The 228,203-nt window shown below is 65.4% G+C and carries 207 protein-coding genes, 2 tRNA genes and 2 pseudogenes (1 of these 211 cut by a window edge); 138 read left to right on the forward strand and 73 right to left on the reverse strand.

The genetic code is table 11. From position 1 onward, the window contains the following. Positions 1-385 precede the first annotated feature (385 nt). Positions 386-655 carry an SEL1-like repeat protein gene (locus tag ACSF9G_RS09120; RefSeq protein WP_436640736.1) on the forward strand — a complete coding sequence of 90 codons (270 nt, stop codon included), beginning with the start codon at positions 386-388 and terminating at the stop codon, positions 653-655. Positions 656-701: 46 nt separating this feature from the next. Here ACSF9G_RS09120 and ACSF9G_RS09125 read toward each other — a convergent pair whose 3' ends face one another. Both ACSF9G_RS09125 and ACSF9G_RS09130 read right to left on the reverse strand, forming a co-directional pair. Then, positions 702-2,363: an adenylate/guanylate cyclase domain-containing protein gene (locus ACSF9G_RS09125; RefSeq protein ID WP_436640738.1), complete on the reverse strand. Its 1,662-nt coding sequence runs from the start codon at positions 2,361-2,363 to the stop codon at positions 702-704. 16 nt (positions 2,364-2,379) lie between these two features. Further along, positions 2,380-2,769: a COG4315 family predicted lipoprotein gene (locus ACSF9G_RS09130; RefSeq protein ID WP_436640740.1), complete on the reverse strand. Its 390-nt coding sequence runs from the start codon at positions 2,767-2,769 to the stop codon at positions 2,380-2,382. A gap of 161 nt (positions 2,770-2,930) precedes the next feature. On the opposite strand from ACSF9G_RS09130, the gene ACSF9G_RS09135 reads away from it, so the two are divergent. Next, a tRNA-Ser gene (locus tag ACSF9G_RS09135) sits at positions 2,931-3,023 on the forward strand. A 289-nt stretch (positions 3,024-3,312) separates the two neighbouring features. On the opposite strand, the pseudogene ACSF9G_RS09140 reads toward ACSF9G_RS09135, so the two are convergent. The 5 genes and pseudogenes from ACSF9G_RS09140 to ACSF9G_RS09160 all read right to left on the reverse strand — a co-directional run. Beyond that, positions 3,313-4,128 (reverse strand): annotated as a pseudogene (locus ACSF9G_RS09140) (IS3 family transposase); the annotation flags it as partial. A 103-nt stretch (positions 4,129-4,231) separates the two neighbouring features. Further along, a complete protein-coding gene (arcC, locus tag ACSF9G_RS09145; RefSeq protein ID WP_436640742.1) occupies positions 4,232-5,167 on the reverse strand; it encodes a carbamate kinase in 936 nt (311 codons plus the stop codon). 3 nt (positions 5,168-5,170) lie between these two features. Then, the gene (locus ACSF9G_RS09150; RefSeq protein ID WP_436640744.1) at positions 5,171-6,172 is read right to left on the reverse strand and encodes an ornithine carbamoyltransferase; all 1,002 of its coding nucleotides are present in this window, start codon (positions 6,170-6,172) and stop codon (positions 5,171-5,173) included. Between the two features lie 21 nt (positions 6,173-6,193). Continuing rightward, complete coding sequence (gene arcA, locus ACSF9G_RS09155; protein ID WP_436640746.1) at positions 6,194-7,420, reverse strand: arginine deiminase; 1,227 nt, start codon at positions 7,418-7,420, stop codon at positions 6,194-6,196. An 81-nt stretch (positions 7,421-7,501) separates the two neighbouring features. Then, positions 7,502-8,989, reverse strand: coding sequence for a YfcC family protein (locus ACSF9G_RS09160; protein ID WP_436640748.1), 1,488 nt, complete (start codon positions 8,987-8,989; stop codon positions 7,502-7,504). A 443-nt stretch (positions 8,990-9,432) separates the two neighbouring features. Here ACSF9G_RS09160 and ACSF9G_RS09165 point away from each other — a divergent pair, with 443 nt between their 5' ends. Continuing rightward, the gene (locus tag ACSF9G_RS09165) at positions 9,433-10,038 is read left to right on the forward strand and encodes an MFS transporter (RefSeq protein ID WP_436640756.1); all 606 of its coding nucleotides are present in this window, start codon (positions 9,433-9,435) and stop codon (positions 10,036-10,038) included. A gap of 431 nt (positions 10,039-10,469) precedes the next feature. Beyond that, positions 10,470-10,622: pseudogene (locus ACSF9G_RS09170) on the forward strand (DUF1214 domain-containing protein); the annotation flags it as partial. A 166-nt stretch (positions 10,623-10,788) separates the two neighbouring features. Here ACSF9G_RS09170 and ACSF9G_RS09175 read toward each other — a convergent pair. Continuing rightward, positions 10,789-11,970 (reverse strand): zinc-binding dehydrogenase, encoded by a 1,182-nt coding sequence (locus tag ACSF9G_RS09175; RefSeq protein WP_436640758.1) that lies wholly within the window; start codon positions 11,968-11,970, stop codon positions 10,789-10,791. 449 nt (positions 11,971-12,419) lie between these two features. Here ACSF9G_RS09175 and ACSF9G_RS09180 point away from each other — a divergent pair, with 449 nt between their 5' ends. From ACSF9G_RS09180 to ACSF9G_RS09210, 7 genes are all read left to right on the forward strand, one after another. After that, positions 12,420-12,575 carry an integrase core domain-containing protein gene (locus ACSF9G_RS09180; protein ID WP_436640760.1) on the forward strand — a complete coding sequence of 52 codons (156 nt, stop codon included), beginning with the start codon at positions 12,420-12,422 and terminating at the stop codon, positions 12,573-12,575. Between the two features lie 107 nt (positions 12,576-12,682). Beyond that, a complete protein-coding gene (locus ACSF9G_RS09185; protein ID WP_436640762.1) occupies positions 12,683-13,366 on the forward strand; it encodes a GntR family transcriptional regulator in 684 nt (227 codons plus the stop codon). A 163-nt stretch (positions 13,367-13,529) separates the two neighbouring features. Next, positions 13,530-14,336 (forward strand): tripartite tricarboxylate transporter substrate binding protein, encoded by an 807-nt coding sequence (locus ACSF9G_RS09190; RefSeq protein WP_436640764.1) that lies wholly within the window; start codon positions 13,530-13,532, stop codon positions 14,334-14,336. 156 nt (positions 14,337-14,492) lie between these two features. After that, positions 14,493-16,493, forward strand: a complete 2,001-nt coding sequence (locus ACSF9G_RS09195) for a tripartite tricarboxylate transporter permease (protein ID WP_436640766.1) — start codon at positions 14,493-14,495, stop codon at positions 16,491-16,493. Positions 16,494-16,514: 21 nt separating this feature from the next. Next, a complete protein-coding gene (locus tag ACSF9G_RS09200; RefSeq protein ID WP_436640768.1) occupies positions 16,515-17,720 on the forward strand; it encodes a M24 family metallopeptidase in 1,206 nt (401 codons plus the stop codon). 44 nt (positions 17,721-17,764) lie between these two features. After that, the gene (locus tag ACSF9G_RS09205; RefSeq protein WP_436640770.1) at positions 17,765-18,418 is read left to right on the forward strand and encodes a DUF2848 domain-containing protein; all 654 of its coding nucleotides are present in this window, start codon (positions 17,765-17,767) and stop codon (positions 18,416-18,418) included. A gap of 94 nt (positions 18,419-18,512) precedes the next feature. Beyond that, positions 18,513-19,856: an amidase gene (locus ACSF9G_RS09210; protein ID WP_436640772.1), complete on the forward strand. Its 1,344-nt coding sequence runs from the start codon at positions 18,513-18,515 to the stop codon at positions 19,854-19,856. Between the two features lie 229 nt (positions 19,857-20,085). On the opposite strand, the gene ACSF9G_RS09215 is transcribed toward ACSF9G_RS09210, so the two are convergent. After that, entirely contained in the window at positions 20,086-20,493 is a 408-nt protein-coding gene (locus tag ACSF9G_RS09215; protein ID WP_436640774.1) for a biotin transporter BioY, read from the reverse strand. A gap of 37 nt (positions 20,494-20,530) precedes the next feature. Between ACSF9G_RS09215 and ACSF9G_RS09220 the strand changes: the two genes are divergently transcribed. From ACSF9G_RS09220 to ACSF9G_RS09280, 13 genes are all read left to right on the forward strand, one after another. Beyond that, a complete protein-coding gene (locus ACSF9G_RS09220) occupies positions 20,531-21,187 on the forward strand; it encodes a GntR family transcriptional regulator (RefSeq protein ID WP_436640776.1) in 657 nt (218 codons plus the stop codon). Positions 21,188-21,241: 54 nt separating this feature from the next. Next, positions 21,242-22,498 (forward strand): CaiB/BaiF CoA transferase family protein, encoded by a 1,257-nt coding sequence (locus ACSF9G_RS09225; protein WP_436640778.1) that lies wholly within the window; start codon positions 21,242-21,244, stop codon positions 22,496-22,498. 13 nt (positions 22,499-22,511) lie between these two features. Beyond that, positions 22,512-24,086, forward strand: coding sequence for an acyl-CoA carboxylase subunit beta (locus tag ACSF9G_RS09230; protein ID WP_436640780.1), 1,575 nt, complete (start codon positions 22,512-22,514; stop codon positions 24,084-24,086). 52 nt (positions 24,087-24,138) lie between these two features. Next, a complete protein-coding gene (locus ACSF9G_RS09235; protein WP_436640782.1) occupies positions 24,139-24,360 on the forward strand; it encodes a biotin/lipoyl-containing protein in 222 nt (73 codons plus the stop codon). 38 nt (positions 24,361-24,398) lie between these two features. Further along, positions 24,399-25,949, forward strand: coding sequence for an acyl-CoA carboxylase subunit beta (locus ACSF9G_RS09240; RefSeq protein WP_436640784.1), 1,551 nt, complete (start codon positions 24,399-24,401; stop codon positions 25,947-25,949). 106 nt (positions 25,950-26,055) lie between these two features. Continuing rightward, entirely contained in the window at positions 26,056-27,042 is a 987-nt protein-coding gene (locus ACSF9G_RS09245; RefSeq protein WP_436640786.1) for a TAXI family TRAP transporter solute-binding subunit, read from the forward strand. Positions 27,043-27,107: 65 nt separating this feature from the next. Beyond that, positions 27,108-29,075, forward strand: coding sequence for a TRAP transporter permease (locus ACSF9G_RS09250; protein ID WP_436640788.1), 1,968 nt, complete (start codon positions 27,108-27,110; stop codon positions 29,073-29,075). A 6-nt stretch (positions 29,076-29,081) separates the two neighbouring features. Further along, entirely contained in the window at positions 29,082-30,398 is a 1,317-nt protein-coding gene (locus ACSF9G_RS09255; RefSeq protein ID WP_436640790.1) for a hypothetical protein, read from the forward strand. A 35-nt stretch (positions 30,399-30,433) separates the two neighbouring features. After that, on the forward strand, positions 30,434-31,795 hold the full coding sequence (locus ACSF9G_RS09260) for an acetyl-CoA carboxylase biotin carboxylase subunit (protein WP_436640792.1): 1,362 nt from the start codon (positions 30,434-30,436) through the stop codon (positions 31,793-31,795). 423 nt (positions 31,796-32,218) lie between these two features. Then, complete coding sequence (locus ACSF9G_RS09265; RefSeq protein ID WP_436640794.1) at positions 32,219-33,808, forward strand: GMC family oxidoreductase; 1,590 nt, start codon at positions 32,219-32,221, stop codon at positions 33,806-33,808. 9 nt (positions 33,809-33,817) lie between these two features. Next, a complete protein-coding gene (locus ACSF9G_RS09270) occupies positions 33,818-35,260 on the forward strand; it encodes an amidase (RefSeq protein WP_436640796.1) in 1,443 nt (480 codons plus the stop codon). Between the two features lie 88 nt (positions 35,261-35,348). Then, positions 35,349-36,374, forward strand: a complete 1,026-nt coding sequence (locus ACSF9G_RS09275) for an NAD-dependent epimerase/dehydratase family protein (protein WP_436640798.1) — start codon at positions 35,349-35,351, stop codon at positions 36,372-36,374. Further along, the gene (locus ACSF9G_RS09280) at positions 36,361-37,185 is read left to right on the forward strand and encodes a GNAT family N-acetyltransferase (protein ID WP_436640799.1); all 825 of its coding nucleotides are present in this window, start codon (positions 36,361-36,363) and stop codon (positions 37,183-37,185) included. The genes ACSF9G_RS09275 and ACSF9G_RS09280 overlap by 14 nt, the downstream gene beginning before the upstream one ends. Before the next feature lie 54 nt (positions 37,186-37,239). Here the strand turns inward: ACSF9G_RS09280 and ACSF9G_RS09285 are convergent, their stop codons facing one another. Genes ACSF9G_RS09285 through ACSF9G_RS09300 form a run of 4 tightly spaced genes read right to left on the reverse strand, consistent with a single transcriptional unit; the run spans position 37,240 to position 41,772 of the window. Next, positions 37,240-38,718 (reverse strand): sugar ABC transporter ATP-binding protein, encoded by a 1,479-nt coding sequence (locus ACSF9G_RS09285; RefSeq protein WP_436640801.1) that lies wholly within the window; start codon positions 38,716-38,718, stop codon positions 37,240-37,242. Positions 38,719-38,732: 14 nt separating this feature from the next. After that, positions 38,733-39,809 (reverse strand): substrate-binding domain-containing protein, encoded by a 1,077-nt coding sequence (locus ACSF9G_RS09290; RefSeq protein ID WP_436640803.1) that lies wholly within the window; start codon positions 39,807-39,809, stop codon positions 38,733-38,735. 26 nt (positions 39,810-39,835) lie between these two features. Beyond that, complete coding sequence (locus ACSF9G_RS09295; protein ID WP_436640805.1) at positions 39,836-40,822, reverse strand: ABC transporter permease; 987 nt, start codon at positions 40,820-40,822, stop codon at positions 39,836-39,838. After that, on the reverse strand, positions 40,819-41,772 hold the full coding sequence (locus ACSF9G_RS09300; RefSeq protein WP_436640807.1) for an ABC transporter permease: 954 nt from the start codon (positions 41,770-41,772) through the stop codon (positions 40,819-40,821). The genes ACSF9G_RS09295 and ACSF9G_RS09300 overlap by 4 nt, the downstream gene beginning before the upstream one ends. Positions 41,773-42,039: 267 nt before the next feature. Here ACSF9G_RS09300 and ACSF9G_RS09305 point away from each other — a divergent pair, with 267 nt between their 5' ends. The 8 genes from ACSF9G_RS09305 to ACSF9G_RS09340 all read left to right on the forward strand — a co-directional run bounded on the left by ACSF9G_RS09305 (position 42,040) and on the right by ACSF9G_RS09340 (position 50,168). Beyond that, positions 42,040-42,753, forward strand: a complete 714-nt coding sequence (locus ACSF9G_RS09305) for a TetR/AcrR family transcriptional regulator (protein ID WP_436640809.1) — start codon at positions 42,040-42,042, stop codon at positions 42,751-42,753. A 147-nt stretch (positions 42,754-42,900) separates the two neighbouring features. Next, complete coding sequence (locus tag ACSF9G_RS09310) at positions 42,901-43,962, forward strand: dihydrodipicolinate synthase family protein (protein WP_436640811.1); 1,062 nt, start codon at positions 42,901-42,903, stop codon at positions 43,960-43,962. Between the two features lie 161 nt (positions 43,963-44,123). Then, the gene (locus tag ACSF9G_RS09315) at positions 44,124-45,623 is read left to right on the forward strand and encodes an aldehyde dehydrogenase family protein (RefSeq protein ID WP_436640813.1); all 1,500 of its coding nucleotides are present in this window, start codon (positions 44,124-44,126) and stop codon (positions 45,621-45,623) included. Positions 45,624-45,674: 51 nt separating this feature from the next. Then, positions 45,675-46,517 (forward strand): branched-chain amino acid ABC transporter permease, encoded by an 843-nt coding sequence (locus ACSF9G_RS09320; protein WP_436640815.1) that lies wholly within the window; start codon positions 45,675-45,677, stop codon positions 46,515-46,517. Then, positions 46,514-47,542 carry a branched-chain amino acid ABC transporter permease gene (locus ACSF9G_RS09325; protein WP_436640817.1) on the forward strand — a complete coding sequence of 343 codons (1,029 nt, stop codon included), beginning with the start codon at positions 46,514-46,516 and terminating at the stop codon, positions 47,540-47,542. The genes ACSF9G_RS09320 and ACSF9G_RS09325 overlap by 4 nt, the downstream gene beginning before the upstream one ends. A gap of 4 nt (positions 47,543-47,546) precedes the next feature. Beyond that, positions 47,547-48,251 (forward strand): ATP-binding cassette domain-containing protein, encoded by a 705-nt coding sequence (locus ACSF9G_RS09330; RefSeq protein WP_436640819.1) that lies wholly within the window; start codon positions 47,547-47,549, stop codon positions 48,249-48,251. Next, positions 48,252-48,950: an ABC transporter ATP-binding protein gene (locus ACSF9G_RS09335; RefSeq protein WP_436640821.1), complete on the forward strand. Its 699-nt coding sequence runs from the start codon at positions 48,252-48,254 to the stop codon at positions 48,948-48,950. It abuts the gene before it with no gap. A 42-nt stretch (positions 48,951-48,992) separates the two neighbouring features. Beyond that, positions 48,993-50,168, forward strand: coding sequence for a substrate-binding protein (locus ACSF9G_RS09340; RefSeq protein WP_436640823.1), 1,176 nt, complete (start codon positions 48,993-48,995; stop codon positions 50,166-50,168). 84 nt (positions 50,169-50,252) lie between these two features. On the opposite strand, the gene ACSF9G_RS09345 is transcribed toward ACSF9G_RS09340, so the two are convergent. Continuing rightward, positions 50,253-50,894: a cysteine hydrolase family protein gene (locus ACSF9G_RS09345; RefSeq protein ID WP_436640825.1), complete on the reverse strand. Its 642-nt coding sequence runs from the start codon at positions 50,892-50,894 to the stop codon at positions 50,253-50,255. A 314-nt stretch (positions 50,895-51,208) separates the two neighbouring features. On the opposite strand from ACSF9G_RS09345, the gene ACSF9G_RS09350 reads away from it, so the two are divergent. Further along, entirely contained in the window at positions 51,209-52,096 is an 888-nt protein-coding gene (locus tag ACSF9G_RS09350; RefSeq protein ID WP_436640826.1) for an amidohydrolase family protein, read from the forward strand. Positions 52,097-52,180: 84 nt separating this feature from the next. Here the strand turns inward: ACSF9G_RS09350 and ACSF9G_RS09355 are convergent, their stop codons facing one another. The 4 genes from ACSF9G_RS09355 to ACSF9G_RS09370 form a co-directional block, all read right to left on the reverse strand. Beyond that, on the reverse strand, positions 52,181-53,026 hold the full coding sequence (locus ACSF9G_RS09355) for a fumarylacetoacetate hydrolase family protein (RefSeq protein WP_436640827.1): 846 nt from the start codon (positions 53,024-53,026) through the stop codon (positions 52,181-52,183). 86 nt (positions 53,027-53,112) lie between these two features. After that, positions 53,113-54,432, reverse strand: coding sequence for an aspartate aminotransferase family protein (locus ACSF9G_RS09360; RefSeq protein ID WP_436640829.1), 1,320 nt, complete (start codon positions 54,430-54,432; stop codon positions 53,113-53,115). A gap of 148 nt (positions 54,433-54,580) precedes the next feature. Beyond that, positions 54,581-55,510: a 2-hydroxyacid dehydrogenase gene (locus ACSF9G_RS09365; RefSeq protein WP_436640831.1), complete on the reverse strand. Its 930-nt coding sequence runs from the start codon at positions 55,508-55,510 to the stop codon at positions 54,581-54,583. Between the two features lie 43 nt (positions 55,511-55,553). After that, complete coding sequence (locus ACSF9G_RS09370; protein ID WP_436640833.1) at positions 55,554-56,708, reverse strand: mandelate racemase/muconate lactonizing enzyme family protein; 1,155 nt, start codon at positions 56,706-56,708, stop codon at positions 55,554-55,556. An 83-nt stretch (positions 56,709-56,791) separates the two neighbouring features. On the opposite strand from ACSF9G_RS09370, the gene ACSF9G_RS09375 reads away from it, so the two are divergent. The 21 genes from ACSF9G_RS09375 to ACSF9G_RS09475 all read left to right on the forward strand — a co-directional run bounded on the left by ACSF9G_RS09375 (position 56,792) and on the right by ACSF9G_RS09475 (position 80,352). Further along, on the forward strand, positions 56,792-57,844 hold the full coding sequence (locus tag ACSF9G_RS09375; RefSeq protein ID WP_436640835.1) for a LacI family DNA-binding transcriptional regulator: 1,053 nt from the start codon (positions 56,792-56,794) through the stop codon (positions 57,842-57,844). 229 nt (positions 57,845-58,073) lie between these two features. Then, complete coding sequence (locus ACSF9G_RS09380; RefSeq protein ID WP_436640837.1) at positions 58,074-58,934, forward strand: amidohydrolase family protein; 861 nt, start codon at positions 58,074-58,076, stop codon at positions 58,932-58,934. Positions 58,935-58,978: 44 nt separating this feature from the next. Then, positions 58,979-59,950, forward strand: coding sequence for a tripartite tricarboxylate transporter substrate binding protein (locus ACSF9G_RS09385; protein ID WP_436640840.1), 972 nt, complete (start codon positions 58,979-58,981; stop codon positions 59,948-59,950). 52 nt (positions 59,951-60,002) lie between these two features. After that, positions 60,003-60,494, forward strand: a complete 492-nt coding sequence (locus ACSF9G_RS09390) for a tripartite tricarboxylate transporter TctB family protein (RefSeq protein WP_436640842.1) — start codon at positions 60,003-60,005, stop codon at positions 60,492-60,494. Further along, positions 60,485-61,984, forward strand: coding sequence for a tripartite tricarboxylate transporter permease (locus tag ACSF9G_RS09395; RefSeq protein WP_436640844.1), 1,500 nt, complete (start codon positions 60,485-60,487; stop codon positions 61,982-61,984). Before ACSF9G_RS09390 ends, ACSF9G_RS09395 begins: the two co-directional genes overlap by 10 nt. 69 nt (positions 61,985-62,053) lie before the next feature. Further along, positions 62,054-63,790 carry an IlvD/Edd family dehydratase gene (locus ACSF9G_RS09400; protein WP_436640846.1) on the forward strand — a complete coding sequence of 579 codons (1,737 nt, stop codon included), beginning with the start codon at positions 62,054-62,056 and terminating at the stop codon, positions 63,788-63,790. A gap of 320 nt (positions 63,791-64,110) precedes the next feature. Beyond that, complete coding sequence (locus tag ACSF9G_RS09405) at positions 64,111-64,554, forward strand: hypothetical protein (protein ID WP_436640848.1); 444 nt, start codon at positions 64,111-64,113, stop codon at positions 64,552-64,554. Between the two features lie 107 nt (positions 64,555-64,661). Continuing rightward, the gene (locus ACSF9G_RS09410) at positions 64,662-65,018 is read left to right on the forward strand and encodes a hypothetical protein (protein ID WP_436640850.1); all 357 of its coding nucleotides are present in this window, start codon (positions 64,662-64,664) and stop codon (positions 65,016-65,018) included. A 52-nt stretch (positions 65,019-65,070) separates the two neighbouring features. Beyond that, complete coding sequence (locus tag ACSF9G_RS09415; protein WP_261616540.1) at positions 65,071-65,373, forward strand: HdeA family protein; 303 nt, start codon at positions 65,071-65,073, stop codon at positions 65,371-65,373. Between the two features lie 84 nt (positions 65,374-65,457). Beyond that, the gene (locus ACSF9G_RS09420) at positions 65,458-66,081 is read left to right on the forward strand and encodes a sulfotransferase family protein (RefSeq protein WP_436640852.1); all 624 of its coding nucleotides are present in this window, start codon (positions 65,458-65,460) and stop codon (positions 66,079-66,081) included. 62 nt (positions 66,082-66,143) lie between these two features. Further along, a complete protein-coding gene (locus tag ACSF9G_RS09425) occupies positions 66,144-67,913 on the forward strand; it encodes an adenylate/guanylate cyclase domain-containing protein (RefSeq protein WP_436640854.1) in 1,770 nt (589 codons plus the stop codon). Positions 67,914-68,260: 347 nt separating this feature from the next. Continuing rightward, complete coding sequence (locus ACSF9G_RS09430; protein ID WP_436640856.1) at positions 68,261-69,058, forward strand: porin family protein; 798 nt, start codon at positions 68,261-68,263, stop codon at positions 69,056-69,058. 289 nt (positions 69,059-69,347) lie between these two features. Next, positions 69,348-69,665: a YtcA family lipoprotein gene (locus ACSF9G_RS09435; RefSeq protein WP_436640858.1), complete on the forward strand. Its 318-nt coding sequence runs from the start codon at positions 69,348-69,350 to the stop codon at positions 69,663-69,665. Between the two features lie 3 nt (positions 69,666-69,668). Beyond that, positions 69,669-70,718, forward strand: coding sequence for a multidrug transporter subunit MdtN (gene mdtN, locus ACSF9G_RS09440; protein WP_436640860.1), 1,050 nt, complete (start codon positions 69,669-69,671; stop codon positions 70,716-70,718). After that, positions 70,702-72,603: an FUSC family protein gene (locus ACSF9G_RS09445; RefSeq protein ID WP_436640862.1), complete on the forward strand. Its 1,902-nt coding sequence runs from the start codon at positions 70,702-70,704 to the stop codon at positions 72,601-72,603. Before mdtN ends, ACSF9G_RS09445 begins: the two co-directional genes overlap by 17 nt. 84 nt (positions 72,604-72,687) lie before the next feature. After that, a complete protein-coding gene (locus ACSF9G_RS09450) occupies positions 72,688-74,112 on the forward strand; it encodes a TolC family protein (protein WP_436640864.1) in 1,425 nt (474 codons plus the stop codon). Between the two features lie 266 nt (positions 74,113-74,378). Further along, positions 74,379-75,485, forward strand: coding sequence for a linear amide C-N hydrolase (locus tag ACSF9G_RS09455; protein WP_436640866.1), 1,107 nt, complete (start codon positions 74,379-74,381; stop codon positions 75,483-75,485). Positions 75,486-75,558: 73 nt separating this feature from the next. After that, positions 75,559-76,956: a glutamate decarboxylase gene (gad, locus tag ACSF9G_RS09460; RefSeq protein WP_436640868.1), complete on the forward strand. Its 1,398-nt coding sequence runs from the start codon at positions 75,559-75,561 to the stop codon at positions 76,954-76,956. Positions 76,957-77,032: 76 nt separating this feature from the next. Further along, complete coding sequence (locus ACSF9G_RS09465; protein ID WP_436640870.1) at positions 77,033-77,860, forward strand: hypothetical protein; 828 nt, start codon at positions 77,033-77,035, stop codon at positions 77,858-77,860. A 204-nt stretch (positions 77,861-78,064) separates the two neighbouring features. Beyond that, positions 78,065-79,150, forward strand: coding sequence for a linear amide C-N hydrolase (locus ACSF9G_RS09470; RefSeq protein ID WP_436640872.1), 1,086 nt, complete (start codon positions 78,065-78,067; stop codon positions 79,148-79,150). 56 nt (positions 79,151-79,206) lie between these two features. Next, positions 79,207-80,352 (forward strand): transporter substrate-binding domain-containing protein, encoded by a 1,146-nt coding sequence (locus tag ACSF9G_RS09475; RefSeq protein WP_436640874.1) that lies wholly within the window; start codon positions 79,207-79,209, stop codon positions 80,350-80,352. A 57-nt stretch (positions 80,353-80,409) separates the two neighbouring features. Here ACSF9G_RS09475 and ACSF9G_RS09480 read toward each other — a convergent pair whose 3' ends face one another. Beyond that, positions 80,410-81,420, reverse strand: a complete 1,011-nt coding sequence (locus ACSF9G_RS09480) for a helix-turn-helix transcriptional regulator (protein ID WP_436640876.1) — start codon at positions 81,418-81,420, stop codon at positions 80,410-80,412. 370 nt (positions 81,421-81,790) lie between these two features. On the opposite strand from ACSF9G_RS09480, the gene ACSF9G_RS09485 reads away from it, so the two are divergent. Both ACSF9G_RS09485 and ACSF9G_RS09490 read left to right on the forward strand, forming a co-directional pair. Beyond that, entirely contained in the window at positions 81,791-83,557 is a 1,767-nt protein-coding gene (locus ACSF9G_RS09485) for an Ig-like domain repeat protein (protein ID WP_436640878.1), read from the forward strand. 111 nt (positions 83,558-83,668) lie between these two features. Next, a complete protein-coding gene (locus ACSF9G_RS09490) occupies positions 83,669-85,450 on the forward strand; it encodes an RCC1 domain-containing protein (protein ID WP_436640880.1) in 1,782 nt (593 codons plus the stop codon). Here ACSF9G_RS09490 and ACSF9G_RS09495 read toward each other — a convergent pair. Together ACSF9G_RS09495 and ACSF9G_RS09500 are read right to left on the reverse strand one after the other, a co-directional pair. After that, positions 85,431-86,534, reverse strand: a complete 1,104-nt coding sequence (locus tag ACSF9G_RS09495; RefSeq protein ID WP_436640882.1) for a phosphatidylserine decarboxylase — start codon at positions 86,532-86,534, stop codon at positions 85,431-85,433. The two genes, ACSF9G_RS09490 and ACSF9G_RS09495, sit on opposite strands and share 20 nt — an antisense overlap. Positions 86,535-86,581: 47 nt before the next feature. Continuing rightward, a complete protein-coding gene (locus ACSF9G_RS09500) occupies positions 86,582-87,304 on the reverse strand; it encodes a phytochelatin synthase family protein (RefSeq protein WP_436640887.1) in 723 nt (240 codons plus the stop codon). A 136-nt stretch (positions 87,305-87,440) separates the two neighbouring features. Between ACSF9G_RS09500 and ACSF9G_RS09505 the strand changes: the two genes are divergently transcribed. Next, positions 87,441-87,812 (forward strand): c-type cytochrome, encoded by a 372-nt coding sequence (locus tag ACSF9G_RS09505; protein WP_436640888.1) that lies wholly within the window; start codon positions 87,441-87,443, stop codon positions 87,810-87,812. A 25-nt stretch (positions 87,813-87,837) separates the two neighbouring features. On the opposite strand, the gene ACSF9G_RS09510 is transcribed toward ACSF9G_RS09505, so the two are convergent. From ACSF9G_RS09510 to ACSF9G_RS09520, 3 genes are read right to left on the reverse strand one after another with little or no spacing between them, the layout of a single operon-like run. Continuing rightward, on the reverse strand, positions 87,838-89,301 hold the full coding sequence (locus tag ACSF9G_RS09510) for a hypothetical protein (RefSeq protein ID WP_436640889.1): 1,464 nt from the start codon (positions 89,299-89,301) through the stop codon (positions 87,838-87,840). After that, complete coding sequence (locus tag ACSF9G_RS09515; RefSeq protein WP_436640890.1) at positions 89,298-90,923, reverse strand: GMC family oxidoreductase; 1,626 nt, start codon at positions 90,921-90,923, stop codon at positions 89,298-89,300. Before ACSF9G_RS09515 ends, ACSF9G_RS09510 begins: the two co-directional genes overlap by 4 nt. A gap of 10 nt (positions 90,924-90,933) precedes the next feature. Then, positions 90,934-91,464 (reverse strand): hypothetical protein, encoded by a 531-nt coding sequence (locus ACSF9G_RS09520; protein WP_436640891.1) that lies wholly within the window; start codon positions 91,462-91,464, stop codon positions 90,934-90,936. A gap of 213 nt (positions 91,465-91,677) precedes the next feature. Here ACSF9G_RS09520 and ACSF9G_RS09525 point away from each other — a divergent pair, with 213 nt between their 5' ends. Both ACSF9G_RS09525 and ACSF9G_RS09530 read left to right on the forward strand, forming a co-directional pair. After that, entirely contained in the window at positions 91,678-93,147 is a 1,470-nt protein-coding gene (locus tag ACSF9G_RS09525) for a hypothetical protein (RefSeq protein ID WP_436640892.1), read from the forward strand. 72 nt (positions 93,148-93,219) lie between these two features. Continuing rightward, on the forward strand, positions 93,220-94,719 hold the full coding sequence (locus ACSF9G_RS09530; protein ID WP_436640893.1) for a hypothetical protein: 1,500 nt from the start codon (positions 93,220-93,222) through the stop codon (positions 94,717-94,719). A gap of 85 nt (positions 94,720-94,804) precedes the next feature. On the opposite strand, the gene ACSF9G_RS09535 is transcribed toward ACSF9G_RS09530, so the two are convergent. From ACSF9G_RS09535 to ACSF9G_RS09555, 5 genes are all read right to left on the reverse strand, one after another. Next, a complete protein-coding gene (locus tag ACSF9G_RS09535) occupies positions 94,805-96,208 on the reverse strand; it encodes a DUF1501 domain-containing protein (RefSeq protein WP_436640894.1) in 1,404 nt (467 codons plus the stop codon). Positions 96,209-96,213: 5 nt separating this feature from the next. Next, positions 96,214-97,572: a DUF1800 domain-containing protein gene (locus ACSF9G_RS09540; protein ID WP_436640895.1), complete on the reverse strand. Its 1,359-nt coding sequence runs from the start codon at positions 97,570-97,572 to the stop codon at positions 96,214-96,216. Positions 97,573-97,726: 154 nt separating this feature from the next. Further along, the gene (locus ACSF9G_RS09545) at positions 97,727-99,088 is read right to left on the reverse strand and encodes an aspartate aminotransferase family protein (protein ID WP_436640896.1); all 1,362 of its coding nucleotides are present in this window, start codon (positions 99,086-99,088) and stop codon (positions 97,727-97,729) included. Next, complete coding sequence (locus ACSF9G_RS09550; protein ID WP_436640897.1) at positions 99,085-99,762, reverse strand: HAD-IA family hydrolase; 678 nt, start codon at positions 99,760-99,762, stop codon at positions 99,085-99,087. The genes ACSF9G_RS09545 and ACSF9G_RS09550 overlap by 4 nt, the downstream gene beginning before the upstream one ends. Positions 99,763-99,772: 10 nt before the next feature. Continuing rightward, complete coding sequence (locus ACSF9G_RS09555) at positions 99,773-100,573, reverse strand: IclR family transcriptional regulator (RefSeq protein WP_436640899.1); 801 nt, start codon at positions 100,571-100,573, stop codon at positions 99,773-99,775. A gap of 163 nt (positions 100,574-100,736) precedes the next feature. Between ACSF9G_RS09555 and ACSF9G_RS09560 the strand changes: the two genes are divergently transcribed. Together ACSF9G_RS09560 and ACSF9G_RS09565 are read left to right on the forward strand one after the other, a co-directional pair. Further along, positions 100,737-102,224: an aldehyde dehydrogenase gene (locus ACSF9G_RS09560; RefSeq protein ID WP_436640900.1), complete on the forward strand. Its 1,488-nt coding sequence runs from the start codon at positions 100,737-100,739 to the stop codon at positions 102,222-102,224. A gap of 304 nt (positions 102,225-102,528) precedes the next feature. Next, complete coding sequence (locus ACSF9G_RS09565) at positions 102,529-103,779, forward strand: Tm-1-like ATP-binding domain-containing protein (RefSeq protein ID WP_436640901.1); 1,251 nt, start codon at positions 102,529-102,531, stop codon at positions 103,777-103,779. Positions 103,780-103,807: 28 nt separating this feature from the next. Here ACSF9G_RS09565 and ACSF9G_RS09570 read toward each other — a convergent pair whose 3' ends face one another. Continuing rightward, a complete protein-coding gene (locus tag ACSF9G_RS09570) occupies positions 103,808-105,121 on the reverse strand; it encodes a type I glutamate--ammonia ligase (protein WP_436640903.1) in 1,314 nt (437 codons plus the stop codon). 108 nt (positions 105,122-105,229) lie between these two features. Beyond that, positions 105,230-105,937 carry a GntR family transcriptional regulator gene (locus ACSF9G_RS09575; RefSeq protein WP_436640905.1) on the reverse strand — a complete coding sequence of 236 codons (708 nt, stop codon included), beginning with the start codon at positions 105,935-105,937 and terminating at the stop codon, positions 105,230-105,232. Between the two features lie 131 nt (positions 105,938-106,068). On the opposite strand from ACSF9G_RS09575, the gene ACSF9G_RS09580 reads away from it, so the two are divergent. The 3 genes from ACSF9G_RS09580 to ACSF9G_RS09590 all read left to right on the forward strand — a co-directional run bounded on the left by ACSF9G_RS09580 (position 106,069) and on the right by ACSF9G_RS09590 (position 108,733). Then, positions 106,069-107,376, forward strand: coding sequence for a phenylacetate--CoA ligase family protein (locus ACSF9G_RS09580; RefSeq protein WP_436640908.1), 1,308 nt, complete (start codon positions 106,069-106,071; stop codon positions 107,374-107,376). Between the two features lie 30 nt (positions 107,377-107,406). Then, a complete protein-coding gene (locus tag ACSF9G_RS09585; RefSeq protein ID WP_436642098.1) occupies positions 107,407-107,988 on the forward strand; it encodes a VOC family protein in 582 nt (193 codons plus the stop codon). Between the two features lie 64 nt (positions 107,989-108,052). Next, the gene (locus ACSF9G_RS09590; protein WP_436640910.1) at positions 108,053-108,733 is read left to right on the forward strand and encodes a glutathione S-transferase family protein; all 681 of its coding nucleotides are present in this window, start codon (positions 108,053-108,055) and stop codon (positions 108,731-108,733) included. A 157-nt stretch (positions 108,734-108,890) separates the two neighbouring features. Here ACSF9G_RS09590 and ACSF9G_RS09595 read toward each other — a convergent pair whose 3' ends face one another. Beyond that, entirely contained in the window at positions 108,891-109,844 is a 954-nt protein-coding gene (locus ACSF9G_RS09595) for a right-handed parallel beta-helix repeat-containing protein (protein WP_436640912.1), read from the reverse strand. 660 nt (positions 109,845-110,504) lie between these two features. Between ACSF9G_RS09595 and ACSF9G_RS09600 the strand changes: the two genes are divergently transcribed. Both ACSF9G_RS09600 and ACSF9G_RS09605 read left to right on the forward strand, forming a co-directional pair. After that, positions 110,505-110,729 (forward strand): antitoxin MazE family protein, encoded by a 225-nt coding sequence (locus ACSF9G_RS09600; protein ID WP_436640914.1) that lies wholly within the window; start codon positions 110,505-110,507, stop codon positions 110,727-110,729. Then, entirely contained in the window at positions 110,726-111,049 is a 324-nt protein-coding gene (locus ACSF9G_RS09605) for a type II toxin-antitoxin system PemK/MazF family toxin (RefSeq protein WP_436640916.1), read from the forward strand. Before ACSF9G_RS09600 ends, ACSF9G_RS09605 begins: the two co-directional genes overlap by 4 nt. 212 nt (positions 111,050-111,261) lie before the next feature. Here the strand turns inward: ACSF9G_RS09605 and ACSF9G_RS09610 are convergent, their stop codons facing one another. Next, entirely contained in the window at positions 111,262-113,601 is a 2,340-nt protein-coding gene (locus tag ACSF9G_RS09610) for a xanthine dehydrogenase family protein molybdopterin-binding subunit (protein ID WP_436640918.1), read from the reverse strand. Between the two features lie 250 nt (positions 113,602-113,851). Between ACSF9G_RS09610 and ACSF9G_RS09615 the strand changes: the two genes are divergently transcribed. From ACSF9G_RS09615 to ACSF9G_RS09650, 8 genes are all read left to right on the forward strand, one after another. After that, positions 113,852-114,247, forward strand: a complete 396-nt coding sequence (locus ACSF9G_RS09615) for a 5-carboxymethyl-2-hydroxymuconate isomerase (protein ID WP_436640921.1) — start codon at positions 113,852-113,854, stop codon at positions 114,245-114,247. Between the two features lie 8 nt (positions 114,248-114,255). Further along, positions 114,256-115,779: a 5-carboxymethyl-2-hydroxymuconate semialdehyde dehydrogenase gene (gene hpaE, locus ACSF9G_RS09620; RefSeq protein WP_436642100.1), complete on the forward strand. Its 1,524-nt coding sequence runs from the start codon at positions 114,256-114,258 to the stop codon at positions 115,777-115,779. A gap of 182 nt (positions 115,780-115,961) precedes the next feature. After that, the gene (gene hpaD / locus ACSF9G_RS09625) at positions 115,962-116,945 is read left to right on the forward strand and encodes a 3,4-dihydroxyphenylacetate 2,3-dioxygenase (RefSeq protein WP_436640923.1); all 984 of its coding nucleotides are present in this window, start codon (positions 115,962-115,964) and stop codon (positions 116,943-116,945) included. A 271-nt stretch (positions 116,946-117,216) separates the two neighbouring features. Further along, entirely contained in the window at positions 117,217-117,741 is a 525-nt protein-coding gene (gene hpaR, locus ACSF9G_RS09630) for a homoprotocatechuate degradation operon regulator HpaR (RefSeq protein WP_436640925.1), read from the forward strand. A gap of 58 nt (positions 117,742-117,799) precedes the next feature. Then, on the forward strand, positions 117,800-118,468 hold the full coding sequence (locus ACSF9G_RS09635; protein WP_436640927.1) for a YjbE family putative metal transport protein: 669 nt from the start codon (positions 117,800-117,802) through the stop codon (positions 118,466-118,468). A gap of 333 nt (positions 118,469-118,801) precedes the next feature. Beyond that, complete coding sequence (locus ACSF9G_RS09640) at positions 118,802-120,190, forward strand: DcaP family trimeric outer membrane transporter (RefSeq protein ID WP_436640929.1); 1,389 nt, start codon at positions 118,802-118,804, stop codon at positions 120,188-120,190. Positions 120,191-120,762: 572 nt separating this feature from the next. Further along, positions 120,763-122,193, forward strand: coding sequence for a DcaP family trimeric outer membrane transporter (locus ACSF9G_RS09645; RefSeq protein ID WP_436640931.1), 1,431 nt, complete (start codon positions 120,763-120,765; stop codon positions 122,191-122,193). A 173-nt stretch (positions 122,194-122,366) separates the two neighbouring features. Next, on the forward strand, positions 122,367-123,245 hold the full coding sequence (locus ACSF9G_RS09650) for an OmpA family protein (protein WP_436640933.1): 879 nt from the start codon (positions 122,367-122,369) through the stop codon (positions 123,243-123,245). Positions 123,246-123,273: 28 nt separating this feature from the next. Here ACSF9G_RS09650 and ACSF9G_RS09655 read toward each other — a convergent pair whose 3' ends face one another. Together ACSF9G_RS09655 and ACSF9G_RS09660 are read right to left on the reverse strand one after the other, a co-directional pair. Further along, positions 123,274-124,206 (reverse strand): alpha/beta fold hydrolase, encoded by a 933-nt coding sequence (locus ACSF9G_RS09655; RefSeq protein WP_436640935.1) that lies wholly within the window; start codon positions 124,204-124,206, stop codon positions 123,274-123,276. Positions 124,207-124,208: 2 nt separating this feature from the next. After that, the gene (locus ACSF9G_RS09660; RefSeq protein ID WP_436640937.1) at positions 124,209-126,629 is read right to left on the reverse strand and encodes a lytic transglycosylase domain-containing protein; all 2,421 of its coding nucleotides are present in this window, start codon (positions 126,627-126,629) and stop codon (positions 124,209-124,211) included. Between the two features lie 188 nt (positions 126,630-126,817). Between ACSF9G_RS09660 and dapA the strand changes: the two genes are divergently transcribed. After that, a complete protein-coding gene (gene dapA / locus ACSF9G_RS09665; protein ID WP_436640939.1) occupies positions 126,818-127,699 on the forward strand; it encodes a 4-hydroxy-tetrahydrodipicolinate synthase in 882 nt (293 codons plus the stop codon). Between the two features lie 20 nt (positions 127,700-127,719). Further along, positions 127,720-128,196 carry an SsrA-binding protein SmpB gene (gene smpB, locus ACSF9G_RS09670; RefSeq protein ID WP_436640941.1) on the forward strand — a complete coding sequence of 159 codons (477 nt, stop codon included), beginning with the start codon at positions 127,720-127,722 and terminating at the stop codon, positions 128,194-128,196. Positions 128,197-128,208: 12 nt separating this feature from the next. Here smpB and ACSF9G_RS09675 read toward each other — a convergent pair whose 3' ends face one another. After that, entirely contained in the window at positions 128,209-128,853 is a 645-nt protein-coding gene (locus ACSF9G_RS09675) for a uracil-DNA glycosylase (RefSeq protein ID WP_436640943.1), read from the reverse strand. 26 nt (positions 128,854-128,879) lie between these two features. After that, the gene (locus ACSF9G_RS09680) at positions 128,880-129,521 is read right to left on the reverse strand and encodes a LabA-like NYN domain-containing protein (protein WP_436640945.1); all 642 of its coding nucleotides are present in this window, start codon (positions 129,519-129,521) and stop codon (positions 128,880-128,882) included. A 335-nt stretch (positions 129,522-129,856) separates the two neighbouring features. Between ACSF9G_RS09680 and rpoZ the strand changes: the two genes are divergently transcribed. From rpoZ to ACSF9G_RS09735, 11 genes are all read left to right on the forward strand, one after another. Next, positions 129,857-130,231, forward strand: a complete 375-nt coding sequence (rpoZ, locus tag ACSF9G_RS09685) for a DNA-directed RNA polymerase subunit omega (protein WP_436640947.1) — start codon at positions 129,857-129,859, stop codon at positions 130,229-130,231. 158 nt (positions 130,232-130,389) lie between these two features. Further along, the gene (locus ACSF9G_RS09690) at positions 130,390-132,609 is read left to right on the forward strand and encodes a RelA/SpoT family protein (protein ID WP_436640949.1); all 2,220 of its coding nucleotides are present in this window, start codon (positions 130,390-130,392) and stop codon (positions 132,607-132,609) included. 19 nt (positions 132,610-132,628) lie between these two features. Next, on the forward strand, positions 132,629-133,216 hold the full coding sequence (pyrE, locus tag ACSF9G_RS09695) for an orotate phosphoribosyltransferase (RefSeq protein ID WP_436640951.1): 588 nt from the start codon (positions 132,629-132,631) through the stop codon (positions 133,214-133,216). A 71-nt stretch (positions 133,217-133,287) separates the two neighbouring features. Then, positions 133,288-133,872, forward strand: a complete 585-nt coding sequence (locus ACSF9G_RS09700; protein ID WP_436640953.1) for a DUF2062 domain-containing protein — start codon at positions 133,288-133,290, stop codon at positions 133,870-133,872. Beyond that, complete coding sequence (locus tag ACSF9G_RS09705; RefSeq protein ID WP_436640955.1) at positions 133,872-134,645, forward strand: pyridoxine 5'-phosphate synthase; 774 nt, start codon at positions 133,872-133,874, stop codon at positions 134,643-134,645. Before ACSF9G_RS09700 ends, ACSF9G_RS09705 begins: the two co-directional genes overlap by 1 nt. A gap of 27 nt (positions 134,646-134,672) precedes the next feature. Beyond that, the gene (gene acpS / locus ACSF9G_RS09710) at positions 134,673-135,080 is read left to right on the forward strand and encodes a holo-ACP synthase (RefSeq protein WP_436640957.1); all 408 of its coding nucleotides are present in this window, start codon (positions 134,673-134,675) and stop codon (positions 135,078-135,080) included. A gap of 120 nt (positions 135,081-135,200) precedes the next feature. Continuing rightward, a complete protein-coding gene (lepB, locus tag ACSF9G_RS09715) occupies positions 135,201-135,959 on the forward strand; it encodes a signal peptidase I (protein WP_436640959.1) in 759 nt (252 codons plus the stop codon). After that, the gene (gene rnc, locus ACSF9G_RS09720; protein WP_436640961.1) at positions 135,959-136,663 is read left to right on the forward strand and encodes a ribonuclease III; all 705 of its coding nucleotides are present in this window, start codon (positions 135,959-135,961) and stop codon (positions 136,661-136,663) included. Before lepB ends, rnc begins: the two co-directional genes overlap by 1 nt. Beyond that, positions 136,656-137,597 (forward strand): GTPase Era, encoded by a 942-nt coding sequence (gene era / locus ACSF9G_RS09725; RefSeq protein WP_436642102.1) that lies wholly within the window; start codon positions 136,656-136,658, stop codon positions 137,595-137,597. Before rnc ends, era begins: the two co-directional genes overlap by 8 nt. A gap of 39 nt (positions 137,598-137,636) precedes the next feature. Further along, positions 137,637-138,353: a DNA repair protein RecO gene (gene recO, locus ACSF9G_RS09730; RefSeq protein WP_436640963.1), complete on the forward strand. Its 717-nt coding sequence runs from the start codon at positions 137,637-137,639 to the stop codon at positions 138,351-138,353. A 368-nt stretch (positions 138,354-138,721) separates the two neighbouring features. Beyond that, on the forward strand, positions 138,722-139,417 hold the full coding sequence (locus tag ACSF9G_RS09735; protein WP_436640965.1) for a L,D-transpeptidase: 696 nt from the start codon (positions 138,722-138,724) through the stop codon (positions 139,415-139,417). A 5-nt stretch (positions 139,418-139,422) separates the two neighbouring features. On the opposite strand, the gene ACSF9G_RS09740 is transcribed toward ACSF9G_RS09735, so the two are convergent. Both ACSF9G_RS09740 and ACSF9G_RS09745 read right to left on the reverse strand, forming a co-directional pair. Further along, the gene (locus ACSF9G_RS09740) at positions 139,423-140,454 is read right to left on the reverse strand and encodes an FUSC family protein (RefSeq protein WP_436640967.1); all 1,032 of its coding nucleotides are present in this window, start codon (positions 140,452-140,454) and stop codon (positions 139,423-139,425) included. Continuing rightward, on the reverse strand, positions 140,451-141,557 hold the full coding sequence (locus ACSF9G_RS09745) for a hypothetical protein (protein ID WP_436640969.1): 1,107 nt from the start codon (positions 141,555-141,557) through the stop codon (positions 140,451-140,453). Before ACSF9G_RS09745 ends, ACSF9G_RS09740 begins: the two co-directional genes overlap by 4 nt. 84 nt (positions 141,558-141,641) lie before the next feature. Between ACSF9G_RS09745 and parC the strand changes: the two genes are divergently transcribed. The 3 genes from parC to panC all read left to right on the forward strand — a co-directional run bounded on the left by parC (position 141,642) and on the right by panC (position 145,849). Continuing rightward, entirely contained in the window at positions 141,642-143,924 is a 2,283-nt protein-coding gene (parC, locus tag ACSF9G_RS09750; RefSeq protein ID WP_436640971.1) for a DNA topoisomerase IV subunit A, read from the forward strand. A 147-nt stretch (positions 143,925-144,071) separates the two neighbouring features. Further along, the gene (gene panB / locus ACSF9G_RS09755; RefSeq protein ID WP_436640973.1) at positions 144,072-144,974 is read left to right on the forward strand and encodes a 3-methyl-2-oxobutanoate hydroxymethyltransferase; all 903 of its coding nucleotides are present in this window, start codon (positions 144,072-144,074) and stop codon (positions 144,972-144,974) included. Then, on the forward strand, positions 144,974-145,849 hold the full coding sequence (gene panC / locus ACSF9G_RS09760) for a pantoate--beta-alanine ligase (protein ID WP_436640975.1): 876 nt from the start codon (positions 144,974-144,976) through the stop codon (positions 145,847-145,849). The genes panB and panC overlap by 1 nt, the downstream gene beginning before the upstream one ends. A gap of 43 nt (positions 145,850-145,892) precedes the next feature. On the opposite strand, the gene ACSF9G_RS09765 is transcribed toward panC, so the two are convergent. From ACSF9G_RS09765 to ACSF9G_RS09785, 5 genes are all read right to left on the reverse strand, one after another. Beyond that, positions 145,893-146,660, reverse strand: coding sequence for an arginyltransferase (locus ACSF9G_RS09765; RefSeq protein WP_436640977.1), 768 nt, complete (start codon positions 146,658-146,660; stop codon positions 145,893-145,895). Between the two features lie 53 nt (positions 146,661-146,713). Then, entirely contained in the window at positions 146,714-148,537 is a 1,824-nt protein-coding gene (locus tag ACSF9G_RS09770; RefSeq protein WP_436640979.1) for an SLC13 family permease, read from the reverse strand. A 173-nt stretch (positions 148,538-148,710) separates the two neighbouring features. Next, a complete protein-coding gene (locus ACSF9G_RS09775) occupies positions 148,711-149,946 on the reverse strand; it encodes a threonine ammonia-lyase (RefSeq protein WP_436640981.1) in 1,236 nt (411 codons plus the stop codon). A gap of 88 nt (positions 149,947-150,034) precedes the next feature. Continuing rightward, positions 150,035-151,096 (reverse strand): porphobilinogen synthase, encoded by a 1,062-nt coding sequence (gene hemB / locus ACSF9G_RS09780; protein ID WP_436640983.1) that lies wholly within the window; start codon positions 151,094-151,096, stop codon positions 150,035-150,037. Between the two features lie 206 nt (positions 151,097-151,302). Then, positions 151,303-152,214, reverse strand: a complete 912-nt coding sequence (locus ACSF9G_RS09785; protein WP_436640985.1) for a LysR family transcriptional regulator — start codon at positions 152,212-152,214, stop codon at positions 151,303-151,305. Between the two features lie 100 nt (positions 152,215-152,314). Here ACSF9G_RS09785 and ACSF9G_RS09790 point away from each other — a divergent pair, with 100 nt between their 5' ends. From ACSF9G_RS09790 to ACSF9G_RS09870, 17 genes are all read left to right on the forward strand, one after another. Then, positions 152,315-153,811 carry a CoA-acylating methylmalonate-semialdehyde dehydrogenase gene (locus tag ACSF9G_RS09790; protein WP_436640987.1) on the forward strand — a complete coding sequence of 499 codons (1,497 nt, stop codon included), beginning with the start codon at positions 152,315-152,317 and terminating at the stop codon, positions 153,809-153,811. A gap of 106 nt (positions 153,812-153,917) precedes the next feature. Next, complete coding sequence (locus ACSF9G_RS09795) at positions 153,918-155,057, forward strand: isobutyryl-CoA dehydrogenase (RefSeq protein ID WP_436640989.1); 1,140 nt, start codon at positions 153,918-153,920, stop codon at positions 155,055-155,057. Continuing rightward, complete coding sequence (locus ACSF9G_RS09800) at positions 155,054-156,118, forward strand: enoyl-CoA hydratase/isomerase family protein (RefSeq protein WP_436640991.1); 1,065 nt, start codon at positions 155,054-155,056, stop codon at positions 156,116-156,118. The genes ACSF9G_RS09795 and ACSF9G_RS09800 overlap by 4 nt, the downstream gene beginning before the upstream one ends. Then, positions 156,119-156,538, forward strand: a complete 420-nt coding sequence (locus tag ACSF9G_RS09805; protein WP_436640993.1) for a DUF6163 family protein — start codon at positions 156,119-156,121, stop codon at positions 156,536-156,538. Between the two features lie 31 nt (positions 156,539-156,569). Next, the gene (mmsB, locus tag ACSF9G_RS09810) at positions 156,570-157,475 is read left to right on the forward strand and encodes a 3-hydroxyisobutyrate dehydrogenase (protein WP_436640995.1); all 906 of its coding nucleotides are present in this window, start codon (positions 156,570-156,572) and stop codon (positions 157,473-157,475) included. A gap of 122 nt (positions 157,476-157,597) precedes the next feature. Continuing rightward, positions 157,598-158,110, forward strand: coding sequence for a transcriptional regulator LdtR (gene ldtR, locus ACSF9G_RS09815; protein WP_436640997.1), 513 nt, complete (start codon positions 157,598-157,600; stop codon positions 158,108-158,110). Positions 158,111-158,391: 281 nt separating this feature from the next. Beyond that, on the forward strand, positions 158,392-159,726 hold the full coding sequence (locus ACSF9G_RS09820; RefSeq protein WP_436640999.1) for a L,D-transpeptidase family protein: 1,335 nt from the start codon (positions 158,392-158,394) through the stop codon (positions 159,724-159,726). Further along, complete coding sequence (locus ACSF9G_RS09825) at positions 159,726-160,016, forward strand: DUF6898 family protein (RefSeq protein WP_436641001.1); 291 nt, start codon at positions 159,726-159,728, stop codon at positions 160,014-160,016. The genes ACSF9G_RS09820 and ACSF9G_RS09825 overlap by 1 nt, the downstream gene beginning before the upstream one ends. Positions 160,017-160,189: 173 nt before the next feature. After that, positions 160,190-161,503, forward strand: a complete 1,314-nt coding sequence (glyA, locus tag ACSF9G_RS09830) for a serine hydroxymethyltransferase (protein ID WP_436641003.1) — start codon at positions 160,190-160,192, stop codon at positions 161,501-161,503. A 33-nt stretch (positions 161,504-161,536) separates the two neighbouring features. After that, positions 161,537-162,019, forward strand: coding sequence for a transcriptional regulator NrdR (gene nrdR / locus ACSF9G_RS09835; protein WP_436641005.1), 483 nt, complete (start codon positions 161,537-161,539; stop codon positions 162,017-162,019). Positions 162,020-162,037: 18 nt separating this feature from the next. Beyond that, complete coding sequence (gene ribD / locus ACSF9G_RS09840; RefSeq protein WP_436641007.1) at positions 162,038-163,141, forward strand: bifunctional diaminohydroxyphosphoribosylaminopyrimidine deaminase/5-amino-6-(5-phosphoribosylamino)uracil reductase RibD; 1,104 nt, start codon at positions 162,038-162,040, stop codon at positions 163,139-163,141. Between the two features lie 8 nt (positions 163,142-163,149). Further along, the gene (locus tag ACSF9G_RS09845; protein ID WP_436641009.1) at positions 163,150-163,761 is read left to right on the forward strand and encodes a riboflavin synthase; all 612 of its coding nucleotides are present in this window, start codon (positions 163,150-163,152) and stop codon (positions 163,759-163,761) included. Continuing rightward, entirely contained in the window at positions 163,758-164,222 is a 465-nt protein-coding gene (gene ribH / locus ACSF9G_RS09850; RefSeq protein ID WP_436641011.1) for a 6,7-dimethyl-8-ribityllumazine synthase, read from the forward strand. The genes ACSF9G_RS09845 and ribH overlap by 4 nt, the downstream gene beginning before the upstream one ends. Then, on the forward strand, positions 164,219-164,716 hold the full coding sequence (nusB, locus tag ACSF9G_RS09855) for a transcription antitermination factor NusB (protein WP_436641013.1): 498 nt from the start codon (positions 164,219-164,221) through the stop codon (positions 164,714-164,716). The genes ribH and nusB overlap by 4 nt, the downstream gene beginning before the upstream one ends. Further along, positions 164,716-165,735, forward strand: coding sequence for a thiamine-phosphate kinase (gene thiL, locus ACSF9G_RS09860; protein ID WP_436641015.1), 1,020 nt, complete (start codon positions 164,716-164,718; stop codon positions 165,733-165,735). Before nusB ends, thiL begins: the two co-directional genes overlap by 1 nt. Before the next feature lie 59 nt (positions 165,736-165,794). Then, the gene (locus tag ACSF9G_RS09865) at positions 165,795-167,012 is read left to right on the forward strand and encodes an MFS transporter (RefSeq protein WP_436641017.1); all 1,218 of its coding nucleotides are present in this window, start codon (positions 165,795-165,797) and stop codon (positions 167,010-167,012) included. Positions 167,013-167,198: 186 nt separating this feature from the next. Continuing rightward, positions 167,199-169,319 (forward strand): sodium-translocating pyrophosphatase, encoded by a 2,121-nt coding sequence (locus ACSF9G_RS09870; RefSeq protein WP_436641019.1) that lies wholly within the window; start codon positions 167,199-167,201, stop codon positions 169,317-169,319. A 100-nt stretch (positions 169,320-169,419) separates the two neighbouring features. On the opposite strand, the gene ACSF9G_RS09875 is transcribed toward ACSF9G_RS09870, so the two are convergent. Further along, the gene (locus ACSF9G_RS09875; protein WP_436641021.1) at positions 169,420-169,902 is read right to left on the reverse strand and encodes an outer membrane protein assembly factor BamE; all 483 of its coding nucleotides are present in this window, start codon (positions 169,900-169,902) and stop codon (positions 169,420-169,422) included. 122 nt (positions 169,903-170,024) lie between these two features. Between ACSF9G_RS09875 and ACSF9G_RS09880 the strand changes: the two genes are divergently transcribed. From ACSF9G_RS09880 to ACSF9G_RS09905, 6 genes are all read left to right on the forward strand, one after another. Further along, positions 170,025-170,588 (forward strand): ubiquinol-cytochrome C chaperone family protein, encoded by a 564-nt coding sequence (locus ACSF9G_RS09880; RefSeq protein WP_436641023.1) that lies wholly within the window; start codon positions 170,025-170,027, stop codon positions 170,586-170,588. Then, positions 170,585-171,127: a YceD family protein gene (locus tag ACSF9G_RS09885; RefSeq protein WP_436641025.1), complete on the forward strand. Its 543-nt coding sequence runs from the start codon at positions 170,585-170,587 to the stop codon at positions 171,125-171,127. Before ACSF9G_RS09880 ends, ACSF9G_RS09885 begins: the two co-directional genes overlap by 4 nt. A 138-nt stretch (positions 171,128-171,265) precedes the next feature. Next, a complete protein-coding gene (plsX, locus tag ACSF9G_RS09890; protein ID WP_436641027.1) occupies positions 171,266-172,330 on the forward strand; it encodes a phosphate acyltransferase PlsX in 1,065 nt (354 codons plus the stop codon). Further along, complete coding sequence (locus ACSF9G_RS09895) at positions 172,327-173,304, forward strand: beta-ketoacyl-ACP synthase III (RefSeq protein ID WP_436641029.1); 978 nt, start codon at positions 172,327-172,329, stop codon at positions 173,302-173,304. Before plsX ends, ACSF9G_RS09895 begins: the two co-directional genes overlap by 4 nt. 112 nt (positions 173,305-173,416) lie before the next feature. Continuing rightward, positions 173,417-173,734 carry an integration host factor subunit alpha gene (locus ACSF9G_RS09900; protein ID WP_436642104.1) on the forward strand — a complete coding sequence of 106 codons (318 nt, stop codon included), beginning with the start codon at positions 173,417-173,419 and terminating at the stop codon, positions 173,732-173,734. 13 nt (positions 173,735-173,747) lie between these two features. Beyond that, the gene (locus ACSF9G_RS09905; protein ID WP_436641031.1) at positions 173,748-174,383 is read left to right on the forward strand and encodes a MerR family transcriptional regulator; all 636 of its coding nucleotides are present in this window, start codon (positions 173,748-173,750) and stop codon (positions 174,381-174,383) included. 18 nt (positions 174,384-174,401) lie between these two features. Here the strand turns inward: ACSF9G_RS09905 and ACSF9G_RS09910 are convergent, their stop codons facing one another. Continuing rightward, positions 174,402-174,620, reverse strand: a complete 219-nt coding sequence (locus ACSF9G_RS09910) for a hypothetical protein (protein WP_436641033.1) — start codon at positions 174,618-174,620, stop codon at positions 174,402-174,404. Between the two features lie 178 nt (positions 174,621-174,798). On the opposite strand from ACSF9G_RS09910, the gene ACSF9G_RS09915 reads away from it, so the two are divergent. Continuing rightward, a tRNA-Pro gene (locus ACSF9G_RS09915) sits at positions 174,799-174,876 on the forward strand. A 185-nt stretch (positions 174,877-175,061) separates the two neighbouring features. Beyond that, positions 175,062-175,865: a class I SAM-dependent methyltransferase gene (locus tag ACSF9G_RS09920; RefSeq protein WP_436641035.1), complete on the forward strand. Its 804-nt coding sequence runs from the start codon at positions 175,062-175,064 to the stop codon at positions 175,863-175,865. Here the strand turns inward: ACSF9G_RS09920 and ACSF9G_RS09925 are convergent. The 4 genes from ACSF9G_RS09925 to ACSF9G_RS09940 form a co-directional block, all read right to left on the reverse strand. Then, complete coding sequence (locus tag ACSF9G_RS09925; protein ID WP_436641037.1) at positions 175,844-177,124, reverse strand: O-antigen ligase family protein; 1,281 nt, start codon at positions 177,122-177,124, stop codon at positions 175,844-175,846. The two genes, ACSF9G_RS09920 and ACSF9G_RS09925, sit on opposite strands and share 22 nt — an antisense overlap. Next, the gene (locus ACSF9G_RS09930) at positions 177,121-178,641 is read right to left on the reverse strand and encodes an undecaprenyl-phosphate glucose phosphotransferase (protein ID WP_436641039.1); all 1,521 of its coding nucleotides are present in this window, start codon (positions 178,639-178,641) and stop codon (positions 177,121-177,123) included. The genes ACSF9G_RS09925 and ACSF9G_RS09930 overlap by 4 nt, the downstream gene beginning before the upstream one ends. A gap of 145 nt (positions 178,642-178,786) precedes the next feature. After that, entirely contained in the window at positions 178,787-179,917 is a 1,131-nt protein-coding gene (locus ACSF9G_RS09935) for a glycosyltransferase family 4 protein (protein ID WP_436641041.1), read from the reverse strand. An 8-nt stretch (positions 179,918-179,925) separates the two neighbouring features. Continuing rightward, positions 179,926-180,483 (reverse strand): polysaccharide biosynthesis/export family protein, encoded by a 558-nt coding sequence (locus tag ACSF9G_RS09940; RefSeq protein WP_436641049.1) that lies wholly within the window; start codon positions 180,481-180,483, stop codon positions 179,926-179,928. Positions 180,484-180,667: 184 nt separating this feature from the next. Here ACSF9G_RS09940 and ACSF9G_RS09945 point away from each other — a divergent pair, with 184 nt between their 5' ends. Both ACSF9G_RS09945 and ACSF9G_RS09950 read left to right on the forward strand, forming a co-directional pair. Further along, entirely contained in the window at positions 180,668-182,962 is a 2,295-nt protein-coding gene (locus tag ACSF9G_RS09945) for a GumC family protein (RefSeq protein ID WP_436641051.1), read from the forward strand. 199 nt (positions 182,963-183,161) lie between these two features. After that, positions 183,162-184,217, forward strand: a complete 1,056-nt coding sequence (locus ACSF9G_RS09950; RefSeq protein WP_436641053.1) for a polysaccharide deacetylase family protein — start codon at positions 183,162-183,164, stop codon at positions 184,215-184,217. An 18-nt stretch (positions 184,218-184,235) separates the two neighbouring features. On the opposite strand, the gene ACSF9G_RS09955 is transcribed toward ACSF9G_RS09950, so the two are convergent. Beyond that, complete coding sequence (locus ACSF9G_RS09955; RefSeq protein ID WP_436641055.1) at positions 184,236-184,511, reverse strand: DUF2842 domain-containing protein; 276 nt, start codon at positions 184,509-184,511, stop codon at positions 184,236-184,238. Positions 184,512-184,595: 84 nt separating this feature from the next. Between ACSF9G_RS09955 and ACSF9G_RS09960 the strand changes: the two genes are divergently transcribed. Beyond that, a complete protein-coding gene (locus ACSF9G_RS09960) occupies positions 184,596-185,726 on the forward strand; it encodes a COX15/CtaA family protein (RefSeq protein ID WP_436641057.1) in 1,131 nt (376 codons plus the stop codon). Between the two features lie 22 nt (positions 185,727-185,748). Here the strand turns inward: ACSF9G_RS09960 and ACSF9G_RS09965 are convergent, their stop codons facing one another. The 4 genes from ACSF9G_RS09965 to ACSF9G_RS09980 all read right to left on the reverse strand — a co-directional run bounded on the left by ACSF9G_RS09965 (position 185,749) and on the right by ACSF9G_RS09980 (position 189,151). Further along, positions 185,749-187,035 (reverse strand): O-acetylhomoserine aminocarboxypropyltransferase, encoded by a 1,287-nt coding sequence (locus ACSF9G_RS09965; RefSeq protein ID WP_436641059.1) that lies wholly within the window; start codon positions 187,033-187,035, stop codon positions 185,749-185,751. 105 nt (positions 187,036-187,140) lie between these two features. Next, complete coding sequence (locus tag ACSF9G_RS09970; RefSeq protein ID WP_436641061.1) at positions 187,141-187,677, reverse strand: CoA-binding protein; 537 nt, start codon at positions 187,675-187,677, stop codon at positions 187,141-187,143. A 35-nt stretch (positions 187,678-187,712) separates the two neighbouring features. Further along, the gene (locus ACSF9G_RS09975; RefSeq protein ID WP_436641063.1) at positions 187,713-188,549 is read right to left on the reverse strand and encodes an enoyl-CoA hydratase; all 837 of its coding nucleotides are present in this window, start codon (positions 188,547-188,549) and stop codon (positions 187,713-187,715) included. An 8-nt stretch (positions 188,550-188,557) separates the two neighbouring features. Further along, positions 188,558-189,151 (reverse strand): hypothetical protein, encoded by a 594-nt coding sequence (locus tag ACSF9G_RS09980; protein ID WP_436641065.1) that lies wholly within the window; start codon positions 189,149-189,151, stop codon positions 188,558-188,560. A 176-nt stretch (positions 189,152-189,327) separates the two neighbouring features. Here ACSF9G_RS09980 and ACSF9G_RS09985 point away from each other — a divergent pair, with 176 nt between their 5' ends. The 4 genes from ACSF9G_RS09985 to argC all read left to right on the forward strand — a co-directional run bounded on the left by ACSF9G_RS09985 (position 189,328) and on the right by argC (position 192,065). Beyond that, a complete protein-coding gene (locus ACSF9G_RS09985) occupies positions 189,328-189,744 on the forward strand; it encodes a PaaI family thioesterase (protein ID WP_436641067.1) in 417 nt (138 codons plus the stop codon). A 191-nt stretch (positions 189,745-189,935) separates the two neighbouring features. Beyond that, positions 189,936-190,400: a 50S ribosomal protein L13 gene (gene rplM, locus ACSF9G_RS09990; RefSeq protein WP_436641069.1), complete on the forward strand. Its 465-nt coding sequence runs from the start codon at positions 189,936-189,938 to the stop codon at positions 190,398-190,400. A gap of 2 nt (positions 190,401-190,402) precedes the next feature. Beyond that, a complete protein-coding gene (rpsI, locus tag ACSF9G_RS09995) occupies positions 190,403-190,888 on the forward strand; it encodes a 30S ribosomal protein S9 (protein WP_436641071.1) in 486 nt (161 codons plus the stop codon). 148 nt (positions 190,889-191,036) lie between these two features. Continuing rightward, a complete protein-coding gene (gene argC / locus ACSF9G_RS10000; RefSeq protein ID WP_436641073.1) occupies positions 191,037-192,065 on the forward strand; it encodes an N-acetyl-gamma-glutamyl-phosphate reductase in 1,029 nt (342 codons plus the stop codon). 21 nt (positions 192,066-192,086) lie between these two features. Here argC and ACSF9G_RS10005 read toward each other — a convergent pair whose 3' ends face one another. Both ACSF9G_RS10005 and phaC read right to left on the reverse strand, forming a co-directional pair. Next, positions 192,087-192,929, reverse strand: coding sequence for an EamA family transporter (locus ACSF9G_RS10005; RefSeq protein WP_436641075.1), 843 nt, complete (start codon positions 192,927-192,929; stop codon positions 192,087-192,089). A gap of 88 nt (positions 192,930-193,017) precedes the next feature. After that, positions 193,018-194,823, reverse strand: coding sequence for a class I poly(R)-hydroxyalkanoic acid synthase (phaC, locus tag ACSF9G_RS10010; RefSeq protein ID WP_436641077.1), 1,806 nt, complete (start codon positions 194,821-194,823; stop codon positions 193,018-193,020). A 211-nt stretch (positions 194,824-195,034) separates the two neighbouring features. Between phaC and ACSF9G_RS10015 the strand changes: the two genes are divergently transcribed. The 6 genes from ACSF9G_RS10015 to otnC all read left to right on the forward strand — a co-directional run bounded on the left by ACSF9G_RS10015 (position 195,035) and on the right by otnC (position 201,945). Further along, the gene (locus ACSF9G_RS10015; RefSeq protein WP_436641079.1) at positions 195,035-195,529 is read left to right on the forward strand and encodes a hypothetical protein; all 495 of its coding nucleotides are present in this window, start codon (positions 195,035-195,037) and stop codon (positions 195,527-195,529) included. Further along, entirely contained in the window at positions 195,526-196,746 is a 1,221-nt protein-coding gene (locus ACSF9G_RS10020) for an LL-diaminopimelate aminotransferase (protein ID WP_436641081.1), read from the forward strand. Before ACSF9G_RS10015 ends, ACSF9G_RS10020 begins: the two co-directional genes overlap by 4 nt. A gap of 54 nt (positions 196,747-196,800) precedes the next feature. Continuing rightward, positions 196,801-198,105: a homoserine dehydrogenase gene (locus ACSF9G_RS10025; RefSeq protein WP_436641083.1), complete on the forward strand. Its 1,305-nt coding sequence runs from the start codon at positions 196,801-196,803 to the stop codon at positions 198,103-198,105. A gap of 137 nt (positions 198,106-198,242) precedes the next feature. Beyond that, complete coding sequence (gene glpX, locus ACSF9G_RS10030) at positions 198,243-199,211, forward strand: class II fructose-bisphosphatase (protein WP_436642106.1); 969 nt, start codon at positions 198,243-198,245, stop codon at positions 199,209-199,211. Positions 199,212-199,388: 177 nt separating this feature from the next. Then, positions 199,389-201,239: a single-stranded-DNA-specific exonuclease RecJ gene (gene recJ, locus ACSF9G_RS10035; RefSeq protein WP_436641085.1), complete on the forward strand. Its 1,851-nt coding sequence runs from the start codon at positions 199,389-199,391 to the stop codon at positions 201,237-201,239. A 70-nt stretch (positions 201,240-201,309) separates the two neighbouring features. Next, positions 201,310-201,945 (forward strand): 3-oxo-tetronate 4-phosphate decarboxylase, encoded by a 636-nt coding sequence (gene otnC, locus ACSF9G_RS10040; RefSeq protein WP_436641087.1) that lies wholly within the window; start codon positions 201,310-201,312, stop codon positions 201,943-201,945. A gap of 5 nt (positions 201,946-201,950) precedes the next feature. On the opposite strand, the gene ACSF9G_RS10045 is transcribed toward otnC, so the two are convergent. The 4 genes from ACSF9G_RS10045 to ACSF9G_RS10060 are packed head-to-tail and all read right to left on the reverse strand — an operon-like array spanning position 201,951 to position 205,328. Continuing rightward, complete coding sequence (locus ACSF9G_RS10045; protein ID WP_436641089.1) at positions 201,951-203,021, reverse strand: transketolase family protein; 1,071 nt, start codon at positions 203,019-203,021, stop codon at positions 201,951-201,953. A gap of 14 nt (positions 203,022-203,035) precedes the next feature. Beyond that, the gene (locus ACSF9G_RS10050; protein WP_436641091.1) at positions 203,036-203,677 is read right to left on the reverse strand and encodes a hypothetical protein; all 642 of its coding nucleotides are present in this window, start codon (positions 203,675-203,677) and stop codon (positions 203,036-203,038) included. Beyond that, the gene (locus ACSF9G_RS10055; RefSeq protein WP_436641093.1) at positions 203,674-204,528 is read right to left on the reverse strand and encodes a transketolase; all 855 of its coding nucleotides are present in this window, start codon (positions 204,526-204,528) and stop codon (positions 203,674-203,676) included. The genes ACSF9G_RS10050 and ACSF9G_RS10055 overlap by 4 nt, the downstream gene beginning before the upstream one ends. A 47-nt stretch (positions 204,529-204,575) precedes the next feature. Continuing rightward, entirely contained in the window at positions 204,576-205,328 is a 753-nt protein-coding gene (locus ACSF9G_RS10060; RefSeq protein ID WP_436641095.1) for an SDR family NAD(P)-dependent oxidoreductase, read from the reverse strand. A gap of 179 nt (positions 205,329-205,507) precedes the next feature. Here ACSF9G_RS10060 and ACSF9G_RS10065 point away from each other — a divergent pair, with 179 nt between their 5' ends. The 8 genes from ACSF9G_RS10065 (at position 205,508) to ACSF9G_RS10100 (ending at position 215,656) form a co-directional block, all read left to right on the forward strand. Then, positions 205,508-207,295 carry an IlvD/Edd family dehydratase gene (locus ACSF9G_RS10065; protein WP_436641097.1) on the forward strand — a complete coding sequence of 596 codons (1,788 nt, stop codon included), beginning with the start codon at positions 205,508-205,510 and terminating at the stop codon, positions 207,293-207,295. 334 nt (positions 207,296-207,629) lie between these two features. Next, positions 207,630-208,706, forward strand: a complete 1,077-nt coding sequence (locus ACSF9G_RS10070; protein WP_436641099.1) for an ABC transporter ATP-binding protein — start codon at positions 207,630-207,632, stop codon at positions 208,704-208,706. A gap of 68 nt (positions 208,707-208,774) precedes the next feature. Next, entirely contained in the window at positions 208,775-210,091 is a 1,317-nt protein-coding gene (locus tag ACSF9G_RS10075; RefSeq protein WP_436641101.1) for an ABC transporter substrate-binding protein, read from the forward strand. A gap of 55 nt (positions 210,092-210,146) precedes the next feature. Further along, entirely contained in the window at positions 210,147-211,097 is a 951-nt protein-coding gene (locus ACSF9G_RS10080) for a carbohydrate ABC transporter permease (RefSeq protein ID WP_436641103.1), read from the forward strand. 94 nt (positions 211,098-211,191) lie between these two features. Further along, the gene (locus tag ACSF9G_RS10085; protein ID WP_436642108.1) at positions 211,192-212,052 is read left to right on the forward strand and encodes a carbohydrate ABC transporter permease; all 861 of its coding nucleotides are present in this window, start codon (positions 211,192-211,194) and stop codon (positions 212,050-212,052) included. 45 nt (positions 212,053-212,097) lie between these two features. Continuing rightward, entirely contained in the window at positions 212,098-212,988 is an 891-nt protein-coding gene (locus ACSF9G_RS10090; protein ID WP_436641105.1) for an NAD(P)-dependent oxidoreductase, read from the forward strand. Positions 212,989-213,038: 50 nt separating this feature from the next. Further along, entirely contained in the window at positions 213,039-214,706 is a 1,668-nt protein-coding gene (locus ACSF9G_RS10095) for an NAD-dependent malic enzyme (protein WP_436641107.1), read from the forward strand. Positions 214,707-214,762: 56 nt separating this feature from the next. Further along, entirely contained in the window at positions 214,763-215,656 is an 894-nt protein-coding gene (locus ACSF9G_RS10100) for an NAD(P)-dependent oxidoreductase (protein ID WP_436641109.1), read from the forward strand. A gap of 84 nt (positions 215,657-215,740) precedes the next feature. Here ACSF9G_RS10100 and ACSF9G_RS10105 read toward each other — a convergent pair whose 3' ends face one another. Both ACSF9G_RS10105 and otnK read right to left on the reverse strand, forming a co-directional pair. Then, positions 215,741-216,490: an SDR family NAD(P)-dependent oxidoreductase gene (locus ACSF9G_RS10105; RefSeq protein ID WP_261616673.1), complete on the reverse strand. Its 750-nt coding sequence runs from the start codon at positions 216,488-216,490 to the stop codon at positions 215,741-215,743. 16 nt (positions 216,491-216,506) lie between these two features. Next, a complete protein-coding gene (otnK, locus tag ACSF9G_RS10110) occupies positions 216,507-217,772 on the reverse strand; it encodes a 3-oxo-tetronate kinase (RefSeq protein ID WP_436641112.1) in 1,266 nt (421 codons plus the stop codon). Between the two features lie 200 nt (positions 217,773-217,972). Here otnK and ACSF9G_RS10115 point away from each other — a divergent pair, with 200 nt between their 5' ends. Next, positions 217,973-219,076 carry an isocitrate/isopropylmalate dehydrogenase family protein gene (locus ACSF9G_RS10115; protein WP_436641114.1) on the forward strand — a complete coding sequence of 368 codons (1,104 nt, stop codon included), beginning with the start codon at positions 217,973-217,975 and terminating at the stop codon, positions 219,074-219,076. Positions 219,077-219,095: 19 nt separating this feature from the next. Here the strand turns inward: ACSF9G_RS10115 and ACSF9G_RS10120 are convergent, their stop codons facing one another. Both ACSF9G_RS10120 and ACSF9G_RS10125 read right to left on the reverse strand, forming a co-directional pair. Beyond that, positions 219,096-219,992 carry an NAD(P)-dependent oxidoreductase gene (locus ACSF9G_RS10120; RefSeq protein WP_436641116.1) on the reverse strand — a complete coding sequence of 299 codons (897 nt, stop codon included), beginning with the start codon at positions 219,990-219,992 and terminating at the stop codon, positions 219,096-219,098. Between the two features lie 4 nt (positions 219,993-219,996). Then, complete coding sequence (locus tag ACSF9G_RS10125; protein WP_436641118.1) at positions 219,997-220,332, reverse strand: carboxymuconolactone decarboxylase family protein; 336 nt, start codon at positions 220,330-220,332, stop codon at positions 219,997-219,999. Positions 220,333-220,451: 119 nt separating this feature from the next. Here ACSF9G_RS10125 and ACSF9G_RS10130 point away from each other — a divergent pair, with 119 nt between their 5' ends. Further along, entirely contained in the window at positions 220,452-221,066 is a 615-nt protein-coding gene (locus ACSF9G_RS10130) for a hypothetical protein (protein WP_436641120.1), read from the forward strand. A 569-nt stretch (positions 221,067-221,635) separates the two neighbouring features. Here ACSF9G_RS10130 and ACSF9G_RS10135 read toward each other — a convergent pair. The 8 genes in view from ACSF9G_RS10135 to ACSF9G_RS10170 are tightly spaced (at most 58 nt apart) and all read right to left on the reverse strand, a layout consistent with a single transcriptional unit that may run on beyond the window. Beyond that, a complete protein-coding gene (locus ACSF9G_RS10135) occupies positions 221,636-222,163 on the reverse strand; it encodes a 2,4'-dihydroxyacetophenone dioxygenase family protein (protein ID WP_436641122.1) in 528 nt (175 codons plus the stop codon). Between the two features lie 10 nt (positions 222,164-222,173). Next, positions 222,174-222,878, reverse strand: a complete 705-nt coding sequence (locus ACSF9G_RS10140; RefSeq protein WP_436641124.1) for an SDR family NAD(P)-dependent oxidoreductase — start codon at positions 222,876-222,878, stop codon at positions 222,174-222,176. A 3-nt stretch (positions 222,879-222,881) separates the two neighbouring features. After that, on the reverse strand, positions 222,882-223,799 hold the full coding sequence (locus tag ACSF9G_RS10145; RefSeq protein WP_436641126.1) for a sugar kinase: 918 nt from the start codon (positions 223,797-223,799) through the stop codon (positions 222,882-222,884). A 58-nt stretch (positions 223,800-223,857) separates the two neighbouring features. Further along, a complete protein-coding gene (locus tag ACSF9G_RS10150; RefSeq protein ID WP_436641128.1) occupies positions 223,858-224,508 on the reverse strand; it encodes an RraA family protein in 651 nt (216 codons plus the stop codon). Positions 224,509-224,526: 18 nt separating this feature from the next. Beyond that, positions 224,527-225,168, reverse strand: a complete 642-nt coding sequence (locus ACSF9G_RS10155) for a bifunctional 4-hydroxy-2-oxoglutarate aldolase/2-dehydro-3-deoxy-phosphogluconate aldolase (RefSeq protein ID WP_436641130.1) — start codon at positions 225,166-225,168, stop codon at positions 224,527-224,529. Beyond that, positions 225,162-226,130: a C-terminal binding protein gene (locus ACSF9G_RS10160; RefSeq protein ID WP_436641132.1), complete on the reverse strand. Its 969-nt coding sequence runs from the start codon at positions 226,128-226,130 to the stop codon at positions 225,162-225,164. Before ACSF9G_RS10160 ends, ACSF9G_RS10155 begins: the two co-directional genes overlap by 7 nt. A gap of 22 nt (positions 226,131-226,152) precedes the next feature. Next, positions 226,153-227,166, reverse strand: coding sequence for a DctP family TRAP transporter solute-binding subunit (locus tag ACSF9G_RS10165; RefSeq protein ID WP_436641134.1), 1,014 nt, complete (start codon positions 227,164-227,166; stop codon positions 226,153-226,155). A gap of 19 nt (positions 227,167-227,185) precedes the next feature. After that, a protein-coding gene (locus ACSF9G_RS10170; RefSeq protein WP_436641136.1) for a TRAP transporter large permease crosses the window boundary here: on the reverse strand, positions 227,186-228,203 show its 3' portion. The gene runs 269 nt beyond the window's last position; 1,018 of the gene's 1,287 nt are visible here — the last part of the coding sequence; its start codon lies off the right edge, out of view — the gene reads right to left on this strand; its stop codon occupies positions 227,186-227,188.

Genomic DNA, 228,203 nt, shown 5'->3' on the forward strand with positions numbered 1-228,203 from the left:
GTCATTGGCCGGCTGCAATAGCGGTTCACGCGCGTCCAGGTTTCCGTCCAGCACGGTAGGACGCCCCTTCCGCACCCGGCCCGATCGCGGCTCGAAAGCGGGCGATTTTCCGGGAGGTGTCTGACTCCATGGTGAGCAAGACGTAAACGTTTGCCGGCGGTTGAAAATCGGTCGTGGACGAAAAGCCGGAGTATTCGGTGATAGCTGTGCTTAGCGGAATGTGAATTTACCAAGCATTTGGACATTTTTCGTCGAATATTAAGCGAATTTTTTTACGCCGGATTCAAGTGCGGCGGCGAAGCTTTCCTCACGACGGTGCAGGCCGTCAGAGGGACGGAACCGGCAAACGGTTCCGGGGACCAGACAGATCAGGGAGACACGATCGATGGCCCGCTTCGATATGCAGAGCTACGAGGATGCCGGTCTGGCGCAGGGCGCAGCAACCGGAGACATCCTTTTTCGCCTGGGCATGATGTATGCGACCGGCCGCACGGTCGAGCCGGATCTGATCACCGCCCACAAATGGTTCAACATCGCCGCGACGAAAGGATATCCCGGCGCCGCGCGTTACCGCCAGGAAGTGGCCGCCGAGATGTCGTCGGCCGATGTGGCGGAGGCCCAGCGCGCCGCGCGCGAATGGCTGAACCTGCACTGAGCCGGACCGCCCGGCCGGGTGCACAGTCCGGGCGCACAGTCCGGGCTCACAGGTCGGCCGGCACCGCGTCGATCGCGTAGACGGTGATCGGCTGTTGTCGGCCGCGAATGGCGTACTCCTGGGCGTCCGCGTTCGGCAAAGCGATGGTGCCGAGCCGCACCGTTTCCTCGGACAGGACGATCGGCTTGCCGAGGTCCTTCGACAGGCCTTCGAGCCGGGCCGCCGTATTGACGGTATCGCCAATGGCGGACACCGTCCGCGCGGCGGGAGGCCCCATCTCGCCGACGATCGCTTCGCCGGTATGGATGCCGATGCCGATCCGCAGCGGTACCTTGAGATCGCCTTTCAGCGTCTCGTTCAGGCGCGCCAGCCGCGCGATCATTTCGCCGGCGCCGCGCAACGCCTGGCGGCAGCCTTGCTCGACCGTTCCCGACAACCCGTAGAGCGCCATCAGGCCGTCACCGGTGAAGTTCGAGTAGTGCCCGCCGCTGTCGCGCAGCGCCTCGACCATTTCGGCGAAGAACTGGTTGAGAATGAACAGGGTGTCGAACGGCAGCCGCGCCTCGCCCAGGCCCGTCGAGCCCCGCAGGTCGACGAACACGGCGGTGACGACCTGTTCGTGGCCGAGCAGATGTCCCGGCCGATAGCCGTCGAGGGCGGTCGCGTTCGGAGACAGCAACGGGGCGACCGACAGTGGCGTCGACGGCCGGATCTGGCAGGCGAGGCGGACATGGTCCTCGGCGTCGATTCGTTTGAGCGCGCTGGCCTCGGTCACTTTCGCTGGCGGCAAGGCATCGGCGCCGTCGCGGACCAGAACGCGGCATGTGGTGCAGCGCCCGCGCCCGCCGCAGACGGACGGGTGCGGAACGCCGTTGGCGCGCAGCGTTTCCAGAAGCGTGGCGCCGGGCAGCAGCGCCATCGTCCGGCCGTCGCCGTAGACGACGCGCGCGGCGGTGAGATTGGTTTTCGTGCGCCGGACCATCCAGGCGACGACGATCGCCACCAGAAGGCCGCCGTATATCACCAGGCCGTCGTAATAGAAGCCACGCGCGATGGCGAGGTTCTCCGGTGTCCAGTTCGCATCGTCGAGCAGGAAGGTCAGGTATTCCGCGTCGCCGGCCGCTTCGCGCAGGATCTCGCGGCTACCGGCGACGAAACCGGCGAGCGCGAGGGCAGGGACCAGCACGGCAAGCGAAAGCAGGATCGCCTCGAAGCGCGGGAACCAGCGCTTCACCTTGAGCCAGTGCCAGATGCCGATTGCCCCGTGCGTCCAGGCGACGAGCAGCGCGACGGCCTGCTTCACGCCGGCCCAGGGGTTGGCGAGCCAGAAATTGCCCTGGACGACGTAGTAGTCGGTGTTGGCCTGATAGAACTCCGTGAGGACCCGGTTCACCATCACGTGGTCGAGCATCAGCACCGGAACCAGCAGTCCGCTGATGTACTGGGCCGCTTCCCATGCCTTCAGGCGCAGCGTGCGTCGCCGCCACAGCGTGTAGAGGTTGACGCCGATATGGACGAGCGCGGCACTGGAGAGCACCACCAGGCCGACCGGGTTCGTCCACGGCCACAGGAGGACGTCCACCGCTTGGTTCTGCGCCCGGACCGAAACGATACCGAAGGCGTGATTAAGCAGATGGCTCAGGACGAAGGCGAACAGGATCAGTCCCGTCCACAGCCGTACCGTTCCCAGGGTGAGGCTCGGCGTCACATGACCTCTTCTTGTGTCAGGGGCGCGCCGCTTGCCAGCCGCGAACGCCGTCGCCGCTGGTTTCGCCGGGCGCCTTGTCGCGCACCCAGAGATACAGCGGTTTACCTTTGTAGGCCCACTGCGCGATCCCGTCCTGCCTGGTGATGATCGTGAAATCGCCGACCGGGCCGGTGTTCCCCGATGCCTTCAGGGGCGGCCAGTTCTCGGCGCATTTGCCCAGGCACGATGATCCGCCGCGCGGATCCTCGTCGAACGTATAGAGCGTCATGCCCGCCTTGTCGGCGAGCACCTTGCCGATCGCCGTGTCGTTCGTCGTGACGACTGACGGCGCGTCGCCTGCCAGTGCCGGCGCGGTCAGCCCTGCGGACACCACGAATGCTGTCGCAAGCCGCATCGTTCTGCGCATTCACGTCTCCTGTTAACATCTATTGCGGTCTGTCGAGCTGCGGACCATATCAAAACGGGTGTTTCATTATAATTTCAGGGCCCCGGTAGTGCGGCCGGTAGGGCGAATGAGTGGTTATCACCCTTGTTCGCGGACGCAGGGTCGGCTATTCGATGCGCAGCGGAGACGTGGCCGAGTGGTCGAAGGCGGCGGTTTGCTAAACCGTTAGGCGGGGTAAACCCGTCTCGAGGGTTCGAATCCCTCCGTCTCCGCCAGTTCCTAACTCTTGAAATTTCTCTGCTGCGTTGGTGCCGGCGCCAAATCTGCTGTGGGGGCCCGGCTTCTGACGTGGACCTGTTGACCTTCGGCGGTCTCAAAGCGCTTTCGGATTTCTCTATTCGCCGCGTTTTCTCCAAACCTGATGACTTCGCTGAAGAAGTGCGGGTTAGGGTGCCTTTGAGTTTGCACCGGTTTTGCTCGCGCATTGGGCCCGTAAGTTCGAAATTCTCCCACCAGCCAGTGGTTACCGAACCTCAACTTCTATTTTTACAAACGACCGGCAGATCAAATACAGGTTTGAAATGAATAAAGAGCGAGGGTATGCGCCTGAATATAATCAGGTAGCAGGTCAGCCGACACGACGGCAGGGTACGGCTGCCAGGATGGTGTGGGCAAGATGACTTGCGGTTCCGGCGGTCGATAGCCGAGGGAGGCGTGCGGCCTGAGGCGATTGTAATGGCGTCGCCACCATTCGATCATCACCCGGGCCTCCCGCGGCGTGCAGAAGATTTCCCCGTTCAGCGGTTCGTCCCTGAGCCTGGAGTGGAAGCTCTCGCAATAGCCGTTTTCCCACGGGCTTCCGGGCTCGATGAAGAGCGTCTTCACGGTTAGCCTGCAGAGCCAGTCTCGCAGCGCGGTGGCGATGAACTCAGGTCCGTTGTCGGACCGAATGTGCTCAGAAGGGCCGTGCGCGACGAACAGGTCGGCGAGTATCTCCAGCACACGTTGCGAGTTGAGCTTTCGGTCGACCTCGATCGCCCGGCATTCGCGGGTGTGTTCATCGATGACGACCAGCATCCGGAACGGCTTGCCATCATGGAGGCGACCCTGGACGAAGTCGTAGCTTCAGACGTGGTTGCGATGCATCGGCCGGAGCTGCACGCACGATCCATCGGCGAGCCACAGACGCCCGCGCTTGGGTCGTTTCATTGGCACTCTGAGCCCCTCGCGCCGCCAGATGCGATAGACGCGCTTGACGTTCACCACCCAACCTTGCGCGTTCGGCAGCGCCGTGATCCGACGATAGCCGTAGCGGCCGTACTGCTCGGCAAGATGGGTAAACGCTTTGGTCAGTGCAGCTTCGTCATGTCGGCGCCGTGGGCGCTCGACGCCATGAAGATCGCAGTCGCACTCGCTACGCCAATTTTCGTTCCATTCATCGCCGAGTTCTCCTCTAGCGCGTGCGCCGCCGCATTACACACCGTCAGTGGAACTCAAGTTCGCCGGCTTCCGTGGATATTGTCGTGCCGCGTGCGCCCCGTAGTGCAGCCGGTACGTCGGCCAGCGCGCAAATGATCGAGCGTCCACCGCTGGCTCGCGCGAAGTCCTGGGCCGCTTCGACCTTCGGCCCCATCGAACCCGCCGGGAATTCGTATTTGTCGAGCGCGTCCGGGGTGGCAGACCGGATGGCTCTCTGTTCCGGCTTGCCCCAGTCGAGGTAGACGGCATCTGTGTCGGTGGCGACAACGAAGACGTCTGCTTCGAGCTCTTTGGCGAGTACGCAGGACGCACGATCCTTGTCGACGACGCACTCGACCCCGACGAGCTGGCGATCAGAGCCCGGTTCGTACATCGTCGGAATACCACCACCGCCTGCGGCAATTACTACGACGTCCTTCTCGAGCAACCACCGGATCGGCCGGATCTGGAAGATTCGTTTCGGCTCAGGGGAGGGGACGACGCGGCGCCAGTAGTCGCCGTCAGGCTTGACGGTCCAGCCCTTCTCGGCCGCTTCCTTTTTTGCGGTCGCCTCGTCGTAGACTGGCCCTATAAATTTGGTCGGGTCTTTGAAGGCGGGGTCGGCTGGGTCGACCTCGACCATACTCAGGATGGTCGCGATCGGCTTCTCAAAGGGGAGGACGTTGCCGAGTTCCTGCTCGATCATGTAGCCGATCATGCCCTCGGTCTCGGCGCCGAGCACGTCCAGCGGATAATCTTCACCTTCCTCGTAGGCAATCTCCTGCAGTGCAAGCAGCCCGACCTGCGGACCATTGCCGTGCGTGATTACGGTTTCGTACTCAAGGCACAGCGGGGCGAGTGCGTTTGCGGCAATCTGCGCGTTCTTCCTCTGGTTCGCGGCAGTCAACGGCTCGCCGCGCTTCAAAAGCGCATTCCCACCGAGTGCGACGACGATTCTCATGGTTCACCCGGCGAGCGTTGCGACGAGGATCGCCTTGATCGTGTGCATGCGGTTCTCGGCCTGCTCGAAGGCGATGTTGGCGGGGCTCTCGAAGACCTCGTCGGTCACTTCCATCTCAGAGAGACCGAATTTTTCGAAGATCTCCTTCCCGACTTTGGTGTCGGTGTTGTGGAATGCCGGCAGGCAGTGCATGAACTTGACGTTCGGATTGCCGGTTTTCTTCAGCAAAGCCTTGTTGACCTGGTAGGGTTTGAGCAGCTTGATGCGGCTTTCCCATACCTTGGCAGGCTCTCCCATCGAGACCCAGACGTCGGTGTGGACGAAGTCGACCCCCTTGACGCCCTTGCCGATGTCATCGGTTATCGTAATGCGCGCGCCGGTTTCGGCCGCGCGAGCCTTCGCCATTTCGACGACTTCTTTGTGATTTTGATTTTTCTTCGGGGCGACCATTCGAACGTCACAGCCCATGATGGCGCCGAGCATCAACAGCGAGTTGCCCATATTGTTGCGGGCATCGCCGAGAAATGCATAAGCGATCTCGGACCGTGGCTTGTCCGTGTGCTCGACCATCGTCAGGATGTCGGCGAGCATCTGGGTCGGATGCCAGTCATCCGTGAGGCCGTTATAGACTGGCACGCCGGCATAATCGGAAAGCTCCTCGACCATCTCCTGACCGGCGCCGCGGAATTCGATCGCATCGAACATCCGGCCGAGTACACGCGCTGTGTCCTTCATGGATTCCTTGTGGCCGATCTGCGAACCACTCGGGTCGAGGTAGGTAATATGTGCACCCTGGTCGTGTGCGGCGACTTCGAACGCGCAACGAGTTCTCGTCGACGTCTTTTCGAAGATGAGGCAAATGTCCTTGCCGGTGAGGGCCGGCTGCTCGGAGTGAGCGTACTTCGCCCGCTTCAGATCTCGTGCCAGGTCCAGGAGATAGAGCATCTCTCGCTGGGAGAAGTCGGAGATCTTCAGGTAGCTACGGCCTTTGAGATTGAACGCCATAATAGGTCTCCCTAGTGAGGCTTAGTACGCAGGGTCGCGGAGGATCGGGCAGGTCATGCAATGCCCGCCGCCGCGGCCTCGCCCCAACTCCTGGCTGGAAATCGTGATGACCTCGATGCCGGCCTTCCTGAGCAACGTATTGGTGTGCGTGTTGCGGTCGTAGCCGACGACCACGCCCGGCTCGAGCGCGACGACGTTGTTGCCATCGTCCCACTGCTCGCGCTCCATCTCGAACTCGTTTCCGCCCGTGCCTATGACATTGAGGTCTTTCAGGCCGAGCGCCTCCTTGTAGACGTCGAAGAGGTGCCCGTTCTCCTTGACTATATCGATATCGCCGGCGCCGTCCGGCCGCAGCGAGAAGCAGACGATCTCGTCGACTACCTCGCGAAACGCCGTCACCTTGTCGTAGTCGAGGCAGGTGAATACCGTGTCGAGGTGCATCGCGGCCCGCGACTTCGGTATCGCGCAGGCGATCACACGCTCCGCCGCTCCCTTGGCGAACAGGCAGTTGGTTACCTGGTTTACCGCCTGCCTTGTCGTACGTTCGCCCATGCCGATCAGCACGACTCCCTTGCCGATCGGCATGACGTCGCCGCCCTCCATGCTCGTGTTGCCCCAATCCTCATCGCTGTCGCCCCACCAAATCTCGAACTCGTTGTCGGTAAACAGCGGGTGGAACTTGTAGGCGGCGCGCTGGAAGAGAGTCTCCGGCTTGCGGGCCGGCCAGAACATCGGGTTGCATGTCACTCCCCCGTAGATCCAGCACGACGGATCCCGCTGGAAGAGCGCATTGGGCACTGGTTTCAGGATGAACTCGCTCGCGGATAGGGCTTCCCGCATCAGCGGTGACACCAATTCCTGGGGTAGATCCTCGCGTACAATGCCGCCGAGCAGGTGCCTCGCTAACGCGTGTCCATTCAGCTCGTCGAGCCAAGGCCTGAGGATCTTTGCCAATCCCGGCCCCACGAAGTTTTTCGTGATGCGACGGTCGAGCACGAACGCGCGGCCGTCTGGGATCGTGTCGAATATCTCGGCCAACAGATCCTGGATGTCATAGACCTCGATGCCGCGGTCCTTCATCTTGAGGACGAAGTCGGCGTGATCAGACCGGGCTTTCTGTACCCAGATCACGTCGTCAAAGAGGAGGTCGTCGCAATTCGCGGGAGTGAGCCGTTCGTGCGCGAGCGACGGCCGCGACACCATCACCTTGCGCAGTTTTCCGATTTCGGAATGAACGCCGAGTTGCATAGTTACATCTCCGTGTTGGATGGCCGGCGTGCAGCCGGATCCCTGCGCCTTTGAAGAACGGTAGCGCGAGCGCCGCTCATGCTACAGGGTGTTCGTTGCCGCGGGCGGCGGCTCGCCGGACGCCATGCCGGATGTGATGGCGCCGAAGCTCAGCGCCGCCACGATGATGACGAGCAGAACGAGCAGCAGCGGGGCCACGAACCGCAGCCAGCGGTCGTAGGAGATGCGGCCGATCGCGAGGCCACCCATGACGACGGCGAATGTCGGGTTGAACAGATTCACCCAACCGTTCGCGGACTGATAGGCGGTGACGACGAGGTCGCGCGGTACACCGGCGAAATCGGATAGCGGCGCCATGATCGGCATCGTCAGCGTGGCGAGACCCGAGGACGACGGCACCGCGAAGGACAGCAATATCTGGATACCCAGCATCACGTTGATGAAGACCGCCTCGCTGAAGTCGGCGGCGATGCCGGCGGCGCCGTACAGGATCGTGTCGGTGATCCGGCCGGCGTCCATCATCACCACGACGCCACGGGCGACGCCGATGATCAGGGCGACGCCCAGAAGGTCGCGCGCGCCGTTGATGAACGCGTCGACGAACTCGTGCTCGTCCATCCGCGAACTCTTGTCGAACCGGCCGGCGAGCCAGATCACGATCGTCATCAGCAGGAACAATGCCGACATCTCCGCCATCCACCAGCCGAGCGCGACGACGCCGTAGATCATCACGCCGAAGGTTAGGCCGAACAGGATCAGGATGATCGATCGGACCCGGGTCATGGGCGGAAACGCGGTCTCGCTGCCTCCCGAGTCCTTGAGGAAATGCATGCGGTCCCGCTCAGCGGTTTCGGCGACGATCGATGCCGACGGCACGGCCTTCACCCGTCGCGCGTATCGCATCACGAACAGGATTCCCGCCGCCAGGCACGCGCCAAGGATGACGAAGCGCAGCACGATACCGTCGGTGAACGGGATACCTGCCCCCTGGGAGGCGACGACGGTCGCGAAGGCGTTGAAGGTGGAGCCTAGCGTGCCGATCCCTGCGCCGAGCATGATCACGGCAACGCCGGTCACCGTATCATAGCCGGCCCGGATGAAGACCGGGATGATGAGCGCGTAGAAGGCAAGGGTCTCCTCCGCCATCCCATAGCTCGTCCCGCCGAAGGCGAAGGCGGTCATCAGGATCGGAATAAGTACGATCTCTCGGCCTCGCAAGGCCTTAAGCAGCCAGCCGATCCCGGCATCTATCGTCCCGGTTTTGGTGACGACCATGAGGAAGCCGCCGATGACGAGAACGAAGAACGCGACATCGATGGCGGCGGACGACGACGACCCCAGGATCTCGGGGTCGTACATACCCGCGATCGGCGCGAGAAGGACATCCAGGGGGCCCTGTGGATTGGCCTCGACCGGCTGATAGGTTCCCGGAACCGGGGCTTCCGCGTTGAGCGCCTCGTTGAATTGGCGTTCATATTGACCGGCCGGAACGATCCACGTCAGCGCCGCGACAATCGCGATCAGGACAAAAAGTATCGTGAACGCCGTCGGAAATTTGAACCTGTCCACCGTCCCCTCCAATTTCCTGTCTTTGCTGACCGTCGGTTTAAACTTGTCGGATTGGCTGCCCATCGCTTGATCAGTTGCGACAGCACCGGGCGAGCATCGTGGATGCTCGGGATTGCCGCCGATTAGCGGCCTGGTGTGCTAAAGAGAATGCAGCGGAAAGGCGAATAGTCACAAATTCAACACTGGCCGCAAACGCGAATAGAATCAGATTTATCCGCATTTTATCGCTAGTCGGGCGGTGATTAATTTGGGGTGTTACCCGCAGGCAGCAGGAAAATAGTGTATTTTTCCAAAATTGAGCGTTGGCTCCGCCCCTATTGATCAATTTCATTTCGCAGGCCTTCTTCCGCGAGCCAGTAGATGACTTCGGATGAGGAAACGGCCGACCTTGCTGCGAGGGGCAGCCGTATCCCGGATGCCCAAAGCATCGGGGCGTTAGGGATATGCTTTCTTATCCTGCTTCTGGACGGGCTCGATACAACATCGATTGCATTGTCGCGCCCTCGCTGGCAACGAATGGAACGTTCCCGTTTCAGTGCTCACGCCGGCCTTCGTCGCTACAAGCCTCGGCGCAGTGGTTGGCTACGTGCTTTGTGGCCCATTGGCACAATCGTTTGGCCCTCGGGCGATCGGCGGGGGTTTGTGTTGCCGTGTTCGGGATCGGCACATTGGCGACGGGGGCAGCGTGGGACGTTGCGTCTCTCAGCATCCTGCGATTTGTCTCCGCGGTCGGCCTCGGCGGGGCAGTGCCGATAACAATCGTCGCTGCAACCGGCTTCGTGACCGCGCGCCAAAAGGAATCCGCGACGATTCTGGATGCCAGCGGCCTGTCCGCGGGAGCGGTTACAGGCGGATTTATCGGCGGCCCGGTGATGGGCGCCTATGGCTGGGAGGCAGTGTTCGTGCTCGGTGGCGTGTTGCCGCTGCTCGTTATGCCGATCTATGGGCGCCTGCTGCAAGCAGCAGAACCGCGAGGTGAGCGTCCTTCGAACGACGCGCAGAGTTCGAAACTTATTGCGCAGCTCTTCCGTGATGGACTGCCTGGTTAGACAGCTTTGCTTTGGGCATTCGCATTCCTGAATCTTCCTCGTAACCCATGCCCTGATCTATTGGACGCCAGCGCCGTTGCTCGAGTTCGGTCTCCAGCGCAGTCAGGCGCCGCTTGGCACTGCCGCATTTGGGATCGGCGGCCTGGCCGGCATCCTGATCATGGTGCTTCTCGTAGCCGCCGTTGGCGTAGTCAGACTGCTTGCGATGGCATGCATCCTCGCGATCAGCCTGGCCGATGTGTCGATGTCGATCATTCTGCTGCTGATCGCCGGATCGGGCGCCGGGGCGATTACCGGCTGTATTGGCGAGGCTGCGCTCGCCGTATCGTTCTACCCGCAGCGGCTGCGCGCGACCAGAGTGGGGTGCGCGACCGCGATCGGTCGAATTGGTTCAATCCTTGGACCGGCGGCCGGTGGTCTTCTCTTGTCGCTCGCCCGGCAAGGACAAGGAGTCGAACTGGCTGCCCGCGCCGAACGACACCTTCTATCTGGCCCTGCGCATGTACTGGCCGAAGACCGGGGATCCCTCGATCCTTCCGGTCGGCAAGGGCACCTGGCAGCCGCCGGCGCTCCAGGTCGCGAAGCAACCGTACAACTCAGGCTCTACAGCCCGCTTCCCACCGTCTTCGACAAGAGCTGGCGGTCGAGCGAGATCGACCCCTGACAGGGCTAGTGATCGTGCCTCTCACCGGCTGCGACACAACGGTCATTTTCGGGGGGAGGGGTACCTGGCCGACGCGCTGGCGCGGTTCACTCTCCCCGAACCATATCCTCGTTCGGTATGATGGTGCTCTTGACGGTCTTCATGGCCATTGCGTCGGCGACGGCCTGTTTCACGCCGTCACGGGAGAACGGATACAGTGTCTGCATCTTCCGCCAGGGGTACTTGTCGCGCGCCTTGTCGAGCATCTGCACGCCGAGGGCGAGGTCGTTGGCGGTAAACGCCCAGGATCCGAGCAGCGTGATGTCCTTGGTGCAGATGCGGTGCCAGTTGGTTTCGATGCTCCCGGCATCGGTGAACTGCCCCATCTCGACATAGCAACCGCCGTCGCGCAGGAATTCGATCCCTTCCGGCCCGGCGGTCGGATGGCCGGAACAGTCCATCACCAGATCGGCGCCGTAGCCGCCGACGATGTCGCGTACAACCTCGATGCGGTCCTCGGGGGTCTTGTGTTCGGTGATGTCGACGGTCGCCTCGGCGCCGAACTCCCGCGCGAGCGCAAGGCGCGGGTTCTCAGGCGCGCCGACGGCGATAACACGGCCGGCGCCCATTTCCTGCGCGGCGGCGATGGCGAGGATGCCGATCGGGCCGGTGCCCTGGATGACGACGGTGTCGCCCCACGTGAAGGCTCCCGCCCGGATGGCGCGGTTGAAGCCACGGATACAGGACGTCAGCGGTTCGGAAAGCGAGCCCAGCAGATAGCTCATGTCGTCGGGCAGCTTGTAGATCTTCGTGCCCGGCAGTTCACCGAGGTCCACATAGACGTATTCCGCCCAGCCACCCCACAGATGCGGCGGCTTGTCGAAACCGAGGTATCGGCCGTAGTAGACCGGAGTCAGGCACTTGTTGGACTGCTCGGGATAGCGTTTGCACCAATCGCAGAAGCCACACGGCATGAGCGGCGGCAGCATCAGCCGCGACCCGACGCCGATCGGATTGCCCATGTGGTCCTTGGTCAGTTCGGACCCGATCTCGACGATCTCGCCGGCCAGTTCGTGCCCAAGGGTGAACGGCCACGGCAGGGGTTTCGGCCAGTGGCCCTTGAGAATGTGCTGGTCGGTGCCGCAGACACCGCAGGCGCCGATGCGGATGAGCGCCCCCTTCGGCGGCACCTTCGGCCACGGTACGATATGCATCTCGGGCTCCGCGCCGGGGCCGGCATAGGTGGTGACGCGGACACCGTCCTTACGGCTTTGCTCGGGCGTGGGCATGACGACACGTCCTCGGGTTCTCCGGTGCCGTTACATTAACATCAACACCGCTCAAGGAAGACGACTTCCACCGGCATAAGACAATTTCGCCGAAAAAGCCTTGTGCCGTGTACTTGTTGCTTCGCTGCAATATCTGGCAAAGCGTTGCGCGGAAACCCGCTCAAAGCCGATCGACAAAGGTAGTCTGGCCGTTTCCTTGTCGGAAGTAGGCAGGCGAGACACGACAACACTGTCCGCCGACCGGCCGGCTCCGTATGGCGCGCACTCACAGCGACGCGCGGGTCGCCGAGAGCGCCGGCCCGATCCGAACCTTCGGCTTTGCCAATCCGATCCGCGTCAGTTCGGACGGCCTGTCTGAGTTCGAGCGCGGGCAGCGGGTGCCGATCGGGTCGCGCTCGCCGCCTGTTGCATCGCCTTGTGTGGCAATTGCCGGCCGCTAGGCCGAGATCATGCTCCGGGACGACTGCCTCGACGAGCACTTGGTCCTCAGCTATCGCCGCGTTCGCGAGACCGTCGAGGAATGGAGGATCGGCTTCGATCTGATCCGGTCACACGCGAGCCTCGACGGGTTCATCTCTAAGCCGAAACCGTCTCATTGGCGCTGAAGCCGGACAGGCCGGCCCAATTCGCTGATCGATGCGTGGTTGAATGGTGAATGTTTTGTGATACGCTTAGTGAAATTTCACAGTAGATTCAGAGTCGGAGCCAGCTGGTGATTAACGATTCGGATGTTCGGACTGACGCGGGCGGCCACGGGAAGACGAGGCCGGGACTGCGCGATACGGCCTATGACGCGATCAAGCGCGAGATCATCACGCTTGCGCTTGCGCCTGGCACATTCCACAGCGAAAGCGAGATCTGCGCGCGGCTGGGCCTCACCAAGGGGCCTGTTCATCAGGCACTGGTGCGGCTCATGCAGGATGGCCTCGTCCAGCTGATCCCGCGCAAGGGCGTCATGATCGCCCCAGTCACGCTTGAAGAAGTGCAGAACGTCATAGACGTCCGGTATCTCAACGAGCCCTATGCCGCTGCTGCCGCTGCGCGACTGGCCAGCGAGCAGGACCTGGTCGGAATGCGCGCGCTGATCACCAGGTTTGAAAAGCTCGGCGACCAGGCGGGCGCCGAAACGCTGATGGAGCTCGATCGCGAATTCCATCGCCGGCTCGCGGACTGCGCGCAAAATCGGCTGCTGGCCGACCTCCTCGTCAACCTCCACGACCGCTCGCTGCGCTTCTGGGTCATCTCGCTATCCCAGAACGAGCGCGTGGATGTGGTCACCGCAGAGCACCGAGAGATCGTCGATGCCCTGACGGCGCGCGATCCCGATGCGGCCAAAGCGGCCATGCAGCGGCACATCAAGTCGTTTCGAAGTGCCATCGCGGCGCGCGTGTCGTGAACGAACTCAAAACCAAAGGGAGCAAATAATGTTGAAAGCGATCAAAACGCTGGCAGGAGCAGTCCTGGTGGCCTCCGTCCTTGGCGGACCGGCCCTCGCGCAGGAATACCCAGACAAACCGGTTACCGTTGTTGTGCCTTTCAATCCGGGTGGCGGCACGGATATGCAGGCACGACTCATCGAGCAGGCCTTCGGCAAGGAATTCGGCCAGCCGCTTTCCTTCGTCTACAAGCCCGGTGCCGGTGGTGCCATCGGCGCGACCGAACTCGCCTCGACCGAGGCCGACGGCTACACGATCGCGGTCTACACTTTTCCGCTGATCGCGATGAACGCGGTAAATGGCACCGGTCAGTACGATGTGGATGATTTCGACTATCTGGCCGCTTCCGCTTCGGACCCGATCGTGCTCGTGACCCGGAAGAAGAGCGACTATACGACGTTCGACGAACTCAAGGCCGCCGTGACCGAGGCTCCCGGCCGGCTGAGCATCGGTGCGGTGGAAAGCTTTGGTCCCTCGCATCTGGCCGCGCTCTGGGCCAAGGACCAGGGGCTCGATGTGAATGTCGTGCCGTTCCCCGGCGGCGCCAAGGGGCTGGCCGCGGTGCAGGGCGGTCACGTCGATGCGCTCTTCGCACCGCTCGGCGCGCTGCTGACGGCCGGCGACAGCCTCAACTATTTGGCATCCGCCACGTCAGAGCGGCTGCCCGACATGCCGACGCTTGCCGACAAGGGCTATGACGTTCAGTCCGTGGCCTCCCGTATCTGGATCGCGCCCGCCGGTCTCCCCGACGACGTGCGTGTCCGCCTGAAGGACGGTCTGCGAAACATCTATGCCGACGAATCCGTGCAGCAGAAGAATGCCGAGGCCGGGCAGGTGGTGAGCTACGAGGACGGCGATCAGCTCAAGGCGATGATCGACCGGTTTACCCCGCTCGCCAAGACCATGATCGAGAAGTACGGCGACCAGTAGGCGTCGTCCGGGCGGACATCCCGGGCGCGGCGCCACCAGCATCGCAAATGCGGTGCGCCGCGCCCGGGATGTCGCCTTCTCCTGAAACTCCAGTCACCGGATCCATGATCCGAGGTCTCGTGCGGGGTCTCCATGGACTTTTCAATCCTTGAACTGGTGCTGCATGGCCTCGTTTCCGCCATCACAGTCGCCAACCTCACCGCGGTGCTGGCCGGCCTTTTCTTCGGTGTGGTCGGCGGAATGCTGCCGGGCATTTCCGTGGTCACCGCTATCGCGCTGGCGCTGCCCTTCACCTTCGGCCTGCCGACGCAGACCGCGTTGCTGGCGCTGGGGGCGATTTTCTGCGGCGCCACGTATGGCGGGTCGATCGCGGCCATCCTGATCAACACGCCCGGCCAGCCGGGATCGATCGCCACCGCCTTCGACGGCTACCCCATGACCCGAAAGGGCAAGGCGCCGCAGGCGATGATGACGGCGCTTCTGGCCTCGGTCGTGGGCGGGGTGATCGGCGTGATCATCCTTCTCGTCTTCTTTGCGCCGCTCTCCTCCATCGCCCTGGAGTTTGGCCCGCCATCGCTCTTCTGGCTCGCCGTCTTCGGTCTGACCACGATCGCAGCCATGTCCTCGGGCAATGTCATCAAAGGGCTGCTTGGCGCGGTCATCGGGCTGGTGATCAGCACCGTCGGCCTCGACCCCGTCGTCGGGTCGCCGCGCTTCACCTTCGGATACTATCCGTTGGTCCAGGGCTTCGACATGGTCGTGGTGATGATCGGCATCTTCTCGTTTTCGCAGATGCTGGTGCTACTTGGCTCCGACCAAAGCTTCATTGCCCGCTACACCCCGAGCAAGAACGTGCTGCGCGAGGTGGCGGGCTATGTGTTCGGGCGCTGCAAGTTGTTGCTGTTGCAATCCTCGCTGATCGGCACATTCGTCGGCACCCTTCCGGGCGCCGGCGGCAGCGTCGCGGCGATCATCGCGTACAACGAGGCGCGCCGCTGGGATCGCAACCCCGACCGCTTCGGCAAGGGGGCGGTCGAGGGGCTTGTGGCCCCGGAAAGCGCGAACAACGCCGGTGTCGGCGGATCGCTGGTACCGCTTTTGGCGCTGGGCATCCCCGGGAACGCCGCCGCCGCCGTCCTGATGGGCGGGCTGCTGTCGCAGGGCATCACCCCGGGGCCGCAGCTTCTGGAAAACAGCGCTGGCGAGGCCTACGATTTCATCGTGGGGCTTCTTCTGGTCAACCTTATCATGCTGCCCGTGGGCCTGCTGGTGGCGCGGATCAGCGCCAATGCGCTGCGCGTGCCCAAGAATGTCATCATCCCGATCGTCATCGTCCTGTCGGTGATCGGCGCCTACTCGATCCGAAACAACGAGCTCGACGTTCTGATCATGCTAGGGGCGGGCGTGGGCGCCTATCTGTTGATGCGCGTCGATATCCAGCCCGGGCCGATCGCGCTCGGCCTCGTTCTGGGCCCGATGATCGAGGAGTCGCTCTCGGTTTCCCTCCGGCTGGCGCACGCGCGGGACTCTGTCTTCGAGGTGCTGGTGTGGCAGCCTCTGCCTGCCGCCCTTATCGTGCTTTGCCTTCTGTCGCTCTTCGCGCCCGTGCTGATCGAACGCATCAGCCGGATCCGCGCGCGGCGCGCCCAGGGGGACATGCCGACCGCTTCCAGGGAGGTCGAGGCGCGCCGGTTGGCACGCGGGCCAACGCTCGCGGCGAGCCTCTTGCTGGGCGCGCTGGCGGCCCTGTTCTGGATGCAGGCCGCCGATCTGCGGTACCCCTCGGATGTCTTCCCCAAACTGGTCATCGCGACGCTGGCGGTGCTGCTTGTACTGACCATCGCCGACACGCTGCGCGGCGGGTCGGCGGCGTACACCCAGACCACCACGGTGCCGGACCGCCAGGTATGGGCTATTCTCGCTATCGGAACCCTGGCCGCGGCGTATGTGCTGCTGTTCCCCTTGATCGGGTTCTATCTCACCACCTTTTGCTTCCTCGTCGTCGGGCTTTGCCTCGCCCGCATGTTGGCGCGAGAGCGACCGAGTTCGCGCATGTTCGTGACGGCGCTGTTGATCGCCGCCGGCACCACGCTTGCGGTTTACGGAATTTTTTCCGGCATGCTGGGGGTCCCCACGCCCCGCGGCCTGCTGATCTGACCAGATAAAAAGGACAACAAGATGCTACTGATGGATAGCGAGACACTCCGCGCCCGCGTGGCCGACGTGGAGGCCAGCGTGACCGAACAGGGGTTCGATGCCCTTGTGGTTTTCGCCACCGGCAGCGCGCTCGGCTCGGGCAGTAAGTCGCATGGCAACATGCGCTACCTGGCCGACTGGGACGGGCACAACACGCCGGCCATGATACTCTTCGTACCAGGGCATGCGCCGATGCTGCTGACGCCCAACATCTTCCTGAAGTTCCTCGGCCAGGAGAAACTCTGGTTCGACGACATCCGCTTCGCGCGTCCGGGGGATTTCGGCAAGGCCGTGGTCGAGGCGCTTGAAACCCGGTTGGGGCGGCCGGCGCGACGGCTCGCGACCCTGGGCTTCGACGACATGCCGCTGGTGATCTGGAGCGGGCTCGACCGTGCGTTGCCCGGCATGGAATGGACCGGCTTCCAGGACGAGATGGACCGTCGCCGGGTGGTCAAGGACCAGCTCCAGCTCGCCTTCCATCGCCGTGCCGCGGATATTTGCGACGCGATATTCGCCGAGATGCCGAAACTCGTCCGCCAAGGGCTGCGCGGCTATCAGATCCAGGCGCATATGGAGATGGTCGCCCGCCTGGCCGGCGCGGAGTACATCCAGACTTGGCTGACCATCGGGCCTGTCGCCGACTATTCACGCTTCTGGCGCGAGGAATGCATGCGCGTGCCGCAGTCCGGCGACCAGGTGATCGCGGGCATTTATATGATCTACGACGGGCATTGGGGCCACGCGATTCGCTCCGGCACCGTCGGGCCGGCCAACGACGCGCAGCGCCGGGTCTATGACGTGGCGGCGGAAATGATGTCCGAAGGCTTGGCCAAGCTTCGGCCGGGCGGCAACCTTTATGACGTCAATCGGGCCTTCGAAACGGTTCTGGAGCGGCATTTCCCCAACCCGCACGAGAACGGCGTCTTCACCTTCCGCGCCGCGCACGGACTGGGCTACTCCTATGAGGACAGCGTCGTCAGCGCGCCGTTCCCGCAGGCCTACGACCCGGCCTCGAAACCTGCGCCCGAGGATGCCTTTCTCGAGATCCGCGATGGCATGTTGTTCGAGTTCCACCCCAACCTCTTTGTGCCGGACCTCGCCGGAGCAGCGCTTGGCGACATGGTGGCGGTGCGCGGCGATGCGCCCGAGGTCATGACCGTTTACCCCCGAAACTTGCATGAGTGGTAAGTCGGGGATTCCCCACCTTTCAGTACTTAAATTCAGGAGTTTCTATGCGTTTTCTGCTTGGCGGCGACAGCCGCGAGGTTGCAATTTCCGACGTGATCGTCGCCGGCTGGACTGGTCGTGACCGGGCAATGGTCGATCACCACGTGAAGGAACTGGCCGTTTTGGGCGTCGCTCCACCGTCCAGGACCCCATTGTACTACCGGGTCTCCAACGACCTGCTGACGCAGGCCGACGCCATTGACGTGCTGGGAGAGGATACTTCGGGCGAGGCCGAACCCTTAGTGCTGAAATGGGAGGGTCGGTTGTGGCTAGGCGTCGGCTCGGACCATACCGACCGCAAACTGGAGGCGTACTCGGTACCGCATTCCAAGCAGGTCTGCGCCAAGCCGGTGAGCCCGTCGCTCTGGGCCTTTGACGAGGTGCGCGATCACCTGGACGAACTACAGCTCAATTCCTGGATCTGCGAGAACGGCGAATGGGTCGATTACCAGTCGGGCACGCTGGAACATATCCTGCCTCTGGCCGAACTGATCGACGGTGCCGAGCTGAAGGACGGCGCGGCGATGGTTTGCGGCACGTTGCCGGTGTTGGGCGGCATTCGTCCCGCAGGGGCCTTTCGGATGCAGATTGCGGACCCGCGGCTGAACCGCCGGATCACGTCAGAATACCAGGTGCGCAGTTTGCCCGTTATCGTCTGAGACCGGACCAATCGCCGTGCACGCCGTGGTCATCCATCCATTTCCCCGGCCGCCTCGCTCCGGCGGCCCGGGCAAACCGACAAGAACCGCTTCCATGCTCGAACAAGGTATTACGGACTGTGCTGCCGCTCTGGCCGAAGGCAAGACCAGCAGCGCCGCAATGATTGAAGAAGCGCTGGACCGGATAGCCGACGCCGCTGGCGAAGGCGGCCGCACCTTTACCGAAGTCTTCGCGGCGGAGGCCCGCACGGCTGCGGCCGCCGCGGACAGCGCCCGTGCGCAAGGCGACAGCCTTGGTCGCCTGCATGGAATTCCGATCTCGGTCAAGGATCTCTTTGACATCGAGGGCCGCGTGACCCGCGCCGGTTCCGTCGTGCTGTCAGACGAGGCGCCGGCCCGGGCGGATGCCGAAGTTGTGCGTCGGCTCCGGTCCGAGGGAGCGGTGATCCTTGGTCGCACCAACATGACCGAGTTCGCGTTCTCGGGGCTCGGTCTCAACCCGCATTACGGCACGCCGGCCAACCCATGGGACCGCGCCAATCGGCGGATTCCCGGCGGCTCCTCCTCCGGTGCGGCGATCTCGGTGACAGACGGCATGGCCGCGGCGGCGCTCGGGTCGGATACCGGCGGATCCGTGCGCATCCCCGCCGCGCTCTGCGGTCTGGTCGGGTTCAAGCCGACACGCGATGCCGTGCCGCGCGACGGCGTGTATCCGCTGTCCGCCACGCTCGATTCCATCGGGCCGCTGGCTCGCTCGGTCGAGGACTGCGTACTGCTTCATTCGGTGCTCTCAGGTGAACCTGTCGCGGCACCGGCCCTGGCGGGTCGGAGCCTGCGCCTCGGTGTCGTCACCAACTATGTGACGCAGGGGATGGACTACGAAGTGGCCGCGGCCTACGACGCCGCGTTGAGCCGCCTCTCCGCGGCGGACGTCGTGCTGGACCGTATTTCGCTTTCGGCGCTTGACCGGATCCCGGAGATGAACCGTATCGCCACCTATCCCGGGATCGAGGCCTACGCGATGCAGAAGGAGCGGCTGGCCAACGCCGGTTCGCGTTTCGACCCGCGGGTGCGGTACAGGATCGAGGCCGCAGGTGCATTGCCCGGCGATGCAAGGGCGCGGCTGGATAAGGCCCGCGCCGATTTCGTCGCGGCGGCCGAGGCCGAGATGGCGCCTTACGATGCCATCGTCATGCCGACGGTTCCCATCGTCGCGCCGACCATAGACGACCTGGCTGATGACGACGCCTACGGGGCGGCAAACCTTCTGATGCTGCGCAATCCCACCACCATCAACCTGCTCGGTGGTTGCGCGATCACCTTGCCGTTGACCACCCCGGCAGGAGCGTCGGCGGGTCTGACGCTGGCGGCGACGCAGGGCCGCGATTGGGGGCTCCTCGAAATTGCGGACGGCCTTGCGCCGGTCGTGTGCGGCTGAAATCGCCGCGGTCGACGGCTTGAAAGCCATCGCGTCGCGAGCCCCTAAGCCGAGGGGATGGTGTTCGGGGGGGGGGGCGCTACGCGAGACCTCTGCCGGTCCGGGCTGCGCCCCTTGGTGGCTCGTGAGACCGGTGCCACCACGTAACCGGATCGTGTCCGGCTTTAGGTCCGAAAACGTGGTCACGGCGGTCGGGTTTCCGATCGCAACCGACAGCCCGGACCTGCCGTCAAGATAGATCGGCCCGACGGCGACGGTGTTCAGTGCGAGCGCCGCCGGCCGACTCGGCGAGCGGACCCGGAAAGCTCGCCGCGCCCTGCCGGATACAGTAGCAGGCGCTGAGGGCGGCGACGCAGCGCCCAACGATCAAGCCAATCGATAGAATCGCCAGGATCTGAAAGGTCATCGGGACCGGCCGGATCGGCACCGTCGCGTGTGCGGCAACGGCCTGAGTGAGGCTTCCGGCAGCGCCATCGTGACAGGTTTCCTGTGCGCTGCGCCGTGCGTCAAATCGACGGTGGTCAAGGAAACGATTCTCATCGGACCCATCCTTGCCTATGATGTTTTCACTTGTGACTGCGAAATTGTAGGGAAGATTGTTGACAATATTGAAGACGCTATCTAGGGTCGCTGTCAATCAGGGCGGCGGTCCGGAGGTTGAGCCGGAGGAGCCGATGCCAAAGAACGCGAAAATGGGGGTGAACGAGGTTGTGAACGCGCTGCGGCAGAGAATTGTCGATCACGATCTGCCACCGGGTTCGAAGCTTCGGGAAACCGCGCTTGCGGACGAATTCAATGTGTCGCGCCCGCGGTTGCGGGAAGCCTTCGGCATTCTGGAGGAGCGCGGTCTGATCGAGCGCGTCCGCAATCAGGGGGCGGTCGTCTCGCGGCTGAGCGTCGAGCAGGTCAAGTCGCTCTTCGACGTTCGCGAGGTGCTTGAGGCCCTCGCGGTCCGCCTGGCAACCGAGAATGCCAAACCGGGCACCTGGGATGCGTTGCGGGAGCGGTTCGGCGCGCCGGCCGAGACGGCTTTGGCGAACAACGATCTCGATTTCTACGTCGAGAGCGTGAACCAGTTCCGCCAGCAAAGCTTCCAGGAGGCGAACAACGAGATCCTCTCGCAAAGCCTCGACATTCTCTACGACCGGTCACGTGTGCTGATCCGTCGCCTCGTGCTCGTGCCCGGCCGCGCCGTGACCGGGATGCTCGAGCACCGAGAGATCCTCGACGCGATGATCGCCGGAAAGGCCGAAGAAGCCGAAAACCTGAAGCGCGAGAACATCAGAAGCGCGCGTCGATGGTTCTCGGACTATCAGAAGTTCCTGCTCTGACGGGCGGGCGCGGAAAATCCACCTGACAACAAATCGAAACCAACCAGAGAAACGATGACCGAACCCGCAGGCCACCCCAAGTCGCGTCCTCTCGATGGCTACCGTGTGATCGAACTGGGTTCGACGGTGGCCGGCCCGTTCTGCGGACGGTTGCTGGCGGATTTCGGGGCGGATGTCATCAAGGTCGAGCAGCGCGAAGGCGATGCCGTCCGGTCGATGGGAAAGCGGACCAAGGGACGCTCCCTCTACGCCGCATCGATCCTCAGGAACAAACGCAACGTGTCGGTCGATCTGCGCCGGACCGAGGGCCAGAACCTGGTGAAGGCGCTGTGCTCGACGGCCGACATCGTCATCGAGAACTTCAAGCCCGGTACGCTGGAGCGATGGGGGCTGTCCTACGAGGCCCTGAAGGCCGTCAATCCCGGTATCGTTCTCGTCCGGATTTCCGGCTACGGGCAGGACGGTCCCTACAGCGAACGGCCCGGCTATGGCGTTATCTGCGAAGCCGTCAGCGGCATGCGCGAGGTCACGGGCGACCCGGACCGCCCGCCAGCCCGGGTCGCCATTTCACTGACCGACTACATCACCGGCCTCTACGCGGCGTTCGGTGCGATGGTTGCCTTGCTGGCGCGCGAAAAGTGCGGCGTCGGACAGGTCGTGGACGCTGCACTGTACGAAGCTGCCTTCAGTTTCATGGAGCCCCACGTGCCGGCGTACCAGCAACTCGGCGCCATTGCGCGGCGCGCCGGCCCCCGCCTGCCCGACAACACGCCCAATTCGTTGTACCCGACGGCGGACGGTCGCTTCATCCATATCACCGCGATCAGCAACTCGGTGTTCCGTCGGCTCTGCGAGGCGATGGGCAGGCCCGAACTGGCTGTCGATCCGCGTTTCGCCGACGGTGTATCGCGTTCGGCGCATGAGGACGAACTCGACGACATCATCGGCAGCTGGACGGGCGCGGCGCCGTTGGACGAGGCCGAGGCCGTCCTGCACGAAGCCGATGTTCCGGCCGCGCGGATCTATGACATGCGGGACATTTTCGCGGACGCGCATTACGCGGCACGCAACGCCATCGTGCAGCCCGAGGATCCGGTTCTCGGCCCGGTGGCAATGGCCAACGTGACGCCGCGCCTCTCCGCCACACCTGGAAAGGTGGAGTGGCCGGGCCGTGGCATCGGTTCCGACACGCTGTCCGTTTTCCAGAACGAACTTGGCCTGAGTTCGGAGGCGATTGCCGACCTTCTCGACGCGGGCGTGTTGTTTGCGGGGGAAGATGAACCTGCCTCCTCCGGGAGGACCATTCGATGACGGGAGACGCGCTTTGAACCTGGACGTCCACGCAGTCGCCGGGGAGCCGGCAATCGACGACGAGCTTTCCCGTCGTGAAGCTCATGCGCTTGCAATGGGTGGCCCCGACAAGATCCGCCGCCGCGCCGAGGCGGGGCTGCTGAACGCGCGCGAACGTGTCGATCGCCTGATTGATCCCGGGTCGTTCCGCGAGATCGGCCTGCTGGGCGTTTCGAGCGCCGTGGAAGCCGACCGGCACAAGACGCCGGCGGACGGCAAGGTGACCGGCTACGCCCGGTTGGGCGGCCGCAGGATTGCGGTCGTATCGAACGATTTCACGGTCAAGGGCGCCTCGTCGAGCATGACGAACATGCGCAAGATCGGGCACGTCAAGCGCGTGGCCACCGAACGCGGCATGCCGATCGTCTGGTTCGGCGAATCCTCCGGCGCGCGGATGCCCGACAACATGGGCGCGCGCGGCATGGGCACCATGCTGGGCAACGATCCGACGCAGTATATCCGCGATCGCAAGACCCCCTGGGCGTCGGCGGTTCTGGGCCAGTGCTTCGGCTCGTCCGCCTGGTATGCCTGCCTGTCGGACTTCACCGTGATGCGGAAGGGCGCCGTTCTTGCGGTGGCGAGCCACGGGCTTGCGTCGCTTGCCATCGGCCAGACCGTCGAGCCCGAGGACCTGGGCGGCTGGAAGCTGCATTCGGAGAAGACGGGGCTGATCGATCGCGTCGTCGAGACCGACGAAGAGGCGGTCGAAGAGATCCGGACGTTCCTGTCCTACCTGCCGGCGCATTGCAACGAGGCTCCGCCCTGCATAGAGCCGCCCGACGAGCGGTCGGACGCGCTCCGCGCGGCGCGCGAGCGCATCACCAGGCTGGTGCCGGAAAGCCGCCGTCAGGGCTACGACGTGCGCAAGGTCATAGAGGCCCTCGTCGATCCGGACTCGTACTTCGAGTTCAAACCGCGCTTCGGCCGCGTCGCGTCGACGGGGCTTGCCCGGATGGGGGGACGCCCCGTCGGGTTCGTCGCCAACAACCCGATGTTCAAGGCCGGCGCCCTGGATGTGGACGCCTGCGAGAAGATCACGCGCTTCCTGGTGATGTGCGATTCCTTCAACATCCCGATCGTCCTTCTGGTCGACACGCCGGGCTTCGTGATCGGCATCGAGGGCGAACGCCGCAAGGCGCCGGGCAAGATCATGAACTTCATGTCGGCGCTTCAGCTGTGCACCGTGCCCAAGCTGTCGATCATCCTGCGGAAAAGCTACGGGCAGGCGTACCTGAACATGGGCGGTGGCCGGAATTCCGACGAGGTGGCCGCCTGGCCCTCCGCCGAGGTGAGTTTCATGGACCCGGCCTATTCGGTGGACGTGGTGACCTGGGGGCGCGACGTCGGCGAGGCCGAACGCGAGCGCCTGCGCCAGCAGATGGAACAGGATTCTGGCGTCTTCGGGCTGGCCGAGATCAATGCCGTCCAGTCGGTGATCCGCCCCGAACACACCCGCGACTACCTGCTGGACATGCTCGAAATCCATATCGCGCGCCTGTCGAAGGGCGTCGGGCAGCATCGCATGGCCACCTGGCCCACCACGTTTTGATCGTTGGCGCGGGGCTCCGGTCCCGCGACGTTTTCAGGGAAGAGAGAGGCGAATGGCGAACGAAGAAGTTTTGGCACCGGTCAGCGGCTCGGTGTGGAAGGTCGAGTGCACGGTGGGGCAGGACGTAAGCGAGGGCGACATCCTGATGATCCTCGAATCCATGAAGATGGAAATTCCCGTGGAAGCCCCGGCAGCCGGCAAGGTCAGCAGCCTTACGGTCGCGGAAGGCGATGCCGTCGACGAGGACGCGGTGCTCGGTGTGATCGCCAAATGACGGTTCACGAACGCCCATCTCAGCCCGGGATCGAGGACTTGCTGGACGAACTCACCTTCCGCCGCGACGAGGCGCAGAAGATGGGGGGCGACGTCGCGATCGAGCGCCAGCATGCCGCCGGCCGCTTGACGGTCCGCGAACGGATCGCGCAACTCGGTGATCGCGACAGTTTCCAGGAGATCGGCGGGCTGGCCGGCACGGGGCAATACGACGCCGACGAGACGCTGCAATCCGTTACGCCGGCGCCCTATGTCGGGGGCACTGTCAAGATCGATTCCCGCACCGTCGTCGTGGGTGGCGAGGACTTCACCGTTCGCGGCGGCACCACCTTCAGCGCCGCCAGGCGCAAGGGTGGCCAGGGCGGGCTGGTCGAGGACTTCGCCTTTCACTATCGCCTGCCGCTCGTCAATCTCATCGACGGCGCCGGGGGCACGGTCAGCTCGATCGAGAAACGTCGGCACACGGTGTTCCCCGGTGTGCATGGTTTCGAGCGTTCGGTCTCGCTTCTTGGACAATCGCCGGTCGCGTCCGCCGTCCTCGGCACCGCCGCCGGCGGACCGGCGGGGAGGGCGATCCTGTCCCACTTCTCGGTCATGGTCCGCGGGTCGAGCCAGATTTTCGCGGCCGGTCCGCCCGTGGTTAAGCGCTCGCTCGGCCAGGTGATCGACAAGGAGGATCTCGGCGGCGCCGCGGTTGCCGTCGACAAGGCCGGAACGATCCATAACGCCGCGGGCACCGAGGCCGAGGCGCTCGAGCAGATCCGCCGTTTCCTCAGCTTCATGCCGCAGAACGTTTGGGAGATGCCGCCCGTGACGCCCTGCGACGATCCCGTCGACCGGTGCGAGGAGGGTCTCCTCAAGATCGTTCCGCCGCGCCGTACGCAGGCGTTCAACGTCCGGAAGCTGATCGACATGATCGTGGACCGCGGCTCGGCGTTCGAGATCCAGCCGACCCATGCCAAGTCCGTGGTCACGACGCTCGCGCGCTTCAATGGCCGGCCCGCCGGGATCGTCGCCAACAATCCGATGGTCTACGGCGGCGCGATGGACGATAGGTCCGCGCGCAAACAGATCCGTTTCATGCAGCTCTGCGACACGTTCCACCTGCCGCTGATCTTCCTGGTGGATGTGCCGGGTTTCATGGTCGGGCTCCGTGCCGAGGAGAATGCGACCCTTCTGGAAGGAATGCGGGTTGTGCACGTCGCTGCCGGGATCAGCGTGCCGACGACCACCCTTGTTGTCCGCAAGTGCTACGGCATGGCGGGCATGGCGACCTGCAACAAGAACGGTGTCGACTACAAGCTGGCCTGGCCGACAGCCGAATGGGGGTCCCTTCCGATCGAGGGCGGTGTCGCCGCCGCCTTTCGCCGCGAAATCCGGGACGCGGCCGATCCCGCGCTGAAGGAAAAAGAAATCGAGGCCCGGCTCAGGCCCTTCGCTTCGCCGTTCCGCACCGCAGAGGCCTTTGCCGTGGAAGACATCATCGATCCGCGGGAAACCCGGCCGGTGCTCTGCCGGCTTGTTGAACTGGCGGAGGCTCCGATCCGGCAGAACCTCGGCCCAAGAAAGGTCTTCAACTTCATGCCGTGACCGAACGCCGTGCCGAAAGAGGGCGCACGGCGGCGACACCCAAACCGCGATGAGACGATCCAAAGGGTCACGGCCATCGCATAACAGAAAGCTGGGAGGAACTACGATGTTCAATACACGGACTTTGGCGCTGTCGGCGTCACTCGCGTTGACAGCCGGCATGGCCACGCAGGGCCTTGCGCAAGACCGGATCGCGTTCGGTTCGACCGCGCAGAGCTCGGTTCACTACACCTACGCGGTCGCTGCGGCCAAGGCGGTCAACGACAATGAAGACGCTCTCGACCTGACCGTCATCGTCACCGGCGGTGCGGTCGACAACCTGGCGCGGCTCGCCAGGGATCAGATCGACATGGGACTTGGGACCTACGCGACGATCTATCAGGCCTACAAGGGCATCGGGAAGTTCGAGGGCAATGCGATGCCGAACCTGCGCGGCCTGTGGGTTCATTCCCCGGCCACGCAAGCCTGGGTCGTCCGCGAGGATAGCGGCGTTACCAGCCTTCCGGACCTCGCGGGCAAGCCCTTCACGCCGGGCCAGCGCGGCTCGGCCACCGAGCAGCTCTCCATCCAGATGCTGGAGGTGTTGGGCGTCGAGCCTGATATGCAGCGGCTGACCCTGAGCGATGCCGTCGACGCCGTGAAGGACGGGCGCTCGATCGGTTATGTCAAGGCGGGCGGTGCCGGAACGATCGACGGGACGACCATGGAGCTTCAGGCCTTCACGCCGATCCGGATGCTCAGCTTCACCGAGGAGGAGAAGGCCAAGGTGCAGGAGGCGCTGCCGTTCATCAGCTTTGCCTCCTACGAGGACGGCGAGGTCGAGGACTTCCCCGCCTTTACGGTTCCGGTTCAGGTGATCGGCCAGTTCACTACCAGCGACGCGATGAGCGAAGAGCAGGTCATGAAACTGCTCGCGGCTATCGCAGACAATCCGGAAGTTCAGACCAACGCGTTTCCCGGATTCGGCGATATCGATGTGCTGCAGGACAGCGTTGACCTGATCAACATCCCGCTTCATGCCGGTGCGGTGAAGTTCTACCAGTCGCGCGGCATCGACGTTCCGGATGCCCTGATCCCGCCTGAGATGAAGTGATTGAAGTGCGGCCCCCGGATTCGGGGGCCGCTCCTTTGAACGCGGTATCGAAGGTAGATCAAACCATGACCGATCTCGCAGAGGCCGGACCGGCGGACGCATCGAAATCCGGCGCCGAAAGCGCTGTAGGCAAGGCACTGCTCGTCCTGAGCCTTCTGCTGGTTGCCTTCCACGTCTACACGGCCGGTTTCGGCCAGTTCCAGCCGCTGGTCCAGCGCTCGGCGCATGTCGGCCTTGGCCTGATGATCGCCTACCTGTCGTTCGGCCGCATCGGCAATCGGGCCGACGGGATCTTCGCGACACGTTTCGGATTGGTCTTGCGCCTGGCCTGCGCCGCGCTTGCCGGGGCGATCTGCATCTACATCCTGTCTCAGGAACAGAGGATCACCGAATCCTTCGGTATCATCGCCACGCCGTTCGAGATCGGCGCGGCCATCGCCATCATCCTTCTGCTTCTTGTCGCCGCCTATCAGACGACCGGCCCGGCGTTGCCGATCCTCGCTGTCCTGGCGCTCTGTTACGCCCTTCTCGGCGATAGGATCCAAGGCTCCTGGGGGCACACGGGTTTCTCCGTGTCCTATCTCGCCGAGTACCTGTTCCTCGGAACCGAGGGGATCTGGGGCATGGTGACCGGCCTTTCGGCCAATCTGATCGCGATCTTCATCATCTTCGGCTCGGTTCTTCTGGCAACCGGCGGTGCTCAGAGCTTCATGGACATCGCCCTCCTGGTCGCCGGGCGCAAACCGGGCGGGGCGGCGAAGGTGGCCACCGTCTCGAGCGCGCTGTTCGGTATGCTGAACGGCGCGGCGGTCGCGAATGTCGCGACGACCGGCAATTTCACGATCCCCGCGATGAAGCGACTTGGCTACCGGCCAAGCTTCGCGGGCGCCGTGGAGGCGACGGCGTCTTCCGGCGGGCAGCTCACGCCGCCGATCATGGGGGCGGGCGCCTTCGTCATGGCGGAGCTTCTGGGCATTCCCTATCTCGACGTCGTCTATGCCGCGATCATTCCCGCCCTGCTGTTCTTTGCCTGCGTCTGGTTCTCGGTGGAAATCGAGGCGCGGCGCGAGAACATGAAGCCGTTCGACGCCGCCGATATGCCGACCTGGCGCGAAGTGCTGGAGCCGGCGCGGATTCTTCCGCTCGCCCTTACGCTGACGGTGACACTCGGGGCGATGTTTGCCGGGCGAACGCCAAGCCTTGCGGCGTTCTATGGCATCGTCACGAATGTCGCCCTTTTCCTCGCTTTCGGCGGATTCGATCCGAAAGAGCTGCGGGATCGCCTTCGGGCGCTCCTCGACGGGGCGCTTCTCGCGGCCGGAAGCATCGTCAGCATCCTCGCTCTGCTCGTCTGCGCACAGATCGTCCTGTCGCTGATCGGGCTTACCGGTGTGGGGATCAAGCTGAGCGAAAGCATCATGGGGGTGGAGTCCTCCAGCGGCCTCTTCGTCGGCACGCTCTTCGCGATGATCGTCTCCCTGATCCTGGGGATGGGGATGCCGACGACAGCGGCCTACCTTCTCGCCGCCGCGGTCGTGGCACCCGCTCTGATCGAGCTGGGGCTCGACCCGATGATCGCGCATTTCTTCGTCTTCTACTCGGCGCTCCTGTCCGCTCTTACCCCGCCGGTGTGCACCGCGGTGTTCGCCGCGGCGGTCATCGCGAAGACCCATTGGTGGCCGATCTGTCTTGCCGCCGTGAAGCTCGCCGCGATGAAGTACGTCCTGCCGTTCTTCTTCGTGTTCCGCGAGGCGGTCCTTCTGAGAGGCGACGCAATCGAGATCGCCTGGGCCGGGATCATGGGGCTGGTGGCCTCCATGTTGTTGGCGATCGCGACGGGACGATATTACCTGCGGCCGATCCCCTGGCCGGTGGCACTCGGCCTGTTCGTCATCGGAGTCGCTGTCGCCTCCGGACACTGGCTCGCCGATATCATCGCCATCGGCGCGCTGCTCGGTGTCGTGGTCGTGCAACGCCTGCAGATCACGCGAGCGAAGGCGCTGGAAGACGACAGCCCGTCCGTACGGGCGTAGGTGGCAATGGAACGTCTCATTCTGCTGATCTGGCCGATCGCTTTGATCGACGCTCTGGTCGGGCGGAGCGTCTTGACCACGATCGGTGGCGCGATCTTGGCGGTCTACCTTGTCGCGAGCCTTGCGACCGCCAGGCCGGCGAACCGGATCCTTGCGCTGATGATCCTGGCCGCGGCCACGGGCGTCGCGACGGTCGACGGACGGCTGGCCGCCATTCCCGAGGCGTTTTCGGAGACGCTTGTCCTGGCGGCTTTCGTTCCCTCGGCACATCTCCTGCGCTCGGTGGCCGAAAGCGATCAACGGGTACGACGCTTTCGGGATCTGCTCGGTGACGCCGATCCCGGGGCCCGGCCAGCGTGGCTGCTGGTCGGCTCCAATCTTCTCGGCAGTGTTCTGACGGTCGGGGCCGTGGCCGTCCTGTCGCCGGTCTTCGCGGACAGGTCGCAACCATCGTTGCGGCGCAATGATGCCGTTTCAGTCGTGGCAGGGACCGCGCTGGCGTTGACCTGGTCCCCGTTCTTCGTGGCCATGGCGGTTGTCAGCAGCTTTCTGCCGGACGTGCCGCTGTGGGCCGCGATCCTCATGGGGCTTGGCTTGTCCGCCCTGGGCCTTGCGATCACCCTCGTATTGCTTCGAACCCCGAAGCCCCTGCGGACAGCGGCCCGTGCCGCCGGCGCGTTGCGCGGCTTCGTTCCGCTTATCGCGATAGCGGGTCTGGCGGTTGTCCTGCTGCGCCTATCCGGCGATCTCTCGACCCTGGCGGCCGCCTGCGTGACGATGCCGCCGCTCTGTGCGTTGCTGGTCGTGACGCGCGCGCAATCCGTGCGCGAAGGCGCGCGGCAGATCCCCGAAGTGCTCCGTTACACGGCGCAGCGGATCCGCAACATCGGGGCCGAGGTCGGCATCCTCGCGCTCGCCTTCATGCTCGGGCTCGTCGTCCGGTCCAGCCCCGCCGTCTCGGACGCCGTTGCCGCTTCGGGTCTCGCCCACGCGCCCGGCCTTCTGATCCTGTTCATCGTCCCCCTCGGCATGATCGGAGCTGGCATGCTGAGCGTGCATCCCATCGTGTCGGCATCGCTCATGCTGGCGGTCTTTTCCGGTCAGAACACAGGCGTCAGCGACCTTGCGCTGATGGGCGCCACCCTTGTCGGCTGGAGTGCGTCGGCGATGCTGTCGTTCTCGGGCCTTCTGTTGATGGTCACCACGTCGCTTGGCGATGTGCCGCGCAGCCAGCTCATCTTCGGGCGCAACATTCTGGTCGCCCTGATTTTCGCGACGCTCGGCGCGCTCGTCCTTGCGCTGCTCAACCGCACGATCGTCTGACCCGCAACCCGCCGACCGGTTCCAAAGGAGACACTATGCCAGAGATCAGGACGCTTCTCGTCGCCAACCGCGGAGAGATCGCTTGCCGCATCATCGCCACCTGCCGCGAGATGGGGATCAGGACCGTGGCGGTCTATTCGGAGGCGGACGCGGGCGCCGCCCACGTCTCGATGGCCGACGAGGCCCACCTCGTCGGTCCGGCCCCGGCGCGCGACAGTTACCTGCGTGGCGATACGATCATCGACATCGCCGGCAAGACCTCCGCCGATGCCGTTCATCCGGGATACGGGTTCCTGTCCGAATCCCCGGACTTCGCGCGCGCCGTGACGGCGGCGGGCCTCCTTTGGATCGGACCCGACGCCAGTGTCATCGAGCAAATGGGCGACAAGGAGAAGGCGCGGACGCTGGCGCGTGATTCCGGGGTTCCGGTGCTGTCCGGGAGCCGGCGTTTCGCGCTCGGGGATCTCGACGGGATCGAGGACGCGGCCGCGGAAATCGGGTATCCGGTTCTCGTCAAGGCCGCTTGCGGCGGCGGCGGAATCGGTATGCGCCGTGCCGATGATGCGACTGCTCTGCGCGACGTGGTCGCAAAAACCCAGTCCATGGCCGAACGGCTGTTCGGCGATGGAACGGTCTACCTGGAGCGGTTCGTCGGCAGAGCCAGGCATGTCGAGGTGCAGGTCTTCGGGTTCGGCGACGCGACCGCGGTGCATCTGTTTGACCGCGACTGTTCCGTTCAGCGGCGGTTCCAGAAGGTGATCGAGGAAGCTCCCGCCCCAGACCTGCCCGAACGTGTCCGCTCGGCGATGCGGGAGGCGGCCATTCAGCTTTCCGCCGCCGTTTCCTATGCCGGGGCGGGGACCGTGGAGTTCATCTATGACGTGGACCGGAAGGATTTCTCCTTCCTCGAGATGAACACGCGCATCCAGGTGGAGCACCCGGCGACGGAGATGACGACGGGCATCGATCTGGTCCGCTGGCAGATCGAACAGGCCGCCGGATATCTCGACCCGATCGATCAGGACGCGATCGTGCAGACGGGTCACGCCGTCGAGGCCCGTATCTACGCCGAGCGACCGGAAAAGAACTTCCTCCCGTCTCCGGGCACGATCGAGACCGTATCCTGGCCGGAAGAGCGAGGCGGTCTGCGGATCGACCATGCCGTCCGGTCGGGCGACACCATCACCCCGTTCTACGATCCGATGATCGCGAAGGTCATTGCCTTCGGGCCGGACCGGGCAAGTGCGATCGCCCGTCTGGAAACGGCCCTCGAAGCGGTGCGCATCGCGGGCGTCTCGACCAACGTCGAATTTCTCCGACGCGTTCTCGCCGCGCCCGATTTCCGTGGCGCGCGGCTGACTACGACGATAATCGACGATCTCTTGGTCCCCGCCTGAAGCGGATCAATCCGCCGGCCCCTGACTGAGAGGCCTGGCCATCTCGTTGAGGGGGATCAGCCGTTTCGCATGTCGGCGACGCCGGCGGCGATGTGTCTCTTCGCGCCCGAAGGGGGCAGCATCGAAATGCTGCTCCCTTCGGTACAGCGCCGGTTTCGCTCCAATTCTTCCGGCTAGGCCCGGCACCGTGGCTCCGGGCTCCATCGCCGCGGCCACGATCCGCTACGTGTCGGACACCCGGACGCCGTGCGCTGTGCCACATGGCCGGCACGTCGGTTAAAACCAACCGGTTGGTTGACAGTCAATCCTTGTCGCCGATACACTTTCGAGGACGCCGGTCGACCGCATTGAGAGGCTGGCGTTGAAACGGTCCGGCGAAAGCCGGCCGAAGCATAACATGGCGAGGAAGCGAAGAGCACCGCAATGGCCGGCTTTGACACTATCATTGTTGGAGGGGGGGCGGCCGGCTGCGTGCTGGCGAACCGTTTGAGTGCGGACGAGAACCGGAAGGTCCTGCTGCTCGAGGCGGGCCCCGACGGAATGCCGGTCGCGGCGCGGATGCCGGGTGCCTGGATCAGCCTCATCGACACCGAGTATGACTGGAAGTACCACACGGTCCCTCAGGCGAACTGCCTTGGCCGGCGTATCGCCTGGCCGCGCGGCAAGTTGCTCGGCGGTTCGGGTTCGACCAACGCGCTGGTCTACATGCGCGGAACGCCATCCGACTATGATCGCTGGCGCTCCAAGGGCTGCGAGGGCTGGGGCTGGGAAGACGTGGTGCCCTGGTTCCGGAAGTCGGAGAGCAATCCGCGCCTCGCCGATTCGCCGGTGCACGGCAGTTCCGGCGAGCTTCCGGTTGTGGACGTGCCCGATCACGATCCCGCCGAGGAGCTCTGGGTCGAGGCGGCGCAGGAATACGGACTGCCGTACAATCCGGATTTCAACAGCGGCGACCAGTATGGCTGCGGCTTCTTCCAGGTGTTCATGAAGGACGGGGAGCGTGACGGTCCGGCGACCGCCTTTCTCGATCCCGTCCGCGCCAGGCCCAATCTCACCGTCGTGACCTCGGCCTTCGTCACACGTCTCCTCGTCGAGAACGGACGGGTGCGCGGCGTCGAGTATCTCCGCAACGGAAAGCCGGAGACCGCGATGGCCGATGCCGAGGTCGTTCTCGCCGGCGGCACCATCAACACGCCGCATCTGATGATGCTGTCCGGGATCGGACCGGCCGACCACCTGAAGGAGCACGGCATCGCGGTCGTCCATGACCTGCCGGGCGTCGGGCAGTCGATGCAAGATCACCTCAATTGCGTCGTCACGTTCGTCACGAACGAAAAGTTCGGAATCGGCGGGATGACGGCGGCCGAATTCGAGCAGGCGGCCGCCGAGTGGAGCGACAGCCGCACCGGGCCGATGGCAAATCCCTGGTCGACAAGCGGCGGGCACGCCAACTCGCGGCCGGGCCTCGCCGAGCCCGACCTGCAGATCTACGGGATCGCTACGCCGCATCGGGACCATGCCCGCTACATGTCGACCGTGCCGGGCCTGTCGATGTTCAACGTGCTGCAGCGCCCGAAGAGTCACGGCACGCTGACGCTGCGCTCCGCCGATCCGCTGATGCACCCGGCGATCGACCCGAATTACCTGTCCGATCCGGACGGCGAGGACATGCGCTCCCTCGTTGGCGGCGTCGAGTTGAGCCGCGGCATTGCCGCGACCAAGACCCTGGCGCCGTTGAGGCTGCGCGAGGCTTTCCCCTCCGGTGAAGCGAAGACGAAAGAGGAAATCGCGCAGTTCGTGCGCGCCCAGTGCCAATCGATCTACCATCCCACGAGCACCTGCCGCATGGGGACGGACGACATGGCCGTTACGGACCCTGCAACATTGAAGGTGCGGGGCGTTGAAGGGCTGCGCGTCTGCGATGCCTCGGTGTTCCCCGACGTTGTGGCCAGCAACATCATGGCCACCGTCCTCATGGTCGCCGAGCGTGGCGCGGACTTCATCCAGAAATAGGGGCGAGGCATGACGAATATCACCGAGAGTCTCGTGCGTGAGTACGTCGAATCCGACGGGCTGGCGCTGGGCGAAATGGTCAGGAACGGCGATGTCTCGCCGGATGAGCTTGTCGAGGCGGCGATCGTCACCATCGAGAAGCTCAATCCCGAGCTCAATGCCGTGATCCACAAGCTCTACGATATGGGACGCGACGCGGCGACGTCGGTCGATCGGGACGCGCCTTTCGCCGGCGTGCCCTATCTGCTCAAGGAGCTGGCGACCGCCTGGAAGGGCGCACCCAACACCAACTCGTCCGCCTACCTGAAGGACGTGGTGGCCGACGCCGACGCCGAGGTGGTGACGCGGATCAAGAAGGCCGGGTTCGTGCTCGTCGGCAAGTCGAACGCGCCGGAAAACGGCTGGTCGATATCGACCGAGCCGAAGCTGTACGGCCCGACCGTCAATCCGTGGCGCGCCGATGTCACGGCCGGCGGATCGAGTGGCGGTTCGTGCGCCGCCGTGGCGTCGCACATGGTGCCGATAGCCGAGTCCAGCGACGCCGCCGGATCGATCCGCGTGCCGGCCTCCTGCTGCGGCGTGCTCGGCCTCAAGCCGTCGCGCGGCCGCGTCACGATGGCGCCGCAGGCCGACGCCTGGCACGGCGGGGCGTATTTCCTGTGCAATTCGCGTACGGTCCGCGATACCGCGGCCTATCTCGACGCCGTGGCCGGATTCCTCCCGGGCGATCCCTATACGCCGCCGGTGCCGGAGAGCAGCTGGCTCGACCTGTCGGTCAGGACACCGACGGCCCTCAGGATCGGATACTCGGTGACGCCGCCTGACGGGCGCCCGATCGATCCAGAGGTCAAGGCGGTGGTGCTCGAAACCGTGCGTGTCCTCGAAGGCATGGGCCACATGGTCGAGGAGCACGACATGCCCCTCGACGCGGACGAGGCCTGGAAGACCTATACCCACATGAGCTGCGTGCAGACCGCGGCCATCTTCGAATGGCTTTCGGCGGTGGTCGGCCGACCGGTGACCAAGGATGACGTGGAGCCGATAACCTGGGCGGTTATCGAGCGCGGCCAGGCAACGAGCGGGATCCGTCACATCTCGGATGTCGAGGCGGTGCGCCAGATCGGCCGTCAGATAACCGCCGATCTGGTAGACTACGACGTCTTCCTGACGCCGTCGCTGACTCAACTGCCTCGGCCCGTCGGCTACTACGACATGTCCGGGACCGATCTCGACGCCTACAACGCCAAATGGACCGACGCCGTCTTCCAGTTCCCGTTCAACATGTCGGGGCAGCCGGCGATGTCGCTGCCGCTCGGCCAGTCAAAATCGGGCCTGCCGATCGGCGTCCAGGCGGTCGGCCGCTATGGCGACGAGGCGACCGTTCTGGCGCTGGCCACGGTTCTGGAGCAGGCCATGCCATGGGCCGGCCGGCGCCCGCCGGTCTGCGCTTAGGGGTTATCGAGGAATTCACAGAGGCGTTGCCGGCTGCCTGAGCGGCGGCGCGTCGACGGTTGTTACGGAGACTGATCAGAAAATGAACATGCCGAGTTTGCCCAGCGGTTTCGCAGATGAGGCCTCTCTCGACGACTTCATGTCCACTCCGACGCCGGAGCTGATCGAGGATCTCGCCAAACTCGAGGGTGACATCCTCATCCTTGGCGCCGGCGGCAAGATGGGGCCGACGGTCGCGCGCATGGCCAAGCGCGCCGCTCCGAACAAGAGGGTCGTCGCCGTCGCCCGTTTCTCCTCCCCGGGCCTGATGGACGAACTCGCCGGTTACGGCGTCGAGCCGGTCGTTTGCGACCTGCTCGATCGTGAGGCCGTCCAGGCGCTTCCGAAGCTGGAGAACGTGATCTTCATGGCCGGCTTCAAGTTCGGCGCCGACAGCGACCCGGGCATGACCTGGGCGATGAACGTTCAGGTTCCGACCTTTGTCGCGGAAGCTTTTCCCGGTTCGCGCATCGTCGTCTTCTCGACGGGCTGCGTTTACCCGTTCGCCAATGTGAAGGAGGGGGGCAGCACCGAGGATGTCGCGCCCAATCCGCCTGGAGAATATGCCATCACCTGTCTCGGCCGCGAACGCATGTTCGAATACTACTCCGGGCTTAACGGCACGCCTTGCCTGATTTACCGCCTGAACTACGCGATCGATCTGCGCTATGGCGTGATCCACGATATCGCCCAGAAGATCCGCAACGGCGAGCCGATCGACGTCTCGATGGGGCATGTCAATCTGATCTGGCAGGGCGATGCCTGCGCCCAGGCGCTGCGCTGCCTGCTGCATTGCCAGTCGCCGGCGGTGCCGCTCAACGTCAGCGGCCCCGAGATCATCTCCGTGCGCTGGCTCGCCCAGGAACTGGGACGGCGCATGGGCACGGAGCCGAGTTTCGTTGGTGAGGAAGCGGACTTTTCGTGGGTCACCAATACCGCCCGCGCGGTCCAGCTCTTCGGCTATCCGCATGTGTCGTTGATGTCGATGCTGGACTGGGTGGCCGACTGGGTCGCCTCCGATCGTCGCAGCCTGGGCAAGCCGACCAAATACGAGGTGCGCAGTGGCGCTTACTGACGGTCTCCGCGAGATCGTCCTGTCGCCGGATGACATGGCCGGCGCCTTGGCGCTCTCCGACGAAGCCGGCTGGAACCAGACCGCGGACGATTGGCGGATATTCATGGAGAGCGGCGAAGCCTATGGCGTGCGTACCGGCGATCGCCTGGTGGCCTCCGCCGCCATCCTGCCGTTCGATGGTGGCATCGGCTGGATTTCCATGGTTCTCGTGACGGCCGACTGGCGCCGCCGCGGCCTGGCCTCCCATCTGATGAACCGCTGCATTGCCGCTCTGAGGGCGCGGGGCGTCGCCTCGCTGCTCGATGCCACGCCGGAGGGCGCGCATGTCTACGGTCAGCTCGGCTTCGTGACGCAGTGCGCCATGGCGCGCTGGCGCGGGCAGGGGCAGGGCAAGGGGGGCGCGACGCCGGTGACGCCCGGGCTGCGGCAACGGCTCCTCGAGCGCGACCGCGTCGTCTTCGGAGGCGACCGAGGAATCCTGCTTGAGCCCTTCCTGGACCGCGACGGATCTTTCGTCGTGGGCGCCGACGACGATTTCGCGATCGTGCGTCGCGGCCGCAAGGCGATGCAGATCGGTCCTCTGGTCGCCGGCAGCGCGGACGCCGGCAAGGCGCTCCTGGAGCAGGCGATTGCAATCGCCGAGGGACCGGTAATCGTCGACCTGCTCGATGCCGGAGCGGCGCTCGCACCGGTTCTGGAGGCGCACGGATTCCAAGCGTTCCGGACGTTCGAGCGCATGATACTCGACCGCGACGCGCTTCCCGGTCAGCCGTCCGCGCTGATGGTCGCGATCGGTCCCGAATTCGGCTGAAGGCCGCCGGATCCGGCTGCCGCCGACCGGGGCGCCAAGCGGCTCCCCCGCCGCCTAAGCGGCTTCGGTGCCCGTCGCGGCGGCGACCAGCGCATGCTCGCTCAAACCATCGTTGTTCATCATCGCCTGCACTTCGCCGTGGCGCACGATGGCGATGCGATGGCTGAGCGCCAGGACCTCCCCAAGTTCGGATGAGATCACGATGATGGCGACGCCGTCGCCGGCCAGATCGCGAAGCAGCTGGTAGATATCCTCGCGGGCCGCGACATCGACACCGCGCGTCGGCTCGTCGCAGATCAGGACCTTGGGTTTTGCCAGCAGTGCGCGTGAAAACAGCACCTTCTGCTGATTGCCGCCGCTGAGCGAGGCGATGGAGACGTCGAGCGACCCGGCCACCAGGCGCAGCCGCTTCAGGATGGCGGCTGCGTCCTTCCGCTCGCGCCGCAGCGAGAGAATACCGGCCGATGAATACCGATCGAGCGCGGCGGCCGTCGCGTTCGTCGGAATGGGAAGCGGCCCGAAGATGCCGTCGGTCTTGCGATCTTCGGTCAGGTAGACGAGCCCCGCCTTCAACACGGCGGCCGCGTTGTCTGCCAGCGGCGCGCCATCCATTTCGGCGGTGAAGCCGGTACGCGGCAAAAGCCCCGCCAGGCGACGCGCGATCGAGGTGCGGCCGGCCCCGACGAGCCCGGCCAGACCGAGGATCTCGCCTTCGCGGAGGTCGATGTCGCTGCCATCGCTCGTCAGCCCGCGCATGGACAGGACGACGTCGCCGCCTTCCTTGGGCTCCGGCGGTGAAAGAGGAGCCAGAGCCTCGTGCCCCGTCATCAGCTCGACGAGCTGCTTCTGATCGAGATCGGCTTTGTCGCGTGTGGTCACGTGCCGGCCGTCGCGCATGACGCTGACCGTGTCGGCGATCTCGAAGATTTCCTCGAGTCGGTGCGAGATGTAGAGAACCAGCAGGCCACGCGCCTTGAGCGTGCGGATGACGTTGAAGAGCTTGGCCTGTTCGGAAATGGAGAGGACCGCGGTCGGCTCGTCGAGGATCAGAACCCGGGCGTCGCTGGCCAGGGCCCTGGCGAGTTCGACAAGCTGGCTGTCCGCCACCCCGAGGCGACCGACGACGGCGTCCGGATCGAGGTCGATATCGTAGCGCGCGAGCAGCGCCTTCGCCTCCTGCGAAGCGCGTGCGCGATCGACGATGCCGAACGACTTGCGGAACTCGTGGCCGAGGAAGATGTTGTCGGCGACCGTCAGTTCGGCGATCGAACTGAACTCCTGATAGACGATCGAGATGCCGGCGCTGCGCGCGTCGGCGGGCGAGGAAAATTCGACCGGCACGCCATCGAGCAGGACGTCCCCCGACGTCGCTGGAATCGTGCCGGACAGGATGTTCATGAGGGTCGACTTGCCGGCGCCGTTGGCGCCGCAGACGGCGTGCACTTCGCCGGCCTCGGCGGAGAAATCGACGCCGTCGAGGGCGAGGACGCCGGGAAACCGCCGGGTCAGTGCACGCGTCTGCAGCAAGGCCATGAACGATCTAACCCTTATTGCGGCAGAAATTCGGTCGGCAGGTCGGTCTTGAACCAGTCGTCGGGCTTGTCCGACTCATGGAGCTTGGAGGCCACTTCCGGCGACAGATAGCGGGTCGGAACGACCGTGGCCGTCGTCGTCGGCGCGCCCGTCAGGATGGATACCGCCTGTTTCACCGCGGCACGGCCGACATCCAGGCCGCTCGTCACCGATCCCCACTTGCCTTCCTTGGCGACCAGCTTGACCCAGCCGTTGTAGTCGTCGCCGGGAGAAAGCGTCAGCTCCTCGAGACGGCCGGCTTCGTCGAATGCCTCGTAGATGCCCATGGACATCTGGCCTGCCGGGGAAAACGCGCCGTCGATTTCGGGGAACCGCTGCAGCAGGTTCTCCGTGAGCTGCTTGGCCTTGGCACGGTCCCAGTCGCCGTATTCCGCGCTGAGCAGTTCGATGTCGGGATAGTCCTTCAGCTTTTCCTCGAGCACGGCGAGCTGAACGACGGCGGCCGACGAACCGGCGATCGGCAGCATGGCGAAAATCTTGCCCTTGCCGTCGAGCGACTCGATGAAGTTGTCGACCACCTGTTCGGTGTAGCCCCACTGGTTGACATAGGCGTTCGAGGTGACCGCGGGGTCACGCATGAAGTTGTAGCCGATGTTGATGGTCACGACGCCCTGGTCGTGGGCCTTCTTCAGGACCGGAAGGATGGCCTTCTCGTCCACCGGCCAGAACAGGATGGCGTCGACGCCGCTGGTCAGCAGGTCTTCGATATCGGCGGCCTGCTTGGTCGGATTGAAGCCCGCGTCGGTAATCTTGAGTTCGGTGATCTCGGGATGAAGCGATGCCTCGTACTTGATCATCTGGGCGGTGAAGTTGATCCACGCATTGCTCAGATAGCCGGCCGAAATACCGATCTTCAGGTCGCCGTCCTTCTTGTAGGGGGCGGTGTCCAGCGGCTCGTTGGCCCAGGACATAATCTGGTCGTAGGTCGACTTCTTGGTCAGGTCGAGTTCCTGTGCCATCGCCGGGATCGTCAGCGTGGCGGCGACGAGCATGACCGCTAACGTCGCCAGTCGTCTTGATAGGCTTCTCATGTGCAGTACTCCCTGTTGAATCTTGTTTATTCGTCTATGCGTCCACCGCCGCGCCGGCCGATCCAGGAATGGGCGGCAGACGCTGCGATGATGATCAGTCCCTTGATCGTCAGCTGGGCGGCGAAGGGGAGGCCGGCCATATTGGCCAGGTTCAGTGCGATGAAGAGAACAAGGACGCCGGCGAAGGTGCTTCCGACGCCGCCGCGGCCGCCGGCGAAGGTCGTGCCGCCAAGGATCACGGCCGCCAGCACGTCGAACTCCATCCCCATGCCCGGATTGGTGCCAGACACCCCCGTGCGCGCCAGCAGGGCGATGCCGCCAAGCGCCGCGAACAGGCCCGAGATGCAGTAGGCGATCACGGTCGTGCGATTAGCCGGAATGCCGGCGAGCCGTGCCGCCTCGGGATTGGCGCCGACCAGATACACGTTGCGGCCGAAACGGGTTCGCGACTGTATGAAAATTCCGATCAGCACGGCGACCACGAAGCAGATCACCAGCACCGGCAGGACGTTGCCGATGCGCCCGTTCAGCGCTTCGCGAAAGCCTGGCGAGGTGACACCTCGTGCCGTGCCGCCGGTGCCCATCTGGACGAGGCCGTAGACGACGATCGACATGCCGAGCGTCAGGATGAAGGAGGAGACGCGTCCGTAGGTGATGAGCAGGCCGTTCGCCAGGCCGACGGCCGCGCCGGCTGCGCAGGTGGCGACGAGCGCAATCCAGAGGTTCTCGGCCTTGCCGTCCATGACGAGGGCGCAGACGACGGCGCTCATCGACACGGTCGCGCCGACCGACAGGTCGACTCCGCGCATCAGCATGACGAAGGTGACGCCGATGGCGGTAATGCCGATCGGGGTCGCCTGGCGCATGAGGTTCCCCAGGTAGTTCAGTTTGAAGAACGCGTCCGAGACCATGCCGGCGGCGACAAGCAGTGTGATCAGGACGATCCAGACCGCCGCCTTATCGAGGGAGGGCAGGCTGGCCGCCAGCGGGCTGCGCTCGACTTTCGCGTTCATCCGGCGCTCGTTGCCCATCTGGGGCGATCCGACAGGATGGCCAGAATGACGATGACACCCTTGACCAGGATCTGCGTGAATGCCGGGACCTGATAGAGGTTCAGAAGGTTGTTGACCGTTCCCAGAAAAAGAACCGCGCAGACGATCGCAAGCACGTTGACCCGTCCCCCCTTGAGTGGCGTGCCGCCAAGCACGACGGCGACGATCGCATCGAGTTCGAGGCCGCTGCCGGCGTTGGGAAAGCCGGTGCCGAGCCGGCCGGCAAGCACCAGTGCGGCGATCGCGGCGCACAGGCCGGAAATCGCATAGGCGGCGCGCGTCAGGCCGTGGATGCTCAGGCCGGCTTTTCTGGAAGACGACGCGTTGTTTCCCATCGCAAGCAGATGCCAGCCGAAGACGGACCGCTGCAGCGCGTAGAACGCCACGGCGGCCACGATCAGGACCAGCAGTGTGGAGGCGGGAATGCCGAGCACGCGGCCGTGGGCGAGGAAGTCGATCGCGGGAATCGTGGTGCCTACGCTGCGGTCTGTCAGCATGAAAATGCAGCCCTGCAGCACGCTGAGTGTCCCGAACGTCAGGATCAGGGGCGGCATCCTGAGGCGGTTGATCAGTTCTCCGTTGATCAATCCGATCGCGGCGCCGAACACGAGGCACCCGCCAATGATGGCGGCGCCCCAACCCGGGAAGGCCTCGAAAGACATGGCGGCGATGACGGTGACCAGACCGACGAGTTGGCCCACCGACAGGTCGATCAGCCCGCCGGCAATGACAAAGGCCTGACCGATCGCCAGGAAGGCCAGCGTCGCCGACTGCTCGAGGATGTTCATAACGTTGTCGGCAGTACGGAACTGCTGATTAGTCAGCGCCCCGAAGGAGATCGCGGCCAGGAGCGCCCAGACAATCGGCGGCAGCGTGTAGTATACAGAGGCGACGAGTCGTATCGGGTGCATTGCCTGCGATCGCATAAGTAACTATATGGTTGGTTATCACGGACTGCGATTGCCGGTCAACAAGCGATGGCCATCGTGATGGCTTTGGCGGGGGTGACGTTCCACGTCGCGGCAGGGCCGCGGAGCTGATCGGCAGAGGGCAGGCGAATGCAGGGGCGTAGATGCGTGCCCTACGTAGTCGGGCGTGCGCATTTCGGCATCCTCGCGCTGTGATTGAAGTGGCGGGCGAGGCAGCGGTAGTCTGGTACAATCAGGAATGGGTCTGAGATGAGCGAAGACATTAGCCGTGAGGCTGTGAGACGACGCGTCAGCAAGGCGGCGGCGGTGCGCCGGCCGAAGCAGCCGAAGCAGGCGCGGCAGTCGCGGCCGCGCGATGCCGCGGCCACCCGTGCGGCCTTGCTGTCCACGGCGATCAGCGAATTCGCGGAGAAGGGCTTCGCGGGCGCCCGCGTCGACGAAATCGCCAACCGGGCGGGCGTCAACAAGCAACTGCTCTATCACCATTTCGGCAACAAGGACGACCTCTACCGGATCGCGCTGGAAACGGTCTATTCGGAAATCCGCGAGAAGGAACGGGCGCTGGACCTCGGCAACCTGTCGCCCGTCGAGGCGATGCGTACGCTCGTCGGCTATTCCTTCGATTACCTGGCCGAGCATCCCGAGTTCATAAAGCTGGTCAGCGACGAGAACGCCCAGGGTGCTCCGCACGCGGCGCAGTCCAAGGAGCTGACGGAGATGCACTGGCCACTCGTCGAGCTGCTGCGCGAGACGTTGGTGCGGGGCGCCAAGACGGGCGTCTTCCGCGACGATATGGATCCCATCAATGTCTACATCTCGATTGCCGGCATCTCCTATTTCTACTTTTCCAACAATCCCACCCTGTCCGCCATTTTCGGTAAGACGCTGAATGCGCCGGAGGCGATTGCGCTTCGTCGCAAGCACGTCATCGAGTTCGCTCTGGCCGCACTACGTAAAAACTAACTAGTTGGTTGACAATTTTTCCGCCGTCATTTCCAATAGCTGTCGATAGATGGCGTAACGACGGACGTGCGGTCTGTCGCCCGGCTTGATGCCGCCGTTCGCGGCCGGTGTCGGTGCGGGCGCAGGCGCTGAAAGCAGGGGCGGAATATGGGATTGCATCGTTCGGATCTGCCGACAGAGGTGATGGGCGCGCTAACCGCGGGTACGGTCATTCCGGCGCATCCGCTGGCGCTCGATTCCGCGCGCAAGCTGGATCCGCGTCGTCAGCGGGCGCTCACGCGCTACTACGTCGACGCCGGCGCGGGCGGTCTGGCCGTCGGTGTGCATACGACCCAGTTCGAGATCCGCGAAGCCGGGCTCTACGAGCCGGTTCTGTCGCTTGCCATGGAGACGGCCCGCGACTGGACGGCGCGTCCGCTTGTCATGGTCGCCGGGCTTGCCGGCAAGACCAGCCAGGCCGTCGCGGAAGCGCGCGTTGCCGCCGGCCTTGGCTATCATGCCGGCCTGCTCAGCCTGGCGGCGATGAAGGGGCTGTCCGCCGACGAACTGATAGAACATTGCCGGCAGGTGGCGCAGGAGATCCCGCTCATCGGATTCTATCTCCAGCCAGCGGTGGGGGGGCTGCCGCTCAACGCGGATTTCTGGCGCCGTTTCAGCGAGATCGATAACGTCGTGGCGATCAAGGTCGCGCCGTTCAATCGCTATTCGACTCTCGAGGTCCTGCGCGGCGTAGTGGACGCCGGCGCCGAGGAGCGCGTCACGCTCTACACTGGAAACGACGACCATATTGTCCTCGATCTCGCGCTGCCGTTTGCCATCCGGCGGGGGGACGAGGACGTCATCATGCGGTTCCGCGGCGGGCTGCTCGGCCACTGGTCGGTGTGGACGAAGTCGGCGGTCGATCTGCATGCCCGTATCAGGTCGGCTGTCGCCTCCGGGGCGCTGGACGCCGATTTGCTGGCGCTCGACGCCCGCGTCACCGATTGCAATTCAGCGTTCTTCGACGTCGCCAACAACTTCAAGGGCTGCATTGCCGGCTGCCATGAAGTGCTGCGCCGGCAGGGGCTGCTCGAGGGCATCTGGTGTCTCGACCCCGAAGAGACCCTGGGCGCCGGGCAGGACGCGGAGATCGACCGCGTGTACCGGCTGCACACGGATCTTGCCGACGATGATTTCGTCGCGGCCAACCTGGATCGCTGGCTGGCCTGAAGCCAGCACGTCTTCCGCCCGCAAATGGTATTCGGATATTACCAAATAACTGGTTGGTTGATTAATCCGGAAGCTTGCAATACGATTTTTCCGAGGATGGTGCCGATCGACGCTGTCGGGCGCGCACGGCTGCTGCTGATCAAACCCAAAGGTAGATAGAAATGGATCTTTCCAACGTTCCGTCCCTGATTAGCCCGGTCGTCTCCGAGTTCCTTTCGCGGCGACACAAGCACTACATCGGTGGCGAATGGGTCGACTCGGTTTCCGGCAAGACGACCACCGTGGAGGATCCGGCCACCGGCCTGACGTTGGCAACCGTCGCCGAAGGTGATGCGGCCGATGTCGATCTGGCGGTGGCCGCCGCGCGCAAGGCTTTCGAGAGCGGTCCCTGGCCGTCCATGAACCCCATCGAGCGCGGCAAGCTGATCACGCGTCTTGCCATGCGGATCGAGGAGCTGGCCGACGAGCTGGCGGAAATCGAGGCGATCGACGGCGGCAAGCCGCTCGCCTTCGCCCGCCATGGCGACATGACCCAAGTCTACGCGACCTATCACTACATGGCCGGCTGGGCGAGCAAGCTGAATGGCGAGCAGATCCAGGTGACCAGCGGTGGCGACGTGCTGGCCTATACGCTGCGTCAGCCGGTCGGCGTCGCGGGTCTGATCCTGCCGTGGAATTTCCCGCAGGTGCTCCTGTCCTACAAGCTGGCGCCGGCGCTCGCCACCGGCTGTACCGTGGTCATCAAGCCGGCCGAACAGACCCCGTTGTCGAGCATCCGACTTGCCGAGATCATTGAAGAGGTCGGTTTCCCGCCCGGCGTCGTCAATATCGTGACGGGCTTTGGCGATACGGCCGGTGCGGCGATCGCGGCCCATCCCGATGTGGACAAGATCGCGTTCACCGGGTCGACCGAAGTCGGCAAGATCGTTGCCCGCGCCGCAACCGGGACCATGAAGCGGCTTACGCTCGAACTGGGCGGCAAGTCGCCGGTCATCGTCTTTCCCGACGCGGACATGGAAAAGACCATTCCCGGAATCGCGGGGGCCGGTTTCTACCACCAGGGGCAGGTCTGCACCGCCGGCACGCGTATCTACGCCCACAAGTCGGTCCACGACAGGCTTCTCGAAGGGCTGGCCGAGCAGGGCGCGGCCTGGAAGGCCGGCCATCCGCTGCAGCCTGGCACCACGCTCGGCCCATTGATCTCCGACGAGCAGCTTCAGCGGGTCTCGCATTATATTGACGAAGGGCGCAAATCGGGCGCCAGCGTCGTCTCCGGCGGCAAGCGGATCGGCAATGCCGGCTACTTCGTGGAGCCGACGATCCTCGCCAATACCGATCACACGATGTCGGTTGTCCGGGAAGAGATCTTCGGCCCGGTCATCTGCGCGATGTCGTTCGATGACGACGATCTCGATCAGATCGCCAGATCCGCCAACGACACACCCTACGGGCTGGCCGCGTCCATCTGGACCAGCAACCTGAGCGTGGCTCACAAGATGGCGAACCGCATCAAGGCGGGCAACGTGTGGATCAACTCGCACAGCGCTTTCGACTCTGCGCTGCCGTTCGGCGGCGCGAAGCAGTCCGGCCTGGGACGCGAATGCGGGTTCGAGGCCATCAGGGCCTACACCGAACTGAAGTCGGTGAGCGCGGCGCTGTAGACGATCGGGGAGGGGGCATGTGGACTGTCGTAGCCTTGGGAGCGGCACGCGGTGACTCCTGAGCTGATACTCAACATTCTGACCACCTCCAGCATTCTGTTGCTGGTGGCGCTCGGGCTCGCCATCGTGTTCGGGCTGATGAACATCCTGAACATGGCGCATGGCGAGCTCGTCACCATCGGCGCATTCACCGTTTCGCTCGTGCAGGCGTTCGGCGGCAATTTCTGGCTTGGTGTGTTTGCCGCCGCCGTCGTCGGCGCGCTGTTCGGCCTGGCGCTCGAACGCGGATTGATCCGCTACCTGTACGGTCGGCCGCTGGGCGTGATCCTCGTCACCTGGGGCGTGAGCCTCATCATTCAGCAGGGTCTGCTGCTGGGATTCGGGCCAAGTCCGCAGCTCGTGATCGCGCCGGTCGAGGGCACGTTCGACCTGTTTGGTGTCAACTATCCGAGCTATCGCCTGATACTGATCGCCGCCGCGATCATTGTGACGCTGTGCGCCGCGCTGTTGCTGACGCGCACACGCTTCGGCCTGGATCTGCGGACCGTCATCCAGAACCGGGAAGTCGCCGAAATTCTCGGCATCGATACGCGACGGGTGTTCATGATCGCTTTCGCCGGCGCGTCGGCCATCGCCGCGCTCGCCGGCGCCCTGATCGCACCGATGAGCAAGATCGTTCCCACCATGGGGGCGGAATACCTGGCGCCGTCGTTCTTCGTCGTCATCGTCGGGGGAACGGGAAGCCTGCCCGGAGCGGTCGCCGGCAGTGGCCTGATCGGCGGGCTGCGCACCGTACTCGACTACCAGATCCCGAGCACGCTGTCGCAGGCGCTGGTGTTGATCGTGGCCGTCATCATCGTTCGCTTCCGCCCACGCGGCCTGGTGCCGGCATGAGCGTCGGCGAGCCTGTCAAAGCGGAAGGGCAAGCGGCTGCCGCGGCAAGCGGCGGGTCGAGGGGGCTGACCACTTTCGGCGTGCTGGTGCTGGCCGCGCTCGTCCTCTACCCGCTGTCCCTGTCCTCCTACCAGATGGACATCGCGCGCGATGCGCTGATCTTCGCGCTGCTCGCGCTCAGTCTGGACTTTCTCTGGGGGAAGACCGGCATCCTCTCATTCGGGCAGGCGGCGTTCTTTGGCATTGGGGCCTATTCCGTCGGAATCATCGGGCCGATGGTTCCCGGCGACAACGGCGCCCTGGCAGGCATTGCCGTCGGCATCGGGCTGGCCTTCGCCGTTTCGGTGATGGTCGGATACTTCCTGATCTTCGGCGGGGTGCGCGGAGCCTATCTCACCGTCGTCACGCTGGCGCTGACCTTGGTCTGCCGCAACATCGCGACCTCCTGGGCCAGCGTGACCGGCGGCGAGGCGGGCCTGATAGGCGCTCCGCCGCCCGGCATCGCGTTGGGCTCGTGGAGTGCGGTCGCCGACGACTCGCTCAGCCAGTATCTGTTGGTCGCAACGATCCTCGTTCTTGCCCTCGGGGCGATCTGGCTCGCGTGTCGAGGCCAGTACGGACGCATCCTGGCCGCTATCCAGGACAACGAGGTGAAGGCACAGGCGCTGGGCTACAACACCTCGGCGCACCTGCTGCTGGTGTTCGTCGTCTCGGGTGGTCTCGCTGCGCTCGCCGGGGGGCTCTATGCATCGGTTGCCGGGTTCGTGGCACCGGACCTCGTCGGGCTCCTGCTGACGACCCAGGCGATCGTCTACGTCGCGCTCGGCGGTCGCGGAAGCCTGATCGGTCCGGTTGTCGCCGCCGTGGTGGTGATCCGGCTTCAGCAGGAAGTCAGCAGCTACAGCTACGCCCTCTGGCCCTTGATGCTCGGCGGCTTCTTCATCGCCATGGTTTTCGTCTTCCCCGACGGGCTGCTCGGACCGATCCGCAGGCTGTTCGGCATGTTCGCCGGCGGCAAGAGGTAGGCCCATGGAAAGCCGGCCCATCCTGGAGGCAGTCGATATCTCCGTCCGGTTCGGTGGCGTCGTGGCCGTAGACGGGGTCAGCCTGACCATCGCGCCGGGCCAGATCTATTGCATCGTGGGGCCCAATGGTGCGGGCAAGAGCACCTTCTTCAATGTGCTGACGGGAACCGTGAGGCCGTCGACCGGCCGCATCCTGATCGACGGCCGGGAGTTCGCCGGCCGGCCGGTGCACGCCTTCGCGCGAAGCGGCGTCGCCCGCAAGTTCCAGGCGCCGAGCGTTTTTCCGAGCCTCACCGTTGGCGACAATCTGCGCGTTGCCCAGCGCGACCGGCAGGACGAACACGCCATCGCCGAAATCCTGACCTTGCTGGGAATGGCCGAGCTGGCCGGTATCGAGGCCAGCACGCTGGGACACGGGCAGCGGCAATGGCTGGAAATCGGCATGGCGCTCGCAACCAAGCCGCGCCTGCTGTTGCTCGACGAGCCGACGGCGGGAATGGGGCCCGACGAAACGCAACGCACGGTGTCGCTGATACGCCGGATTTCGGAATCGGCCGCCGTGATCGTGATCGAGCATGACATGGAGTTCGTGCGATCGCTGGCCGTGCACACGATGGTGCTGCACCAGGGCAGGCTGATCTCCCAGGGCTCGTTCGAGGACGTGGCGGAAGACGAGTTTGTCCGCGACGTCTATCTGGGGCGCAGATAGATGCTGAACGTTACCGACCTTACGGCGAGCTATGGTCCGGTTCCGGTCATCCGGGGCGTAACGTTCTCGATCGCGAAAGGCGAGGTCGTGGCCCTGATCGGTCGCAACGGCGTCGGCAAGACGACCTTGTTGCGTTCGCTGATGGCCATGTTGCCGGTGCGGCAAGGGCAGATCGAACTCGACGGCGAGGCCGTCGACACGCTCCGCACGCATCAGATCGCGCGACGCGGAATGATGCTCGTGCCGCAGGGGCGCGGGATCCTCTCGCGACTGACGGTGGGCGAGAACATCGCCGCCGGGATGCGTGCGGCGGGAGACCGTCAGCCGTTGCCGCTGGCCGAGGCCCTGGCCCCGTTTCCGGCGTTGCGCGAGCGCATCAACAATCCCGGCGGGGCGCTGTCCGGGGGGCAGCAGCAACAGCTCGCGCTCGCACGCGCCATGGTCAGCCGGCCCTCCATGCTGCTGCTCGACGAGCCGTCCGAGGGCGTTCAGCCGAACATCGTCCATGAGATTGGCGAGCTGATCGGCCGGCTGGCGAGCGAAACCGGCGTTTCGGTGCTGCTGGTGGAACAGAACATCGAGCTTGCGCTTCAGGCCGCCCACCGCTGCCTGGTCATGGAGAAGGGCCAGATCGTGCATCAGGGGCCGGTCGACGAACTCAGGGACGATGCGGTCCTGAAGAGGTATCTCGCGCTTTAGAAGACGGGAGCCAAAGAAAGCCTGCTACAGAAGGAGAGAACCATGTCGCGATTGCCTATTTCGAGAAGAAAGGCGCTCAAGGGTATCGGCGCCGCCGTTGCCCTCGGCACCCTTGCAAAGCCTGCCATCCTGCGTGCCTCCGATCAGGTCAAGATCGGTTTCATCGCGCCGCTCACCGGATCCGAAGCGATCCTCGGCGCCGTGCAGCTCCAGTGCTATCAGATCGCGCTCGACGAGCTGAACAAGGCGGGCGGCATCGGCGGGCGGGAGATCGTCTCCATCGTCGAGGACGACGAGACCAACGCCAAGGCCACGATCGACAAGACCCGCAAGCTCGTTGCGAAGGACAATGTCGATCTGGTGCTGGGCACGCTGGCGAGCTTCGAGCGGACGGCCGCGCTCAGCGTCACCTCGCGCGCCAAGAAGCTCTTCATCTACCCGACCTACTACGAGGGAGGCGACTGCTCGCCGCTGCTCGTCAACACCGGCCAGGTTCCCAGCCAGCAGATCGATCCGCTGGCGGAATATCTGACCGACAATGTCGGCAAATCCGTCTATGTCATCGGGCACGACTACAGCTGGCCGCGCGGCAGCACGGATCAGCTCAAGGCGGGTCTGGAGGCACGCGGCGGCAAGCTGGTCGGCGCCGAATTCGTGCCCTTCGGCATGAGCGATTTCGGTCCGTCCTTCGCCAAGATCAAGGAAGCCGATCCGGACATCGTCAGCTTCATGCTGGTGGCCGATGACGCCATCACCGCGGTCAAGCAGTACCGCAGCTTCGACATGAAGCAGCCGCTTGTCTTCCATGCCTGGGACGACGTCATGCTTGGCGCGGTCAGCCCGGCCGAGCAGGCCGGCATCATCGCCTCGCAGGGCTATTTCCAGCAGGTCGACACGCCGGCCAACAATGCGTTCGTCAAGACCTTCGCCGACAAGTTCGGCGCCGACAAGCCGATCAACTATATCGGCATTTCCTGCTACCAGACGCCGATGCTGTATGCCGAGGCGGTCAAGAAGGCGGGCAGCCTCGATCCCGAGAAGGTGGTCGCGGCCATCAGCCAGGTCGAGGTCGACGGTCCGATCGGGATGATGCGCGTCGAGGCCGACACGAACCACGTCGTCATGGGCAACTATGTCGCCCAGGTGACCGACAACGCCCAGTTCGAGATCAAGAAGCATACCGCTCCGACGCCGCCGCAGGCCGGCTGCACGCTCTGAACGCAACCACCAAACAGCAACGGCCCGGGCAACGCCCGGGCCGTTTTGCGTTCTGGTCGCCGCGGCCGCGCCGCGCGGGCGCCGTCAGGCCGGCAGCGCCTTGAGCACGTCGTCGGCCGTCGAGACCCAGCCGAACTTCATGGCGAAGTTCTTCAGCGTGGCGGCCTGGAGATCGGGCGCGAAGGAGGACACGCCATCCGCCACCATGGTGGTCCGGTAGCCGTGGTGAAAGGCTTCCCTGCCGGTTTCCTCGACGCAGATTTGCGACACGGTGCCCGTCAGGACCAGGGAGCGCACGCCGAGCGCGCGCAGCGTGGCGTCCAGCTCCGTGGCGTGAAACGACCCATAGCCGTACTTGTCGATGATCGGCTCGTCGCCGATGGGCGCCAGTTCGGCGATGATGTCGGTGCACTCTAGCTCGCCGCTCGCATCCTCATAGCGTCGGCTGGTCCCGCGCCAGCAGCACCGCGTCTCGTCGGTGCATTGCGGCGACCACAGCCACAGCAGGTCCTCCTCCTGCCGCGCGAGGAAGCGCGTGTATATCACCGGCGCGCCGATCGCGCGGAACCGGGTCGCCAGGCGCGCGATGTTCGCGACCGTCTTGCGGGCATCGGGAACCTCGAGCGGCGCGCCGACGCGCACGAAATCGTTCTGCATGTCGACGATAAGCAGGGCCGGATTTTCCAGGCGCTCGGCAACGGGCACATCTTCTGCGATACGGCTCATAGACTTCTTCTCTGATCGGCAATGGGTACGCAGACGTACCTTCACCGTCGCTCGCCGGTCTGTCAACCAGTTGGTTACTTATGGGCGGGTTTGTCGCCGGACGACGATCCCCAAACGGCCAAAGCGGAACCCGCACGGTGGCCGGCCGCATCCTGGACCGTACGCGTATCCATCACTCTCCCGCGTGTATTCGGCTAGATATAACGTTAAACTTATCGCATAATCAGGCTGCGAGGCAGCGAGATCGACCGTTAATCGCCCTGGGGGCCGATCGGGTGACATCCAACGCCGCCGCGTCAACGGAGAGCACTGGAATGATTGTCGACGTTCACACCCACACGCCGCAATATCGGAACGCAGTCCCGGAAGACCGGCGCACGATCAACACCTCCTGGCGGCCTGATGCCGCGCGTCCGTCGAACTACTCCTGGGCGGAGTATCGCCAGTCGCAGTCGGTGGTGGACAGGTCCATCGTCTTCGGAATTGCCTGGGAGCCCGGCGAACGGGTCGGCGGTACCAATGGCCCGCGCGACCATGGCGACGTGGCGGAGAAGGCCAACGACTTCACGGCGACGTTCGTCCACGCCTATCCGGACGAACTCATTGGCTTCATGTGCGTCCACCCATACGACGTCGACGCGCTCGACGAGATGGAGCGCAGCCGCGTCGATCTCGGCCTGCGCGGCGTGAAGCTGGGCGCCAACTACCAGGCCTACGACCCGCTCGACCGCCGCGCATTGGCGGTCTACCAGTATGCCGAGCGCCACGGGCTTCCGATCCTCTTCCACACCGGCACGTCGGCGGTGAAATCGGCGCCGATACCGGCCGCCCATCCTCTGACCGTCGACGAAATCGCCAGCCGCTATCCGGATCTGAAGATCATCATGGCCCACATGGGCCATCCCTGGACGGTGGATGCGACGGTGGTGGTGCGCAAGCACGCCAATGTCTACACCGACATTTCCGGCCTGTTCTATCGTCCGTACACCCACTACGAAGCCCTGATAAAGGCCACCGAGTGGAGCATCCTCGACAAGGTATTGTTCGGGTCCGATTTCCCCGTGACCACACCGACGGAGACGATGGCGGGCTTGCGCGCCGTCAACGATATCGTGGATGGCACGCGCATGCCGCGCGTGCCGCTCGACAAGATCGAGGAAATCATCCATCGCGACAGTCTGGCCCTGTTGGGGCTGGACTGATCGCGGTAGACGCGATCTGGAACGAAAAAAGGGCTCCAGACGAGTGGAGCCCTTTTCTGTTTGGAGTTTTGGAGTTGTCCGTTTCTACGCGTCGGCGACGAAACGCTGTTTCTGTGTTCCTAGGCCCTCGATGCCGAGTTCGACCACGTCTCCGTCCCTCAGATAGCGCGGCGGCTTGAGGCCCATGCCGACGCCTGGAGGCGTGCCGGTCGAAATGATGTCGCCGGGCTGCAGCGACATGAACTGAGACAGATAGGAGATCACAAAGGCGACGCCGTAGACCATGGTGTTGGACGAGCCGTCCTGCATCTTCTCGCCGTTGACGTTGAGCCACATCGCGAGATTCTGCGGGTCGGCGATCTCGTCGGGAGTCACGAGCCAGGGCCCGATGGGGCCGAACGTGTCGCAGGACTTGCCCTTGGTCCATTGGCCCGCGCGTTCGGCCTGGAAGGCGCGTTCAGACACGTCATGGACGAGGCAGTAGCCGGCAACGTGATCGAGGGCCTCGGCCTCGCTTACGTATTTCGCAGTCTTGCCGATCACGACGCCGAGCTCGACTTCCCAGTCGGTCTTTTCCGACCCGCGCGGGATCCGGACGTCGTCGTTAGGCCCGCAGATCGCGGACGTCGCCTTCATGAAGATCACCGGCTCGGGAGGGACGGTCGCGCCGGTCTCCGCCGCGTGGTCCGAATAGTTCAGGCCGATGCAGATGAACTTGCCGGTTCCCGCGACACAGGGGCCGACGCGCGGATTGGACTGAACGAGCGGCAATGCGGCAGGATCGAGCGCGGCGATCCGCGACAGGCTTTCCGGCAAGAGTGCCGCGCCGGCCAGATCGGAAACGTGCGCGGAGAGATCGCGAATGTTGCCGTCACTGTCGAGCAGCCCGGGCTTTTCAGCCCCTTGGTCACCATATCGAAGTAGCTTCATGGCCTTTTGTTCCTCAAGGATCTTATGGGTGCGCGCTGCGGTCGGTAGCATGCCTGAGGACAGGCATGCTCAAAACCGTTTGCCAATCAGGTGAGAGTGGAGACCACCTTTTCGGCCAGCTCGATGGTGCGGTCGATATCCGCGTCCGTGTGGGCCAGGGAGATGCTTCCCTGCTTGGTGATCACCGGGAACTGGAACACGCCTTCCTCGATCAGCGCACGTCGGAAGGCGATGTCGCGCTGGGCATCGTGGTTGAGCGCGATGTCGCGCCAATTCACCGGCGCATGATCCATGAAGTAGACGGCGAACGCCGAGCCCTGCCGCACGATGGTCGTTGCATAGTTGCGTGTCTCGAACACCCGCTTGAGCCCCGTCTCGAGCCGGGCGCCAAGACGCTCCAGCTCGCCGTAGACTTCCGTTTCGCGGGTCTTCAGGCGGGTCAGACAGGCCTTGGCCGCCGCGACATTCACCGGATGGCCGTTATAGGTGCCTGCCACGGCCACACGCTTCTCCGGCGACGGATCGCTGCACAGCTTCATGATCTCGCGCTTGCCGCCGATGACGCCCATTGGATAGCCGTTTGCGACTGCCTTGCCGAAGGTGCACAGGTCGGGCGTCACGCCGCACAACGACTGATAGCCGCCAAGCGCGTGACGGAAGCCGGTCTTCACCTCGTCGAAGATCAGGACGGTGCCGTACTTGTCGCAGAGGGCCCGCAGTCCTTCCAGATAGCCAGGGAGTGGCTTGACGATACCGATATTCTGCAGGATCGGCTCGAGGATGATCGCCGCGACGTCGCCCTTGGCGAGCGCGCGCTCCGCGGCTTCGAGATCGTTGTACTCGATTGCGCGGACGACCTCGTCGATGACCTTCGGCACACCGGCCGTGGTGACGCTGAGCGGATATTCCTCGCCCGGCTTGTGCGGTTCGACGAAGGATGCCGGGTCCATCAGGTTGTAGCTGACATAGTCGAAGCAGCCGTTGTAGCCGCCCTGCATCACCACCACGACATCGCGGCCGGTAGAGGCGCGGGCGAGACGCAGCGCATATCCAACCGCTTCCGAGCCGGTGCTGGTGAGCTGCAGCTGCTCGATGCCCGGAACGCTTTCCACGAGCAGTTCGGAGATCTCGGCTTCCCAGGGCATCGTTCCCGCACCGATCAGGGACGCGCCGGAACGAATTGCCTCGATGACCGCCTCGTCGACCTCCGGGTCGCCGTGTCCGAACAGATAGGGGGCGAAGCCGGCGTGATAGTCGATGTATTCCTTGCCGTCGACGTCGTAGAGATAGGCGCCCTTGGCACGCACAAAGAGCTTGGATGGATTGATGGCGCGATTGAGAGACATCGTGCCGCCTGCGATGTACTGGCTCTGCCTCTCAACGGTGTTTCGCAGATCTTCTGCCATGTCCTCGTCTTTCAATTTGTGCGTTGAAACCATTTCCCCGGCCTCCGCCTGACGGTGGGGCGCATCCCCTCAACCGGTTCTGCATGGGGAAAATGACAAAGATTTAACGTTAAGTCAACGCGAGAAGTGGTGAAAATGGGCGGTTTTGTCACGCCACAGGCGTCAAAAGCGGCTTGCCTGAGAAATGCGCGTCGAGGTTGGCGACAACCAGCGCGCCCATCGCATCTCGGGTCTCCTGGGTTGCCGAACCCTGATGCGGAGACAGGACGACATTCTCCATCGCCCAAAGGGCTTCGGGCACGTGCGGCTCGTCCGCGAACACGTCCAGGGCAGCGCCACCCAGTCCGCCGTTTGCCAGCAGGTCGACGAGGGCGTCCTGATCTGCGACCGACCCCCGCGCGACGTTGACGAACATGCCGTCGGGCCCGAGCGCTTCGAGCACCGCGCGACTGACCAGTTTCTCCGTGCCGGACCCACCCGGCGTGACGGCGACGAGCCAATCCACGTCGCCCGCCATGTCCACGAGATCCGGATAGAAAACGTAGGGCTGGCGCGGCTGGCGCGAGCGCCCGTGGTAGACGACACGCATCTTCATGGCCTGCGCGCGTGTTGCGATCTCCCTGCCGATGCGGCCAAGACCGACGATACCGAGCGTACAACCGCCAAGTTCGCGAAAGATCGGCAGATTGCCCAGGGGCCAACGGTTCTCGCGAACGTATCGGTCCGCCTGAGGCAAACGGCGCGCCAGCGACAGCATGAGACCGATGGTGAGTTCGGCGACCGCGTCGTTCAGGACGTCGGGCGTGTTCGTCACCCGGATGTTTCGCGCCTTGGCGCTTTGCACGTCTATGGAATCGTAGCCGACACCGAAATTGGAGATGATCTCCAGTGCCGTCAGCCGGTCCATGAGCGGCTTGGGGACACCGGTGCCGGCGATCGCGCGGATGCTGGCGCCAACCTCGTCGAACAGGCGTTCGGGGTCGTCGGCAGTATGAAGCTTGTGGACGACGAACCGCTCCGCGAGCGCCTTTTCCGCGCTTTCCGGCATTGCGAACGTCTGGAGGAGATGGATGCTCATGGTCGTGCCTGTCCTTTTCTGCTGGTCGGCCGGGTGGGCGGCCTCATGGCCAGAACGTGCTGCCCTCGACGAAGGCGTGCCGGGCCAGGATGTCGTCGGTCAGCTTGACGCCGAGGCCCGGCAATGTCGGTGCCGCGAACTTTCCGTCGACAAGCCGGAACGGTGTCTCCGCCAGTTCCTCCACCAGCGGCAGGCCATGCGTCGGATACTCGAGATAGCGCGCATTCGGGTCGGCGAAGGCGAGGCTGTAGTTCGCCGCCAGGCACGGTGCCATGCCCCACGAATGGTAGATCACTCCTACCCCGTGCGCCCGCGCAAGGGCGGCGATGTCCAGGCATTCGCCGATGCCGCCCGAGTGGGTGGGATCGGGCTGCACCCAATCGAGCGCGCCATGTTCGAAATAGGGGAGGAAATCCTTCACCCCGACGGCCGTTTCGCCCGCCGCGACCGGTACCGGCGAATGCTGCCGAACGAAGGCACAGCCCGCGTAGTCGCTGTTGCCGACCGGGTCCTCGAACCAAGTGATGTCGAATTTCTCGATTGCGTTGATGCGGGCGAGGGCTTCCTTTGCCGAGAACGGGGTGGGGTTGTGTCCCATGACCGCGTCGACCATCAGCTCGATATCCGCCCCGAGGACGTCGCGGCACAGACGCACCTTCTCGACATCCTCGGCGACGGACCTGCCGATCCGGATCTTCACGGCGCGAAATCCGCGCTCCAGATAGCTTTCCATCTCCGCGACGAGCTGATCGCGCGGCGCATCGGTGCCGCCGCTGGCATAGACGGTGATGGCGTCGTGGGCCTTGCCGCCGAGAAGCTGGTGGAGCGGCACCCCGAGCGCCTGTGCCTTGATGTCCCACAGCGCCACCTCGATGGAGCCGGCCACCATCAACGGCAAGCCGGCCTTGCCCCACGCAAGCGACTTCGAACGCATCCGGTGAAAAAGTGCGGTTGCCTCGGTGGCATCCTCGCCTATCAGGAGCGGCGCGTAGTTTTCCGTCAGGGCGCGTGTTGCCAACGGCGCGCTCAGCCCGGGATAATACGCTTCGCCGAAGCCGCGCAGGCCGCCGGCCGTAGTGACCTCGATGAGCGCGGTGTTCCAGTAGCGCATGTTTCCGCCGGCCCACCGGATGGCGGAGCGGCTGAGATCCTGGGTCAAGAGGTGGCAGTGGACGGTCGTGATAGACGTGTCGTTCATTGGTACGCTCCTGGTGACCGGTAGAAGGAATGGCGTCCGCGGGGCGGAATGAACGCACCGCAGCGCCGAAAAGGATGAGAGACGTGGGAAAACCGACGAAGCCCGCCACCGGTCGCACGGTGACCATCAAGGACGTTGCCCGCGAGGCCGGCGTGTCCGCGATGTCCGTCTCGAACGTGTTGAACGGGCGCGGCCGTATTTCCGAGGCGACGGCCAACCACATCCGCGAGGTGGTGGAACGACTCGGCTACCGGCCGTCCGTCGCCGCGCGCCGGCTCCGCCTGTCGCAGCAGTGGACCATCGGCATGCTGATCGTCGTGGAGGATCCCGACTTCCTCAGCGACCTGTTCATCACCGCCCAGGTGACGGGGCTGACGAACTATCTGACCGCCAATTCCTACAGTTTGATCCTGCGCGGCATGAAGCCGTCCGACTTCCGCACCACGGGGCTGTTCCAGGACATCGAGGCGGATGGAATGGTGGCGATCCTGTCGGGTGACCGGGTCCAGCGGAACTGGTTCGTGCGCGAGCTTTCGGCCCTGCGGGTTCCGCTCGTGCTGCTGCAGGAACACCACCTTCCCGACCAGCCCGATTGCGCCATCATCAGCCAGGACGATTTCGACGGGGGGCGCCAGGTCGGGCACCATCTCCTGGAAACCGGTGTTCGCTCCGGCTGGATGCTGATGCCGCATGTGGAATGGCCGGCGATGCGCGCGCGCATGGAAGGCGCTGCCTCGGCATTCGCGGACGCCGGGCTGCCGGAGCTGAGGATCGTGGATTGCGGCGACGAGAGCTTCGACGTCTCCTACCAGGCGACGCTCGCCGCGCTTGAGGCCGGCCCCGTTCCCGACGCGATCATTGGCGGCAACGACCAGATGGCCATCGCCGCCATGAAGGCGTGCCGGGCCGCCGGCCTTCGCGTCCCGGAGGAGATACAGATTACCGGCTTCAACGCCTTCGAAATCTGGCGCTACGTCGACCCCGTCCTGACCACGGTGCGGTCCGCCGCCCACGCCCTTGGAGAGCGCGCGGCCAAGGAACTGATCGCGCGCCTGCAGGCGGGGCAGTTCAGCCAGCGCGAGATCGTCCTGCCAGTTGATTTCCAGCCCGGAAAATCGACACGTACGCCCTCCTGACACCCGAATCCCCTTTGTCGAACTGCAAGATCCGCGCACCGCGCGTTTGACAAGCCGCAAGATCGGTGTATCGTTAAATCATCAGGGGGGCAATATGGTGCTGACCATCAAGTTCAGTCGCGGGGGAGCAGGCTTCAGGCCGCGCATATTCCTGCGGGCCGCCCCGCGCAGCCCCCTGAAAAGCCGGCCCCGAAATCCCTAGAAAACCAGCTCAACGGAACCCGCTCCCATGATCGTCGACTGCCATGTGAACGTCTTCAACGCTGACCAGTTTTCGCCTCCGGAAATCGATCTCAGCGGCGGCGCGCGCCCCGGCGGTGTTTCCATGGCGGCGGATGCAGACACGCTCTACGAGGCGATGCGGGACGTCGACAAGGCGATCATCTTTTCCCTGCGCTATGGCGACTCGGTCGGCGTCGACGGCAACGACGAGGTGACGGCTGCCGCGGTCCAGAAATATCCGGACAAGTTCGTCGGCTTCGCCTGTGTCGATCCGCGCCGTCCCGACTGTATGGAGTTGCTGGAGCACGCGATCGGAACCCTCAAGCTGAAGGGGGTGAAGTTCGGCCCGATCTACAACAGCGTGCCGCTCGACGATCCCCGGCTCGATCCCGTCTACGCATATTGCCAGAAGCACGACCTGCCGCTGACCATGCACATGGGCACCACGTTCGCGCGGGACACGCTGCTGGATGCCGGTCGTCCGATCCATGTCGACGCGGTCGCGCAGCGCTACCCCGATCTCAAGATGATCATGGCGCATATGGGCCATCCGTGGATCGACGAATGCATCGTCGTCGCGCGCAAGCGTCCGAACGTCTACACGGAGGTCTCGGCTCTCTGTTACCGCCCGTGGCAGTTCTATCAGGCCCTGGTCTCGGCCCAGGAGTACGTGATCACCGACCGCAACAAGATCTTCTGGGGCACGGATTTCCCGTTCGCCCAGGTCGGCGAGTCGATCGAAGGCCTGCGCAACATCAATCATCTCGTCGAAGGCACCCGGCTGCCGCGGATCTCGCAGGAGACGATCGACGCGATCCTTTACTCAAACCCCTTCGACCACTGGTGGCACGGTCCGCTGTCCGTCTGAGGGGATTTTCCAGCTGAATCAATAACCTGATGGGAGAACGTTACATGAAGAACATACTCGGCATCACGATTGCAGGCGTGATGGCCGCCAGCGTGGCGGTGACCGCGGCCGCAGCGAACGACTGGCCGAACCGCCCGGTCACGGTGATCGTCGCGGCGGGCGCGGGCGGGGGCACCGACGCGACGGCGCGGTGGCTCGCCGCCGACCTAGAGCAGAAATTTGGTCAGCCGTTCAATGTCGTCAACCGTGCCGAAGGCGGCGGTATCGCCGGCATCACCGAACTGGCGAACGCCAAGCCGGACGGCTACACGATCGGCATCCTGTTCAACTACGCGCCGTTCCGTCTGCTCGGCATGGGCGACCTGTCGAGCGGCTCCTATACGCCGATCGCGCAGTACAATTTCGACTACGCGGCGGTGCATACGAAGGCCGACAGCGAATTCACGTCGCTCGCCGACGTCATCGAAAAGCTCAAGGCCGATCCGCAGTCCATCACCATCGGCTGTGGCGCGGTCTGCCCCAGCAGCTGGAGCAGTGCCCTCTCGAAGGTGCTGATCGACAACGATATCGACATCAAGACGCTGCGCTGGGTCCCCAGCGCTGGCGCGGCTGCGGGCCTGCAGGAACTGGTCGCGGGCGGCGTCGACATCCTGACGGCGTCTCTGCCCGAGGCGGCCGCGCTCATCGACGCGGGAGAGGTGAGGCCTCTGGCCGTTCTGTCGCCGGAGCGGCTGGACGCGTTCCCGGACGTCGAGACGGCGGGCGAGCAGATTCCCGGTGCCGCTCCCGGTGGCGTTTTCCGCGCGTTTGCCGGACCGGCGGGCCTGCCGGACGAGATCGTTGTCCAGCTTGAGGCCGCCACCAAGGAAATCTACGACAGCGAGGACTTCCAGAAGAAGATGTCCGAGCGCGGTTTCGGCCTTCGCTATGCCGACCGTGAGGGCTTGCTGGAGTGGATGAAGACCCACGAGGCGGACACCGAAACCGTTCTTCGGGCGGCCGGCGCAATCCAGTAGGACACGCACCTGTCGTCGAACGCGGTCAACAGGGTGGCGAAGTGAGGTTTCGATGAAAGTGTCCGACATCATCATGGGCCCCATCATCGCCGGCATCGGCATCCTGGCTATCGTCGCCGCCTCGATGCAGCCGAAACCCTTTTTCGGCACCGGTTATGGAGGGGGATTCTTCCCCTCCATCATCGGGTACGCGCTCGTCCTGGCGGGGGGGCTCCTCCTCGTGAACGGCTGGCGGCAGCGCGACGTGCAGCCGCTCGTGGTCATGGGCAGCTGGGTCCGCTCCCCGACCCACATGGCAAATGCCGCCGTGGTTCTCGGCGTGCTCGTCTTCTACATCCTCTTCTCGAATTTCCTCGGCTTCGTGATTGCCGGCTTCGTGGTCGTCTTCGCGACGCTGCTTCAATTCACCCGGTCGCCTGTCCGTTCGCTGATCCTCGCGGGCGTGACGACGCTCGTGGTGAAATTCGCCTTTCAGGACATGCTGCTGGTGCCTCTGCCGTGGGGGCTTCTCGAGCCCTACGCGGGAGTCCTTTCATGGAGGTGATCTACGCCGCCTTCCTGGCGCTCATGTCCCCCGACGTCCTGCTCGTCATTCTGCTTTCATCGATATTCGGACTGTTTGTTGGCGCCATTCCGGGCCTTACCGCAACGATGGCGGTGGCGCTTCTCGTGCCGGTGACGTTCTTCATGCCCCCGTTGCCCGCTATAGCCGCCATCGTCAGCGTCAGTGCGATGGCGATCTTCGCCGGCGATATCCCGTCCGCGCTGTTGCGCATCCCCGGCACCCCGTCGTCCGCGGCCTATACCGACGCAGCCTACCGGCTCACCATGCGCGGAAAGGGCGAACTGGTACTCGGCGCCTGCGTCGTCTCCTCGGCCGTCGGCGGACTGGTTGGTGCGATTTTCCTGATGTTTTTCGCGCCGGCTGTCGCCCGTTTCGCCCTCAACATCAGCAGCTACGAATACTTCTGGCTCGTATGCCTGGGGCTCACCTCGGCGGCGTTCATCGCGCCAGGCAGCACGCTCAAGGGGATGATCTCGCTCCTTCTCGGTCTCCTCGTTGCCATGATCGGCCTGTTTCCCGTGACGGGTCAGCCACGCTTCGCCTTCGGCAGCACCGCGCTGTACGGCGGGGTAGGGCTGGTGGCCACCCTGATCGGGATGTTCGCGATCGCCGAGATCCTGCGTTTCGCCTTGTCGCGTGATCCCCTGCCGCCCATGGCGACGACCAAGATCGGCAATATCTTCAAGGGACTGATGCCCGAGCTCTGGCGCAGTCGCAGAAATCTGGCGAGCGGCATCGTGGTTGGAACGGTAACGGGGCCGCTTCCCGGCGCGGGGGCGGATATCGCGGCGTGGATCTCCTACGCTCTGGCGCGAAAGACCACGCGCAATCGCGAGGAGTTCGACAAGGGCAGCCTGGAGGGCATTGTCGCGGCGGGCGGCGCCAACAACGCGAGCGTGTCGACAAGCTACGTGCCGGCAACGGTGCTCGGCATCCCCGGTGATTCCATGACGGCGATCGTCATCGGCGTCCTGTTCATGAAGGGACTGACGCCGGGCCCGCAGATCTTCGAGAATCAGCCCACGCTGATCTACGGCATCTTCCTGTCGTTCATCCTGGCGAACCTGCTGATGATCCCGTTGGGCTACGCCGCCATCAAGCTGTCGCGATATCTTCTCGACGTGCCGCGCTCGTACCTGATGCCGGTGATACTGCTCTTTTGCGTGGTGGGAGCGTTCGCGATGGACAATACGCTGGTTGCCATCGTCACCATGCTCGTATTCGGCGTCGTTGGCTGGTTCATGGAGGAGAACGGCTTCCCGATCGCACCGGCCCTCCTGGGGATCGTGCTGGGACGGATGCTCGAGGAGACCTTCCTGACCTCGATGATCAAGGCTCAGGGCGACGTCCTGCAGCTCTTCTCGCGTCCGATCGCTGGAACCATCGGGGTGATCACCATCCTGATCTGGCTGTCACCTCTGGTCATGATGGTGGTGAAACGTGTGCGAAGGCGCAGGGCCATAGCCTGAGCGCTGATCCCGGCCACTATCTTTACGAGATGAAACAGTCGGAGGCCGGAGCCTCCGGGAGGAGGCGCCGTGTCCGAAAAGAAGTCCGAAGGCCATCCGCAAATGCGAAGTGCGGAATGGTTCGGCCGTGAAGGCAAGTACGGATTTATTCCGCGAAGCTGGATGCGCAGCCAGGGATTTGGTCCGGAACTCTTCGACGGCCGGCCGGTAATTGGCATCTGCAATACCTGGTCCGAACTAAATCCCTGCAATAGTCACCTGCGAGACCTCACCGAACACGTCAAGCGCGGCGTTCTGCTGGCTGGCGGCTACCCGCTCGAGTTTCCGGTGATGAGCCTCGGCGAGCCGATGATGCGGCCCACCACGATGATGTTCCGCAACCTCGTCAGCATGGATGTCGAGGAGACCATCCGCGCCAATCCGATCGACGGCGTCGTGCTGCTCGCCGGGTGCGACAAGACCACCCCGGCCTTGTTGATGGGCGCGGCGAGCTGCGACGTCCCGAGCATTCTCGTTTCCGGCGGGCCTATGCTCAACGGACGCTTCAGGGGGCGCGAACTGGGCTCCGGCACGGACGTATTCCGCTTCGATGAGGAGTATCGAACCGGGCGGCTTAGCAAGGAGGACTACGCGGAGGCAGAGGCGGCCATGAGCCGGTCGGCCGGCTCCTGCATGACGATGGGCACGGCGTCGACCATGGCGCTGCTGGCGGAGTCCCTGGGCATCGCGCTTCCGATGAACGGTGCGATCCCTGCGGTCGACAGCCGACGGCGGCATCTGGCCGAGGACGCCGGCCGGCGCATCGTGTCGCTGGTGCGCGGCGGCGTATCGATCTCCCGCATCCTCACGCGCCAGGCCTTCGAAAACGCGATCGTCGTCAACGGTGCGATCGGCGGCTCCACCAATGCGGTCGTGCACCTCCTGGCGCTGGCCGGGCGGGTGGGCGTGCCGTTGTCGCTCGATGATTGGGACAGGCTCGGGGACGGTATTCCCTGTCTGGTCGACCTCAAGCCGTCCGGCCGGTTCCTGATGGAAGACTTCTACTATGCGGGCGGTTTGCCGGCGGTGATGAAGCGCATCGCCGACAAGCTCGACCTCGATGCGCGGACCGTGGAGGACGGTACGCTCGCCGACCGCCTTCAGGGTGCCGAATGCTACAACGACGACGTCATCCGGTGCATGGAAAACCCTGTCTCGGAGCAGGGGGGGATCGTGGTCCTGCGCGGCAATCTCGCTCCGGAAGGGGCGGTGCTGAAGCCGTCTGCCGCCTCCGGTCATCTGATGGCGCATCGGGGCCGGGCGCTCGTGTTCGAGACTGTCGAGGACCTCCGCGCCCGCATCGATGATCCCGATCTCGATGTCGACGAAAACACTGTGCTCGTTCTCAAGGGCGCCGGACCCGTGGGGTATCCGGGAATGCCCGAGGTCGGCAATCTCCCGCTTCCTGCGAAACTCATCGCCAAAGGCGTCACGGACATGGTGCGTATTTCCGATGGACGCATGAGCGGGACCGCCTACGGCACCGTGGTCCTGCATGTCTCGCCGGAAGCGGCGATCGGGGGGGCGCTCGCACTTGTCCGAACCGGCGACGAAATCGTCCTGGATGTTCCCGGCCGCCGCCTGGAGCTTGATGTCCCGGAAGAAGAACTGGGCCGGAGAAGGGCGGAGCTGACTCTGCCGGAGCCGCATTTCGAACGTGGTTACGGACAGATGTTCATCCGGTCCGTTCAACAGGCGCATCTGGGCGTGGATTTTGAATTCCTCGTCGGGAAATCAAACCTGAGAAAGAGCCTGGAGTCCTTCTGACCTCGGATACCCGAGGTCGGCGGCTGGTCATTCCCGCCTCGTCCGATCGGCGCTTTGGCCCATGTCCGTATTCGAGGCATTGCGACAGCGCAGGGCCGTTCGAAGTATCTCTGCCGGGGCTGCCTCCTGGTTCGAATTCATGACCCGCACCCTACGGGGAACTACCCGCAAGAACTACGCCGGTTGACAAAAAACTGCGGGTGCTGAAAGTAATACGATAATTCTGAAAAAGTAATCGGTCCGGCCGTCGCCGAAGATTGGTAGTGGCAATTGGGCGGCCGCGATTTGCTTTTTTTGATGTTGATCAAAGGGAGGACACGATGGTGCGGAACAGGATTCTCGCGGCCTTGGGCGCATTCGTGGTGCTGTCCGGCGTGCTCGCCGGAGCCATGAATGCCCAGGCCGGCACCGGCAAGATCTCCATGGAACTCCTCAAAGCCGCCTTGGTGGTCGGCGGGACCGGCGGCAAGGGAACGCTCACGTACGAGGGGCAGTCCTATCCTCTGTCGATCGGCGGTATCAGCGCCGGATGGCAGATAACGCTGTCGGTCGTGAACCTCACGGGCAACGTCAAGAACATCAACAGCCCCGAGGACATCGAGGGCGTCTACTCGGCTGCAGGCGCCGGCCTGGCGGTCGCGGCCGGCGGCAAGGCCGCGGTGATGGTCAACGGCAAGGGCGTCACGCTCGAAGTGATCGGGACGCAGTTGGGCGTCGATCTATCGATCAACCTGGAAGGTCTGTCGATCAAGCTGAAACGCTGAGCGAGCAACGAGGCGTTGAAATCGGGGGGCGTCGAGACGGGTGCCGTCTGCTGCGTCTCCCCATTGGCATCGGCCTTCGCCCTCGACGAACGAAGGGAGCACGGGACATGTCCGCGGTCTTCAGATTGGTCTTTTCGACTGTGGTACTCGCGGTGCTGTCGGCTGGCTTCGTAGCGGTTCCGACCCACTCCGACCGCGCCTATGCGCAGGCCTATACCGCATCCTACTGCAGTGAGTACGCCCGCCGGGCGTCCTACGCCTATTCGAGGGGCGGTGCCGTCGGTGGCGCCGTCAGGGGCGGGGCAGGGGGCGCCATCGTCGGCGGCATCGTCAACGGCAGCAAGGGCGCCCGCAGGGGGGCCGCCATCGGCGCCACGACCGGCGCCGTGACCCGCGGCGTGCAGCGCGGCGTCAGCTACGACACCGCCTACCGCGAATGCATGAACGGCGTGATCCGCTACTGAATGCCGAGCCGGAATTCCCGGACACACGGATACACGAGGGGAGGAACCGGAAATGACTGGACGTTTCCCGAAAATCGCGCTCGCCGCCTTCGCGGGCCTCGCGTGCGCCTTGCCCGCCGCCGCGCAGGACGAGCCCGTCATCAACATGCAGGACATCGACTGCCGGACGATGCTCAAGATGGGCGGAGACGAGCAGGCCTATACCCTGCTGTACTTCCACGGCTACGTCAGCGGCACGAAAGCCGACATGGTCTTCAACGGACCGGCCTTTCGCGAGGCGACCGACAAGATCATGGATTTCTGCATCGACAATCCGTCCGCCGCGCTGATGGAAGGGTTTGAAAAGAACCGCTAGCCGCATCCAGGCGCGCTGGAGGCGGTGCCACGAGGGTCGGTTCCCCGCGCGGCTTCGTTCGTCAACATTGGCAGTGAGGTAGGGATGTCGCTCAAGGTCATCGGTGCGGGGATAGGTCGGACCGGCACGTACTCGCTCAAGCTTGCCATCAGTGCGCTGGGCTTCGGGCCCTGTCATCACATGGAGGAGGTCGTCAAGCATCTGCCGGTGCAGTTGCCGCTCTGGCAGGCGGCGCTGGCGGGCCGCGCCGACTGGCCGGCGATCTATGACGGTTACGCGAGCGCTGTCGACTGGCCGACCGCCAGGTTCTTTCGCGAGCTGAATGCCGCCTATCCCGAAGCGAAGTTCGTCTTGAGCCACCGCGATCCGCGGACCTGGGCCGAGAGCTTCGACGCGACGATCTACAAGCTGATTTCCGGGACCGACGAGGCCCCCGAGCACCTGCGCGAATGGCTGGCGATGGGGAGCGAAGTCATCCGGCAGACCGGGATCCCGATGGGCGCGGACCTGGCGGGCCTGGAGGCGGCGTTCACCGCCCATACCGCGGCGGTCAAGGCGGAGATACCGGCCGACCGGCTGCTGGTGTACCAGGTAAAGGACGGTTGGGATCCACTCTGTGCCTTCCTCGGCGTGTCTGTCCCGGACGAACCCTTTCCGCGCACCAACGACCGCGGCGAGTTCTGGGATCTGATCAAGAGTTTTTCCTGAATGAGGCAGCTCGCACACCCGTCGTCCTTGCCCCAGAAAGATGGTGGGTGAGAGAGCGCGCCATGTCCGGACACCGCAAGCTTGCCGCGATCCTGGTTGCCGACATCGTCGGCTACAGTCGCCTGACCAGCGTCGATGAAGAGCGCTCCCTGGCGCGGGTGCGCGCGATCCAGAGCGATGTGATCGATCCGGCCCTGGATGTCCACAACGGCCGTCTGGTGAAACGGACGGGCGATGGCGCGCTGGTGGAATTCCGCAGCGTGGTCGAGGCGGTGCGCTGCGCCATCGAGATCCAGGACGCCATGCACGAGCGCAATGGTGGGGTCGCGGACGACCGGCGCATCGATTTCCGCATGGGCATCCATCTCGGCGATGTCATCGAGGAAAGCGACGGCGACCTGATGGGCGACGGCGTCAACGTTGCCGCGCGGCTGGAGGGGCTGGCGGCCCCCGGCGCCATCTGCCTGTCCGAGGACGCCTATCGCCAGATCCGCTCGCGCCTGGATGTGGCGGTGACCGACATGGGCGAGAACAATCTCAAGAACATCGCCGAGCCGGTCAGGGTCTATGCCCTCAACGTCGGCGCCTCGGCCATGCCCGAGGTGCCCCCGGCCGAGGATGCGCTCGCTGCGATCCCGGACAAGCCGTCGATCGCGGTCCTGCCTTTCGCCAACATGTCCGGCGACCCCGAGCAGGAATATTTCGTCGACGGCATGGTCGAGGACATCATCACGGCGCTCTCGCGCTTCGAGGAACTCTTCGTCATCGCCCGGAACTCGACCTTCGTCTACAAGGGCCGCGCGGTGGAGATCCGGCAGGTCGGCCGCGACCTGGGCGTGCGGTACGTGCTGGAGGGCAGCGTCCGCAAGGCGGGCGACCGGGTCCGGATTACCGGCCAGTTGATCGATGCGGCCACGGGCGCGCATCTCTGGGCCGACAAGTTCGACGGGCGACTTGAGGATGTGTTCGAACTGCAGGACCGGATCACGGCAAACGTGGTCGGTGCCCTGGAGCCGACGATGCGCAAGGCGGAGATCGAGCGCGCGCGCCGCAAGCCGGCCGAGAACATGGGCGCTTACGACCTCTATCTTCAGGCTCTGCCCCATATCTACAGGATCCAGCCGGACGACAATCGAACGGCGCTCGACTTGCTTGGTCGCGCCATCGCGATGGATGCGAATTACGCCCCGGCGCTGGCCCATGCGGGGTGGTGCCTGGTGCAGCGGATCACGCGCGCATGGGAGCCGTATGGCGACGACGATCTCGGCCAGGCCGTGTTCTACGCCCGCCGGGCATTGGCCGTGGGCAGCGACGACGCCAAGGCGGTGGTGCTAGGCGGGTTCGTGCTGGTGATGCTGCGCGAGGACTATTCGGCGGGGATGGATGCGCTCTCGCGCGCCGTGCAGATGAACCCGGGCTCCGGCTTCGTGAATGCGATGGCCGGGATTGGACTGATCTTCGGCGATGACCCCGAGACCGGGCTGCGCTTCGTCGAGCGGGCCATGATGCTTTGTCCCAAGGATCCGATCTTCTTCAGCTACCTAACCATGACGGCGATTGCGCGGCTATTCGGCGGGCGGGCGGACGAGGCCGTGGAATACGCGAATCGCTCACTGGCGCTGAACCCCTATTGGGATTCGACCTACTGGGTGGCGATCACGGCTTACACGGCGGCGGGCCGCCTGGACGAGGCGAAGGCGGCCGCCCGGCGGCTTATGACCTTAAATCCCGCCACGCGCGCCTCCATCTATGAACGGGCGCTGCCGATGCGGAACCCGGAGTGGCGGGCGACCGTGATCCAGAGCCTGCGGGATGCCGGGATCCCGGATTGAGTTCGGAAACCTGCGTTTCGCGACCGCGGCGGACGTCCGAATCGCCACGGCGTTCCGGCCGGCACCGCGTCGGTCGCGGCCTCGTGACCGGCGGCCGTCGGCGAACCGTTCGAACGCGGTCTTCTGATCGATTCCGTGGCGCTTTGCACTATGTCGCATCCCGCGATCGGGCGGTGTTTGACATTCCTCCTGCGCACTTCCTATTAAGGCGGAACTGGCGTCATCGAGCCGGTTTTCAGCTGATCTCGCCTGCCTCCGCCCCCTGCGGTGAAGTGGGATATTCGGTTGAAACCCCGCAACCGGCTTCGGGCCATTACGACACGGCTTCTTCCACGAAAGCAGGCATCATGCTGAGGACAGGTATATTCGGGGCCGCTCTGGCCCTGACGATGATTGGCAACGCCGCGGCGGCGGATATCGCGGGCAACGCACCGGGCCCGGTCGAGGCCCCGGCGGTGGATCAATGGTCAAGCGACACCTGGCGGTTCCAGATTACACCCTATGCCTGGCTGTCCGGGATGAGCGGTGACGTTCGCCCGTTGGCAGGCGGCCCCACCTTCAGCGTCAGCAAGTCCATCGGCGATGTTCTCGATGATCTCGACGGCGCGTTCTTCCTGAACGGTACCGCCCGCTACAACCGCTTCGTGCTGTTCGGGGATGTTTCCTGGGCGGAGCTGTCCGAAGGCAACACGATCACGGGCCTGCTGCCGGTTCCCATCGGCATAGAGGGCAAGGTCACGCAGGCCTCCCTTACCCTCGCGGCCGGCTACACGGTCGTTGCCGAGCCGGCCTTTGCGGTCGACCTTCTGGCGGGTGTCCGGGCCTGGCGTATCAAGGCAAAGGTCGATGTGCCCCTTCTCGGTCTGTCCGCATCGAGCACGAATAGCTGGGCCGATCCGATCGTCGGTGCGCGCGCCCGCGTTGCGCTGTCGCCGAAATGGTCGGTCGTTGCCTATGCCGATGTGGGCGGTGGCGGCGGGGCCGAGTCGACCTGGCAGGTTCTGGGAACGGTGAACTATCAGGTCACCGATACCTTCGTTCTGTCCGCCGGCTACCGGCACATGGCGTTCGACTACCGCGACAACGGCGCTGTCCTGGACGTCGATATGAGCGGTCCGGTCATCGGTGCGACCCTGCGGTTCTGACCGCCGCCGCCGATAACATCCGCCGACAACGTCCGCCGTAGTCGTCCAGAGATACTGGATCGATCGAAGGAGCCCGCTTCCGAGCGGGCTCTCATGCCGTTGCAATTGGATAACGGTCGCGCTGTCGCGGCCCGCTGCATGCGCGCTATGCCAGTTGCGGCATTGGAGAATGGCGCCGAAAATGCGATACGGAGTGCTCGAAGTCTCCGCAAAGTCAGTGCCCGCCAGACCAACGCAAACCCGCCATCACAGTCGAACATCTGCGGCAAACGCCATCCCGTTGTCTGAAATGCTGAAAACGACGCCACCGTCAATTCGGCCCGCACCGGGCTTCTCGATACGCGCGATGTGGGTGGCGCCGGTGGTCGCGGGGCTGCTTCTGGTCCCCGACCGTGCAGTCGGTGCCGCACCGTCCATACCGATGTTCGGCAGTTTCTTTCCGGCTTGGCTGCTTTGCGTGATCGGCGGCGTCTTGCTGACGGTGCTGCTGCGAGCCGTATTCGTGCTGATTGGGCTGGACGATATCCTGAAATGGCGGGTGCCGGTCTACATGACCATGGCCGTCGGGCTCAATTTCGTGCTCTCTCTCGTCGTGTTCGGGCGCTAACCGATGGCCCGGCGTCTGTCTCCCCGCCGCGCGGCAATTCTCGGTGCGGTCGTCAGCCTCGCGGTGATCGCCGGGGCCGGCGTCGCGGCATTCCGGAGCTACGAGATCTCCACCGCCAATCCGATGTCGGACGACGTCACGCTGGGAGCGGACGTCGTGCGGATCGCCCCCTCGGTGGCCGGCCGGATCGAGTCCATTCACGTGCGGGAAAACGACTTCGTTTCCAAGGGCGATGTCCTGCTTGAACTCGACGCGGCGCCGTATCGGCTCGCGGTCGAGCAGGGGCGCGCGGACCTCGCCATCGCCGTGGCCGCGCACAACGACAAGTCGCGGACGATCCGGGCGGAGCAGGCCAACGCGGCGATCGCGATCGAGCAGGTCGAGCGCGCCCGCGCCAACCTCGAGCTGGCGACCCAGACGCTGGACCGGCTCCTGCCCATGCAGCCGAAAGGCTACGTGTCGGCGCAGCAGGTTGACGATGCCCGCACGGCGAAACGCGATGCGGAGGTCAGCCTCAACGAGGCCCTGCGGCAGGTCGAGGCGGCCGAGGCGTTGGTGAGCGACGAGGCCGCCGCGGAGGCCCTCGTCCTGGCGCGCCGGGCGGCGCTGGCGATCGCCGAGCACGAGCTGGCCGGTACGGTCATCAGGGCGCCGCACGACGGTCGCGTCGTCGGCCTCACGGTTTCGCCCGGCGGCTACCTGCTGCCGGCGCAATCGGTATTCACGCTGATCAACACGGGAACATGGTTCGCGAGCGCCGCGTACACGGAAACCACCTTGCCGGATATCTCGGTCGGGAACTGCGCGACCGTCTACGCGCTGTCGGATCGTCGTCACGCCATCAAGGGCGTGGTTGAAGGGATCGGCTGGGGCATCAGCTCCAAGGAGCAGATCAATCTGCCGAGCGCCTTGCCGATCGTTCCCAAGTCGCTGGACTGGGTGCGCGTCCAGCAACGGTTCCCGGTGCGGATCAGACTGGTCGACCCGCCGGTCGAACTGATGCGTGTGGGGGCGTCGGCGGTATCGATCGTGCATCATGGCGAACGCTGCTAGCGCCTTCTGGCCCGCCGTCGCCCGACAGGCCTGGATCGACCTTCAGCCCGCTCCCGGCCGCGCCGGGATGGCCTGGCGCGTCGCCTTGCTGTGCTCGCTGGTGGCGGCCACGGCGATGGTCCTCAAGATCCCGGAATCGGCGATCAGCTGCTATCTGGTGATCTTCCTGATGAAACCCGACGCGGTGCAGACCAGCGTGACGGCCATTGGACTCGTCCTGCTGGCCACGCTCGTCGTCGTGCTGATGATACCCATCATAGACGCGACGATCGACAGCGCGGCCTGGCGTCTGACCGTCATGTTCGTCGCGTCCTACATCTTCCTGTTTCTCGGCTCGGCGACGCCGCTGGGGGAACAGGCCGCGATCGTCGGCCTCATCATCGCGTTCATCATGACGCTTGTGACCGACGTGCCGGTCGGACAGGTCGCCGACCAGGGCCTGCTGATGGCCTGGAAGATGGCGTCCATGCCCATGATCCTGATGGTCGTCTTCAATCTGGTCTTCGGCATCCCGGCGCAGACGCATGTTCGCAACAAGATCGTCGAGCGGCTGAGACGCGCGGCGGATCGGCTGGCCGGCGCCGACGACGCGGATGCCGTCGCCGAGCTGCTGGGGGAGGGCAACGACGACGCGCTCAAGCAGATGCAGTTGGTCAAGGCGCTGCATCTCGTCCCCACGGCGCGGTCAACGTGGCTGAACGGCGCGGTCGAGACGAGCTATCGCATTCTCGTGGCCGTGTCGGCGATCTCCGATCGCGCGCCGCGAGACCGATTGGCGATCCTGGCCGACGCGCTGCGAAAGGCCGCCGATAACATCGCGGCCGGGCGCGTTCCCGATCCGTTGCCGGAGGCCCACGCAGCCGGCGGCGACGTCGAAGACGAGTCAGCACGGCAGGTCCGGTTGTCTCTGGCGCACCTGGCCGCCCCGAATGGCGGTGGCGATCCGCGGCCGCGCAAGATCCCGTTCCTGGCGCCGGATGCCTTTACCAACCCGGATCATCAACGGTTCGCGCTGAAGACCTCTGCCGCGGCGATCATCTGCTATCTCATCTACACCGGCGTCCAGTGGGACGGGATTCACACGGCAATGATCACCTGCTACGTCGCCGCGCTCGGCTCCACCGGGGAAACGGTCCGCAAGCTCGCGCTGCGGATCGGCGGCTGCCTGATCGGCGCCGCGCTCGGGGTCCTGGCGCTGCTGTTCGTCATGCCGAACCTGACGTCCGTCGGCGGGCTGATGGTGCTGGTCTTCGCCGGTGTCCTCCCCGCCGCTTGGGTCTCGTCGGGCAATGATCGGATCAGCTATGCCGGCGTCCAGATCGCCTTGGCTTTCCTGCTCACGATACTGAACGGCTTCGGTCCCAGTTTCGAGATGTCGCAGGCCAGCGACAGGATCGCCGGCATTCTGCTGGGAAACGCCGTGATCTATCTGATCTTCACCCAGGTCTGGCCGGTCAGTGCGATGAAAGCGGTGCGGCAGAAACTGGCCGCGGGGCTCGATACGCTCGCCGATCTCGCAAACCGGCCGCGCGAAACGCGGCAGGCGCGGCTCGAGGACGTGGCGACGGCCCACGCCGAACTGGCAGACGCCGCAGGGGTGCTGGAGACGGTCGGCTTCGAGCCGCGCCGTCTCCGTCCGTCGGGCGATATGGTCGGGCGGACCGGGGAACTGATCGCCGAAACGCGCGGCCTCGCCACGTCGTTGTTCGTGACCGACGGGGACGGGGAGGGGATGGCAGGCCGTCTCCGTACGCTCGCCGCCGAAGTCGGCAAGGACGATCCGTCGACGGCGACGATCTCCACCAATGGAAATTCCGGATCGAGCGCCGTTCACGGCGATCTTGATGAACGCCTCGAGCGGATCGAGTGGCTGGCAAGGGTTTGAAGGAACGTCGTGCGTAAGATCGTCTGTGCTCGAGTATCGCGAACCGGCGGCCTGCTTTTAATTGCGGGGCTCCTTGCCGGCTGCATGAACGACAGCCTGAAGGAAGTCCCGGCGTCGCCGACACAGCCGTGGAATCCGGAAGCCTCGGCGGTGCGCGCCGGGGACTACTCCATTCCCGCCAACCCCGCCGTCGCCACGCTCGAGGCAGGCATCCAGTCAGGCCGGGTGTACAAGCTGCCGGAGCTGATCGATCTGGCGCAGCGCACCAATCCGGCGACGCGTATCGCCTGGGAGGAGGCCCGTCAGGCGGCTTTGGCGGTCGGCATGATCGAGGCCAGCTTCCTGCCGCTCATCACGGCCAATGTCATCGGCGGCGAGCAGGCCGTCGTCACGCCGGTGCCGAACCTTGTGGGCGGCACCGACTACATCAGCACCACCGCGAACGGGATAGCGCCGAACCTCGCGCTGCAATGGCTGGTTTTCGATTTCGGTCAGCGACAGGCGCTGCAGGAAGCCGCCGAACACACCGCCTACGCCGCCAATGTCGGGTTCAACGGCACCCATCAGGCGCTGATCTATAACGTGACGCGAAGCTACTATCTGTACGGGGCGGCGCAGGGCAATCTGGCGATCGCCCGACAGGCCCTGGCGAACAGCCGGCAGCTCCAGCAGGCCGCCGAGGCGCGATACGGAAACGGCACCGGAACGAGTATCGAGGTTGCCCAGGCCAGGCAGCTCGCGGCGCAGTCCAATCTTCGGCTGGTGCAGGCGCAGGATAGCCTGCGCGACAGCTACCAGGACCTGCTCGGCGCGGTGGGCATCTCGCCGAAGTCGACCATCAAGATCGCATCGTCCGCGGGGCGCGGGCTCCCACGGGCCCGATCGCTGCCGACAGACGACGTGATCGAGGCGGCGCTGTCGCGCAGGCCGGATGTCCTGGCCAGCTATGCCGCCGTCAAGGCCAGCCAGGCCAATGCGCGCGCGGCGGAGGCCGACTTCCTGCCCAAGGTCTATCTCGGCGCCGTGGTCGCGACCGACAACACGAGCCTCCAGACCGGCAACCTGCCGAAGTTCGGGGCGCAAGCCAGTACGTCGGGTGTCCTGGCCGGCGTCACGATCCCGATCTACGACGGCGGCCTCCGGGAGGCCAGCCTTCGCCGGGCCGAATCGACGTCGTCGTCGGCGCACGCCAGGTTCGAGCAGATCCGCGACGCGGCGGTGCGAGAGATCGTGGTCGCCTCCGATACGCTGCGCTCGGCGCTCGAGTCCTATGTCGCCGCCAGCGAGCTGGTCGGTGCGGCGACGGTGACGCACGACGCCGCGTTCGAGGCCTACCGCAACGGCGTCGGAACGATCACCGACGCGACCGCGGCGGCGACCGGCCTTCTGGACGCGCGGCAGGCCCGGTCGGACGCGCACGCCGCGGCGCTCGTGGCGGCGTCGTCACTGGCCTTTTCCCTCGGTGCGATGACATCGCGCGAGGCTCCTGACCAGGCGTTGCGGAATTGATCGGGCGCATCGCATGTGTCCCGTTGCGAACCGCTGGTCGGGATCCGGCCGCACGGTCGAAATTCCCTGCCGACGACTTGACACCGATCGTCGTCATGGCCGACAGCTTCAGGACACTCGCCACCGCAACAGCCCTCCCTGCGCAATCGAACCCCGATAGAGCCGACGTGACCCAGGCCGCTCCGATACGGCATCCGAGATGCCGCATCGGGATCGTCGGCGAGCGTGCGGGAGACGAGATTCCCAGACGTCCAGGATGACCCGACATGTGCACTTCCCTTACCTATAGAGACGCGGACGACAACGTCTATTTTGGCCGTACGCTCGAGTTGACGGTCGATCTGCCCTATCAGATCGCCTACTTTCCCGCCGGCGCCGCGTTCACGTCGCAGGCCGAGGGGCATCCCGCGCTGACCTACACCTCCACGCACGGTTTTCTGGCGGTGACGATGCCCGATCGCGTGCCGACGGCCGACGCGCCGATCGGCATCGGCGACCTCAAGGTCCTGGAAGGGCTCAATGACAAGGGGCTGACGTTCAGCCTGCTGTCCTATCCGGCGGCCGGCGGCACCCAGCAGGCGGTCGACAAGACGCGGGCCGTTCTGTCGGCGTCCGATCTCGGCACCTGGGCGCTGGCGCAATTCGCCACGGTGCAGGACGTGAAGGCCGCGCTAGCCGATCAGCCGGTCCTGCTCGAAGCGCTGGCCATCCTCGGTGGTGTGGAATCCCCGTTCCACTACGTCGTGCACGACGCGTCCGGCGCGTCGATCGTCATCGAGTTCAACCGGGGCGTAATGACGGTGCACGACAATCCGGTCGGCGTCATGACCAATGGCCCGGAATTCGGCTGGCACCTGACCAATCTCGACAACTACACGTTCCTCACGAACGTCGACAAATCGAGCGGCACCTTCGGGGCCTATAAGGCCACCCAGCCGGACTCCGGCATCGCGACCGCGGGGCTGCCCGCGTCCAATACGTCCGTCGGCCGGTTCGTCCGCGCCGCCTACTACGCCCAGTTCACCGAGAAGGCGGCGACGCCCGACCAGGCTGTGCAGACGCTGGCCCACGTGATGAACAATTTCGACCGGCCGCGGGGCGTCACCATCGACTATCCCGACGGGAGCGGCTCGCATCTGGAGGTGGCCGGGCTGGACCAGGGCGGCAAGGCCGCCTACGCGACCGAGTTTACCTCGTGGACCAACCTCTCGGACCTTGCCCGCACGCTCTTCTTCGTGCGCGACTACCGGAGCCTGAACTTCTCCAAATTCGACCTGAAGGCGCTCGCCGGGCTGAAACAGCCCAAGGTGCTTCCGCTCGATCGTCTGGGCGGAGCAGAGGCCGAGGCCACCGACCTCCTGATGGGCGCCTGAGGCGCATCTCCGTCCATATCTTCGACACGCGGGCGGTGCCCGCATCCCCCCGTCACGCCAAGAGTACGCTGGAATGAACCGACATCACCTTCTTGAAGAGCAAGACGCTTCGAACGACGAGACCTACGGCGCCGACGAACTCGCCACGGTGCTTCCGAAGTCGACCTTTCCCGAGCGCGAGCGCAATCCGCAGCGCGTCTACGCGGCCGTGCGCGACGAGTTGATGCTCGACGGCAATTCCCGCCAGAACCTGGCCACGTTCTGCCAGACCTGGGAGGAGCCCGAGGTCCATCGGCTGATGGACGACTGCATCGACAAGAACATGATCGACAAGGACGAGTATCCGCAGACGGCCGACCTGGAAGCGCGCTGCGTGCGGATGCTCGGCGATCTGTGGAACGCGCCGGACGGGGCGGGGGCGGTCGGCTGCTCCACCACCGGATCGAGCGAAGCCGCCATGCTGGGCGGCCTGGCCATGAAACGCCGGTGGGAGGCGCGCCGCGCCAAGGAAGGCAAGCCGACCGGCAAGCCGAACCTGATCACCGGCCCGGTGCAGATCTGCTGGCACAAGTTCACCCGCTACTGGGACATCGAGCACCGCGAGATCCCCATGGAGAACGGGCGGCTGCTGATGACGCCCGAAGAGGTGCTGCGCCGCTGCGACGAGAACACGATCGGCGTCGTTCCGACGCTGGGCGTGACCTTCACGGGCGAATTCGAGCCGGTGAAGGCGGTGAGCGACGCGCTGGACACGCTCGAAACGGAAACCGGTCTCGACATACCGATCCATGTCGATGGAGCCAGCGGTGGTTTCCTCGCTCCCTTCTGCGCCCCGGATCTGATGTGGGACTTCCGGCTGCCGCGGGTGCGCTCGATCAACGCATCCGGCCACAAGTTCGGGCTCGCCCCGCTCGGCGTGGGGTGGGTTTTGTGGCGGGAGGAGAAGGACCTTCCCGAGAAAATGGTGTTTTGGGTCAACTATCTCGGAGGGAACATGCGCGATATCGCGCTGAACTTCTCGCGGCCCGGCGGTCAGATCGTCTGCCAGTACTACAATTTCCTCCGGCTCGGGCGCGAGGGATACCGCAAGGTCCACACCGCCTGCTATCGCAGCGCGACGTACCTTGCCGAGGAGATTTCGAAGATGGGCCCCTTCGAGGTGGTCTTCGACGGCGACATGACCCGCGGCATCCCGGCGGTCTCCTGGAAGCTGAAGGAGGGCACCGAACCGGGTTTTAGCCTGTTCGATCTGGCGGACCGGCTTCGGGTCCGCGGCTGGCAGGTGCCGGCCTACACCCTTCCGGCGAACTGCCAGGACCAGGCGATCCAGCGGATTCTCGTGCGCAACGGCGTCAGCCTCGACCTGTGCGCCGCGTTGATGGACGACATGAAGGCCGCACTGGCCCATTTCGAGGCCCATCCGATCCACACGCCACTGACCAGCGGCGAGGCGAGCGGGTTCCACCATTGACGATCGCGACGGCTGTGCGCCGTCGCCGCCTCCGCCTGGAATGACCGCGCACTGTGAACACGCGGCCGGGGTCCCGATGCGCAGCGCGGGACCCCGGCCGTTCGTCACCTTCCGAAGCTACCGGCATCGCGGGCGGCAGATCGTCTGGCGTGCCCGGCAGCATCGCAAGGGGCTGAACCGTGCCGCCCGGGGGCTGGGCCCGACGGGTGTCCCGTTCTGGCAGACGCAGGCCTATAACTGGTACACGGGCCTCTTTTTTGCCGTCGGTGCGTCCTTGTTCCTGCTGGGCAGCGTGCTCACCTTCGTTCACGGCCAGATCGGCGTTCCGCCCAACGGGCCGATCAACATCATGTTTTTCGCCGGATCCATTCCCTTCACGATCGCGGGCTTTCTCCAGAACTTTCAGGCCGCGAACGCCCCGGACTTCGCGGTCGATCCGGGCGGTCAGGAGACGAGGCAGGCGGTGTCCCTGATCGGATGGCGCCCCGGCAGCCTGGGGTGGCTGAGCTCGGTCACGCAGTTCGTCGGAACCGTCGCCTTCAATTTCAACACCTTCGATGCCATCGACGCGCCGAGCCGCTGGTATGTCCAGGATCTCACGATCTGGATGCCCGGCCTGGTGGGATCGATCCTGTTCCTGATCTCCGGCTACCTGGCCTTCATCGAGACCAGTCACGGCTACTGGAGCTGGAAGCTGAACGACCTGGCGTGGTGGATCGTCTTCGTCAATCTTTTGGGCTGCATCGCTTTCATGACGGCCGGCATCCTCGCCTATGTCCCGGAGGGGGCGGAGCCGGCCTGGATCGCGGCAGTGGCCAATTTTCACCTCGGGCTCGGCGCGCTGGGGTTCCTGATCGGGGCGGTACTGATGATGCGCGAAAGCGCCGATGCGGAGGCGGGGTGAGGGTGCGGCTTGAACGGGAGCCCTCGTCATTTGCGTGTGGCATTGCGCTGCGATATCAGTCCGGTTCGCTATTCGGATCCTTCTGTCGGGCTTTCTTCCACGCTGAACAGGGCGGCCCCACGCGCCGCCGCCCGACCGGTGCTGTCGCCGCAGTCTGATGCCTGCGGCCACAGCCGCTTTCTCGCGCAATAACGGAGATATCGCATGCCAGCCATTCGCCGCACCGCCAGATCCCGCAGGCTGATCAACGCGGCCGTGTCCGCCGGTCTCGCGTTGGCGGTCACGACCGCGCCGATGCAGGCCATCGCCTGCACCCGGCTGGTCTATCTCGGTGCCGGCGACACCGTGCTGACGGCCCGGTCGATGGACTGGAAGGTCGATGTCGCCACCAATCTGTGGGTCTTCCCGCGTGGTATGGAGCGCAACGGCGAAGCTGGCGAAAACTCGATCACCTGGACCTCGAAATACGGCAGCGTCATCGCGTCCGGATACGATATTTCCACGACCGACGGTCTGAACGAGAAGGGCCTGGCGGCGAACGTGCTGTGGCTGGTGGAGTCGGAGTATCCGTCGTCCGAAAGCGACAAGCCCGGCCTGACGATCGCCGCCTGGGCGCAGTACGTGCTCGACAACTTTGCCACCGTGGCCGAGGCGGTCGAGGCGCTGGAGAGCGAGCCGTTCGCCATCGTCACCGACGCCGTGCCCGGCGAGCAGCGGCTCGCCACCCTGCACCTGTCGCTATCGGATGGCACCGGTGACAGCGCCATCGTCGAATACATCGACGGCAAGCAGGTTATCCATCACAGCCGGTCGTATCAGGTGATGACCAACTCGCCGACCTTCGACAAGCAGCTTGCCCTCGACGACTACTGGAACCAGATCGGCGGCACGGTCTTCCTGCCGGGGACGAACCGGGCGGCGGACCGCTTCGCGCGGGCCTCGTTCTACGTCAACGCCATCCCGAAATTCGAGGATCCGAACCTGGCGGTCGCCGGTGCGATGTCCGTCATCCGCAATGTCTCGGTCCCCTACGGCATTTCGACCCCGGATCAGCCGAACATCTCCTCGACCCGCTGGCGCACGCTCTCCGATCATGCGCGCAAGCTCTACTTCTTCGAGTCCGCGCTGACGCCGAACACCTTCTGGGTCGACCTGAAGCAGCTCGATCTTTCCGTGGAGACCGGCAAGGTGATGAAGCTAGATCTCGGGCCAGACCAGAGCCACACCTATTCGGGCGATGCGACCGCGAAGTTCCAGCCGGCACGTCCTTTCAGGTTTCTCGGCAAGTGACGTAGCGATCCAGCGGGTCTTGGTGAGGGAGCGACTGTTGATGAGGATTTTGGACCGTGCGTAGGAACGTGATCTCGCGTCTGTTCGCGCTGGCTATCCTGGCCGGGATTTCGATCGCTGGAAGTGGTCCGCTTGCCCATGCGCAGGACGCGGGTGGAACAGGCGGCGCTGGTGAAGCTGCCGATAGCGCCACCGGCGACGCCCCCAAACGGGTAAGGGTCGGCGTCCACCTGAGTCCGCCATTCGTCATGCGCAGCGCGGACGGCTACACCGGAATGGCCGTCGAGCTGTGGGAAAACATCACCAAGGACCTGAACGTCGAAAACGACTACGTGCAGTTTGCGAACGTCCGTGAGCTGGTCGATGCAGCGGCCAAAGGTGAGGTGGATGCCGCGGTAACCAACCTGTCGATCACGAGGAAGCGCGCGGAGATAATAGATTTCACGCAGCCATGGTACGACGGCGGCCTGCGGATCATGGTCGACGGGCAACAAGGCGCCGGCTTCCGGGCGATGGTACGCGGGCTCAGGGACGCCGGTTACCTGAGGTCCTACGCCTGGATCGGTTTCGTGATCCTGCTGGCCACGGTCCTGTTGACGATCTTCGACCGGCGCTTCGACAAGAACTTTCCGAAACGTTGGCGCGACGGCATCGCCGAGAGCTTCTACACGGTGATGCAGGTTGCGATGTCAGGGCGCATGAACCGCAAGAACCTGTTCGGCTGGATCGGCCGGATTTGGTCGGGCGTGTGGCTCGTCATCGGCGTGGCGATACTCGCCTACGTCACCTCGACGGTCACGAGCGTGATGACGACGATTGCCCTGACGAACCAGATCAACAGCGTCGGGGATCTCCCGGGCAAGAGGATCGGAGTCCTGCACGGAACCACGGCGCAGGACCTCGCCGATGCGCATGGCGTGGCGGTCCAGCCCTATTCCGATATCGACGAGGCCGTGGCCGCGCTGCTGGCCGACCGTATCGACGCTATCGTTGCCGATGGTCCGGTCCTCGAATATTACGCTTTCACCAATCCGGAAGACCCGGTCGAGGTCGTGGGCCCGATATTCGAGCCGGACAAGTACGGATTTGGCATATCGCACACCACGAACCTCGCCAGACCGGTGACGCTCGAAATCCTCGACGCCGCCGAAGAGGACTATGTCGAAGAACTGCGCGAGAAGTATTTCGGCGAGCGTTCCTGAACTCGCCAGGCCGTCGCCGACCGTATCTGGCCCGAAGCGCGTGTTGGTTCGGCGCAATCAATCGCGAAGGAGGCCGCGCGCACTTCGCACTTCGCCGGGCGTGGCGGCATAGCGCTGACGGAAGCAGCGATTGAAATAGGACACGTCGCTGAAGCCGCAGTGATAGGCGATGTCGGTGATGGTGACGCGATCCTTTCCCGGATCGGCGAGCAGCCGGTAGGCGCGCTCGAGCCGCTCGGTCCGGAGAAGGTCGGAGAAGCGTTCGCCTTGCGAGGCGAGCAATTTGCGGATGTAGCCCGGCGAAATGCCGTGCTGCCGTGCCACATCGACGATGGAGTACTCCGGGTCGGTCGCGTGCCGGGCAACATCCGCCCTGATCGCGGCGAGCCGCGCCGCGTGCAGCCCACCGTCCCGCCCGGACATGCGCGCCCAGTTGTCCCGGGACGTATCCAGAAGGAGGCCGGCGACCTCGTGAACGTGCCGGGCGGCCATCGCCAGAACGGACTCGTCGCCCTCGGTCGATGCCGGCCCGAGCGTGCCGTCCAGAAGCATGTCCAGATGGCCGCGAAGCAGCCGCAACGTCGCATTTTCCCTGGGGATGACCGCGAAGCCGAGACGCTCGATGTCGAGAACCCGCGACGCCATGGCGGTATACGGAATGGCCATCGTGAGGAATTCACCGCTCGTCGAGCGGGTATGGCCGACCTCGGAAGAGCGCCGCACGATCGCGTCGCCACGCCCGATCACCGCCTCCACGCCGCGCTCGCGGATCAGCATCGATCCGCGCCTGGGGGTCAGCAAGACGAGGTCGTCGTTGTTGTCCTGGATCAGTTCGGGAGTCCGCTTGCATTCGATCGCGCTGACGTCGCCCGCCGAGACGGTGAGGCCGGGAAGCGCCGTGTAGCGGGCATGATAGTGGAAGGGACCGTCGTCGAGCGGATCGATATCGAGCCTGAGAAACTGCCGGCCGAATATCTCGCGCCAGCTGTTGAGACGGTTGTGCTCAGGAAAGACGGCCGACGATACGGACCCTCGTAAAGGCGGCTCCGCGTTACCCTGTTCGTTCAAATCGGACCTCGCGCAATTCGTCGGGCCAGGAAACGAAACGTCCCGGAGCCGGACCTGACCAGTGCCCGAACCCCGGCAATCGTGTCTTCAAATTGTGACACGGCCGATCGCGCCGATCGGTCCACAGCCGGCTTCTCAAGAGTCGAGACTAACCAATTACCCGCTCTGTGACAGCCCCCGATAGGCCGGCTCGCGTGCCGTTTCGGGCGGCGAGGGGGCGGACGATCGTTCCGCCCAGTCGTGAATTGTCCAACCGCGACGGCGCGGCCTGTCCAAGCCGGGCTATCCACCCTCCTGATACGGTCGCGCGAATTCGTTGCCGTGTTTTCGGCATCGGGCATGCCTTCGGGCTCGATATTGGAGGATGGCGGTGCATATTTCGCATTGGTTCAACGACATTGAAGCGACTGTGGCCAAGGTGGCGCCGGTTCTGGCGGCTGCCTTTGTTGCCGTGACCTTTCCGGTAGGCGGCGCGCTTGCGGGCGCGACCTCCACGAGTTTGGTCGGTCCGGGCATTGCCACGACCTACGGCCAGACGGCGGAGTTCACCGCGACGGTCGAGGGTGGCGGACCGGGTGGAACCGTGACCCTGAAGGACGGCTCCAAGTCCGTCGGCTCGGCCGCGGTGACCCTGCTGCCGGACGCCGCTGCCGTGAGCGCCGGTTTCTACCATTCCTGTGCAGTGACGGCGGCCGGCGGCGTCAAGTGCTGGGGCCAGAACACCTACGGTCAGCTCGGCGATGGTACGAAGATCGATCGCGCGGCGCCGGTGGCGGTCAATGGACTGTCCAGCGGGGTTGTCGCCGTCGTCGCGGCGCGTCTGCATTCGTGTGCGCTCACGGCCGCCGGCGGGGTCAAGTGCTGGGGCTCGGGCGCGAACGGCAGGCTCGGCACCGGGGTGACGTCCGACAGTCTGATACCTGTCGCGGTCGACGGCCTGACGAGCGGCGTCACCGCCATCGCCGGGGGGATGGACCATACCTGCGCCCTGACCGAGGCCGGCGCGATGAAATGCTGGGGCTACAATTCCACCGGCCAGATCGGCGACGGATCGACCACCAACCGCCTCTCGCCGGTCCAGGTTTCCGGGCTTGCCAGCGGCGTCACCGCGATAACCGGCAACCACAACCATACCTGCGCGATCGTGTCCGGCGCGGCCAAGTGCTGGGGCTACAATTTCTTCGCCCAGCTCGGCGACGGGACCACGACCGACCGCCACGTCCCGACCACGGTCGACGGGCTGTCCAGCGGCGTCGCCCGCATCTCTTCGGGATACCTGCACGGATGCGCCCTGACCGAGGCGGGTGTCGTCAAGTGCTGGGGAACCAACGGCAGCGAGCAACTCGGCGACGGCACGAACACGAACCGGATCAGCCCCGTGGTGGCGTCGGTGCTCTCGGACCCCGTGACGGACATCTTCGCCGGTGGTGTGCACACCTGCGTCCTGACCGAATCCGGCGCGGCCAAGTGCTGGGGCTACAACGAAGACGGCTCGCTCGGTGACGGCACCGGTGTCAACAGCACGACGCCCGTCACGGTCGCCGGTTTCGGCGCCGGTCCGGCGGCCGTCTCGGCTGGCTGGTACAGCAACTGCGGCATCACGCGTGACGGAAGTCTCAAGTGTTGGGGATACAACGGGGAATCCCAGATCGGAGACGGAACGACGACAACCCGGAATGCTCCCGTCGTCGTCAGCGGCTTCGGCCCGGGCGCGACGCGGCTTTTCGGTCAGGCCACTATCCAGACCGGCAAGATCTCGGCGGGAACGCGAAATATCACCGCGCGCTACAACGGCGATGCCAACAACGCGGCGAGTGTCTCCGAGTTGCTGACACAGGTCGTCAGGAAGGGCAGGACGAAGACCAGATTCAGGGTGAAGCCGAGGGCGCCAAAGCAAGGTGCGGCCTTTCGCCTGAGACTATCCGTGAAGGCGCAGAAGCCGGCCGTCGGCAAGCCCGCCGGCAAGGTGCTGATCAAGGACGGCAGGAAGAAGCTCGGGCTGTTCAAGGTCAGGCGAGGCAAGGCCGGCATCAGGCTGGGCGGCCTGTCTCAGGGCTCCCACAAGCTGCGTGCGGTCTACCGGGGCGACAAGAACTGGAAACGCAGCAAGGCGACCCGGAAGATCAAGGTTCGCTGATGGTCGGTCGGCCGGCGCCCCGGGTGCCGGCCTGGGATGCCACCCCGGATGCCTCCCGGGACGCCGGCCTCCACCCGAGCGGATCACGTCCACCAAGGAATAGCGTCACCAATGCATCTCGACATCGCCTGTACGATCATTCGTAAGCCGTTTCTGGCCGGTCTGATGCTGGCTGCGGGTGCGCTGCCTTTCGGCACGGCGTTCGCGGGCCCGACCTCGACGAACCTGTCCGCGTCTTCGGCCAGAAGTGCGTTCGGGCAGGCGGTGACGTATAGCGCCGTCGTCAAGGGCGGCGGCCCAACCGGAACTGTGACGTTCAGGGCGGGAAGTGCGACGCTGGGCAGCGGGATCCTGGAAATTCTCAGCACCGCCTCGTCGCTCTCGACAGGAGCTACGCATACGTGCGCCGTCACGGCCAGCGGCGGCGCCAGGTGCTGGGGCAGCAACAGCTTTGGCAAGTTGGGCGTGGGGCCGGCGGGCGATCAGACGACGCCGGTGCCCGTCAGCGGGCTCTCCTCCGGTGTCGCCGCCATTGTCGCGGGCACAAATCACACATGTGCGCTGACCGAGGGCGGAGCCGTCCTGTGCTGGGGCGCCAACGGCTTCGGGGAACTGGGCGACGGCACCACGATCGACCGGAACGTTCCGGTTGCCGTCAGCGGGCTTTCGGGCGGCGTCAAGGCGATCGCCGCGGGCGGGTATCACTCCTGCGCCGTGCTGACGACGGGCGCCGTCCGGTGCTGGGGGCGAAACGTCAACGGCGCGATCGGTGACGGCACCACCACGGATCGCCATGTTCCGGCGGCTGTCGCCGGACTTGCCGACGTACAGGCGGTCACCACCGGCCTGTTTCATAGCTGCGCCATGACCGATACCGGCGCGGCGAGCTGCTGGGGCAGCAATTCGCGCGGCCAGATCGGGGACGGAACGACGACGGACCGGTATCGGCCCGTGCCGGTCAGCGGCCTGTCGTCGGGTGTCGCGGACATCGTCGCGGGCCGCGGTCATACCTGTGCGGTCACCGGCACCGGCGCGGCGCGGTGCTGGGGATACAACAACATGGGCCAGATCGGCGACGGTACGACCACCGAGCGCCACACGCCGGTCCTCGTCAGCGGCCTGACGAGCGGTGCTACGACCGTCACGGGCGGCGACTATCATTCCTGCGCCCTGATCGGAAACGGGGCCGCGCGTTGCTGGGGCTTCAACGGCGTCGGGAACCTCGGCGACGGGACGATCGTCAACCGTGAGACGCCCGTGGCGGTCAGCGCGGGCGCCAGCGGTGCCGTGAATATCGTCGCGGGGAGCAATCATACCTGCGCCCTGACGAAGACGGGGGGCGCCAGGTGCTGGGGATACAACAATTCCGGCCAGATCGGCGACGGCACGATCACAGACCGCGAAACGCCCGTCGCTGTCGACGGCTACGATGCCAACGGCCTCCTCGTCAGTGCCGGAGCGTTGTTCTCGACATCTGCGCTGGCTGCGGGGAACCATGCGATTACCGCCCATTACGCAGGCGATGCCGGTAACGACGCCAGTGCCTCGCCTGCGCTGACGCAGGTCGTCGTCAAGGGCAGGACCCGGACGAAATTCAGAATCAAGCCGAGGAAGCCGAAGGCCGGCGCGGCCGCGCGCATGACGGTCCGGGTTAAGGCGCGTGCCCCGGCGGCCGGCAAGCCGGTCGGCAAGGTCGTCGTCAAGGACGGCCGCAGGAAACTCGGAACGTTCAAGGTCCGAAAAGGCAAGGCCAGCGTCAGGCTGCGCGGCCTCAGCGCCGGCACGCACAAGATCAAGGCGGTCTACAGGGGCAACAAGAACTGGAAGAAGTCCGCCGCGAGGAAAGGCCTGACCGTCCGGACGCGGCAGACGACTATTCGGCTTTCGCCCTGACCGTCCCGATCGCCGCCCCCTGCAGGTAATGCGTGCCGGGTTTCGCCGTAAGCTCCACCGCGTCCTTCTGAAACAGGACGATCACGTCGGAGCCGCCGAACTGGAAGAAGCCGAATTCCTCGCCTTTATGCAGTTGCGCGCCCACGTCCGGCGTCAGCTCGACGCTGCTCACCGGCCCCATCCCGATCGGCAGCAGCGCCACGTAGCCGAGTTCCTCGGATTGCATCACGACCAGCCCGCGCTCCTGGCGGAACTGATAGGTCGTCCCGTCAGTGAGGTAGGTGGAGCCGTCCGGCCGCTCGAACACGCCGATATAGGCGAAGCCCGGCAGGATCTTCTTCTCCACCACGGTGCCGGCGAACGGCACGTGGAAGCGGTGATAGTCGGTGATCGACAGGAAGAAGTGGGTGAAGGTGCCGCCGGCGAACTTCTCGCCGTACTCGGTGTCCTTCAGCAGGTCGGAGATCCTGTGCTCGATACCCTTGACGACGATCGTCGCGTCGTCGGTGATCGGCGTCGCGCCCTTGTAGACGGAATCGCCGGGCGAGACGATCGTCCGTCGGTCGCCCAGGCTCGCGATCGGCCGCTTGCCCGGTTTGATCTCGCGCGCGAAGAACTGGTTGAAGGTGAGCCAGCCGCTCGGGCCGACGAAATAGTCGTCGATCTTCATCGACGGGTCGTCGAGGAAGGTCTGCAGCCCGCCGACGGAGGCCGGCGAGTCGAGGAAATGACCCCATTCCGAGACGACTTCCTTCGACCAGTCCTCGAATTCCGGGCTCTTCCTCAGCGTGTCGTTGATATCGGTGATGATGTAGAGGGGCCCCAGCTTGTCCTCGATGTTCCGGTTCGTGGGAACGAGGCGCACGATCCCGTTTACGTAGGTCTCGAACTCCGGAATGGAGCCGACGCCGTCCATCTTCGCGGCCCCGATCGCCTGTTCGAGCGCGGCCTTCAGGTCCGGGCGCGCCTCCAGCAGGGAGCGGAGCGACTTGACCGATTTGCTGTCGCCGTAGGTCGCCGCGTGCGTCAGCGACACGGGGACGGCCAGGAAGAGGAGGGCGACGGCGATTCTGAGAAACGGCATGGTGGGACCTCGCATGTCGGGCGCCGGTCGGCGGACCCGCGAATGGCTCAGGGCTTGCGCACGACAACGAAGCCGCGCGTCTTTCCGGAGGAGGAGTCGGGCGTGTTCATGGCCGCGTAGAGCCGTTCGGCCGTCGCCCAGCTCGGCAGGTACTTGTACCGGGCCACATCGAGGATGAGGAACCGGTCCGCTTCCGCGTTGTAGGCGGCGACCGGCGAAATGTGGCCGCCGCCGTCGAGGCCCGCCTGGCCGAACTCGGCGCGGCCGAAATTGACGATCAGGATCGCGTCGGGATCGGCGAGCGCCTCGCGCGCGGCCTTTCGGAACGCGGCGACATCGGTGTCGGAGGCGAAGGTCTTTTCCGCCTTCGCGCCGGACAGGTCGAGCAGCGTCTCGAGCTGGGCGAGGGTGAGGCCGCCCCCTTCGACGGCGGAGACCGGCGCGACGTCCTTCAGCACCTGGGTGGAGAAGATGTTGTCCTGGTCCCAGTAGTCGTACGGGTACCAGCGCGGCGCGGTCGGCGGCGTGATGCCGAGGGTGTTGAGCGCCATCACCGACGAGGCGATCCCACAGAAGGTCGCCTGATACTCGGAGACGAAGCGGGACATGAGCGGCAGGAAATCGCCCTTCTCGGCGGTTTGGAGCCAGTCGTCGCTGTCCGGCGTCAGGAAGTATATCGGGGCCTCCGGCTTGACGGCTTCGTCCGCGGCGACAGGCCCCGAAACCGCCAGGAAAACCGCAAGGATCGGGATCAGGCGTGTTGCGCGCATTTTCATCCTCCTGCATCGATGGGTCGGGAGATGCCGGGCCTCGTCCGGTTGCCGGAGAAGTCCGCGACCTCTAGACTCGTCTGTTAATAGTTTGCCGCCATAGTGCGGGACCGGCCTTTAAGGATCGTGAACCGTCATGACAGCCTTTTCCGTATCCCGTTTCAGCGTCGCCGCCGTCGTGGTCTCCTCGCTGGCAGTTTTCGCGCAAGCCGCGACTGCCGAAGAGAAGACCGGTCTGGAGAAATCGGCGATCTGCGCGTCCTGCCACGGGCCCGTCGGCGTCTCCCCGGTGCCGACCTATCCGAATATCGCCGGTCAGAACCCGCTCTACCTGGAATACGCGCTGCGCCAGTATCGGTCCGGCGAGCGCGGCGGCGAGCAGGCCGGCATGATGTACACGGTCACGCAGGCGCTGAGCGATACCGACATCCGCGACCTCGCCGCCTATTACGGCAGCCTGCCGCCCGGCCGCTCCTACGGCACCAGCATGGCCGCGGAAACCCGGTAGCGGGCCGGAGCCCGAAGCCTTGGCGTCATTCTGCGGGCCTGGGCTGCGCCTTCGTCATGATCCATGAGAAATCGTAGGGCGAGGCCGAGTGGCACGCCATGCAGCTGCCCGTGCCGAAGGTCATCCGGTCGCTCGTGGTGACGGAGCGCGGCAGCTTGTCGGCGGGCCTGTTGCCGACCTGCGAGAACGTCTCCATCACCGTATTGGCCAGGTACTGCATCAAGGGCTCGCCGCCGGACACGTTGACGACCGATCCCGGGAAGGCGGCGCCGCGCTGCGGCTGCACGTCCGGGTAGGTCGGCCACTGCACGCCGATCATCTCGTAGTACTGCAGCTTGGAGCCGGCCTCCGCCAGCACGGCGCGCATCCGGTCGTTGAGCGCGGCGGTCTCGCCGGGAACCGGCACCAGCCGCGTCACCTGTGTGCGGCGGACGCCATTCTCGTCGGGCGGCACCGGAACGTTGACCGGGCACCATTCGCATTCGGCGTCGTTGAAGCTCGCCTGCAGGCGCCGCTTGGTGCCGTCGGCCGTTGTGATCTCGTGCAGCCGGTTCACGGTGATATTGTCGACATGTTCGAAGGTCGACCAGATCCACTGCGGCGAGGTCTCGGTCTTCTGGGCGATATGGAAGCCGACGAGGCCGACGGTGACCGCCTTCCAGGTTGGGTCGTCGGCGCCGCTCACCACGTAGGCAGGCTGCGTCAGGTAGCGCGAGAAATCGTCCATGGCCGGATCGAGAACGCGCCAGGCGACCTTCACCTCGATCGCGCCCGGCTTGTTGCCCTCGAACGAACCGGCGGGAAAGGTCAGCTTGCCGTTCTTCGCGATGTAGTTCGCAAGCCCGCCGGCCTCGTAGAGCTTGTTGTCGACGATCAGGTCGTACTCGACCTTGTTGATCAGGCTCTCGTAGTAGGCGGGCCGGCCGTACTGGTCGAAGACGGAAAAGGAGAACGCCTGGTCGGTCTCCGTCGCCACGTTGAGCTTCTGGGTGGAGCTCAGGTTGTGGAGAAGCCGCGCATCGCGGTGGCCGAGCTCGGGATAGCCGACCGGGCCGGTGTCGTCGGGAAGCGGCTTCTGCACGGCCTCGGCGAGCGGAACGGACCGGTGCCGGCCGTCCCAGGGATCGGGCTCCGCGCCCTTCGGCTTGAACACCTGATAGGTCTCGATCCAGTTCGACCAGGCCGGATCGCCATCGTCGCCGACCGCGGCAAGCGGCGCGCCACTGTCGTCCGTCGGCCAGTTCAGCGCGACGAAGGCCGCCCATTGCTGCCGCTCGAACAGGCGATGGGCGAGCAGCAGGTCGCCTTTCTCCAGCAGCGCGTCGCGCACCGTCGGATCGACGTCGGCGGGAATGGTCGCGGACAGGGGCACCGGTGCGTTCGCGTCGAAGTCCGGCCCTGCGGCGACAGCCGCCCCGATACCCGCGACTGCCGCGGCAAAGAGTGTCGCACCGACCAACAGCCCGTGCCTCTCGGATCGGATCCTCATGGCTTGGACAGGTCCTCGATGATCTTTTCCGACGCCCGCAGCGCGTTGGCGGCAACGGTCAGCGTCGGCGCGTTGACCGGTGCGGTGAGATGCGCGCCCGTGCCCAGGATGAACAGGTTCTGGTGGTCGTGCGAGCGCAGATGGATGTCGACCACGGACGTCTTCGGATCTGTGCCCATGCGCGTCGTGCCGCAGATGATGGCGCTCGACAGATACGGCGTGTCGGTCTTCACGTCGGCGACGCCGAGAGCCGCGAAGACCTTCTTCGACGCGTCGACCGCGTAGGCGAGGCCGGCCCTGGTGTAGTCGTCCACCTTGAAGTGCACGCGCGGGCGCGGGATGCCGGCGCTGTCGACCAGCGTATCGTCGAGCGTGATGCGGTTGTCGCGGTCGCCGAGCGTCTCGGCGGAGGAATTGAGCCGCAGGTGGCGGGCCATCTGCTCGCGCATCGCCGAGATCATCTTGTGGCCGCGATAGCCCTGCTTGGCGAGGTCTCCGGCGAGCTTTACCGCGTCCTCGTTGCCCGACCAGCCGTCGTTCATGAAGGAGGTGCCGACGGCCGCGCGCTTGGAACGGAAGTCCCCGTCGCGGAATTCGACGATGCCGGATGTCTGTTGCGGGCCGCGATAGGGATAGACGGGATCCTTGGTCAGTCCCCAGACGTCCTGGTTGAGCTGGCTCAGGAGATAGCGCCCGACGTTGCCGCTTGCGTTGGCGACGCCGTCTGGCGCGGTCTCGCTTTTCGAGTTCAGCAGCAGCCGCGGCGTCTCGATGGCGTGACAGGCGATGACGTAGATCTTGGCCGTCGCCAGGCCTTCGCTGCCGTCCGGCCGGCGGTAGCGGATGCCGGTGATCCTGGTGTCCGCGCCGACCTCTATCGTCGTCGCCAGCGCCTCGGTGACGATCTGCGCGCCGAGCGCCTGCGCCTTCAGGGTATGGACCGTGCCGTCGAACTTGGCGTGTATCGGACAGATCGGCACGCAGGTGTTGTTGCCGCAGCACGCCGGGCGCCCGTCGAAGGGCACCGAATTGCGGGCGTGCGAGAACTGCGCCATGTGCAGCCCGACCTGCCGCAGGCCGTTCTCTATCTGCTGGTCCATGTAGCTCGACGGAATCGGCGGCTGCGGATAGGGCACCTTGCGCGGCGAGCCCCAGTCGTAGTTCGGATCGCCGGCCACGCCCCACATCTTCTCGACTTCCTCGTAGTGAGGGACGAGGTCCTCGTAGGTTATGGGCCAGTCGTCGGACACGCCGTACCGCGTGCGCATCTGGAAGTCGGCCGGCCTCAGCCGGTCGGCGAAGCCGGTCCAGTGCCAGGTGGTGCCCCCGAGGATGCGCGTGTAGGAGCCGACGAACTGGTCGGGTCCGGCCTGGACGTAGAAGTCGTTCGCCTTGCCGTCGACGGGATGCGGTGCATAGGGGACGGACGGGTAGGGCGCGTTCGGTCCCTTTTCCGGATTGGCGACGAAATTCGCCACCGCGTCGTTGCGGCTCAGGTGCGGCCCGGCCTCGAGAACGATCGTCTTCACGCCGGCGCCGGCGAGCTTGAACGCCGTGTGGCCGCCGGCGATACCCGTACCGACGATCACCACGTCGGCGGACAGGGTCGGGGATGTGCTCATGGTCGCGCCCTCATCCGGCCTGATCCGGGGGGTAGGTCCACCAGCCCATGTCCGGGCCGCAGACGCTTGGCGGCTTGGCGAACGGGAGCACCTGCCAGGCCAGCGCCTGGTGATAGCCGACGATCGTGCCGGGCGTGATTTCTCCGGTGTAGACCATCTCCACGAAACGCCGGGCGGCGGCCTCGACGGCCGCGTCGTCGAAGGGCTCGACGATATTCGCGGCGTCGCGTTCGATGATGGCGGCATGGAGCCGGGCGACCACGTCGCCGCCGACCTCCCGTTCCAGGGCCGCGACGGCCAGCTCCAGCACATTCGGGTCGGCGAGCCTGGTTCCGGCGACGATCTGCGTCGCCATCGTCCAGGACTTTCCGCTCGCCGCGACGGAGGCCGAGGGCAGCACGGAGCCGGGGACGGCGAGCAGGGCGGCGAGGCCGAGCGTCACACTGCGCCGGTCGGGGCTCCACGGGCCCGATGCCGTGTCGCCTGATACCGTGTTGTCTGATGTCGGGGAGCCTGGATTGTCTGGAAGTCGTTTCGTCACTGCCGCCTGCCGCATCTGTCTTCTACGGTCCCGCAGTAGCCGGCCCGCAGTAGCCGTCACCGCAAGTGAAGCATAACACGTGGATCGCGAAATTGGGCAAGAAGGGCATACGCCGGTTAACGAATCCGTTCAGTATTTGCTCTATTCCTGACGTTGCGGAGCATGGGTGCATGCGGTCCGCGGATTCGATTGCCTATTTGGGAGGAGGCTGTGATGCGATTCGGAATACGGACCGGATCGACCGCGCTGGTCGGTTTGTTTTTTGCACTTGGGCTGGGCGTCCTGGGGACCGCGGCGGTCGCCGACAACCAGACCCCGACGGTCACGCCGGTCTCGACCGACGCGAGCTCGCTTCCCTACAAGATCAAGCTCGTCCGGCAGAAGAAGACGGCGAAGACGCTGCCCAACCTTCAGGGCTTCGCCGACGGGCACATCGACGGCCTGTGGGTGATCATCGGCGGGCGCAGCAATGGTCTGCACAATTTCACCGACAGCGGCCTAAAGAACTTTCCGCCGCGCAAGCAGAACGACCGCATCTGGGTCATCGATCCGGCGACCGGGAACCGCTGGTCGCGCAGCCTGTCGAAGTCCTCGCTGAGCCAGGATCAGATCGATGCCCTGTCGAGCACGGCGATGGAAAGCGTCCAGGTCGGCAATACGCTCTATGTGATCGGCGGCTACGGCTACAAGCGCTCGGTCTCGAACTTCGTGACCTATGACAGCCTGACCGCGTTCGATCTGCGAGACATCGTCCTCTGGGTGCGCTCGCCGGGCAAGCTGCCGGCCGGCAAGCGGGATCTGGCCAACCTGATCCGGCAGACCTCGCACAGCGTGCTCAAGGTCACGGGCGGGCAGGCCACCAAGCTCGGCAAGCGGATGATCCTGGCGTTCGGCCAGCTCTTCGACGGCGGCTATGGCGATCCCGATTTCAACCAGGTCTATACGACCCAGGTCCGCAGCTTCCGGCTTCGCGACACCGGCAAGAAGGTCTCGATCAGCCGCATCCGCCGGGACCCCACCGCGCCCAATCCGACCGACTATCGCCGGCGCGACTACACGCTGGTGCCGTTCATCGAGATGAAGGGCAAGCGCAAGGTCGCCAAGGCGACGGCGCTGGCCGGGGTGTTCACCGAGACCACCGGCATCTTCACCGTACCGGTCGAGATCAGCAGGGGCGGCGTGCCCTCGATGGCCGACCCGAGCGCGCCGTCGACCTTCAAGCAGGCGATGAGCGGCTACGACACGGCGTTCCTGCCGATCTGGGACGCGGCGCGCAAGAAGAGCCATTCGATCCTCTTCGCCGGCATCAGCTACGTCTACTACAACCGGCAATCCAAGACGTTTGTCGAGGATTCCGGCTTTCCGTTCATCAACGACATCACCGCGCTCGTGCGCAGCCGCAACGGCGGCTACGAGCAGGTCCTGATCGGACGGTTCCCGACGGTCAGGGACGCCGACGGAAAGCGGCTGCGGTTCGGGGCCGAGGCCAAGGTCTTCATCCATCCCGACATCCCGGTCACCGGCAACGGCATGGTCGACCTGAAGGCGCTGCGGAAGACGTTCGGCGTCGGCAAGCGGGTGCTGGTCGGCTACCTCTACGGGGGCATCGCCGCGGACGCGCCCAACAACGGCAACACGGTCGCGTCCAACCTGATCTTCAAGATCTACCTCACGACGCGCTGAGGGAAGCGGTGCCGGGATGAACCGTCTCGGTCATGATCCTGCGGCTGCCCTGGCAACGGCGGCCGCGGGTACATGCATAGAGCCATGAGCGGCCGGCTTGCAGCAGCGCGGCGGCGTCCGCGCGCCGCCCTGTGGATCGCGGTCTTCACCGGGCCGGCCCTGCGCACGGCCCTGCTCGGCGGGCTGCTGGTCGGCGAGGCCGCGATCGGTTCGGCCTTCGCGCTCAACGGCGGCGAGCTCGCCATCCTCGTCGAATGCAGCATATTCGGCGGCCTGCTGGCCGTCGTGTTGCTGCCGACCCTGACGAAGGTGCTGGGCGCCCGCGTGCTGGCAATCGGCGCGGCGTGGGCGACGATCCTGTTCCTGGCCGCCGGCATGGTGTTCGCGTCGCGCGTCTCCGGCGGCGGCTTCGCCACCATCGTCCTGTTCGCGGCCGCGCTGCTGCTCGGGTTCTTCGTCGCGCTGCTGTCGCCGATAACGCAGGCCATGCTCAACAAGGCGACGGCCGCCGACGACGACGCGCGCCACTCGCTGCAATCGGTATGGTCGGCCGGGCTGCCGGCGGGATTCATCGCCGCCTCCGTCGTCGGCGGCGTGCTGGTCGAATGGACCGGCTGGTGGACGGCCCTCGCCGTGCCGCTGGCGCTGGCGATCGTCGCCGCGCTCGCGCTCCTCGACAGCGGCCTCGACCATCCCGACGCCAGCGAGGTCGAGGCGATGCAGTCGTCGGCGAGCGAGGTCGCGATCCTCGTCCTTGCTCTCGTCGCCTTCGAGGTCTGGTCGACATGGGGCAGCCTTGCGTCCTGGCTCGAGCCGGGCGTGCTTCTGGCCCTTCTGGCGACGGTGGCCATGGGTGCGCTGGCGCTCGGGCGGCTGCGCCATTCGGAGAACCCGGCGATTTCGCTCGCTCCGTATTCGGTCGGCGGCTTCGCCGCCGCGACGCTGATACTGCTGCTGTACCAGTTGCCGACGACGGCGGAGTTCGAGGTGTTGCTGCTGACCGAGCTCAGGCACGTTCCGGCCGAGACGATCGGCAACCGGACGGCGATCGGCAATGCCGGCCAGGTCGTCGGCACGATCCTCGCCGCCGGCCTGCTCTTCCAGCGGCGCTTCCGGCTCGCGCTGGTCGCCGGCTTCGGGCTCACGATCGTCGGCCTCGCCGGCTACGTCGCTTATCCCTGGTTCGACGGCTTCGCCTATATCGCCGCGACCCGCACCATCACCGGTCTCGGCGGTGGGCTGCTGACCCCGGTGCTGTTCGTCCTCGCGCTCAACCGGATGCCCGTGCCGATGCAGTTGGCGGCCGGGACCTGGCTTGTGCTCGCCAATATCGGCGGCGTCGAATTGGGGCTCGCGCTGTTCGACGCGGTGCTGGAGATTTCGACGAACGTCACCGGTTCGGATCTGGCCGCCTACCTGACGGTGGAGATCGCCCAGTTGGCCGTCTGCGTCGTCACCGCCGTGATCGCCCTGGTGCTGGTGAAGACTGGCCGGCTCGACGTCCGCGACGTGTCGCCATCGGCGGGAAACCCCACGGGCGATCCGGCCTCGCCGACGCCCGGCGCGAGGTAACGGCAGCCTGCATCGCCGGTCGAATGGGCCGCGCCGCGTCTAGTCCGCTATCGCCATGTCCGGCACGCCGCCGCCGCGCGCTACATTACATCGTGCGCTCACCCGCGGACGAGACGGTTTCGCCGCGGCGATAGCGGGCGATGGCGGATTCGACCGTCACCGGTACCGGCGCGCGCGGGATGCCGCTCATCTCTACGAGATCGGCGCTGCTCGCCCTGATGAGACCGCTCATCGGCGATGCCCCGCCGCTTTCCGGAAACACCGAGGTGTCGAGGATCGATGTGGGGACGCCCAGATGGTCGGACAGTATGCCCTTGAAGACCGACCGGAGGTCGGTCGTCGCGCGCAGGTCGCTGCCTTCGAAGAGGCGCGACGGCGCGAGGCCCGGCCAATCGGCGAAGACCCTGCCGCCGCGGACGGCGCCACCGGCCAGCAGCGCGACCGTCCCGACCCCGTGATCGGTGCCGTCGTCGCCGTTCGCGTGCGCGGTGCGGCCGAATTCGGTGGCCATCACCACGACCGTCTTGCCCCAGGCCGGGCCCGAGGCCCTGCGGAAGTCGTCGATGGCGCGATCGAGCTCGGACAACAGGTTGGCGAGCTGCCCGGTGGTGCTGCCCTGGTCGCTGTGGGTATCCCAGCCATCGACCGAGAGCACGGCGATGCGCGGCCCGCGCGGCGACCTGAGCAGTCGCGCGGCGCCGCGGAACCCCTTGCGCAGGTCGCTGACGTTGCGGTCCCGTTTCCTGTTCACGCCCTCCGCCAGCCGGTCGGCCTCCAGCCCCGCTTCCAGGTAGGCGTGCATTTCGGGGTCTTTCGCCTGGTACAGCGTGCGGACCATGTAGAGCAGCGGATCCTCCAGGTGGTCGTAATAGGCCGGAGACCAGCCGAGCACCCGTGCCGGTCCGCGCAGGATCAACGGCGCCGCGCCGATCTGGATCGCCCCGTGCGACAGGATCGGGTCTCCCGCCGGCAGCGCCGACAGCAGTCGGTTCAACCAGCCGGTCGAGTTCGACGAGACGACGCCCGGCAGGCCGTTTTCCAGGTTGTCCTGGGCATCGAAGTGGGACCGGTTGCGCAGTGGAACGCATGCCGCGTGCACCACCGCCGCCTGTCCCCGCCTGTACAGTCTGCCGAACCGCTTCATGGCCGGATGCAGGCCGAAGAAACCGTCGAGACGGATAGTCTTCTTGCGCGGGATCGCGATGTCGCCGCGCAACGAAGCGTAGTGCGGGTCGCCGTGCGGCACGACCGCCGACAATCCGTCCATGCCGCCGCGCAGCACGACGACGAGGAATCGGGGGTCGCCGGTGGCCGCTTCCGCGCCCGCCCAGCGTGGTGCATAGGCCCAGGAGAACAGGCCGGCGGACACGCCGAGCACCGCGCGCCGCGACAGCAGCAGCCGCGACTCCTCGCAGCCCCCCGCGGCGGCACGGACGACATTTTCGTCTACGGAACCTCCGACGGAGCCGGGCGCGAACTCGTCTTCCATATCCGTTATCTCCGCTGGAATTCGGGGCTGCAGAACAGGATCGTCAGGCCGGCGACCTTGCTGCCCGACTGACCGATCCGCTGCCGCGTTTCCGTGCTCAGGGCGCTGTCATAGAGCCTGTTGGCCAGGGCGACGGCGCTGCCGCGATGGCGCTTGTGGTAGACCCAGCCGCTGACCTGGGCGGTGTCGAGCCGCAGCGTCATGCCGTCCGGATCGAGCCAGTACAGCGTGTCGTCGGGAAACCCCTCCGGGGAGGGGCATTCCCAGGCCATGTTGTTGAGCGCGTAGAGCGGCCCGGCAAACGCCCACCAGTAGTACTTCTTCGAGTAGCGCCGGTTCAGGGCGCGAAATTGCGCGATCGCGAGCTCGTAGGGCGTCCGGATCTTGACGAGCGGCGCGTTGAATGCCTCCGGCAGCCGGACGAGCGCGAGCGCGACCTGCTTCAGGTCACCGCCGGTGTCCAGGAACGTCTGCCGGATCGGGTCCACCATCGCCGGCGTCGGCTCGTCGGTGATGAAGTGGCGGACGAGCTTGAAGGCGATGTGCTCGGCGGTCGCGGGATGCCGCGCCAGGTCCCGGAGCGCCATCAGGCCCTGGTTGATGCCGATCCCGGGGTAGGACTTGCCCATCAGCGTGATGGGGCCGGGCTCGTGCCAGCTCTTGCGGAAGATGAAGCGGCCGCGATTGCGCTTGTTGCCGCCGTTGTGGCGGTGGTCCGCTTCCCAGCCGCGCACATAGGACCAGCCGGTGAGGATCAGCGCCAGGTTGGTGACGTCCTCCTCGGTATAGCCGCCCGCGCTGCCCAGCGTGTGCAGCTCCATCGCCTCGCGCGCCAGGTTCTCGTTGAAGCCGACGCCCCACTGCTGGCCGATCTTCGAGCGCGGGCCGATGGAATCGGCGTTGTCGAGGAACGAAATCATGGCCGGATGCCGCATCACCCCGAGCAGCATGTCGGAGAAATTGCCGAGGACGTGCTTGCGGATGACGTCGCGCTCGAGCTGGCCGATCATGCCGCGGACCGTGCCGGACTTGTTGACCGACATCGAGAAGTGGTTGCTCCAGAACATGACCAGACGTTCGACGAAGCCGACGTCCGGCTGCATGTGCTTGGAGACGCGCGCGGCCAGCTCCCGTTCGCGTATCGTTTCGGCCTTGCCGAAATCCTTCTGGGACAGCCTCGCGGCCTTCCGGTAGGAGGGGAGCTTCCTGCCGCGCACTTCCGCGATGCGCGGGGTGTTGACCTCGCGGATCAGGGCGGCGAGCGGATTGGCCGCGACCCGCGCGAACGAGCCCGGCTTGGCGCCGAGGCCAAACCGCTGAAACGCGACCCGCGCGCTGTGCGCGTTCTCCGGAGTTAGTGCCATCGGTCGCCCCACGTCTCTTTCGAGCGGACGCGAGCGCCGAACCGGTCGCGCCTGTTGGTCATGGTCGCGACGGACTTTGGCCCGGAAACGGCGAATGCCGGCCTAAGGAATTCGGCCGGATTTTAGGAAAAGGCGGCCTTGTCGGCGTGCCGCGTCAACCGCCCGCCGCCGTCAGGCCGGCGTCGAGACCCGCCGCGATCGTGCCCACGTCCTCGGCCGTGATCACCAGCGGAGGTGACAGGATGATGTTGGGACCGGAGACGCGGATCATCACACCGGCGCCATAGGCGGTCTCGAAGACCGTGCCGATGGTTGCCTTGTCGACGGGCGTCTTCGCCTCCCGGTCGGATACGAGCTCCAGCGCCACCATCAGGCCCTTGCCGCGCACGTCGCCGACGAGAGCGTGCCTGTCCTTCAGCGCCTGCGCCGCGGCCAGTAGCTCCGCCCCGCGCAGGGCGGCGTTGCCGGCCAGGTCGGCCTTGTCCATCTCCGGCAGGCAGGCGAGCGCCGCCGCGCAGCCGACCGGGTGGGCCGAATAGGTGTAGCCGTGGCCGATATTGCCGAAGGCGTCGTGGTTGCTCTCGAAGGCGTCCGCGACTGTCTCCGAGATCATCACCGCGCCGAACGGGAAATAGCCGTTGGTGATCGCCTTGGCGATGCACATCAGGTCGGGCTTAACGCCCCACAGCCGCGATCCCGTCCAGCCGCCGGTGCGGCCGAAGGCGGTGATCACCTCGTCGGCGATCAGCAGGATGCCGTGCCGGTCGCAGATTTCCCGCACCTTCGGCATGAAGCTCTCGTGCGGCGGAATGACGCCGCCGGCGCCCAGCACCGGCTCCATGATGAAGGCGGCGACCGTGTCCGGCCCCTGAAACGCGATCTCGTCCTCCAGCGCCTGCGCGCACAGGCCGGCGAGCCGTTCCGGATCGGTCTCGTTGAACGGATTGCGATAGGTGTAGGGCGCGGGGATGTGGAAGCAGCCCGGCAGCAGCGGCTCGTAGTTGCGGCGGAAATTGGCGTTGCCGTTGACCGACGCCCCGCCCATGTGGGTGCCGTGATAGCCCTTCTTGAGGCTGAGGAACTTGGTGCGGTCCCGGTCGCCGCGGATCTTGTGGTACTGGCGCGCGAGCCGGAGGGCCGTCTCGACGCTGTCCGATCCGCCCGAGGTGAAGAACGACCGCACCATGCCGTCGGGCGCGAACCAGTCCGCCAGCCTGTAGGACAATTCGATCGCCGGCCCCGTCGAGGTGCCGCGGAAGGCGGAATAATAGGGCAGGGCGTCGAGCTGTGCGGTAATCGCCGCCTTCACCGGATCGCACGAATAGCCCAGGTTGACGTTCCACAGCCCGCCCACGGCGTCGATCGTCCTGTGGCCGTCGACATCGGTCAGCGTCACCCCCTCGGCCGCCATCACCACCTTCGGCGGATGCGCGATCATCTCGGCGGGATGCGCCATCGGATGCCACATGTGGCGGGCGTTGTTCTCCTTCAGGAAGTTCGAGTCGTGCGCGATCATGCCGAAGCCTCCGAACGGGTTGTCATGCCGAGTCGGGCGAGCGCCCGGGCGAAGCTGTCCGCCGGGTCGCGCACGTCGAAGTGGACGGCGCGCATGCCGACGGCCTCGGCGCCCCGGACGTTCTTCAACTGGTCGTCGACGAAGACGCAGTCGTGGGCCGCCAGCCCGAGCCCGTCCGTGACGAGGCGATAGGCGCGCGGATCGGGCTTCAGGATCTTCGTGTAGGTCGCATCGACGATCAGCGCGAAGTCGGCGAGGAAAGGCAGTTTTTCGCGGAAGTCGGCGCCGTAGAACAGGTCGAGCTCGTTCGACAGGATCGCCAGGCGCTTGCCCGCCGCCTTGGCCGTACGGATCGCGGCGAGGGCCTCCGGCCGGACCGAGCGCATCAGGTCGGCGCCGCGTGCGCGTCGCAGCAACTGGTCCATGCGGTCCCAGGTCTCGCCGAGCAGCGCGCCGGTCTCGCGTGCGCGGGCAAGCCAGTAGTCGCGCTCGCTGATTTCGCCGGCCTGCATCCGCCGCCACAGCGGGTCGGTGTCGGGATCGAACGGTCCCCGCCAGGTCAGCGTGCCGGGCTTGAGGCCGAGCGCCGCCTCGGTCTCGGCATGGGTCTCGAACAGGGTCTTGGTGATGACCCCGCCGAAATCAAGCACCAATGCCTGTGCCGGTTCATTCATATCGGGCCGCTCATGCCGCCCGCCGGTCGCCGAGCGCCGAAAGGTAGTCGGGGTTCATGACGCCGCCGATGCCGCGCGTTGCCGTTGCCACCGCGCGCCGGAGTTCGGACAGGATCGATGCCTTCAGCGTGTCGGTCATCCGCGAGGCGGGCGTCGCCACCGCCAGCGCGCCGACGGCGGCGCCCGAGGCATCGAAGAACGGCATGGCGATGCCGGTCACCTCGTCCTCGAAGCTCTGGCCGGCGATGGCATGGCCGGCGGCCCGCGCCTGCGCCACGGCGGCGCGCAGGCGGTTCGCGCTGGTAATCGTGTGCGCCGTATAGGCCTTGAGACCGCCGGCGATCGCCTCGTCGATACGGGCATCCGGCGCGAAGGCCAGATAGACCAGGCCCGAGGCGGTCGCGTGCAGCGGCAGGATCTCGGAAGGATCCATGTGGACCCGCGTCGCCCGGATCGGCTCGCGCATGCCGATGGTGATCAGCGCGCCGCCCGATGCCGTCGCCGAATAGTGCGAGGCATGCGCCGTCTCGCCGGTCTTCTCGGCGAGCGTCTCCAGCAGCGGCGCGATCACGGACGCCAACGGTAGCGTCGCCTCGCGCACCTGCGCGAAATGCAGGAACGCGGCGCCGAGGCGGTATTTCCGGTTGGCCGGGTTCTGCTCGATGAAGCCGTGCTTCTGCAGCGCGACCAGGAAACGCCGGGTCGCCGCCTTGTCGTAGCCGGCGCGCCGGGCGAGATCGCTCAGGCCGATTTCCGGCTCGGCCGGCGTGAAGGCGCCCAGCAGTTTCATCGCCTTGTCGACGGTCTGCACGGTGTCCGTCTTTCCTCCGGTCGGCCTTTATCCGCCGGGCGCGATGCCCGTCGCGGCGCAGCGTCTATGTATTCGTTGACAGAGCAGGGTTGCGAACGCAACATGTATTTGACCTGCCGGTGACAATAATGAACCGGTTAGGATCGAGGAGGGGATGGCCGACATGGCCGATCAGGCCGCCATCGACGCGCTGCGCGCCCGCCCGGTGCCGCCGCAGGGTCTGTGGATCGACGGGGCCGCATGGGAGGCGGCGAGCGGTGAGACCATTGCGGTCGTCTCGCCGATAGACGGCGCCCGCCTGACGACCATCGCCAGTGCCGGCCATGCCGACGTCGACCGTGCCGTCGCCGCCGCGCGCCGAAGTTTCGAAAGCGGCGCCTGGTCCCGCGCCGCCCCCGCCGAACGCCAGACGGTGATGCACCGCATCGCGGACCTGATCGGGAAACACGCCCTCGAACTGGCCGTGCTCGGCGTGCGCGACAACGGCACCGAAATCTCCATGGCGCTGAGGGCCGAGCCGGGCAGCGCGGCCGGCACCTTCCGCTACTACGCCGAGGCCGCCGACAAGGTCTACGGAGAGATCGCACCGACGGCGCACTCCGTGCTCGGCCTTGTCCACCGCGAGCCGGTCGGCGTCGTCGGCGCGATCGTGCCGTGGAACTTCCCGCTGATGATCGGCGCCTGGAAGATCGCGCCCGCGCTCGCCGCCGGCAATTCGGTGGTGCTGAAACCGGCGGAGGCCGCGTCGCTGACGCTGCTGCGCGTCGCTCAGCTCTGTTCCGAGGCCGGCCTGCCGGACGGCGTGCTCAACGTCGTCACCGGCCACGGGGCGGAGGCGGGCGAGGCGCTCGGCCTGCACATGGACGTCGACGTGCTCGCCTTCACGGGCTCCGGCGGGGTGGGGCGCAAGCTGCTCGAATATTCCGCCCGCTCGAACCTGAAGCGCGTCTATCTCGAGCTCGGCGGCAAGTCGCCCAACATCGTCTTCGCCGATGCCGCCGACCTCGAACAGGCCGCCAGGGTCTCCGCCTTCGGCATCTTCCGCAATTCCGGGCAGGTTTGCGTCGCCGGCTCGAGGCTGCTGGTGCAGCGCGAGATCCACCAGGAGGTCGTCGACAGGGTGTCCGCCATCGCCGCCGCGATGAAGGTCGGCGACCCGCTCGACCTCGCGACCCAGGCCGGCGCGGTGGTGAGTGCGGAGCAACTGGAGAAGGACCTGCGGTTTGTCGCCGAGGCCGCGCGCGAGGGTGCCGAGCTGAAGACCGGCGGGCACCGTATCCTCGAACAGACCGGTGGTTACTACATGCAGCCGACGGTGTTCGACCACGTCACCGCGCAGATGCCGCTCGCCCGCCAGGAGGTGTTTGGCCCGGTGCTGGGTGTCATGGCCTTCGACGACGAGGAAGAGGCCGTGAGCCTCGCCAATTCGACCGTCTACGGTCTCGCCGCCGGCGTGTGGACCTCGAACCTGTCGACCGCCCACCGCATGGTGCGGGCGATCCGCGCCGGCGTGGTTCACGTCAACACCTATGGCGGCCCTGATATCACCGTGCCGCTCGGCGGTGTCAGGCAGTCGGGCAACGGCCACGACAAGTCGCTGCACGCTCTGGACAAGTACACCGACCTGAAGACCGCCTGGATCCAGCTCTGAGGATAGTCAGCCCTGAAGATAGCGAGCTCTTGGGATAGCCAACTCTTGGGATAGCCAACTCTTGGGATAGATTGAGGCGCGCTTGAACGCCGACGGCTACGGCCGCGCCGCTCATTCCCGCGCCCTCTCTCCGCTCATTCCCGCGAAAGCGGGAATTCAGCGCGCTTGGCACGGCCGCGCCGCGTCGCCCCGGACTCCCGCTTTCGCGGAAGTGAGCGGGGAACTGGGCAGGCTCGCAGCAGCGAGCGGGAGAAAAGCAAGTCTGCTTAAATCGGAAACCAAACCCTCCAGGGAAACGGACGCCATGACCGACAAGACCATCCTCGTCATCGGCACGTTCGATACGAAGTCCGACGAGCTGCGCTACCTGATCGGCTGCATCGAGGGCCAGGGCGGCACGGCGATGACGATGGATGTCAGCGTCCTTGGCGACCCGCCCGCGGCAACGGACATCTCCAAGCATCGGGTGGCCGAGGCCGCCGGTTCGTCCATTCAGGCGGCGATCCGCTCCGGCGACGAGAATACGGCCATGCAGATCATGGCCGCCGGCGCCGCGAAGCTCGCCGCCGATCTCCACGTGGCGGGCAGGATCGACGCCATGATCGCCATCGGCGGCACCATGGGCACCGATCTCGCGCTCGACTGCGCGCTGGCGCTGCCGATGGGCGTGCCGAAATACATCGTCTCGACCGTCTCGTTCTCGCCGCTGATCCCGCCGGAGCGGTTGCCTCCCGATATCCAGATGATCCTGTGGGCCGGTGGGCTCTACGGCCTCAACTCGGTCTGCAGGTCGGCGCTCAGCCAGGCCGCCGGCGCCGTCCTGGGCGCCGCGCGCGCCGTGGAGCCGCCCCGTCGCGACCGGCCGCTGGTGGGCATGACCAGCCTCGGCAAGTCATGCCTGAGCTACATGGTGGCGCTCAAGCCGGCGCTGGAGCGGCGCGGCTTCGAGGTCGCCGTCTTCCACTCCACCGGCATGGGCGGGCGCGCCTTCGAGGGCCTCGCCGCGCAGGGCGCGTTCGCCTGCGTCATGGATTTCTGCATGCAGGAATTCACCAACGGCGTGCACGGCTCGGTCGTCAACAGCGGCGCCGACCGCCTGTCGAGCGCCGGCCGCGCCGGAATCCCGCAGATCGTCGCGCCGGGCGCCTCCGACCTCGTCGACATGCCGACCTGGACGGAGATCCCCGCGAAATGGCGCGAGCGGCCCTATCACGCTCACAACCGGCTGATCGCCTCGGTGGCGATCACGCCGGAGGAACGCAGGCGCACCGCGCGCGAGATCGGCGCGCGGCTGGCGCGGGCGAGCGGGCCGGTGCATGTCATCCTGCCCAACGGCGGCATCGAGGAATGGGACAAGCCGGGCGAGCCCGCGCACGATCCCGAGGGGCTGGACGCGTTTCTCGACGAGATGCGCACGGTGATCGGGCCGCCCGTCGCGATGAGCGAGATCGACGCCCACATCAACGACCGCGCCTTCGTCGACACGGCGCTGGAAATCTTCGATGCCTGGGTCGCCGACGGGACGGTGCAGGCACCGGACCGAGAGCGCGCATGAACGCCGGGTCGATCCTTCCTTCCAGGCCTCAATAGGCGCCGGAATAGGCCGCGCAGATATCGTCCTCGGTCTTGCCCTTCAGGAACGCCATCTCGCCGCGCTTGTGGGCGACATAGACGTCGACGAATTTTTCCGGGAACCACGACCGCACGGTCGTGTCGGTGTCCAGCCGCGCGATGGCGTCGTCCAGCGAGGCCGGCAGCCTCTCGATGCCGCGCGCGTTCAGCTCTTCGGCTGCGACGAGCGTCAGGTCCTCGTGCGTGACGGACGGCGGCGGCAGGCCGTCGCGGACGCCCTGCAGGCCCGCCAGGACCAGCGTCGCCAGAACCAGATGCGGGTTCGCCGCCGCGTCGGCGGCCCGGTACTCGAAATGCAGCTGTTCGCCCGGCGCGACGTCGGCACCGTCGGGCCGCGGGCAGATGCGCACCGCCGCCTCGCGGTCGCGGTAGCCCAGATTGTTGAAGGCCGCGCTCCAGCGGTGCGGCGTCAGCCGGGTGTAGGAGGGCACGCTCGGCGCGGTCAGCGCCACGGTGGACGGCAGATGCTTCAATACGCCGGCGATAAAGGCGGCCGCCGTGGCGGCAATCCCGTCTGGCGCGTCCGGATCCGCGGTCACGGGTGTGCCCGCGCCGTCGAGGAAGTCGAAATGGACATGGACGCCGTTGCCCACGTCGTGCGGCCCGATCAGCGGCGTGAACGTGATCTCCTCGCTTAGACTGAGCGCGGCGGACCGGGCGAGTTCGCGCAGCACCAGGGCGTCGTCGGCGGCGGTCACGCCCCGGGCCGGCGCGACGCTGACCTCGTACTGGTTCGGGCCGAATTCGCGCAGGAAGGATTGCGGTGTCATGCCCGCCTCGCGCAACGCGCCGAGGAACGTTTCGCCGAACGCCTTGCGCCGCCGGACGCCGCCGATCGTGTAGGCGCCGCCGGTCGGCTGGTCGGTCACGAACATGAACTCGTGCTCGAAGGCCGCCCGCACGGTGAGGCCGGTCTCCGCGTGCAGCGTCTCGAGCGCGCGGCGCAGGATCGTCCGGGTGCAGCATTCCCACAGGCTGCCGTCCGGCCAGGTCAGCTCGGCGATCACGAGATGCTCGGCCGGCGCCTCGGCGCCGCCGAACGCGACGCGCGCCTCGGTCATCGGGACGGGCGTCATCACTAGGTCGCCGAACGGACCGTAGGGCGTCTCCGCAATCGTGCCGAAGCAGGTGAGCTGGACGTTGGTCGGCGTCCAGCCGACACCCGCCGTCATGTCGGCCCTGTAGTCGGCGAGCGGGACCGACTTGCCGCGCACGTTGCCGGAGATGTCTCCGACGCAGACCATGATCAGCGGTTCCTCGGGCATGCGCCGTTTCCTCCCCCAACGCGTGTGTCCGCCGGCGCGCCGCGAAGCCGCCTGTCGCGATTTGGCTGGAGTTTTATCAGAAACGGAGTTGGCCGGCAGCCGGCGCGGCTAGTCGCCGGTCGCGGCGGGGCGGAAGGTCGAGGCCGGCATGTGGCGGGTGAGGGCGGTGGCGCGGTCGAGATGGCCGCGCAGCGCCGTTTCCGCCTTCCTGGAATCGCCGTCCAGGATGGCGCGGGCGATGTCGCGGTGCTCGCTGACCGAGCGGCACAGCATGTCGGCCGTCAGCCCGCCGCTGACCTGGAACATGATCAGCGGCAGTTGCAGCTGTCGGTGCAGGGTGACGAGCTGGCAGTTGCCGCTGGCGCCCACGATCGCGTCGTGGAACCGCTTGTTCTCCTCCAGATAGGCCATCGGCGACAGGCGCGGCGCCTCCGCCCATATCGGGTCGATCGCCGCCTCGAATGCGGCCCGGATCTCGGGTTCGGCCATGTTTTGCGCCGCCAGCCGCGCGGCCAGCGCCTCCAGCTCGGTGCGGATCTGGAACAGCTCGACCGTCTCCTGCAGCGACAGCCGCCGCACCAGCGCGCCGCGGTTCGGCACCGTTTCCAGGAGCCCTTCCGCCGACAGCCGCCGGAACGCCTCGCGCAGGGGGCCGCGGCTGACGCCGAGATCGCGCGTGAGATCGGCCTCGATCAGGCGCTGGCCGGGCGAATAGCGGCTGTTGAGGATGCCTTCGCGCAGATGGCGCACCACGCGCTCGACCGTGGTTCCACGGCTTGTCGGGCGGATTTCGGTGGCGATGTCGGTATCGGACATGACCGTGGTCGGTTACCCGCGTTCGGACCGGTTGACAAGCGATTTGAAGTCAATATTGTCCTACAAACTTAGCAAGCAATAACCGGCCGCGGCAAGGGCAGCGCTCTTCGAACCGGCGCCGGAGCGCCAGGATGATCCAGGACCCGGACATAGAAACGCTTGCCTGGGAGAGGCAGAAGGGCAGGGACGAGGCGCCGTATCGCGCGCAACTGTCCTACCTGTTCGAGCGCTCGCGCTTCTATCGCCACAAGCTGATGAAGGCCGGTTTCGCCACCCCGGATGCGGTGGGCGGCCTCGACGACATCGCCGCCCTGCCGTTCACCGAGAAGGACGAGCTGCGCGTCACGCGCTCCGATGCCGATCCGATCGGCACGCATCTCGCCGCGCCGATGGAGGACGTCGTCCGCGTCTTCTCCACCAGCGGCACCACAGGTACGCCCAGCTACATCCCGCTGACCGCGCGCGACCTCGACGACTGGGTGACGATTTCCGCGCGCAGCTATGCCGCCACGGGCCTGTCCCGGGGCAAGCGGGTGGTGTCGACCTACAACGCCGGTCCCTTCGTCGCCGGCGCCGCGCTCGATGCCTTCAACCGGCTCGGCGCCTGCCACATTCCCGTCGGCACCGGCAACACCGAGCGGCTGATGACGGCCGTCCGGCTGTTGCACCCGCACGTCCTGGCCTGCACGCCGTCCTACGCGCTGCACCTGGCCGAATGGGCCGGCGACCGCGGCATCGACATCGCCGGGTCGAGCGTCGAACGCATCATGGTCGCCGGCGAGCCCGGCGGCGGCGAGGCGGCGATGCGCGCGCGGCTGCAGGACGCCTGGGGCGCCACCGTCTGCGAGGCGATGGGCATCGGCGACATCTCGGTCTCATTGTGGGGCGAGTGCGAGGCGCAGACCGGCATGCACTTCTCCGGGCGCGGCCTGGTCCATGTCGAGCTGATCGATCCCGATACCGGCGCCCCGGTCCCGATCGAGGACGGGGCACAGGGCGAGCTCGTCTACAGCCATCTCAGGCACCGCGCCGCGCCGCTTTTACGCTTTCGCTCGCGCGACCATGTGCAGGTCCGCACGGGCACCTGCGCCTGCGGGCGGACGGCGCCGCGCGTGCGCTGCATCGGCCGCACCGACGACATGCTGATCGTGCGCGGCGTCAACGTCTTTCCCTCCGCCGTCCGCGAGGTCGTCAACGGCTTCGCCCCGCATGTCAGCGGGCTCATCGCGATCCGCCCAACGGCGCCCGGCGTCAAGCAGGAGCCGCCGCTGCCCGTCACCGTCGAGCTGGCGGAGGGCGCGGAGAAGTCCCCCGAACTCGCCGAGCGCATCATGCGGCGCATCCGCGAGACGCTCGTCGTCACCACACGGATCGACCTGGTCGACTGGGGCTCGCTGCCGCGCAGCGAGTACAAGTCGAAGCTGGTCGAGAGAAATTGAAAGGGAGCCCACGCCATGGACAACATCGAGATCCGCAAGCTGCAGTCGCAGGGCGTCCATCACATCACGCTGGTCGGCGCCGACCGCCAGACCTCGATCGACTTCTGGGAAGGGGTGCTCGGCATGCCCTTCGTCTTCGAGCAGCCCAACCTCGATGCCGGCGACGAGAGCCACCTCTACTTCGATCCCGGCGACGGCCGCCTGATCACCATCTTCACCAAGGAAGAGCGCAGGCCCGACCCGCGCCGCACCCCGACCGAGCCCGGCTGCGTCCACCACATCGCCTTCGCGGTCTCCAAGGCGACCTTCGACCAGGCGGTGGACCGGCTCGACCAGCGCGGCATTCGCCATTCCGGCGTTAAGGACCGCGGCTTCATGGATTCGATCTACTTCAACGATCCGCTGGGCCTGACCATCGAGCTGGCCGCCTACCGCTTCGAGCCGCCGGCCGGCTTCACCCATGCCGACGTGCTGCTGGAGGCCCACAAGCTGCGTGTCGGCCGCGGCGACTACAACATCGCCCAGATCCACCTGGCCGACGCCATCGAAGCCCTGACGGAACGCTCGCGCGAAAGCCTGTCGAGCGACCGCACGCCCCGGAACCCGTACTGATCAAGTATCCGTACCGATCACGTATCCGTACCGATCACGTAACGATAAGACAGGGAGGACTGCCATGAAGCTCTACATGCATCCGGTATCGATGACCAGCCGGCCGGTTCGTCTGTTCATCCACGAGAAGGGCATTCCCGTCGACGAGGAGGTCGTCGACCTGTTCACCGGCGCCCATCACCAGGAGCCGTTCGCCTCGATTAACCCGAACAGGCTGGTGCCGGTGCTCGAGGACGGTGATTTCCGCCTGACCGAATCCTCGGCGATCCTGAAGTATCTCGCCGAGAAGAACGACCTGCCCGAATACCCCAAGGACCTAAAGCGGCGGGCCAGGGTCAACGAGATCATGGACTGGTTCAACGCGAACTTCTATCGCGACTACGCCTACGGCTTCATCTATCCGCAGGTGTTCCCGCACCACAAGCGCCCGACCGAGGAGGCGCATGCGGAGACCATCAAGTGGGGCAAGGCCAACGCCGAGAACTGGCTCGGGATCCTCAACGACTACTGGATCGGTCCGGACCGGAAGTTCCTGACCGGCGATGAGATCACCATCGCCGACTATTTCGGCATCGGCCTGATCACCCTCGGCGAGGTCGTCCATTCGGATTTCTCGAAATATCCGAACGTGAAGCGCTGGATGGACAACGTGAAGGCGGCGATCGGCAAGTGGGGCGAGGTCAACGAGGTCTTTTACGGCCTGGTGGAATCGACCCGGGACCAGCCGCTCGAGGCGATCCGCTAGCGGTTCGCTTTCCGGGCGCGCGTCCCGGCGCGCCCACCCGGCGCCGCACCGATTCCGCGATCGCCGTCCGCGTGATGGCCGTTCATCGGAACGCGGCGGTTCCTTGCGAACCGCCACACCGTCGTTCGCGGAAACGGTAACGGGGCCGGCGCCTGCGTCAGTCGCAGCGACCGCCACCCGGCTTCGGCGGGTTCTGGCTGTCGATGTTCCGGCCGGTTTCGAGGACGATATTGCCGCTGCGTTGCCAGCCGTCGGTCGGTTCGCCGCGCGAGAACCAGACGCCCCAATAGCCCACGCACGGATAGTTCACGGTGGAGAACTTGTTGTTCAGAAAGCGGATGTTGGTCACCGAATAGCCGCCTTGGGGGTTGTCCTCGGACGGGCTGTAGTCCTGGGCGTAGACGGTGAAGCCGCCGCCGGCCAGCAGGTTGTTCTCGACCAGGATGTCAGAGCTGTTGCGGCGGCCGTTCCAGATCGCGATCGCCGAAGTCTGGTCCTGAGTCACGTTGAACGTGTTGTGGCGGATGATGCCGTTCGAGGCGCCTTCGGTCTGGAAGCCGTCGACATGCCCGTTGCCCGCGTTCTCGGTGAAATTGTGCAGGTAATTGCCCTTGATAACGAAGTTGTTTGCGTCCCAGACGAAAATTCCGTCGTTGACGCCGAGTATGTTGTTGCCGCGGGCGACCAGCCTGGCGCCTTCGTACCAGATGCCGGCATGGGTCGCCCCCCTGCCGTTGAGGCGGGTGCGGATGATCTTCGCGCTCGCCCCCGGCAGGATCTTGATCACGCCGCTGCCGTTGCCGCCGCTTCTCTTGATGATCGTGCTGTTGCGGATCCTGACGTTCTTGGCGTCGATGACCAGGCCGTCGGGGGCGATCCTCTCGCCTCTGATCACCGTGTTGTCCTTGGTGATGGTCCGGGTCCGCGTGCGCTTCAGCTTGATGCCTCTGCGCTTGCCGGTGTTGCGGGCCCCTGGCCAGCCGCACGCTTCCAGGTTTTTCCAGACCGCGGTGGTGCACTTGGCGGCGGCGGCCGGTTGCGGCACTGCGGCGATCCCGGCGATGACGGCGACAATGGGCATGGCGCGAGCGCACATGGTCGGCAGGTTCATGGCAGACGTCCTCTGCGAGAGCTGTCGGCACGCCCGCCAGACCGGAGCGGCGGGCCCGGCGCGGAATGGGCGGAATGGACAGCTTACGCCCCCTGCGCCCTCCTATCGCGGCGAACTGTGCCCAAAGTAGGGAGACGCCATGGCGAAACCGAAGCAGGCGGCGATCGAGAGCGCGCACGCCTCGCGGCCGCGGTTTTGGGCACGGCCGTGCCACCCGAAAAGCCGCGTGTCCCGGACATGATCCGGGACCCATGCGGCCTCTCGGCGCGGTACTGCGGCGATGTCGCGAGCGGGCGCGACGGAGGCGGCTCCAACTGCCTCCACCCTCGCTAAAGCGCTAAGAAGCCCGGATCGCCCTTTTCCCCTCTCCACGTCATTGCCGGGCTTGACCCGGCAATCCCGGGCGTGTGGCACGAGATGCCCGGGTCAAGCCCGGGCATGACGGGAGGGGGGGAGGGCGCGGCGATCCGGCCCAGCGCCCTGATGCTTGGGCTCCGGGACCTGGCTCCTCCTTGGGCTCAGGGGCAAGCCCGGAGCACGCGGCCTTGCTACTGCGCACGGCCATGCCTTTCGAACGGCCTTGTGTGGCTGCTGCGATCCAGACCTTGTATCGGGCGCTATTGCGGATTAGGTTACATGTAACCATTCGGAGGCCGCGATATGCCGTCGAATTCATCCGCCAAGTCGTCACGCGACAAGGTGCGGGCGCACCGTCAACGCCTGCGCGCGCAGGGCCTGCGGCCTGTCCAGATCTGGGTCCCGGACACAAGGACAGCGGATTTCAGGGCGCGCGCGCAGGTCCAGTCGGCCGCCGTCGCCCGCAGCGAAAGCGAACGGGCCGATCAGGCGTTCATCGACACGGTATCGGTTCTCGACGAGGCATGAGGCGCGGCGAGGTCTGGACGGTCTCCGCTTCCGGCTTCGCCGGCAAGCCGCGCCCGGTGGTCGTCGTACAGGGCGATGCCTTCGATGCGACCGCATCCGTCACCATCTGCGTCTTCACGACCGACAGGACCGACGCGCCGCTGTTCCGTCTGCTCGTCGAGCCAAGTGAAACCAACGGCCTGCGCGAGCCCTCGCGTCTGATGGTCGACAAGGTCGTGACCGTCTCCCGCGACAAGCTCGGACGGCGGATCGGCCAACTCTCCGCTGACGATGTCGGCCGTCTCGACCGCGCTCTGATGGTGTTCCTCGGCCTGGCTTAGGTCGATATCCGAAATCTCCTGGCGTGTGGCACGAGATGCCCGGGTCACGCCCGGGCATGACGCGAGAAGGGGAGGACACGGTGATCCGGCCCGGAGCACGCGGCCTGTGATTGGGGCACGGCTATGCCACCCGAACAAAGGCGTGTCCCGGACGTGATCCGGGACCCGTCCGGCCGCTCGGCCCGGTGTTGACCGTGACATCCGGTACGGCTCTATCGCGGGCCGCTGTTCGCCCCATTCACCGCCCGCCACACCTTTTCCGGCGTCACCGGCATGTCCATGTGGGTGACGCCGTACGGCCGCAGGGCGTCGATGACCGCGTTCATGACCGCCGACAGCGAGCCGGCGCAACCGGCTTCGCCGCAGCCCTTGGCGCCGAGCGGGTTGGTCGTCGCCGGCACGGGATGGCTGGCGAACGCGAACGCGGGAATTGTGTCGGCGCGCGGCATGGCGTAGTCGGTGAACGAGCCGGTCAAGAGCTGGCCGTCGTCGTCGTAGGCGGTGAACTCCATCAGCGCCTGGCCGATGCCCTGCACGACGCCGCCGTGCAGCTGGCCTTCGACCAGCATCGGATTGATGACGGTGCCGAAGTCGTTGACCATCGCGTAGCGCACGACGGCGACGACGCCGGTTTCCGGATCGATCTCCACCTCGGCGACATGCGTGCCGTTGGGAAAGGAGGAGGGCAGGGCCTCGGTCAGGTGGGTGACGTCGAGGCCGTCCTCCATGCCGTCGGGCAGGGCGAGCCCGTGACGGACCCTGTCGGCGAGGTCCATGATGTCGATGGCGATGTCGGTGCCGGCCACGGTGAAGGTGCCGTCGGAGAACACGATGTCCTCGACGGCGGCTTCGAGCGCCAGGCCGGCAAGCTGCTTGCCCTTCTCGACGACCTTCTGCGCCGCCTCCACGATCGCCGCCCCGCTCATCATCGCCGAGCGCGAGCCGCCGGTGCCGCCGCCGTGGATCAGTTCGTCGGAATCGCCCTGCAGGAGCCGGATGCGGTCGAACGGCACGCCGAGCTTTTCCGACAGCACCTGCGCGAAGGCCGAGGCATGGCCCTGGCCATAGTCCAGCGTGCCGGTGATGATGGTGACGTCGCCGTCCGGCTCGAAGCGGATGCCGCCCATCTCCTTGTTCGGCGGGGCGGTCACCTCGAGATAGCTGCCGATGCCGCGCCCGAGCAGCCGGCCGCGCTTCTTCGCCTCGCGCTGGCGTGCCTTGAAGTCCGTCCAGTCGGCCAGCGCCAGCGCCTCGTCGAACACACCGGGGAAGTCGCCGCTGTCATAGGTGAGGTCGGAGGGGGCGGCGTAGGGGATCTGGCCCGGCCTGATCTGGTTGCGCTTGCGTATCTTGACCGGGTCGAGGCCCATTTCGCTGGCGGCGGTCTCGATCAGCCGCTCCATCAGGTAGTTGGCGTCGGGCCGCCCGGCGCCGCGATAGGGGCCGGTGAACGTGGTGTTGGTGAAGGCGCACTTGATGGAGACCTCGACCAGCGGCGTGCGGTACACGCTGACCACGTTCTTGGCGATGTTGATGGTGAAGTAGAGCGGCGCGACGTGGCCGAGATGGGCGCCGAGATTGCCGAAGCCGGTGATCCGCAGCGCCTTGATGGTGCCGCGCTTGTCCAGCGCCAGCGTGCCCGTCACCTGGATATCGCGGCCGTGGCTGTCGGAGAGGAAGGCGCCGGAGCGGTCGGACGTCCACTTCACCGGTCGGCCCAGGGCCTTGGCGGCATGGCACACGCAGACGGTCTCGGGATAGAGCATCGACTTCATGCCGAAGGAGCCGCCGACATTGGCGGTCAGCAGCCGCACCCGGCTCTGGTCGACGCCGAGCACGCCGGCCAGCATGTTGCGCATGGCGAACACGCCCTGGCTCGGCACGTGCACCTCGTAGCGGCCGCTATCGGGATCGTAGGCAGCGAGTGCCGCGCGCGGCTCCATCGCCGCGACCACCAGCCGGTCGCTGGTCAGCGCCAGCGTCGTGACGTGGTCGGCCGCGGCGATCGCCGCGTCGACGGCGTCGGTGTCGCCTGAATGGTAGTCGATGCCGAGGTTGCCGGGGGCGTCGTCGAGAATCTGCGGCGCGCCCGGTTCGAGGGCTTGCTCCGCGTCGGTGACGGCGGGAAGCGGATCGATATCGATCTCGACCGCCTCGGCGGCGTCGCGGGCGACGGTTGCCGACTCCGCGACGACGAAGGCGACGGGATCGCCGACGAACGTCACCTTGTTCGTCGCCAGCACCGGACGGAACGGCTTCACCATCGGCGTGCCGTCCCGGTTCGCCATCTGCAGCACCGAGGGCAGGCCCGCGTAGCCGGCTTCGGCGAGGTCCGCGCCCGTATACACCGCCAGCACGCCCGGCAGGTCCAGGGCGGCCGAGACATCAATCCCGCGGATCGTGCCGTGCGCGAAGGGGCTGCGCACCACCACGCCGTAGGCCTGGCCGGGCAGCGAGATGTCGTCGGTGTAGCGGCCGTGGCCGCTGACCAGCTTGGGGTCCTCGCTGCGGCGGACCGGCTTGCCGATGGCGAAATCTGGAGAATGGCTCATGTGGGACGGGCTCTGGATTCGGACTGATACGGGACCGAGACTAACGCGATTGGCGCCGCTGGGAACCGGTCGGGACGGACAGGGGGCTATGCGCCAACGCCATACCGCCGGCTGGCCGGCTGCTCGGCGCGATTAACCGGTGCGGCCGGGGCCGAATATATGGTTTGATGTGCCAACGATATAGGGCGCACGGTAGGATCGGCCGGAACCATCGCCCAAACCATGGCCCGCACCAGGGATACAACGCGCGATGCCGCACGTGATCGTCGAGTACAGTTCCAATCTCGAGCCGGAGATGGACCTGGCCGGTCTGATCGACGGCCTGCACGAGACCGCGCTGGCCAGCGGCCTGTTCGATATCGACGGAATCCGCAGCCGCGCGGTGTGTCGTGACGTCTTCAAGGTCGGCGACGGCAATCCCGAAAACGGTTTCGTCCATATCACCGCGCGCGTCGGTCAGGGGCGTCCGGTCGACGCCAGGCAGGGCCTCGGCAGGGCGCTGCTGGCCACGGCCGAAGGCGCGCTCGCCGACCTGTTGGCGACAACGCCGGTTTCGCTCGCCGTGGAGGTCCACGAGATCGACCGCGCGATGACGTTTCGCCGGAATACGATCCGCGAGCGCCGCAACAGGGAGACTGCCTCATGAACGCCCCGATGAACGACCCGGTAAACGTCGTCGATCGCGCGGTCCTGGACCGCGCCGAGGGCTATCTGAAACAGTTCGCCGACGGTCCGGTCGCCCATTTCATCGATGGCAAGCGGTATCCCGGCGACGGCGCGACCTTCGAGACGGCCTCGCCCGTCGACGGTGCGGTGCTCGCTTCGGTCGCCAGGGGCGGGGCGCAGGACATCGATCTCGCCGCCCGCTCTGCGATGGCTGCGTTCAGGACCTGGCGCAAGACCAAGGGGGCGGAGCGGCGCGCCGTTCTGCATCGGATTGCCGATGCGATCGAGGCGCGGGCGGAGGAGATCGCCTTCATCGAGTGCCTCGATACCGGCCAGCCGATCCGCTACATGGCGAAGGCGGCGCTGCGCGGGGCCGAGAACTTCCGCTTCTTCGCCGACCGCGCACCCTCGGCCGCCGACGGCGTGTCGCTGCCGACGGCGACGCACCTCAACTACACGATGCGCGTTCCCATCGGCCCCGTCGGCGTCATCACGCCGTGGAACACGCCGTTCATGTTGTCGACCTGGAAGATCGCGCCGGCACTGGCCGCGGGCTGCACGGTCGTTCACAAGCCGGCCGAATGGAGCCCGCTGACGGCGACGCTGCTGGCCGAGATATGCGCGGAGGCGGGGCTGCCCGCCGGTGTCCTCAACACGGTGCACGGCATCGGCGAGGAGGCCGGCAAGGCGCTGACCGAGCATCCCGACATCAAGGCGATCGGCTTCGTCGGGGAATCGGCGACCGGCAGCCACATCATGGCGCAGGGCGCGCCGACCCTGAAGCGCGTTCACTTCGAACTCGGCGGCAAGAACCCGGTGATCGTCTTCGACGATGCCGACCTCGACAAGGCGCTCGATGCCGTCCTGTTCATGATCTATTCGCTGAACGGCGAGCGCTGCACCTCGTCCAGCCGCGCGCTGGTTCATGAATCGATTTATGAGGAATTCACCGCCAAGGCCGCGGAACGCGTGAAGAAAATGCGGGTCGGCCATCCGCTCGATCCGAAGACCGAGATCGGGCCGCTGATCCACCCGCGCCACCTCGAAAAGGTCATGAGCTATGTCAATGCCGCCAAGGAGGACGGTGCGACGATAGCGGCCGGTGGCGGCCGGGTCGGCGAGGAAGGCAACTTCGTCGAGCCGACGCTCTATACCAATGCCCGCAATGACATGCGGATCGCCCAAGAGGAGATCTTCGGACCCGTGCTGACGATGATCCCGTTCGAGGACGAGGAGGAAGCGTTGGCGATCGCCAACGATGTCCGCTACGGCCTGGCCGCCTATCTCTGGACCAACGATGTCGGCCGCGCGCACCGGATAGCTCAGGAGGTGGAGGCCGGCATGGTCTGGGTCAATTCGGAGAACGTCCGCCATCTGCCGACCCCGTTCGGCGGCACGAAGTCGTCGGGTATCGGCCGTGACGGCGGCGACTTCAGCTTCGATTTCTACATGGAAACCAAGAACATCGCGATCGGCCTCGGCGGCCACACGGTGCCGCGCATCGGCGTTTGACGGGACACCGGGACTTTCGGGGGAGGGTGCGGACCATCGCGAGGGAGGAACAGGTATGAGACCTCTGGGATTCGGCTCCGGCCACGTGCCCGCCGGGCGAATGTCGCATTCGCCGTGACCGGCCAGGCCCCGACCGGACATACCGCCGCCTTAGTTCCGCGCCGAAAGGAAAGTTCAGGACCATGCCCGTTGCCAAGCCCGTGATGAACCCGCCGTTCAACATCGTCCGCGTCAGCCATGTGGAATTCGCCGTGACCGATCTCGACGCGTCGCGGGCATTCTATGTCGACTGTCTGGGCCTCCACGTGACGGCCGAATCCGCCGATCGCATCTATCTGCGCGGGATCGAGGAGCGGAACCATCACTCGATCGTTCTGGTACGCGCCGAGAAACCCGTCGTGCGGACGATGGGCTTCAAGGTCGCCAGCGAAGAGGACCTCGACCGGGCCGCCTTCTGGTTCGACGAGCAGGGCCTGCGGGCCGAATTCGTCGAGCGTCCGCACCAGGGCCGCACGCTGCAGGCCGTCGATCCGCTCGGCATGCCGATCGAGTTCTATTTCGAAATGGAGCAGGCCCCCTCGATGCTGCAGAAGTATGCGCATCATCGCGGTGCCCGCATCCAGCGCATCGACCACGTCAATTGCTTCACGCCAGACGTGCAGATGAGCCACGACTTCTACACCGCCGTCGGCTTCCGCGTGACCGAGTACACCGAGACCGAGGATCCCGATCCGAGGCTGTGGGCGATCTGGATGCACCGCAAGGGCAACGTCCACGACCTCGCCTTCACCAACGGCAGGGGGCCGCGCCTGCATCACATCGGCATGTGGACCGCGACGCCGCTCGATATCCTGCATATCTGCGACGTCATGGCGACGAGCGGCTACCTGGGGAACATGGAGCGGGGCCCCGGCCGGCACGGCATCTCCAACGCGTTCTTCCTCTATGTTCGCGATCCGGACGGGCATCGCGTAGAGCTGTTTACGTCGGACTATCTCACGGCCGACCCGGATATGGAGCCGATCCGCTGGACGCTGCGCGATCCCCAGCGTCAGACCCTGTGGGGCCATCCCGCGCCCAGGAGCTGGTTCGAGGAGGGGTCGTTTTTCGAGGGAACAGCTCCGGTCGAGCCCGTGCTGGAAGCGCAGCCCATCGTCGCGCGGTGAGGCACGCCTTGCGGCCACGCGAGGCTTGATTCGTCGTTTTTTCGGCCGGTTCGCAGGCCCCCGCCAAGCGAAGCGTTGGCCAAATCGCGGCGCAGCAAGCACAGGTTGCGAATTCGCCCAATCCGGCATCGGCCATCTATATGGTTGTTTTGATTAAAATTATCGCTACTAGACTTCCGTAACGGCAGGTTTGGTTAGATTTGCCGGAGAAATAAACCCGCTTTCCGATGTCGCCAATGTATGCGTAACTAAATTAGTTTGGTGGCGAACAATGGCGCATTCAGCACCGCATGATCGCAAACGCGACGCGCCGCTCGACGGACGCAGTGGCGCCGAAGAGCAAGGCGTGATGCGGCCGTTCAGCCAGGCGATTCCGATGAAGTTCCTGCGGGCGAGAGAGGCGGTGATTTCGCGCTTCCGCCCGATCCTGCATTCCCATCAGATCACCGAACAGCAGTGGCGCATCCTGCGCGTCCTTGCCGATCTTCGCGAGACCGAGATCCTCTCGTTAAGCGAGTGGTGCCTTATTCATCCCGCGAGCCTGTCGCGGATACTCCCCAAGATGGATGCGGCCGGCCTGATCAATCGTCGCACGAACGACGCCGACAAGCGGCGCGTCATCGTTTCCCTTGCCGACAAGGGGCGGGCGCTGGTCGAGGAAATGGGAGCGGAGACCGAGGCGGCGTTCGGAGAACTGATCGCCGAAATCGGAGAGGAGCGCCTAGAGCGATTGAACAATGCGCTCGACGACATAATTGCAATTCTGTCGGGGCCGGATCGCTCGCGGCCGTCTTGAGGCGTGGCGGGAGCGCGCGCCGATCCCGTCGCGGAAAGCCCCATGCGGCCGGTAACCTGTGCACGGGCCTGGCTCGAAAGCCGGTGGGTTTGAAGGTTCGACGTTGCCCGAGCAATTGATTGCCATCCTCCAGGTCGTCTTCATCGATATCGTACTGGCAGGCGACAATGCCGTCGTCGTCGCGATGGCGGCGGTGGGGGCGCCGGCGCATATGCGCCGCAAGGTGATCTTCTACGGCATCGCCGGGGCCGTAGTTCTGCGAATTGCCCTGGCGCTCGCCACAACCCAGCTGATGCAGATTGTCGGTCTGCTGCTCGCCGGCGGCATCCTGCTGCTGTGGGTGTGCTGGAAGCTCTACCGGGAGCTGGCCGAAGGCGCTGCGGAACACGCCGGCGCTGAACTGCTGGCCGATGATCTGGACACCGACGAAGCGAGGGCCGTGCCGGTAAAGACTGCAGGCCAGGCGATGAAGCAGATCGTCATCGCGGATATATCGATGTCCCTGGACAATGTGCTGGCGGTCGCCGGCGCGGCGCGCGACCATCCGTACGTTCTGGCGGCGGGCCTGTTGCTGTCGATAATCCTGATGGGCGCCGCCGCCACCCTGATCGCCCGCCTTCTCGATCGCCATCGGTGGCTGGCCTGGGTTGGGCTGTCGATCGTTCTCTACGTCGCCCTGGTGATGATCTGGCATGGCGCCCGCGAGGTTGGAGCCGCCATCGTCTGATTGCGAACGGCGGCGTGCGTACCGGTAGCCCTTTGTTGGAGCAGGTTTCGCAAAGCCCGGGCAGCGATCGGCCGTCATGCGGGCGACAACGGCCTGGTTGGCCGAGCGGCTGTGGCGGCCGCGTTACATGGGGTCGAAATCGCCTTTGCGCCGGTCGTCTTTCGAAATTTCCGATTGCCCGTCTTCACGGCTCTCGTCAGTTTCCCTGCCACGTCACGTGGGGACGGACGCTGCGATCAAAAATGGCACCTGGTCGCGAAGCGGTATTTGGCGCAGCCATCGGCGGTTCTCGTCGCAGCCAAATTCTTGTGAGGGTGCCTCTCGGAGAGATGAATGACGAAGTTGAAGACGCTTCTGCTTGGATCGGCGACGGCAATCGCCTTCACGACCGGGGCCGAGGCCGCCGACATGATGATGGACGTGAAGGCGCCGCGTGAACCGGTTTACCGTTGCGACATCACGGGCTTCATAGAGCTGCCGGGCACCGACATCTGCTTCAAGGTGGGCGGATACGCCATGCTTGTGGCCTATGCGTCCGAGGATCAGTGGGACGCCTTTGGGACAGGTGCCGCCTACGGCATCGTCCCGGACGGGCATACGCTGGAAGATACCGTCGGCATGTACGCGGTCGGTCGTGTCAACTTCGATGCGCGCACTTCGACGGAGTACGGCACGGTCCGCGCCTACGTGGAAATGCAGGCCACGGACAATGACACCCGTACCGGCGGTTCGTTCGATCTGCGTCATGCCTTCGTCCAGTTCGGCAACTGGACCTTCGGCAAGACCTGGTCGACCTTCCTGAGCCTCGACTCAAGCCCCGTCTATACCGACCTGCTGACGGTGACCGGCGACAACTTCATGCGCCGCAATCAGATTCGTTACACCCAGAGCTTCGGCAAGGGGGTCTCGGTGTCGGTCGCGGTGGAAGACCAGGACTACACGACGCCGAGCGCTATCACGGCGGCCGGTTTGTTCGCGCCGGTCTGGGGATTCTGCGGTGGCGGTTGCGCGGTGGTCAGCAACCGAAACGAGTTGCCGGACGTCGTCGCCAATATAAAGGCCGAAGGCGACTGGGGCTCGGCGCAACTGTCCGGTGCCCTGCATAAAAACGCGTTCCGGGACGTGTTTCTCGGCAATGCCCCGGCGCCCGTTCCGGGTAATCAGACGGATTCGGAGATCGGTTGGGCGGCCTTGTTCGGCCTGCTCGTGAACACGCCGACGACCGGCGAGGGTGACTACATCACCTTCAAGGCCATCTATACGGATGGCGCCACCCAGTACAATCAGGACAACTTCCTCTGGACGACGAACACGGTCTGGGGAGCCTGCGACTGGCTCGTTCCGGCAAACGGCGACTGCTCCGTCGAGACGGTGACGACGTGGTCCGTGCTGGCGAGCTTCACCCACAATTGGTCGCCGACCTGGTCGTCGACGGTTGGTGCGGGCTATCAGAACGTCAGCGCGCCGCTGACCGTGTTCAATGCCGGGGCGCCGTCCCTATCCTCTGATTTCGACATGGACACGTACGAAATCTTCGGAAACGTCTCGTGGATGCCCGTCGCGAACCTGACAATCATGTTCGGTGTCCACTACGGCCATGTCGATTTCAATGGCGCGGGCACGACGCCTGCCGGCGGATTCGATCCCTTTACGGCTAACCCGGGCGCGACCGACGATCAGGGTGCTCTCGCAGTGGCGCTGGATATCGTGCGCTCGTTCTGATCGCGACCAACGGCGTTCTTGCGCCGATACGATCCAGTTCCCCGGCGGGCTGCCGTCCGCCGGGGACATTTTGTTGTCGTCCGCGCGTCAAAAGAGAATCGCGGCTATCGCTCCCAGCAGAATCATCGCCGTAGGAACGGCCCAATTGCCCTTCGGACGACTGGAAAGGGGCGGTCGCGCCGCTCGATCCTTAACGGGTCGTGCCGCCCGTAATGCCCTCGAAAACCGGAAACAGGCCGGAAAAGGAGGGCTGGAACGGCCCCGTTTCGCCTTGTTCTCCTTGAAATCCGCTGGGAAACTGGGGCATCCGGGTAACAACGTGGACTTTCTGCAACACCACTTGGAAAAGCAGCCGTTCCGGGCCCTCAGAGCGGCTTTGTTTGTTGATCGGCAATCGGTGTTGGGTAAGTTGGCGATGCGACGCCGGAAATCCGGGGAGTCGCAACGCTTGCGTTCGGGGTCGCCTCGGCTCGCAGGTAATTTCGTGGGGAATTAGGGGAAGTCCAGTGGCTCGCGCCCAGAGGAACGAAACCTGGTCCCTAAGGTGGAAATTGGAGGTCAGGATGAACAATATGAGAAACATCTTCCTCGGCTCGGCTGCGGCTTTCCTCGCAGCTACGACTGGGGCCCAGGCCGCCGACATGATGATGGATGTTAAGGCTCCCCGGGAGCCGGTGTACCGGTGTGACATCACCGGCTTCATCGAGCTGCCGGGAACGGACATCTGCTTCAAGGTCGGTGGTTTCGCTCGACTCGTTGTGGTCGGCGCGGAAGACCAGTGGTTCGGTGACGAGTTCTATCGCCCGGACTCGATCGTTCCGGACGGACACACGCTTACCGACCGGATCCAGATGTACGGTCAGGGCCGTGTGAACTTCGACGCCCGCACCTCGACCGAGTACGGCACCGTCCGTGCTTTTGTCGAAATGCAGGCTTCGGACAACGACGCCCGTACCGGCGGTTCGTTTGATCTGCGTCACGCTTTCGTTCAGTTCGGTAACTGGACGTTTGGTAAGACCTGGTCGACGTTCCTGCACTTGGACTCGTCCGCTTCGACGACTGACCCGTACGTGATCATCGGCGACAACTTCATGCGCCGTAACCAGATCCGTTACACGGCCAGCTTCGGCAACGGCTTCTCGCTGTCGGTCGCGTTGGAAGATCAGGATTACACTGCTCCGACCGCTTATGGTGCAGCCGGCCTGGTCGGTTTCCCGCGCGGTGTGAACCCCGGTGCGTGGAACCAGGTTGGTCTTCTGTTCCCGGCCAATGTGGTCAACGACCGCAACGACATGCCTGATATCGTCGCGAACCTTCGCGTCGACGGCGACTGGGGTAATGCCCAGCTGTCGGGTGCTATCACCAACAACGAGTTCCGTGAGGTCTCGCTTGGTGGTGCCGCTCCGGCGCCGTATCCGGGCACCCAGACCGATTCCGAAATCGGTTGGGCCGCTCTGTTCGGCTTGGTCCTGAACGTTCCTTCCGTTGGTGAAGGCGACTACTTCGCGTTCAAGGCCATCTACACGGACGGTGCGCACCAGTACTTCCAGGACAGCTTTGCTGGCGCCCAGGGTGGAACTGGCGTTATCAACGCGATCTGGGGTGCTTGCAACGTGCTGACCCCGGCGACGGGTGGCTGCATCGTCGACACCGTGACGACCTGGTCGCTGCTCGCCAGCTACACGCATAACTGGACGCCGACTTTCGCTTCGACGCTCGGCGGCGGTTATGGCAACGTGTCTGCTGACGACGTGATCACGAACTTCTTCGTCCCGACCACGCTTGCCTCGGACTCGTCCAACGACTTCTGGCAGGTCTATCTGGACTTCGCGTGGACCCCGGTTCCGCGGACGACGTTCAACGTCGACCTGGTGTACGGCAACGCCGACTACGGCCTGCCGCAGACCGGTGGCTGCATTGGCCCGGTGGGCATCTGTGGCCCGGCGGCAGACAACTCGGACGGCGCCTTCTCGGCCGCCTTCCAGGTCACCCGGTCGTTCTGATCCGGTTTAAGGGACGGCCGGTCTTCGGACCGGTCCCCCGACCAGATACCCCGGCGGCGCAAGCTGCCGGGGTTTTCTTTTTTGCCAGGGTCTTCTTTCCGAAGGCGTCGACCATCCGTCTGGTTCGAAACGCCTGACTTCCCGATCTGACGAACCGCGCCGGGCCGTGTTTTATGCCGATCCATTTCGGGCATTACCGCCCATTTGTCATCGCCGGCGTCATTTTCGTCGCGAGCCTCGCTTTCCTTCCTGTATCCGGCGGCCTGGCTTCGAATTCCGGATGGACGGCGTCCAGATCCCCCGAGTCCCCCGCCTACGGCCTCACGATCAGGCTGACGCGCAATACCATCGAACTCCGCGGCTCCGTTCCGGACGAGCAGTCAAAGGCGACAATCGTTGCGGCCGCCGAGGCGGCGTTTCCCGACAGGTCGCTGACGACAATCGTCGTCGAACGGCCTGGCGCGCCGCCACTGTTTGCAGATGCAGCCGAGCGGGCGGTCGAGATGATGACCCGTTTGGCGCAGGGCGAGGCGAGCCTGAGCGATGGCCGGATCTCCGTGACCGGAGCCGCCTTTCACCGATCCGCGAAAACCGAGTTGCTGCGGGCCCTCGCGACCGGTTGGCCGGAGGGCTATGAAGCCGACGACATCGATGTGTCAGCGGGACCGTCCGGAGCGGTTGTGGCCGCGCCACTCTGCGAGGCCGCGATCGAGACGGCCATGGACGGCCGCAGGATCGAATTCGAGGTGGGCCGGGCGCAAATGCGTGCCGACAGTCGCCCCGCGCTCGACCGGATCGCCTATGAAGCTGCGCGCTGTCCGGACACCTTGATCGCAGTCGCCGGACATACGGATTCGGACGGCACGGACGAAGCCAACTACAGGCTCAGTCTCGAAAGAGCGCGCACGGTCGTGGACCTTCTCGTCGCCGAGGGCCTCGCTCCGAAACGCTTCACAGTACTCGGATACGGAGAAAGCCGGCCGATGGCCTCGAACGGCTCGGACGCCGGCAAGACGCGCAACCGTCGGATCGAACTGGTCCTGCGGGACTGAACGCCCGGGCGGCCGGCCGTCGACGCCTCTAGGATCGTCGGTCTTCGGCGGCTGTAATGAACGCGGAAATCCGGTTCAGAACGGTCGGTTCGAACAGGAGCGGGGCGTGGCCAGTGCCGTCGACCGTCAGGAGTTCCAGATCGGGATGGAGGTCCCGCATCCGCTCGGCCGTCTCCGCCGACAGGATGTCGGAATGGTCGCCTCGAACCACCATGACGGGGATGTGCGCTAGGCCGTCGAATTGCGGCCACATCGTCGGCAGCGGCTGGCTAAAATCGATATTGTTCAGCGTTTTCATCAGCTTGGCGTCGAAGTCGCGCTGTGGCCTGCCATCCTTGTCGGCGTAGGTCCGGCGTGCGAAGAGGTCCCAGCCCGGATCGTCGAGAGCGGGGAAATGAGCCTCGTACGCCCGTTTCAGACCATCGATGGCCTGGTCCCATGTCGCCGGAACGTTCGTGCCGGACAGAACATTCTTGATGCGCAGCAGGCCACGCCCGTCGATCGCCGGTCCGATATCGTTCAAGACGACGGCTTCGAGAACGGTCGGACGGGCCGCGGCCAACAGCATGGTGACGAGGCCGCCGCGGGAGGTGCCGACGAAGGCGGCCGTTTCGATGCCGCGAGCGACGAGCACGTCCAGCACATCGGCCATTTCGACCATTGGCGAGTAGTTCTTCCAGTTCCGGTCGTGGCCCGAGCCGCCGCGTCCTCGGAAGTCCATGGCGACGATGCGCCGGGGCCGGTGCTTGTGGGTCGAAAGGAAGATCGCGAGTTCGTGGAAGTCGCGGGCGTTGCGGGTCAGGCCGGGCAGGCAGACGACGGGCAGGTGAGGGCCGGTTCGCTCTCCGTATTCGCGCAGATGAAGCCGCAGCCCGTCGCGCGCCGTAACATAGACATCACGCCATCCCGCCGACGCTTCGGAGGTTTCCGGGAGCGTCTCGGCAACCGCCGTATCCGCCATGGTCAGTGCCCCTCGCCGAATCCCAGCGCGGTTGTCGGTGCGCCGCCGGTATCGAGCGGGCCGTTGCCGAAGCCGCTGAAGACGCCAGGCACGCCACTGTCGTAGATGCCGCCGGGACGAATGCTGTTTTCTACGGCGATCATGGTGTTCCCGTAGCCGATCGGCAGTCTCAGGTCGTCGGCGATGAGCAGTTTCTGGCTTCCACCGAGGCTGGCGCGGTAGACCTGCAGGCCCTCCATCACGCGCTGGACGTAGTTGCGCGTTTCGTTGAAGGGAATGAGCTCCACCCAGTCGACGGGATCGATCTCGCCCTTGCGCGGATCGCCGAACCGCTCGACCCACTCGCTGACGCGGCCGGGGCCGGCATTGTAGGCGGCGAAGACCAGGGCGTAGGCGTTGTCGTAATAATCCGCGAGTTCGCCGAGATGGGCGGCGCCGAGGGTCGCGTTGTAGCGCGGATCCGCGGTCAGGCGCTTGAGATCGTAAGGCTGGCCGACGGAGCGGGCGGTCGCCTTGGCCGTCGCCGGCATCATCTGCATCAGGCCGCGTGCGCCGGCCGGGCTCACGGCCTCCGGATTGAATACGCTTTCCTGGCGGGCGATCGCATAGACCACGGCCGGGTCGATCGGTGCGCCCATCTTCGGATAGTCAGGCATGCCGTCCGTCGAGAATGCATAGGCATCCGTCGGCGCGCCCGCCTGGCTGCCGCGCTTGCCGATCCACACGGTGCCCCATTTCATGCCCATCCGCTGAGCGGTTTCGGCCAGCCCGACGAGGGTAAGCGGGTCGTCGGTCTCGTTGGCCATCGAGATCATGTATCGGGCCGCGCGGTCCTTTTCACCGATCTGGGCGAGCAGGCGCATGGCGCGAACGCTGTCGCGCTCGTTGATGATACGTCTGGCCGTATCGGCGAGGAGCGGCTTGTCGGGGGCGGGCACCGAATTGCGGCCGACGCGGTCGAGCGCCAGCTGACCATAATAGGTCGTCGGAAACGCGCCGGCGGCCAGATAGTGCTCGAGCGCCCGTTCCGGTTCTCCGCCTTCTTCGGCTGCACGGCCGAGCCAGTATTCCGCCCGCGCCTGGCTGATGGGCGTCGTGGCGATCGTCTTCAGTTCGGCAAAGTGCTTTTTCGCGGTTTCCGCATCTTTCAGGAAGCGCAGCGCGATCCAGCCGGCGTGCCATTCGTTCTCCAGCTGGTCGATCGGGGACACCGCGGCATGTGTGCTGACGAGGTCGTAGGCCGCCTTGGCGTTGTCCTCCTCGATCAGTTCGCGCGCGATGATACGCCGCTCCAGCGCCCATTCGTCGGGATCCACGAGCTTGTCATCGTCGAAGGTCGCGGACAGTAGCAGCTTGGCCGCCTCCGTTTCCTTGCCGGTGCGGCGGTACCATTGCACCTTGGACAGCAGATATCCCGGGTCTTTCTTCGAGGCGTCCGGCAGCTTGTCGAGCGCAGAGCCGGCCGCCTTGGAGCGCCGGATCACGGCGATTCGCGCTTCGGCCAGCTTCAGCTCGTTGCCGCCGAGCTTCTTCGCCGCCCGGAGCGCCGCCGACGTCTCGCCTTTGTAAAGCAGGCGGTCCATGCGCGCCTTGTGGTCTTCACTGGTCAGGTTCTTTCCAAACCGCTCCAGAATCAGCTTTTCCTCGCCCTGGGTCAGCGACGCGCTGCGCCACAGCGCGCGGATCATCGCACGCGCCCTGTCGAGGCTGCCGGCCTTGTCCAGTGCGCTGGCGAACACGATGGTGCCGGCGCTGCTCAACGGGGCCTCGTCTTCAAAGGCGGCGATGACGGCATCCGGTTTCGCCCGCTGGGCGAGCAGGGCGACCTCGAATCGCTTGCGGATGAGCTCGCGGTTGGGCCAATCGGGATTGTTGTCGAGGAAATCCGCTATCCGGGAGTAGGGTGCCGATAGCGAGTAATCGCGCACATAGAGAAATTCGATAAGCGTCCGCGCCGCGGGATCGGAAATCTTCTTCTTGATGGCCAGGGCGGCGTCGAAGCGTCGCGCGGAGATGTGGTTGACCGCCTCGCGCACCGCAGTCGCCGTGGCGTCGTCGGCGACGGCCCCGAGGGCTCCGTCCGACCCGAACCTGGGGCCGGCTTCCGCGGGCCGCTGCCTCGGCAGGGCGATACCATTCGAGGAGAAGTCCGGGCCGGGCGCGGTATCGTCGCCGATTTCCGCATCCGCCGTGCTGGTATCGGTGCCGATGGCTTCGGTCTCGGCGGCATCGGTCTCGGCGCTATCGGTTTCGGCGGCATCCGTTTCGGTGCCGCCAACCTCGGCGGCGTCCACCTTCGTTGCGGCCGACCCTGGGCGTTCCCGCGGCAGCGGGATATCGGACGCGGTCAACGCGAAGCCGGTGCCAGGCGCGACAAACGCGCCGGCGGCGAGGCCAATTGCGACGAGCCGTGGTATCGACATAAACAGAAACTTTCATTGTAAAGTCTGAAAAAATGATGATAGCGGGACGTTTTTGGCGAGAACGTGTCATCGCTCAAGCGCCCGGCGGCGGTAGACAAGCCCGCTGCTTGCCGCTACGGGGTCCAGAATCTATGCTCCACGCCGCTCTAATCCCCGGCCAGGCAGCCGGATAGAAGGAACGCAAAGCCATGTTTACCGGATCGATCACCGCACTCATCACGCCGTTCTCGAACGGGGCGGTGGACGAGAAAGCGTTCCAGGACTTCGTCGACTGGCAAATTACGGAAGGCACCAACGGTCTGGTCCCGGTCGGGACGACCGGTGAGTCGCCGACTTTGAGCCACGAAGAGCACAAGCGGGTCGTCGAACTGTGCATAGAGGCGGCGCGGAAGCGCGTTCCTGTCATCGCCGGGGCCGGGTCGAACAACACGGCCGAGGCCATTGATCTGGCCAGGCACGCTGAGCAGGCCGGCGCCGATGCCGTCCTGGTCGTCACGCCGTACTACAACAAGCCGAGCCAGGAAGGCCTCTATCGGCACTACAAGGCGATCAACGACGCCGTCGGTATCCCGATCTTCATCTACAACATCCCGGGACGCAGTGTCGTCGACATGAGCGTCGAGACCATGGCCCGGCTCTTCAGGGATTGCGATAACATCGTCGGCGTGAAGGACGCGACCGCCAATCTGAGCCGGCCGAGCCTCCAGCGCATGGCGTGCGGCAAGGACTTCATCCAGCTCTCGGGGGAGGACCCGACGGCGCTCGCCTTCAATGCCCATGGCGGGGTCGGGTGCATATCGGTGACTTCGAACGTCGCCCCGCGCCTGTGCGCCGAGTTCCAGCGCGCCTGCCTGGCGGGCGACTACGCCACCGCGCTCGACTATCAGGATCGCCTGATGCCGCTGCACCGGGCCCTGTTCATCGAGACGAGCCCGGCGCCGGTGAAGTACGCGATATCGCTGCTCGGCCGGATCAAGCCGCTGGTCCGACTGCCGGTTGTCGAGGTTGGCGAAGCGACAAAGGTGGAAGTGCGCGATGCTATGGTGCACGCCGGAATTCTGAACGCCTGAGGCAAAGAAGGTTCTGTAACATGGCGACGGCGCAGAAGGCGCCGGCGGGCAAGCTCGTTGCCGAAAACCGCCGGGCGCGATTCGACTATGAAATCCTCGACACCGTCGAGGCCGGTATCATCCTGACCGGCAGCGAGGTCAAATCGCTGCGCGAGGGCAGGGCGAGCCTGTCGGAGTCCCATGCCGGCGAGATGCGCGGCGATCTGTGGCTGTTCAACGTCCACATTCCCGAATACGGGCCGGCGAACCGCTTCGGCCACGAACCGAAGCGCCCGCGCAAGCTTTTGCTGCATCGCCGCGAGATCAACCGGCTGATCGGTGCCGTCCAGAAGGAAGGCATGACGATCGTCCCGCTGAAGCTCTATTTCAACGAGCGCGGTATCGCCAAGCTGCTGATCGCGCTCGCCCGCGGCAAGAAGGCCCACGACAAGCGCGAGACGGAGAAAAAGCGCGACTGGCAGCGTGAAAAGGCGCGTGTCATGAGAGACCGCGGCTGAGGCTGGGGCGATTCAGCCGATTTCGTCCCGGACCGCCGCGAACACCGCCTTGAACATCTCCGGTGTCAGCCGGCCCGTGTTGGTGTTGTAGCGTGAGCAGTGATAGCTGTCGAAAAGCGCGAGCGATCCGAGATCGTGCCGGCCAAGATCGTGTCTGGCAGCGTGGGCGAACGGATGTGCCGCCCGGCGCGCGCCGAGCGCCGACAGAACCGACTCGTGCGCGATACGCCCGAGCGCGACGATTGCCCTCAGCCCCGCGGTTTCGGCGATCGTTGCGCTGAGAAACGGCCGGCAATTGCCGATTTCCGATCCCACGGGCTTGTTTTGCGGCGGCACGCACCGCACCGCGTTGGTGATCCGGCAGCCCACGAGCGTCAATCCGTCAGCGGGATCGGCGCGATAGCTCCCCCGCGCGAATCCGAATTCGGACAGGGTCGCGTATAGAAGATCGCCGGCATAGTCGCCGGTGAACGGCCGACCGGTCTTGTTGGCGCCTTTCAGTCCAGGCGCCAGCCCCACCACCAACAAGGACGCATCCGCCGGCCCGAAGCTCGGTACCGGCGCATTGAAAAAGTCGGGATAGGCAGTGCGGTTACTGGCGCGAAAATCCGCGAGCCGTGGGCATGCGCGGCAGTCTCTGGGCGGTTCGGACGTCAAATCTGGAGCTCGTCGGCGGCAATCGGTCAGGACTCGACGTAATCTTCGTCGTAGTCGTCTTCGAATTCGTCGCCGGTGTCGCGCTGCGTCCGCTCGGCGACCGCCTGCTCGCGCCGGGCGGCGCGCTCGGCCTTTTCGGTCGGATCGCGGCCGATCTGCGCCTGCAGCCTGGACAGATCGACGAAGACGTCGGCCTGACGGCGCAGTTCGTCGGCGATCATCGGCGGCTGCGAGGAGATGGTCGAAACGACGCTGACCCGCTTGCCCTTTCGCTGCAACGCCTCGACGAGCGAGCGGAAATCGCCGTCGCCGGAGAACAGCACGATGTGATCGACCCTGTCGGCGAGCTCCATCGCGTCGACGGCAAGTTCGATATCCATGTTCCCCTTCACCTTGCGACGGCCCGTCGCGTCGTAGAACTCCTTCATCGGCTTGGTGACGACCGTGAAGCCGTTGTAGTCGAGCCAGTCGATCAGCGGGCGGATCGAGGAGTATTCCTGATCTTCCGCCAGGGCGGTGTAGTAGTACGCTCTGATGAGGGTGCCCTTCGATTCGAATATTCCAAGCAAACGCTTGTAATCGATATCGAATCCGAGCGCGCGTGACGTCGCGTACAGGTTTGCCCCGTCTATGAATAGCGCGATGCGCTCGTGCGCGTAGAATTTCATTGTTAATCCTTCCACTTATGCATGCGCCCTAAATAACGGCCGTGCTCGACGTCGGTTCGTCGTCTGAAATCGGACCCATCTGCGGCAGCAATTGCCGTAAGATAAGGTGTTGGCCGTCGCCCCCAGCGCCTGATTAGCTGTATATGTGCACTGCGGAATTCGCAAGCAGCCCTTATAACTGAGATGTGATTGCCCGGCGTTGTCCCCATTATGGCTAAACCCGCCGAATGGCACCGATTCTCACGGAGCCGGCTGATGCTTAAGCCTTGTCAATATCGCGAGGAACGCGTATATGCGGCCTCAAACCTCCCTTTAACGACCCGGAGACCCCTGTCATGGCCCGCGTGACGGTCGAAGATTGCATCGACAAGGTCGATAACCGTTTTGAGCTGGTGCTACTCGCAAGCCATCGCTCCCGCATGATCTCCAACGGCGCGTCGATCACCATCGATCGGGACAACGACAAGAATCCCGTCGTGGCCCTGCGTGAGATCGCCGACCAGACCGTCTCGCCGGACGATCTGACGGAGGAGCTTATCCACTCGATGCAGAAATTCGTCGAGGTCGACGAGCCCGAGCCCGATACCGTGCCGGTGGTCGCCGTCGCCGCCAGCGGCGAGTCGGACGATGACATCCAGTTCGACCGGATGTCCGAGGAAGAACTGCTGAAGGGCCTCGAGGGCCTGACGCCGCCGGAAGACCGTGAGTGATCCAGGCCGCGGTTCCGACGATAGCTGAACACAGTCCGCCGTTCTTTCGTGCCGGTAAAGGCAGGGCCGGCGGACAGGCCGTTTCCGAGGCGCTTCCGCGCGTTTCCGATTTGACGGCCACCCCGGGATCGCCCCGGGAGGTGGCATGGTAAGCCGCCATGATGCGCCAATACGAGCTGGTCGAGCGCGTCACTAGCTACGACCCCGACGCCGACGAGGCCCTGCTCAACCGCGCCTATGTCTACGCGATGAAGGCGCATGGCACGCAGAAGCGCGCCTCGGGCGACCCGTACTTTTCGCATCCTCTCGAAGTTGCCGCGATTCTCACCGAGCTGAAGCTCGACGACGCCACCATCGCCGCCGCGCTTCTGCACGACACCATCGAGGATACCGAGACCACCCGGGCGGAAATCGACAGGCTGTTCGGCGAGGAGATCGGCGAGCTAGTCGACGGGCTCACCAAGATCAAGAAGCTCGACCTCGTCTCCAAGGCGCTCGAGCAGGCGGAGAACCTGCGCAAGTTCATGCTGGCGATCTCCCGCGACGTGCGGGTGTTGCTGGTCAAGCTGGCCGACCGCCTGCACAACATGCGCACCCTCGACCACGTGCCGGAAGCCAAGCGCAACCGGATCGCCGAGGAGACCATGGACATCTATGCGCCGCTGGCCGGGCGCATGGGCATCCAGTGGATGCGGGACGAGCTGGAGGAACTCGCTTTCCGCCAGCTGAACCGGCAGGCCTACGAGATGATCGCCTCCAGGCTGGCGATGATGCGCGACGCCAACGGCGAAGCGATCCGCGAAATCGAGCAGGCCCTCACGATCAAGCTGGCCGACCGCGGCATCGAGGCCGTGGTGATCGGACGCGAGAAGCGGCCATATTCGATATGGCGCAAGATGGAGCGCAAGTCCGTCTCCTTCGAGCAGCTCTCCGACATCATCGGCTTCCGCGTCATCGTCGGCTCGATCGAGGACTGCTACCGCACCCTGGGCATCGTCCACACGACGTGGCCGACGGTGCCGGGGCGGTACAAGGACTACATTTCGACGCCGAAGCAGAACGACTACCGTTCGATCCACACGACCGTGATCGGACCCCGCCACCGCCGCGTCGAACTGCAGATCCGCACCCGCGAGATGAACGACATCGCGGAATACGGCATTGCCGCGCACGCCCTCTACAAGGACGGCGTGCCCGCCAAACCCGGCAACGGCGACGGCCGCAGCGAGATCGAAAGCGGCGCCTACCGTTGGCTTCGCCGTCTTGTCGAGATGGTTTCGGAGGGCAATACGCCGGAAGAGTTTCTCGAGCACACCAAGCTCGAGCTGTTCCAGGACCAGGTGTTCTGCTTTACTCCGAAAGGTCGTCTGATCGCCCTGCCGCGTGGCGCCAACGCCATCGACTTCGCCTATGCCGTCCATACCGACATCGGCAACACCGCGATCGGGTGCAAGATCAACGGGCGCATGTCGCCTTTGATCAGCGAGCTGCATAATGGCGACGAGGTGGAAATCATCACCTCCAAGGCGCAGTCGCCGTCGCCGGCCTGGGAGGCCATCGCGGTGACCGGCAAGGCCCGGTCCGCGATCCGGCGGGCGACGCGGGACGCCTCGCGCAAGCAGTATTCCGAGCTCGGCCGCCAGATCCTTATGCGGGCCGTCGACCGCGCCGGAAAGGCCTATTCGGACGAGCGCCTGGCGGCGGTTCTTCCGCGGCTTGCGCAGCACAATGTCGAGGACGTGCTAGCCGCCGTGGGGCGTGGCGAGTTGGCGTCGCGCGACGTGCTGAAGGCGCTTTTCCCCGACTATCAGGAGGAACGGCCCAAGCGCGCGGCGCACGGCCGCAAGGAAGAAGGGTGGTTCGGCCTGCGCCGGGCCATGAGCCTGAAATTCCGATCTCCCGGACCCGACACCGGCGAGCGCAGCGGTGCCATTCCGATCCGGGGCATCAAGGGCGACTTGCCGGTGCGATTCGCCGCCAATGGCGGCGCCGTCCCGGGCGATCGCATCGTCGGCATCATGTCGCCGGGCGAGGGCATCACGATCTATCCGATCCAGTCGCCGGAACTGAAGACGTTCGACGACTATCCCGAGCGATGGCTCGATGTGCGCTGGGACATCGACGAGGAAAGCCCGGAACGCTTTCCCACCCAGATCGTCGTACGTGCGATAAACGAACCCGGTACGCTCGCCCAGGTGGCCCAGGTGATCGCCGAGAACGATGCCAATATCGACAATGTCAAGATGACGACGCGCACCGCCGACTTCCACGAGATGACCATTGACCTTGAGGTCTGGGACCTGAAGCACCTCAACACGATCATCTCGCTGCTCAAGGGCAACAAGTCCGTCAATTCGGTGCAGCGGGTGAACGGCTAGAATGGACAGGGAGACGATTTTGAACACGGACACCGTCCTCGACGAGTTCCGCGCCGCAGGCGCCCTTCTGGAGGGGCATTTCGTCCTCTCGTCCGGCCGCCATAGCGGCGCCTATCTGCAGTGCGCCCGCGTGCTGATGGAGGCGAGGCGGGCTGAACGGCTGTGCCGCGCGCTCGCCGACAAGATCCGCGCCCGCTTCGACGAACCGTTCGATCTGGTCGTCTCGCCCGCCATGGGGGGCGTTGTCGTCGGCTACGAGATGGGCCGCCAGCTCGGCGTTCCGGCTATTTTCATGGAGCGGGTCGATGGAAGCTTCGCGTTGCGGCGCGGTTTCGATATCGCCCCCGGCGCTCGCGTCCTGATGGTCGAGGATGTGGTGACGACCGGTCTTTCGTCGCGCGAATGCATCGCCGCGATCGCTGCTGCGGGTGGACATTGTGTCGCTGCCGCCTGCCTGGCTGACCGCTCCAACGGCACGGCGGACGTAGGCGTGCCGCTGGTTTCGCTGGTCGCGCTTGAGGTTTCATCCTATGCGGATGACGAAGTACCGTCAGAATTGGCTGCAATACCGGTTACAAAACCCGGCAGCCGGTTTCTGAAATCGTAACGGCCGGACCGTAGTTTGAACGTAATCTGCACCCTGACTGAGTGGCCCGGCGAGGGCATTTAGATCGAGCCATGCTTTTCAAGCGTAGAGACAAGACCCCGCTTCCGGAACGCGTCCGTGTCGCTCTCTGGCCTCGGCGCTCCTGGGGCCGCTCGTTTCGTTACATCGGAAAGCGGGTTTTGCGGCTGTCGGCGTCGCCGCACGCCATCGCCGCCGGTTTCGCCGCGGGCGCCATGGTCTCCTTCACCCCATTCGTCGGTCTGCATTTCATCCTGGCTGCGATCCTCGCCTTCGTCACCGGTGGAAACATACTCGCCTCGGCGCTCGGCACGGCGCTCGGCAATCCGCTGACCTTTCCCTTCATCTGGGCGGCGTCTTATCGGACCGGGCTGCTTATCGTGGGGGGCAGCGGTGCCGGACATCCTCCGATCGACATGAGCCTCGGTCTGTTCGCCCATTCCTGGGATGCCTTGATGCCGGTGCTGACGACGATGCTTATCGGCGCTGTGCCCCTTGGTATTATCGCCTGGATCGTCTTTTATTTCCTCGTGCGCACCATCGTGCGGTCGTTCCAGGCCGCGCGACGACGCCGTTTCGAGGAACACGCCGCCCGCAAGGACGTGGTGGCGCCTACGTCACTGGGGAGTGAAGGCTGATGTCGGGTTTTGGAAAGGGCCAGCTGCGGCTCGGCGTGAACATCGATCACGTGGCGACCATCCGCAATGCGCGCGGTGGACGGCACCCCGATCCGGTGCGCGCCGCACATATTGCCGTGGAGGCTGGTGCCGAGGGCGTCACCGCGCACCTGCGCGAGGATCGCCGCCACATCACCGACGAGGACATCGCGCGCCTGAGCGTCGAGATCGACCGTCCGCTCAATCTGGAAATGGCGGCGACCGACGAGATGCTGGAAATCGCGCTGCGCCACAAGCCGCATGCCGCCTGCATCGTCCCGGAAAAGCGGGAGGAGCGCACCACCGAAGGCGGGCTCGATGCCGCCGGCGGCCACAACCACTTGCAGCGTTTCGTCTCCGAGTTGTCCGGCATTGGCATTCGCGTGTCGCTGTTCATCGAGGCGGAGGAACGGCAGATGGATGCCGCCGCCGCGCTCGGCGCGCAGGTGGTCGAGATCCATACCGGGCGCTATTGCGATCTGGCGCTGGCGGGCGACGGGCCGGGCCGCGAGCGCGAGCTGGAACGCATCCGCAAGGCCGCCGCCTATGCCGCCTCGGTGGGCCTCGAAGTCCATGCCGGCCACGGCCTGACCTACGAGACCGTCGGCGGCGTCGCCGTGATCCCCGAGGTGGTCGAGCTCAACATCGGTCATTTCCTGATCGGCGAGGCGATCTTCTCCGGTCTCGATTCGGCGGTCCGCCGCATGCGTTCGCTGATGGACGCCTCCCGCGTCCGGCAGGTGAGCCAGGGCTGACGGCCCGGCGATATCCGCGTTCATACGATGATACTGGGACTCGGCAACGATCTGATCGACATCCGCCGCATCGAGAAATCGCTCGATCGGTGGGGCGACAAGTTCGTTCAACGCATATTCACCGACATCGAGCAGGAGAAGTCCGATCGCCGCAAGCTGCGCGCTGCCTCCTACGCCAAGCGTTTCGCCGCCAAGGAAGCGTGCTCGAAGGCGCTGGGAACGGGGTTTCGCCGTGGCGTCTACTGGCGCGACATGGGCGTGGTGAATCTTCCCAGCGGACGTCCCACCATGCAGCTCACCGGAGGGGCGCGGCGCATCCTGGAGGAACTCACGCCGGAAGGCTGCGAGGCGCAGATCGACCTCACCATCACCGACGATTTCCCTCTGGCCCAGGCGATCGTCATCATCACGGCCGTGCAGGCGCGACCGAAATAAGTCGCCCGAACTTCCGGGCCACGCCGCGTTTTCGCCATTTCGCGGGCATTGATTGCGGCGCGAACATGAACCCGCTATACGGGGCAGGCCTCCGGCGCCGGCTCCCCGGAGATTTCATCGATGAGTGTCATGACCGATAAGAAGTCCAAGGAACAGGGCGGGTTCGGGGAAACCATCCGCGTTGTCATCCATGCCCTGATTCTGGCGTTGATCGTCCGGACGTTTCTGTTCCAGCCGTTCAATATCCCGTCCGGATCGATGATGCCGACGCTTCTGATCGGCGACTATCTGTTCGTTTCGAAATACAGCTACGGCTATTCGCGATATTCGTTGCCGTTCGGTCCCAACCTGTTCTCCGGCCGCATCTGGGCAAGCGAGCCGAACCGCGGCGACGTCGTGGTTTTCAAGCTGCCCCGCGATACCAGTACCGATTACATCAAACGCGTGATCGGCTTGCCGGGCGACGAGATCCAGGTGAAGGACGGCATCCTGTACATCAACAGCGAGGCGGTGCCGCGCGAGAAGGTCGAGGACTACGTCTCCACCGACGCGAACGGCCGCACCTCGCGGGTCGCCCGCTACGTCGAGACGCTGCCGAACGGTGTTTCCTATCAGGTACTTGAACTCGGCGATAACGGCTTCGGCGACAACACGCCGGTCTACAAGGTTCCCGCCGGCCAGTTCTTCATGATGGGCGACAACCGCGACAATTCCACCGACAGCCGCTTCCTGAGCCACGTCGGCTACGTTCCCTTCGAGAACTTCGTCGGCCGCGCCGATGTCATCTATTTCTCGATCGACGAAAACACGTCCATCTGGGAGGTCTGGAAATGGCCGACCGACCTCAGGTGGGACCGCTTCTTCGACCTTGTACGCTGATGGCCGCTCCGACGACGGCTGCGCTCGCGGATATCCTCCAGTACCGGTTCCGGGACAACGACCTGCTGGTGCAGGCGCTGACCCACGCCAGTGCGGTGTCCGACGGTAGCCACGAGACATATCAGCGACTCGAGTTTCTCGGCGACCGCGTCCTCGGGCTCGTGATCGCCGATATTCTGTTCGAAATCTTCTCCGAGGCCGACGAGGGCGAGCTGTCTCGGCGGCTCGCCGCCCTGGTGCGGCGCGAGACCTGCGCCGACGTCGCCCGCGAGATCGGGCTCGGCCGGCATATCTGGCTCGGCGAGGGCGAGGCGCAGACCGGCGGCCGGCGCAAGGACGCGATCCTTGGCGACGTATGCGAAGCGGTGATCGGAGCGATCTATCTCGATGGCGGCATGGAGACGGTGCGGGATTTCATTGCTCGCAACTGGGCCAGTCGGTTGCGTGACGTTTCGCCGCGCCTGAAGGACGCCAAGACCTCCTTGCAGGAATGGGCGCATGCCCAGGGCCTCGGTCAGCCGGTTTATCGCATGCTGGAACGGACGGGCCCGGATCATGCGCCGCTGTTCCGGATTTCCGTGAGCCTGTCGGGACTGGATCCGGCCGAGGCGACCGGCACCAGCAAGCGCTTCGCCGAGCAGGCCGCCGCGGAGGCTGTTCTGGTACGGGAGGGCGCCTGGGAGGCGGCAGGTGGCGATGTCTGAGAGCGGATCTTCGACGACGGGTGGCGGCGAGGCCGGCGGCCTGCATCGGTGCGGGTTTGTCGCGCTGATCGGCGCGCCGAATGCGGGTAAGTCGACCCTGCTCAATCGGCTCGTCGGGGCCAAGGTATCGATCGTCACCCACAAGGTGCAGACAACGCGCACGCTGGTGCGCGGCATTGCCTTGCGAGAGAACACGCAGATCGTCTTCGTCGACACGCCGGGTATTTTCTCGCCCCGCCGCCGTCTCGATACGGCGATGGTCCGGACGGCGTGGTCCGGCGCAACGGATGCCGATCTCGTCGTGCTTCTCGCCGATGCGCGCAAGGGGCTCGACGAAGGCGCGGCGGCGATCCTTGCCAGGCTCGCCGATGTGAAGCAGCCGAAGTTCCTGGCGCTCAACAAGATCGACACGATGCGCCGCGACAATCTGCTCGAGGTCGTCGCTGGCTTCAACGAGGCCCTGCAGTTCGACGAGACCTTCCTGATCTCGGCGCTGACCGGCGACGGCGTCGACGATCTGTTCGCCGCGATCTCCGAACGGATGCCGGAGGGGCCCTGGCATTACCCGGAAGACCAACTTTCCGACTTCCCGATGCGCCAGCTCGCCGCAGAGATCACGCGCGAGAAGCTCTATCTCCGCCTCCACAAGGAATTGCCTTACGAATCCCACGTGGAAACGGAGACGTGGGAGGAGCGCAAGGACGGCTCGGTGCGGATCGAGCAGGTGATCTACGTTACCCGTGACAGTCAGAAGGCCATCGTGCTCGGCAAGGGCGGACGCACCATCAAGGACATCGGCGCCGCGGCGCGCGAGGACCTCGCCGAAATCCTCGGCGTTCCGGTCCATCTGTTCCTGTTCGTCAAGGTTCGTGAAGCCTGGGCCGACGACCCCGAGCGCTATCGTGAGCTCGGCTTGGAGTTTCCCAGGAACTGATCCCCGCGAAACCGGCGCGAATTCGGCTAGTATCCCGCCATGGAATGGCGCGACGAGGGTATCATTCTGGGCCTGAGGCGGCACGGCGAGACGAGTGCCATCGTCGAGCTGTTCACGGCCGCGCACGGCCGCCATCTCGGGCTTGTCCGCGGCGGCCGCTCACGCCGGCTCCAGGTCGTGCTGCAACCGGGCAATTCGGTACATGCGATCTGGAGGGCGCGCCTCGACGAGCATTTGGGTGCCTATACCGTCGAGCCCGACATCTCCCGCGCCGCCACGCTGATGGAAAGCCAGGCGGCGCTGTTCGGTTTCGCGACCCTGGCCGCGCATCTCCGGCTTCTGCCCGAACGCGACCCCCATCCCGAACTCTACAGTCGGGTCCTCGAGGCGCTGCCGCTTCTGTCGGATCCCCGTACCGGCGCTTGCGAGATCGTCCGGTTCGAGCTGACCCTGCTCGCCGATCTGGGCTTCGGTCTCGACTTGGCCGAATGTGCCGCGACGGGCGCGCGACAGGAGCTGGTCTATGTCTCGCCGAAGTCGGGCAGGGCGGTTAGCCGGCAGGCTGGGGATCCCTATGCCGACCGTATGCTGAAACTGCCGGCCTTCCTGCGCCTCGACGCATCCGATGCGCCTGTCGAGGACGTTTTGGAAGGCTTCGCCCTGACCGGCTATTTCCTGGAACGTCATGTCTTCGAGCCGCGCCGCATCGCCATGCCCCCCGAGCGCGAAAGGCTGATCGCGCGCCTTCGTACATGACCAGGCCCGGGCCGGCCGCCCGCGGTTCGCTCGCACGGTGCCTGGCGTCCGCCGACAAGGACGCGAAGCGCGGCGCCGAAGAGTAGCGTCAAGTCCGGCACGGACGATTTCGGCAAGGCGGCGAGAATCTGCTAGGCAGTTTGCTTGAGGACCGACCGAATTGAGCTGTGTGGCTTTTCCGCACCAGAGCCGGGAACTTCCTGGCCCTCTCGGAATTTTCATTTCTCGAACACCGCGCGGCCATGATTGATATGAAAAATGCGAACTCGCGGGCAACGATGTCCGTTCGCGGGTGACAGTACTTGAAACGGCCCGGAAACTTTTCGCGGTCATCATGGTAAATGAATTGTTTGAAGTTGAGGCCGCAAATGTCTGATCTGACCCGTCGCAGTTTCGTTGTCGGCGCCGCCGCGCTCGGCCTGGCCGGTTGCCAGTCGAACCCGCCCCCCGCCCCGACGGCGGAAGTGGCGCCACCCAGTCCCTATGGTTCCGACTTCGCGATGATGTACGGGCCGGTTCCCAACGAGCCGTTCCCCATTCCCGCGGTCGACCCCTATCACCTCGATCCCGCCTTCATGCGCAAGCTCGTGGCCTATCCGACCACCGAGCTTCCCGGCACGATCGTCATCGATCCGTATGCCCACTATCTCTATTCTGTGCGTGAGGGCGGCATGGCGATGCGCTATGGCGTCGGGGTCGGTCGCGACGGCTTCGAATGGTCCGGTGACGCGACCATCGAGGCGAAGCGCGAGTGGCCGGACTGGTATCCGCCCAAGGAGATGATCGCGCGCCAGCCGGAGCTGGAGCCGACGCTGACCGACCTGCGGAGCGGCCGAGGCGTTGCCGGTGGCCCGACGAACCCGCTTGGCGCGCGGGCCCTGTATCTCTATCAGGGCAAGAAGGACACGCTTTACCGCATCCACGGCACGTTCGAGCCGTGGACGATCGGAAAGAGCGTTTCGTCCGGCTGCATCCGCATGGTCAACCAGGACGTCATCGACCTCTATAGCCGCACGCCGCTTGGCACGCGGGTCGTTGTGCTGGGGCAGGGGCCGATCGCCTGATCGGCTCAGGACCGATCCATAACCTCCATCGCGTGTCTCAGGCCCCGGTTCAGGCGCCGGGCGGCGAGGACGACGTTGAGCATCACCATCACGTCGTCGCGTGCGCCCTGCGTGCCCGACAGTTTCGGCGCCAGCAATTGCTCGATCCGGCGGGTCGGCTCGTCCAGGCGCGGAATTGCATCCGTTTGTCCGGAAACCAGGGATTTTTCGACGCGATCGAAGTTCTCGGCAATCAGCCGAGCGATGTCCGTCAGTTGCTCGGCCAGGTCGCTGCCCGGCCCGCGTCTTGCCGCCGGTTCACAGGCCTGGACGAGTGAATCGACGTGGCCGCGAAGCGCCGGCAGCACCGTAAGCGCGCCGCGGGCGAGCGCCCCGCTTCCGCCGATCAGCGCGCTTTCGGCTCTCAGCGCCTCCGCCAGCCGTTGCAGATCGGCCTCCGAGCTGCGGATGGCATCGGCCCGCGCGTCGATTGCCGTGGTCCATTTTCCCTGCGCGACGGCCTGAAGCGACTCGTGGGCAATCGTCTTCAGTGCCGCTACGTAGGTGTGGACCGTATCCAACGCGGGGCCGCGGGTCGGGATCGGTAGGACGGCGAGCGAGACGACGGCGGAGATCGCGGCGCCGATCGCCGTATCGACAAGCCGGGCGATCAGCAGCGCGTCGTTCGCGCCGCCGATCCTGAACAGGAAGACGAGCAGGATCGTCAGGGCAACGACCATCAGACGGTAGCTGGCGAACCGGAAGAACACGATGGCCGGACCGGAGATCAGCAAGGGCACGATGCCGGGAACGTCGGCCCGGGCGGCGGCCCAGTAGATCACCACGCCGGCAACGAGACCGACCAGCGTTCCAACGACGCGGTCTATCGATCTCGTCAGCGTCTCGCCGACCGTGCCGACCATGACGACGATCGCGGTCAGGACCACCCAGAATGGCCGTTCCAGCGAAATGACGTTAACGATCACGATCGCCAGGAGGGCGGCGGCCGCCACCTGGATCGCAATTCGGGTGCTAGGTAGAAGGCCGGTGCCCGTCATGCCGCCGGCCCCTTGGACGGCTCCGGCATTTCCGTCGCGAGCGCGACGTCGAGCTGGCGACGCGCCTCGAGGAGGTGAGAGAAGGTCAGTTTGACGTTCAAAGGCCCGAAGATCGCCTGATCGGGAGGCGATCCTCCAGAGGCGATCGTTTCGCCGACGGCCGCCTCGAGCCTGCCGAGCGTGGCGTCTGCGCGTGCGTCCGCATCGCGCGAAGGCTGTTCGAAAGCCGCCGCCACCGCATCTTCCGCTGCGGCAATCGTGGCAACCACCGCCTGCGGCAACTTATTGCCATTTCTGCGCGTTTCCTGAAGGTTGTCGGCGGCGTTCTCCCAGACACGCGCCAGGATTGCCACCGTGTGAAGCAGATGCAGATGCTGTTGTGTGCGACCGGGATCGAACTGGTCGGCCAGCATCCTCGCGCTATTGGCGTCCACGAGCAGGGCATTGACGCGGCGGACTGTGGCGCCGGCCTGTTCGGCCTCGCGTACATGTGTCCGCAGCACCATTGGAATCTCGTCGCGAAGCCGTTGGGTCGCCCGGGCGAGGCCGGTGCGGAACGTGCGGCGCGGCAGGAACCTGTAGCCGATCGCCAGACCCGCCAGCGTCGGCGGGACGCCCGCCGCCAGCACGCCTTGCGACACGTGGGCGGCGAGGACCTGGACGATCACGTAGCCGAGCGTACCGAGCAATCCGGCGCTGGGAAGCGGTTCTGGCCAGCGCCGCACGTAGAAGCCGAAGAATGCGATCGGGATCACGAGCGCTTGCGCGAGCCCGGGATGGGGCGCGACCGCGATGCCGAGCGCCGTGCAGCCCGCCACCGTCGTGCCGATCGTCAGAATGGCCCGATAGGATCCGGTCTCGGCGTCCGGGCGGGCGAACATCAGGGCAAAACCCGCGAAAAGACCCGCGAAAACCGCGGCGAAAGCGGCGTCGCGGGGCGGGGCGATGGGGCTGGCGAGCGCAAGCCCGCCACCGGCGGCCAGTCCGGCGATCAGACAGGTATAGCCTGTGAAGCGAAGATAGGTGCCGCTCGGGTCCATGCTCCGAAGCCGGATCGCCAGCCTTGCGCCCATCCCCCTGCGTTCGTCCACATCCGCCGCCACGTAAGCCCCTCCGGACAGCGACTATAGCGCCCGCTGCGCGAAGAATTCCTTTCCAGACTCGAAGGCTTCGGCTAACTCGTAACCATGGCCAAAAACACGCCCCCGCCGCCGACCGAGGGCGGCCCCGAAAGCGGTATCGAGCCGATCGACCTGCGCCAGGCGCTCGAGGAGCGCTATCTGTCCTATGCGCTGTCGACGATCATGCACCGTGCGCTGCCGGATGTGCGCGACGGGCTGAAGCCCGTGCACCGGCGGCTTCTCTTCGCGATGCGGCTTCTGAAGCTTGATCCGAATGCCGGCTTCAAGAAGTGCGCCCGCGTCGTCGGCGACGTCATGGGTAAGTTCCACCCCCACGGCGATCAGGCGATCTACGACGCGATGGTGCGTCTGGCCCAGGATTTCTCGGTGCGCTATCCGCTCGTCGAGGGGCAGGGCAATTTTGGCAATATCGACGGCGATAACGCCGCGGCGATGCGCTACACCGAGGCGCGGCTCACCGCCGTCGCCCAGCTTCTGCTCGACGGCATCGACGAGGACGCCGTCGATTTCCGCGAGACCTACGACGGCGAGGAAAGCGAGCCGGTCGTCCTGCCCGGTGCCTTCCCGAACCTGCTGGCCAACGGCTCCTCGGGCATCGCGGTGGGCATGGCCACCTCGATCCCGCCGCACAACGCCGCCGAGCTGTGCGACGCCGCGCTGCATATGATTCAATTTCCCAATGCGTCGGTCGAAACCCTTGTAAAGAAAGTCAAAGGGCCGGATTTCCCGACCGGCGGCGTGCTCGTCGAGAGCCACCAATCCATCGTCGAAAGCTATCGCACCGGCCGCGGCTCGTTCCGGGTCCGCGCCAAGTGGCATACGGAGGATCAGGGCAGGGGCACCTGGATCGCGGTCGTCACCGAGATCCCGTATCTGGTGCCCAAGAGCCGGCTGATCGAGAAGATCGCCGAGCTGCTGACGGCGCGCAAGCTGCCGCTGCTCGCCGACATCCATGACGAATCGGCGGAAGACATCCGCATCGTGCTCGAGCCGAAGAGCCGCACCGTCGATCCGGCGCTGCTGATGGAATCGCTGTTCAAGCTCACCGATCTGGAGAACCGGTTCCCGCTCAACATGAACGTCCTGAGCGCGGGCCGGGTGCCGATGGTGCACAGCCTCGCCGACGTTCTTCGCGAGTGGCTCAACCATCGCCGCGACGTACTGATCCGCCGGTCGAACCACCGCCTCGCCAAGATCGCCCACCGCCTCGAGGTGCTCGGCGGCTATCTGGTCGCCTACCTGAACCTCGACGAGGTGATCCGCATCATCCGCGAGGAGGACGAGCCGAAGACCGAGCTCATGAGGGCCTTCAAGCTCACCGACGTCCAGGCGGAAGCCATCCTCAACATGCGCCTGCGGTCGTTGCGCAAGCTCGAGGAAATGGAGATCCGCACCGAGCACGAGGCCCTGTCCAAGGAGCAGGCGGAGCTGCGTGATCTCGTCGCCGACGACGACAAGCAGTGGGCGACGGTCGGCGAGCAGATCAAGGACGTCCGCAAGACATTCGGGCCGGACACCGCGCTTGGCAGGCGGCGAACCGAGATCGGCGATGTCGGCGCTCTGCCCAGTGCCGATGCGCTGGAAGAGCTGAAGGAGGCCTTGATCGAGAAGGAGCCGGTCACGGTCGTCCTGTCGGAGAAGGGCTGGATTCGGGCACTCAAGGGCCATCAGGGCGATACCGCCGGATTGCAGTTCAAGAGCGGCGACCGGCTGAAGTTCGCCCTGCACGCACAGACGACGGACAAGATCCTGCTGTTCGCCACCGACGGTCGTTTCTTCACGCTGGGGGCCGACAAGCTGCCCGGCGGGCGCGGCCACGGCGAGCCGGTGCGTCTGATGGTCGATGTCGGCGAGAACCACGACATCGTCGCCGCCTTCGTCCACGACCCCGCCCGCAGGCTGCTGGTCGCGGCGACCGACGGGCGCGGGTTCGTGGTGCCAGAGGCCGAGATTGTCGCCAATACCCGCAAGGGCAAGCAGGTTCTCAACGTCAAGGCGCCGGACGAGGCGCGTGTCTGCGTGCCCGTGAGCGGCGATATGGTCGCGGTGATCGGCGAGAACCGGAAGCTGATTCTCTTCCCGCTGACCGAAATCCCTGAAATGACTCGCGGAAAGGGCGTTCGCCTGCAGCGCTACAGGGATGGCGGCCTGTCCGACGTCAAGGTGTTCACGCTGGCCGACGGCCTGAGCTGGATCGATTCCTCCGGCCGCACCTGGACCGTCATGGATCTCGACGAATGGCGCGGCGCCCGAGCCCAGGCCGGCCGCCTGCCACCCAAGGGATTCCCGAAGACCAACAAGTTCGGACGCGCGGTTTTGGGCGGATAGTCGCCGAAAAAGCGTGTGTTTCGGCTATCGGGCGTGCATTCGCGCCTTGAAGTGGGTGCGCGGCGTTCGATATATCGAGCGGGCGCGGATGGCGCCTCGTCGTCCGCGTACGTGTTTTGGGGGCACGTACAGGAGTATTCTGTCGTTATGAGCCACGTCAGTGGACCGGTGCCGGGCGCGGATGCGCCCCGCGTTACAATTCCGCAGCTTCATCGATTCAAGACCGAAGGTCGGCGCATCGTCATGACGACGGCCTATGACGCGGTCACCGCGCACATTGCCGATCCCGTCGTCGACGCGATTCTGGTCGGCGACAGCGTCGGCAACGTCTGTCTCGGCTTCGAGAACACGCTACCCGTGTCGATGGCGATGATGATCCATCATCTGGAAGCGGTGATGCGGACCAGTCCGCGCGCCCTCATCGTCGCCGATATGCCGTTCCTGAGCTTCCACCTCGGCGCCGAGGACACGGTTCGCAACGCCGGCGAGTTCATCCGCCGAGGCGCCGCCGCGGTGAAGCTGGAGGGCGGCGCGAGCCGGATCGACATGGTCCGCGCGCTCGTCGACTGCGAGATTCCGGTGATGGGCCATCTCGGGCTCACGCCGCAAAGCGTCAACCGGATGGGCGGCTTCAGGGTGCAGGGCCGCGAGGCCGAGCAGGCGACCGCCATCCTCGACGACGCCGTCGCCCTGCAGGAGGCCGGCTGCTTCTCGATCGTACTGGAGGGCATTCCCGCCGAACTCGCCGCCCGGGTGACCGATGCGCTCGAGATCCCGACCATCGGCATCGGCGCCGGTCCGGCCTGTTCCGGCCAGGTCCTCGTCCTTCACGATATCCTCGGCCTCCTCGAAGGCCATCGCGCGAAGTTCGTGCGCACCTATGTCGAGGGCTACTCGGTGCTGCAGGAGGCGCTCGGCCGTTGGGCCGGCGACGTCCGCGACGGCGCGTTCCCCGGCGAGGCGGAAACCTATCGCCTGCCGGAGGCCGCGCGCGATACGGTCGCCAATTGGCAGCCGCGGGCAAAGCGGACGGCAGAGGGAGCGGCCTGATGGAAACCGTGACCACCGTCGCCGAGCTGCGGCAGCGGCTCGCCGCGTCGCGCCGCGCGGGCAGGCGCATCGGCCTTGTCCCGACCATGGGCTATCTGCACGAGGGGCATCTGACCCTGGTGCGCGAGAGCGTTGCGGTCTGCGACGTCACGGTGGTCAGCATCTTCGTCAATCCCACCCAGTTCGGCGCGAACGAGGATCTTTCGACCTATCCCCGTGATCCCGACCGCGACCTCGATCTCTGCCGGGAGGCCGGTGTCGACCTTGTCTTCATGCCCGATGTCGGCGAGATCTATCCGGAAGGGTTTCAGACCTACGTCGAGCCCGGACCGCTGGCAGAACCCCTGTGCGGCGCCTACCGGCCGGGCCATTTCCGCGGCGTGGCGACCGTCGTCGCCAAGCTGTTCAACATGGTCCAGCCGGACAAGGCCTTCTTTGGCCGCAAGGACTTCCAGCAGGTTGCCGTCGTCCGCCGCATGGCCCGCGACCTCGACATGCCGCTGGAGGTCGTCACCGTCGACACCGTTCGTGAGCGGGACGGCATCGCGATGAGCAGCCGCAACGCCTATCTCGCGGCCGACGAACGGGCGCGCGCGCGCTGCATCAGCCAGGGGCTCTTCGCCGCGCGGACCGCTTTCGACAAGGGCGAGCGCGGCGCGGGCACGCTGCTGGACCTCGCCCGGGCGCCGCTATCGGCCATGGATTCGGTGCAGTACCTGGAGATCGTCGATACCGAGACGCTCGAGACGGTCGCCGGCGAAGTCGACCGCCCGGTTGCGATCTGCGTCGCCGGCTACATCGGGAAGACGCGGCTGATCGACAATATCGTGCTGGACCCGGCTGCGGCCGCCAGTAAGGTTTCCACGGCGGCCTGATCCTCCCGCGGTTTGGTTTCAGACCGCTTGTCAGGTGCGCCGTCTAGCCCGGTACGTCGTCCTCGCCTTCGACGCGCACCCATCCCGTGCCGGTCAGGTGCTCCTGCGGGGCGAAGCGGATCTTGTATCCCATCTTCGATGACCCCTTCACCCAGTAGCCGAGATAGACGTAGGGCAGCCCGGCCTTTCGCGCCCGCTCGATATGGTCGAGGATCATGAAGGTGCCGAGGCTGCGGTCCGTCATGTCGGGATCGAAGAACGAATAGACCATCGACAGTCCGTCGGAGAGCACGTCGGTCAGCGCGACACCGATCAGCGGCCCGCGTCCGCGTCCCCTGATGCCCGAATCGGGGCCCCGCCGCCGGTATTCGACGACCCGCGTCTCCACATGGGTGTCCTCGACCATCATCGCGTAGTCGAGCACCGACATCTCGGCCATGCCGCCTTCGGCGTGGCGCAAGTCGAGATAGTCGCGGAACAGGGCGTACTGGTCGGCGGAGGGCTGCGGCGGCATTTCCTCGCCGATGAGATCCGCGTTGCGCCGGATGATTCGCCGGAACGTTCTCGAAGGCTGGAACTCGTCGACCCGGACGCGAACGGACACGCAGGCCTTGCAGGCCTCGCAGGCTGGCCGATAGGCGATGTTCTGACTGCGGCGAAACCCGCCCTGGGTCAGGATATCGTTGAGCGCCGAGGCCTTCTCGCCGACGAGATGAGTGAAGACCTTGCGCTCGTACTTGCCCGGAAGATACGGACACGCCGTCGGCGCCGTCAGGTAGAACTGTGGATTTTCGCGTCCGAAATCGCTCAATTGTCAGACCCGTCGCGCTTCGCCTCTGCTCGCCCCTGCGTCCGTCCCCCTTTTCAGAGATTATAATACCACGGCGCGAGCAGCGAGAAAGCGAGCCAGATCAAAACGACGAGGGGAACGCCCACTTTCAGGAAATCGGCGAAACGATAGTGACCGGGCGCCATCACCAGGAGGTTCGTCTGGTAGCCGATCGGGGTGGCGAACGAGCAGTTGGCGGCCAGGATAACCGTCACGATGAAGGGGAACGGGTCGGCGCCGATCTGCTGGGCCGTCGAAATGGCGATCGGCGTGAACAGCACGGCGGTCGCGTTGTTCGACAGGAGGTTGGTCAAAACCGCGATCAGCAGGAACAGCGCCGACAGTATCGCGGCCGGCGATTGGCCGTTGAGCAGACCAACGACCCCTTCGGCGATGAAGCGTGCGCCCCCGGTGACCTCCAGAGGGGCCGCCATGGCAAGCGACGAGCCGATCAGCAGGTAGATTCGCCGGTCGAACGCGCGTGCGGCCTGCCTGACATTGAGGCAGCCGGCCGCTACCATGCCGAGCGCGCCGGTGATCGCGGCGATGGAGATCGGCAAGATACCGCTCGCCGACAGCCCGACGACCGCGAGGAAGATCGCCAGCGCCCGGCCGGCCCGTTCGGTGAGCGGGACTTCGGCCGTCGACCACTCCAGAAGGATCACGTCGCGCGACAGGCGCAGGCCCTCGACCTGGGCCCGCGATCCCGTGATCAGCAGCGCGTCGCCGGCTTCCAGGCGGATATCGCTCATGCGCATGCGGATCATGCGGCTCTGCCGCTGGATTCCGAGCACGATGCATCCCGTCATCGACCGCAGCGCCGATTGTTCGATCGTACGCCCGATGAGCCGCGAACCGGGCGCGACGATCGCCTCGGCCAGCGTGATCGGGCCGTCGACTGGCGGTGCTCCGGTGTCCTCCGAGCCGTCCAGGGAGCTTACGGCTTCCGCCGTCAGCAGTGCCTTGGCGCCCGTCAGCGCATCCGCCAGCACCGCGCGCGTCGCCGCCACGACGATCACGTCGCCTGCCCGCAGGGCCACGTCCTCGAACGGTGCCAGGAACGGATGCTCGCCACGCTGGATCATGATCACCGTCATGTCCTTCAGGGCCGGGAACATGCCGGCAACGGATTTGCAGCCGATGAGGGGATGATTGTAGCCGACCGGAATCTGGGCGATGAACTGCTTGCCCTGTCCGCCGCCGACCTCCTGCAGCATGGTGGCGCGCGCGGGCAGGATGCGCGGCAGCAGCACGATCACGTAGACGCCGCCGACAAGGGCCAACAGCAGGCCGATCACCGTGAAGTCGAAGAAACCGATGACCGGCTGACCGAGATCTTCGGCGAGGCCGGCGACCAGCAGGTTGGTGGACGAGCCGATCAGCGTCGTCATGCCGCCGAGGATCGAGATGAAGCTCAGCGGGATCATGACCTTGCTCGGCGACAGGCGCGCGCGCAGGGCGATCACGCCGAGAACCGGCAACATCAGGACGACGACGGGGGTATTGTTCATGAACGCGCTCAGGGCCGCGGTCATGATCAGGGCGATCGCCATCGTCGCCGCGGTCCGCCCGTTGCCCCATTGCGAAACCCGCGTGGCGAAGCCGTCGAGCGCCCCCGTCTGGAACAGGCCCTGGCCTATGACGAGCAGGGCCAGGACCGTGAACAGTGCCGGATTGGCGAAGCCGGACAGCAGCACCTCCGTGCCAAGCAGCGACGTGCCGTCGGGTCCTACGTACGGAAATATCTGGAAAATCAACAGGAACGCGACGACGACGCCGGCCGCCGTCACCTCCAGGGGTACCCATTCGGTCACGTAGGCGACGATCGCGGCGAGAATCACCGCGAACGTAACCCACATGTGGAAATCTTCCATACGCGCGCTTACTCCCCGCGGCCGCCGACAGGCCGCGAATCATGACGAAGCGGACAGGGCGAACCAAGGCCCCGTGATTTCGTAAATAGCGCTCCTGATGGAACGACATCCCCTTCGGGGCCGGTCGAAAGCAATTTCATTCGCCTGGGTCTTCGGTGTCAGCCGCGATGCTGCAGCGGCGCCAGCCGCGTCACGGTCATGCCTTCGGCTTCGAGCCTCCGGCGGATGCGTTCGGCATGGTCGCCGTCTCGCGTTTCTATGGTTATGTCCGTCGACGCCCGCATCGCCGGCACGTCGAGCAGCAGGCGCTGGTGCGAGACCTCGAGGATGTTCGCACCCTCGCGGCCCAATATGTCGGCCACTTTGCCAAGCTCGCCGGGCCGGTCGCGGACGGTGACGCGGAAGGTGACGACCCGGTCCTCGCGCTCCAGTGCCCGGACGGTGATGGCGGACAGCAGCCGCGGATCGATATTGCCGCCGCTCAGAACCAGGCCGACCTTGCGGCCCTTGAACCGTCCCGGCTGCGACAGCAGCGCGGCGAGACCGGCCGCGCCGGCGCCTTCGGCAAGCGTCTTCAGCCGTACCAGATAGGCGTAGATCGCCCGTTCGATCGCCGCTTCGTCGACGACCAGCACGTCCACGCCGAGCGCGGTCAGTATGGAGACCGCCGTCCGCGAGACCGCCTTCACCGCGATGCCTTCGGCCAGCGTGTCGCCGCCGCACGCCACCTCCTTGCCGGCGAGCGCGGCGGCCATGGAGGCGTATTGCGCCGCCTGCACCCCGACGACCTCGATGCCGTGCTTCATCGCCGTCGCCGCGACCGCGATTCCGGACACGAGCCCGCCGCCGCCGACCGGCACGATCAGACAGTCGAGATCCGGCTGGTCCTCCAGCATTTCCAGGCCGATGGTGCCCTGGCCGGCCATGACGAGGGGGTCGTCATAGGGGTGGACGAGAATGAGGCCCTCCCGGGCGATCAGCGTATCGACGACGGCGCCGCATTCGCCGACCGTCTCGCCCTCCAGCACGACCCGCGCGCCGAAGCTCTCGGTGCTCGCGATCTTGGTGAAGGGCGTGGTGCGCGGCATGACGATGGTTGCCGGAATGCCGAGTCGCCTGGCGTGACAGGCGAGCGCCTGCGCGTGGTTACCCGCCGACAGCGCGACGACGCCGCGTTCGCGCTCCTCGTCCGTGAGCGCCGCCAGCTTGTTGAGGGCGCCGCGCTCCTTGAAGGCGTTGGTGACCTGCAGGTTCTCGTATTTGACGAAGACCTCGGCCCCGCTCATAGCCGACAGGCGCGGCGCGGCGACCAGCGGCGTGCGAAGCACGTGGCCGCGGATCGTTTCCGCGGCCGCCGCGACGTCTTCGAGGGTGATCGGCAATTCGGCGCTCATGGCGTCCGTGGTAAAGCCGCCTTCAGCCGACGTCCAGCCGGAAACCGATGTCGGATCCCGACTACTGTGGACCGCCGGGAGGGCCGCCTCAGCCGTTCAGTTTCCGCGCCGCTTCCAGGGCGAAATAGGTCAGCACGCCGTCGGCGCCGGCGCGTTTGAAGCCGGTCAGCGCCTCCATCACGCACTTGTCGCGGTCGAGCCAGCCGCGCTCGAAGGCGGCGCACAGCATCGCGTACTCGCCCGACACCTGATAGGCGTAGGTCGGCATGGCGAAGGTGTCCTTCAGGCGCCGCACGATATCGAGATAGGGCATGCCGGGCTTGACCATGATCATGTCGGCGCCCTCGGCGATGTCGAGCTCGGCCTCGCGCAGCGCCTCGTCCGAATTGCCGTAGTCCATCTGGTAGGTGCGCTTGTCGCCCGACAGCGTCCCCGACGAGCCGACCGCGTCGCGGAAGGGACCGTAGAAGGCGGAGGCGTATTTCGCCGTGTAGGCCATGATCTGCGTGTCGACCATGCCTTCGGCCTCCAGCGCCGCGCGGATCGCGCCGACGCGCCCGTCCATCATGTCGGAGGGCGCGATGACATCGCAGCCCGCCCTGGCCTGGGTCAGCGCCTGTTCGACAAGCACCTCGACCGTGGCGTCGTTGAGGATCCGGCCGTCTTCGATCAGGCCGTCATGGCCGTGGCTGGTATAGGGATCGAGGGCGACATCGGTGACGATGCCGATGTCCGGCACCGTGTCCTTCACCGCCCGGCAGGCCTGGCAGACCAGATTGTCCGGATTGATCGCTTCCGAGCCGCGCTCGTCGCGCAGGCTCGGGTTTGTGTAGGGAAACAGCGCGATCGCCGGAATGCCGAGCTTCGCCGCCCCGGCGACGGCCGTTACCGCTTCGTCGACCGAGTAGCGCACCACGCCGGGCATAGAGGCGACCGGCTCGCGCACGCCCTTTCCCTCGACCACGAAGAGCGGCCAGATCAGGTCGTCGGTGGTCAGCACGGTCTCGCGAGTCAGCCGTCGCGCCCAGTCCGAACGCCGGTTGCGGCGCGGCCGGATCGCACGCGTCGTCGTGTCCGCGCGGCTCTCCGTGACATTGCCGCGCGCGCCGCCGCCCGCCATGCCTGTCTGCGTGTCCTCGCGTTTGGCCATCGATTTATTCTCCGCGAATGAATTCTGGAACGGGTCTCCGACGGGATACCTATCACGGGCCCCGCGCCCGCTCAAAACGACTGTTTGGCGCACTGCGCCCGGTTTTTGATGCCCGGTCCGCGTCACGGTAGGAATTGGCTTTTCCACGTCTTTTCCGGGCGCGACCGGACAAATTCCGATGTCGGGCATTTAAAAGCCTCCGGTGACTACGGGACCGGCGAGTCGTCCGGCATGAACAGGTCCCGCGCGGCCTCCACTTCCGCGACGATGAAATCGGCGACGGCCCGGACGCGGGCGATATCGTGGAGATCGGCATGCAGGATCAGCCAGAACGTGCGGACAAGGTCGATTTCGTCGGGCAGGACCGCGACAAGGCCCGGGTCTTCCATCGCCATGAAGTCCGGCAGGATGCAGAGCCCCGCGCCGGCGCGCGCCGCGCGCATCTGCGCGATCAGGTTGGAGCTGGTGAGCCGGGGTTTGATTTGCGACGACACCTGGGGCAGATAATCGAGTTCGGGCGTGAAGATCAGGTCCGGGATATAACCGATCACGACGTGGTCGCTCAGATCGGCCGGACTTTCGATCCGGTCGTTTTCGTCGAGATAGGATCGGGACGCGTAGAGGTGCAGTCGGTAGTCGGTCAGCTTGCGTGTTACCAGCCGACCCTCTGTGGGCCGGGCGAGGCCGATCGCGATGTCCGCCTCCCGCTTCGACAGGCTGAAGACGCGCGGCATGGCGACGATCTGCAGGTCGAGCTCCGGATAGAGCCGGTTCAGGGCGCCGATGCGCGGCGCCAGGAAGACCGTGCCGAAACCGTCGGGCGCGCCGACGCGGACCGCGCCGCCCAGCGTCATGTTCTCGCCCGCGATTTCGCTTTGCATGCGCGCGGCCGAACTCTCCATGCGTTCGGCGTGGACAAGCAGGCGCTCGCCGGCCTCCGTCAGCGCGTATCCGCGCGGAGAGCGTTCGAACAGCCGGGCATCGAGCGCGCCCTCCAGTGCCTTGATGCGACGGGAAACGGTGGCATGGTCGGTGCCGAGCCGCCGCGAGGCTTCGGTCAGGCGCCCGGTGCGCGCGACCGAAAGGAAGTAGCGCAGATCGTTCCAATCGAGCGACATGCATATGTACATAACCGCACAACCGATGGGCAAACAAGCCGCTGGTCGTGCTGATTTAATCAGATATGTTGCGTGCAACAGGGAGCATCAGGAGACGACCATGAGAACAATCGGCCATTTCGTCGGCGGCAAGACCGTGGACGGCACGTCCGGCCGCTTCGGCGAGATATTCGATCCGAACACCGGCGAGGTTCAGGCTAGGGTGGCGCTCGCATCCAAGGCCGAAGTCGAGTCGATCATCGATAACGCGGCCAGGGCCCAGATCGCCTGGGCGGCGGAGAACCCGCAGAAGCGCGCCCGCGTGATGTTCAGGTTCCTGCAGCTTTGCCAGGCGGAGATGGAAAGCCTGGCCGCGCTCCTGTCGTCCGAGCACGGCAAGACCATCCCCGACGCCAAAGGCGATATCCAGCGCGGCCTGGAAGTGGTCGAGTTCGCCTGCGGCATCCCGCACCTGCTCAAGGGCGAGTTCACCGAGGGCGCCGGCCCCGGCATCGACATGTACTCGATGCGCCAGCCGCTCGGCGTCGTCGCCGGCATCACGCCGTTCAACTTCCCGGCGATGATCCCGCTGTGGAAATGCGCGCCCGCGATCGCCTGCGGAAACGCCTTCATCCTCAAGCCCTCCGAGCGCGATCCCTCCGTTCCGATGCGCATCGCCGAGCTCTTCCGCGAGGCCGGCCTGCCGGAAGGCGTGTTCAATGTCGTCAACGGCGACAAGGAGGCCGTCGACACGATCCTCACCGATCCGCGCATCATGGCGATCGGCTTCGTCGGCTCCAGCGCCATTGCCGAGTACATCTATTCGACCGGCACCGCCCACGGTAAGCGCGTCCAGTGCTTCGGCGGCGCCAAGAACCACATGATCGTCATGCCCGACGCCGACCTGGATCAGGCGGTCGACGCGCTGATCGGCGCCGGATACGGATCCGCCGGCGAGCGCTGCATGGCGATCTCGGTCGCTGTGCCCGTCGGCCAGCAGACCGCTGACGCGCTGATGGACAAGCTGATCCCGCGGGTCGAGAGCCTGAAGATCGGCCTGTCCAGCGACGTCGACGCCGACTACGGCCCGCTCGTCACCAAGGCGGCGCTGGAGCGCGTGAAGGGCTATGTCGACCTGGGCGTCAAGGAAGGCGCCAGGCTCGCCGTCGATGGCCGCGACTTCACCATGCAGGGCTACGAGAACGGCTTCTTCATGGGCGGCTGCCTGTTCGACGACGTCACCGCGGACATGACGATCTACAAGGAGGAGATCTTTGGCCCGGTCCTCTCCGTCGTCCGCGCCAAGGACTACGAGGAAGCGGCGGCTCTGCCGACCAACCACGAGTATGGCAACGGCGTCGCGATCTACACCCGCGATGGCGACGCCGCCCGTGATTTCGCTTCGAAGGTGAATGTCGGCATGGTCGGTATCAATGTGCCGATCCCGGTGCCGCTGGCCTATCATACCTTCGGCGGCTGGAAGCGCTCGGGCTTCGGCGATCTCAACCAGCACGGTCCGGACTCGATCCGCTTCTACACGAAGACCAAGACCGTGACGTCGCGGTGGCCGTCCGGCATCAAGGACGGCGCGGAGTTCGTCATCCCGACGATGCGCTGAGGCAGCCGCGGATTCGCTCTCGCCATGCCCGGGGCTATCCCGGGCATGGCGTGGGAGCTTAGCGGGCCATGACGAGAAACGGGCTGGACCGAAGGCGGGGAGAGCCATGGACTTCTCTCTAAGCGAGGAACAGACGGCAATCCGCGATATGGCGCGCGAGTTCGCGGCGGCCGAGCTCGCGCCTCATGCGGACGAGTGGGACCGCCGGAAGCATTTTCCCGTCGACACGTTGCGGGCCGCCGCCGCGCTCGGCATGGGCGGCATCTATGTGCGCGAGGATGTCGGCGGCTCGGGCCTGACCAGGCTCGACGCCGCGCTGATCTTCGAGGCGCTGGCCACCGCCTGTCCGTCCACCGCCGCCTATATCTCGATCCACAACATGGCGGCGTGGATGGTCGACGCCTTCGGCAACGACGAGCAGCGCCAGAGGTGGCTGCCCGGCCTGTGTTCCATGGAGCTGCTGGCCAGCTACGCCCTGACCGAGCCCGGCGCAGGCTCGGACGCGGCCGCACTGCGTGCCAGGGCGGTGCGCGACGGCGATCACTACGTTCTTAACGGCCAGAAGCAGTTCATTTCCGGCGGCGGCGAGACCGACGTCTATGTCGCGATGGTGCGCACCGGCGCCGACGGGCCGAAGGGCATCTCGACGCTGGTGATCCCCGGCGACACGCCCGGCGTGTCGTTCGGCGCCAACGAGGTGAAGATGGGCTGGAATACCCAGCCCACGCGCGCCGTCATCTTCGAGGGCGCGCGGGTTCCCGTCGAGAACCGGCTGGGGCAGGAGGGCGACGGCTTCAGGATCGCCATGGCCGGCCTCGATGGCGGCAGGCTCAACATTTCCGCCTGTTCGCTCGGCGGCGCCCAGGCGGCCCTGGACAAGGCGGTCGGCTATATGGGCGAGCGCTCCGCCTTCGGCCGGCATCTCAAGGAGTTCCAGGCGCTGCAGTTCCGCGTCGCCGACATGGCGATCGAACTGGAAGCGGCGCGAACCTTCCTGTGGCGCGCCGCCTCGGCGCTCGATGCGAAGACGCCGGACGCGACCAAACTCTGCGCCATGGCCAAGCGTTACGTGACGGATATCGGCTTCGACGTCGCCAACCAGGCGCTGCAGCTGCACGGCGGCTACGGCTATCTGTCGGAATACGGGATCGAGAAGATCGTGCGGGACCTGCGGGTGCACCAGATTCTCGAGGGAACCAACGAGATCATGCGCCTGATCGTGGCGCGGGAGATATTCGGACGGTGACGGACGAGCCGGAAATCCTGTTCGAGAAACGCGGCTGCGCCGGCCTGGTCACGCTGAACCGGCCGAAGGCGCTGAACGCGCTGACGCTGAACATGGTGCGGGCGCTGCATCCGCAGCTGATCGAATGGGCGAACGATCGCGACATCGAGCGCGTGGTCGTCCGCGCCGCCGGCGAGAAGGCGTTCTGCGCCGGGGGCGATATCCGCCAGCTCTATGACTGGGGCAGGGCGGGCGACCCCATGGCGCTGACCTTCTACGCGGAAGAATACCGCCTCAACACCTACATCAAGCGCTATCCCAAGCCCTATGTCGCCCTGATCGACGGCATCGACATGGGCGGCGGTGTCGGCATCTCCGTGCATGGCAGTCATAGGGTCGCGGGGGGAAGGACGATGTTCGCGATGCCCGAAACGGGCATCGGCCTGTTTCCCGATGTCGGCGGCACCTACTTCCTGCCGCGCCTGCCGGGAAAAGTCGGCACGTGGCTTGCGCTCACCGGCGCGCGCTTGGGGCAAGCCGAGGTGGTCGGGACCGGGGTCGCGACCCATGCGGTCGCCTCGGAGATGTTCGAAGCGCTCACAGAATCCCTGTGCGATCCCAACAACTTGGATGAGACCCTTGAATCATTTTCGCAGCCACCGTCCGGCACCGCGGTTCCCGAGCTGCAACCGCTGATCGATCGCTGCTTCTCCGGGGAGACCGTCGAGGAGATACTGTCCAGGCTCGACTCGGAAACCGGCGCGCAGGCCGAATGGGCGGCGAAGGCCGCGGCGACGATCCGCACCAAGTCTCCGACGAGCCTGAAGATCGCGCTCCGTCAGATGCAGGTGGGCGCCACAGCCGATTTCGAGGATTGCATGCGTACCGAATTCCGCGTCGTCAGCCGGGTCCTGAAGGGGCACGACTTCTTCGAGGGCGTGCGCGCCGTGATCATCGACAAGGACAACGCGCCGAATTGGCGTCCCGGCAGCCTGTCGGATGTCTCCGACGCCGACGTCGATGCCGTCTTCGCGCCATTGGGCGCAGGCGAGCTCGATCTGGCCAGATTGGATCGCGTCTAGATGCCGCTCCAATTCGCCAAGACGGCGCCGCTCGCTCCGACCGTCCTGCTCTGGTATCTGCGTTCGCTGGCGTTTTTCTATTTCGTCAACGGCCTGATGCACTGGGCACGGATCATCGGCGTACTCGGCCCGGGCTTCGAGACCATGCCGGTCCATGTGCAGGTCGCCACCATCTATTTCGCGCTCCTGCAGGTCGTCGCCGCCGTCGGGCTGTGGTGCGGGGCGGCCTGGGGCGTAGCGGCGTGGCTGTTCTCGGCGGTCGCGGAACTCGTGATGCATATCGGCTTTGCCGATCTGTTCGGCTCGGCCTGGCTCATCGTGGCGTTCCACTCCATGACAATCCTTGTCTATGTCGGGCTGGCCTGGTGGACGGGCACGCCGGAAAATACGGGCGAAATCCTGCGCATGCCGGAAGAATAGGCGTGTCGCGGACCTATAAAGGGAGGAATCGATGACGACGGTAGGCTTTATCGGACTGGGCAACATGGGCGGGCCGATGGCCGCCAATCTGGTCAAGGCCGGTCATGCGGTCCGGGGCTTCGACCTTTCCGAAGACGCGAAGACGCGCCTTGCCGAAGCCGGCGGCACCCCTTGCGCTTCGGCCAAGGATGCGGTGTCGGGCGCCGATGTCGTCGTCACCATGCTGCCCGCCGGCCGTCATGTCGAAGCGGTCTATCTCGGCGACGCGCAATCAGGCGAGGGGGGGCTGATCGCGGCCGCCGCCAAGGGGACGCTGTTCATCGATTCCTCGACCATCGACGTGGCCACCGCCCGCAAGGTCGCCGCCGCGGCCGAGGCCGCGGGCATGGGCATGATCGACGCTCCGGTCTCCGGCGGCGTAGGGGGCGCCCAGGCGGGAACATTAACGTTTATGGTCGGCGGCCCCGAGGCGGCGTTCGAGCAGGCCCGGCCGTTCCTGGACCGGATGGGCAAGACGATCGTCCACGCCGGCGGCGCCGGCAACGGCCAGGCCGCGAAGATCTGCAACAACATGATCCTCGGCATTTCGATGATCGGCGTGTCAGAGGCCTTCGTGCTGGCCGAGAAGCTCGGGCTCGACCATCAGAAGCTGTTCGATATCTCTTCCACGGCGTCCGGCCAGTGCTGGTCGCTGACGACCTATTGCCCGGTTCCCGGGCCGGTTCCGACGTCGCCGGCAAACCGTGACTACCAGGCCGGATTCACCGCCGACATGATGCTGAAGGACCTCAAGCTCGCCCAGGACGCGGCCAACAGTTCCGGTGCGAATACGCCGCTCGGTGCCGAAGCGGCACAGATTTACGGTTTATTTGCAGGTGAAGGAAATGGCGGTCTGGATTTCTCCGGGGTCGTCAAGTTCTTGCGAGGTAAAGGGTAAATCATTCGGAAATTTCAATTTTCTAGAAAATTAAGCCTGACTTTTAAGGCCATCTTAGTCTGCTCCGTTTAGGCTGATCGACAAGTGGGGAACACCACATGGACGAACAGTGAGGCAGTCAGATGAGCGTAGCAATCGCCAATCAGGTGGTGGCGGGACACTCCGCAGAGGAAGACGAGCTGAAGCCGCGGTATCTCGAGGCGCTGACCTTGGTCGAGCGTCTCCATCGCCGGCTTCTCGACGTTATCAAGGACGAATTCGACCGCGAGGGCCGAGCCGACGTCAACAGCGTCCAGGCGCTGTTGTTGTTCAATATCGGCGATTCCGAGTTGACGGCAGGTGAACTTCGCACCCGCGGATACTATCTGGGCTCGAACGTGTCCTATAACCTTAAGAAGCTGGTCGAGGGGGGATATGTCCATCACCAGCGTTCGACGGTGGATCGGCGTTCCGTGCGGATCTCCCTGACCGAGAAGGGCCAGGAAGTGCACAACATCATCGCCTCTCTCTATGACCGCCACCTGAGGTCCATCGAGAAGGTCGGCGGCCTTGGCTGCGATGATTTCGATCGCCTCAACCGGTCCCTGCAGAAGCTGGAACGGTTCTGGACCGACCAGATCCTCTATCGGCTCTGAGTAAATCGGCCGTCTGCCGGCCGGTCTCCTGTCGAATGCCTCGGTCGCGTGCCGGGGCTTTCGGCGCGCGCGCCGGTACGGAGGTGGTCAGGCCGGCGTTTTTTCGATCGACTTTGCGAAACGAAGTCTAGTCGCCATATTCCAGCCAAGAAGGGTTGTTGTTCGTTAACCCTCGAAGTGTTACAGACCGGGTATTGTACGAATGGGGCTCGCGGGTGCGCGTGACGCGCGCCTTTGTTGCGAGCCGGGGGCCCGGGAACCTGCTTGCGGGACGGGTGCGGATGGCGATGAAACTGCACGACAAAGTTTTGGGGCTGGCACTGGCCGGGACCGTTTTCGCGGCGCCTGCCGCGACACTGGCGAACAATGCCGGAAACGGCACTTGGTTCGAGTCCCTGTTGTCAAAGAGCGACGGCAATACGCGCATCGCCGTCAGTCAGCAGTCCGATCCATCGCTGCCAACCTTCGACAATGGCGGCGCGGAGTGGAGCGACCGCTTCGATCCCTCCTCGGATACGCTGAGCTTCACCTTCGACTCGCGGCAACCGACCCTGAGCGCGCAGACCGTCGCGAACATCCAGACCGCCATCGACACCTACATGACGATCGCCGGACGCGGCGGCTGGGGCCAGGTTCCCGGCGGTCAGGTTCTGCGTGTCGGCCTGTCGCACAAGAATGTCGCGGCGTTGCGCGCGCGTCTGATCGCCTCGGGTGACCTGAATGCCGCAGCCGGCGTGTCGAACACGTTCGATACCTATGTCGAGGCCGCCGTTCGCCGCTTCCAGGCCCGTCATGGCCTGCTGCCCGACGGCATGGTGCGCGACGAGACGCTTGCCGAGCTGAACGTGCCGGTCGACGTGCGCATCGCCCAGCTCCGCACCAATCTTGTCCGGGTCCAGGCGATGTCGGCCGATCTCGGCGACCGCTACGTGATGGTCAACATCCCGGCCGCCGAAGTGGAGGCGGTCGAAAACGGCACTGTCGCCTCGCGCCACACCGCCGTCGTCGGCCGCAAGGATCGTCAGTCCCCGATCCTGACCAAGAAGGTCCTCTACGTCAGCTTCAATCCTTACTGGACGGTGCCCAAGAGCATCATCCGCAAGGACATCATCCCGAAGATGCGGGAGGATCCCGAGTATCTGACCCGCTACAAGATCCGCATTCTCAACGGCAAGGGCGACGAGCTCGACCCCTCGCAGGTGGACTGGAACACCAACGAGGCCGTCGACTACATGCTCAAGCAGGATCCGGGCGACCAGAACTCGCTGGGCTCGATCCGCATCAATTTTCCCAATAAGGACGCGGTCTATCTGCACGATACCCCGCAGCAGACCCTGTTCGGCCAGAATGCTCGCTTCCATTCGTCGGGGTGCGTGCGGGTTCAGAACGTCCGTCAGCTCGTCGACTGGCTGCTGCAGCCCAACGGCGACTGGTCGCGGACCAAGATCGACGCGGTGGTGCGGTCCGGTGAACGGATCGACGTCAGCCTGAGAAAGGCGACCCCGATCTATTTCGCCTACATCACCGCCTGGGCCACGTCCGACGGCGTCGTGCACTTCCGTCCCGACATCTACGACCGGGACGGGCCTGGCGCGCCGCTGGCCTCGGATATCTGATGGCTGTCCGCCGCGGAGGCGCCGGCAAGCCGGCGCGCCGTGGGTCCGCCGCCCCGGAAAAGGGCGAGATCTACCTTGAGTACAGCGTTTTGAGCGGCCAGATGCGTGTGGCCGCGATCGATGCGGAATCGGGCGTCGAAGTCGTCGTTTTCGGTCCCGCCAATGTCTCGCAGGATGACATCGGCCAGTTGGCCGTACGGAAGCTGAAGCGGCGTCTTGCCGCATCGGCTGACGACCGGTCGCCCCCACCCGATCCAACACGGAAACCGGACGGTTCCCGGTTCGCTTAGCCGGGGCGCCTGGCTGGTTCGCGACGCATCTCGGGCCGTTTTTGCGGCCTTTTGGCACCGCATCCTCGGTTGGCCGTCCCCACAAGCTGTGGTATTGCGCAGGCGAGATCGTCGGCCGATCTAGTCGCGGCCGGCGACGTTCCTCTCACCCTCGAGAACCGGGAATTCTGCTAATGTCGGTGAACCAGCCGTCCGATTTCACGTCCGCGAGCCGCGCTTTCTTTGGCGCCGGCGTTGCCGATGCCGACCCCGAACTGGCCGAGGCGATTCGCGGCGAACTCGGTCGTCAGCGCGACGAAATCGAGCTGATCGCATCCGAGAATATCGTTTCGCGCGCCGTTCTCGAGGCTCAGGGCTCGGTTCTCACCAACAAATACGCCGAGGGCTATCCCGGCCGGCGCTACTACGGCGGCTGCCAGTATGTCGACGTTGCCGAGAACCTCGCGATCGACCGCGCCAAGCGCCTGTTCGGATGCGAGTTCGCCAACGTTCAGCCGCACTCGGGCTCGCAGGCGAACCAGGCCGTGTTCATGGCGCTCGCTAAGCCGGGCGATACCATTCTGGGGCTCAGCCTCTCGGCGGGCGGACACCTGACCCACGGGTCGCCGGTCAACGTGTCGGGCAAGTGGTTCAATGCCGTTCATTACACGGTGCGCCGCGATGACCAGCAGGTCGACATGGACGAGGTCGCGCGACTGGCCGAGGAGCACAAGCCGAAGATCATCATCGCCGGTGGCTCGGCCTATCCGCGCATCTTCGATTTCGCGAAGTTCCGGCAGATCGCCGACGCGGTTGGTGCCCATCTGATGGTCGACATGGCCCATTTCGCCGGGCTCGTCGCCGCCGGCGTCCATCCCAGCCCGTTCCCCCACGCCCACGTGGTCACCACCACCACCCACAAGACCCTTCGCGGGCCGCGCGGCGGCATGGTGCTGACCAACGATCCGGACATCGCCAAGAAGGTCAATTCGGCGGTGTTCCCGGGCCTGCAGGGCGGCCCGCTGATGCACGTGATCGCCGCCAAGGCCGTCGCCTTCGGCGAGGCGCTGAAGCCCGAGTTCAAGGTCTACGCGCAGAATGTCGTCGACAACGCCAAGGCGCTCGCCGATCACCTGAAGGGTGCCGGCCTCGATATCGTGTCCGGGGGCACCGACACCCATCTGATGCTGGTCGATCTGCGCCCCAAGGGCCTGACCGGAAAGGTCGCCGAGGAGTCTCTCGGCCGCGCGCACATCACCTGCAACAAGAACGGCATTCCGTTCGATCCCGAAAAGCCGATGATCACCTCCGGCGTCCGCCTCGGCAGCCCGGCCGGCACCACGCGCGGTTTCGGTGTTGCGGAATTCCGGGACATCGGCGCTATGATCGTCGACGTGCTGGAGGGGCTTCGCAAGGCGAACGCCGAGGACGGTAACGCTGCGGTGGAGGAGGCGGTGCGTGCCTGCGCGCTAGACCTGTGCCGGCGGTTCCCGATCTACGAAGACTGACCGCACGGGCCAACGGAAGGGCGGAGGACAGGAATGCGCTGTCCCTATTGCGGAAGCCTGGCGACGCAGGTGAAGGATTCGCGGCCGACGGAGGACTCGGCCGCGATCCGTCGCCGTCGCGTCTGTCCCGATTGCGGCGGCCGCTTCACCACGTTCGAACGGGTGCAGCTGCGTGAGTTGACGGTGCTGAAGAAGACGGGCCGCCGGGTTCCGTTCGATCGTGACAAGCTGGTCAGGTCGGTACAGGTGGCCTTGCGTAAGCGGCCGGTCGAGGAAGAGCGGATAGAGCGGCTGGTCAGCGGCATCGTCCGCCGGCTGGAAAGCCAGGGCGAGAGCGAGATTTCGTCCGACACGATCGGCAAGCTGGTCATGGAGGGCCTGCGCACGCTCGACGACGTGGCCTATGTCCGGTTCGCGTCCGTCTACAGGAACTTCAGGGAAGCCAAGGATTTCGAGGAGTTTCTCGATGCGCTGTCCGGGCATGGCGGCGATATGGAGGACGATTCCGCGGTGTGATGCCCGCGGGGAATCCCGATGGTCGAACACTTTCCCGATCTCGACGCGCGCCTGATGGCCGCCGCGACACGGCTGGGCGCCCGCGAATTGGGTCGCACCTGGCCCAATCCTGCGGTCGGCGCGCTGATCGTACGGCACGGGGCCGCCGGCCCGGTCGTCGTCGGTCGCGGCTGGACCCGCAAGGGCGGCCGCCCGCACGCCGAGACCGAGGCGCTGGCGCAGGCCGGCGGCCGGGCAAGCGGGGCGACCTGCTATGTCTCGCTTGAGCCCTGTTCCCATCACGGACGCACGTCGCCCTGCAGCGAAGCGCTGGTCGCGGCCGGCGTGGTGCGCGTGGTTTCCGCCGTCGAGGATCCGGATTCCCGTGTGAGCGGTCGCGGCCACGCGACGCTGCGCGACGCCGGCATCGAGGTCGTCGTCGGGATCGGCGCGGACGAAGCCCGCGCGGTCAACGCCGGTCATTTCACGCGGGTACGCGAGGGCCGTCCGTGGGTCACGCTGAAGCTCGCCGTCAGCCGTGATGGCATGATCGCCGGGCCCGGCGGCGCTCCGGTCGCCATAACGGGGCCGCGCGCCCGGGCGGCCGCCCATATGTTGCGCGCGACGAACGACGCCATCCTGATCGGCATCCGGACGGCGCTCGCCGACGATCCCGCGCTGACCTGCCGTCTGCCTGGAATGCAGGACCGGTCGCCCGTACGGATCGTGCTGGATACCGATCTGCGCCTGCCCGTGACCGCGAAAATGCTCGACGAGGCCGAAGAAACGCCAATCTGGCTGATTTCGCGCGAAACCGCCGACCCGGCCAGACGGGTGGCGCTTGAGCGCCGCGGTGCGATCGTCCTGCCGTCGCACGGCGGCATCGGCGCGGCGTTGGGCGTGTTGGCGGGGCACGGTCTTACCCGTGTGCTCGTCGAAGGCGGCGCGACGGTGGCCACGAGCCTTGCGGACGCTGGCCTGATCGACGAGGCCGTGATCTTCGATGGAGCGATCGACATCGGATCGAATGGGGTGCCGGCCGGACCGGCCCTTGCCGCGATCCGAGAGAACGGGGCATACAGGCCCGTCGACCGGGTGTCGCTCGGCGACGACGTGATGTCGACCTACAGGCGGACGCGTTAGGAGTACGAATGTTCACGGGTATCGTGACCGACATGGGCGAGGTGGTCTCGCGGCAGGATGACGACGGCGTCAGCCGGTTTGCCATTCGCTGTTCCTACGCCGCCGACTCGATTGCGCTCGGCGCCTCGATCGCGTGCGGCGGACCATGCCTGACCGCGACTTCGGTGGCGACCGACGCGGACGGACGAACGGTCTTCACCGTCGACGTGACGGGTGAAACACTCGCGCGCACCACGGTCGGCGGCTGGGGGCCGGGAACGCGCATCAACCTCGAGCGCTCGCTCAGGCAGGGCGACGAGCTCGGCGGCCACATCGTCACCGGCCATATCGACGGCGTCGCGCCGATCGTCGGCCGCGAGGCCGACGGGGAGGCGACCCGCTTCACCTTCGAGGCGCCCGCGCCGCTGCATCGGTTCATCGCCGAGAAGGGCTCGGTCTGCCTCGACGGAACATCGCTCACGGTCAACGGCGTCGAGCGAAATCGCTTCTGGGTGACGCTCATTCCTCATACGCTGCAAGTTACGACATGGGGCGAACGCGGCATTGGCGACAAGGTCAACCTGGAGATTGACCTGATGGCGCGATATGTCGCCCGGCTCAAGGAAACGGAAGACAAATGACCAACGACGGACCGCGCATCCTCATCATTGAGGCGGTGTTCTATCCCGATATCGCCGAGAGCCTGCGCACGGGCGCAATGGCCGCCCTGGAAGAGGCGGATGCGCGCGTCGAGCGCATCTGGGTGCCGGGTGTGCTGGAGATCCCCGCGGCGCTGGCCATTGCGGTCGAGGCTGGCAAGCGCTTCGAGCCCGCGGCCTATGACGGCTTTGTGCTTCTGGGCTGCGTCATCCGCGGCGAGACCAGCCACTACGATATCGTGGCGAACGACTCCGCCCGCGCGGTGATGGACCTTGCCGTGGGGCACCGGCTTGCCCTGGGCAATGGCATCCTGACGGTCGAGAACGCCCAGCAGGCCCATGCGCGCGCCGCGATCGACGGTCGCGACAAAGGCGGATTCGCCGCCCGCGCGGCGCTGGCCATGATCGGCGTCCGCCGCAGCCTCCAGGGTGAAAGCCGGTGAATACCGCGCGCGCCGAACGACCGGCCTCCAAGGCCAACAAGCGCGGCGCGGCCCGTCTTGCCGCCGTACAGGCCCTCTATCAGATGGATGTCGCCGGCTCCGGCCTCGAAGCGACGCTGGACGAATTCGAGGCCCATCGCCTCGGCGGCGAAATCGAGGGCGACAAGCTGATCGGCGCCGACGTGAAGTTCTTCCGCGATCTCGTCGCGGGCGTGGTCAAGCTCCAGCGGCGCATCGACACCGACGTCAACGCGCACCTTGAGAAGGGCTGGCCGCTGAAGCGCGTCGACCTGACGCTGCGCGCCGTGCTGCGCGCCGGCGCCTACGAGCTGATCGAGCGCCGTGACGTGCCGCCGCGCGTCGTCATCAGCGAATATGTCGACATCGCCAAGGCTTTCTTCGAGGACGGCGACGAGCCCGGCATCGTCAATGCGATCCTGGATTCCATCGCACGGCGCGAACGGGCGAAGGAGCTCGCCGGAAGCGGGGGGTGATGAGCGGTCCCGTTGAGCCGGAAGGCGACGAACACAGCCTGATCGCGCGCTACTTCCGCCCGTTGGCGACGGCGCCAGGCGCCTTTCAGCTGCTCGATGACGCGGCCGCGTTCTCGCCGCAGCCGGGAACCGATCTCGTTCTGACCAAGGACGGCATCGCCGAGGGGCACCACTTTCTGCGCAGCGAGGCCGCCGGCACGGTCGCCCGCAAGGCGCTCAGGGTCAATCTCTCCGATCTCGCCGCCAAGGGCGCGACGCCGGACGGCTATCTGGTGCTGCTCGGCCTGGGCCCCGACTGGACGGAAGACTGGGTCAGGGATTTCGCCGAAGGGCTCGCCGCCGACCAGGAAATCTACGGGATTTCCGTCCATGGCGGCGACACGATCCGCGCCGACACGCTCCTCGTCTCGATCACCGCCTTCGGCAGCGTCGAGAAGGGCGGCATGGTTCGCCGCGCCGGCGCGAAGCCCGGCGACCGCGTCTACGTTTCCGGCACCATCGGCGACGGGGCATTGGGACTCCTGGTCGCCAGGCACGATCCGGCGATCTCGGGTCTGAACGACGACGAACGGGCCTTTCTGCACGAGCGCTATCGCCTGCCGCAGCCGCGCGTGGCATTGGCGTCGGCCGTGGCCCGGTGCGCGACGGCGGCCTTGGACGTTTCCGACGGGCTTGTCGGCGACTTCGACAAATTGTGCTCCGTTTCCGGCGTCTCCGCCCGCATTCGGGCAGGGACCGTCCCGCTCTCCGACGCGGCGACCGCGGCAGTCGAGAGCAATCCGGCGCTCCTGGCGCTTTGCCTCACCGGTGGGGACGACTACGAGATCCTCTGCACGGTAGCCCCCGAAAACGCCACCACGTTCGAGGCGGCGGCGGCCGAGGCCGGCGTTCCCGTCCGGGCGATCGGGGACATCGTCGAAGGCGGCGAGCGCCCCGTCTTCCTGGATGGCGACGGCGCGCCGATGCGTTTCGGGCACCGCGCCTTCAGCCATGTCGGAGCAACATATTCGGGTCCCTGAATTGTTGGTTGACGTTCGGGTATCCGCGTGGCGTCTTGCGTGTCCGATCCGGGGAAGTTATGACCAGCATCTCGATCACGGACGAGTTCGACGACGGTGCGGCGCGGCGTAACGCGCTCGTGCTGGCCGCCGCGCAGGCGGTCGGCGGCGCCTCGGCGCCGATCGTCGTCGCGATGTCGAGCCTAGCCGGTTTCTACCTGCTGGGTGAAGACAAGTCGCTGGCCACGCTTCCGGTCGCCTTCTACATCATCGGCGTTGCGATCGGCTCCATTCCGGCCGCGCACCTGATGCGGATGATCGGCCGCCGTCCCGGCTTTCAGATCGGTGCGCTCGGCGGTCTCCTAGGCGGTGCGGTCGCCGCCTATGCCGTCGTTTCCGGGCAGTTCTGGCTCTTGTGCGTGGGAACGGCCCTCACCGGAATAGGCGGCTCGTTCGTCCAGCAGTACCGTTTCGCCGCCGCCGATACCGCCAGCGCCGCGTTCCGGCCCAAGGCGATCTCCTGGGTGCTCGCTGGCGGCGTCGTCACCGGCATCATCGGCCCCCAGATCGTCATCTTCACCAAGGATGCACTGTCGCCGATCCCGTTCGCCGGTGCCTTCCTGGCGCAGATCGTGCTGGCCTGCGCGGTGATCGTCATCCTGGGCTTCCTGAGGATTCCCAAGCCGATAGCCGCCGAGGCGGCACATGGCGGCCGTCCGATGCGCGTCATCGTCTCGCAGCCGCGTTTCCTCGTCGCCGTCATCTGCGCGATTGCCAGCTACGGACTGATGAGCATGGTGATGACGGCCACGCCGCTCGCCATGGTCGCCTGCGACCACAGCCAGACCGACGCGACGCTCGGTATCCAGTGGCATGTCATCGCCATGTTCGCGCCGAGCTTCTTCACCGGCACGCTGATCGCGCGGTTCGGCCATGAGAAGGTCATCGCGGTGGGCCTGCTGCTGCTCGTCGGCTGCGGCATCGTCGCGACCATGGGGATCTCGCTCGCCCATTTCTGGGGGGCGCTGATCCTGCTCGGGGTCGGCTGGAACTTCGGTTTCATCGGCGCGACCGCGATGCTGACCGAGACCTACGAGCCCGAGGAACGCACCCGGGTTCAGGGCCTCAACGATTTCCTGGTCTTCGGTTTCCAGGCGGTGGCCTCGCTCGCCGCCGGGGCGATCCTCAACGCCTATGGCTGGAACACGCTGAATATCGTGATCTTTCCAGTCGTCGCCATGTGTTTCGCGGCCCTTGCCTGGCTTTGGTGGGCTGGTGATCGGCGACCTACCGCATAGTCTGTTTTATAAGACCTTCCGCTTTTTTAAGACCTTCCGCTCGGTTGCTAAGTCAGCGCTTTTCTGGCAATGGTCGCCGCGACCATAGGTCACGGGGGCGGAGACTTTGTATAGTTCACACGGCAATTCGGCGAAGCATCGCGCCCGTTCATCTTCGAAGACAATCAGTCAAACAGGATTGGGCATATGACTATGGCTATCTGGGTGATTATCGCCTGCGGGGCCCTGTCAATCGTCTATGGCATCTGGGCTATCCAGTCTGTCATGGCGGCGGACGCCGGTAACCAGCGCATGCAGGAGATCGCTGGTGCCATTCAGGAGGGGGCTCAGGCCTACCTCACGCGCCAGTACACGACTATCGGTATCGTCGGAATCGTCATCTTCGTTATCGTCGCCTGGCTTTTGTCGATCCCTGTCGCGATCGGTTTTGCGATCGGTGCGATCTTGTCTGGCCTCGCCGGCTTTATCGGCATGCTGGTATCGGTACGCGCCAACGTGCGCACGACCCAGGCCTCCAGCCAGAGTCTCGCCGCGGGCCTCGCAATCGCCTTCCGCTCGGGCGCCGTCACCGGCCTTCTGGTCGCCGGTCTGGCGTTGCTCGGCGTGGCCATCTACTTCCTGATCCTGACCTCGGTGATGGGATTGCCGCTCGAGGATCGCACGGTCGTGAACGCGCTCGTCGCCCTCGGTTTCGGCGCCTCGCTGATCTCGATCTTCGCCCGTCTCGGCGGCGGCATCTTCACCAAGGGCGCCGACGTCGGCGGTGATCTGGTCGGCAAGGTCGAAGCCGGCATCCCGGAGGACGATCCGCGCAATCCCGCCACCATCGCCGACAATGTCGGTGACAACGTCGGCGACTGCGCCGGCATGGCTGCGGATCTGTTCGAGACCTACGTGGTGACGGTCGTGGCCACTATGGTGCTTGCCTCGATCTTCTTTGCGGGCTCCGCGATCCTCGAAGTCTCGATGCTCTATCCGCTGGCCATCGGTGCCGCCTGCGTCGTGACCTCGATCATCGGCACCTTCTTCGTGCGCCTCGGCTCCAACCAGTCGATCATGGGCGCCCTCTACAAGGGCTTCATCGGGACCGGCATCCTGTCCGCGATCGTGCTCTATCCGATCACGTCGTACTTCTTCGGCATGGACACGGTGCTGACGACGAGTCGCGGTGTGTCGTTCACCGGCATGGACCTGTTCCTTTGCGGTATCGCCGGTCTTGTCGTCACGGCGCTGATCATCTTCATCACCGAGTACTACACCGGCATCTCCTATCGTCCGGTGAAGTCGATCGCCAACGCCTCGGTCACCGGACACGGCACCAACGTGATCCAGGGCCTCGCCGTGTCGATGGAAGCGACCGCCCTTCCGGCGATCGTCATCATCGCCGGCATCATCGTGACCTATTCGCTGGCCGGTTTGTTCGGCATCGCCATCGCGGTGACGACCATGTTGGCGCTCGCCGGTGTGGTGGTTGCGCTGGATGCCTTCGGCCCGGTCACCGACAATGCCGGCGGCATTGCCGAGATGGCGGACCTGCCCGAGGACGTGCGCAAGACCACGGATGCGCTCGACGCGGTCGGCAACACCACCAAGGCCGTGACCAAGGGCTATGCCATCGGGTCGGCCGGCCTCGGCGCGCTGGTGCTGTTCGCCGCCTATACGGAGGACCTGAACTACTTCATCGGCAATCCGGCGGAGTTCCCGTATTTCGAGGGGGTTGCGCTCGACTTCTCGCTATCGAATCCGTACGTCGTCGTCGGCCTGTTCTTTGGCGGCATGCTGCCGTACCTGTTCGGCTCGATGGGCATGATGGCCGTCGGCCGCGCCGGTGGCGCCATCGTCGAGGAAGTGCGTCGCCAGTTCCGGGAGAAGCCGGGGATCATGGAAGGTACGGAGCGTCCGGACTACGGCGCGGCGGTTGATCTGCTGACGCGTGCGGCCATCAGGGAGATGGTCATCCCCTCGATGCTGCCGGTGCTCTCGCCGCTGTTCGTCTTCTTCGTGGTGGACTGGATCGCGGGCAAGTCGGCTGCCTTCTCGGCGCTCGGCGCGATGCTGCTCGGCGTCATCGTCACCGGCCTGTTCGTCGCCATCTCCATGACGGCTGGCGGCGGCGCCTGGGACAACGCCAAGAAGTACATCGAGGACGGCCATCACGGCGGCAAGGGCTCGGAAGCCCACAAGGCCGCTGTGACGGGCGACACGGTGGGTGATCCCTACAAGGACACCGCCGGTCCGGCCGTGAACCCGATGATCAAGATCACCAACATCGTCGCGCTACTGCTGCTCGCCGTCCTGGCGCACTGACGGCCCGACACGAAAACGAAGCCCCGCGGAGGTCGCCTCCGCGGGGCTTTTTCTTTGCCTGATCGGGTGCCAGTGGGCGAATGCCCGGCGCCGCCGGACGCTATTCGACTTCCTCGCCCACGGCCGAGGAGAAGATCTGCTTGAGGAACGAGGCTTCCGCCCCCGTCGTCGGCGTCTTGCGCGCGATGAAGTCGACCACGCGCCCGTCCTCGAGACCGTAATTGGCGAAGCGCTCGACCCGGCGGTCCGTGTCGAAATAGACGGCCAGGATGCGCTGATCGGTCGTCTTCGGGGAAAGGAACGCGGTCGTCTCGGTGGTCTGCGAGATGTAGTAGTAGACTTCGTTGCCGAAGGTCGCTGTCGTCGACGGCGTGCCGAGCACGAAGTCGACTTGCTCCTTGGATGAGCCGACCGGTACCTGGTCGAGCTGATCTTGCGATACGATGTATCCGTGCCGCTGGACGGTGGTGAAGGTGGTGCACGCCGACAGGCCGACGACGGCGGCACAGAGTGCTGCGCCGATCAGGAGCCGGCCACGAAGCGTGGCGCGGGTCGGAAGCCGTTCTGAATCAGTATGTCGCATCGTGTTCTTGTTCCCAGGTGCACAACCGTGCAATTACCGGCGGCGGGCGATTGACCTAGCTCGGGGGTCGGCTGAATGCAACCCGTTGACACGAGCGCCCGGGGCGCGGAAGGACGCCGGACATGTTTCGTAAACTGCTCCAACGTATCCGCTCGGACGATCGTCCCTACGGCGTCTATGCCGCAATCGTGGCGCAGGCGCGGCAGCCGGCATTCTATCAGGGCGTCGGTGTCGCCGACACCGCCGAGGGCCGTTTCGACATGATCGTGCTGCATGTCGTGCTGATCATGCGCCGTCTGCGCGGGGAGGGCGCCGAGGGCCGGTCGCGTGCCCAGGCCCTGTTCGACCTGTTCTTTGACGACATGGACCGCAACCTGCGCGAGATGGGCGTCAGCGACATGGCGGTGCCAAAGCGCATTCGCTCGATGGTGGAGGCGTTCTACGGCCGTGCGGGCGTCTATGACGCGGCCCTGGATGCAGCCGGTGGCGAAGGGCTGGAGGCCGCGCTCGAGCGAAACCTGTTCGCGGGGGCTTGCGCCCAGTCCGGCCTCGATGCCATGGCAGCCTATGTCGTCGCCTGCGAAGAGGCATTGGCGAAAACTTCCGGTGACGCGCTTGCCGCCGGGCGGATAGACTGGCCTGCGATCCCGGCGTCGGCGGTCGAGGATCGGGAAGGGGCAGAATGACGTCGAAACCGTATCCGATAAGCGTCGTCGTGACGCGCGACGAGGTCCCCGAGGGTGGCCTGGCGGTCGGGATCGACGCCACGGCGGACGAGCGCGTGGCGATTGCCCGGTATCTCGAATGTCCCTCGGTCCTGTCGATGTCGGCCCGGTTGACGGTGACGCACTGGCGCGGCCGCGGGCTTGCCGTTCGTGGCGCCCTCGACGCCTGCATCGTGCAGACCTGCGTCGTCACCCTCGAGCCCTTCGAGAACGCGGTCCATGAGGACGTGGAATCGTTTTTCGCGCCCGATGTCGCGCCGAGGCCCGAAGAGGAGGCCGCCGAGGCAGCGGAAATCCACGATATCGATGTCGAACCGCTGGTCCATGACCGGATCGATGTCGGCGCGCTCGTCAGCGAGTATCTCGCACTCGGTCTCGATCCCTATCCGCGAAAACCGGGTGTCACTTTTCAAAACGAGGCGGGCAATGGTGAAGAGGAGGCGAAAAGTGGCGCATTTGCTTCACTGGCCGCTCTGCGTGGCAAGCACGATGAGACCTGAGCGGTTCCACACAGGGCGGGCGACGTGGCAAGAAAGCGGTTGTTTCAACGGCTTAAACCGCTATTGTCCGGGGCTTCTTGCGCCGAGGGTTGCTGCTCCGGCAGTGGCCGGCAAAACGGTCTTCGCGCATAAAGCCTGATGGTCTCTCCAGTACGCATTTCGATCGACGCTATGGGTGGTGACTTCGGCCCGTCCGTGGTCATTCCCGGCTGCGCGCTGGCGCGCGAACGCTATCCCGACAGCGAGTTCCTGTTCTTCGGCGACGAATCCATGATTCGTCCGGTCCTCGACGCGCACCCGGCTCTGGCGGCGGTCTCGATCATCGAGCACACGGACGTGGCCGTTCGCATGGACGACAAGCCGAGCCAGGCGCTCCGCCATGGCCGCCGTCGCTCCAGCATGTGGCTGTCGCTGGAAGCCATCAAGGCGGGCAGGGCGGATGTCACGGTATCGGCCGGCAACACCGGCGCCCTCATGGCCATGTCGAAACTGTGCCTGCGGATGATGTCCGGAATCGAACGCCCGGCCCTGGCGGCGATCTGGCCGACCCTGCGCGGCGAAAGCATCGTCCTCGACGTCGGCGCCACCATCGGGTCGGACGCCGAGCAGCTTGTCGGCTTTTCCGTCATGGGCGAGGCGATGGCGCGGGCCCTGTTCGGCGTCAACCGTCCGAAGGTCGGCCTGCTCAACATCGGCGTCGAGGAGGTCAAGGGCCTGGAGTACATCCGCGCCGCCGGCCAGATCCTGCGCGAAGGCAATATCCCCATCGACTATACCGGTTTCATCGAGGGCGACGATATCGGCAAGGGCACCGTGGACGTCGTGGTCTGCGAGGGCTTCACCGGCAACATCGCGCTGAAGACCGCCGAGGGTACCGCCAAGCAGATCGCCGAGTACCTGCGCCAGGGCATGCGACGCAGCCTGCTCAGCCGGATCGGATTCCTGTTCGCCAAGGCGGCCTTCGACACGCTCAAGGAAAAGATGGACCCGCGCAAGTCGAACGGCGGCGTCTTCCTCGGGCTCAACGGCATGGTCATCAAGAGCCACGGCGGTACCGACGCGGAAGGCTATTCCGCCGCCGTCGCGCTGGGCTATCACCTGTCCCGGAACGGACTTATGAAGAAAATCGAGGACGGCCTCGGTCACTACGACCGCAACAGGGACGTCGTCACTCCAGAACAAGCCGAGGTGGTCGATTCGTGAAAGTCTTGCGTAGCGTGGTGCGCGGCACCGGGTCCTATCTCCCGGCGCGCGTGATGACCAACGATGAGCTATCGCGCATGGTGGACACCTCGGACGAATGGATCGTCCAGCGCAGCGGCATTCGCGAGCGCCACATCGCGGCCGACGGCGAAGTCACCTCCGACCTTGCCACCCATGCCGCGCGCGCGGCGCTCGAGGATGCGGGGATCGCGCCCGGCGAGATCGACATGATCGTGCTGGCGACCGCCACGCCCGACAACACCTTTCCCGCGACCGCGGTTACGGTGCAGGCGAATCTCGGCATCGAGCACGGGTCGGCTTTCGACGTCCACGCCGTCTGCTCCGGCTTCGTCTATGCCGTGGCCACTGCCGATGCGATGCTGCGCGCCGGCAATGCCCGCAAGGCGCTGGTGATCGGGGCGGAGACCTTTTCGCGGATCCTCGACTGGGAGGACCGCACCACCTGCGTCCTCTTCGGCGACGGCGCCGGCGCCATCGTCCTCGAGGCCGTCGAGGAAGCCGCCAATCCGGACGGGCGCGGCGTCCTGTCGGTGCGCCTGCGCTCCGACGGCCGCCACAAGGACAAGCTGTATGTCGACGGCGGGCCGTCGTCGACGGGAACCGTCGGCCATCTGCGCATGCAGGGCCGCGAGGTGTTCCGCCATGCCGTCGGCATGGTCTCGGACGTGATCGACGGAGCGCTGTCCGATGCCGGCATGGCGGCGCAGGACATCGACTGGTTCGTGCCGCACCAGGCCAACAAGCGCATCATCGACGCGACGGCTCGAAAGTTCGGCTGGCCGGAGGACAAGGTCGTCATCACGGTCGACAAGCACGGCAACACGTCGGCGGCCTCGATTCCGTTGGCGCTCGACATTGCCAGGCGGGACGGGCGCGTGAAAAAGGGTCAACTTGTCATGCTCGAGGCGATGGGCGGCGGATTGACCTGGGGTGCGGCACTGTTGCGCTGGTGACGCAGCAGGATACTTTGCCGATTGTCTTAGTTGACCCGCGCCGTTAGAGCTAATAGCGTTTTCCGTTCAGGGACGTAGCCGACGCGGCGGCGGTTATGTGGAGCGTACGCAGATGGGGGATAAGACGGTCACGAGAGCGGACCTCTGTGAGGCGGTCTATCAGACGGTAGGCCTTTCACGGACGGAATCGGCCGATTTGGTCGAACTGGTGCTCTCAGAGATCGCCGATTGCCTGGAGCAGGGGGAGACAGTGAAGCTGTCTTCGTTCGGCTCTTTTGTCGTGCGCGAGAAAGGCGAGCGCATCGGCCGCAATCCCAAGACCGGCGAGGAAGTGCCGATCGAGCCGCGGCGCGTTCTCGTTTTCAAGCCCAGCGCCGTCCTGAAGCAACGTATCAACAACGGCGCCGACATATCCGACACAGCGGACTGAGCCGGATCCCGACATGACCGAAAAGTCGCCCGAGGCCTTCCGCACGATCAGCGAAGTGGCCGAGGAGCTCGACGTGCCGCAGCACGTCCTGCGCTTCTGGGAGACCCGATTCGCGCAGATCAAGCCGATGAAGCGCGGCGGCGGCCGGCGCTACTATCGTCCCGAAGACGTCAATCTGCTGAAGGGCATCCGCCATCTGCTCTATGGCGAGGGATACACGATCAAGGGTGTCCAGCGCATTCTGAAGGAACAGGGCGTCCGCCACGTCGCCGCGATCTGGGAAAGCGACGAGGCCGAACCGGTGGAGGCGACCCCGCCGCAGACGACCCCGTCGCAGGCGGCGATCGACGAATTGCCCGAACCCGAACCCGTGGAACGGCCACGGCCTGCGCCGCGCCCCTCGGCGCCGCCTCCCTCTGTCCAATCCCCCTCTGTCCAATCCCCCTCGGCTCATTCCCCCGCGGCGCAGCCCTCCTCGCCTCCGCCGCAGGTGGCGCCGGTCGTGGCACGACAGCCCCGCGCGGAACCGGCCCCCGTGCCTGCGGCGCCTGCGCCCCGCAGCGGCCTGTCCCAGGACGATGTCCGTCAGCTCAAGGCGGCGCTGTTCGAGCTGATCGAATGCAAGCGTCTTCTCGAAGCAGCGACCTGACCGGGTGCCGTCCGGACTTCAGATGCGCCCGAATCCCGCGGCGTTGACATAGGTTTCCCATGCTTCGTAGGCCGCCTTCTTGCGCTTCGACACTTCGTTGGCGAGGACGGCGACATCCTTGTCCTCGAGGTCGCCCGCCATCCCGCCGACCGCGGTGCGGAACGCGTCCACGGCCTCGTCGAGGCCTTTGATCGCGTCCTCCCAGGCGGAATAGAGGTGGTGCGGGTGATCGGTCATCGGCGTTCTCCCGTCGTTTGCGGTGTTCGACCCTAGCGTTGCGTGTGCGGCTTGGCCAATCGGCCCGCTTGAACGGGACCGGGAAGACCGTCATCTGTGTATTGCGTGTCCTTGCATCGCGAGACGGGCTTGAGGCAAGCGTCGCGAACCGCTAGAAGGGCAGGGCCTTGATGGCAGTCGGAGCGTAGCGCAGCCCGGTTAGCGCACTTGTCTGGGGGACAAGGGGTCGGGAGTTCAAATCTCCCCGCTCCGACCATTTTCTCAAGAGATCCCGAGTACCGGCCTTTGGGCCTCTGTTTCGCGTGCAGGCGCGGACGGGGACCGGCCGTGCGTCGATTAACCAAGCGTTTGCAATCTGTTAGTTGTCGCCGGTGTATCTGCGTAGGGTCACTTTGAGATATGGCCGCGCCTTGAACGGTGCCCAGGCAAGGAACCGATACCATGACGCATGTGGAACCGATCGCCGCGACCGCGCTGTCCGCCGGCCGCGCTTCAGGGGACGAGTCGTCACTCGATGGGTTCTTTGCCAGGCTCGATCCCGATGTCCGCTCCGAGTGGGCCTGGGACAACTACAAGCCGACGATCGAGGCCCTGTCCCGCGCCTTCGGGCTGCGCCGGCTGGTGGAGATTGGCGGCGGCCGTGATCCGTTGTTCACGCCGGATGAGGCGGCCGCGCTCGGGATCGAGCTGACGATCAACGACATCTCGCAGGAAGAGCTGGACAACGGTCCCGAGGAATTTTCGAAGGCCCGCTTCGATATCGCCGGCGACCTGACGGACACCGGCGTGAAGCGCGGGTCCTACGATCTCGCCTTCTCGCGGATGGTGTTCGAGCATGTCGCGGACGGCCGGCGTGCGTGGGCCAACCTCAACGAGATTCTGGCGCCCGGCGGCGTCGCCATCGCCTTCGTGCCGACGCTCTACGCGTTGCCCTACGTGGCCAACATGGCGATCCCGGAATGGGTGTCGCAGAAGATCGTCAAGATGCTCTACCCGCATCGCACCGACGACGAGGACCCGAAGTTTCCGGCGTATTACGATTGGACCTTCGGCAGTGAGAAGAAGCTCCGGCCCATGCTCGAAGGCGCCGGCTTCCGCGAGGCCGTCGTGGTGCCGTTCTACTACCACGACTATTTCGAGCGCATTCCCGTTGTCCGCCAGATCGACAACCTGATGAACCGCGTCGCGGCCGCGCGCGACTGGCGCTTCCTGACCAGCTACGCCTACATCGCTGCGCGCAAGTAGCGCGGCGGGACCTGCGTCGCGGCATGCCGGTAGGGCACGGCCGCGGCCGACATCCCCCACAGCAGCCCGCCGATCAGGAAGAAGTGCCGCCAGTGGTCGGTGTCGATGATGAAGCCTTCCAGCGATAGCGGAAGGAACGTTGCCAGCGCGGCGAAGTGATAGGCCTGCCATGGCGTGCGCACGAAGGCGAATCGGATGCCGACGAGCCAGGTCAGCACCACGAAGGTGATGTAGCCGAGGGCGCCGATCCACCCGTATGACGCGACCGAGTTCAGGTAGACGTTGTGCGGATCCTGCTTGTAGAGCTTCGAATACGCGAACGGGCCCAGCCCGAAGGGCCGTTCGATGACGTCCGGCAGCGAGCGCGCCTGGGTGGCGAAGCGGCCGGTTTCGCCGACGTCGTAGCTCTGGCTCAGGTCGGCGCGTTCCTGGAACACCTTTCCGACCTGGGGCACGGCGATGATCGCGACGATCAGTCCCGCGAAGATCATCGCGCCGGCAATGGCGCCGATACCCATGCGGATGCGGAAGCGTGGATCCGGCGCGAACAGGAACATCAGCCCGGCCATGATCAGCGTCGAGACGATGAAGTGCCCCCAGGCTGCGCGCGAGAACGACAGCAGCAGGCCGATCAGGATCACCGCGAGCGGCAGCGCGGCGAAGACGAGGCGCTTGCCGTGTCGGGTGAGCAGGTCCTGGACGAGTAGCAGCGCCGGAAAGATCAGGAACGGGCCGTAGACGTTCGGATCCTTGAAGGTCCCGCGCGCCCGATTGTAGAGCGTGAACAGGTCGCGTGTGCCGCCGATGTCGAAATAGCCGACGATGCCCGCGGTCGCCGCGCAGACGGCGGCGACGATATAGGCGTTGCGGATGATCCCCATCCGGCCGACCGGGTCTTCGCTGACGAGCGTGGCGAAGATGATCGTGGTGATCGCCAGGTAGATGGAGATCGCGACGTAGCGGATCGCGGCGGTGTCGTGGGCGACCTGGATCACCGACGTGATTCCGCCGATGGAAAACATCACGACCAGGAACAGGAACGCGGGCGCCAGGAAACGCGGGAACGACACGCCGCGCACCAGCACCGCCCAGCACAGCACCAGGAACGTGAACTCGTAGGGCGACGGTTCGTAGAGGACGAGGAAGCTAGACGCGATCGTGACCCACAGGGTCGGGCGCACGAGCAACCTGTCGCGCCGCTGCCAGCGATCGATCCGCGCCTCGGTGACCGGCGCCGTATGGCCGGCCGCTGCCGTCAATACGCGCCTTCCTTCTTGGTCAGGAGCGAGTAGGGCGTCAGCAGCAGGATGTAGAGGTCGAACAGCACCGACCAGTTCTCGATGTAGTCGAGGTCGAACTTGACGCGCTGCTGGATCTTCTCCGACGTGTCGGTCTCGCCGCGCCAGCCGTTGACCTGGGCCCAGCCGGTGATGCCGGGTTTGACCCGGTGGCGGGCGAAATAGCCGTCGACGACCGTGTCGTAGAGCTTGTCGGCGGCCTTGGCGTGCAGGGCGTGGGGGCGCGGGCCGACGAGCGACAGCTCGCCGCGCAAGACGTTGAACAGCTGCGGCAGCTCGTCGAGGCTGGTCTTGCGGATGAACCGGCCGACGCGGGTCACGCGCGGATCGCTCTTGGTGACGAGCTTGATCGCCGTCGGATCGCACTTCTCGGCGTACATCGAGCGGAACTTGAAGACCTCGATCAGCTCGTTGTTGAAGCCGTAGCGCTTCTGGCGGAACAGCGCCGGGCCCGAGCTGTCGAGCTTGATGGCAAGCGCGACAAGCGCCATCACCGGCAGGGCCAGGATCAGCAGAATCGTGCCGATCACGCGGTCGAACAGCCATTTGAGAACGTAGTCCCAATCGGCGATCGGCTTGTCGAACACGTCGATGAAGGGGACGTTGCCGATATAGGAATAGGAGCGCGGCCGGAAGCGCAGCTGGTTGGTGTGCGCGCTCAGCCGGATGTCGACCGGCAGCACCCAGAGCGTCCGCAGCATCTGGAGCACGCGCTTCTCGGCGCTGATCGGCAGCGCCACGATCAAAAGGTCGATGCGCGTTCGGCGGGCGAATTCGACGAGCTGGCCGACGGTGCCGAGTTTGGGATAGCCGCGGACCACCGCCGGCGAGCGGTCGTCGCCCCGGTCGTCGAAGATGCCGCAGATCCGGATATCGGAATCAGGAGACGCGTTCAGCGCCTCGATCAGCTTGGCGGCCGGTTCGCCGCCGCCGACGATCACCGCGCGCCGCTCCAGCCGGCCGCTGCGGGTCCAGTGCCGCACCAGGAGGGCAAGCCCGACACGGAACAGGGCGAGCGACACGAAACCGACCGCGAACCACAGGCCCAGCCAGACGCGCGAGAACGAGTCGCCGAGCTTGAGGAAGAAGGCGATCAGCGCCAGGACGGCGAAGACGCCGACCCAGCCGACCAGAAGCCGGCTGTTCTGGCGCAGGAAGGTCCGAAGCGCCTGCGGCGTGTAGATGTCGACCGCCTGGAACGCCATGATCGACAGTCCGGCGCCGAGCAGGATCGCAAGCGGATAGAGAGCGGGCATGCCCTCTTGCGGATAGACGTACAGGAACTGGGCGGCGAAGCCGACGGCCGCGACCAGCAGGAATTCGACGACGCGGGCAACGCCCGTGATGACGATGGTCGAAATCGCCGGATCGACGCGCTCTTCGGCAACCCGTATCGCTTCGGCGCCGAGTGGCTTCGGCGCCCTGTTTCCGGCGGTAGCCCGGGAACCGTTTGCCGTGCCGATGGCGTCCGCCTCCATGGACGGAGCGTCCGCGCCGGAGGTCGGCGCGCCAATCGGCCTGGTATTCGAAGAATTCATTACTTAAATGCCCGTGCCGGAGGGATTTCTTGCGCCTTGCCCCCCTCCTAGCGCGAAAGTGTCTAGGAAGATTTAATCGAAAAAGTCACGTCTCCGTAACGTAAGCGTCCAGTATCGCGTCGGTCATTCCCGCAATGGAGAAGCGCCCGGCGACGTCCTCGGACAGTGCCCTGGCATCGTCTTTCGCCCGGTTCGGATCGTCCAGAACACGGCCCATCGCCGCGGCGAGGCGTTCCGGATCGTCCGGCGGGACGAGCCGGTCGGCCTGGACGCCGAAGATCTCCGGTATTCCGCCGACATCGGTGGAGACGATCGGCAGGCCGGCGGCGGCGGCCTCGAGCACGACATAGGGCAGGGATTCGGCCCGCGACGGCACCACGACGCAGCGTCCGAGCTGGAACGCCTCGCGCGCCGGCATGGCGCCGGGAAACCGGACGCGCGCGGCAAGTCCGAGTGTTTCCGCCGTCATGCGCAACTTGTCCCCGTCCGCGCCCGCCCCGACGATGACGGCCGTCGGCCCCGCGCCGTCGCGCGCCAGCCGTGCGAGCGCCTCCAGCAGCGTGTCGATGCCCTTCAGGGCCCGAAGCTCTCCGATGAAGACGAAATCGGCGGCGTCGTCGGCCGCAACGACGGGTGTGAACTCGTCCGGAGCGAGCCCGTTATGCACCACCCGCACGATTCCCGGCGGCGGGCCGACCTTGTCGGTGAAGGTCCTGAGCCCGTACTCGCTTTCGAACAGGAACACATCCGTGCGCGAGGCGAGATGGCGCTCGACCGCCAGGAACACGAAACCGGCGGGTGAGAGCTTGCCGTAATGCAGGCTGCCGCCGTGCGGCGTGTAGGCGCGTATCGGCCGGGGTCCGTTCTCTCTCAGCCGCGTGCCGGCGATTCGCGCGTAGGCGCCGCCCTTGGCGCCATGGCCATGCAGGACGTCCGGCTTCAGCGCCCCAGCCAGCCTGCCGATGCGGCGCGCCACCGCGACATCGCCCGGTCCGGGCAGCCGCGCCATGGGGAAACGCGTGATTCCCAGCTTGCAGACCTGATTCAGCCGCTCGAACCGCGCCGTCGCCGTCGCGCCGCCGGTGCTCGCATCGGCGATCAGTCCGACCAGGTGTCCCCGTTCCGCCTGCGCCTCGGCGAGGTCGCAGACATGCCGGAACAGGCCGCCGACCGGGGCGCGCAGGCAGTGGACGATTCGCAGCGGTTCGGTGGGCATAGACGCCGTCAGAACCAGCGCTCAAGGACCTGGACGGTGTCGCCGGGACGGATCGGATGATCCAACGGCACGCGGGCCTGCACCAGCGTGCCGTTATAGTTGCGCGAGATCTCCACCATGGTCTGGGTGGCGCGCGCGGTGAACCCGCCGCCGATGGCGATGGCGTTGCGCGCCGTCAGGCCGGCGACATAGGGGTACTGCCCGGGATTGCCGACTTCGCCGAGGATAAAGAACGGCCGGTAGGTATCGACCTGGACCGAAACCGACGGGTTGCGGAGGAATCCGGCGCTCAACTTGCTGCCCAGGGAGGCCTGGAGGTCCTGGGGGGTCAGGCCGCGCGCCTTGACGTCGCCGATCAGCGGCATCGAGATGTTGCCGGCGTCGTCGACCGAATATGTGTTGCTCAGCGTGGGCTGGTCGAACACCACGATGCGCAGCTGGTCGCCCGCATCCAGCCGGTACGGCGCATTCAGCGCCGCGACAAATCGTTCGTCGACCTTCGGCGGGCTGGCACAGCCCGATAGGGTTACCAGACAGGCGGCAAGTAGAAAATGAAACGCGCGCAACGTCGTCCCCGTAGGGTGAGTTCTGAACTTATGGTTTCCGATTGGTAAGCGCGCAGGGTTAAGAAAGCTTAACCCGATAGGGCCGAAACGGCCGGCGCGGCGAGGCTGCCGGCCTAAATATTAACACAATAGTTACCCTATCGGATCGAATGTCGGACTCGATTGATTGGGGATTCGATCCAAGATGCCCGCGCATAGCCGCTTTGCCGACATGCCGATGGCCGGCCAGACCGTTTCGGCCGGCGGTGCGCCTGCGGGCGTCTCGGCGGGTGGACTGGTATCCGCCCTGTGGCGCGCCCGGTTCTGGATCGTCCTGCCGGTAATCGTCGCCACCGCGCTCGCCGTTCTCTGGCTTTCGGGGGTGACGCCGCTCTACCGCTCCACCGCGAAGCTCCTCGTCGAAAATCAGGAGACCGCCTACACGCGGCCGTCGGCGACGGTGGAGGAGCGCACGCTGCTCGACCAGGAATCGATCCGCAGCCAGGTCCAGCTCATCCTGTCGGCCGACCTGAGCCGCAAGATCATCGCCGACTTGAAGCTGGGCGCGCTGCCTGAATTCAATCCGGACAGCGCTCCCTCCGTGTTTTCGCGGATCCTGTCGCTGTTCGGCGTTGCGCGCGATCCGACGGGCATGACCAACGACGAGAAGGTACTCGACAAGTACTATGAGCGCCTGACTGTCTACCAGGTAGAGCAGTCTCGGGTCATCGCGGTCGAGTTCGCGTCGGAAAATCCCGAACTTGCCGCGCGCATCGCCAATGCGATCGCCGACGGCTACATCGACATGCAGAAGACGGCCAAGCGTGACGCGACGCGCGAGGCCAGCGAGTGGCTCAAGACCCAGATCGACGCCTTGCGCACCAAGGTGGACGAGGCCGAGCGCGCGGTCGAGGAGTACCGCACCGAGCACGGCCTGTTCTCCACGCTGCGCGGCGCCACGCAGCCGCAGTCGCTTAGTGGGCAGCAACTGAGCGAACTGACGACGCAGCTTGCGCTTGCGCGCGCTCAGAAGTCCGAGGCGCTGGCCAAGGCGCGACTGATCCGCGAGATGCTCGAAGCCGGCGGGCCGATCGAATCGAGCGAGGTCCTCAATTCGCCGCTGATCCAGGGGCTCGTCTCGCAGCAGGTGCAGTTGCGCGCCCAGATTGCCGAACTGTCCACGACGCTCGGCCCCCGCCATCCGCGCATGCTGCAGCTCAACGCCCAGCTCGGCGATCTTCGCAAGCAGATCCGCGACGAAGCGATGAAGTATGCCCGCGCCGCAGAGAACGACGCCACCGTCGCCGCGGAACGGGAGCATGAACTGCTCGCCAATCTCGATACCCTTAAGGCCACGGCGGCTCAGTCGAACGAGAACGAGGTCGCGTTGCGCGCGCTCGAGCGCGACGCCAAGTCGGAGCGCGACCTGCTCGAATCGCTGCTGGCACGCTACCGCGACGCCACCGCGCGCGAGGATGTCGGGTCGCTGCCCGCCAACGCGCGCCTCATCTCACGTGCCGCACCGGCGTCCGAGCCGTATTTCCCCAAGACGCTGGCGACGCTGCTGGCGGCCTTCCTGGGTAGCCTCGTGCTGGCCTGCGGCATCGTCATCACCCTCGAGCTGTTCCGCTCGGTCGGCGAATACCCCGTCGGTGCGACGAGCCTGCCTGTGCCGGTCAGGGGCGGCCCTGCCGAATCTCCGCTCACCGGATCGTCCGGCACCGGACCGGATCCGGGCCCGGCACCGGGCAAGCGCCGCGTGAAGGACCGCGAGCCGGATACGGACGCGCCGCGCGCTGTTGTCGAAGAGCCCGCATTGACCGGTTTCGTCGGCGGGCCGGTGAAGACGGGGCTCGACGGTATTCGCGACCGAATCCTGCTGAATTCCTCCGGTGACGTCGCCCACACGGTACTGGTCACGTCCGTACGCGACCGTTCCGACACCAGGAAGTTCGCCATGCGGCTTGCCCGCGACGTAGCCGGGCAGGGGCGGCGCGTTGTCGTGGTCGATACGGCCTTCGCCGAGGACAAGCCCGGCGCCGAAAAGAAAACCGCCGCCGAAGAGAAGCCCGCCGAAGAGAAGCCCGGCGAAGAGAAGCCCGGCGATGGGGAGCTCGGTCTGGGCGACCTGCTGATGGGCAACGCCGCCTTCGAGACGGTGATCCGGCGCGACGAGTACTCCCGGGTCCACGCCATCGCGGCGGGCCATACCGCCGCCGATCCGCTGATCCTGCTGGCCTCGGACCGCATGGAGACCGTCCTTGAGGCGCTGCGGCTAACCTATGACGTGGTGTTCCTGCTGGCCCCGGCCGTCATTCGCCATGGCGAGGCGCGGCTGCTGGCCGCCCGTGCCGACTTCGCCCTGCTGTTGTCGAGCGGGGCGGTGGGAGAAACCGCTTCGCAGCGCGCCCGCGACCGCCTCGAGGCTGCCGGCGTGGAGGGTGTCGAGGTGATCACCATCGCCGACAACGGCGACGATCCGGAACGCACGGCGGCCTAGACCGCGATAACGGAACCGATGGGCACCGGCGCACGTGCGTCCGGCCCGATGTCACCGCCGGTCCTCGTGGGATCGGCATGGCAGGCTGTGCGCTCCCGGAACGCCGGTCTGCCCGCGACCCCGTCCATCAAGCAATGCTTAGCAATTGCGCGGCATTTTGGGGCGCATTGGCATCGAGTTCTCGCAGAGAGCATCAGCAATGAACCGGCGAAAAACGGCCATCTTCAAGGCCGGCCTCGACACGCTGTACTATTCCCGCGCGCACCGCGCGCTGGCGCCGTTCACCTGTGGTGCCGGTATCATCTTCACGTTGCATAACGTCTTTCCCGGCGCGCCGCCGGCCTTCGCGCCGAACCGGATACTCACCGTCACGCCGGAATTCCTCGAGGCCGTGGTCGTGCGCATCCGCGCCGCCGGTCTCGATCTCGTCGGCCTGGACGAGGCGCAGGCGCGGCTTCGGGGGGAGGGAGACGGCCGCCGTTTCGCCTGCCTGACCTTCGATGACGGCTATCGCGACAATCTCGAGCACGCCTACCCGGTGCTGAAGCGCCATGACGTGCCGATGGCGATCTATGTGGCGACCTGCATGCCGGACGGCACCGCCGAGCTGTGGTGGCTGGCGCTCGAATTCGCCATCGCTGCCGCCGATTCGATCGAAGTGCCCACCGCCGCGGGCACCGAAGCGCTTTCCTGCGACACGCTGGAACGCAAGTACGATACCTACGAGACGGTCTACTGGCGCCTGCGCGCCATGGACGAAGAGGGCAAGCGGGCGACCGCCCGCGAGATCGCCGCGCGCGCCGGCATCGACATGGCCGCGGTCGTGCGCGACCTGTCGATGACCTGGGAGGAGATCGCCCGACTATCCGCCGATCCGCTGGTGACCATCGGCGCGCACACCGTGACCCATTCCGCGCTGGCCAAACTGACCGATGCCCAGGTCGAGTACGAGATGGCCGAGAGCCGCCGCCTGATCGGAGAGCACACCGGTGTCCGCCCGCGCCATTTCGCCTATCCCTACGGCGACGCCGGCTCGGCCGGCCCGCGGGAGTTCGCGCTCGCCAACCGCCTCGGCTTCGCCACGGCGGTGACGACCCGTCCGGGCGTCCTGTACCCCGAGCACGGCGACCACCTGACGGCATTGCCGCGGGTCTCGCTGAACGGCGACTACCAGTCGCTGCGTTATCTCGACCTGTTCCTGACGGGCGCGCCGTTCGCGCTGTTCAACCGCTTCCGCCGTGTCGACGCGGCCTGAGATCTAGAAGTGGAAGGTCTAGAACCGGAAGGTCTGGGGCGGGTTCGGCCGCGGCACCTTGCGCATCCATTTGATCAGCATCATTGCGGGAAGCGTCCAGGCGAATCCGGCGACGAGGTAGTAGACGAACTGGATCGCGCCGCTCAGGGAATCGATGTAGCGCGCGCCGACCTCCATCGCGATCAGCACGTAGATCGGCACGAAAATCGCCAGCATTGCCACGCCGATCCAGCGTCTTGTCCGGTAGCCCATCGTCTTCCTTCGCTTTCGGCCGGTATGGCCAGGTGACTTCATGCCACCGTTCCGGCCGGTTGCCGCTTTGTCGATCACGGTCTAACTAGGCCCAACGGCGAAGAGAACCAACCGGTGATTTGAACCATGGCGAATTCCGACATCGCGGCGGGCGAGGCCGCTACCCCCCGGCAGATCGCGGCGCGTCCCTTCATCCGCTACTGGCTGTGGTTCATGGCGTTTCTGGTTCTCGCCATGGTGATGGTCGGTGGCGCGACGCGGCTCACCGAGTCCGGCCTGTCGATCACCGAGTGGAAGCCCGTCACCGGCGCGGTGCCGCCGATGAGCCAGTCCGACTGGCTCGATGCCTTCGAGAAGTACCGGCAGATCCCGCAATACGAAAAAGTCAACAAGGGCATGAGCCTCGACGAGTTCAAGACCATCTACTGGTGGGAGTGGGCGCACCGTCAGTTCGGCCGTCTGATCGGCGTCGCTTTCTTCGTGCCATTCGTCTGGCTGCTGGCAACGAGACGGGTGGAGCGGCGACTGGTGCCCTGGCTCGTCGGCGCCTTCGCGCTCGGCGGCCTGCAGGGCGCGCTCGGCTGGTACATGGTGACGAGCGGTCTCGTCGAGCGCGTCTCGGTCAGCCAGTACCGGCTGGCGGCCCACCTGGTGCTCGCCTCGGCGATCTTCGCCTATCTGATCTGGGTTGCCGAAAGCCTGCGCGATCGCCCGGCGGAGGCGGTCAGTCGGGGCCGCCTGCGAACGACCGCCGGATTGATCGTCGTCCTCGTGCTGCTGCAGATCGTGCTCGGCGCCCTTGTCGCCGGCCTCGACGCGGGGCTGACCTATCGGACCTGGCCGCTGATGGACGGCCGGTTCATCCCCGATGGTCTGTGGATGCAGGCGCCGGCCTGGCTGAACGTCTTCGAGAACATCACCACCGTGCAGTTCGACCACCGCATGCTGGCGTATCTGCTGATGCTGGTGACCTTCCTCCACGCCATCGACACGTTCGGGTCGGCGGGCGAGGGGCCGGCGCCGGCGCGCGCGGTCTATCTGGCGGGGTTCACCTTCGGGCAGGCCGGTCTGGGCATCGCGACGCTGCTGATGGGCGTGCCCATTCTCATCGCGCTCGCCCATCAGGCCGGCGCCATGATCGTTCTGGCGATGGCCACCGTGCACTATTACGGCCTGCGCCATCCCGCGGGCGCGCCACAGCCGCTTCCCGGCGCCAGCGTAAAAGAAACCCCTCTGGAGGATATCCAGAGGGGCTGAAAACGTCTCGGTCGATGACCGGTCAGGCCGAGGCGAGGGCCTGGTCGAGATCGGCGATGATGTCTTCCTTGTCCTCGATGCCGACCGAAAGCCGGATCACGTCCGCTCCGGCGCCCGCCGACGTCTTCTGCTGGTCGGACAGCTGGCGGTGCGTGGTCGAAGCCGGATGGATGATCAGGCTGCGGGTGTCGCCGATATTGGCCAGATGCGAGAACAGCTTGGTGCTCGACACCACCTTCACGCCGGCGTCGTACCCACCCTTCACGCCGAAGGTGAACACCGCGCCGCCGCCCTTCGGGCAGTACTTCTGCTGAAGCGCGTGATAGCGGTCGCCCGACAGGCCGGCGTAGGACACCCACGCCACCTTCGGATGGCTCGACAGGTATTCGGCCACCGCCTGGGCATTGTCGCAGTGGCGCTGCATGCGCAGCGACAGGGTCTCGATGCCGGTCAGGATCAGGAACGCGTTGAACGGCGACAGGGCGGGTCCGAGATCGCGCAGGCCGAGCACGCGGCAGGCGATGGCGAAAGCGAAGTTGCCGAAGGTCTCGCCCAGGATCATGCCCTGATAGGACTCGCAGGGCTCCGAAAGCGTCGGATAGCGCCCCTCGCGCATCCAGTTGAAGGAGCCGCCGTCGACGATCAGGCCGCCGATCGAGTTGCCGTGTCCGCCGAGGAACTTCGTCGCCGAGTGCACGACGATGTCGGCGCCGTGCTCGATCGGCCGGCACAGATACGGGGTCGCCAGCGTGTTGTCGACGATGAGCGGCACACCGGCACGACGCGCAACCTGCGCGATCGCCTCGATGTCGACCACGACGCCGCCCGGATTGGCGACCGACTCGATGAAGATAGCCTTGGTCTTCGGCGTCACCGCCTTCTCGAAGCTGGACGGGTCGGTGGAGTCGGCCCACACCACGTTCCAGTCGAACTTCTTGAACGAGTGGTTGAACTGGTTGATCGAGCCCCCGTAGAGCTGGCGCCCGGCGACGAACTCGTCTCCCGGCTGCAGCAGCGTGTGCATGACCAGAACCTGGGCGGCATGGCCCGAAGCCACCGCGAGCGCGGCGGTGCCGCCTTCAAGCGCGGCGATGCGTTCTTCCAGCACGGCGCAGGTCGGATTGCCGATGCGGGTATAGATGTTGCCGAAAGCCTGCAGACCGAACAACGACGCTGCGTGGTCCACGTCCTCGAACACGAAGGAGGTCGTCTGGTAGATCGGCGTCGCCCGCGAGCCGGTCGTCGGATCGGGCTGGGCGCCCGCATGGATTGAAAGGGTGTTGAACCCCGGCACGTGTTCTTCGCTCATAGGATTTCCCTCTTGGTGACTTGTCCGCGCCGGAAAAGGATCGGCCCCGGGCGGATGCTACTTTGAATACTGGACAGATGCCGCAGGGGCGTCAATTCATTCCTGCTAGGAAAGATTCCCATCTTTTTTCAATGTCATACGTTGAATTCCTCCCACGGACAGAGTGGGACGCTTGCTGGAGACCATGCCCCGGTTGACGCCGGCCCAGGCGATCTCTCCGGACAGCCGTCCGTACTCGATCTTCGGGCACCGGTTCATGACGACCTTCAGCCCGGCGGCCTCGGCCTTCGCCGCGGCCGCGTCGTTGCGTACGCTAAGTTGCATCCAGACGACCTTCGGACGCGGATTGAGCGTCAGGGCCTCGTCGACGATGCCGGCGGCCGCCTCCGATGAGCGGAAGATATCGACCATGTCGATCGCCTCGGGGACGTCGGCGAGGCTGGCATAGACCGTCTGGCCCAGGATTTCCTTGCCGGCCTGGCCCGGATTGATGGGAATGACGCGATAACCCTTTTCCAGCAGATACTTCATCGCGAAGTAGCTCGGCCGGATGGAGTTGGCGCTGGCCCCGACCATGGCGATGACCTTGCACTCATCGAGGATGCCGCGGATGTAGTCGTCGGAATAGCGGTCGTGATTCATGGGCTCTGCGGAGTTCATTAGGGGGGGGGAGCGGACTATTTCCCGGTCCACACGGGTTTGCGCTTTTCGAGGAAGGCGCCGATGCCTTCCTCCGCATCCCGCGCCAGCATGTTCTCGGTCATGACCTGGGCGGTATATGCGTAGGCGTCCGCCAGCGGCATCTCGCGCTGGCGATAGAAGGCTTCCTTGCCGGTTTTCACGGTCAGCGGCGACTTGTCGGCGATCAGGCGCGCCAACGTCATCGCCGCCTCGAAGGCCTGGCCCTCGGGCACGACGCGGTTGACGAGGCCGATCGCCTCGGCGCGGGTCGCGTCCGCCATCTCGCCGGTCAGCAGCATTTCCATGGCGTGCTTCGGCGCCACGTTCCGGGTCAGCGCCACCATCGGCGTGGAGCAGAACAGGCCGATATTGACGCCGGGCGTGGCGAACCGGGCGCCGGCGCCGGCAACCGCGAGATCGCAGGTCGCCACGAGCTGGCAACCCGCCGCCGTGGCGATGCCGTCGACCGCGGCGATGACGGGCTTGGGGCAGGCGACAATTGCCTGCATGACGGCGCTGCACTTGGCGAAGATCGTCTCGAAATAGGCCCGCCCGCCGTCGGCCTGCGCCCGGGCCTCGGTCATTTCGCGCAGGTCGTGGCCCGCGCAGAAGGCCGGCGGCGCGCCGGTCAGGACGATCGTCTTCGTCTCCGCGTCGTCGTGCAGGTCGGCGAAGGCGGCCGTCAGCGCGTCGAGCAGGCATTCGGCCAGGGCGTTCCGCGCGGCCGGCCGGTTGAGGGTGAGGACGGTAACCGCGTCCTCGCGGCGGACAAGCAGCGGTGGCGCATCCGTGGTGCGGGAGGATGCCTTGTCGATCGTCTCGGCTGTCGACATGACCCGCGCTACTCGGAGTCGGCGATCTGCTTGATCTGGTCGGCGTATTGCGACACGACCTCGATATTGCCGGCCGGCGGGCGCAGCTGGCTGATCTGAGCCATCTGCTGTTCGAGCATGCCGATGAGCTGTTCTTTCTGCTCGCTGGGAATCGACTTGTCGTTCTTGATCTGACCGATCGCCTCGGCCATCTCGCTGTCGACGCTGCCGCCGCCTTCTCCGCGCTCGGCGAAGGAATAGGCGAGCATCACCGAATAGGCGACCTGAACCCAATCCTGGATCGACGCAATGCCGTAGTTCTGGATGATGCCTTCCATTTGCGCGCGGGCATCGGCGTATTGCGCGTATCCGGCAACGAAGCTCGACGGATCCTCCGGGTCGACCTCGGCCTGGCCGTATTTCTCCTTCAACTGCTGTTCGAGCGCATGCAGTTCGGGATAGCTGCCGATGAAGCCTTCCACGAGTTCCGGGGTCAGCGGGACCTGCGGCGGAAGCTGCTGGCTCTGCGCGCTCGCGGGCTGGGGCGCGGCAAGCGATAGCAGGCCGAAACTGGCGGTGACCGTGGCAATCGCGAAAGTGAGTCTGCGGAGCAGGACGATCATTTTGTCGGGATCCTGGGCTGTGCCGGTACTTCTGGTTCAAATCCGATCGTATTGAACGGCGCGGGCGCCGCCTGCCCTTGCCGCGGTGCCAACCGGCATGGCAAAGCAGGGGCCGGACGACATGGACAGCAAAGCGGGGCAATCCTATGGCGGTCGCCGGTGAAACGCCACTGCGAATGACGGCGCGGGACGTCGAAGCCTTTCTCGACAGTGAATTTCCGCAGATGCAGCACGGTGGAAAGTCCTACGGGATCGAATCCGTGCGGCCCTTTGGTGCCGTGGTGCGAATGGACTTTCACGACAAGCACGTTCGGCCGGGCGGCACCATTTCCGGCCCGGCGATGATGGGGCTCGCCGACTATGCGATGTACGTGGCGCTGCTCTCCAACATCGGCCCGGTCGCATTGGCAGTGACCACCAACCTGTCGATTAATTTCCTGAGACGGCCCGCTCCCGTCGACATGCTTGCGGACTGCACCATCATCAAGCTCGGCAAGCGGCTCGCCGTCGGTGAAGTCGCACTTTTCTCCGACGGCTCCGACGAGATGGTCTCGCACGCGGTGCTGACCTACTCGATCCCCGACAGTAAGTGAGGTATTATATTACCGCATTTATAAGCCGCTGTGTTCATTAGGGAATTTTCCGGTAGTCAGAGAAGATAGGACTTGACCACGGTCCGTCCGAAAGTTACATAGCCTTCCCGAAAGAGGCGCCCCGGACGGGCGTCGTTTTGCATGCGTTGCCGGCATGGGTCCGGTGGGCGCTTTATCCGACAGGTGAATTCATGAAGACCTATTCGGCGAAACCGGCCGAGGTGGAAAAGCAGTGGGTCGTGATCGACGCCGACGGTCTCGTCGTCGGCCGTCTCGCCGCGCTCATCGCCACCCGGCTTCGCGGCAAGCACAAGGCGACGTTCACCCCGCATGTCGATTGCGGCGACAACGTCGTGGTCGTCAATGCGGACAAGGTGGTTCTCACCGGCCGCAAGCGCGAAAACAAGACCTACTACTGGCACACCGGCTATCCCGGCGGCATCAAGGAGCGCACCGCGGCCAAGATCCTCGACGGCAAGCACCCCGAGCGGGTGGTCGAGAAGGCCGTTGAGCGCATGCTGCCGCGCGGACCGCTGGGCCGTCAGCAGATCAAGAACCTCCGGGTCTATGCCGGCCCGAACCATCCCCACGAGGCGCAGCAGCCCGTCGCCCTCGACGTGGCCTCCCTCAATTCGAAGAACGTCAGGAGCCAGTGACCATGAGCGAACAGGAACTCCAGTCGCTCGAGGAGCTCGGCGGCGCCCTGGGACAGGGCGAGGCGAACGAGGCCCCGGTGTACGAGCAGAAGCTCGACGCGCAGGGCCGCGCCTATGCCACCGGCAAGCGGAAGAATGCGATCGCCCGGGTCTGGATCAAGCCGGGCTCCGGCGTGATCACGGTCAACGGTCGCGATTTCGAGAAGTACTTCGCGCGGCCGGTGCTGCGCATGGTGCTGCAACAGCCGCTGGTCGCGGCCAACCGGCAGAACCAGTACGACGTCGTCTGCACGGTGACGGGCGGTGGCCTGTCGGGTCAGGCCGGCGCGGTGCGTCACGGCGTTTCCAAGGCCCTGACCCACTTCGAGCCGGAGCTGCGGCCCGTCCTGAAGAAGGGTGGCTTCCTGACCCGCGACTCGCGTGTCGTCGAGCGTAAGAAGTACGGCAAGGCCAAGGCCCGCCGTAGCTTCCAGTTCTCGAAGCGCTGACCCGCGGGGCAGGCAGCGCAGGTTTATCGGAAGGGCGCCCTCGGGGCGCCCTTCTTGTTTCACGGCAGAGAAATCCATCGTCTTAGGCTTCATGGCCCGCAAGAACGGAGCGTGGGCCTGAAATTCGATGCAGGAAACGGAGACAGACATGACCACGACGAAGGTCGCGATCCTCGGCGCCAGCGGTTACACCGGAGCGGAGCTCGTCCGCCTGGTCGCGCGTCACCCGTCCCTGCAGATCGCCGCCATGACCGCCGACCGCAAGGCCGGCCAGGAGATGGCGGAAGTCTTCCCGCATCTGGCGATCCTCGACCTGCCGCCGTTGACCACGATCGAGGAGGTCGACTGGTCGGGCGTCGATGCGGTGTTCTGCGCGCTGCCGCACGCGACCACCCAGAAGGTGATCGCCGGCCTGCCGGAGCGGCTCAAGGTCGTCGACCTGTCGGCCGATTTCCGGCTCGAGGATCCCGAAGTCTACAAGACGTGGTACGGCCACGAGCACGCCGAGACGGAGCTGCAGAAGCAGGTCGTCTACGGCCTGCCAGAGTTCTATCGCGACAGGATCAAGGGCGCGCGGATCGTTGCCAATACCGGTTGCTATGTCGCCACCGCGCTGATTCCGCTGATCCCGATCCTGAAGGCCGGTCTTGCCGATCCGGACTGGATCGTCATTGATGCGAAGTCCGGTGCCTCCGGCGCGGGCAGGGCGGCGAAGGAAGCCAATCTCTTCACCGAGGTATCCGAGGGTTTCCACGCCTATTCGGTCGCCGGGCATCGGCACATGGGCGAGATCGATCAGGAACTGTCGAAGGCCGCCGGCCGGCCGGTGGTGGCGAGCTTTACGCCGCATCTCTTGCCGCAGAACCGGGGCATTCTGGCGACGACCTACTTGAAGGGCGAGGCCGACGGGATCCACGCCCACCTCGCGGACCGGTTCGCCGACGAGCCCTTCGTTCACGTGCTGCCCTATGGCAAGACGCCGGCGACGCGGCACGTGCGCGGTTCCAACCACTGCCTGATCGGCGTTGTCGCCGACCGTCAGCCGGGCCGCACCATCGTCATCTCGGTACTCGACAACCTGGTGAAGGGCGCAAGCGGCCAGGCGATCCAGAACCTGAACCTGATGCTGGGACTGCCGGAGACGACCGGCCTGGAGCAGGTTCCCCTGTTTCCGTGAGGACGCGGCGGCGTCGCCGTCTCAAAGCCTGAGCAGGACCAGCCCGGAAAGCACCACGGCGACGGACAGCATCCGCGCCGTGGTCAGCTTCTCGCCCAGGAACACGACTCCGATCACCACGGCCATGACGACGCTGGTCTCGCGCAGGGCGGCGACCAGCGCGATCGGCGCCACCGTCATCGCCCAGATGACGATGGCGTAGGCGACGATCGACAGGGCGCCGGCGAGGAGGCCCGCCTTCCAGTTCTCGGCGAACATCGCGCCGACGCCACGCCCGCGCGCCAGCATCGCGTAGAACAGCAGTGGAAACCCGTCGAGGACGAACAGCCAGGCGGTATAGGCTAGCGCGTCGCCGGCCGTCCGCGCGCCGAGGCCGTCGGAAATCGTGTATCCGCCGATGAACAGAGAGGTCGTCAGCGCGTAGACCGCGCCCTTCGGCGCCTCCATCAGCACCCTGATCCCGCGGTCGAAGGTGAGGGCGATGATGCCGAGGCCCAGCACGACGACGCCGAGGACCTTCAGCGGCCCCAGCGCTTCGCCGACGATGAACAGGCTTGCCACCAGTGTGATCAGCGGCGCGGTGCCGCGCGCCAGCGGATAGACCTTGCCGAGTTCGCCATGCTGGTAGGCGTTGGCGAGGAAGACGTTGTAGCCGATGTGCAGGAGCATCGAGGCGATTAGCCACGGCCAAGCGTCGGCGGGCGGAAAGGGCAGCAGCACGACGCCGGGCAGGGCGATCAGCGCCCCGAAGGTGGCCAGCAGCGTCACCACCGCCAGCCGGTCGCCCTTGATGCGGACGATCGCGTTCCAGCTGGCGTGCAGCACGGCGGAAAACAGGACGAGAAGGGCGACGGACAGGGACACGGCACGAGCGCGAAAGACTGGATCGCGCCAACCTATAGCGTCGTCATCAAACTGTCACAAATGCCCTGCGCTCAGAGGAGGCCTGCGTTCAGCTCTTCACCTTGACGTAGCGGCCGGGGGCGTCCTCGATCGGCTTGTACTTCCGGTTGCCCGGCGCGCGCGCCGCGACCTGCTCCTTGCTTAGCTTGGAGACCCACGCCTGCCAGTCCGGCCACCACGAGCCGGGATGCTCCTTCGCCTTCGTCAGCCAGGTATCGATCTCGCCGGCCGGTTTCGTGCCGGTCCAGTACTGATACTTTCGCTTGTCCGGCGGGTTGACCACGCCGGCGATGTGTCCGGAGCCGGCCAGCACGAAGCGTACCGGACCGCCGAAGCAGCGCGAGCCGAGAAACACCGATTTCGCCGGCGCGATATGGTCTTCCTTGGTTGCCAGGTTGTAGACGGGGATCTTCACCTTCTTCAGGTCGAGTTTCACCCCGGCGATTTCCATCTCGCCGCGCGACAACCGGTTCTCCAGATAGCAGTTGCGCAGGTAGAAGCTGTGGTTCGCCGCCGGCAGGTGGGTGGAATCGGAGTTCCAGTAGAGCAGGTCGAACGGGAAGGGCGCGCGCCCGCGCAGGTAGTTGTTGACCACGTAGGGCCAGATCAGGTCGTTGGATCTGAGCAGGTTGAAGGCGGTCGCCATCCGCCGGCCCTCCAGATAGCCGCGATCGGCCATGTCCTCCTCGACCGCGCGGACCTGGGCCTCGTCGACGAACACCTTCAGGTCGCCGGCATGGGTGAAGTCGACCTGGGTGGTCAGGAAGGTGGCACTGGCAATGCGGGTGTCGCCGGTCTCGGCCAGGTAGGCGAGGGTCGCCGCCAGCAGTGTCCCGCCGACGCAGTAGCCGCCGACATTGACCTTGTCCTGCCCGGTGATATCGCAGACCACGTCGAGCGCGGTGAGGATGCCCTCCTTCATGTATTCCTCGAAGGACTTGCGCGCGAGCCGCCCGTCGGGATTGACCCAGGAGATGCAGAAGACCGTGTGGCCCTGTTCGACGAGCCAGTGGAACAGCGACTTTTCCGGCCTCAGGTCGAGGATGTAGAACTTGTTGATCCACGGCGGCACCATCAGGAACGGCCGCTTGTAGACCGTCTTGGTCGCCGGCGCGTACTGGATGAGCTGCATCAGCTCGTTCTCGAACACCACCTTTCCGGGCGAGAGCGCCAGGTTGCCGCCGACCTCGAAGCCGGCCGGGTCAGACTGGCGGATCTTCAACTCGCCCTTGCCCAGCTTGATGTCCTCGGCGAGCATCTTCATGCCGCGCACCAGGTTCTCGCCGTTGGACTCGAGCGTTTCCTGCAAGAGCTCCGGATTGGTCAGCACGAAGTTCGACGGCGAGATCGCGTTGGCGATCTGGCGCACGTAGAACCGCGCCTTGTGACGCGTGTGCTCGTCGATGTCCTGGGTTTCCTCCACGAGCGTTTCCGCCCAGCGCGCCGTCAGCAGATAGGCCTGCTTGAGGAAGTCGAACATCGGGTGCCGATGCCACTCCGGCGCGGCGAACCGCTTGTCGCTTCGGTCCGGCTCCGCCACCGGCTCGGCATCCTCGCCGGCCATGCGCCGGAGTGCCTGCGTCCACAGGTTCAGGTATCCCGACCACAGCCGGTTCTGCGCTTCCATCGCCTTGCGCGGATCGGAGAGCCATTTCTCCGCGATCTGCGACAGCGTCTTGGCGGCGTGGTTCATCTCCTCGGCGAAGATGAGCTTGGCCTCGCCCTTCTCGCTGCCCTCGAACATGGCGGCCAGCGCTTTGCCGCCTTCCTCGGTGAGTTGGGCCATGTTCTGCGCGAACGCTTCCGGGTCGCGGATCGTGAAGCTCTGGTCCGGGTTTCTCGTCGTATCGTCCATGAGTAGCGCGGCCTCTGTTTCCGAACCGGGGGTTCGCGATTCATCCTAACATGACGAGGCGTTGCGTCGCCGTTTTGACATATTGGATTTGTACCGCGAATTGCCACAGCCCGGGCGCATCAGTTAAGCCATGATTTACCATCCCTCGTCGGTTTGCCAGCGAACCAGGCGGCGAGGGTGCCTCGGGCCGGGACGTTTGGACAAGCGGGTCATGAAAACAACAGCCTATGCGGGCCGAGCGGGGCCCCTGCTGCGTGCCGGCCCTCGGTTGCGTGCTGGCCCCCTGCTGCTTGCCGGTATCGCGGTGCTGGCCCTGACCGGCTGCGAGAACGGGCCCGACCTGGATCGGCTGGCGCCGACGATGCCGAAGCTGACCGCCGAGGTGCCGGAGAGCGCGCATCCGGAATCGAAGAACGGCCAGTACCCAAACATCAACAATGCGCCGGACCGTCCGTCGGTGATGCATTCGGAGTCGGAGCTGAAGGAGATCGAAAAGTCTCTTGAGGCGGACGGCGGCGCGCATGTTAAAGATGCCGTGAGCGAAATCACCGGAGAGCCGCCGAAGAAAGGCAGTAAGGACAAGGGCGATAAGGCCGGCAAGAAGCCAGCCGCCGAAAAGTCGACCGACACGTCCCCCGGCACTTCGGACGCCGGTTCAGGCAGCAAACCGCTTTCGCTGACACCGCCCCCGGATGATCCATCATGAGCGAATTTCACAAGACCAAGCGACTGCCGCCCTATGTCTTCGAGCAGGTCAACCGGCTGAAGGCGACCGCCCGCGGCGCCGGCGCCGATATCATCGATCTCGGCATGGGCAATCCCGATCTGCCGACGCCCAGGCACATCGTCGACAAGCTGGTCGAGACCGTGACGCGGCCCGACACGCACGGCTATTCCACCTCGAAGGGGATACCGGGCCTTCGTCGCGCGCAGGCCGGCTACTACGAGCGCCGCTTCGGCGTGAAGCTCGATCCCGACACCCAGGTCGTCGCCACGATCGGCTCCAAGGAGGGCTTCGCCAACATCGCCCAGGCGATCACCGCGCCGGGCGACGTCGTTCTGGTCCCCAACCCGACCTATCCGATCCACCAGTTCGGCTTCATCATTTCCGGCGGCGTCATCCGCCAGCTCCCGGCCAAACCCGACGAGGACTTCCTGCGGGCCATGGATCGCGCCGTCGCCCATTCGGTGCCGAAGCCGCTCGCCGTGGTGTTGAACTACCCCGCCAATCCGACGGGGTACTGCGCCGATCTCGATTTCTACAGGGAAGTCGTCGATTTCGCGCGCAAGCACGAGCTGTTCATCCTCTCCGACATCGCCTACGCCGAGATCTATTTCGGCGACACGCCGCCCCCCTCGGTACTGGAGATCCCCGGTGCGATCGACCTGACGGTGGAGTTCACCTCGCTGTCGAAAACCTATTCGATGCCGGGCTGGCGGGTCGGTTTCGCGGTTGGCAACGAGCGCCTCCTGGCGGCGCTTGCCCGGGTCAAGTCCTATCTCGACTACGGCGCCTTCACCCCGGTCCAGGTCGCGGCCACGGCCGCGCTCAACGGGCCGGATTCCGTGATCGAGGAGATTCGCGCCGTCTACAGGCACCGCCGCGACGTCATGGTCGAGTCCTTCGGCCGTGCCGGCTGGCTGGTTCCGGTCCCTGAGGCGACGATGTTCGCGTGGGCGCCGATCCCCGAGAAATTCCGGGAAGTCGGTTCGCTCGAGTTCGCCAAATTGCTGGTGGAGAAGGCGGAAGTCGCGGTCTCCCCGGGCATCGGCTTCGGCGAGGACGGAGAGGGCTTCGTGCGCATCGCGCTGGTCGAGAACGAGCAACGTATACGCCAGGCCGCCCGCAATATCCGCCGCTTTCTTGCCACGGCGGACGAAACCATGCACAACGTCGTCGCGCTCGGGGGGCAGCGCGGCTGACTTGCTGCCGCTTCCTTCCGGATTTCAGTCAACTGGACTTCAAGACGAGGGGTTATGAGCCAGGCGTTGCGTATCGGGCTCGCCGGCCTGGGAACCGTCGGCGCGGCGGTTTTCCGGCTGCTTTCACAGAAAGCCGAGCATGTCGCTGTCCGCGCCGGCAGGCCGGTGCAGGTCGTTGGCGTCTGCGCCCGCGATCGCGGCCGTGATCGCGGCATCGATCTGTCCGGCGTCGCCTGGTATGACGACCCGTCCGCGCTGGCGGCAGCCGAGGATGTCGACTGTTTCGTCGAGCTGATGGGGGGCGACGGCGATCCGGCCCGTGCGGCCGTGCGCGCGGCGCTGACCGCTGGCAAGCCCGTCGTGACCGCCAACAAGGCGCTTCTGGCCGCCCACGGCGTCGATCTTGCCCAGCTTGCCGAGGCGAACGGCACCACGATCGGCTATGAAGCGGCCGTCGCGGGCGGGATTCCGATTATCAAGACACTGCGTGAAGCCGTTGCCGGTAATAAGGTTTCGCGCGTCTATGGCATTCTCAACGGCACCTGCAACTACATCCTGACGCGGATGGAGGACGAGGGCCTGTCGTTTGCCGACTGCCTCGCCGAGGCGCAGCGGCTCGGCTATGCCGAAGCCGACCCGACCTTCGACGTCGAGGGCCACGATTCGGCGCACAAGCTCGCGATCCTGTCGGCGCTTGCGTTCGGCACGAAGATCGATACGGAGTCGATCCATCTCGAGGGGATCTCCGCGATCACCCTGGAAGACCTGGAAGCGGCCGAAGAGCTGGGCTTCCGCATCAAGTTGCTCGGCGTTGCCCGGCGCACCGATACCGGTATCGAGCAGCGCGTGACGCCCACCATGGTGCCGAAATCCTCGGCCATGGCGGGAATCCACGGCGTTCTCAACGCCGTGGCGGTCGATGGCGACGAAGTCGGCGAGATCATGCTGGTTGGTCCCGGCGCTGGAAGCACCGCCACGGCCTCGGCGGTTGCTGGGGACATCGTGGATATCGCCCGCGGTGGTATTCACTCGTCCGTTTTCGGTATTCCGGCGACCGAGCTGGTTGACTATAAGCCGGCTCGAATGCGCGCTCACGAGGGCGGTTACTACATCCGGCTTGCCGTCTACGACAGGCCGGGGGCCTTCGCGGCGATTGCCAAGCGGATGGCCGAGCAGTCGATCTCGCTGGAAAGCATCATGCAGAAGGAGAAACGCGACGCGCACGACACCAAGGCTCGGCGCGCCGTGTTGATCACGCACGAAACGACGGAAATACAGGTCAGGAAGGCACTCGAAGCGATTATCGACGACGGGCAGATCGAAGATCAGCCGCAAATGATCCGCATCGAGATGCCCTGACGTTCGAGGGACGCTAGGCAGGCAAGGACGAAATGGCAAAGACCACCACGAAAACCGCGAATCCGAAGACCGCCGCATCGACGGCCGCGAAACCGAAGGGCACGAAGGCGACGACCGCCGGGAAGAAGGCCGGCGAGATGGGCGGTGCGCTCGACCGCATTCTGACGCTCGAGATCGTTCGCGTCACCGAACGCGCCGCCGTGGCGGCGGCACGGATGCGCGGACGTGGCGACGAGAAGGCCGCGGATCAGGCCGCCGTCGACGCCATGCGTCGTGAGCTGAACCACCTGCCGATCCAAGGCACCGTCGTGATCGGCGAAGGCGAGCGCGACGAAGCGCCGATGCTCTACATCGGCGAAGAAGTGGGCACCAAGTCCGGACCGGTCGTCGACATTGCTCTCGATCCGCTCGAGGGTACGACGATCTGCGCCAAGGATCTGCCGAACTCGCTCGCCGTTGTGGCTTTCGCCGAAGGCGGCAGCCTGCTCAACGCGCCCGACGTCTACATGGACAAGATTGCCATCGGGCCGGGCTATCCGGCCGGCGTCGTCTCCCTCGACGCGTCGCCCGCCGAGAACATAGCGGCCTTGGCCAAGGCCAAGGGCGTACCCATCGGCGAGATCACGGCCTGCATCCTCGACCGTCCGCGCCACGCCGCGATCATCGGGGACGTTCGCGCGTGCGGCGCCGGCATCCGGCTGATCGGCGACGGCGATATCGCCGGCGTCATCCACACGACCGACCCCGACGAAACCGGGATCGACATCTACATGGGGGTCGGTGGCGCGCCCGAGGGCGTGCTGGCGGCCGCTGCGCTGCGCTGCATCGGCGGCCAGATGGAAGGCCGGCTGATCCTCGACACCGAGGAGAAGCGGGCCCGCGCCCGCAAGATGGGCATCGACAAGCCCAATCGGGTCTACCAGATGGAAGAGATGGCCCGCGGCGACGTCCTGTTCGCCGCCACCGGCGTCACCGACGGCAATCTGCTGTCGGGCGTGCGGTTCGGCAAGAAATCGATTACGACCGAAACCGTGGTGATGCGGTCTTCCACGCAGACCGTGCGCTGGATCAAGGCCGAGCATCGCACGCTGTCGAAGTTCGGGTGAGCCCTGTTCGTTGATCCGCTCATTCCCGCGAAAGCGGGAAGCGGGTTGCGTCTCGTAGATGCGGAAAGCGGTCCCCGCTTTCGCGGGAACCAGCGGAGGAGGCTTACTCCGAAAGGTGACGGTTCCCGCCGGGCGGACTAGGCTCGGGACGACTCGACGGATTCTCTGGAGGTTGAGGTGATCGGCGCGGCCGCACCGACGGCGAAGCAGAAGCCTTCCGAAATCGATGCCGACGCTCCCCGAACCGTCCTCGGCGTCGAGTGCTCCGCCACGTCGCGGCGCTGGGTCGACCGTCTCGGCCGGGCCGAACATCAGACCGCGCTGGCGATCGCCCAGCAGCACGACATTCCGGAGATCGTCGCCCGTGTCGTCGCCGGACGCGGCGTCGGACCCGACGACCTCCACTCCTATCTCGATCCGAGCCTGCGCGATCTTCTGCCGGATCCGTCCAGCCTTGCCGGCATGGATGCGGCCGCCGAACGGTTGGCCGATGCCGTGCAGGCAGGCGAAAAAGTCGCGATATTCGGCGACTATGACGTCGACGGGGCGACATCGGCGGCCCTATTGGCTCGTTTTCTGCGCGAAAACGGTATCCAGCCGTCGATCCACATCCCGGACCGGATCACCGAAGGCTACGGCCCGAACGCCCCGGCGATCACCGCCCTGAAGGACGCCGGCGCCTCCCTGCTGGTCACCGTCGACTGCGGTTCCACCAGCCACGAGGCGCTGGCGCACGCGAAGGCGCTCGGCCTCGATACGGTGGTGATCGATCATCATCAGATCGGCGTCGACCTGCCCCCGGCGGTTTCCGTGGTCAATCCTAACCGCCAGGACGATCTCAGCGGGCAGGGCCATCTCGCCGCGGTCGGTGTCGTGTTCCTGACGCTCGTCGCGGTGAACCGCGTCCTGCGTCAGCGCGGCTGGTATGCGCGCAGGCGCGAGCCGGAGCTTCTCGCCTGGCTCGATCTCGTCGCGCTCGGCACCGTCGCCGACGTGGTGCCGCTCGTCGGCCTCAACCGCGCCTACGTTCGCAAGGGCCTGATCGCGCTACGGAGCCGGAGGAGCCTCGGTCTGAGCGCGCTCGCCGACGCCGCCCGGCTGGGCGAGGCGCCCGACACATACCATCTGGGCTTCCTCCTGGGGCCGCGCATCAATGCCGGCGGGCGCATCGGCGATGCCGCCCTCGGCGTGCGCCTCCTGCTGTCCACGGATCCCGACGAGGCGGCCACGATCGCCGCCAATCTCGACCGGCTCAATCGCGAGCGCCAGGAGATCGAGGCGGCGATCGTCGCCGAGGCCATGGCCATGGTCGAGGCGGACCCGGACGCCGAGGCGAAGGCGCTCACCCTGGTGCATTCTCACGAGGACTGGCACCCCGGCGTCGTCGGTCTCGTCGCGGCGCGGCTGAAGGAGCGTTTTTCCAGGCCCGCGATCGCCATCGCCTTCGGGCCGGACGGCACCGGCACCGGGTCGGCCCGGTCCATCGCCGGCGTCGATATCGGCGCCGCCGTCCGCGCGGCGGTGGAGGAGGGGCTGGCGATCAAGGGTGGCGGTCACGCCATGGCGGCCGGTCTCACCGTCGAACGCGACCGCGTCGAGGCGCTGACGGCCTTTCTCGATTCGCGCCTGGCGCGATCCGTCGGAGAAGCCGACGTCAGCCGACTCGAAGTCGACGCTTTGCTGACGGCCGGCGGGGCCACGGTCGACCTCCTCAAGGCGCTGGAGGATGCCGGTCCGTACGGCTCCGGCAACCCGCAGCCGGTCTTCGTCTTCCCCGCCCACCGCCTGTCCTTCGCCGATGCGACAGAGCAGGGTCACGTCCGCTGTACCTTCGCGTCACCGGACGGCGGACGGCTGAAAGCCATTGCCTTCCGGGCCGTCGGCAGCCCGCTTGGCGACGCGCTTCTGTCGGGGCGGCAGGATACGCTGCATGCCGCAGGCACCCTGCGGATCGACCGCTGGGGCGGCCGCGAGACGGTGCAGCTGCACCTGCGCGACGTTGCCGTTCCTACCCGCGACAAAGGTTGAATCGGACTATGAGCAACCCGCCCCAAGCGACTCTTCCGATTCCGGAATCGGCTTGCCGGAAGGCAGTCCGGTGAAGGAGGAAGCCCGGGCCCGCGAGGCACTCGTCGCGACCGGTCGCTCCCTGTTCACGCGCGGTCTCACCTTCGGTTCGACCGGAAATCTCAGCGTCCGCCTGTCGGATGGGTCGTGGGTGATGACGCCCACAAACGCCTCTCTCGGCGACCTCGATCCCGCGCGCCTGTCGCGGCTCGACGCCAACGGACTGCATGTTTCCGGCGACAAGCCGACCAAGGAAGCCTTCCTGCACGTCGCCATGTACCGCGAGCGCCCTGACTCTCGGGCCGTGGTGCACCTGCATTCGACCCATTCGGTGGCCGTCAGCGCGCTCGCCGATATCGATCCGGAAGACGTGCTGCCGCCGATCACGGCTTATTACGTCATGCGGGTGGGGCGATTGCCGCTGGTGCCGTACTTTCCGCCCGGCGACCATGGTCTTGCCGACGCGGTCGGCAAGCTCGCCTCGAGGCACCATGCCGTGCTGCTCGCCAATCACGGGCCCGTCGTCGCCGGCACCAGCCTGGAGGCGGCGACCTGCGCCACCGAGGAACTCGAGGAAACGGCAAAGCTGTTCCTGATGCTGCAGGGCATGGCGGTGCGGACTTTGACGCCCGAACAGGTGGCCGAGCTCAGGAAACGGTTCGGATAGGGCTCTCAGCCCCTGAGCGCGGTGCGCACCGTGCTGGCGACGCCGGGCCCATCGAGGCCGTAATGGGCGTAGAGATGCGTTGGCGGCCCGAGGATGGCGTACTGGTCGGGCATGCCGACCTTGTAGAGTTTCGCCCCAAGCCCTTCTTCCGCAACGACTTCCGCGATCGCCGCGCCGAACCCGCCGGTGACGTTGTGCTCTTCCGCGGAGACCAGGACGCCGTGCTCTGAGGCCGCCTTGCGGATCGCCTCGCGGTCGATCGGACGGATCGAGTACATGTCGACGACGGTAATCTCGATGCCTTCGTCCGCGAGGGTGTCGGCGGCGTCGAGGGCGGCCTTCACCAGATTGCCGATGGCGAAGACGGTGGCGTGCCTGCCCTCGCGCAGGGTGTTGGAGCCGCCGATCCTGAATTCGAATGCCGTGTCGTAGACGACCGCCTCGCGGCCGCGCCCGACCCGGAAATAGATCGGCTCGGGATGGCGGATCAGACCCTTGAGCGCCGCGGAAAGCGCGGTGCCGTCGCAGGGGGCCATGAGATTGAGACCGGCCATCGTGCGAAGCGCGCCGATATCCTCGCAGCAATGATGAGAGGTGCCGTAGAAGCCCATGGTGATGCCGGAATGGGTGCCGACCATCTTCACCGGCAGGCCCGGATAGCAGATGTCGTTGCGAATATTCTCGACGCCCATCAGCGCGAGGAAGAACGAGTAATTGGAAATGACCGGCAGGTAGCCGACCGTCGCCAATCCTGCGGCCGCGCCGATCATGTTGCGCTCGGCAATGCCGAAATTGAAGTAGCGGTCGGGAAAGCGGCGCCCGAAGGTTTCCACCTGTGTCGGCCGGCCGAGATCGGCGGTGCACACGACGATGTCGTCCATGCCCGCATCGGCCAGGTCCACCAGGGTCTTGCCGGTGGTGAGCTGGCGCGACAGGCCGAGCGAGACGATCATGTCCCAGGACCGCTCGTCAAATTCGTCAGTAACGGTGGAATCGGTGAGGTCGAGCCCGGACTTGAGCTCGCGGGTCATGTAGGGGACGGCCGGTGTTGCCGGTTTGGCAGGCTCGTCAGCCATAGTCGCTGTCCCCTCTACTCCTCCAGGATCCAGTCGGCGTCGTAGACGCGAACGCGGGTCCGCTCCCCGTTTTCCCAGACCTCGGTCTTGAGATAGAGCACCATGTTGAGGGTGTCGGACCACAGCTTTTCCTGCCGGAACTCAAGGCCCAGGTCCGGCCATTTTGTCACCGCCTCGACGGTCTTCACGTTGTAGATGCAGAGGAATTCCCGGTCCTCGCCGGAATCGAGCCTCTTGGTGCCGGCGCCGCTGATCCGCCACCAGCGTTCGACGCGGCTCGACTTGCCGTTCTCGGGGATCATCATGCCACCGACGGTGGCGTTGCCCTCCGCGCTGATGGGGAAGAACGACGCCGGATCGATATCGTAGGAATAGATCGTGCGGCCCTTGCCGCCGATCGTCGCAAGCGTAAATAGGCCGCGATAGAGTTCCTGCCCGTTCAGCGTGTTGCCGCGATTGTCGAGATGGCGGACATAGGTGACGTCGTCGACGATCTTGTCGACCTTGAACATCTCGTCGGTAGTCAGATGCAGGGTGTAGCCGTCATCGACCTTGCCGGCGACGGGGCACTGCTGGGCCTGCGCGCCTGCCATGGCGACAAGCGCGAGGCAGCCCGCCAAAATCGCTCCGACAAACCCGCGCCGAAGAGCATTCATCCGATATCTCCCGCCTCGATTTCCGCGTAGGCCCGCTCGAGATCCTTCGGCCCCAGAAAGCCCAGATGCCACTGCCATGTGCCTTCCATGAACGACACGCCCTTGCCGGCGACGGTATAGGCGAGAACGCAGCGCGGCTTGTCGCCCGGCCCGTTCAGCGCCCGGTTGAGCGCGTCCTGCACCTGTTCGAGGTCATGGCCATCCTCTAGCACAATCACATCCCATCCGAAGGCGCGCCACTTGTCCACCAGCGGCTCGGTCGCCATCGTCGCCTGTGGATCACCGTCGGACCCGGCACCATTGATATCGACGATTCCGATCAGATTGGACAGGTCCCAATGAGCGCCGGAAATCGCGGCTTCCCAGATTTGTCCCTCGGTCTGCTCGCCGTCGCCCATCATGCAGATGACGCGGCCGGGCGAGCCCTTGCGTTTCAGCCCGAGTGCCATCCCGACCGAAACCGACAGGTTGTGCCCGATGGACCCGGAGGAAAAATCCGCTCCGGGCACCTTCTTGACGTCAGGGTGGTCGCCGAGAGGAGAGTGCAGGCGCGTGTAGGAATCGAGCCAGTTTTGCGGGAAGAAACCGAGATCGGCGAGGACGGGATAGAGACCGATCGCCGCGTGTCCCTTGCCGAGCAGAAAGCGGTCGCGGTCGTCCCATTTGGGATCGTCCGGCCTCACGTGCATGAACTGGTAGTAGAGCGCGGCGACCAGTTCGGCCATCGAGAACGACGAACCATAGTGACCCGAGCCGCAGATGTCGGTGAGCCGCACGGTTTCTCGGCGGATCAGCCGGGCCTTTTCCTTGAGGTCTTCGCTGGTGACGTTCTTGAGTGCGCGCGACGGCATGGCGGTTGTGAAGCCTCAGATGGCTGTGGCGGATATACGCTTCGTTATCAGTGGATATGGCTCCCGCCGTTCACGTCGATCTCGCTTCCCGTTACGTAGGACGACAGATCCGAGGCGAGAAACAGAGCGCACCCTGCCACTTCCGCGGCCGTGCCCGCCCGGCCCATCGGCACCGCGGAGACGATCCGCTCGATGATCTCGTCGGTCCGCATGCTGCCCAGAATATCCGTGTCGATGAAGGACGGACAGATGGCGTTGACGCGAATGTTGTCCGGTGCCAGTTCGCGGGCGATCGCCTTGGTGAGGCCGAGGACGCCGGCCTTCGACGCCGAGTAATGGGAACCGCCGAAGACGCCGCCGCCACGCTGGGCCGAAACCGAGGACAGATTGACGATCGAGCCGGTCTTGCGTTCGCGCATGTGCGGGATGACCGCCTGGCACATCTGGAAGGTGCCGCGAAGATTGATGTCGAGGACGCGGTCATATTCCGCCTTGTCGATCTCCGTGACGCGCTTGGGCGAGGTAACACCGGCGTTGTTGACGAGGACGTCGATATGTCCGAACCGCTTCAGCGCGCGGTCCACGGCCTTTTCGCAGTCGCGCATCTTCACGACATCGCATTTCATGCCGAAATGCCCACGCCCTTTGAGGCCGCGGGCGGCGTCCCGGACCATTTCCGTGTCGAGATCGAGGACGGCGACCTTGGCGCCGTTTTCGGCGAACAGGCGCGCCGTCGCCAGCCCCAGACCGCGCGGCGAGGCCGCGCCGGTAATGACAGCCGTTCGGCCTTTCAGAAGCATTCCAGCCCCTCCCGGCGGCGCGCGCCTTTGGTCGATCCGTCACATTTACGTATACACAGTCGGCGGCATAAGATTCAACGCATCGTGTTCGCGGCACCGCCGCATGCACCATGCTGCGCTAGGGAGTTGGCGTGGAATGGACTATGTAAGTCCGAAAACGTGTCGGGAGGAATGCTATCGTGTCTCGTAAGGGTCTGCTGCGCAGCCAGCTCTGGTTTGACAACCCGGACAACCCGGGAATGACCGCGCTCTATCTAGAGCGCTATCTCAATTTCGGCCTGACACGCGAGGAGTTGCAGTCCGGCAAGCCGATCATCGGCATCGCCCAGACCGGGTCCGACCTGTCACCCTGCAATAGGCATCATCTGGACCTCGCCCACCGGGTCCGTGAGGGTATCCGCGCGGCCGGCGGGATTTGCTTCGAGTTCCCGGTGCATCCGATCCAGGAGACGGGCAAGCGGCCGACCGCCGCGCTCGACCGCAATCTCGCCTATCTGGGACTCGTCGAGCTCCTGTATGGCTATCCGATCGACGGCGTCGTGCTGACGACCGGGTGCGACAAGACCACGCCGGCCTGCCTGATGGCGGCCGCGACCGTCAACATTCCCGCGATCGTTCTGTCGGGCGGTCCGATGCTGAACGGTTGGTGGAAGGGCGAGCGCACCGGCTCCGGCACGGCCGTCTGGAACGCGCGCGCCGACCATGCCGCCGGCAAGATCGACTACGCCGAGTTCATGGACATCGTCGCCTCTTCGGCGCCGTCCGTCGGCCACTGCAACACCATGGGCACGGCGACCACCATGAATTCGCTCGCCGAGGCGCTCGGCATGAGCCTTCCCGGCTGCGCCGCCATTCCCGGCCCCTATCGCGAGCGCGCCCAGATCGCCTACGAGACCGGCATCCGCGCCGTCCAGATGGTCGAGGAGGACCTGAAGCCCTCCGACATCATGACACGCGAGGCCTTCGAGAACGTCATCGTCGCGAACTCGGCGATCGGCGGCTCGACCAACGCGCCGATCCATATCAACGCGATCGCCCGCCACATCGGCGTCGACCTCGACAACGACGACTGGGAGAGGATCGGCTACGAGGTGCCGCTGCTGGTCAACCTGCAGCCTGCCGGCAAGTATCTCGGCGAGGAATTCCATCGGGCGGGCGGTGTGCCGGCGGTGATCGGCGAGTTGATGCGGCATGGCCTCATTCGCGAGAATGCGCTGACCGTCAACGGCAGGACCATCGGCGATAACTGCCGTGGCCGCGAAGCCGGAGACGCTGACGTCATCCGCAACTTCGACACAGCTCTGGTGCGCAACGCCGGCTTCCTCAACCTCAAGGGAAACCTGTTCGATTCCGCCATCATGAAGACAAGCGTGATCTCGGACTCGTTCAGGCAGCGCTACCTGTCGAAACCGGGCGATCCGAACGCGTTCGAGGGCAGGGCGGTCGTCTTCGAAGGACCGGAGGACTACCACCACCGCATCAACGATCCGGATCTGAAGATCGACGAGAACACCATGCTGTTCATCCGCGGCGCCGGGCCCGTCGGCTACCCTGGCGGCGCCGAGGTGGTGAACATGCAGCCGCCGGACGAGCTGATCAAAATGGGCGTGCGCGAGCTGCCCTGCGTCGGCGACGGTCGCCAGTCGGGGACGTCGGGCTCGCCTTCGATCCTGAACGCCAGCCCGGAGGCAGCCGCCGGCGGTGGTCTCGCGCTGCTCAGGACCGGCGACAGCGTGCGCATCGATCTCAACAAGCGCACCGCCGACATCCTGATCTCCGAGGAAGAACTCGCCGAACGGCGCAAGGAACTGGAGGCCACCGGCGGCTTCCGCTATCCCGACCACCAGACGCCCTGGCAGGAGATCCAGCGCGGCATGGTTGCCCAATTCGACGAGGGCATGGTTCTGAAGCCGGCGGTGAAGTACCAGCGTGTCGCCGAGAAGGGCGTGGCGCGAGACAATCACTGAACGACGCGGTTCTGCGGTCTGCGAACCGGGGCATTCCAAACGGGATGCTCCGGTTTTTTGTTGTGAAATGTCGGGTCTGAACGAAGGGCCGCCGCCGAAGATAATGTGTTCGCGGGCGTATTCGCTCGCCCGTGCATGCGCGATGGCCGACGGCAATCGCATCTTGCATTTGTACGATAAAAGAGGCTTGAATAGACGCCAGTGAATGCAGAGAAGTATACGTAGAAGGCGCCGATATGCGCTGAGTGATTGATCCGGGCGGCAGATCCGGAGGGGAAACGAACCAAGAAACAAAAAGGCGGCAAAGACCGCCCGAGGGGAGGAAACGAAGGACATGGCGCCTGTCGGCATCCGTGACGTGCGCAAGGCATTCGGCCTGACCGAGGTCATACACGGCGTTTCCATCGATATCGACGACGGCGCGTTCGTGGTGCTGGTCGGTCCTTCCGGATGCGGCAAATCCACCCTGTTGCGCATGATCGCTGGTCTCGAGGAGATCACGTCGGGCGAGATCTCGATCAGCGGCCGCGTGGTCAACCGCGTTCCCCCGAAGGAGCGCGACATCGCCATGGTGTTCCAGAACTACGCGCTCTATCCGCACATGAAGGTATCGGAGAACATGTCGTTCTCGCTTCGCCTGGCGAAGGTCGACGCCGACACGATCCGGGACAAGGTCGAGGAAGCCGCAAAGATCCTCAACCTTACGGAATACCTCGACCGCTATCCCCGCCAGCTCTCCGGCGGCCAGCGCCAGCGCGTCGCCATGGGCCGCGCCATCGTCCGCGACCCGCAGGTGTTCCTGTTCGACGAGCCTCTGTCGAACCTCGACGCCAAGCTGCGCGTTCAGATGCGCACCGAGATCAAGGAACTGCACCAGCGCCTGAACTCGACCTCGATCTACGTTACCCACGACCAGATCGAGGCGATGACCATGGCCGACCACATCGTCGTCATGCGCGATGGCATCGTCGAGCAGATCGGCGCGCCGCTCGATCTCTACGACCATCCGGTCAACACCTTCGTGGCCGGCTTCATCGGCTCGCCGGCGATGAACTTCATCAACGGCCGCGTCGACAGCCTCGATGGTCGCCCCGTCGTCCGTGTCGACGATGCCACGGTGCTGCCGCTGCCCGCTTCGGTAACGGCGCAGGCGGGGACCACGGTCACCTACGGCACCCGACCCGAGCATCTGACGCTCACAGCCAACGGCTCCGGCCTTGACGTGGAGGTCTCGGTCGTCGAGCCGACCGGCGCCGAGACCCTGGTGGTGACGCGCATCGCTGGACAGGAATTGCTTGCCTCCTTCAAGGAGCGCCACGACCTGAAGCCGGGCCAGCGGATCAGGCTGATGCCCGATCTCGACACCGTCCATCTGTTCAACGTGGAGACCGGACAGCGGCTTCCCGTTTGACGAAACCCCCGCGCCGCAACGACGGAACGGGAGGCTTGGAGATGAAAGCCAGAACCGGGAGGAAATTGATGTCCATGAAAAGCAAGTTCAGACTGCTTGGGGGCGGCGTTGCCCTCGCCGGACTGCTCGTCGCCGGGACGCTTGCCGGGTCGAGCCCGGCGCTCGCCGCCTGCGAGCTTCAGTTCAAGCCCGAAGACGGCGCCGAGCTGACGCTGCTTCGCTGGAAACGCTTCATCCAGGCCGAAGAAGACGCCTTCATGAAGATCGTCGAGAACTTCCAGAAGGACTGCGGGATTACCGTCAACGTGCAGAACGAGTCCCTCGACGATGTTCAGCCCAAGGCGTCGGTCGCGGCCAACGTGAACCAGGGCCCGGACATGGTCTGGGGCCTCTATTCGTTGCCGCACCTGTTCCCCGACAAGCTCGTCGACGTGACCGACCTGGCCGACTATCTGGCCGGAAAATACGGCCCGTGGGTGCCCTCGGCGGTGAAGTATGGCACGAAGGCCGGCACCAGCGAGTGGATCGACATCCCGATCGCCTACAACGGCAATTACATCAACTATCGCATCTCGGCGGTCGAGAAGGCCGGCTTCAAGGAGCCGCCGAAGACGACGGCTGAGTTCATGGAGCTGGCGAAGGCGCTGAAGGAGCAGGGCACCCCGCTCGGCATGGCGCTCGGCCACGCGACGGGCGACGGCAACGCCTGGGTGCACTGGGCGCTGTGGTCCTTCGGCGGTTCGTTGGTCGACGAGAACGACGAGGTGATCATCAACTCGCCGGAGACCAAGGCCGCGGTCGAGTACGTCAAGGAGCTCTACGGCTATATGGCCCCGGGCGTCGCCGCGTGGAACGACTCCAATAACAACAAGGCGTTCATGTCCGGCGAGGTCAGCATGACCAACAACGGCCCGTCGATCTATCCGGCGGCCAAGAAGGACGCGCCCGAAATCGCGGCCGACATGAACCATGCCAAATGGCCGGTCGGCCCGGTCGGCAAGCCGACCGAATTCCACATCGCCTACCCGATGATGATCTTCAAGTATTCGAAATACCCGAATGCCGCGAAGGGCTTTATCGAATACCTGTTCCAGCCGGCGCAGTACGACATGTGGCTGCAGGCCGCCGTCGCCTATCTGACGCCTCCGCTGGAGAAGTATGAGGCGAACTCCGTCTTCACCGATGATCCAAAGCTGACGGTGTTCCGCGACGCGGCCCGGGACACGCTGACGGCCGGCTACGAAGGCTCCGTCGGCGAGAAGGCCGCCTCGGCCCTCGCCGAGTTCATCGTGCTCGACATGTTCGCCAACGCGGCGACGGGCAACATGAGCGTGGATGACGCCATCGCCCAGGCCGAGCGCCAGGCGAAGCGTATCTACCGCTGACGAGTCGTGCGGGCCGGGCACCAGGCCCGGCCCGTTTCTCACCGGGAGGAACGGCATGGCGGATGCCGCAATAGGAACGAGGACGATACCGGCCGAACCGTCGGCCTGGTCCCGGTTGAAAACCAACCGCGACTGGCTCGGCGCCTGGTTCATGCTGCCGACCGCCGCCTTCCTGTTCCTGTTCCTCGCCTATCCGCTCGGCCTCGGCGTCTGGCTGTCGATGACGGATGCGCGCATCGGCCGCGAGGGTATTTTCGTCGGCTTCGAGAACTTCACCTGGCTCTACGACGACCCGGTGTTCTGGCTGGCGGTGTTCAACACGCTGCTCTACACGGCGGTCGCAAGCGTCTTCAAATTCGCCATCGGCCTCTATCTGGCGATCCTGCTGAACCACCACCTGCCGTTCAAGGCGTTCCTGCGGGCGATCGTGCTCCTGCCGTTCATCGTGCCGACCGTCCTGTCGGCCATCGCCTTCTGGTGGATGTACGACCCGCAGTTCTCGATCATCTCCTGGACGCTCAAGGAGCTGGGACTGATCACCACCAACATCAACTTTCTCGGCGATCCGTGGAACGCCCGCTGGTCGGTCATCTTCGCCAATATCTGGCGCGGCGTGCCGTTCGTGGCGATCACGTTGCTCGCCGGCCTGCAGACGGTGCCACCGTCGCTCTATGAGGCGGCGACCATCGACGGGGCGAACCGCTGGCAGATGTTCCGCCACATCACCTATCCGATGCTGACCCCGATCATCGCCGTGGTGATGACCTTCTCGGTGCTGTTCACCTTCACCGATTTCCAACTCATCTGGGCGATCACCCGTGGCGGGCCGGTCAACGCCACCCACCTGATGGCCACGCTCAGCTACCAGCGTGCCATCCTCGGCGGTTATCTCGGCGAGGGCGCGGCGATCTCGACGGCGATGATCCCGTTCCTGCTCGCCGCGATCATGCTGTCCTGGTTCGGCCTGCAGCGGCGCAAGTGGCAGCAGGGAGAGGCCGATGACTGAGACCGCCGTCTCCAAGCGCCCGACAGAACCGATGTCCGATGGCGGCGCGGTTTCCCGCTGGCGCGACCGCCGCCGCCTGCGCAAGGCGGAGGAGATGAGCCAGACCGGCATGGACTACCTGATGTCGACCCCGCGAAAGGTCGTCACCATCTACGTGCCGCTCGCCATCATCGTGTTCGTCTTGCTGTTCCCGTTCTACTGGATGTTCATCACGTCCATCAAACCGAACGAGCAACTCGTCAATCTCGACGTGGTGAACCCGTACTGGGTCGTCGCGCCGACGCTTGAGCATATCTGGGAGCTCCTGTTCGAGACGCCGTATCTGAGCTGGATGTGGAACACGATGATGATCGCGCTGGTCGCCACCTTCCTGTCGATCGTCGCAAGCGTTCTGGCGGCGTACGCGATCGTGCGGCTGCGCTACAAGGGGGCGCAGTGGATCGGCGGGGCGATCTTCCTCGCCTATCTGGTGCCGCCCTCGATCCTGTTCATTCCGCTGTCGCTGATCGTCGTGAAGTACGGACTGTGGGATACGCCGTGGGCGTTGATCCTGACCTATCCGACGATCCTGATCCCATTCTCGACCTGGCTGCTGATGGGCTACTTCAAGTCGATCCCGTTCGAGCTTGAGGAATGTGCCCTGATCGATGGCGCGAGCCGCTGGCAGATCCTGACCAAGATCGTTCTGCCGCTCGCCGTGCCCGGTCTCATCTCGGCGGGCATCTTTGCCTTCACTCTGTGCTGGAACGAGTTCATCTACGCGCTGACCTTCATCTCGACCCCGGAGAAGAAGACCGTTCCGGTCGCCATCATCTCCGAGTTCGTCGACGGGGACATCTATCGCTGGGGATCGCTGATGGCGGGCGCGCTGCTCGGCTCGGTGCCGGTCGCGATCGTCTACATGTTCTTCGTCAACTACTACGTCTCGGCGATGACCGGCGCGGTGAAGGAATAGCGCCGACTTCCGCTCCTACCTCCACGCAACACGGGAAAGCATCCAATGAACATCGGTTTCGTCGGTCTGGGCGCGATGGGCCTGCCGATGGCCAGGAACCTTGTCGCCGCCGGCCACGTGGTCGCCGGGTGTGACGTCAGGCGCGAACCGGTCGACGCGCTGGCCGCTGCCGGCGGCCGCGCGGCGGCGACCCCGGCGGATGCCGCGCGCGACGCCGACGTGCTGATCCTCATGGTCGTCAACGCGGACCAGGCGGAGGCCGTCCTGTTCGGCGAGGGCGGGGCCGCGTCCGGCCTGAAACGGGGCGCCGTTGTCGTCGCCTCCTGCACGCAGCCCGCAGCGTGCGCCAAGTCCCTTGCCGCACGGCTGGACGAGCTGGGCGTGCTCTTGCTCGACGCGCCGGTATCCGGCGGCGTGGTCGGGGCAGAGCAGGGGACGCTGTCGATCATGGTGTCGGGGCCGGACGCCGCCTTCGACAAGGCCGGGCCCGTGTTCGACGTTCTCGGCAAGGCGGTCTGGCGCATGGGGGCGGAACCCGGCCTCGGGTCGATGATGAAGACCGTCAACCAGCTCATGTGCGGTGCCCATATTGCGGTCGCCGCGGAAGCGATGAGCCTTGCCGCCCGCGCCGGTCTCGATCCGAGGCTCGCCCAGGACGTGCTGATGGCCGGCGCGGCGGCGAGCTGGATGCTGGGGAACCGCGGCCCGCGCATGCTGCAATCCGATCCGCCGATCACCAGCGCGGTCGACATCTTCGTCAAGGATCTCGACATCGTGCTCGATGCTGGCCGCGACCTGAAGGCGGCGCTGCCGCTTGCCGCCGCCGCCCACCAGATGTTTCTCGGCGCGTCGGGGATGGGTGCCGGGTCGGAAGACGATTCCCAGGTTCTTAAAGCCTACGAAAACCTGAGCGGGATAAAGGTGCCTCGGGATTGATCGCGGGACAGCCTGATTATGGTCGGACCGTCGGGCATACGGAGAGCACCATGAGATCCGGGAAATCGCATCGAGGCACGGAAAAGCGCGGCGTCGACCGCATCGAGGATCCGTTCCTCAACAAGGGAACGGCCTTCTCCGAGGCGGAACGGCGCGAATGGGGCCTCCTCGGGCTGCTGCCGCCGCACATCGAAACGCTCGAGGAGCAGGCCGAGCGTGCCTACGAGGCGTTCTCCTCGAAGGACAGCCCGATCGAGAAGCACATCTTCCTGCGCCAGCTCCAGGACGAGAACGAGACGCTGTTCTATCGCCTGCTTCTGGAGCATGTCGAAGAGATGATGCCGGTCGTCTATACGCCGGTGGTCGGCGAGGCTTGCCAGAAATTCAGCCACATCTATCGGCGTCCGCGCGGTCTGTTCCTGTCCTATCCGCACCGCGATGTCCTGGGCGACATCCTCGCTGAGATAGACCGCGACATCGACGTCATCGTCGTCACCGACGGCGAGCGCATCCTGGGGCTCGGCGACCAGGGCGCCGGCGGCATGGGCATACCGATCGGCAAGCTGTCGCTCTACACCCTGTGCGGCGGCATCCATCCGTCCCGCACGCTGCCGATTCTGCTTGATCTGGGCACCAATAACCAGGAGCGCCTGGAGGACCCGCGCTACATCGGCTGGCGCCACGAGCGCATCAAGGGCGCCGACTATGACGATTTCGTCGACCGTTTCGTCCTGGCGGTGAAGGCGCGCTTCCCGAACGTGCTGCTGCAATGGGAGGACTTCGCCTCCGTCGATGCCGAGCGCATCCTCGCGCGCTACCGCAACGACCTGTGCACCTTCAACGACGACATCCAGGGCACGGCCGCCGTCACCACCGGGACGATCCTGGCGGCGATCGCGGCGGCCGGTGGCAAGCTCGAGGACCAGCGTTTCGGCATGCTGGGTGCCGGCTCGGCCGGCATAGGCATCACCAGGCAATTGATCGGCGCCCTGAAGAACAAGGGCGTCAGCGAGGAAGACGCGATTGCGCGCTTCTTCATCATGGATATCAACGGCCTGCTGCACGACGCCCGCGAGGACCTCGATGCGGTCCGCAGGCCGCTCGCCCAGAAGGCCGAAGCTGTGAAGGAGTGGGGCACGGACCTCACCCAGGCGATCGGCCTTGCCGACGTCGTCCGGCACGCCAGGCCGACCGTACTGGTCGGTGCGACCGGGCAGGCCGGCGCCTTTACCGAGGACGTGGTGCGCGAAATGGCCAGCTATGCGGAACGGCCCGTGATCTTTCCGCTGTCCAATCCCACCTCGCGCGCCGAGGCGACGCCGGCCGACCTGATGGCCTGGACAGACGGCAAGGCGGTGGTCGCCACCGGCAGCCCGTTCGCTCCTGTCGTGCACGAGGGGGAGACGCACGTGATCGCCCAGTGCAACAACAGCTACGTCTTCCCGGCCATGGGGCTCGGCATCATCGCCGTCGGGGCCCGGCGCGTCACCGACACCATGTTCATGGCGGCCGCCGAGGCCCTGATGGAAGTGTCGCCAGCGCTGAGCGATCCGCACGGCCCTCTGCTGCCCCCGCTGAAGGACATCCGCACGGTGTCGCGCCACATCGCTGTCGCCGTCGCGAGGCAGGCGCAGCAGGACGGCGTTGCCGATCCGATGACACCGGAGAAACTCGAACAGGCCATCGACCAAACCATGTGGACGCCTGCCTACGACTGACGGGCGGCCCGGCCGATGGCGCGCATCTGAACGGAGAACCGACAGGGAGACGAGCTATGGGCGACAAACGTATCGGGTTCATCGGCGTTGGCCTCATGGGCCACGGCATGGCCAGCAACATCGTCGAGAAGGGATGGCCGCTCACCGTGATGGGCCACCGCAACCGCGCGCCGGTCGAGGACCTTGTGAGCCGCGGCGCATTGGAGGCGAAGACGCCCCGGGAAATGGCCGAGGCGTCCGATATCCTGTTCCTGTGCGTGACCGGCAGCCCGCAGATCGAGGATCTGATGCGCCGCTCCGACGGTATCCTGGCCGGAGCGCATGACGGCCTGATCGTCGTCGACACCTCCACGGCGATCCCGGATTCCACCATCGCCCTTGCCGCCGAACTGGAATCCAAGGGCGCGGCCATGGCCGACGCGCCGCTGGGCGGCACACCCGCACAGGCCGAGGCGGGCGAGCTATCGGCGATGGTCGGTGCCAGCCCGGAGGTATTCGCCGCGATCGAGCCTGTGCTCCAAGCCTGGGCGGCCAAGGTCGTCCATCTCGGACCCGTGGGCGACGGCCACAAGATGAAGCTGCTCAATAACTTCCTGTCGCTCGGCTACGGGGCGCTCTATGCAGAGGCGCTTGCCGTCGCCCGCAAGGTCGGCATCAGTGCCCAGACCTTCGACAGCGTCATTCGCGGCAGCCGCATGGATTGCGGTTTCTACCAGACCTTCATCCAGTATTCGCTGACCGGCGACCGCGATGTCCACAAGTTCACGCTCTCGAACGCGCACAAGGACCTGCGCTACCTCGCCGCGATGGCCAATGAGGCCGTCATCGCCAACCACATCGGCGCGGCGGCGAAGAACACGTATGCCTATGCCGAGGCGATCGGCCGAGGCGAGGACTATGTGCCGTTCCTAGCCGAGATCATCGCCGAGGCGAACGGGGTGAAAACCTAGCCGAAGCCGCGTTCGCCATCCCGCGTTGCGGTCGCCCCCGATCGCAGCCGCGAACGCGAGAGCGATAATGCGCGCCGGCTGGCGTCAGTAGGTCGCCCGGCCGCCGGATATGTCGAGAACCGCGCCGGTTGTGAACGAGCATTCCGCCGACGCTGCGAAGGCGGCGAGCGCCGCGATCTCGTCGACCATGACGAAGCGGCGGCGCGGGATCTTCGACAGCATGTAGCCGATGTGCTCTTCGCTCATCTGGTCGAAGATCGGCGTCTTGGCGGCGGCCGGCGTTATGCAGTTGACCGAGATGTCGTATTCGGCGAGTTCCTTGCCGAGCGACTTGGTGAGCGCGATCACGCCCGCCTTGGACGCCGAATAGGCCGAGGCGCTCGGGTTGCCCTCCTTGCCCGCGACCGACGCGATGTTGACGATGCGCCCGTAGTTGTTGCGGATCATTGCCGGGACGATCGCCCGGCAGCAGTGAAAGGTGCCGGTCAGGTTGATCGCCATGATCTGGTTCCAGTCCGCGACGGGATAGTCCCAGGTCAGCGCGTTCGGTCCCGCGATACCGGCATTGTTCACCAGGATATCGATCTGGCCCTCTGTCTCGAGCACGTTGTCGCGGGCGGCCTCCACCGCGTGGATATCGGTGATCTCGGCGTCCATCCCGCGCGCCTGCGCGCCGATGGACTCGGCCGTCTTCTGCGCGCCAATGCCGTCGCGATCCCAGATCACTACCCTGGCGCCGGACTCGGCGAAGCGCCGGGCGATCGCTTCGCCGATGCCCTGCCGCCCTCCGGTCACCACCGCGACCTTGCCGTCGAGATCGATCCTGTTGGTCATGTGCGTTTCCTTGTTTTCAGTTGAGCCTTTGCCAGGCCTTGATGAAGAAGTCCTCGGCACCGAAGTTACCCGACTTCAGCGCCAGAACCATGTCGTCGGTTCCGATCGCGCGAGTCCACGGTACGCCCGGGTCTATCTGCGGGCCGATTTCGAGCATGGCCACGCCGAGCCCGCTGACGACGGCGCCCGACGTTTCGCCGCCGGCAACGATCAGCCTTGTGAATCCGTTCGTGCGAAGGCCGGTGGCGACCTCCGCCAGCGTTCGTTCGATGATGTTGCCGGCAATCTCTCGGCCGAGCGCCTCCTGTGCCTCGCGGACGGCGTCGGGCTCGTCGCTCGAATAAACCAGGACAGGGGCCTCGGCGGGCTGCCGAAGTGCCCAGGACAGGATCGTCGCGGCGCTCTGGCTTCCCTGGGCTAGGTCCTGCGGCGCGATGCGGAGCGCGGGAATGCCAGCCTCTATCGCAGCGCGTACCTGGCCGCGCGTCGCTTGTGAACAGCTCCCGGCGAGGATCGCCGCGCGGCCCGTTGGTGCGGCCATCCGCGCCGGCGGTTCGGTTGGAGAAAATGTTCCCTTGGCGGCGAAGTTCTGCGGCAGGCCGAGGGCGATCCCGGACCCGCCGGTGATCAGCGCGAAGTCTTTTGCAGCCGCGCCGATCTCGATGAGATGCCGATCCGTAATGGCGTCGACGACGAGGATCTTCTCGCCGCGCTTCCTGGCCTCGGCGAACGCCGAAGCAATCGCCTCGCGTCCCGCGTCGACGGCGGGGAAGGGCACCAGCCCGACCTTCAATGTCGTCTGCCGTCGCAGGACACGCACGAGATTGGAATCGCGCATCGGCGTCAGCGGATGGTCGCGCATCGAGCTTTCGGCGAGCGGAACGTCGCCGACGAACAGGTTGCCCATATAAATGGTGCGGGCATTGGTCGGAAAGGCCGGACAGGCGAGCGTCAGGTCCGCGCCCGTGACCTCCATCAAGGCTTCGCAGACCGGTCCGATATTGCCCTGGTCGGTGGAGTCGAAGGTCGAGCAGTACTTGAAGAACAGCTGGCGGCAACCTGCCGCTCGAAGCGCCTTGGCGCTGGTGAGTGACATTTCGATCGCCCCGGCAGCGGGAATGGTACGTGACTTCAGCGCGACGACCACGGCGTCATAGTGGGCGAGCGATGCCGGGTCGTCCGGAACCCCGATGACCTGGATCGTGCGCATTCCGCCGGCCGTCAGCATCAAAGCCAGATCCGTCGCGCCGGTCAGGTCGTCGGCGACAGCGCCAATGAGCATCGTTCCCCCGTTTGCGTTTCGGGCCTTGCGTCGTACCTCGCGATTGCCCGACTGTCGCAATGCGTATACATCAAAGAATACGTTGTGTGCGACGTCCAAGAGCAGTCACGTGCCGGATATAGCACGCCTTGAGTTCATCCGAAGACCGGACCCGGCGCGGGAGTCGCAACAGGGGGCGGCACGAAGGCAAGGCATTGGTCATGAGTACGACGCGCGAGTTCCGCATAGCCGTGTTTCCCGGAGACGGGATCGGTCTCGAGATCACCGAGCCCTGTATGGCCGTCGTCGATGCCGCTGTCTCCCGCGTCGGCGGCATTCGCCTCGCGTACGAGATACTGCCCGCCGGGGCCGGCACCTATCAGCAGTTCGGCACGGCCTTGCCGGATGCATCGATTGAGGCGGCCCGCGCCGCCGACGCTATCCTTCTTGCCGCGGCGGGCCTGCCCGACATCCGCTATCCCGACGGCACCGAGATAGCCCCCCAGATCGAGCTTCGCTCGATCCTCGATCTTTATGCGGGCGTCAGACCGGTCCGCTCGATCCCCGGTGTGCCGTCGCCGCTTGCCGATCCGCGCGGATCGCAGCTCGATTTCATCGTCGTCCGCGAGTCGACCGAAGGCCTGTTCGTCTCCCACCGCAAGGGAACCGTCCGGGACGACAGCGAGGCGGAAGACCGCCTGCTTATTACCCGAAACGGGACAGAACGGGTCGTCGACGCGGCGATGCGCATCGCCGAGACGCGGATGGCCGGAGGCGGCAGGGGGCATGTGTCCTGCGTCGACAAGGCCAATGTGTTCGCCTCCTACGCCTTCTTCCGAAAGATCTTCGACGAGCGCGTCGCGCTGCATCCGCGGCTGACCGTCGACCACGTCTACATCGATGCCTCGACCCTCGATTTCGTCGGCCGGCCTTGGCGCTTCGACGTCATCGTCACCGAGAACATGTTCGGCGACATCTTGTCGGATCTCGGCGCCGGCCTGATCGGCGGAATGGGCTTTGCGCCCTCGGCGGATATTGGCGACCGCTATGCCGTGTTCCAGCCCTGCCACGGCACGGCGCCCGACATAGCGGGGCAGGGCAGGGCAAATCCGACGGCGATGTTCCTGTCGGGCGCGATGATGCTGGAATGGCTTGCCGAGCAACATGATGAGCCGAACGCCGCGACCGCGGCCGCGACTATCCGCGCGGCGGTCGACGAAACGTTCGCGAACGGAATGAGGACCTGGGAGATCGGCGGACAATCGGGGGTGCGCGAGGTGACGGACGCTGTCCTGTCGCGCATCAAGGAGGTGGCGCCGGCGTAGGCCGGAAACGCGAGGCCAATCAGTCCTTCACCGCCTTCGAGGCCCAGTACGGCGCCGCGCGGGTGTGGTCCGCGTTCGGCCCGACGCCGTCGCGGGCTTCCGCCCAGCGGTCGCGAACGAGACGGCTCACTGGCGCGTCGATCCCGATTTGCTCGCCGAGATCCGAGGCGATCCCGACATCCTTCGCCAACAGCCCGGCGGCGAAGCCGGACCCGTAGCGGCCGCTCAGGATCTCCTGCTTCAACAGGTTCTCCGTACAGAAGCTCTTGCCGGTCGAGACGTTGAAGATATCCGCCATCACGTTTGGATCGAGCCCGAAACGCTCTCCGATCAGGACCGCCTCGCTCATCGCGGCGAAGGAGGTCGCGGCGAGGTAGTTGTTGAGCGCCTTCATGGCGTGGCCGCATCCGAGCGGTCCGACGTCGAAAAGGCGATCGCCCATCGCCGAAAGGACCGGTCTGGCCGCGGCCACCGCGTCCGCTTCTCCGCCGATCATGATCGCCAGCGTGCCGCTCTCCGCGCGGACGACGCCGCCGGATACCGGCGCGTCGACGAGACGGATCCCGAGTTCGGCGAGGTCGTCGCCGAGCCTGCGGGTATCGACCGGCTCCGCCGAGCTCATGTCGATGACGATCGCTCCGGACTTGAGGTGAGCCGCCGCGCCGCCGCCCTCGGCCTCAAGCAACGCGTGACGAACCTCCTTGCCGGTCGGCAGCATCGTGACGACGAACGCGCAGTCGACCAGGTCCTTCAACGTGACGGAAGCAGTCGCGCCGAATTCGGCCGCGAACTTTTGCGCCCTGAGCGGATCGAGGTCGTAAGCGGTCACCACATGACCCGCGCGCACGAGATTGGCCGCCATCGGCCAACCCATGTTGCCGATGCCGACAAAGCCGACGTGTGCCTTGCCTGTCATGGCGTCAATCCAGTCCTAGTTCCTTCAGCACTTCCGATGCGGAGCGAAAGGCTTCGACCCCGCGTGGAATGCCGCAGTAGACCATGGCATGACGAAGCACTTCGCCGATCTCGTCCTTGGATACCCCATTGGCGAGTGCGCCTCGGACGTGGACCTTCAGCTCGTGCGGGCGACCCTGGGCGACCAGGATGCCGAGTGTCACCATGCTGCGGGCCTTGCGCGACAGTCCGTCCCGGGTCCATGTCTCGCCGAAGCAATAGCGGGTGACGACCTCCTGCATCGGCCAGACGAAATCGCTGGCCGCGTTGATCTGGTCTTCACCGCCCTCGGCACCCCACATGGCGTGGCGAACCTCAAGGCCGGCGGCAAATAGGGGATCTGCCGCCGAAACCGATTCCGCCCGCGTCTTTTTCGAACGGACCTTTGGGGAACCCGTTCGGTTCAACGCCTCATTTTTTTTTGGCGGCCGGCTTCCTGGCCGCCGGTTTCCTGGCGACCGTCTTCTTCGCGGTCGTTGCCTTGGCCGTTGTCGCCTTGGCGGTCGTTCTCTTGGCTGCGGACTTCTTTGGCGCGGCCGTCTTTGCAGCGGCCGTCTTTGCAGCGGTCGTCTTGGTGGCTGGCTTCTTCGCGGCGGCTGCCTTCCTGACTGCCGGCTTCTTAGCAGCGGTCGCCTTGGTCGCCGGCTTCTTAGCAGCCGTCGCCTTCTTCGCCGCGGGCGCCTTCGCGGCGGCTGTCTTGGCAGCGGGCTTCTTCGCGGTCGTGGTCTTCTTGGCGGCCGGCGCCTTCGCCGCCGCGGTCTTCTTCGCCGCCGCGGTCTTCGTTGCAGCCGGCTTCTTCGCGGTCGCAGTCGTCTTCGTCGCGGCGGTCTTCTTCGTGGCGGTTGTCTTCTTGGCTGCTGTCTTCTTTGCCGGTGCCGACTTCTTCGCCGCGCTGGCGACAGCCTTCTTCGCCGGAGCAGCCCGCTTGGTAGCGGTGGTCTTGCGAGCCGGGGTCTTTGAAGTCGTCGACGCGGTCTTCTTCGTCCTTGGTTTCGTGGCCATGTTCCTCGCCCTTTCAAGATCAGCGAATTGTTAGCCGTAGACTATTCGGCTAATCAACTGATTCGCTGGATTATGCGAGGAATTATGGCGAATTAAATGAATACAACGTAACCGCCGGCGCCGGGGAATGCCGCCGATTCTGCACGTTGCGAGAGCGATGACATGCCGCGTTGATGATTGCCGCGAGGTGTCGACAGCGGCACGGGCGCTCTCGTCTGGAAGCCATGTCCGGCTGCCTGGACGTGCGTCGGAGAAGCCAGCGGACGTCATGTCGATAGACCCGTTAGTCTTTGGAACAACTTGCAAAAACGGGAAAATCTGCGGTGCTCGTTTTGAGCCGAGATCTCCTCATTCCGGATTGGAGTTGCGCCAAAGTTTCCGCAGTCGATTGGCCTCGAACCGATGTCGTCGCCAGGTATTGGATTTCGGTTCACCTCGCTGATCCGATGATGTCGGGGGCGCGGTGTCCTACCAAGTGATTAGTCGATGGCCGAAAGGGTGCGGCGGTCCGGATCGGTCGCCTTCGAACAATTCCGCACCCTCTGCGGCGAGTGCCATCTTGCTACGCTGAATGGCGTCGGGTGACGCCGTTGCGGGTGCGGGTCAGCGGATGAACTGGTCGACGTAGTCCGCGCCGAGACCGACATCGGTGTAGTGCTTGCGGCACATCTCGATCTTGGTGAAGACGTCCTCGTATCCCATCGTCTTGCCATAGGGGTCGACGTAGAGCATGACGCCGTTCACTTGGAAGTAGGTGATCATCTCCTCGACATCGTCGGGCACGACGAGCGTGTGCGTCTCACCGGGGGGCTCGAAGACGTAGCCGCCCTCTCGCGCTTCCCAATCGTGTTCGAGGTAGTACCAGCGTCCCTTCAGGACAAACCCGTGAACGGGCTGCGGATGCCGGTGTCGCGACAGGACGCCCGACTTGCGCACGCGCAGCAGGTTCATCCAGTACCCTTGCGAGCGGTTAAGGCAGAGCGGTCGGAAAGACACGTTTTCGGCCTGTGGAACCCAGATCCGCTCGTCCTCCGCGATCGCGTCGGGAATGACGATCTCGTCCTGCGCGTCCTGGGGGAAGGGCAGTTGGTAGGGCGTTCGGGGATTGGTGTCAGACGTTTCGACGGGCATGGTGTTCTCCTCACATCGCGGAATAGCCGCCGTCGACGGGGTACACGGCGCCGGTGACGAACGAAGCATCGTTCGACAGGAGCCACGCGACCAATGCTCCGACCTCGGCCGGCCGTCCCCAGCGGTCCATGGGTGTACGTTCAAGTATCGGTTTGTTGCGTGCCGGATCGGCGCGCAACGCCTCCGTCATCTCGGTCTCGATCCAGCCGGGTGCGACCGCATTCACGCGTATGCCCTCGCTCGCCCACTTTCCGGCAAGTGCCTTCGTGAGTTGCGCGACACCGCCCTTGGAGGCGGAATACGCCGGGACGAGCGGTCCCCCGAAGTAGCTCAGCATGGACGCCGTATTGACGATCGCGCCTTTGGAAGCCGAAAGCAGTGGCTGCGCCGCGAGGCAGGTCCTCATGGTCCCGGTCAGATTGATGTCGATCACGGTCTCGAACACGTCGATCTCGTATTCGGCACCGCGCGCCAGGATGCCGGCACAGTTGACGAGGGCGTCGAGCCGGTCGATTCCGGCAAAGAAACGGTTCACCGCAGCCGTGTCACGAACATCCAGTACGGCGCAGCGCGTTCCGGGATGGTCGGCCGCGTAGGTTTCCACTTCCTCGCGTCCGACGCCTGTCGCGGTAATCGACCAGTCCTTGCCGGCCAGAACGTCGGCGATCCCCGCACCGATGCCGCGGGTGCCGCCGATGATGACTGCGTGTTTCAATGGTCAGTCCTGTTCCTGCAGAAAGGCATCGACGGCGTCCTTGCGGGGCATTGGCGCCACGGCGCCATAGCCGAGGGTGGACAATGCGGCCGCGGCGTTCGCGAAGCGGGCGGCGGTGAACGGATCGTCTCCCGCGACGACCCGGGACAGGAAGGCGCCGTCGAAGGCATCGCCCGCCGCGGTGGCGTCGACGGCAACGACCCGTCGCCCGCCGATCCGCCGGCGTTCTTCGGCGGTCGCGATCAGCGTGCCCTCCGGGCCGAGTGTCAGGGCGACAACCCCGCAGCCCAACCCGAGATAGAAGTCGGCGATGGCGTCGGGATCCTCCAGCCCCGTGAGCTGTCGGGCGTCCTCCAGCCCGGGGAGGGCGATGTCGGCGCGGGCCATGGCCGCATGCGTCACCGCCCGGGCCCGTTCGATCGGCCATAGCTTGAGGCGCAGGTTGGTATCGTAGGAAACCCTGCCGCCTGCCGCCTTGACGATCTCGATCGCCGAGAACACCGCGTCGGCCGCCGTCGTAGAGATCGCCTGGCTGATACCCGAGACGTGCAGGATCCTGGCGGCCTTGAGCGCATCGACCGGAAGGTCGTCGGGACCCATGCGGCTGGATGCCGAGCCGGCGCGGAAGTAGCTGAACTCGTGCCCGTCGGGTCCGTGCGTGACGAAGTAGATGCCGGTGTGGGCGTCGGACACCTGCCTGACGGTCGTGGTGTCCACGCCCTCCGTCCGCCACAGAGCCATGAACGAGTTGCCGAAGGTGTCGGCGCCGACATGGGTGATGTAGCCGACACGCGCCCCCAGCCGTGCGGCGGCGATCGCACAGTTGGATGTATCGCCGCCGTGCCCGGGCAGATAGTTGCCGTCCGGCTTCTGGTTGAATTCCAGCATTGGTTCGCCGAGGCAGAGAATGTCGGGTGTCATCGGACGTGTCCCCTCGTTGACGGATGCGCGGACGGCAACGGCATTCTTAGATCCGGCCTTAGATCCGGCCGTACCGGGCCAGACCGTCGCGCAGCGACTTGCTTTCGATGATCAGCTTGGCCTGCTCGGCTTCGCGCATGTCGATCTCCTGCGCCATCTCGAGGACGGCCTCGGCGTGCTGGCGGGGAACGACGACGACGCCGTCGATGTCGCCGACGATGATATCGCCGGGATGGACGATCACCCCGCCCATGTCGACTTCGATGTTCGAAGCCAGTGTCTTGGCGCGACCCAGCGTCGTGCCGGGGCACACTGTCCGCGAATAGATCGGGAAATCGTAGTCGCGCCGGATCTCGACGATATCGCGGATGCCCCCGTCGAGCACCGCCGCCTCGTGTTTGTTGGCGACAGCGCCGGCGGCCATCAGGCCGCCCCAGATCGCCACGTCGACCTTGCCGTTGGTCGAGATCACGATGACGGACCCCGCGTCCGCCTCGTCGATCGCGTCCAGTGCGTGCTGCGGCGGCACGAACTCGTCGGTGGGCCCTTCCAGGACCGTAACGGCCGGGCCTACGATCTTGTTTTCGTTGATGCGCGGGCGGATCTCGTGACTGAGAAGACCGGATTTGCCGGCCACCTTGTCAACGGCGTCGGCGACCGAAGCGGTCGCGACTTTACGGAATCCGGCGACGAGTTCGTCTAGGGTCATGTCAGTGTCCTCTTTATTTCAGGCTTGAAAAAGTTGAATGGCGGACAAGGCGGCTCGGATCTGCTCGCGCGCTTCGTCGATGCGTCCCGCTTCGAGTGCCTTCGCCGGTAGCAGGTTTCCGCCTATGCCCACGCAGATTGCGCCGGCGTCCAGGTAGGCCTGGGCGGTCTCGGGGGAGACGCCGCCCGTCGGCATGAGAGGGATGTGCGGGAACACCGCGCGAACGGCCTTCAGGAATCCCGGTCCGCCCGCCGCGTCAGCCGGAAAGACCTTGACCACCGTTGCTCCGGCTTCGGCGTGATGAAGGATCTCGCCGGGCGTCATGGCGCCTGGAAGATATGGGATGCCGCCCTCCAGGGCCGATCTGGCCGCGGCATCGCTCCAGCAAGGCGAAACCAGGAACGCGGCGCCTGCGCCGATGGCGGCGTCCGCGTCGTGCGCCGAAAGCACGGTGCCGGCGCCGATGCAGGCACTCGGGAACCGATCGCGCAGGGTGGCGATCAGCGCGATCGCGCCGGGCACGGTCATCGTTATCTCGAGTATGGAGACGCCTTCCGCCGCCAACAGGCCGCATGCCTGCTCGGCAATCCCGGGGTCGTCATGGCGGATGACGGGCACGACGCGCGCGGCCCGCAATCTGTCGATGAAACGATCTACCATCGGTTCACCCAGCTCATCGGCGGATCTCCGGTCAACACGCGCTTCACTTCACTGGCGGCGTTCGTCTGGAGCACCGCGACGGAGCGTTCCGAGTACCAGGCGGTGTGGTCGGTAATCACCGTGTTGGGTGCGGAAAGCAGAGGATTGTCCGGCGAGACGGGCTCGGATTCGAACACGTCTATGCCGGCGCCGAAAACCCGGCCTTCGTGCAATGCGGCGGCGAGGGCGGCCTCGTCGACCAGTCCGCCGCGGGAAACGTTCACGACGACGGACTGGGGTTTCATCAGCGCTATGTTCCCCGCGTTCAGGATGTGGCGGGTGTCTGCGGTCAGAGGCGCGTGGAGGCTGACGACATCGGCCAGCCTGCACAGCGTGTCGAGGTCCACGAGGTCGACATCGGCGGACGCCGCGTGCGCCGAGCTCAGATGCGGATCGAAAGCCAGGACGCGCCCGAAGCCGAGGGCCCGGAACTTCCTGGCCGTGGCCAGACCGATGCGGCCGCAGCCGATGAGGCCCAATATCGAGTTTTCGCGGCTCGGAATTGTTTCGCGTTGTCCGATGCCCCACTTGCCGAGACGCACGTCCCGGTCCCGTCCCGGGATGCGGCGCTGGACCGACAGATACAGCGCCAGGGCATGCTCGCTGACCTCGTTGTCCGCGCCGTAGTCGGGGATGTTCGCCACGTAGATGCCCCGGCTCGACGCACAGTCCAGATCGATATTGTCGACGCCCACCCCGTAGCGGACGACGACCTTTAGGCTCGGGCAGCTATCGAACTCGGCGGCGGTCACGGGGCGCTCGCGCACCATGACCGCCACCGGATCGAGCTCCCGCAAGGCGGAGACCGCGTCGCTGCCGACACCCACCGGGACGACCCGGACATCCTGCTCCGACAGGATGGTCCGCTCGGTGTCGTAGGTGGCGTAGCCCGGCTCCAGAACGGCGACCGTTCGAGTCGGCATGACGTGGACTCGCTGCTCCTGCTTACTGGTTCCGATAAGCCTCGACCGCCGCATCCAGGCGATCGGGCCATTCGGCGCCGATTTCACTGACGACGAATTCACGCACCTTGGGCTGTGCCGCGGCGCGGAACTTGGCTTTCTGCTCGGGGCTGACCGGAACGACCTCCATGCCCTTTTCGGACAGGATCGCCGTGGCGTTGGCATCCTGTGCCGCGGTCATGCCGCGGTGGATCGTCTTGGCAATCTCAACGCACTGGCTGACGGCCGTCTTCTCGGCGTCGCTGAGGCCCTGAAAGAAATCCTCGGACATCAGATACGCGTGCCAGCTGAACACGTGGCCATCGAGCGAGACGTATTTCTGGTGCTGGTACAGGGACGCGTTGACGATGTTGGTCACGCCGTTCTCCTGGCCGTCGACCACGCCTTGCTGCAGCGCGCCGGGCAGTTCCGGCCACGGCACCGGGGTGGCCGACGCGCCGAGGCTTTCGACGAGCGTCACCCAGACCGGGGCCGTCATGACGCGCATCTTCAGGCCTTCCATGTCCTTGGGCTCGGCCACGGGGCGCACGTTGTTGGTGAAGTTGCGCACCCCGTTGTCGGCCACGCCGAACATGCGGATGCCGGTCTTGGCCAGCATGTCTTCGGCCATGGCGTCGCCGAACTCGCCATCCATGACCGACCAGGCCATCGCCTGATCGTCGAAGATGTACGGGATGGCGAGGACCGAGAACGGCTTGTAGACCGCCGAGATCGGGCCGTCGTGGACGGCGGCCATCTGGACGGTTCCGAGTTGCAGGCCTTCCATGATCTCCGAGCCGCCGCCGAGCTGGGAAGCGGGGAAAATCTGGACGTCAATCGAACCCGACGTCTTGCCCTCGACGCAGCTCTCGAAGGCCAGCGCGGCCGCGTGCTTCGGCGAGCTCAGGTCCGCGGACTGGAAATGCGCGTATTTGAGGTCTTTCGAGAAGGCAGCCGACGTGCCTGCGATCAGGCCGATCGCGGCGGTTGCCATAAGGATTTTTGACGTGTGTTTCATAACAATCCTCCCTTTCAGTTCAGTTGGCGAAGCCGAACAGGTTCGGCACGAAGGTGCTGATGCCGGGCACGAGGATGACCAGCATCAACACGATGAGTTCGGCGAAAAGCAGCGGCAGCACGGCCTTTGACAGCGCCTCGATCCGGAGCTTGCCGACTGCCGCGATGACGAAGAGAACCGGTCCTACAGGCGGCGTGATCATGCCGATGGTGAGGTTCAGGACGAGCATCATCCCGAACTGCAGCGGGTCGATCCCCGCGGAATAGGCGATGGGGCCGAGGACCGGCGTCAGGATGATCAGCGCGGGCAGGGTGTCGATGAAGAAGCCGCAGACGAGAGCGAAGCCGGCCAGAATGAGCAGGATGCCGATCTTCGCGTCGGTGAAGCCGGTAATCGCCTTTGCCAGTTCCTGGGGAATCTGGAGATAGGTCAGCAGCCAGGCGAAGATCGATGCCATCGCGACGATCAGGAAGACCGATGCGGTGACGACCGCTGCGCGCGCGAAGGCGTCGTACAGCCCTCCCAGGGTGAAGCCGCGCGAGACCAGCCCCAGCAGCAGTGCGTAGGCCGATGCGACCGCCCCGGCTTCGGTCGGCGTGAAGATGCCGAGCAGGATGCCGCCCAGGATGATCGCGGGCATGATGATCGCGGGCAGGGCGGCCAGCGTGGCGTCGCGCAGTTCGGCGAAATCGGCGCGGGTTTCGCGGCCGCGATAGCCGTACCGGGTCGATACGATGTGGTTGGCGATCGCCAGGCTCAGCCCAAGCAGAACGCCCGGAACGATTCCCGCCAGGAACAGACCTGCGACCGTCACGCCGTTCGTGGAAATGGCGAAGATCACGGCCAGGATCGAAGGCGGGATGATGGGGCCGATGGTTGCGGTGGCCGCGGACAACGCTCCGGCATAGTTCTTGTCGTAGCCCGCCTGGCGCATCATCCGCATCACGATCGCCGACGGTCCCGCCGCGTCGGCGAGGGCCGATCCGCTGATGCCGGCAAACAGCATCGAGACCAGGATGTTGACGTGCCCGAGCCCG

Source organism: Microbaculum mangrovi (assembly GCF_051390635.1).
Taxonomy (GTDB): Bacteria; Pseudomonadota; Alphaproteobacteria; order Rhizobiales; family Tepidamorphaceae; genus Microbaculum.

Excerpts from the sequence above, each read along its gene's own strand:
- ACSF9G_RS09540 (WP_436640895.1), bottom strand. The coding sequence starts at position 97,572 with ATGGCACTAACTCCGGAGAACGCGCACAGCGCGCGGGTCGCGTTTCAG.
- ACSF9G_RS09190 (WP_436640764.1), top strand. The coding sequence starts at position 13,530 with ATGCAGGCACGACTCATCGAGCAGGCCTTCGGCAAGGAATTCGGCCAG.
- ACSF9G_RS09465 (WP_436640870.1), top strand. The coding sequence starts at position 77,033 with ATGCGCAGCGCGGGACCCCGGCCGTTCGTCACCTTCCGAAGCTACCGG.
- ACSF9G_RS09845 (WP_436641009.1), top strand. The coding sequence starts at position 163,150 with ATGTTCACGGGTATCGTGACCGACATGGGCGAGGTGGTCTCGCGGCAG.
- ACSF9G_RS09740 (WP_436640967.1), bottom strand. The coding sequence starts at position 140,454 with ATGACGGGCACCGGCCTTCTACCTAGCACCCGAATTGCGATCCAGGTG.
- mmsB (WP_436640995.1), top strand. The coding sequence starts at position 156,570 with ATGACGACGGTAGGCTTTATCGGACTGGGCAACATGGGCGGGCCGATG.
- ACSF9G_RS09285 (WP_436640801.1), bottom strand. The coding sequence starts at position 38,718 with ATGGCCTTGCTGCAGACGCGTGCACTGACCCGGCGGTTTCCCGGCGTC.
- ACSF9G_RS09805 (WP_436640993.1), top strand. The coding sequence starts at position 156,119 with ATGCCGCTCCAATTCGCCAAGACGGCGCCGCTCGCTCCGACCGTCCTG.
- nrdR (WP_436641005.1), top strand. The coding sequence starts at position 161,537 with ATGCGCTGTCCCTATTGCGGAAGCCTGGCGACGCAGGTGAAGGATTCG.
- ACSF9G_RS09680 (WP_436640945.1), bottom strand. The coding sequence starts at position 129,521 with ATGAAATTCTACGCGCACGAGCGCATCGCGCTATTCATAGACGGGGCA.
- ACSF9G_RS10125 (WP_436641118.1), bottom strand. The coding sequence starts at position 220,332 with ATGTGGGGTGCCGAGGGCGGTGAAGACCAGATCAACGCGGCCAGCGAT.
- ACSF9G_RS09865 (WP_436641017.1), top strand. The coding sequence starts at position 165,795 with ATGACCAGCATCTCGATCACGGACGAGTTCGACGACGGTGCGGCGCGG.
- ACSF9G_RS10090 (WP_436641105.1), top strand. The coding sequence starts at position 212,098 with ATGAACATCGGTTTCGTCGGTCTGGGCGCGATGGGCCTGCCGATGGCC.
- ACSF9G_RS09600 (WP_436640914.1), top strand. The coding sequence starts at position 110,505 with ATGCCGTCGAATTCATCCGCCAAGTCGTCACGCGACAAGGTGCGGGCG.
- arcC (WP_436640742.1), bottom strand. The coding sequence starts at position 5,167 with ATGAGAATCGTCGTCGCACTCGGTGGGAATGCGCTTTTGAAGCGCGGC.
- ACSF9G_RS09395 (WP_436640844.1), top strand. The coding sequence starts at position 60,485 with ATGGAGGTGATCTACGCCGCCTTCCTGGCGCTCATGTCCCCCGACGTC.
- hpaR (WP_436640925.1), top strand. The coding sequence starts at position 117,217 with ATGGCGCATTCAGCACCGCATGATCGCAAACGCGACGCGCCGCTCGAC.
- ACSF9G_RS09445 (WP_436640862.1), top strand. The coding sequence starts at position 70,702 with ATGGCGAACGCTGCTAGCGCCTTCTGGCCCGCCGTCGCCCGACAGGCC.
- ACSF9G_RS09455 (WP_436640866.1), top strand. The coding sequence starts at position 74,379 with ATGTGCACTTCCCTTACCTATAGAGACGCGGACGACAACGTCTATTTT.
- ACSF9G_RS09340 (WP_436640823.1), top strand. The coding sequence starts at position 48,993 with ATGTCGCGATTGCCTATTTCGAGAAGAAAGGCGCTCAAGGGTATCGGC.
- ACSF9G_RS09570 (WP_436640903.1), bottom strand. The coding sequence starts at position 105,121 with ATGCCCGAGGAACCGCTGATCATGGTCTGCGTCGGAGACATCTCCGGC.
- ACSF9G_RS09615 (WP_436640921.1), top strand. The coding sequence starts at position 113,852 with ATGCCGCACGTGATCGTCGAGTACAGTTCCAATCTCGAGCCGGAGATG.
- ACSF9G_RS09980 (WP_436641065.1), bottom strand. The coding sequence starts at position 189,151 with ATGATCGTCCTGCTCCGCAGACTCACTTTCGCGATTGCCACGGTCACC.
- ACSF9G_RS09205 (WP_436640770.1), top strand. The coding sequence starts at position 17,765 with ATGCGTTTTCTGCTTGGCGGCGACAGCCGCGAGGTTGCAATTTCCGAC.
- ACSF9G_RS09965 (WP_436641059.1), bottom strand. The coding sequence starts at position 187,035 with ATGAGCGAAGAACACGTGCCGGGGTTCAACACCCTTTCAATCCATGCG.
- recO (WP_436640963.1), top strand. The coding sequence starts at position 137,637 with ATGGAATGGCGCGACGAGGGTATCATTCTGGGCCTGAGGCGGCACGGC.
- ACSF9G_RS09385 (WP_436640840.1), top strand. The coding sequence starts at position 58,979 with ATGAAGAACATACTCGGCATCACGATTGCAGGCGTGATGGCCGCCAGC.
- ACSF9G_RS09705 (WP_436640955.1), top strand. The coding sequence starts at position 133,872 with ATGTCGGGTTTTGGAAAGGGCCAGCTGCGGCTCGGCGTGAACATCGAT.
- ACSF9G_RS09770 (WP_436640979.1), bottom strand. The coding sequence starts at position 148,537 with ATGTGGGTTACGTTCGCGGTGATTCTCGCCGCGATCGTCGCCTACGTG.
- ACSF9G_RS09580 (WP_436640908.1), top strand. The coding sequence starts at position 106,069 with ATGATCCAGGACCCGGACATAGAAACGCTTGCCTGGGAGAGGCAGAAG.
- ACSF9G_RS09975 (WP_436641063.1), bottom strand. The coding sequence starts at position 188,549 with ATGTCGACAGCCGAGACGATCGACAAGGCATCCTCCCGCACCACGGAT.
- ACSF9G_RS09500 (WP_436640887.1), bottom strand. The coding sequence starts at position 87,304 with ATGCGCGCAACACGCCTGATCCCGATCCTTGCGGTTTTCCTGGCGGTT.
- ACSF9G_RS09900 (WP_436642104.1), top strand. The coding sequence starts at position 173,417 with ATGGGGGATAAGACGGTCACGAGAGCGGACCTCTGTGAGGCGGTCTAT.
- ACSF9G_RS10135 (WP_436641122.1), bottom strand. The coding sequence starts at position 222,163 with ATGCCCGTCGAAACGTCTGACACCAATCCCCGAACGCCCTACCAACTG.
- ACSF9G_RS09295 (WP_436640805.1), bottom strand. The coding sequence starts at position 40,822 with ATGAACGCGAAAGTCGAGCGCAGCCCGCTGGCGGCCAGCCTGCCCTCC.
- ACSF9G_RS09785 (WP_436640985.1), bottom strand. The coding sequence starts at position 152,214 with ATGTCGCTCGATTGGAACGATCTGCGCTACTTCCTTTCGGTCGCGCGC.
- rpsI (WP_436641071.1), top strand. The coding sequence starts at position 190,403 with ATGAGCGAACAGGAACTCCAGTCGCTCGAGGAGCTCGGCGGCGCCCTG.
- smpB (WP_436640941.1), top strand. The coding sequence starts at position 127,720 with ATGGCGACGGCGCAGAAGGCGCCGGCGGGCAAGCTCGTTGCCGAAAAC.
- ACSF9G_RS09590 (WP_436640910.1), top strand. The coding sequence starts at position 108,053 with ATGAAGCTCTACATGCATCCGGTATCGATGACCAGCCGGCCGGTTCGT.
- rnc (WP_436640961.1), top strand. The coding sequence starts at position 135,959 with ATGGCCGCTCCGACGACGGCTGCGCTCGCGGATATCCTCCAGTACCGG.
- ACSF9G_RS09330 (WP_436640819.1), top strand. The coding sequence starts at position 47,547 with ATGGAAAGCCGGCCCATCCTGGAGGCAGTCGATATCTCCGTCCGGTTC.
- ACSF9G_RS09640 (WP_436640929.1), top strand. The coding sequence starts at position 118,802 with ATGACGAAGTTGAAGACGCTTCTGCTTGGATCGGCGACGGCAATCGCC.
- ACSF9G_RS09530 (WP_436640893.1), top strand. The coding sequence starts at position 93,220 with ATGCATAGAGCCATGAGCGGCCGGCTTGCAGCAGCGCGGCGGCGTCCG.
- ACSF9G_RS09450 (WP_436640864.1), top strand. The coding sequence starts at position 72,688 with ATGAACGACAGCCTGAAGGAAGTCCCGGCGTCGCCGACACAGCCGTGG.
- ACSF9G_RS09300 (WP_436640807.1), bottom strand. The coding sequence starts at position 41,772 with ATGCACCCGATACGACTCGTCGCCTCTGTATACTACACGCTGCCGCCG.
- glpX (WP_436642106.1), top strand. The coding sequence starts at position 198,243 with ATGGGCGGTGCGCTCGACCGCATTCTGACGCTCGAGATCGTTCGCGTC.
- ACSF9G_RS09335 (WP_436640821.1), top strand. The coding sequence starts at position 48,252 with ATGCTGAACGTTACCGACCTTACGGCGAGCTATGGTCCGGTTCCGGTC.
- ACSF9G_RS09935 (WP_436641041.1), bottom strand. The coding sequence starts at position 179,917 with ATGCCCACCGAACCGCTGCGAATCGTCCACTGCCTGCGCGCCCCGGTC.
- ACSF9G_RS09175 (WP_436640758.1), bottom strand. The coding sequence starts at position 11,970 with ATGCCCACGCCCGAGCAAAGCCGTAAGGACGGTGTCCGCGTCACCACC.
- ACSF9G_RS09315 (WP_436640813.1), top strand. The coding sequence starts at position 44,124 with ATGGATCTTTCCAACGTTCCGTCCCTGATTAGCCCGGTCGTCTCCGAG.
- ACSF9G_RS09410 (WP_436640850.1), top strand. The coding sequence starts at position 64,662 with ATGTCCGCGGTCTTCAGATTGGTCTTTTCGACTGTGGTACTCGCGGTG.
- ACSF9G_RS10150 (WP_436641128.1), bottom strand. The coding sequence starts at position 224,508 with ATGACCCTAGACGAACTCGTCGCCGGATTCCGTAAAGTCGCGACCGCT.
- ACSF9G_RS09310 (WP_436640811.1), top strand. The coding sequence starts at position 42,901 with ATGGGATTGCATCGTTCGGATCTGCCGACAGAGGTGATGGGCGCGCTA.
- ACSF9G_RS10095 (WP_436641107.1), top strand. The coding sequence starts at position 213,039 with ATGAGATCCGGGAAATCGCATCGAGGCACGGAAAAGCGCGGCGTCGAC.
- dapA (WP_436640939.1), top strand. The coding sequence starts at position 126,818 with ATGTTTACCGGATCGATCACCGCACTCATCACGCCGTTCTCGAACGGG.
- ACSF9G_RS09325 (WP_436640817.1), top strand. The coding sequence starts at position 46,514 with ATGAGCGTCGGCGAGCCTGTCAAAGCGGAAGGGCAAGCGGCTGCCGCG.
- ACSF9G_RS09700 (WP_436640953.1), top strand. The coding sequence starts at position 133,288 with ATGCTTTTCAAGCGTAGAGACAAGACCCCGCTTCCGGAACGCGTCCGT.
- panC (WP_436640975.1), top strand. The coding sequence starts at position 144,974 with ATGGAAACCGTGACCACCGTCGCCGAGCTGCGGCAGCGGCTCGCCGCG.
- ACSF9G_RS09565 (WP_436640901.1), top strand. The coding sequence starts at position 102,529 with ATGACCGACAAGACCATCCTCGTCATCGGCACGTTCGATACGAAGTCC.
- ACSF9G_RS09180 (WP_436640760.1), top strand. The coding sequence starts at position 12,420 with ATGCTCCGGGACGACTGCCTCGACGAGCACTTGGTCCTCAGCTATCGC.
- rplM (WP_436641069.1), top strand. The coding sequence starts at position 189,936 with ATGAAGACCTATTCGGCGAAACCGGCCGAGGTGGAAAAGCAGTGGGTC.
- hpaD (WP_436640923.1), top strand. The coding sequence starts at position 115,962 with ATGCCCGTTGCCAAGCCCGTGATGAACCCGCCGTTCAACATCGTCCGC.
- ACSF9G_RS10060 (WP_436641095.1), bottom strand. The coding sequence starts at position 205,328 with ATGCTTCTGAAAGGCCGAACGGCTGTCATTACCGGCGCGGCCTCGCCG.
- ACSF9G_RS09875 (WP_436641021.1), bottom strand. The coding sequence starts at position 169,902 with ATGCGACATACTGATTCAGAACGGCTTCCGACCCGCGCCACGCTTCGT.
- ACSF9G_RS09365 (WP_436640831.1), bottom strand. The coding sequence starts at position 55,510 with ATGAGCATCCATCTCCTCCAGACGTTCGCAATGCCGGAAAGCGCGGAA.
- ACSF9G_RS09345 (WP_436640825.1), bottom strand. The coding sequence starts at position 50,894 with ATGAGCCGTATCGCAGAAGATGTGCCCGTTGCCGAGCGCCTGGAAAAT.
- ACSF9G_RS09470 (WP_436640872.1), top strand. The coding sequence starts at position 78,065 with ATGCCAGCCATTCGCCGCACCGCCAGATCCCGCAGGCTGATCAACGCG.
- thiL (WP_436641015.1), top strand. The coding sequence starts at position 164,716 with ATGAGCGGTCCCGTTGAGCCGGAAGGCGACGAACACAGCCTGATCGCG.
- ACSF9G_RS10120 (WP_436641116.1), bottom strand. The coding sequence starts at position 219,992 with ATGACAGGCAAGGCACACGTCGGCTTTGTCGGCATCGGCAACATGGGT.
- ACSF9G_RS09595 (WP_436640912.1), bottom strand. The coding sequence starts at position 109,844 with ATGAACCTGCCGACCATGTGCGCTCGCGCCATGCCCATTGTCGCCGTC.
- acpS (WP_436640957.1), top strand. The coding sequence starts at position 134,673 with ATGATACTGGGACTCGGCAACGATCTGATCGACATCCGCCGCATCGAG.
- ACSF9G_RS09405 (WP_436640848.1), top strand. The coding sequence starts at position 64,111 with ATGGTGCGGAACAGGATTCTCGCGGCCTTGGGCGCATTCGTGGTGCTG.
- ACSF9G_RS10115 (WP_436641114.1), top strand. The coding sequence starts at position 217,973 with ATGAGTACGACGCGCGAGTTCCGCATAGCCGTGTTTCCCGGAGACGGG.
- ACSF9G_RS09390 (WP_436640842.1), top strand. The coding sequence starts at position 60,003 with ATGAAAGTGTCCGACATCATCATGGGCCCCATCATCGCCGGCATCGGC.
- ACSF9G_RS09660 (WP_436640937.1), bottom strand. The coding sequence starts at position 126,629 with ATGTCGATACCACGGCTCGTCGCAATTGGCCTCGCCGCCGGCGCGTTT.
- ribH (WP_436641011.1), top strand. The coding sequence starts at position 163,758 with ATGACCAACGACGGACCGCGCATCCTCATCATTGAGGCGGTGTTCTAT.
- ACSF9G_RS09420 (WP_436640852.1), top strand. The coding sequence starts at position 65,458 with ATGTCGCTCAAGGTCATCGGTGCGGGGATAGGTCGGACCGGCACGTAC.
- ACSF9G_RS10020 (WP_436641081.1), top strand. The coding sequence starts at position 195,526 with ATGAGCGAATTTCACAAGACCAAGCGACTGCCGCCCTATGTCTTCGAG.
- ACSF9G_RS09650 (WP_436640933.1), top strand. The coding sequence starts at position 122,367 with ATGCCGATCCATTTCGGGCATTACCGCCCATTTGTCATCGCCGGCGTC.
- ACSF9G_RS09960 (WP_436641057.1), top strand. The coding sequence starts at position 184,596 with ATGGCGAATTCCGACATCGCGGCGGGCGAGGCCGCTACCCCCCGGCAG.
- hpaE (WP_436642100.1), top strand. The coding sequence starts at position 114,256 with ATGAACGACCCGGTAAACGTCGTCGATCGCGCGGTCCTGGACCGCGCC.
- ACSF9G_RS09515 (WP_436640890.1), bottom strand. The coding sequence starts at position 90,923 with ATGAGCACATCCCCGACCCTGTCCGCCGACGTGGTGATCGTCGGTACG.
- ACSF9G_RS09355 (WP_436640827.1), bottom strand. The coding sequence starts at position 53,026 with ATGAAGCTACTTCGATATGGTGACCAAGGGGCTGAAAAGCCCGGGCTG.
- ACSF9G_RS09945 (WP_436641051.1), top strand. The coding sequence starts at position 180,668 with ATGCCCGCGCATAGCCGCTTTGCCGACATGCCGATGGCCGGCCAGACC.
- ACSF9G_RS09550 (WP_436640897.1), bottom strand. The coding sequence starts at position 99,762 with ATGAATGAACCGGCACAGGCATTGGTGCTTGATTTCGGCGGGGTCATC.
- ACSF9G_RS09690 (WP_436640949.1), top strand. The coding sequence starts at position 130,390 with ATGATGCGCCAATACGAGCTGGTCGAGCGCGTCACTAGCTACGACCCC.
- ACSF9G_RS09560 (WP_436640900.1), top strand. The coding sequence starts at position 100,737 with ATGGCCGATCAGGCCGCCATCGACGCGCTGCGCGCCCGCCCGGTGCCG.
- ACSF9G_RS09645 (WP_436640931.1), top strand. The coding sequence starts at position 120,763 with ATGAGAAACATCTTCCTCGGCTCGGCTGCGGCTTTCCTCGCAGCTACG.
- ACSF9G_RS10080 (WP_436641103.1), top strand. The coding sequence starts at position 210,147 with ATGGCGGATGCCGCAATAGGAACGAGGACGATACCGGCCGAACCGTCG.
- otnK (WP_436641112.1), bottom strand. The coding sequence starts at position 217,772 with ATGCTCATTGGCGCTGTCGCCGACGACCTGACCGGCGCGACGGATCTG.
- ACSF9G_RS09415 (WP_261616540.1), top strand. The coding sequence starts at position 65,071 with ATGACTGGACGTTTCCCGAAAATCGCGCTCGCCGCCTTCGCGGGCCTC.
- ACSF9G_RS09825 (WP_436641001.1), top strand. The coding sequence starts at position 159,726 with ATGGCTGTCCGCCGCGGAGGCGCCGGCAAGCCGGCGCGCCGTGGGTCC.
- ACSF9G_RS09225 (WP_436640778.1), top strand. The coding sequence starts at position 21,242 with ATGACCGAACCCGCAGGCCACCCCAAGTCGCGTCCTCTCGATGGCTAC.
- ACSF9G_RS09255 (WP_436640790.1), top strand. The coding sequence starts at position 29,082 with ATGGAACGTCTCATTCTGCTGATCTGGCCGATCGCTTTGATCGACGCT.
- ACSF9G_RS10160 (WP_436641132.1), bottom strand. The coding sequence starts at position 226,130 with ATGCCGACTCGAACGGTCGCCGTTCTGGAGCCGGGCTACGCCACCTAC.
- ACSF9G_RS09265 (WP_436640794.1), top strand. The coding sequence starts at position 32,219 with ATGGCCGGCTTTGACACTATCATTGTTGGAGGGGGGGCGGCCGGCTGC.
- ACSF9G_RS09880 (WP_436641023.1), top strand. The coding sequence starts at position 170,025 with ATGTTTCGTAAACTGCTCCAACGTATCCGCTCGGACGATCGTCCCTAC.
- ACSF9G_RS10165 (WP_436641134.1), bottom strand. The coding sequence starts at position 227,166 with ATGAAACACACGTCAAAAATCCTTATGGCAACCGCCGCGATCGGCCTG.
- ACSF9G_RS10145 (WP_436641126.1), bottom strand. The coding sequence starts at position 223,799 with ATGACACCCGACATTCTCTGCCTCGGCGAACCAATGCTGGAATTCAAC.
- hemB (WP_436640983.1), bottom strand. The coding sequence starts at position 151,096 with ATGGCCAAACGCGAGGACACGCAGACAGGCATGGCGGGCGGCGGCGCG.
- ACSF9G_RS10070 (WP_436641099.1), top strand. The coding sequence starts at position 207,630 with ATGGCGCCTGTCGGCATCCGTGACGTGCGCAAGGCATTCGGCCTGACC.
- ACSF9G_RS09525 (WP_436640892.1), top strand. The coding sequence starts at position 91,678 with ATGCGATTCGGAATACGGACCGGATCGACCGCGCTGGTCGGTTTGTTT.
- ACSF9G_RS09495 (WP_436640882.1), bottom strand. The coding sequence starts at position 86,534 with ATGCCGTTTCTCAGAATCGCCGTCGCCCTCCTCTTCCTGGCCGTCCCC.
- ACSF9G_RS09490 (WP_436640880.1), top strand. The coding sequence starts at position 83,669 with ATGCATCTCGACATCGCCTGTACGATCATTCGTAAGCCGTTTCTGGCC.
- ribD (WP_436641007.1), top strand. The coding sequence starts at position 162,038 with ATGGTCGAACACTTTCCCGATCTCGACGCGCGCCTGATGGCCGCCGCG.
- parC (WP_436640971.1), top strand. The coding sequence starts at position 141,642 with ATGGCCAAAAACACGCCCCCGCCGCCGACCGAGGGCGGCCCCGAAAGC.
- lepB (WP_436640959.1), top strand. The coding sequence starts at position 135,201 with ATGAGTGTCATGACCGATAAGAAGTCCAAGGAACAGGGCGGGTTCGGG.
- ACSF9G_RS09955 (WP_436641055.1), bottom strand. The coding sequence starts at position 184,511 with ATGAAGTCACCTGGCCATACCGGCCGAAAGCGAAGGAAGACGATGGGC.
- ACSF9G_RS10085 (WP_436642108.1), top strand. The coding sequence starts at position 211,192 with ATGAGCCAGACCGGCATGGACTACCTGATGTCGACCCCGCGAAAGGTC.
- phaC (WP_436641077.1), bottom strand. The coding sequence starts at position 194,823 with ATGGACGATACGACGAGAAACCCGGACCAGAGCTTCACGATCCGCGAC.
- ACSF9G_RS10105 (WP_261616673.1), bottom strand. The coding sequence starts at position 216,490 with ATGACCAACAGGATCGATCTCGACGGCAAGGTCGCGGTGGTGACCGGA.
- ldtR (WP_436640997.1), top strand. The coding sequence starts at position 157,598 with ATGAGCGTAGCAATCGCCAATCAGGTGGTGGCGGGACACTCCGCAGAG.
- ACSF9G_RS09305 (WP_436640809.1), top strand. The coding sequence starts at position 42,040 with ATGAGCGAAGACATTAGCCGTGAGGCTGTGAGACGACGCGTCAGCAAG.
- ACSF9G_RS09210 (WP_436640772.1), top strand. The coding sequence starts at position 18,513 with ATGCTCGAACAAGGTATTACGGACTGTGCTGCCGCTCTGGCCGAAGGC.
- ACSF9G_RS09360 (WP_436640829.1), bottom strand. The coding sequence starts at position 54,432 with ATGGCAGAAGATCTGCGAAACACCGTTGAGAGGCAGAGCCAGTACATC.
- rpoZ (WP_436640947.1), top strand. The coding sequence starts at position 129,857 with ATGGCCCGCGTGACGGTCGAAGATTGCATCGACAAGGTCGATAACCGT.
- ACSF9G_RS09610 (WP_436640918.1), bottom strand. The coding sequence starts at position 113,601 with ATGAGCCATTCTCCAGATTTCGCCATCGGCAAGCCGGTCCGCCGCAGC.
- ACSF9G_RS09510 (WP_436640889.1), bottom strand. The coding sequence starts at position 89,301 with ATGAGGATCCGATCCGAGAGGCACGGGCTGTTGGTCGGTGCGACACTC.
- ACSF9G_RS09430 (WP_436640856.1), top strand. The coding sequence starts at position 68,261 with ATGCTGAGGACAGGTATATTCGGGGCCGCTCTGGCCCTGACGATGATT.
- ACSF9G_RS09870 (WP_436641019.1), top strand. The coding sequence starts at position 167,199 with ATGACTATGGCTATCTGGGTGATTATCGCCTGCGGGGCCCTGTCAATC.
- arcA (WP_436640746.1), bottom strand. The coding sequence starts at position 7,420 with ATGCAACTCGGCGTTCATTCCGAAATCGGAAAACTGCGCAAGGTGATG.
- ACSF9G_RS09970 (WP_436641061.1), bottom strand. The coding sequence starts at position 187,677 with ATGAATCACGACCGCTATTCCGACGACTACATCCGCGGCATCCTCGAT.
- ACSF9G_RS09535 (WP_436640894.1), bottom strand. The coding sequence starts at position 96,208 with ATGGAAGACGAGTTCGCGCCCGGCTCCGTCGGAGGTTCCGTAGACGAA.
- ACSF9G_RS09350 (WP_436640826.1), top strand. The coding sequence starts at position 51,209 with ATGATTGTCGACGTTCACACCCACACGCCGCAATATCGGAACGCAGTC.
- ACSF9G_RS09435 (WP_436640858.1), top strand. The coding sequence starts at position 69,348 with ATGCTGAAAACGACGCCACCGTCAATTCGGCCCGCACCGGGCTTCTCG.
- ACSF9G_RS10155 (WP_436641130.1), bottom strand. The coding sequence starts at position 225,168 with ATGGTAGATCGTTTCATCGACAGATTGCGGGCCGCGCGCGTCGTGCCC.
- ACSF9G_RS09370 (WP_436640833.1), bottom strand. The coding sequence starts at position 56,708 with ATGAACGACACGTCTATCACGACCGTCCACTGCCACCTCTTGACCCAG.
- ACSF9G_RS09930 (WP_436641039.1), bottom strand. The coding sequence starts at position 178,641 with ATGGAGGCGGACGCCATCGGCACGGCAAACGGTTCCCGGGCTACCGCC.
- ACSF9G_RS09220 (WP_436640776.1), top strand. The coding sequence starts at position 20,531 with ATGCCAAAGAACGCGAAAATGGGGGTGAACGAGGTTGTGAACGCGCTG.
- ACSF9G_RS09130 (WP_436640740.1), bottom strand. The coding sequence starts at position 2,769 with ATGCGCAGAACGATGCGGCTTGCGACAGCATTCGTGGTGTCCGCAGGG.
- ACSF9G_RS09505 (WP_436640888.1), top strand. The coding sequence starts at position 87,441 with ATGACAGCCTTTTCCGTATCCCGTTTCAGCGTCGCCGCCGTCGTGGTC.
- ACSF9G_RS09795 (WP_436640989.1), top strand. The coding sequence starts at position 153,918 with ATGGACTTCTCTCTAAGCGAGGAACAGACGGCAATCCGCGATATGGCG.
- gad (WP_436640868.1), top strand. The coding sequence starts at position 75,559 with ATGAACCGACATCACCTTCTTGAAGAGCAAGACGCTTCGAACGACGAG.
- ACSF9G_RS09260 (WP_436640792.1), top strand. The coding sequence starts at position 30,434 with ATGCCAGAGATCAGGACGCTTCTCGTCGCCAACCGCGGAGAGATCGCT.
- ACSF9G_RS09775 (WP_436640981.1), bottom strand. The coding sequence starts at position 149,946 with ATGAGCGCCGAATTGCCGATCACCCTCGAAGACGTCGCGGCGGCCGCG.
- ACSF9G_RS10050 (WP_436641091.1), bottom strand. The coding sequence starts at position 203,677 with ATGAATGCTCTTCGGCGCGGGTTTGTCGGAGCGATTTTGGCGGGCTGC.
- ACSF9G_RS09245 (WP_436640786.1), top strand. The coding sequence starts at position 26,056 with ATGTTCAATACACGGACTTTGGCGCTGTCGGCGTCACTCGCGTTGACA.
- ACSF9G_RS09950 (WP_436641053.1), top strand. The coding sequence starts at position 183,162 with ATGAACCGGCGAAAAACGGCCATCTTCAAGGCCGGCCTCGACACGCTG.
- ACSF9G_RS10100 (WP_436641109.1), top strand. The coding sequence starts at position 214,763 with ATGGGCGACAAACGTATCGGGTTCATCGGCGTTGGCCTCATGGGCCAC.
- ACSF9G_RS09165 (WP_436640756.1), top strand. The coding sequence starts at position 9,433 with ATGCTTTCTTATCCTGCTTCTGGACGGGCTCGATACAACATCGATTGC.
- ACSF9G_RS09575 (WP_436640905.1), bottom strand. The coding sequence starts at position 105,937 with ATGTCCGATACCGACATCGCCACCGAAATCCGCCCGACAAGCCGTGGA.
- ACSF9G_RS09270 (WP_436640796.1), top strand. The coding sequence starts at position 33,818 with ATGACGAATATCACCGAGAGTCTCGTGCGTGAGTACGTCGAATCCGAC.
- glyA (WP_436641003.1), top strand. The coding sequence starts at position 160,190 with ATGTCGGTGAACCAGCCGTCCGATTTCACGTCCGCGAGCCGCGCTTTC.
- ACSF9G_RS09885 (WP_436641025.1), top strand. The coding sequence starts at position 170,585 with ATGACGTCGAAACCGTATCCGATAAGCGTCGTCGTGACGCGCGACGAG.
- panB (WP_436640973.1), top strand. The coding sequence starts at position 144,072 with ATGAGCCACGTCAGTGGACCGGTGCCGGGCGCGGATGCGCCCCGCGTT.
- argC (WP_436641073.1), top strand. The coding sequence starts at position 191,037 with ATGACCACGACGAAGGTCGCGATCCTCGGCGCCAGCGGTTACACCGGA.
- ACSF9G_RS09545 (WP_436640896.1), bottom strand. The coding sequence starts at position 99,088 with ATGATCGCGCACGACTCGAACTTCCTGAAGGAGAACAACGCCCGCCAC.
- ACSF9G_RS09425 (WP_436640854.1), top strand. The coding sequence starts at position 66,144 with ATGTCCGGACACCGCAAGCTTGCCGCGATCCTGGTTGCCGACATCGTC.
- ACSF9G_RS09275 (WP_436640798.1), top strand. The coding sequence starts at position 35,349 with ATGCCGAGTTTGCCCAGCGGTTTCGCAGATGAGGCCTCTCTCGACGAC.
- era (WP_436642102.1), top strand. The coding sequence starts at position 136,656 with ATGTCTGAGAGCGGATCTTCGACGACGGGTGGCGGCGAGGCCGGCGGC.
- ACSF9G_RS09250 (WP_436640788.1), top strand. The coding sequence starts at position 27,108 with ATGACCGATCTCGCAGAGGCCGGACCGGCGGACGCATCGAAATCCGGC.
- ACSF9G_RS09150 (WP_436640744.1), bottom strand. The coding sequence starts at position 6,172 with ATGGCGTTCAATCTCAAAGGCCGTAGCTACCTGAAGATCTCCGACTTC.
- ACSF9G_RS09910 (WP_436641033.1), bottom strand. The coding sequence starts at position 174,620 with ATGACCGATCACCCGCACCACCTCTATTCCGCCTGGGAGGACGCGATC.
- ACSF9G_RS09235 (WP_436640782.1), top strand. The coding sequence starts at position 24,139 with ATGGCGAACGAAGAAGTTTTGGCACCGGTCAGCGGCTCGGTGTGGAAG.
- plsX (WP_436641027.1), top strand. The coding sequence starts at position 171,266 with ATGGTCTCTCCAGTACGCATTTCGATCGACGCTATGGGTGGTGACTTC.
- ACSF9G_RS09820 (WP_436640999.1), top strand. The coding sequence starts at position 158,392 with ATGGCGATGAAACTGCACGACAAAGTTTTGGGGCTGGCACTGGCCGGG.
- ACSF9G_RS09985 (WP_436641067.1), top strand. The coding sequence starts at position 189,328 with ATGACGGCGCGGGACGTCGAAGCCTTTCTCGACAGTGAATTTCCGCAG.
- ACSF9G_RS09200 (WP_436640768.1), top strand. The coding sequence starts at position 16,515 with ATGCTACTGATGGATAGCGAGACACTCCGCGCCCGCGTGGCCGACGTG.
- ACSF9G_RS09790 (WP_436640987.1), top strand. The coding sequence starts at position 152,315 with ATGAGAACAATCGGCCATTTCGTCGGCGGCAAGACCGTGGACGGCACG.
- ACSF9G_RS09380 (WP_436640837.1), top strand. The coding sequence starts at position 58,074 with ATGATCGTCGACTGCCATGTGAACGTCTTCAACGCTGACCAGTTTTCG.
- ACSF9G_RS09735 (WP_436640965.1), top strand. The coding sequence starts at position 138,722 with ATGTCTGATCTGACCCGTCGCAGTTTCGTTGTCGGCGCCGCCGCGCTC.
- ACSF9G_RS10075 (WP_436641101.1), top strand. The coding sequence starts at position 208,775 with ATGTCCATGAAAAGCAAGTTCAGACTGCTTGGGGGCGGCGTTGCCCTC.
- ACSF9G_RS10055 (WP_436641093.1), bottom strand. The coding sequence starts at position 204,528 with ATGCCGTCGCGCGCACTCAAGAACGTCACCAGCGAAGACCTCAAGGAA.
- ACSF9G_RS09120 (WP_436640736.1), top strand. The coding sequence starts at position 386 with ATGGCCCGCTTCGATATGCAGAGCTACGAGGATGCCGGTCTGGCGCAG.
- ACSF9G_RS09655 (WP_436640935.1), bottom strand. The coding sequence starts at position 124,206 with ATGGCGGATACGGCGGTTGCCGAGACGCTCCCGGAAACCTCCGAAGCG.
- ACSF9G_RS10045 (WP_436641089.1), bottom strand. The coding sequence starts at position 203,021 with ATGGCTGACGAGCCTGCCAAACCGGCAACACCGGCCGTCCCCTACATG.
- ACSF9G_RS09905 (WP_436641031.1), top strand. The coding sequence starts at position 173,748 with ATGACCGAAAAGTCGCCCGAGGCCTTCCGCACGATCAGCGAAGTGGCC.
- ACSF9G_RS10025 (WP_436641083.1), top strand. The coding sequence starts at position 196,801 with ATGAGCCAGGCGTTGCGTATCGGGCTCGCCGGCCTGGGAACCGTCGGC.
- ACSF9G_RS09605 (WP_436640916.1), top strand. The coding sequence starts at position 110,726 with ATGAGGCGCGGCGAGGTCTGGACGGTCTCCGCTTCCGGCTTCGCCGGC.
- mdtN (WP_436640860.1), top strand. The coding sequence starts at position 69,669 with ATGGCCCGGCGTCTGTCTCCCCGCCGCGCGGCAATTCTCGGTGCGGTC.
- ACSF9G_RS10015 (WP_436641079.1), top strand. The coding sequence starts at position 195,035 with ATGAAAACAACAGCCTATGCGGGCCGAGCGGGGCCCCTGCTGCGTGCC.
- ACSF9G_RS09920 (WP_436641035.1), top strand. The coding sequence starts at position 175,062 with ATGACGCATGTGGAACCGATCGCCGCGACCGCGCTGTCCGCCGGCCGC.
- ACSF9G_RS09290 (WP_436640803.1), bottom strand. The coding sequence starts at position 39,809 with ATGAGAAGCCTATCAAGACGACTGGCGACGTTAGCGGTCATGCTCGTC.